We start from the raw sequence: 230686 nt of genomic DNA on the forward strand, positions 1-230686 counted from the left end.
GGCAGCGGCCTCGGCCCGCGCGGCCTGTGTCGTGCAGTCGCGCACCGCAGCCTGCGCGGTGGCATAGGCCGCGTCCGCGTCCCGCCAGCGCCGGTACAACAAAACACCCTCGGCCTGACGCAGTGCAGTTCCGATCTCGCGGTAGCGTGCGGCCTGCCGCGCCTGCCGCGCCAGCGTACCCAGCTGTGCCGCCAGTTGCGCGATCACGTCATCGACGCGGGTCAGGTTGCCTTCTGCGCCGCGCAGCTTCAGCTCTGCCTCGTGGCGGCGCTGATACAGACCCGAAATGCCTGCCGCTTCTTCCAGGATACGGCGGCGGGATTTGGGTTTGGCGTTGATCAACTCGCTGATCTGCCCCTGCCGGACCAGTGCCGGCGAATGCGCCCCGGTCGAGGCATCGGCAAACAGCATCTGCACATCGCGGGCGCGCACATCCTTTGCACCGACCTTGTAGGCAGACCCCGCATCACGGGTGATGCGCCGCGTTATGTCCAGCGAATCGCTGTCATTGAACGCCGCAGGGGCCAGCCGTTCGCCGTTGTCGATCTGCAGCACGACCTCGGCGAAATTGCGTGCAGGCCGCGTCGCCGTGCCCGCAAAGATCACGTCCTCCATCCCGCCGCCACGCATGGCAGAGGCACGGTTTTCCCCCATGACCCAGCGCAACGCTTCGAGAAGGTTGGATTTTCCGCAACCGTTCGGGCCCACGACACCGGTCAGCCCGTCCGCGATCACCAGATCGGTCGGGTCGACAAAGCTCTTGAAGCCGTTCAGGCGGAGCCTGGTGAACTGCATTGCGCACGCTATCCTTGGACTGGCGGGCAGGATGCGCCACGGCAAAGCCCCGAGTCAACGCGCGCAGCACCGCATCTGCGCTGATCCACCCAGTTATCCACAAGATATTGCGCAGTCCCGGCCAGCAACTCACGTCGGGAAAGCCTGACAGAACGCCGCAGTCCGCCCTTGACGCTGGACGCTCCCGAGGCGCACAAAGGGCGTGCAAGGTTCCCCACACAGACGCAAAGCGTCGGGGATGAAACTGGGAATGCGGAACGGGCCGATCCGATCAAGGAGGCCCCCAGCCGCAGCCGCCCCCGCGACTGTATGCGGAGAGTGCGCCGTCGATGTGCCACTGGGGTCAACCCCGGGAAGGCGACGCCGCACCTTGACCCGCAAGCCAGGAGACCGGCCCTGCACATTGAAACACCACCCGCCGGGGATGGCGGGCAAAGGAGACGACATTATGCATATCGAACCGGGCCTTGTGACAGGCGCAAAAATGGCATTGGGCGCAGTGACCGCAGCAGGCGCTGCCACCGTCAGCGCAAAACTGGTATGGGAAAGCGCCCAGGAACGCGGGCTGGTCAGCCTTGGCGCACGCGCGGCCATGGCCACCATGGCGACCGTGATCTTTTTCGAGGTCCTGCCCCACTTTGCCGCAGGTCCGTCCGAGGTCCACCTGATCCTGGGATCGACCCTGCTGCTGATGCTGGGCACGGCCCCCGCCGCGATCGGTCTGGCCCTGGGCCTGCTTGTTCAGGCGTTGTTCCTGTCCCCCAGCGATCTGCCGCAATACGCGATGAACGTGACCACCTTGCTGGTGCCCCTGCTGGGCCTGCATTTCGTCGCACGCAAGGTCATCGCATCCGACACGGCTTATGTCGATCTGACCTATACGCAGGCCCTGAAACTGTCCGCCACCTATCAGGCCGGTATCGTGGCCTGGGTTGCCTTCTGGGTAATGTGGGGTCAGGGCATGGGTGCCGAAACGATGGTGTCGCTGGCGACATTCGGTGCGGCCTACATGACCGTGTTGCTGCTGGAACCGCTGGTTGATCTGGCCGTGCTGGCAGGTGCCAAGGCACTGCGCGCCAACGGCACGCCCTTGCTGAACAGCCGCGTCTACAACGCCGCCTGAACAACGCCCCATCGAACTGACATCAACGGGCCGAGGGGTATCCCCTTGGCCCGATCCCTATTCCGCGCAGGAGCGTTCCCATGGCTACCAAAATTCCCGCCACCGTCGTCACAGGCTTTCTGGGCGCGGGCAAGACCACACTGATCCGCCACATGCTGCAAAACGCCAATGGCAAGCGTATCGCACTGATCATCAACGAATTCGGCGATCTCGGCGTGGACGGCGATATTCTCAAAGGCTGCGATCAGGACGCCTGCGCCAAGGACGACGTGGTCGAACTGTCGAACGGGTGCATCTGCTGCACCGTGGCCGACGATTTCATCCCCTCGATGGAGGCGCTGCTGGCCCGCGACCCCGCCCCCGATCACATCGTCATCGAAACCAGCGGTCTGGCCCTGCCGCAACCACTGGTGCGCGCGTTCAACTGGCCGGGCCTTGCCAGCCGCGTGACGGTGGACGGCGTGGTGACCGTCGTGGACGGCGTCGCTGTCGACGAGGGCCGCTTTGCCCATAACGTCGATGCCGTGGACGCCCAGCGCCGCGCCGACGAGGGCCTTGATCACGAAACGCCACTGTCGGAACTGTTCGAGGATCAGATCGCCTGTGCCGACATGATTGTCATCAACAAGACCGACCTGATGAAACCAGAGGCCGCCGCCGCCCTCGCGACCCGCCTCAAATCCGAATCCCGCGATGGGGTTCAGGTGGTCCGTACCGCAATGGGTGCCCTGCCGGTTGATGTTCTGCTGGGTCAGGGGATCGGTGCCGAAAACGATCTGGAATCACGTCACGAGGTACACCACCATCATCACGATCACGATGATGACCATGATCACGACGATGATGACCACGACCACCACCACCATGCCCACGAACACGGCCACGACGAATTCGATTCCTTTGTGGTCGAGCGGGCGGAAATCGATGATCCGGCGGCCTTTGCGACCCAGCTTGCCGACGTGATCCGCGCCCACGATATCCTGCGGCTCAAGGGGTTCGCGTCGGTCGCTGGCAAACCGATGCGCCTGACGGTGCAGGCGGTCGGCCCGCGCGTGGATCACTACTACGATCAACCGCTGGGGCAGACCCCGCGGGGGGCACGCCTCGTGGTGATCGGTCAGGCCGGTCTTGACCGTGCCGCGATCACGGCAGCCTTGTCTGCCTGATGCTGACCGTCGTCCCAGCCGACCCGCGCGACCCCGAGGGTCGCCGCCTGCTGACGGCCAGCCACGCGTTCCTGCTGTCGAAATATCCGCCGGAGTTCAGCTTTGCCCTGTCGGTCGACGAACTGGCCGCGCCGCACATCCGGTTTTTCATCGCCAGCCAGGACGGCGATGCCCTGGGCTGTGTCGCGCTTGCAAACAAGGGTGCCTACGGCGAGGTGAAATCGATGTTCGTGGACCCCGCCGCGCGCGGATCGGGGGCAGGTGCCGCCCTGATGCAAGCCCTGATCGCCGAGGCGCGCACCCAGGGCCTCGCCCTCTTGCGCCTCGAGAGTGGCGATGACCTCTACGCCGCGCACAGGCTATATGCGCGGCATGGGTTCACGCCATGCGGCCCCTTCGGCGACTACGTCGAGGGACCGCATTCGGTGTTCATGGAATGCCGGCTATGACAGCGTCACTTGTCCAGCTTTTCCGGACCGCGCACCGTCTTGGGACCCATCTCGTCGATGGCGATCTTGTCGGCACCCTCATTGGGACGGTCCAGCGGCAGGCCGCCGGTTTCCGCCAGCTTGGCAGCGCGACCGGCCTTCATCCGCTCCAACAGGGCGGCCTTGTCGTTGCGCGCATCGCCGGTCTGGGGGTTGCGCCCCTTGCCGTCGCGGGTCTTGGGCGCGTTGCGGCCCGGTTTGGGGACGCCGGATTTACTGTAGTCCATGGGATTACCTCATGTATCAATGGTTGGCATGCGACCTACGCTGACCTGTCGAAAGGTCAAGCATAATGCATCTGTTGGCCGCCAGCGCCGGCGCGATATCCGACGGGACGGAACCCGTCGATCTGGGCCAGACACCCGCCGATGTGGTAGTAATCTCGGCCGCCGATACCGAACTGGCCGCCCTGTCAGAGGCGCGCGCCGCAATGGACGCGCCCCCCGGCCTGCGGCTGGCCAGCCTCATGCATCTGCAACACCCGATGTCGGTCGACCTGCATCTGGACGCCTGTGCCACGAAATCGCGGCTGGTCATCGCCCGCGTGCTGGGCGGTGCTGGCTACTGGCGCTACGGCTTGACGCAATACGCAGCCCAGCTGCGGACCGCTGGCGTACCCGTCGCGTTCCTGCCCGGTGACGACCGAGAGGATCCTGATCTGCGCGGCCTCAGCACCGTCACCGACGCCGACTACGACGCATTATGGAGCTACCTTGTCGAAGGCGGCCCGCAGAACGCCGTCCGCTTTCTGGCCTGTGCGAAATCCATCGTGGACGACACCGACCGCCCTGCCCCCGCCAGCCCGCTGCTGCGGGCGGGTGTCTACTGGCCCGGCGCGGGCGTGGCCGACCTGACTGCGACGCAAGAGGACTGGACCGACGGCGCACCGGTCGTGCCCATCGTGTTCTACCGGGCGCTGGTCCAGGGCGGCGGGCTTGCCCCGATCAACCGCCTTGTACGCGCATTGTCACGCAAGGGGCTGAACCCGCTGCCCGTCTTCGTGGCGTCGCTCAAGGACCCGCTGTCCACGGCCACCTTGACGGAACTTTTCCGACAGGCCCCGCCATCGGTGATCCTGAACGCCACCGCCTTTGCCGTCGGCAGCCCGCATGACGGCGACGACAGCCCCGACAACCCACTGGCCGGTCCGCAGGCACAAGGCGCGCCCGTGTTCCAGGTCGTGTTGTCAGGCGGCACCGAACAGGCCTGGCGCGACAGTCCCCAGGGGTTGTCCGCCCGCGACATCGCCATGAACGTTGCCCTGCCAGAGGTCGATGGACGCATCCTGACGCGGGCCATCAGCTTCAAGGGCGAGGCCTTCTTTGACGCCGCCACCGAATGTCCCATCGCCACATATCAGGCACAGGGTGACCGGATCACATGGGTGGCCGATCTTGTTGCCAACTGGACCGGGCTTCAGCGCACCCCCGCAGCCCAACGCAAGGTCGCCCTGATCCTCGCCAATTACCCCAACAAGGACGGCCGCCTTGCCAATGGTGTCGGCCTCGACACCCCCGCCGCCACGGTCCACGCACTGGAACTGATGCAATCCGCCGGCTACGCGACGACCCCGCCCGCGAACGCACAGGCGCTGATGGACCAGATGATGGCGGGGCCCACCAACTGGCTGACCGACCGCGCGTACACCGGCGGCGGTGAATTCCTGCCGCTCGACATCTACCGGCAGTACTTCGACGCCCTCCCCTGGGAGGTCCGCGAACAGATCACCACGCGCTGGGGCGCACCTGACGACGACCCCTTCATCATCTTGCCGGAAATACTCCCGGCGGAGGCATCCACCCCATCCACCGGCGCAGGTTTCAAACTGTCGATCCACCGGTTCGGCAATGCGGTCGTGGGCCTGCAACCCGCGCGCGGTTACAACATCGACCCCACAGAGACCTATCATTCCCCCGACCTTGTGCCGCCACACAACTACCTGGCCTTCTATTTCTGGCTGCGCCACCATTGGGGTGCGCATGCGCTGGTCCACATGGGCAAACACGGCAACCTCGAATGGCTGCCGGGCAAGGCGCTGGCCCTCTCCGGCACCTGCTGGCCAGAAGTCACGCTGGGCCCGGTGCCACATATCTATCCCTTCATCGTCAATGACCCTGGCGAAGGCACGCAGGCCAAACGCCGCGCGGCGGCTGTCATCATCGACCACCTGACACCGCCCCTGACCCGCGCAGAAAGCTATGGCCCCATGCGCGATCTCGAGGCGCTGGTCGACGAATATTACGAGGCCGCAGGCCTCGATCCCCGCCGTCTCGAACACCTGCGCCGCGAAATTCTGTCCCTGTCAGAGGTCACGGGCCTCAGCCAGGATGCAGGTTTCAAGGGCGAGGCCGAAGGCGATCTGGCAAAACTCGACGCCTACCTGTGCGAGTTGAAAGAGGCACAGATCCGCGACGGATTGCATGTCTTTGGAGCCAGCCCCACGGGCCAGCAGGAAATCGACCTCAGCATCGCGCTGGCCCGCGTCCCCCGCGGTGATGGCAAGGGCGCGAATGCCTCGCTCCTGCGTGCGCTCGCGCTGGATTTCGGCTTGTCCATCGACCCGCTGGACTGCGACCTTGCTGCCCCCGCACCCGAAAAACCCGGCGCACTTGGCGACGCAAGGGGCTGGCGGACCAATGGCGATACGGTCGAGCGGCTCGAGGCGCTGTCACAAGACCTTTTGACAAGCGGCACTCTTCCCGAAACGCTGCGCGCCGCCTCAGGGGACGGTGGGCGGGGCGCCTTGGGCGTCAGCCCAACAGCGTCGGCCGCCGTCATCGCGGAAATCGAGGCGCGGATCCGCCCTGCTGTCGCTGCCTGTGGCCCGGACGAGGGGGCGGCCCTGCTGCGGGCCCTGGATGGCCGCGCGATCCTGCCGGGGCCATCGGGCGCGCCGACACGCGGCCGACTGGATACCCTGCCGACAGGGCGCAACTTCTATTCCGTCGACAGCCGTGCGGTGCCGACACCGACCGCCTGGGCGCTTGGCTGGAAATCCGCCAACCTGCTGATCGACACGCATTTGCAAACCCACGGGGATTGGCCGCGCAGCCTGCTGCTGACCGCATGGGGTACTGCCAACATGCGCACGGGTGGCGACGACATCGCGCAGGCGCTGGCGTTGATGGGGTGCAAGCCGACGTGGGACGCTGCCAATCGCCGCGTGACGGGGTTCGAGGTGATCCCGTCATCTGCCCTCGGTCGTCCGCGCGTCGACGTAACCCTGCGCATCTCGGGCTTTTTCCGCGACGCCTTTCCGCAGTTGATCGCGCTGGTCGACAGTGCCGCCCGCGCGATCCAGGCGCTAAACGAACCCGAGGACCTCAACCCCGCAGCCGCGCGCGCGCGCGCGGGCGAGGACGCAGCCCGTGTCTTTGGGTCAAAACCCGGGGCCTACGGTGCGGGTCTGCAGGCACTGATCGACGAACGCATCTGGTCGGACCGCAGCGATTTCGCCGAGGCCTATCTGACCTGGGGCTCCTATGCCTACGGGGCCGACGCACAGGGCACCGCCGCGCGCCCCGCATTCGAGCAACGTCTGACCCAGACCGATGCAATCGTGCAAAATCAGGACAACCGCGAACACGACGTACTGGACAGCGACGATTACTACCAGTTCGAGGGCGGTGCCGCCGCTGCCGTCGCCACGCTTCAGGGGCAGGATCGCCCGATCTATCACAACGATCATTCCCGTCCCGAACGCCCCCTGATCCGCACGCTCGAGGATGAAATCGGCCGCGTTGTGCGGTCCCGCGTCGTGAACCCCAAATGGATCGCCGGCGTCAAACGCCACGGCTACAAGGGTGCGTTCGAAATCGCGGCGACGGTTGACTATCTCTTTGCCTTTGCTGCCACGACCGGGGCGGTGCGCAATCACCACTTTGACCTCGTCGAAGAGGCCGTTCTGGCAGATGACGACACCCGCCAGTTCATCGCCGAGACCAACGCGCCCGCACTGGCCGAAATCGCGGCCCGCCTGCAAGAGGCGATCGACCGCGGCCTGTGGTCACCCAAATCGAATTCGGCCCGCGCGCGCATCGCGGGATTGCTGTAGCGCGCAACCATGCAGCGCAATGTCACCGCCGGATTGCATCAGAACGCGCGCCGGCCGCCACAGTCCGTTGCGGCAGGAGACCTACAACCCGACAGCCAGCGCCGCCGTGCCCAGATAAAGCGCAAAGAGGGTCAGGACAAAAATGCGCATTTCAAGGGATTCCCGCTTGTGTCGTTCAGGCGCTTCTCTTGGCAAGCCGCGACCGGCCGCGCCACATCTTTTTACGCTCCGGATCGTGCAGCCGTGAAAATCGTTTCTTTCCTGCCACAACTTCTGCGCTTAGACCGGTAACATGATACAACATCTGACCATTCTCTTGGGGTTTCAACTCTTGGGCGAGGCGATCAGCCGTGGCGCGGGCCTCCCCTTGCCGGGCCCTGTTCTGGGTATGGCGCTGCTCTTCGTGGCGTTGATGGCCGTGCCGCGGCTTGCTGCGATCACCACCACGGCACAGGGGTTGCTGGCACATTTGTCGTTGCTGTTCGTGCCCGCAGGCGTTGGCGTGGTGGGCCAGCTCGATCGGCTGGGTGACGACGGTCTGGGTCTGGCACTGGCCATCCTGGGGTCGACCGCGCTGGCGATCATTGCGGCGGTCTATACCTTCATCGGCGTGGCACGGGTGCTGGGCCGATGACCGATGTGGCCGATATCTGGATCTACCTGTCACAGGGGCCGCTGTTGTGGCTGACCCTGACGCTGATTGCCTACGGCATCGGTGACACGGCCTTTCGCGCCTCGGGACGCAAGCCCATCGTCAATCCGGTCCTGCTGGCCGTGGCGATCCTGTCGGTCGTGCTGACCCTGACCAACACCAGCTATGCCACCTATTTCGAAGGTGCGCAGTTCGTCCACTTCATGCTGGGACCAGCGACCGTCGCCCTGGCCGTCCCGCTTTATACCAATCTCGCGCTGATCAGGCGCAGCTTTTTGCCGATGCTGGCCGCTCTGGTCGTGGGCGCAGGCACGGCGATGGTGTCAGCCGTGGTGATCGCGCGACTGGCTGGCGTTGGTCCCGACACCCTGCTCAGCCTTGTTCCGAAATCGGTCACGGCCCCCGTCGCCATCGGCATCACCGAGGCATTGGGCGGCCAGCCTGCCCTGACCGCCGTGCTGGTCATCGTCACAGGCGTCACGGGTGCCATCATCGGCACACCCATTTTCAATGCACTGCGCATCACCGACTACCGCGCGCGCGGTTTCGCAATGGGTGTGGCCAGTCACGGCATCGGCACCGCGCGGGCATTCCAGGTCAATGAAACCGCAGGCGCATTCGCAGGCATCGGCATGGGCTTGAACGCGCTGCTGACGGCACTGATTGCCCCCTTGCTTGCGCCCTATCTGGTCGCCGCCTACTAATACCCCACAATCAAAACCGGAGCGCGCCATGACCGACGACACCGAACGCCACAACGCCAAGATGGCCAAGAAAAAGGCCGCCCGCGACAAGATCATGGCGACAAAGACCGACGAAAAGGGCCTGATCATCGTCCACACCGGCAAGGGCAAGGGCAAATCATCGGCCGCCTTCGGCATGATTTTCCGCTGCATCGCGCATGACATGCAATGCGCCGTCGTCCAGTTCATCAAGGGCGGCATGAGCACGGGCGAACGCGACCTGATCTTGTCGAAATTCTCCGGCACCTGCGCGTTTCACACCATGGGCGAGGGGTTCACATGGGAAACCCAGGACAAGAGCCGCGACACCGAAATGGCACAGGCCGCCTGGGCCAAGGCCCGCGACCTGATCCGCGACCCGGCCAACAAGATGGTCCTGCTGGACGAAATCAACATCGCGATCCGCTATGACTATGTCGATGCAGCCGAGGTGGTGGCCTTTCTGCGCGCCGAAAAACCGCCCATGACCCACGTGGTCCTGACCGGCCGCAACGCCCATGCCGACTTGATCGAAGCGGCGGACCTGGTGACGGAAATGGAACTGGTCAAACATCCCTTCCGCGCCGGCATCAAGGCGCAGATCGGTGTCGAATACTAACCCACCATGCAGCTGACCAAGGCACACGCAGCCGCATTGCAAGACATCCTGACATGGCGCCGCGACGTGCGCCATTTCCGCAGCGATCCGATCGCGCCAGACCGGATCGCGCGCCTGCGCGCGGCGATGGACCTTGCGCCATCGGTCGGCAATGCCCGCCCTTGGCGCGTGATGCAGGTGGACACGCCTGCAACCCGCGCCGCGGTGATCGCCAATTTCGAACGTGCCAACGCCGCCGCGGCCAGGGCCTATACCGACGACCGACGACGCGCCTATGACGCCCTCAAACTCGCGGGCCTGCGCGAAGCACCGGTCCACCTCGCCGTCTTCACGGCCGACAACCCGGACGAGGGACACGGCCTGGGTCGCCAGACCATGCCGGAGATGCTCAGCTTTTCCACGGTCTGCGCGATCCACAGCCTCTGGCTGGCGGCCCGTGCGGACAACATCGGCACAGGCTGGGTCTCGATCCTCGACCCCGTTGCGTTGCAGGCCACGCTGGCGGCCCCGCCACACTGGCAGCTGACAGCCTATCTCTGCCTCGGCCTGCCTGCCCGATCGGACGACACACCGCTTTTGCATCGCACCGACTGGCAGGAAAACACCGCAACCCCCTGGCAGGTGGTCTAGACTTCTTCTGGGCAAAAATATCCCGGGGGAGGCGCAGCCGGGGGCAGCGCCCCCACCCGAATTTTCGCGAAAATTCGGCTACCCGCCCAGTGATGCGCCGGGTGCCAGAACAGCAGGGTCCAGCACGCATTCGATGATCGCGACGGTCCCGGCGGCGCGCGCCGCAGCAAAGGCCTCGGCGAACTGGTCCTGCGTCCTGACCGTCGCTCCGAACCCGCCATAGGCGCGGGCCAGGGCCGCGTAGTCCGGATTGGCCAGCACGGTGCCGGACACACGCCCGGGATAATGCCGTTCCTGGTGCATTCGGATGGTGCCGTAGCGCCCGTTGTTCATCACGATCACGATCGGGGTGGCGCCGTGCTGAACGGCGGTCGACATCTCGTTGCAGGTCATCTGGAAACACCCGTCCCCCGCAAGGCAGACCACCGGCAGGTCCGGATGCCGCAACGACGCGGCAATCGCTGCGGGAAATCCATAACCCATCGACCCCGACGTCGGTGCCAACTGTGTCCCGTACTGCTTGTAGCTGAAATAGCGGTGCAGCCAGGCCGCGTAGTTGCCCGCCCCATTGGTCAGGATTGCATCGCTTGGCAGATGATCGGACAGCCAACGGATGATCTGCTCTTGCTTGACCGCGCCCGGCGTCTCGCGCGGCCTGATCCAGTCCAGGTAATCCGCACGCGCGGCGGCGGTCCACGCAGACCAGCGCGGTGCCGCGACAGGCTGTGCGACCAGTCCCGCCAGCGTCATGATCGCATGGTCCGCCGGGCAGACCGCCTGTGCGTCCGTACCAAAGACGCGTCCGATCTCGTCCGCATCGGCGTGGATGTGCAGGATCGTCCTGGCCGGTGCTGCGGGATCGACCAGCGTATAGCCCTGCGTTTCGATATCACCGAACCGCGTTCCCAGCAGCAGCAGGCAATCCGCATCCCGAACCCGTTGCGCCAGCGCAGGGTTGACCCCGACATTCAGGTCACCGGCAAAACAATCGTGCCGGTTGTCCATGTAATCCTGCCTGCGAAAACTGGTCACGACGGGCACGCCCGTGGCCGTGGCAAAGCGTTCCAGCGCCTGTTGCGCGGCCCTTGACCAATGCGGACCACCCACCACGACCAGGGGACGCGCGGATTGCATCAGCTCATCCAGCACGCGTGGCAGCGCAGCCACATCAGCCGCAGGCTGCGCAACAACCCCTTGGAAATCGGGCACATCCGACGCGGCACTCAGCATGTTTTCGGGCAGGGCGAGCACCACGGGACCGGGTCTGCCGGACTGTGCCAGCCGAAAGGCGCGCACGATGTATTCCGGCAAGCGATCCGTATCGTCCACCTGGGCCACCCATTTCGCCAGCCCGCCGAACATCTGTTTGTAATCGACCTCCTGGAACGTTTCGCGGTCCGTGTGGCGATTGTCGATCTGGCCTATGAACAGCACCATCGGCGTGCTGTCCTGCATCGCCACATGCACGCCCGCGCTGGCGTTGCAGGCCCCCGGCCCGCGGGTGACGAAACACACGCCCGGCCTGCCGGTCAGCTTGCCGTGCGCCTCAGCCATCATCGCAGCCCCGCCTTCGTGACGGCAGACGACGTTCTGGATACCGCTGTCAAACAGCCCATCCAACGCCGCGAGAAAGCTTTCGCCCGGCACCGAGAACACACGGTCCACCCCCAGTTTCACCAGCTGATCGGACAGAATCTTACCGCCGTGTCTCATTGCACATTCCTTTCGCGCATTCGCACATTGGCCTTTTGCCACCGCGCCTTACCTCAGTCTCGACAAATTCAAAGGAGGCTTCCATGGCCAAACTTCTCGGCATTTCGGGATCATTGCGCAAGGCATCACATAACCGGCTGCTCATCGCAGAAGCAGGACGGTTGTTCGGCGCGGACACGCTCACATTTGGCGACATCGACCTGCCCCTGTACAATGGCGACCTCGAAGAGGCGTCGGGCATCCCCGCAGCGGTCCAGACCCTCTCCGACCAGATCGCAGCGGCAGACGCGGTCGTCATTTCCACGCCCGAATACAACAAGGCCCCGTCAGGCGCGTTGAAAAACGCATTGGACTGGATCAGCCGCACGGACGGTGCCGTGCTCAAGAACAAGCCCGTCGCCATCATGTCTGCCACCGCTGGCCGGTCGGGTGGCGAACGTGCCCAGTTTTCCCTGCGCCTGATGCTGACGGCATTCGACGCACGCGTGCTGAACGGACCAGAGGTTCTGGTCGGTGCCAGCTACGAACAATTCGACGACAACGGGCGTCTGATCGCCGACAGCTATCAGGATTTCCTCAAGGCACAAATGGATGCGCTGCGCGCCCTGATCTGACAGGGCGGCCTGCGCGATTGCCCTGAGCGGCACCTTGCGGCACTTTGCCGACATGGACAATCGCGAAACCCTGACCCTGACCGATATGATGGACCCCGCACGCGCCACGGCGCTGGCGGCGACGATGGGTGTGGATCGCAGCTATAGCGTTGGCGATCCACTGCCGCCGTTCGGGCAGCATGTCTATTTCTGGACCCCGGAACCGCCGCACGGACTGGCCGACAATGGTCACGCCGCACAGGATGCCGGATTGCCCGATCTGGGGTTGCCGCGCCGCATGTGGGCCGCCGGACGGCTGGTGTTCCACTGCGACCTGCTGGCCGGTGTGCGTGCCGAACGACGCACCCGGATCGAGACGATCACGCAAAAGGACGGGCGGTCCGGTCGGCTGGCCTTTGTCAGGTTGCGGCATGACATTCGACAGCGCCAGACCCTCGCGCTGACCGAATGGCAGGACATCGTCTATCGCGCGACAGACGCGGACACACCCGAACCACCACGGGCACCGACCGACCAGACCGACACCCGCGTCCATCATTTCGACAGCGTGACGCTGTTTCGCTATTCCGCGCTGACCTTCAACGGACACCGCATCCACTATGACGATCCCTATGCCCGTGCGCAGGGCTACGGCGGGTTGGTCGTCCATGCGCCGCTGCTGGCACATCTGCTGATGGATTTCGCGACGGATGCGCTTGGGCCATTGCGCAGTTTCGACTACCGCGCGACAGCACCATTGCTGGTGCACGAGGCCGCAACACTCTGCCGGCGCGCCACCGATCTGTGGGTGCGCGCCCCGGACGGACGCCTGTGCCTGACGGCGGCGGCGACATGACCGACCGCCCCTTTCATCCCCGCGCATTGGGCGAAATCGCTATCCGCTGCAGCGACTACGCCGCAATGCGTGATTTCTACGGCCGCATCTTGGGGCTGACGCCCATCACCGGCGGCCTGCGCGGCGGCTACCGCGACGGAATCACCTTTTATCAATTGGGCGAAAGCCACGCAGGCCATGTGGCGGTGCTCGCCCTGTTCGCGGATAAGGGGCCTGTGACCACCGGCGCGGGGTCAGCGTTGCACCATCTGGCGCTGGCGCTGCCGTGGGACGAGCAGGTCGCCGCCCGCGATTGGCTGCTTGCAGCGGGACATCCAGCGGAATTCACCGATTTCGACTGGGCTGGCTGGCGCGGGCTGTTTACCCGTGATCCCGATGGCAACACCGTCGAACTGGTCGCCGCATCGCCCGACTGGCATATTACCGCGGATTAGAGGTTCGCCGCAGCCCGGAAATCATCGGGGATCTCGTCACATCCGCCGAGTATCAGGCCGGCCATGACCTGCGCCACCTTGGGGGCCATGCCGAACCCGATCTTGAAGCCGCCGTTGGCGACGAACTGGCCCGGCCTGAACGGATGCGCGCCCAGCATCGGCGCACGACTGCGGCTGCGCGGGCGCACACCGGCCCAGCGTGCGATCACGGCTGCGTCGCGCAACGCAGGCACCGCCGCGCGCGCCGCCGCGATTACCGTATCCAGCTGGTCGTCCGTGGTGCCGGGATCGTCAAAGTCGCGTTCGGTGGTCGACCCGACTGCCGTAGTGCCGTCATGGTGTGGCACGATATGCACACCACCGGCAAAGGCTTGCGCCTGTCCGCGCGCATCGACGTCCAGCAGCGCCGCCTGCCCCTTGACCCCGGCCCCCACCATCCGGCTGTGGGCGGCGGTCATGTCTTGCAGACCCTGCCAGCCCGTGGCCCAGACCACCGCGCCGCTGTCCGGCCCTTCGGTCAGGATCGGCACGCCCGCGCGGGTCAGCGCCTGCGCGAGGGCGCGGGTCGCGTCGCGTGGCTGGATCAGACCCGACAGCGTGTCATGCACCCACAACCCCGTGGGACTGTCGGGGATCAGGTCGCCCGGGGCCGCATCGGTCACCTGCCAGATGGCATGGCCCTGCCACAGATCCCGCGCGCCCTGCGCCCGCGACCGGGCCAGCGCCACGGCGGCATCATCGGCCAGGGGCTGAACCCGCCCGCTGCGGGCATATCCCGTCGGCAACCCCGAGGCCAAGGCCACGTCCGACCAGAAATCCTCCGCCATCAGCAGGCTTTCGAATTGAAACGCCTTTTTCGGGTTCCATTGGTCCGGCACATGCGGGGCAAGGGCGCCGACGATGCCGCCACTGGCCCCGGACGCCGGCCCATGCGGGTCGATGACCTGCACCGATGCACCGCGTTGCAGACAGGCCCAGGCGATGGAAAGGCCGAAAACACCTGCACCACGCACCGTCACATCACTTGCCATCGCGCCCTCTCCGGTTCAGACCTGACCCGACGCTTAAGGCAAACGACCATGACCGACCAGCCCGCCATCCTCAGTTGGAAAGACACGCCACACGGCCCGGTGCCGGTGTCCGACCTGTTCGATGATCCCTATTATTCGCTGAATGGTGGCGTCGATGAAACCGCCCACGTCTTTCTGCGCGGCAACGGCCTGCCGGAACGGTTTCACGACGGGTTCCACATTGCCGAATTGGGGTTCGGAACGGGGCTGAATTTTCTGTGCGCCCTGCGCGCGTTCCGCGCCTCCGGCGTGGCGGGACGCCTGATGTTCACCAGTTTTGAACTGCACCCGATGACACAGGCAGACCGCGCACGCGCGCTGGCCCCGTTCGACGGTCTGCCGGTGGGGACACTGGACGCCGCCGATCTGTCGCATGTCGCGGGTCCCGATTTCACGTTGCGGGTGATCGCGGGCGACGCGAACACCACCCTGCCCGCATGGGACGGCATGGCCGACGCATGGTTCCTTGACGGGTTTTCACCGGCCAAGAACCCCGCCCTGTGGCGACCGGAACTGCTGCAACAGGTGGCCGACCACTGCCAGACAGGCGGCACCTGCGCGACCTATTCGGCGGCAGGCCATGTGCGCGCCGCACTGGCCGCAGCCGGTTTCACCGTCACACGTCAGCCCGGCTACGGTCGCAAACGGCACATGACCACCGGGATCAAGGAATAACCCATGCAAAGTTCCAACACCCGGTTGGGTATCGGCCTGATGACGGCAACCACATTCGTCTTTGCCGTGCAGGACGGGCTGTCGCGGCATCTGGCGACGGATTACAACGTGATGATGGTCGTGATGATCCGCTACTGGTTCTTTGCCGCCTTTGTCATCACCCTTGCGCGGTTGCGCACCGGATCGGTGCGGCAGGCCGCCCGCACCAACCAGCCCAAGGTGCAGATCCTGCGCGGTTTGCTGCTGGCGGCCGAAATCATGGTCATGGTGGCAGGTTTCGTGGCGCTGGGACTGGTCGAAAGCCATGCCGTCTTTGCCTGTTATCCACTGCTGATCGCGGCCCTGTCCGGTCCCGTGCTGGGCGAAGGCGTGGGGCCGCGCCGCTGGATCGCCATTGGCGTGGGGTTTGTCGGCGTGCTCATCATTCTGGAACCCGGATTTGCCGTCTTTGCCCCGGCGGCCATCATCCCGCTGATCGCGGCTGTGATGTTTGCGCTTTATGGTCTGTTGACGCGGTACGTGGCGAAACTGGACACCGCCGCAACCAGCTTTTTCTGGACAGGCGTCGCGGGGGCGGTGGCGTCCACTGCCGCCGGCATCTGGTTCTGGGAACCCATGACCGGCCCCGACTGGGCAATCATGGCCGTGCTCTGCGTCACGGGCGTCAGCGGCCATTGGCTGCTGATCAAGACCTACGAGGTCGCAGAGGCGGGATCGGTCCAGCCATTTGCCTATCTGCAACTGGTCTTTGCGACCGCGATCGGGCTGACGTTCTTTGGCGAGGTGTTGGAATGGAACGTGGCGCTGGGGGCTGCGATTGTCGTCGCGGCTGGCGTGTTCACGCTGATCCGTAGTCGCGCAGGCGGCTGAAAACCAAGATCACTTTACCGCCACGACTCTTGCGTCATTTTTGGGCACAACCTAGAACGGACGCTCTGAACCAACAAAGCTTGCACGTGATGCCACCACCTGATGGAATATTCGATCTGCCCGTCGCCGGACAACCGGATGTGTCGGCTGCATTGCTGCAACTGGGCGTGCAGGTTGCGGGGCTTGGCCTTGGCACCGTGGATTATGTGAACGACACGATCACGCTGGACACGCGGGCTGCCGAACTGTTCGACCTGCCAGCCTTGCGTCCCGTGCCCCGCGATGAACTGCACGCCCGCATCCACCCCGAAGACCAGCCACATGTGCAGCACGAGGTCGAGGCCCTGCTGGCCCCCGGTCAGCCGGATATCGTGGATGTTGTGCACCGCGTCCCGCGACCGGACGGGGGCCATCGCTGGCTGAGCGCGCGCAAGCAGGTCACGTTCACACATGACGCGGATGGCAACACGCGGCCCGTGTCGGGTCTGGTGGCGATCATGGATATCTCCGCCCTCAAGAGCCACGAAGACCGTGTCGTGGCCCTTATGGGGGAAATGAATCACCGCCTGAAAAATGTCCTGACCATCGTGCAGAGCATCGCACGTCTGACGGCACGCACCACTGATCCGCAGGATTTCCTGGCCAGCTTCAATGCCCGGATGGCGGCACTGGGGCAGAACCAGAACTTGCTGATGCAGCAGGCCGCCGTAGGTGTGCAACTGGGCGATCTGGTGCGCGAACAGCTCAGCCCCTTTGCCAGCAAGACCGACCCGCGGATCACCGTCGAAGGCCCCGCGCTGATCCTGCGCGAAAGTGCGATGCAATCCATCGGTCTGACGCTGCATGAACTGGCCACGAATGCGACCAAATACGGTGCGCTGTCAGTGTCAGAGGGTCGATTGACCGTCAGCTGGACACTCACGGACGAAACACTCAGCCTCTATTGGCGCGAGGATGGCGGCCCGTCGGTCAAGGCACCAGAGCATCGGGGTTTCGGCACATCCGTGCTGCAAACCATGACCGAGGCGGCGCTGAATGCCACCGTCACCCAGGACTTCGATCCCAAGGGGCTGCGCTGGTCCATGACCTGCCCGGTTCAGGCGATCCGCGACACCAACCCACCCCGCTAGTCAGGGGCGCGGGATGGGGCGCAGGGTTTCCGGCGGGGCGCTGCCTTCTGGAATGACAATCAGCTCGACCACGTCCGGTGGTGCCGATGACGTGGCCACACGCGCTTCGGCATTCAGCGCGGCAGGGCGCAATTCAGGCCGCGGTGCCGCAAGCACCTCTGCGGGGACCGGTTGTTCCACCGACCCATCGGGGCGCAATCGGGGACGCACGGATGCCATGCTGCCCGTGATCATGTCCAGAAAATCGACCTCGCCCGTCGTGCCAGTCAGACGTGCGCGGTAGACGGGCAGTGATTCACTGACCCGCTGGACATAGTTTCGTGTCTCGCGGAACGGGATGTGTTCGATCCAGTCGACGACATCGACCTCACCCTGTCGCGGATCGCCGCGTTCGTCCATCCAGGTTGCAGGGCGGCTAGGCCCGGCGTTGTAGCCTGCGGCGACCTGAATGACGGAATCACCAAACCTCTCGCGCAGGCCAGCCAGATAGGCCGCACCCAGCTGCGCGTTATAGCGCCAGTCGCGCGTCAGATTGGCCTCGGAATAGCTCAGGCCCAGTTCACGGCTGACTTCACGCGCGGTGGCAGGCATCAGCTGCATCAGACCCTGTGCGCCCACCGGGCTGCCTGCACCGATGTAGAATTCGCTTTCGCGGCGGGAAATGGCCAGCGTCAGATCCGCCGGCACCGGCAGATCCATATCCGCCACGGGGTGCAGCGGAAAATACGCCGAGGGCACGATGACACCGCGCTCGGCAGCGGCCTTGCCCAGCAGGACCGTCAGATAGGTTTCATCCCGCGCGGCAAAGGCCCGGCCCAGACGCGCGATATCCGCAGCCCCCAGCGTCTGACCGAGGTTGTTGACGAATGCGATGGCCTTGCCGCGCTGACCCGCCTCGATCAAGGCGACCGCGGCCCGCACGCGGTCATCCTCTATGATCGGCGCGCTTTGCCAGTCCAACCCCTCGTCCGCGCCGATCAGCGCAGGGTCCAGCGGCAGGTCCAGCCTGTCGGCAGCCAACAGACCGTAGAAACTGGTCTGGTGCACCGCCGCCCGGGCAAAGGCCGCTTCGGCCTCGGTCGCCCGGCCCAATGCAGACAAGGCACGTCCCTGCCAATATCCAGCACGTCCTTCACTGATCGGCGTATCGACGGTGGCGGCAAAGGCGTTGAAATGTTCCAGCGCCAGTTCCGCATCGTCCAGATAGGTCAGCGCCAGATAACCCGACAGCCATTCCAGATCGGCATAGTTGTAGCCGTCGCCGGGGGTCGTGAAATGCTGTGACGCCATGCGGTACGCCCGTTCGGGGTCGCCGTTGCGCATCTCGTACCGCGCGAGGATACGCCGCCACCCGGACCAGCGAAAGGGTTCGCCCAGTGCGGCGGCACTCGTGGATTGCGCCAGCAGCAGGTCCATCGCATCACTGCGCCGCCCCCGGTCAGCGGCCCAGTTATACCGGTCATACAGCAACCCCGGCGTGTCGCGCAGATCCTCGGGCACCGCGGCCAGTGCCGCATCGACGCCGGATGCATCGCGGATCAGCCGCGACCGGGCGGTCAGCAAGGCCTGCTGGCCCTCGTCCAGCAGGGGGCGCATTTTCTCGGCCGCGTCAGTGCGCCAGGCCCACAGCAGCTGATCGGTCCTTTCGCCGTGCAGATCGGCCAGATCATCGCCGAAACTGTCCAGCAGCAATTGCTGGCTGAAATCCGACAATTCCAGATCGGTCCACGCGGTGCGCACGACGTTGCGCGCACGATCAATCTGGCCCGTGGCCACCAGCGCCTGCGCCAGTCGCACGGCCCCCAGACCCGTCTGCGGCGGCAAACCGTCGAACCACAGGATGACTTGCGCCGCACTTGCGTCCTCGGGGATCACCTGCTCTCCGGCGGCGCGCACGACGTTTTCGCCGGGCCAGTTCGGGCGCCGGGCCTCGAAATCGATGTACTCCGCGAATGTCGCATCGCCGAACCGCAGGCGTTGCCAGGTCACCAGATCGGTCATCACCGGGTCATCGACCCCTGCTGCGGCATAGGCCGCATCATAGTCGCGATCATTGGACAAACGGACTGCCTTGATATCGTCATCGGTCACGGTCTGGGCTGTCGCCATGACAGGCCAGAACAGGACACTGGCAACACGCATGAAACCGGGGATCGAAAATCGCATAAAGGCACCTGTGGCGCGGAACAGAACTGTCACTCGAATATGGTCTATCATGCTGACGGGGCAACGCACATTCTTGGCATTCGGGGGAAACCCCGCTAGGGTCCGCGCGATTTCGCCGATGGCGCGCAGCCCGGCCCCAACATCAGGACAACACCCCATGTTCAAAGGTTCATTCGTCGCCCTCGTCACGCCGTTCAGCGGCGGCAAGGTGGACCTCGCAACGCTCAAAAACCTTGTCGACTGGCATGTCGCGCAGGGCACGCACGGGTTGGTCCCGGTCGGCACCACCGGCGAAAGCCCGACACTGACCCACGACGAACACGATCTGGTCGTCCAGACCGTCGTCGATCATGCGGCAGGCCGTATCCCGGTCATCGCAGGTGCCGGCTCGAACAACACCATGGAAACCGTCCGACTGGTCAAGGCCGCCAAGGCCGCAGGGGCCGATGCCGCATTGGTCGTGACCCCCTATTACAACAAACCCACACAGGCCGGTCTGATCGCGCATTTCACCGCCGCTGCCGATTGCGGCCTGCCCATCGTGATCTACAACATTCCAGGCCGGTCCGCCGTCGACATGACCGTCGCCACCATGGCAGAGCTGGCCAGGCTGCCGATGATCGTCGGCGTCAAGGATGCCACCGGCGATTTGTCCCGCGTGCCCAAACAGCGCATGACCTGTGGCACAGATTTCGTGCAGATGTCGGGCGAGGACGCGACGGCACTGGGGTTCAACGCCCACGGCGGCACGGGCTGCATCTCGGTCACGGCGAACGTCGCACCGGCACTGTGTGCACAGATGCAGGACGCCACGCTGGCCGGCGATTTTGCGACCGCGTTGTCGATCACCGACCGCCTGATGCCCCTGCACGAAGCGATTTTTCTCGAACCGGGGCTGGTCGGCGCGAAATATGGCCTGTCGCTGCTGGGCTTGGGCAACGAAGAGGTGCGCGCGCCGCTGGTCGGCCTGACCGATGGTGTCAAGGACCGCATCCGCGCCGGCATGGTTCACGCAGGCCTTCTGAACTGACGGGACGGCGGGCGGGGCGCATTTGCGGGCATCGCCCGCAAACAGCGGCGTCAGGCGTCCCGCAGCCAATCCGTGTCGTAGTCAACCCGGCCGCAACCGCCAAAGACGGCCGCGCGCGCCAGCTCTGATTGCAGGCGCGTCAACCGCGCCTTACCCATCGCAACGCCCGGTTCGGGCCAAAAGGCGCGCACCGCCAGCACATCACCCTGCCGTGCCATGTCGATGCGCCCGATTGCCCGGTCCCCTTCCCACACCGGAAACACGTAGTAACCATAGCGCCGCTGCGGTGCTGGTACGAAAATCTCGATCCGGTAATGAAAACCGAACAGCCATTCCGCCCGCTTGCGGTCGCGCAGCGCGGGATCGAACGGTGACAGGATGCGCACCCGTCCCGGCAGGTCCGGCACCGTCGCATCCAGCAGATCAGGACGCGCCAGGCAGCGACGAATCCGGCCCTCCGCCCCTGATACGTCCACCGGCACTGCACGGCCTGCGGCCATTTCCAACTCACACCAGACCCGCGCTTCTGCCGGGGTGACATGCGCCCAGAACGCCGCGATCTCGCCGCTGGTGGCGAACCCCAGCTTGTCCAGCGCCAGTGCGCACAGCCGGTCGATGGCCTCTGCCTCGCTGATTTCTGTCTCGCGCACCGCCTGCGGAATCACCCGTTCGGTCAGGTCATAGACCTTGCGGAACCCCTCGCGCCGCACCACCGACAGCGCACCGCTGCGCCACAGATATTCAAGCGCCGTCTTGCTGGGGTGCCAGTCCCACCAACCGCCCTTGCCCCGTGTCTCACCCGGGCCCACGTCGCCAGAGGTGCAGGGTCCGTGATCGGCGATCTGGCGCATGACCTCGTCAACCTGCACGGCGAATCCGGCAGGCCGGTGACGCGCCCAGCGCCGTTCCAGCATCATGCGGTCGCGTGCGAACCGCATGCGCCACAATGGCCACAGGTCCATGGGGATCGCAGCTGCGTCATGGGTCCAGTGTTCGAACACCGCGCGTTCGCCCGCCAGCAGTCGGTTCAGGACCGGCGGACGATAGGGCCGGTGCCGTGACCACAGGATCAGATCGTGCGCCCGCGCGAATGTGTTGACGCTGTCCAGCTGCACGAACCCCAGCGCATCGATCGCGGCCATCGCACTGCCCGCGCGCGTCGCACCCAGCCCGTGCCGGTCCAGAAACACGGCCCGGGCACGGGCATTGTCCAGTCGCTCTACCTGCATCGTACCCCCTGTTTTGGCCAGTCTGGCGCATCAAGTCCGCCCGGGCCAGCCTTGCCCTGCCCCGCACTGTCGCCTATCTGCTGTGCATGGCCAAGAAACCGGACAACAAGAATTACAAGGTGATCGCCGAAAACCGGCGTGCACGCTATGATTACGAAATCCAGGAGGACCTGGAGGTTGGGATCATTCTGCACGGGTCAGAGGTGAAATCCCTGCGTATTGGCCAATCCAGCATCGCCGACAGCTATGCCTCGGTCGACGACGGAGAGCTGTGGCTGACCAACGGCTATATCGCCCCATACGAACAGGCGATGTTCGGCCACGAGGCCCGGCGCAAACGCAAACTGCTGGTCAGTCGCCGCGAGCTGGCGCGTCTGTGGAACGCGACCAAGCGTGAGGGCATGACCCTCGTCCCATTGGTGATGTATTTCAACGACCGCGGGTTGGTGAAACTGAAAATCGCCACGGCCAAGGGCAAGAAAAACCACGACAAGCGTCAGACCGACGCGAAACGTGACTGGGCAAGGCAGAAACAGCGATTACTGCGTCACGACACCTGACGTACCCCCGCGCCGCTATTGCCGATTGCAATGGCCGCGCCAGTTATGCGACAGCCGCCCGCGATATTGTCCGAACCCGGCACCACGCCGCGATCCTTTCGATGCACCTCGGTGCAATCCAACAGAAAGCCTCTGCTGTGCAAACTCCTTATTACCTGATCGACAAATCCCGCCTGTTGCCAAACATGGAAAAAATCGCATGGCTGCGTGCGGAATCCGGGGCGAAATGCCTGCTGGCCCTGAAATGCTTTGCCACATGGTCGGTGTTCGATTTCATGTCCGACTACATGGACGGTTCCACCTCGTCCTCGCTCTATGAGGTGCGTCTGGGCCGTGAGAAGTTTCCGGGCGAAACGCACGCCTATTCCGTGGCCTACGCCGACCACGAAATCGCCGAGGTGCTCGCCCATTCCGACAAGATCATCTTCAACTCCATCGGTCAGCTGACGAAATTCGCGCAGCAATCGGATGGACACATCCGCGGGCTGCGGGTCAATCCCGGTGTTTCGACCTCGGAATTCGACCTGGCGGACCCCGCGCGTCCCTTCAGCCGGTTGGGCGAACATGACCCAAATGCGATCGACGCCATCGCCGACCAGATCAGCGGCCTGATGTTTCACAACAACTGTGAAAACGACAGTTTTGACCGCTTTGACGAAATGCTGACCCTGATCGAGGATCGGTTCGGCAAGGTCATGCACAAGATGGACTGGATCAGCCTGGGCGGCGGCATCCATTTCACGGGCGCGGATTACCCGCTGGACCGCTTTGCCGCCCGGCTCAAGGGCTTTGCCGAACGCTATGGCGTGCAGGTCTACCTTGAACCCGGCGAGGCCGCGATCAGCGGCGCTGCCACGCTCGAGGTGACGGTGCTGGACACCATGCACAACGGCAAGAATCTGGCTATCGTCGACAGTTCCATCGAGGCGCATCTGCTGGATTTGCTGATCTACCGCGAACCGGCCAAAATCGCGCCCAACACGGGCGATCACGCCTGGATGGTCTGCGGCAAATCCTGTCTGGCCGGGGACATTTTCGGTGAATTCCGCTTCGATGCCCCGCTCAAGGCGGGTGACCGGCTTTCGTTTCAGGACACGGCAGGCTACACAATGGTCAAGAAAAACTGGTTCAACGGCGTCAAGATGCCCAGCATCGCGATCCGTGAACTTGATGGCAGCACCCGGTTGGTGCGCGATTTCGACTACGACGATTTCGCAGCCGCACTCTCCTAATTCATGGCAAAGGGGTTTTTTGGATAAATGAAACGTAATGTTCTGATCATCGGTGCTGGCGGCGTCGCACAGGTCGTCGCGCATAAATGTGCGCAAAACAACGACGTTCTGGGCGATCTACACCTGGCTAGCCGCACCATCGCGAAATGTGACGCCATCATTGCCAGCGTCCACGAAAAAGGCGCGATGAAACAGGACGGCGTTTTCCAGTCCCATGCCATCGACGCGATGGACAGCGATGCGGTCGCAGCCCTGATCAATGCAACAGGCGCGCAGATCGTGATCAACGTCGGCTCGCCCTTTGTGAACATGACCGTGCTCGAGGCCTGCATCCAGACCGGTGCCGCCTATATCGACACGGCCATCCACGAGGACCCGGGCAAAATCTGCGAAACCCCACCGTGGTACGCCAACTATGAATGGAAACGCCGCGACGCCTGCGCCGCCGCAGGGGTGACCGCCATTCTGGGCGCGGGTTTCGATCCGGGCATGGTCAACGCCTTTGCCCGCCATGCCGCGGATGCCTACATGGACAAGGTGACGTCCATCGATATCGTCGACATCAATGCCGGCAACCACGGGCGTTATTTTTCGACCAATTTCGATCCCGAAATCAACTTTCGCGAATTCACCGGCACGGTCTACAGCTGGCAGGACGGCGCATGGCAGACGAACAAGATGTTCGAGGTCGGGCGCGAATGGGACCTGCCCGTCGTAGGCAAGCAAAAGGCCTATCTGTCCGGCCATGACGAGGTGCATTCGCTGTCCGCGAACTATCCGGGTGCCGACGTGCGGTTCTGGATGGGCTTTGGCGATCACTACATCAACGTCTTTACGGTGCTGCAAAACCTCGGGCTATTGTCCGAACAGCCCGTCACCACCGCCGAAGGGCTGGAGGTCGTCCCGCTGAAAGTGGTCAAAGCCGTTCTGCCCGATCCGTCCAGCCTGGCACCTGACTATACCGGCAAGACCTGCATCGGCGATCTGGTCAAGGGGACCAAAGACGGTCAGGAGGTCGAGGTGTTCGTCTACAACGTGGCCGACCACAAGGACGCCTATAACGAGGTCGGCAGCCAGGGTATTTCCTACACGGCTGGCGTGCCGCCCGTGGCCTTTGCCATGCTGATCGCGGATGGCACCTACGACAAGGGCACCATGATGAACGTCGAAGAGCTGGACCCGAAACCGCTGTTCACCCTGCTGGACACCATCGGCCTGCCGACACGGGTGCGCGACGCAGACGGCGACCGCGCCTGGAACGCCAACTGACCCGGTCGGGGGCACTGCGACGCGGTGCCCCCCCCCCTTGCCGATGACGCCCCGGTCGCGCTTGCCTTGACGCCCCCCGTGGGGTAGCACTCGCCGCGACCCTCGCCCCTACAGGAGAGCGCCATGGCGACCCCGGACGATCCGCGCACCCTCGTCAGTGCTGACTGGCTCAAGGCGCATTTGCGCGACCCCGACATGCGTATTCTCGACGCCAGCTGGCACATGCCCGACGCAGGACGTGATGCCCGTGCGGAATATGCAGCCAGCCACATTCCGGGTGCGCGGTTTTTCGATATCGACGATATTTCGGACAGCCGGTCCGAACTGCCCCATATGGTGCCAGAGGTCGAAAAATTCATGTCGCGCCTGCGCGCGATGGGTGTGGGCGACGGCCATCAGGTCGTGGTCTATGACAGCACGGGGCTGTTTTCCGCGGCCCGCGTCTGGTGGATGTTCCGCCTGATGGGCAAACGCGACGTGGCCGTTCTGGACGGTGGTCTGCCCGCATGGATCGCCGCCGGAGGCGCGACCGAAGACCTGCCACCCGTAATCCGCGACCGCCATATGACGGTCAGCCGCCAGAACCAGATGATCAAGGATGTCACCCAGGTTGCGCGCGCCGCGAAACTCGGTGACCACACCACGCTGGATGCCCGCGCCCCCGCCCGTTTCAACGGCGAGGTACCGGAACCGCGCGCAGGTCTGCGCAGCGGCCACATCCCTGGGTCGCGCAACCTGCCCTATACTGCATTGCTGAACGCCGATGGCACGATGAAGGACGCCCCCGCCCTGCAACAGGCCTTTGCCGACGCAGGTGCAGATTTGACCAAACCCGTTATCACGACCTGCGGGTCGGGTGTGACCGCCGCCATCATCAACCTTGCGCTGGAACGCATCGGCAAGACCGACCACGCGCTCTATGACGGGTCATGGTCCGAATGGGGCATGTACCCCGACCTGCCCATCGCCACCGGCCCCGCCACCTCCTGAGGACCCACAGATGTTCGAGACGCTCAAGGCGCAACCCGCCGACAAGATCCTGTCACTCATGGCCGCCTACCGCGCCGACCCCCGCGACACCAAGGTCGATCTGGGCGTGGGCGTCTACAAGGACCCGACCGGCAACACGCCCGTCATGCGCGCCGTCAAAGAGGCCGAGCGCCGCATCGTCGCCGACCAGACGACCAAGGCGTACACGGGTCTGGCGGGTGATCCCGCCTTTGCCGATGCGATGATCGATCTGGTGCTGGCCGATACCGTGCAGCGCGACCGGATCGCGGCCATAGCGACCCCCGGCGGCACCGGCGCCATCCGGCAGGCGCTGGAACTGATCCGCATCGCTTCCCCCGACGCCACCGTCTGGCTGTCGAACCCCACGTGGCCGAACCACCCGTCGATCATCAAATTCCTCGGTATGAAGATGCAGGAATACCGCTATTTCGACGAGGCGACCCGCGGCGTCGATTTCGATGGTCTGATCGCCGATCTGGGGACGGTCGCACCGGGCGACGTGGTGCTGCTGCACGGCTGCTGCCACAATCCGACGGGTGCCAACCCCACGGCGGACCAGTGGGACCAGATCATCGCGGTGATCAAGGACCGCAGTGCCGTGCCGCTGGTCGATATCGCCTACCAGGGATTTGGCGACGGCTTGCAGGACGACGCCGCCGCCACGCGCAAGGTGGCCGCCGCATTCGACAACGTGCTGATCGCCGCCAGCTGCTCGAAAAACTTTGGCATCTACCGTGAACGCACGGGTATTTTGATGGGCCTCGCCCGTGACGCCCAAGAGGCCACGCTGACACAGGCGAACCTGAACTTTCTCAACCGCCAGAACTACTCATTTCCGCCCGATCATGGCGCGCGGGTGGTCAGCACGATCCTGACCGACCCCGCGTTGCGCGCCGACTGGGAGGCAGAGCTGGAGGAAACCCGCAACACCATGCTGGCCCTGCGCCAGCAATTGGCCGACGAGCTGCGCCAGCGCGCCAATGATGACCGGTTCGATTTCGTGGCACAGCATCGCGGCATGTTCAGCCGGATCGGGGCCTCGCCGGAAGAGGTCGAGACGATGCGCGACAAGAACGGCATCTACATGGTGGGCGACAGCCGCATGAACATCGCGGGGCTGAACGCGGATACCGTGCCGCTGCTGGCGCAGGCCATCGTCGACGCAGGCGTCTGAGCCACACACCATCGCTGCACGGATCATCCCGCCCGCTGGCCCTGACGGGTCGGCGGGCGGGGCGCGTTTGTGCGTCCGCACAAACAGCGGCGACCACCGACATGCTGCACGTGCAAATGCGGGTTGCGACCCTTCGCGTAACAATATACGCGTGAAGGCGATCAAAAAGAAACAAAGTGACCCGACCATGTCTTTTCGCCTGCAACCGACACCCCCTGCCCGCCCGAACCGCTGCCAGTTGTTCGGACCGGGATCGAACACCAAACTGTTCGCCAAAATGGCGGCCTCGGACGCCGACGTCATCAACCTCGACCTCGAGGACAGCGTGTCCCCAACGGACAAGGATGCAGCCCGCGCCAACGTAATCGCGGCGATCGGCGCGCACGACTGGAGCACCAAGACATTGTCGGTGCGGATCAACTCGCTCGACACACCGTTCTGGTATCGCGACGTGGTGGATCTGCTGGAACAGGCGGGTGATAGGCTGGATCAGATCATGATCCCCAAGGTCGGCTGTGCGGCCGACGTCTATGCCGTGGATGCGCTCGTCACGGCGATTGAAACCGCCAAGGGCCGGACCAAACCCATCGCGTTCGAGGTCATCATCGAATCCGCCGCTGGTCTGGTGAATGTGAATGAAATCGCGGCCTCCAGCCCCCGGATGCAGGCGATGAGCTTGGGTGCCGCTGACTACGCGGCCTCGATGGGGATGCAGACGACGGGCATCGGCGGCACGCAGAACAACTACTACATGCTGCATGGTGAGACGCGGCATTATTCCGACCCGTGGCACTGGGCACAGACCGCAATCGTCGCCGCCTGCCGCACCCATGGCATCCTGCCTGTCGATGGCCCCTTTGGCGATTTTTCCGACGACGAAGGCTACCGCGCGCAGGCCCGGCGATCCGCCACGCTGGGCATGGTCGGCAAATGGGCCATCCACCCCAAGCAGATCGCACTGGCCAACGAGGTCTTTACCCCGTCAGAGGCAGCCGTTGCCGAGGCACGCGAAATCTTGGCCGCGATGGAAACCGCCAAGGCACGCGGCGAGGGTGCCACCGTCTACAAGGGCCGTCTGGTCGACATCGCATCCATCAAACAGGCCGAAGTCATCGTCAAGCAGTCCCAAATGATCGCGGGCGCCTGACGCCTCGCGGCATTGCAATTCCCGGTCTCACGCGCCTATATCGGCACCAGTTCCAGTAAAGGTGCGTGATGACCCAATATCTCGAATTCGAAAAACCTCTCGCCGAAATCGAAGGCAAGGCCGAAGAGCTGCGCGCGATGGCCCGCGAAAACGAGGAAATGGACATCGAAAAAGAGGCCGCTGCATTGGATCGCAAGGCGGCCGACCTGCTGAAACAACTGTATTCCGGGTTGACGCCGTGGCGCAAATGTCTGGTCGCCCGTCACCCCGAACGCCCCCATTGCAAGGACTACATCGAGGCGCTGTTCGACGAATTCACACCGCTGGCCGGTGACCGGAACTTTGCCGACGATCATGCCGTCATGGGCGGTCTGGCGCGGCTGAACGGTCGCCCCGTCATGGTGATTGGCCATGAAAAGGGCAACGACACCAAATCCCGCATCGCGCGCAATTTCGGCATGGCCCGCCCCGAAGGGTATCGCAAGGCGATCCGCCTGATGCGCATGGCCGACCGTTTCGGCCTGCCCGTCATCACGCTGGTCGACACCCCCGGTGCCTACCCCGGCAAGGGGGCAGAGGAACGCGGCCAATCCGAGGCGATTGCCCGTTCGACCGAGGCCTGTCTGGACCTGAAGGTGCCGATCATTTCCGTGGTCATCGGTGAAGGCGGGTCCGGCGGGGCCGTGGCCTTTGCCACCGCCGACCGCGTGGCGATGCTGGAACATTCGATCTATTCGGTCATCAGCCCCGAAGGCTGCGCCTCGATCCTGTGGAAGGACGCAGGCAAAACCCAAGAGGCCGCCGCCGCCCTGCGCCTGACGGCACAGAACCTCAAGGAGTTGGGCGTCTGCGACCGGATCATCCCCGAACCCGCAGGCGGTGCCCACCGCGACGCCGCCGCCGCGATCAAATCCGTGGGTGCCGCGATCAGCGAATTGCTCGCATCCTTTGACGGCATGAAACCCGCCAAAATCATGGCCGGACGGCGCAAGAAATACCTCGATCTGGGGAAAAAGGGCCTCGCGGCCTAAACGTCGCGGTGCAGGGTGACATAGCTGTCACCCCCCTGCACTGCGCGCAGACAGGCCCACAAGGCTGCGTGATCGTCATCCACCTCGCAGGTGGCCTGCGTCCAACCGCTGGCCACGGCACGGCGCAGGACGGCGCCCAGAACGGCAGGCACATGGCCCGGGACTGTGCGTGTTACGTCCAGCCAGCCCAATTCCATATCAGCGCGCAAACTGCCGAACGCTACCAGCGCGCCTTGTGCGTCAGTGACGAACAAGGCATCGGTCAGGTCATCCCCACCGAATATCAGCGCCCGCCCCTCTGGTCCCGGATCGCGTGGCGGATTGCTGCGATGGGTGCGCGCGTAGTGATCCCAATGGGCCGCGAACCAGCCGGCCCAATCGGCAGGATCGCCCGGCGATACCCATTGTGCCGTCCAATCCGCAGGCAAGTCGGGCAAGGTCAGCGGCAAGGTGTTCAGGTCGATTGCGACCAGTCGCGTCCGCCGCACGCGGCGAAACCCAAGGGCGAAAAATGCGGTCAGGTCCGTGTCAGCGGGTGCCACGACGCGCAGGCGATGGATGAAATCCGGCAGGTTCAGGCCCGCAATCGCCAGTGTCAGCGCGGCGGGGTCACAGGCGGCATCCAGGCTGTCGTCGTCCAGCGTCAACGCGTTGGGATGCAGCGCCGATTTGAACCAGCGGATCGCTGCTACCACATCTTGGCCTCGGCCGCTGCGGCATAGCCTGCATCATAGGCCGCCCCATCGAACTCCGGCTCGACCTCTTGCAGCAGGTCCCCCGCCTTGGGCAGGGCCGCGCCGTGATCCTCACCCGACCACAATGCGGACCGCATGATCGCCTTGGCGCATTGGAAATAGACCTCGGTCACGGTGATGACGACGACGCTGCGGGGATGTTTGCCGCGCTGTTCGAATTGCTGCAACACATCTGCATCGACCGTCACGATGGCATGGCCGTTCACGCGCACGACATTGCTGCTGCCGGGCACCATGAACATCAGGCTGACGCGAGGGTCACGCACGATGTTGCGCAGCGTGTCGATGCGGTTGTTGCCCATCCAGTCCGGCAGCAACAGCCTGCGATCATCCGCGATACGCACGACAGGCCCGACATCACCGCGTGGCGATCCGTCCGTGCCTTCTGGCCCGACGGTCGACACCACGACGAACCGGGCCGCGTTGATCCACGTCCTGTAGGCAGGGGTCAGACGGTCGCGCACCTTGGTCAGTGACCGTGGCACGGCAGGGCCATAAATCGCGGTCAGCTCGTCGATGGATGATACCGGGGTCATACGGGGGCTCCGGGTTCGACGGGTGGGATGGACTTGCGCTGCGGCACGTCCAGTCCGGCCTCGCGCGCCAGCGCATCGGACCGATCCTCGATCGCGTTTTCCAGCACGACCATGAATTCCCGCAAGGGCAGGCCAGCCGGTATAGGGTCGAGGAAATCGAACACCGCCACACCCGGCTTGCGATAAATCCCGCGTTTCGGCCAGAACACGCCAACATTGGTCGCCACCGGCACGCAGGGCTGTTGCAACTGCCCATAGAGGGCTGCCGTGCCTTTTTTATAGGGGGCAACGGCACCAGCCGCCACACGGGTGCCCTGCGGATAGATGCACAGCTGACCCGGTTTCTGGTCGCCGGCCTTGACCCGCGCCAGCATGTCCTTGATCGCCTGACCCTTTTTGCCACGGTCAACCGGTATGCAGCCCGCACGATAGGCATACAGGCCCAGGATCGGTGCCCACAGCAGCAATCGTTTCATGATGAAACGCGGGCGCGGCATGGTCTGATAGATCGCCATCACGTCCATGAAACTCTGGTGTTTGGCCGCGACCATGCAGCCATAGGTCGGCACCGTGCCGCGGAATTCGAACCGCAGGCCAATCATCCAGCCGGCCAGCCACATCACCGTCCGGGCGTAGGCCATGCAGGCGGTGCGCCCGCCCATTGGCGACACCAGAACATAGGGCAGAAAGACGATGCCGTAGATTGCCATCAGGATGTACATCACGACGGTGAACAGCAGCGACCGCAGCCATTGGATTGCGTAACTCATGCTTGGGTCCTCAGGGTGCGCAACGCCGCAGCGCGGGTTGCCAGAAAGGCGACGACTGCCGCAAGGGGCGGGATGAAAAGTGGCAGGAACCAGCCAGCGCCGGAAAAACCGAGACCTGTCAGAAATCCACCGTCGTCACCGTCTGGCAGGGCGGCCACCGCCAGCAGTCCCAGGATCGTGCCGACCAGCGCACCCAGCCCGGCCCGCAGGGTGAAACGGCGGACAAACGCACGCGCGATATAGGCGTCGCGCGCACCCACCAGCCGCATCACGCGAATGACCTGCGCATTGGCCGACAGCGCCGATTGCGCCGCCAGCGTGATCATCGCAGCCACGGCACCGCCGATCAGCAGCAAGGCGACCCAACCCAGGGTCCGCAACCGGTTCGCCGCATCGACCAGCGGTTCGCGCCAGCGTGTGTGATCGTCCAGCACGGCGGCCGGAACCTCGGCCTGTAGCCGCGCGCGCAGGCCCGTCGCGTCATATCCGTCCGCATCTGCCGTCACCTCGATCAGCCGGGGGATGGGCAGCGTTTCCAGCGGCAGATCGGGGCCGAACCAGGGTTCCAGCAAAACGGCCTGTTCCTCGGGGGTCAATGCACGGGCCGATGCCACACCGGGGGTCGTTTCCAACACCTGCAAGGCCGCGCGCACCTGTGCCTCGCCCTCGCCTGCGGGGGCCGATATGCGCAAGGTCGCCGTGCGCGCCAGCTCTGCCGACCAGCGATCCGCCAGCCGCCCCGTCGCCACCGACAGCGCCAGCGCAAAGACTGCCAGAAACGCCATCGCTGCCGCGGTGAAAACCGTCAACCGCGCCGTGAACCCGGTGGGCGGGACAGCGCGGTCAGCCTCGCGGTCACCTTGCAACAGACCCAGGATTTGCGTGACCCGCGGATTCACAGCGTCACCCCGGTTTCCAGTTGCCCGCCCCGGATGCGCAGCACATTGGCCACCACCTGCGATTTGGCAAAACGGATCAGGTTCAGGTCATGGGTCGCGATCAGCACCGTCTTGCCCATCCGGTTCAGCTCGATCAGCAAGGTCAGCAGGCGTTGCGACATCTCCCAATCGACATTGCCTGTCGGTTCATCCGCCACGATCACATCCGGCGAGGTGATGACCGCACGGGCCAGCGCTGCACGCTGGCGTTCACCGCCCGACAACTGCGGGGGCGTCTGTGCCGCCTGCCGTGACAGGCCGACCCAGCCCAGCAGATCGCCCAGGTTGTCCTGTGCCTCCTTGCTGCGGCCGGATACCTGCAACGGCAGCGCCACGTTTTCAGACAGCGGCAGATGGTCCAGAAACTGGCAATCCTGATGCACGACCCCGATGCGACGGCGCACCAGTGCCACATCATCGCGTGTCAGCCCTGCGGCATCCTTGCCGAACAGCGTGACATGCCCGGATGTCGCCAGCAGATCGCCATAGCAGAGTTTCAGCAGCGTGGTCTTGCCCGCGCCCGACGGTCCGGTCAGGAACTGGAACGATCCCGGTGCAAGCTGCAACGACAGCCCCGCGAACAGGGAATCCCCGCCATAGCTGTAGGCCACATTCTCCAGCTCGATCACGCGGATTTCTCCTCCAGCAGCGTTGCAAGTGTTTTGCCCAAATTTGCAACAGGTTACAATGCAAAGCCACTGACCGGTGCCGGACGCCTTGGCTTTATCGGTGGGGACGTTAACTATCCCGTGAAACTTCTGTGTCGTAACTTCGGCAAGCCGACGAAGGACTTGGTATGGCGACGATCCGACTGATCTGCCCGAATTGTGGCGCGACCTACGAGGTCGACGCCGACGTGATCCCCGCGGGCGGGCGTGATGTGCAATGTTCGAACTGCGCACATACCTGGTTCGAATCGGCAGACGACCCCTCTGATGCCGCCGAAAGCATGGGCGCGGTCGAACCCCCGCGCGCGCCTGAACCGCGCGAGGCGGACCCTGACCCGATGGATGATCCATTCGACCGGGACGACGACGGCGATGCGCCGGGTGATGACGCGGACATGCAAGACGACCCCGCTGACGCTGCAACCGATGACAACAGCGTCGTGGTCGATGATGCACCGTCCGTCCCGCCCCAGGCGCAGGACGTGCCCGCCGCAGCGCCGATGCAGCGTCGCCCGCTGGAGGCGTCGATTGCGGAAATCCTGCGCGAAGAGGCCGCCCACGAAGAGGCCGCGCGCAAGGCCGAGGCCGGCGATCCCTTTGCCGGGCAGACCGATATGGCCCTGCGCGATCCCGAACCACAACCCGCCGCGGTCAAACCGCGCCGCCCCCTCCCCCCCGAGGACGAAGGCCGCGAACGTCTGGCCCGGCTCAAGGGTGAAACGCCACCCGCCGCATCCAAACCCGCAATACGTCGCGAACAATTCCCCGACATCGAGGAAATCAATTCGACCCTGCGCTCGGACGCGGAACGCGACCCGCTGGGCCCTATCCCGACCGAACAGGCCGAAAATGACCGCAAGAGCGGGCGCGCCGGTTTCCTGACCGTGATCGGTCTGATCCTGATTGCCGTGGCCATCTACACGTTGGCCGACACCATCGCGGCCACGGTGCCCGCGCTGGCCGAACCGCTGGCCGCCTATGTGGCCGCCGTCGACGCGGGCCGCCTGTGGCTGGACAATCAGGTTCAGGCCCTGGTCCGCGCGATGGGTGGCGACATCTGATCACACCGGACCACCGTCCCAAAGGCCCCGGCTCGCCGGATCAGAACCGGTCGAGAAGCCGGTTCAGATAATCGCGTTCGACCTGCGGCCTGTTCTGTTCACCTGAGCGGCGGCGCAATTCGTCCAGCAATTCCTCGGCGCGGCGGTAGGTGTCTTCGCCCTGCAACATGTTTTCGTCACTGCCGAACTGACCCGAATTGCCCAGCTGACGGCCAAGCGGATCACGGCGCGAAGGTTGCACCTGACCATTCGTCTCTCCTTGCGCCTGACCTTGACCGGGTTCTTGCTGTTCGTTCTGCGCCAGCGCCTCGCCCAGCGCCTGCATGCCGCCGCGCAGTGCATCCAGCGCCTCGGCCTGCTGGTCGATGGCCCGGCCCAGATCGCCGTCGCGCAGGGCCTGCTCGGCACCGTCCATCGCACCTTCGGCACGGTCCAATTGCTGTGCGGCACGGTCGCCCGCATCGCCGGGCAGCCCCGGCAATTGTCCGCGCTGGCGGTTCAATTCATCGCGCAGCGCCTGCTGACGTTGGGCAAGGCTCTCGCCACCCTGACCCTCCTGGCCCTGGTCGTTCTGCGCCTGACCCTGCCCTTGCTGGTTGCCGGGTTCGTTGCCCTGTCCCTGTTGCTGACCTTGCCCCTGTTGCTGGCCCTGCCCCTGTTGCTGACCTTGGCCCTGTTGCTGACCTTGGCCCTGTTGCTGGCCTTCTTGCCCTTGCTGGCCCTGCTCTTGCAAATCGCGGAATGCGTCGTCGGACAGTTCTTGCTGTTCGCGCAAGGTATCGGCCAGATCCTGCATCGACTGCTGGCCGGGCGTGCGCGGACCATCGCCCTGCCCCTCGCCTTGGGTAATGCGCATGTTTTCCAGCATCTGGTTCAGCTGTTCCATCAGCGCCTGCGCCTCGGCCATCCGGCCTTCCTGCATCAGCTCCTCGATGCGATCCATCATCGCCTGTAGCTGATCCTGGCTCATCTCCTGCGAATTCTGCGCCATATCAGGCTGGTCCGTGCCGCTTTCGCCCGGTTCCATCTGGTCGGCCAACATCTGCATGTAATCGCGGGTGGCCTCGCGCAGCTCGTTCATCAGTTCGGCGATTTCCTCGTCAGAGGCACCGTTGCGCATCGCCTCTTCCAGCCGTTCCTGCGCGCGGCGCAGACGTTCGCGGGCGTCGGCCAACGTGCCTTCTTCCAGCTGAATCGCAAGCTCCCACAGCGCCGTGGTCAGTTCCAGCTCCTGATCCTCGGTCAGGCCTGCGGTGTTGTAACTCTCCAGATTGCGCACGATCTGGCGCAAACGCAGGTAAGTCGTCTGATTGGTGAACAGATCCTCGGGCGTATAGCTGATCGCACGCAGCACCTGCGCGATGCGCCGCCCGTTGTCATGGCTCCACATCAGGTCGCGGCGCTGTTCGATCACGGCCCGCGCCACCGGCTGAAAAAACCGCCGCCCCGGCAGTGTCATCGGCACCGTTTCGCTGGTTCCATCCTGTCCTGCGGCATCCGTCACCGTCAGCGTCATGGTGACCGGCAGATTGGCCAGCGGATGTTCCGACAGGTTTTCGATCAGCACCTCTTCGAAATCGGCGCGATCACCGCCAAAGGGCATCGGCAGGTCAATGACCAGAGGCTCAATCGGATCAGGGTCCACCGTCAGCCCGTAACGGCGGTCCACCGCGTCCAGATCCAATGCGATGGTCACGAACCCGGTCTCGACACCGTAGTCGTCCGTCGCGGCAAAGGGTTGCTGCAACTCGCCCATCGCGTCGGAATCGATTTCGCCATTGAACGACACGCTGGGGGCCGTATCCTCCTGCGCGGTCACATCCCAGGCCGCACCGCGTTCACCACTGATCGCGAGCCGGCCCGATTGCGTCACGACAAAGCGTTGTTCAGGGTCAGAGGCGGGCGCGATGTCGGTCGTGCGCCCGGACACGGTTTCATCCACCGTCAATGCACCGACCTCGCCGTACAGGCGCAGGGTGATTTCGGACCCCACGGGAACACCCATCGGCCCCGGCGGAATATCGTTCAGGTACAATGTCGGACGCCCGGTATAGGCCGGGGGCGTCACCCAGCCTTCCCAGACGGGGCCGGTGGCGAGGGTCTGTGTGCCGCCTTGCGCGATTTCGGACACCGACCCGACCCGCAGGACCGACCCGAACATCAGGGCACAGACGAAAAACAGCAGCGCGATGAATCGCAGACCATAGGGGTCGCGGTCGCTGACCCGCAGGTCCGGTTGCACGGCACGGGCATTTTCAGATGCGGCGCGCATCCGCGCGACATGGGCCTGCCAGACGGCCTCTGATGCGGCATCGCCGGTGCCGATGGCCTGCGTGTCGCGCACTGCGGCAATGGGTCGCCCCGGCAGACTGGCATCCAGACGGGCCACGGCGTCGGAATAGGTCGGCCATGTGAACCGGCGCACACCCCAGACCAGCGCGCTGCCGAACCCCAGCACGGCCAGCACCGACAGCCCCCAGAATGCCTCCAGCGTCAGGCGGTCCTGCCATCCAAACATCAGGGGCGCGAGGATGACGAAACACACGCTCCACAAGGGCCAAAAGGCCCGCGTCGCCTTTTCGGCGAACAACCCCAGACGCGTCAGCAACACGGGGCGTTTCAGGTGCGGCAGGTCGTTGTGCGTGCGGCTCAGCTGCCCTCTCCTCGGACGGGGTGACGGGCTGCTGTCGCTACAGCCACGCAGGGATGGTATCGCGCGCAATCATTTCGTCAAAGGTGGGACGTGCACGAATAACCGCAAATTGATCGCGCTGGACCAGAACCTCGGGGATCATGGGGCGCGAATTGTATTCGCTACTCATGACAGCACCGTAGGCACCGGCGGACCGGAACGCGACCAGATCACCGGGACCGACCTGCGCCATCTGGCGCCCCTTGGCAAAGGTGTCGCCGCTTTCGCAGATCGGGCCGACGACGTCATAGGTGGCGCGATCGGCGGCAACCTTGGGTTCGATCACGGGGACGATGTCGTGATGCGCGTCGTACATCGCCGGGCGGATCAGGTCGTTCATCGCAGCATCGATGATCAGGAACTGCCGGTCAGCGCCCTCCTTGACGTAGATGACCTCGCTGACCAGCAGGCCCGCGTTTCCCGAAATCAGGCGACCGGGCTCGATCTCGATCTCGCAGCCCAGGTGGCCGACGCTGTCCTTGATCAACTGACCATAGTCGCTGGGCAGCGGCGGGTTGGCGTTGCCAGTGGAATAGGGGATGCCCAGACCGCCCCCCAGATCCAGTCTGCGGATGTCATGACCGTCCGCGCGCAGCACCTCGGTCAATTCCGCGACCTTGGCATAGGCCGCACGGAACGGTTCCAGATCGGTCAGCTGACTACCGATGTGGACGTCGATGCCGATCACCGCGATCCCCGGCAGCGATGCCGCAAGCGCATAGACCTCGCGCGCACGCGCAATCGGAATACCGAACTTGTTTTCGGATTTGCCGGTGGCGATCTTGGCGTGCGTCTTGGCGTCTACATCCGGATTAACCCGGATCGTGATCGGTGCGACCTTGCCCAGTGCCGTGGCGACCTTGCTCAGCGCTTCCATCTCGGGCTCGCTCTCGACGTTGAACTGGCGAATGCCGCCTTCCAGCGCGGTGCGCATCTCGGCGCGCGTCTTGCCCACGCCGGAGAACACGATGCGGTCGCCGGGAATGCCTGCCGCGCGGGCGCGGCGATATTCGCCTTCGGACACGACATCCATGCCGGCCCCGGCCTCGCCCAGCAGATGGATCACCGCCTGATTTGACAGCGATTTCATGGCAAAGCAGACAAGGTGGTCCATGCCCGCCAACGCATCATCGAACAACTGGAAATGCCGCAGCAACGTGGCGCTGGAATAGACGTAGAACGGCGTACCGACAGCCGCCGCGATATCGCGCAGCGGCACATCCTCGGCATAGAGTTCGCCGTTCTTGTAATTGAAATGATCCACCACAGACTCCCGCGCCAAAAGACGCGGTCCTCATACCACGGCGGACGCGGTGCGCAATGGGACGGCGGGCGGGGCGCCTTTGCGCCGCAGGCGCGAACAGCGCCGGACGACGTCAGCGGATCGGTTTGGCGCGCAGGAACAGATACAGCGGCAAACCGCAGCTGACACCGATGCAGAACGTAGCCGGGATCGCCAGAAGGGCCACCCAGTTGCGCCGCACAGCCACCTCGGCCAGCACCCAGATCGTCAGGGTCACGGCCGCAATCGTCAGATCCCAGGTCAGGCCTGTCGTGGCATCGTTCACATACCAGGCGTCGATCATCGCCCCCAGCGACCAGCCCTCGGCCCGGAACCAGGACACGAACCAATACATCGGATGCACGGCCCCCCAAACGGCGAGTGCGGCCCAGACCCAGCGCAGCGGTGACATGTCCTTCATGATGCAGACCCTTTTAGTGTGACAAGGTGGCGGGGATACCCGCTGCGCCCAGACGTAGACCGCCCGGCCCCAAGGTCACGCGCCCCACGCCATCCGCCAGCACCACCGGCGGCGCTGCGACCACTGGCCCGTCGCCTGCGGTCTGCGCCGCCTGCGGCGCGACGGGATCGCCCTGCACACCGCAGCCCATCAGGGCCAGCGCCGCAATCAGCCCAACTGCTTTTGCCATTGCGCAATCGCCTCTCTGACACGCACCGGTGAGGTGCCCCCAACACTTGTGCGCGACGCGACCGAATTTTCGACCCCCAGCACGTCGAACACGTCCTGACGGATGCCCTCATGCACGGAATGCATCTGCGCAAGCGTCAGGTCAGGCAGATCGCAGCCCGCGTCCTCTGCCATGGCGACCAGCGATCCGGTGACGTGATGCGCCTCGCGGAACGGCAGACCCAACTCGCGCACCAACCAGTCCGCCAGGTCCGTCGCCGTGCTGAACCCGGTCGCCGCAGCGGCCCGCAGCGCGTCACGATTGGCCGACATATCCGCCACCATGCCAGCCATCGCGGCGAGTGCCAGCATCAGGTTGTCGGCGGCGTCGAACACCTGTTCCTTGTCCTCCTGCATGTCCTTTGAATAGGTCAGCGGCAGGCCCTTCATCACCGTCATCAGCGCGACATTCGCGCCGAAAATCCGGCCGATCTTGGCGCGGATCAGCTCAGCGGCATCGGGGTTGCGCTTTTGCGGCATGATGCTGGACCCGGTGGACCACTTGTCCGACATCTTGACGAACCGGAACTGCGCCGAGGACCAGATCACCAGCTCCTCTGCCAGACGGCTGAGGTGCATGGCGCAGATGCTGGCTGCCGACAGGAATTCCAGCGCGAAATCGCGGTCCGATACCGCATCCAGACTGTTGGCCATCGGCCCGTCAAAGCCCAGCGCCGCGGCGGTCATCTCACGATCAATCGGGAACGAGGTGCCCGCCAGCGCGGCGGCCCCCAGCGGCGACAGGTTCATCCGCTTGCGCGCATCGGCAAACCGTGACCGGTCACGGCCCAGCATTTCCACATAGGCCAGCATGTGATGACCCCAAGTGACGGGCTGTGCGACTTGCAGATGGGTGAACCCCGGCATGACCCAATCGGCCCCCGCCTCTGCTTGACCCAGCAGCGCCTTTTGCACGGCGGCCAGCGCGGCATCGGCTGCGTCGCATTGGTCGCGCACCCACAGGCGGAAATCGACAGCCACCTGATCGTTGCGCGACCGGGCTGTGTGCAAACGGCCAGCCGCCTCGCCCACGATCTCTTTCAGCCGCGCCTCCACATTCATGTGGATATCCTCAAGGGCGGCGGAAAACGGAAACGTTCCGCCCTCGATTTCTGACAAGACCGTCAGCAGCCCTTTGCGAATTTCGTCGGCGTCGCTATCTGTGATAATGCCGGTCGCGGCCAGCATCGCTGCGTGCGCGCGGCTGCCCGCGATATCCTGTTGCGCCAGGCGACGGTCAAAGCCGATAGAGGCATTGATCGCCTCCATGATCGCATCGGGTCCGGCGGCAAAGCGGCCGCCCCACATGGTGTTCGCGTGATCGGTCATAACAAAAAGGAGCCGCCCCTTGGCTTTGAAAACTTCAACGCTGATCTATACGGGCGCTGCCTGCCTTGCAATCGCAGTGCTGACCGTCGGCTCCGGCGTTCTGACGCCCACCCCTGCCCCCTCCCCCGTGGACACCCTCGCACTGCAGGACCTCGCGGACGGCGACATGCGCAAACTGACGTGGTCCGGCCCCGTCCCGCTGCCCGATGTCGCCTTTTTGGCCGAAGACGGCACGCAGGCCAGCCTGTCCGATTATAAAGGCAAACCAGTCGTGGTGAATTTCTGGGCCACCTGGTGCGCGCCCTGCCGGGTGGAAATGCCGCATCTGTCCGCCCTCCAGACAGCCCTGGGGGACGAGGCCGCGGTTCTGACCGTCGCCACCGGGCGCAACGACCCGGCAGGCATCGACCGGTTTTTCACCGAAATCGGCGTGACCAATCTGCCAAAGGCGACGGACGCCAATCAATCCATGGCACGCGCCTTTGGCGTGCTGGGCCTGCCGGCGACCATCATCGTGGACGCACAGGGGCAGGAAATCGCCCGCCTGCTGGGCGAGGCTGACTGGTCCAGCGACAGCGCGCAAAATATCATCCGCGCCCTTGCTGCCGACTGAACACCGCGCGCCCGCATCATCTTGCCCCAAATACTCCCGCCGGAGGCGCCCGCACTGACCTGCCCGCGCGGCAGTTATTCGTCGCGCGGTTGCAGCGCCATGCCCGTGGTGCGCACGATTTCGTCCACATCGTCACCCCGCGCCGCCATGCGGGATTTCAACTGACCGAAACTCGCCCCGCCCTCGGCAAAGATCTGATCCTGCAACGCGCGCAATGCGCGGGCCTTTTCGACATATGCCGGGTCCATCGGGTTACCCGCGACCTGCTGGAACACCGGGGCCATCGCGATCAACAGCGCGCGGTCGTCGTCGACATAGCCGCTGGTCATCCGGTCGGCGACATCCGGCGCAGTGCCCATCGCAACCAGCGCCGACCGCCCCGTGCGCACGGCGCTGTCGAAGGTCTCGCGGATGATGTCACGGCATCCGGCGGCGTATAATTCATAGACATGATGCCGGTCGCGCGCGCGGGCGACGATATGCACATGAGGATAGTTTTCGTGGACATGCGCCACGATCCGCGTGGCACTGTCGCGGTCGTCGATGGCCACCACCAGCATCCGTGCGTCGCGAATACCTGCGGCCTCCAGCATCTCGGGGCGGCTGGCATCCCCGAAATAGGCCCGCATCCCAAAGACGCGCAGCATGTCCAGTTGCCGCGCGCTGTAGTCGATCACAACCGGATGGATGCCGCCACCCTCCAGGATGCGTTTGACCACCCCCCCGAACCGCCCGTGTCCGGCAATGATGACCTGCGGGGCCTCGTCCACGGTATCCGCCGCGCGCAGCTGCTGATCCGCGCGCGGCAGGATCACCCGTTCGTACAGGATGAACAGCGCAGGCGTCAGCAGCATCGACAGGGTGACCACCAGCAACAGCGTGTCCGCGATGTCCTGCGGCAAAATACGGCCAGCGGTGACGAATGACAGCAGGACGAACCCGAATTCGCCCGCCTGCGCCAATCCCAGCGCAAACAGCCAGCGGTCCGTACGTTCCAGACGGAACGCCAGCGCCAGCACCCAAAGCACGGCACCTTTCAGCAGCAGCAACCCCAACGTCAGTGCAATCACGACCACCGCCTGATCCGCCAGCAGGGCAAAGTTAATGCCAGCGCCCACGGTCATAAAGAACAGGCCCAGCAACAGCCCCCGGAACGGATCGATATCGGCCTCCAGCTCGTGGCGCCAATCGCTGCCCGCCAGCACCACACCCGCGATAAAGGTGCCCAGCGCAGGCGACAGCCCGACCAGCGTCATCAACAGCGCGATCCCCACGACCATCATCAAGGCCGCGGCGACGAACAATTCGCGCATGTCCGCCTTGGCGATGAACCGAAAGACCGGGCCGGTCAGCGTATAGCCCACCACGATCACCGCGATCACCGCCAGCGCGTTGACCAATGCCGTCTGCCAGCCCGGCAGCCCCGCAACGAGGCTCAGATCATGGGTCGCATCGGCCGCCTGCTCTGCCCCGATCCCCGTGGCCAGCAAGGGCAGCAGCGCCAGCATCGGGATCACCGCAATGTCCTGCATCAGCAGCACCGAAAACATTGACTGGCCGCCGTCGCTGCGCATCAGACCCTTTTCGTTCAGCGTTTGCAGCACGATGGCGGTGGATGACAACGCCAGCACCGCACCGATGGCCAGACCAACCTGCCAGGTCTGCCCCAATGCCATCGCGACCCCGGTCACGGCCAGCATGGTCAGCACCACCTGCCCGCCGCCCAACCCCAGCAGGCGCGCGCGCATGTCCCACAGCTTGGCCGGGTCAAGCTCGAGCCCAACCAGAAACAGCATCATCACGATCCCGAATTCGGCAAAATGCTGGATCGATTCCACATCGACGGCCATCAACCCCAGCAAGGGGCTGATCAGCACTCCGGCGATCAGATAGCCCAGCACGGACCCCAGACCGAACCGCGTCGCGATCGGCACCGAAGCAACCCCCGCCACGAGGAACACAAAGGCAAGCATCAGCACATCGGTCATCGGTGGCTCCTTGGGTTTGTGGTCTCAGGCATGACCACCCGCCGCCGACAACAGCAGCGGATCAATGCCAATCGCCCTGAGCGCACCCGTCCATTTGTGTTCATGCGCGCGACCGAACAGCAGTTGCGGCGTGGCCTCGCCGATCAACCAGGCGTTCTGCGTGATTTCGGATTCCAGCTGACCCGGCGACCAGCCCGCATAGCCCAGCGCCATCAGACAAGAGGTCGGACCCTGACCCTGGGCGAGTGCTTCCAGCACATCGCGGGTGCCTGTCATGCAGACGTCATCGGTCACCGGGACCGTGTTGTCACCGCTGCGGTATGCCCCGTCATGCAGGACGAATCCGCGCTGTTTTTCCACCGGGCCGCCGAAATGCACCGCCATGTCGCGCGCATCGGCGCTTGTCGGAATTGACATCTGTTCCAGCAAGGCCTTGAGGCGCAGTTGCGGAATGGGCTTGTTCACGATCAACCCCATCGCCCCCTCGTCGGAATGATCGCAAAGATAGATCACGGACCCCGAAAACCGGGGATCGCCCATGTCGGGCATCGCGATCAGCAACTTGCCGCACAGATTGTCAAAGATGTCCATCGGACGATGATGCGCCCCTGCCCGCAACTGTGCAAGACGGTCACGGTTGAGAGAGGTCTTCTTTCATGCCTTTTCCATGACACATGGTCCGGGGCATTGATGTGGCATGAAAACCTTGTCCGCCCTCGCGCTGTCCGTCTGCCTGTCCGCGTTGTCCGCACAGGCGCAACCCGTTGATGTCGCACTGTCCGTCCTGCCAGGCCATGCCACTGCACAAGGCACCCGCATGACGGCCCTGCGGGTGACGCTGCCTGCGGGCTGGAAAACCTACTGGCGGGCACCGGGCGACGCGGGCATTCCGCCGCTTTTGTCGCTCCAAGACATGCCGGATGCGCAACTGCACTGGCCGACGCCGATCGTGTTTCACCAGAATGGCATGCGGTCGGTCGGTTATTCCGAAAGCCTTGTCCTGCCGATCGAGGTGCCTGCCGGAACCGACCATCTGACCGGAACGCTGGAAATCGGCGTATGCCTTGATATCTGCGTGCCTGTCAGCCTGCGTTTCGATGCCCCACTTGGCCCTGCCGGTGCGCCGGCACCCGCGATCATCGCGGCCCTGCTGGATCAGCCGCAACCCGGTGGCCATGCCACCTGCCGCCTGACGCAGGCCGATGACGGGCTGACCCTGACCGCGACATTGCACCTGCCGCCCACCGGCACCCAAGAGGCCGTGGTGATCGAAACCGCCGATCCACAGGTCTGGGTGTCGGAACCGCAAGTGACCCGCGCCGGTGACAGTCTGACGGCTACGGCACGGCTGGTGCGCGACGGTCAGGCCTTTGCACTGGATCGCAGCAAGCTGCGGTTCACCGTGCTGGGGTCGGACCGTGCCGTTGACGTGATGGGTTGCGCGGCAGGCTAGACCCTGCGCCGCAGGCCCGTGGCAACCAGCCCGACCGCATAGACCGCCAGCAATGCGACAGCCAGCAGCACAAGGTATGCGCCCAGCGCTGCACCAAGGTTGCCCAAGGCAGGCATGAGTGCCGTCACTGCAGCCCACCCCTGACCGAACAGTAGCAACGGGGCGACCAATGCTGCAAACAGCCCCAGCGCCAGCAATGCGCCCAGGCCCACGGGCAACCACATCGCCATGCGCCGCCCGCGCAACGCCCGGCGCGCGGCCATGATCTGGCGGTGGAAATCGGCCTGCATCGCCATCAGCGACGGCACCACGATCAGCACCAGCACCATGCCGAACCCCAGACCATATACCAGCGTGACCACGGTGGGTTTCAAGAATTCGGCCTGCACCGATCCCTCGTACAGCAGCGGCGACAGACCCAGCACCGTTGTCAGCGTGGTCAGCAACACGGGCCGCAGCCGGTTTACCGCGCCGTCGATGATCGCAGGCACCAGCCCGCGGTCCTTTGCGTATTCGTCGATTGTCGTCACCAGCACGATGGAATCGTTGATGATGATGCCAACCATCCCGATCATCCCGACCACGGTGAACAGGCTCATCGGGATGCCCCAGGCGTTGTGCCCGTAGATTGTCCCGATCAGACCGAATGGAATGATCGCCATCACGACCAGCGGGCGCGTCCAGCTCCCGAAAATCCACGCAAGGCTCAGGAAAATTCCCGCCAGCACGAGGATCAACGCATTGCGCGCATCACTCAGGAAATCCGCCTCTTGCTGGGACAGGCCCGACAATTGCGTTTCGATGCCGAAGCGTTCCTCGATATCGGGCAGGATCGTATCGTTGATGATCTGGTTGATCTCGGCTGCGCGATCAGGGTTGTCGTCCGACAGGTCACCGACGACAGACAACAGCGGAATGCCGTTTTCGCGCTGAACGGTCGAAAAACCGGTGCGGCTGGTCACGCTGACCACATCCGCCAGCGGCACGTAGTCGCCGGTGTCGGTGCGCACCAGCGTCAGTTCCAGGAAATCGGCCTCCAGCTCACCTTCTGGCAGTTCCACGCGGATCGTGGCCGACCGGGTTCCATCGGGAAAGCTTGCCGCCTCGATCCCACCCAGCCGGTCGCGCAGCGTGCGCCCAAGGGCGTCGATATTCAGCCCCAGCGCCTGCCCCTGCGCGGTCAGTTCCAGCGACAGTTCTTCCTTGTCGTAGGGCAAGGTATCCTCGAGCCCGCTGATTTCGGGGAATTGCGCCAGTTCCGATTTCAGTGCCTCTGCCGCCTGTTTCAGCGTGATCGCATCGGCCCCGAACATCTGCACATCCAGACTGTCACCGCCCGGGCCGCCACCCCAGCGGCGGAAACTGACGGTTTCCGCCAGCGGATGCTGCACGACCTCATCCTGCAGGCGCGTCACGAAATCAGAAGAGCTGTAGGGCCGCAGGTCCGCGTCGATCAAGGTGATGCTGACCGCGCCCAGCTGATCGGGGTCCTTTTCATCGGCCCCCGAAATGCCCCGGCCCGCGTTGCCACCGATCTCGGACACCACATAGGTCGTGGCATAGATGCCGGTTTCCTGCTCGAACGCCCGCGCGGTCGCATCCACGGCGCGCTGCATCTCGCGCATCATCTCCATCGTGTCGGACCGGGTCGCACCGGGCAGCATCGCAAAATTTCCCGTCACCTCACCCTGTTCGGGCGAGGAAAAGAACTGCCAGCGCACGTCGCCCTGAATGAACAGCGTCACCTGCGTCGCAAGGATCAGCACGACCCCGGCAAACACGGGATAACGCGCCCGGATCACCAGCGCCATGAATGGCCGGAACAGGCGTTCGCTGAACCAGCGAAAGCCGCGGTTCACGAAACGCGATGGCGCATCATACCAGGCCTGCCCGTTGCCCGGACCGATCGAATGGCTCAGGTGATGCGGCAGGATCAGGAAACATTCCACGAGGGACGCCAGCAGCACCACGATCACGGTGAACGGAATATCCGCGATCAGGTCACCGAAACGCCCCCCGACCACAACAAGCCCGAAAAACGCGATGACCGTCGTCAGGGTGGCGGAAAACACCGGGCTGAACATGCGCCGGGCCGCGTTTTCGGCCGCAACCTTGGGCTCCTCCCCCAGCTCGCGCGCGCGGTAATCAGCGTGTTCACCCACCACGATGGCGTCGTCCACGACAATGCCCAGCGTCAGGATCAGCGCAAAGAGGCTGATCATGTTGATGGTGACCCCGGTCAGATACATCAAACCGATGGCTGCCAGCATGGCGGCAGGAATGCCCATCGCCACCCAAAAGGCGGTGCGCGCATTCAAGAACAGGAACAAGAGGACCACGACCAGCGCCAGCCCCATCAGACCGTTTTCGAACAACAGGTTCAGACGGCCTGTGATCTGTTCGGCCCGGCCGTTCACCAGATCGATCGTTGTGCCCGCGGGCAATGTCGCGGCCAGTTCCGCTGCAACCTCTTCGACGCTTTCCTGCAATCCGATGGCGTCCCCGGCGGCGGAACGGACCACACTGATCAGCACCGCCGGGTTTTCACCGACGAAATAGGCGCGGCTGCGGTCGGCACCTTCGACCCTGACGGTCGCCACGTCGCCCACCGTCAGGGTCGATCCGTCAGGGTTCGACCGCAGTGCAATGGCTGAGATTTCATCGGCGGTCCGTTTTGCGACACCCGTGCGCACGCGGGCAGACCCCGATACATCGCCCGCCGGACTGCCGGTCGCCTCTTCGTTGATGCGTGCGGCGATATCCGCAAGGCCGATGTCGTATTCGATCAGGCTGATCTGCGGCACCTCGACGATGGTCGAAGGTGCAGCGATCCCGCGCACGGTGGCCTGCGTCACGCCCTCTTCGAACAGGCGGATGACCATTTCATCGGCAAAACGTCCCAGCTGATCGACGCTGACCGGCCCGGTGATGACCACGTCGGTCACGCGGTCCGACCAGCCACCACGGCGGATCTCGGGGTCGTCGGCATCCTCCGGCAGGTTGGTCGCCGAATCGATGGCCGCCTGCACATCCTCGGCCGCGCGATCGATATCCGTGCCCGGCATGAATTCCAGTTCGATCCGGGCGCGCCCCTCGCTGGAAGAGGATTCAGAGGCCTCGACCCCTTCGACCGCCAGCAGCGCGGGGCCAAGCACCTGCACGATACCCTCGTCCACGGCCTCGGCACCCGCACCGTCCCATGTCACCGTCACATCAATGCCGCCGGCCACAACATCGGGGAAATACTGTGCGCGCATATTCGGCCAGGCCAGCAGGCCCGCCCCGATCATCACGAATAGCAGCAGGTTGGCGATGGTCCGATGCCGCACGAAATAGGACAGGATACCACCTGCCCCGGCCGTCAGCCTGTCGCCCCCCGCAGCCATCAGCTGCCCATCCGGCGTTCAAGGTTCGCGACCGTTTCGGCGTCAACCTCTGGCGCGTCCAGCTGGGCCAGGATCCGTGTTTTCACCGCGTCGGGCATCTGGCTGGTTTCAACATAATCCTTGAGGCGCGCGCGACGGTCGTCATCCAGTGCGATCGGCGGATCGGGTTCGGGCATCGTGCCATCGGGCGACAACGGTCGCACACCGATCCCCGCCCCCAGCAAGGGCGAGCGTTCGGAGACGATCCGCGCACCGTCCAGCCCTGCGGCGGCAATGATCACATCATCCCCCTGACGGCGCAGGATTTCGGTCTGTGCACTGTCCAACCGGTCTTCGCCATTGACCACCAGAACGGTGCCGTCGGCGGCCACGGCTGTCGCCGGGACCAGCGCCACATCCGTCAGTTCCGGTTCGGTCACGCTGACCGTGACGAAATCGCCGGGACGAAACGCCCGGCCCGCATCCAGTGCCGCGAACAGCAGACGGCCCGTCTGACCTTCGCCGACCGCGCCGCCCACACGGTCCACCTGTCCGCGTGCGGTGACGGGCATGCCCTGCGCATCCAGCGTCACCTGCACGGGCAATCCTGTCACGCGACCGGACCCGTCCAGCAGGCGCGCATATTGTTCGGTCGACACGCGAAACGACACGTCCAGCAAATCAGGGTCCAGCAAGGTCGCCACCTGTTCGTTTGCCGTCACACGCGCGCCCGGTGTGATCGCCACATCCGCAAGAACACCGGCAAAGGGTGCAGTCACCGTCGTGTCGACCAGCGTCCGTTCGGCCTCGGCCAGGTCGATCTCGGCCCGGTCCAGCGCGGTCCGCGAGGCGTCGATGCGCGCTTCGGCATTGGCCAGCGCCTGCCTGCGGGTCAAAACCGTGCTTTGTGCGCTTGATAAGGTAAGCTCGGCCTCTTCGACCGCTTGCTGTGTGCCGATCCCCCGTGTCGCGAGGTCGCGCGCACGGTCCAATGCTGTCTGACGCAAAGCGACCTGACGTTCGGCTGCGACCAGTTCGTCCTGCGCCAATGTCAGCCCCCGGTCCGCGTCACGCACCTCGGCCTCGGCGTCGCGCAATCCAGCGGCAACCCGGTCGCGGGCCGCCTGTGCCGTCGCAGGGTCGATCCGCAGCAAAACGTCGCCTGCAGCAACCCGGCCCCCATCGACCAGGGCGTCGGAAACCTCCAGCACGGTCCCGCCTGCGGCGGCCCGCACTTGCAAGCTGCGCCTGCTGCGCAATTCGCCAAAAGTCCGCAGTTCCGGCGCGATCGTGCCTGCGGTCACCTGCGTGACGTTCACGGCAAACACCCGTTCACGTTGGGGGAAACTGCGCGGCTCTTCGTTCATGCGGGCCACGATTGCGCCGCGCACCGTGTTTCCCGCCACCACCAGCAGGGCAAGGGTTGCCGCCAGCAGGAACAGACCCGTCAGACTCCGCCTCAGAAAACGCATGCATCATCCCTTTGCTTCAGCGTTCGAACTTAGACCAGTTTGACCCCAAGGCCAGCGACATGACGTCACAAGGCCGTGCGGATCACTTGCGCCTTTGATGTTCGTCCAACCGGGGCATGATTTCCACGAAATTGCAGGGCCGGTGACGGTAATCCAGCTGTTTGCACAGAATTTCATCCCAGGCATCGCGGCATGCACCGGGCGAGCCGGGCAAGGCGAACAGATAGGTGCCCTGCGCCACGCCCCCAGTGGCGCGCGACTGCACGGCCGACGTGCCGATCTTGGCCATGCTGACATGGGTGAACACCGTGCCAAAGGCGTCGATTTCCTTTTCATAGACGTCGCGATGCGCCTCGACCGTAACATCGCGCCCGGTCAGCCCCGTCCCACCGGTGGAAATGATGACGTCAATGCCCGCATCGGCACACCAGTCGCGCAACTGATCCGCAATCGCGGCACGATCATCCCGCAGGATGGTCCGTGCAACCAGCATGTGCCCCGCCTGGGTCAGCCGGTCCACCAGCGTATCGCCTGACCGGTCGTCCTGCTGGCCGCGCGTGTCACTGACCGTCAGCACGGCAATCCGAACGGGGATGAAATCGCGGGTGTCGTCGATGCGGCTCATGCAGGGTCCTTTAGTCTGGATTTCAGCGCAAGCAGATCGGCCCATGCCTCACGCTTGGCGATCGTGTTGCGCAACAGATAGGCGGGATGAAACATGGGCAAGGCCGGACGACCCAGCACCTCGGCCCAGGCCCCGCGCAACCGCGTGATCCCCTGCCGCCCCAGAAGCGCACCGCAGGGCGTATTGCCCATCAGCACGATCAGGTCAGGGTTCGCCAGCGCGATATGCCGTTCCAGGAACGGCACCATCATCGCGACATCATCAGCCCCGGGCGTGGCATTGCCAGGCGGCCGCCACGGCAGCACGTTGGTGATATAGACAGCGCGGCCTGGGTCCGTGGCCCCGCGATCCAGCCCGATCGCTGCCAGCATCCGGTCCAACAGCTGGCCCGCCTCACCGACAAAGGGCCGCCCCTCGCGGTCCTCAAGCCGTCCCGGCGCCTCGCCGACAATCATCACCCGTGCCCCCGCATGTCCGTCCGCAAAGACGAAATTGCGCGCCCCCCGCTTCAGTTCGCACAGCTCGAACGCCTGTTGGGCCGCGGCCAGCGCCGGCAGATCGGCCGCGGCCTGTGCCGCATCGCGCGCCAGCGCAACGGGGTCCAGATCCGCGACCCGTGCCACAGGCGGCGGTCCCTTGGGTGCCGGTGCGGGCTGGCGCTTGGGTGATTTCGCCTCCAGCGCATAGCGGTCGACAGGCACGTCGCCTACGGCATCCACAGCCCCCAGCTCGACCTGCCAATCCAGCAGCGCCAGATCCGACCAATATGTATCCACCGATTCCATCCGCGCAACCATAGGCCGCCTGCCGCCAAATGGGCAGACCCCCAGCAAGGGCAATCGCTGTTTTCGAAATATCCCGGGGGAGTCCGGCACGGACGGGGGCTGGCCCCCCTGCCCGGCCCGCACTATAACGCCGCCATCACACCCGGAGGATCCCGATGACATTCCGCGCCCGTCACCTGCTTGGCATCGAACACCTTCACCCGACCGAGATCACGACGCTGCTCGACCTTGCCGACACCTACGCCGAGGCGAACCGCGCCGGCACCGTGCCGCGCGACAGGCTGGCGGGTCTGACCCAGATCAACATGTTCTTTGAAAACTCCACCCGCACACAGGCCAGTTTCGAGATGGCCGGGAAAAAGCTGGGTGCCGATGTGATGAACATGTCGATGCAGACATCCTCCGTGAAAAAGGGCGAAACCCTGATCGACACGGCCCTGACCCTGAATGCCATGCATCCCGACCTGCTGGTGGTGCGCCACCCGTCCTCGGGGGCGGTGGACCTGCTGGCGCAAAAGGTGAATTGCGCCGTTCTGAACGCAGGCGATGGCCGCCACGAACACCCGACGCAGGCGCTGCTGGACGCGCTGACGATCCGCCGGGCCAAGGGGCGTCTGCACCGCCTGTCCATCGCGATCTGCGGCGATATCGCGCACAGCCGTGTCGCCCGGTCCAACATCATGCTGCTGGGCAAGATGGAAAACCGCATCCGCCTGATCGCCCCGCCCACACTGATGCCCACGGGCATCGCGGATTTCGGGGCCGAGGTGTTCACCGACATGCGCAAGGGTCTCGAGGGGGTCGACGTCGTGATGATGCTCCGCCTGCAAAAGGAACGGATGGACGGTGGCTTTATCCCGTCCGAACGCGAATATTTCCACCGCTACGGGCTGGATGCGGAAAAACTGGGGCATGCCAAACCCGATGCCATCGTCATGCACCCCGGCCCGATGAACCGCGGTGTGGAAATCGACGGCACGATTGCCGACGACATCAACCGCAGCGTGATCCAGACCCAGGTCGAAATGGGCGTCGCCGTGCGCATGGCCGCGATGGACCTGTTGGCGCAGAACCTGCGCGCCGCGCGGGCCGCCTGACGCACGGGGCTGGCCAGCGGGGGCGAGAGCGTCTAGCCTGCCCCCATGAAACATGTGCCAAAACAAACCACCGATGATGCGTTGATCCAGGAATTCCTGAACAAGGGCGGCAAGGTCAGCAAGGGTAAGACCAAACCGCTGCCGGCCGAACTGGGGCTGAGCAACAACACCTGGAACAACAAACCCACCCGCGAGGAACGCGCGGCCCGCGACAAAAAATAGCCCGGCGCCATGCCACAGGCGGAACCGGTGCCGCCCCCTGCGGTTACCCCCAGACACGCGCAATACGCAGGCTGACATGACACTGACAATTCCCGACGACGACCACGGCCAGATCCGCATTTTCGCGGTCACCCCGCCAGCCGACCCTGCCCTGCTCGAGGCGGACCCCGCCGCCATTGCAAAGGCACTTGGGACGGATGCGCTGAACCTCGATTTCGTGGACGTCATTGATACCCGCAACCTCGCAGGTCTGTCGCTGCTGGACTACCTGCATCAGGGCTATGACGTGCCGTCCGACCTGGCCGATGACGCAGCACTGCGCGATATCTCCGGTCCGGTCATTCTGGTGATGTCCCGCGCATCATGGGGGCAAAAGGTCACACTCAACCCGGCACCCGGGGTCCGCCATGTCACGACATTGGGTGAACCCGCACGCCTGCGCCCGCCCGTATCGCCGATTGCCAGCGCCGGTGCCACCGGTGCGATCCCGCCGGGCAAGGCCCCGCCGTCCAACGCCGCCATGTCGGGCCGTGTGGCGACGCTGGCACTGCTGGTGCTGTTCGCGCTGGTGGCGGTGATGATCTGGGTCGCCAGCTGACGATCAGGCCCGTCTGCGGACGCCAGCAATGATTGACCCTCCCCATCCCGGTCCCTAAACCTGCGGCGAACAGACAGGACCGGCCCCCATGACCCTGACCCATTTCACCAACGCAACGCTGATCGATCCTGTCGCCCTGACAGAGGAAACCGGCAGCCTGACAATTCGTGACGGGCTGATCATCGCCATCGACGGTGCCGCCCCCAAGGACGCGCAGGTCATCGACGCAGGCGGTGCCTGCCTTGCCCCCGGCATCATCGACATCGGGGTCAAGGTTTCGGAACCGGGCGAACGGCACAAGGAATCCTTTCGCTCTGCCGGGCGGGCCGCAGCGGCCGGTGGTGTCACCACAATTGTCACCCGCCCCGACACGCTGCCTGCCATCGACACGCCGGAAACGCTGGAATTCGTCGCACGCCGCGCCGCCGCCGACGCGCAGGTGCACGTCCTGCCGATGGCCGCCCTGACCAAGGGCCGCATGGGCCAGGAAATGACCGAAATCGGGTTGCTGCTGGACGGTGGTGCGGTCGCGTTTTCCGATTGCGACCGTGTCGTCACGAATACCAAGGTCTATGCCCGTGCCCTGACCTATGCGGCCAGCCTCGATGCGCTTGTCATCGGTCATGTGCAGGATCCGGTGCTGTCGGACGGGGCCTCTGTCACCTCGGGCAAATTCGCCTCGCTGCGCGGATTGTCCGGCGTGTCACCCATGGCCGAACGCATGGCGCTGGACCGCGACATCGCATTGCTGGAAATGACCGGTGCGAAATACCACGCCGACCAGATCACCACCGCGCGCGCCCTGCCCGCGCTGGAACGGGCCAAACGCAACGGTTTGGACATCACCGCAGGCGTCAGCATCCACCACCTGACCCTGAACGACCTGGACGTGGCCGACTACCGGACGTTCTTCAAACTCAAACCGCCCCTGCGGTCCGAGGATGATCGCCGCGCCGTGATCGCCGCGTTGGCCGAGGGTTTGATCGACATCATCAGCTCCATGCACACCCCACAGGACGAGGAATCCAAGCGCCTGCCGTTCGAGGATGCCGCATCCGGTGCCGTCGGTCTGGAAACCCTGCTGCCCGCCGCCCTGCGTTTGGTGCACGAGGATCAGATCAGCCTGCCGCGCCTGTTCCGCGCCATGTCGCTGAACCCTGCCCGCCGTCTGGGACTGGACGCAGGCCGGTTGCGCATCGGTGCACCCGCCGACCTGATCCTGTTCGACCCGCACATGCCTTTCCAGCTGGACCGCAGCACGCTGCTGTCGAAATCGAAAAACACGCCCTTTGACGGCGCGCGCCTACAGGGCCGCGTGCTGGGCACATGGGTCGACGGCACCCGCATATTTGGAGGCGTCGATGCCTGAATTCGTCAGCCCCTTGGGCGTTCTCATCCTCTGGGCCGTGATCGGCTATCTGCTGGGGTCGATCCCCACCGGCGTGATCGCCGCCCGTGCCATGGGTCTGGGCAATCTGCGCGATATCGGGTCAGGCAATATCGGGGCCACCAACGTGCTGCGCACCGGCAATAAAAAGGCCGCCGCCATCACCCTGATCGGTGACGCGCTCAAAGGCGTCGTCGCCGTGATTCTCGCGCGCGCGTTCGCAGGTCCCGACGCCGTGCAGCTCGCTGCGCTGATGGCCTTTGTCGGGCATTGCTACCCGGTCTGGCTGGGCTTCAGGGGCGGCAAGGGGGTCGCGACATTCCTCGGCCTGATCCTGATTCTGGCCCCCATCGCGGGCCTGATCGCCTGCGCCGTCTGGGCCGGCACGGCAAAGCTGGCCAGGATTTCGTCGCTCGCAGCACTCGTGTCCGCTGCCGTCACACCGCTGGTTTTGCTGGCGCTGGGCGCTGGACAGTTCTTTGTCCTGGCCTTTGTGCTGGCGGCGCTGATTTTCTGGCGGCACCGCGCCAACATCGCGCGCCTGCGCGATGGCTCGGAACCCCGGATCGGTTCAAAGGGCTAAAGCGCGCCCAGCCCTGCCCGAAGACCCTGCGCCGCGCGCGTGCCCCTATCGCCGCAACACCACGCGCAACAGCATCAAAGGCCAGCCAAAGAGGCTTCGCAACGGCAGCACGCGCAGCGCAATCGCCAGCGGCAACACCAGCGCGAGGCCGACCAGCGCACCGCCCGCCGCCGCGATCCCCGCCCCCGGCGGCAGACCGATGAATACCGGTCCGGCCAGAATGACCGGAAACGCCGCGCGTCTGATAAAAGAGCCAAAGATCATACCCAAACCCTGACACGAAAAACGGCGCGAAACATGTGCCCCGCGCCGCTGAATTCAGTTTTCAAACGCGCTGTGTCAGCCGCGCTATGCGCAAAGGCGCATCAGTAGGCATAGGCGCTGTAAATCGGGTCCAGCTTTTCGTTCCACGGCCCGTGGTATTGCGCCAACAGTTCGTCAGCGGGAACCATGCCTGTTTCAACACTGTCCTTGAGCGCGTTCAGGAAATGGGTCTCGTCCGGGATCAACCCGCCGCTGCCTGGGCGCGCGCGTGCCTTCAGGCCCGCCTCTGCAATCGCCACACATTCGCGCGCAAGGCTGTGCATGTCGATACCGTCGACCTTTGCCTGCAACCCGTCGACCGATGCGGCAACCCGCAGCGCCTCGCGCTGTTCGGCGGTCCAGTCCTTGCACAGGTCCCAGGCCGCATCGAGTGCTGTCTGGTCGTACATCATGCCAACCCAGAACGCAGGCAAGGCGCACAGACGCCGCCAGGGCCCACCGTCCGCGCCACGCATTTCGATGAACTGCTTGACCCGCGCCTCCGGGAACACCGTTGTCAGATGGTCGGCCCAGTCGGACAACAACGGCTTTTCCCCTGGCAGCGCAGGCAATTCGCCGCGCAGGAAATCGCGGAACGACTGGCCCAGTGCGTCGATATATTTGCCGTCGCGGTAGACAAAATACATCGGCACATCCAGCACCCACTGCACCCAGGCCTCGAACCCGAAACCGTCGTCAAAGATGAATGGCAGCGTGCCCGTGCGACTGTCGTCCAGCCCGCGCCAGACCCGGCTGCGCCATGATTTGTGACCGTTGGGCTGGCCTTCGAAGAACGGCGAATTGGCGAACAAGGCGGTCGCCACGGGCTGAAGCGCCACAGCCGTCCGCATCTTTTGCACCATGTCGGCCTCGGTGCTGAAATCGAGGTTCACCTGCACCGTGCAGGTCCGCCGCATCATCTGTTTGCCGTGGGTGCCGACCTTGTCCATGTAGGCATCCATCAGCTTGTAACGCCCCTTGGGCATCAGCGGCATCTGGTCATGCGTCCATTCCGGTGCCGCACCCAGACCGATGAACCCCGCGCCGATCTCATCCGCAATCTCTTTGACCTGTGCCAGGTGGTCGTTCACCTCGTCACAGGTCTGGTGGATGGTTTCCAATGGTGCGCCCGACAGTTCCAACTGCCCACCAGGTTCAAGCGAGATGTTCGCGCCATCCTTGGTCAACCCGATGATGTGGCCACCCTCTTCGACGCGGTCCCAGCCGAACCGCCCTTCAAGGCCCTCCAGCATCGCCTTGATTCCGCAGTCCCCGTCATAGGGCAGCGGCATATGCGTCGCGGTGTCATAGCCGAATTTCTCGTGCTCGGTCCCGATGCGCCAAGCGTCCTTGGGCTTGCAGCCCTTTTCCAGCATCTCGGCCAGTTGATCGTGGTTTTCGATGGGCCCGCCACCGGATTGAGGAATAGACATGTCGGGCGCCTTCGCTTGGAACAATTTGGTCACTAATTGGAGTGACCCACACCCTTCGTCAATGCAAGAGAGGACGGCGCGCCTGCCAAACGACAATACGCGCATCCGGTGTGCGTGCCAGCACATCCAGCATCGCCTGCGTCTTGATCCCCGGCAGGGCGGCAAAGACGTCGAACAACTGCTCTGACCCTTCCGCATTCACGGGGATTTCAAGCCGCTGCCCCCCTGCGCCCGTCAGGATCCAATGCGGGGCCGGCAGCGCCTGCGGCTCCAGTTCCAGCCGGATCAGGTCAGCCACATCCATGGCCCCTCCGGTCAGTGGCCCCATGTAGACCAGACGGCCCTCGTCCAGTGCGACAATGCCCGGCCCCTGACCGTCCTGACGAAACCGCGCGCGCTGCACACCCGCCAGGGCCAGTGCCACCCCAATCAGAACCAATGCCCAGCCCAACCAACGGACCACGCCGAAACTCTGCGCCCACCACAGGCCCAAAAGAACGAGCCCCAGTGCCGCAAACACCTCGCGCCAACGCCAGAGCGCAGCACGGGCCTGCGGCCTAATGAACTGTGCCATGGCCCGGCCCTCTACGTTGCGGCCCATCAAACAGCGACAGGGTCCAATCCCCGACAGCCGTGAACCCGATGCCCCGGTAGGCCCGCGCGGCGGCAGGACCAGAGGCAAACAGCGTCGCCCGTCGCATGCCGCCGTCGCGCAGGCGGGCAAGGTCCATTGCCACGGCGCAGCCCGCGTAGCCCTGACCGCGCAGCGCTGGCGGCACGTAGACGCCACCGACCTGCACCATGTCGCCTACCCTCGCATTCACGCCGGTCATTGCGACGGGCGCTCCATCCACACACAGCACATGGTGCGATCGCGCCGCGATATACCTTTTGAGGCTGCTTTCGGCCTGTGCCTGCGCACGGACCGGGTCCGCGTTCAGGGCTTCGATGGTGTAGGCCACGATCCACCCTGTCAGCAGCGACTGGTCCACATCCGCAACCGGCACAAGCTGACCCTGCCCCGGCGGCACAACCAGCGCCGCGAGGTCCAGTAGGAACTGCGGCTCATCCCGGTCAAGCGTCGCAGCAACACCGTCCAGACCCGCAGCCACCAGCAGCGCGCGCGCCACCCGCCGTTCGCCGATCACACCGACCAGATCACGCTCCGCTATGGCTGCCGCCATCTTTGGTGCCGCCGCCGGGTCGCCAAAGGGCAACACCATGCCTGACCGTGTCACACCGACCACGGATGCCCCGTCCCACCACAGCGACACCGCCAGATCATCCACACCGTCCAGCCCGAACCGGTCGAGGTTGGACAGCGGAAACATCGCCAGATGGGCACGCGCGGCCATGACACCAGTCACGGCGCCCAGCAGATCGGGCGTCACACGACGCAAGGTACCACCTCGCCCTTCTTCTGGTCAAAAATATCCCCGGGGGAGGTGCACCGCACCGGGGGCAGCGCCCCCATCCGAATTTTCGCGAAAATTCGGACCCCGCTCACGTCCAGTCGCCCAGCGTCGATTGCCACAGCGTCAGGGCCGCGACGGCCGCGGTGTCAGCCCGCAGGATGCGCGGGCCAAGGCTGATGGCATGGGCCTGCGCCATCCCCCGCAGCAGGTCCCGTTCACGCGCGGAAAAACCACCCTCCGGTCCGATGAAAATCGCCCAGGCCCCCGCGGTCAGCGCGGTCAGATCCAGCGCCTCACCGACAAGTTCTTCGTCACAGAACAGAATCTGCCGGTCGCCCCAGCCGTCAAGCAAGGCATCCAGCCGCGTCAGATCATCGACGGGCGGCACAAACAGACCGCCGCATTGCTCTGCGGCCTCGACCGCATGGGCCTGCAATTTGTCCCCGCGCATGCGTTCGTTCGTGAAATCGGTCTGGACCGGCACCAGCCGCGCCACCCCCAGTTCGACCGCTTTTTCGACCATGAAATCGGTGCGCGCCTTCTTGATCGGGGCGAAAACCAGCCACAGGTCCGGCGGCAGCCGCATCGCCTGCGTCTGCTCCAGGCAGGTCAGGACCCCACCGCGCTTGTTGCCCTGGGACACCTGCGCATCCCATTCCCCGTCGCGCCCGTTGATCAGGCTCAGCACGGCACCGGGTTCCAGTCGCATCACCGCGAACAGGTAATTGGCCTGCGCGCGGTCCAGCGGGACCGGTTGCCCTTTGGACAGGGGGTGATCTACATACAGTCGAACTTTGGACGCCATAGGTGGATACATATGACCCAGCCGTCGACAACGCCAGAGGCTGATGCCGTCGCCGATTCCGCTGGCAACTGGGTCGATACCCGCGCACCACAGGCGTGGCGTCCCTACCTGCGGCTGTCACGTTTCGACCGCCCCATCGGGACATGGCTGCTGTTGCTGCCCTGCTGGTGGGCCATTCTTCTTGCCAGCCTCTACACCGACAGTTTCACGCGGTTCGATGTCTGGCTGTTTGTCGCCAGCGCCATCGGTGCGGCGCTGATGCGCGGCGCGGGTTGCACCTGGAACGATATCACCGACCGCCATATCGACGGCAGTGTGACGCGCACGCGGTCGCGGCCGATCCCGTCAGGGCAGGTGTCGGTCAAGGGCGCATTGGCCTGGATGATCGCACAGGCGCTGGTGTCATTCGCCATCCTGCTCACCTTTCCGCCCGTCGCCATTCTCGTGGGGTTGGCGTCACTGGTGCCCGTCGCCATCTACCCTTTTGCCAAGCGGTTCACCTGGTGGCCGCAGGTGTTTCTGGGCCTTGCGTTCAACTGGGGCGCGCTGCTGCTGTGGACCGCGCATGCGGGCGCACTGCATTGGCCGGCCGTGGTGCTCTATGTCGCGGGGATCGCCTGGACCCTGTTCTACGACACGATCTATGCCCACCAGGACGCCGAGGACGACGCCCTGATCGGGGTGAAATCCACGGCCCGCCTGTTTGGCGACCGCACGCCCGCGTGGTTGCGCGGTTTTCTGGTCGCAACCGTGATCGGCGTGCTTTTCGCAACCCTGGGCGCTGTGGCGCAGCAATCGTTCCTCGTGCTGGTCGTGGCCATCGGCGGTCCCTGGGCACTGGGTTGGCATCTGGCCTGGCAACTGGCCCGGTTCGACGCGTCAGATGACGCGGTGCTGCTGCGCCTGTTCCGGTCGAACCGGGACGCCGGCCTGTTGCCCTTGCCGTTTTTCGCCGTCGCCTTGCTGCTTTGATTGCGCCCATGGCAGTCAGCGCCTAAACCCGTCGACACGACAACAGACAGGATTCTGGCCACATGCGGCTATCCCACATCTTTCTGCGCGCCGGTGTCTTCGTTCTTGCTGCGGGGGTCTGCGTTCTGGCAGCCCGCGCCACGGTCGCCGTGGTCGAGGACGTCTCGGTGATGTCGGTCCAGGAAAATCTGGTCGATGCGGAAATGCCCTGGGCGTCGGTCATCGGTGACGGACTTCAGGTCATCATCGAAGGCAACGCCCCGTCAGAGGCAGCACGGTTTCGTGCGATGTCCTCGGCCGGACGTGTCGTGGATGCCAGCCGCGTCATCGACAACATGACGGTGACCGATTCCGACGCGATGGCCGCCCCGGACTTTGCGGTCGAAATCCTGCGCAACGATCAGGGCGTGTCGCTGATCGGCCTGATCCCCACGGCCTCGGACCGCGAGGCCCTGACCGCACGGATCGAACGGATCGCCGATGGTGCGGATGTCACGGATTTCCTTGAAACCGCGAATTATCCGGTCCCGCCTGAATGGCGTGCCGCGATGAACTATGCCCTGCTGGCGCTGGATCTGCTGCCGCGCTCGAAAATCTCGGTCACTGCGGACCGGGTCGAGATCAAGGCCATCGCCGACAGCGCGACCGAAAAATCGCGGCTGGAATCCGCATTGGCGCGCAATGCACCGCAGACGGTTGCCCGCAGCGTGACCATCACCGCACCGCGCCCGGTCATTTCACCCTATACCGTCCGGTTCACCAAGGACGCAGAGGGTGCCCGGTTTGATGCCTGTGCCGCCGACAGCGTCGAATCCGAGGACCGGATCATCGCTGCGGCCAACGCCCAGGGCTTTGACGCCAATTCGCCTTGCGTGCAGGCACTGGGCGCGCCGACCTCGCAATGGGGTGATGCGGTTGTCACGGCCATTGCCGCCCTGACCGATCTTGACGGCGGCACCGTGACCCTGTCCGACACCGCCGTCACGCTGCAGGGGCTCGAGACCACGGACCAGGCCGCTTTCGAACGCGCCGCAGGAGAGTTGGAAAACGCCCTGCCCGACGTGTTCGAGCTGACCACCGATTTGCCGCGCCCGGCCGAGGTCACCGTCGAGGGTCCGCCGACATTCAGCGCGACACGCAGCCCCGAGGGTGTCGTGCAGCTGCGTGGCCGGATCGAAAACGATCTGGCGAACGTGACCGCTGAAAACTACGCCGCTGCCAAATTCGGTGCCGCGAATGTCACGATGGGCACCCGCATCACCGAAGGTCTGCCAGCGGATTGGTCCGTGCGCGTTCTGGCGGGTCTGGAATCGCTGGCACAGCTGACCAATGGCGCGGTGACCGTCACGCCCGAAACCGTGCGCGTGTCGGGCAACACCGGCAACGCAAACGCGGCTGCAACCATCACGACGCTGCTGATCGACAAGCTGGGCCCCACCGCAGAGGCCGATCTGGACATCACCTACGTCGAAGCACTCGACCCCGTTGCGGGCCTGCCCACGCCGGACGAATGCATCGCCCAGATCGCCGTGGTGACCGAGAATCGCAAGATCCTGTTCGACCCCGGTTCCGCATCGCTGACCGGGCCATCGCAGGACATCATGGATGACATCGCGGAAATCCTGCAAGACTGTCTGGATATCGAACTGCGGATCACCGGCTACACCGACAGCCAGGGCGGCGAAGAGATGAACCAGCAGTTGTCACAACAGCGCGCCGAGGCCGTGTTGGACGCGCTGCGGCTGCGGCGCGTGCCGATCGGATCTTTCGTCGCCGAGGGTCTTGGCGAAGCCAACCCGATTGCCGATAACGACACCGCCGATGGCCGCGAGGCGAATCGACGGATCGAATTTTCGCTGATCCAACCCGAACCCACCGTCGAAGAACCCTCGACGCTCGAACAGATGGAACAGGACGCCGACGCCACCGACGCCGACCAGTAATCGCAGGAAGCCCACTTGAACCGCATAGAATTCATCGTCGCAACCGCCATCATCCTGTTCATCGCCTTTGCGCTTGGGTGGTTTGCCAACTGGCTGGTCACCCGTGCCACCCGCGTGACCAAGGCCGAGATCGGTGAATTGGACCGCATGGCCCAGGCCCTGCACGAGGCCGAGGAAACCCGCGATCAGGCGATCACCTACCTGCAACAGCGCGAAGCTGAAATCACCAACCAGCTGTCCCAGACCGAGGCCGAACTGCGCGCCGCCATGGACGGTCTGCGCGACGCCCGCCGCGAGGCCGAAGAACTGCGCAGCCAGCTGCGCGGCTAGGCGCAGACCATCGCCACAACACCCGGCCTTGCGTCTGATGGGCCGATGCAGCGGTGCTGACTGCGGTCAGATGCCGCAGCATCGCAAAACCCCTGAAAAACAGGCACATTGACGGTCCGATTTTCTGCGTTTCGGATGAAACCCTGCAGCTTGTTTTCCCGTGTGTCCAATCGACCAGAACGTGGTCGACATTAACAGGGAGAATGACATGAACCTCAAACCACTTCTGATCGGTGCAATGATTGCCGGATTGCCTGCCGCCGTCATGGCACAGGACGCGACGGGAGCCTATTTCGGCATCGCCGCCGGTGGGTCCGACATCGACGTCAATTCAGGCGCTCTTGATGGGGACGGCCCCTCTGTGGGGATCTACGCAGGCTATAATTTTGCCGCGAACGGGGTCATCTACGGTGGTGAATTCGACTTTGATTCCAACCAGTACGAAGTCCCGGCAGCCGGTGCGACCGTCGACTACGCGACCCGCCTGAAGGCACGTGTCGGTGTGCCCGTGGGACCGGGTGTCGCCTACGGTGTCGGTGGTTTCATCCTTGCCACATCCGATCAGCTCGATGATGGCCGTGGCTACCTCTACGGTGTGGCCTACGACATGCCCTTTGGTGATTCCTACCATGTGGGTGCTGAAATCCTGCAGCATGAATTTGACGATGACGTCCTCGAGGTGGGTGTGACCACGTTCAAGGTGCGCGTCGGCTTCAACTTCTGAACATCGCCGGACCGGAACCCGACGGGTCCGGTCGGCCCCTCCTCGACAAAAAACCGCGGCCCGTCGGGGCCGCGGTCATGATCTTTGCGGGTCTCACCCGGCACGATTACCGTGCCGGGCTATTTGTGTCGTCAGCCGACCAGCGCGCCGTCATCACGCTTGACCACAACGATGGCGGACCGGGGCAGCGACCCTTCGCCATCGGGGAAATTGCCGCCCGGATGCTGGATGCCGACGAACATCGACCGCTTGTCTGCGGACCATGTCAGACCTGTGACCTCGGACCCGTTGGGGCCGGTCAGGAACCGGCGGATCTCGCCCGTGACCGGGTCACCCACCAGCATCTGGTTGTTGCCCATGCCGGCAAAGTCGCCTTCGTTGTCGTCATCACCGTCGGTCTGGATCCACATCATGCCCGTCGTGTCGAACATCATCCCGTCGGGCGAGTTGAACATGTTCCCGGCGTTGATGTTGGCCGTTCCGGCATAGGGGCCTTCGGTGTGAACCGTCGGGTTGCCCGCCATCACATACAGATCCCAGTCAAAGGTGGATGCGGCATGGTCGTCGCCATGCGGACGCCAGCGCACGATCTGACCATAGTTGTTGACCTCGCGCGGGTTGGGCGCGTTCACGGTCATCGGTTCCCCGGCTGCATTGGTGCGGATCGCACCTGCGTCGTCGGTGGCACCGCGGCGCGAATTGTTGGTCAGGCAGCAATAGCCTTCGATCGCCGTGGGGTTGACGGCGATCCACTCGGGACGGTCCATCGTGGTGGCACTGACCGCAGTGCCCGCCATACGGGTAAAGATCGCGATCTCGGCCTCGGACATGCCGGTGTCCTCTGGCGTCAGCGCCAGCCAGATGCCGGTGCCGTCGTCATTGAACTTGGCCACATGCAGCTGACCTTCGCTCAGCAGGGTCGAGGTATCGCCACCGGGGACATAGACGTCGCGGCTGACCCATTTGTACATGTATTCGCCACGCTCGTCGTCACCCATGTAGACGACGACACGACCGTCGGGTGCCAGCGCATAGGCGGCGTTCTCGTGCTTGAAACGGCCCAGTGCGGTATGTTTCACCGGTGTCGCATCCGGGTTCCAGGGGTCGATTTCCACGACATAGCCCGCGCGATGCGGCTCGTTCGGGTTCTTCGACAGATCGAAACGCGCGTCGAAACCGTGATAGTTGTAGCGACCGGGATCGACCTCGGTCGATACGCCGTAACGCTTGAACCCGTTGGCATGGACCTCGTCCAGCGACAGTTCGGCGGTGGTGCCAAAGTAGCCGTTAAAGTTTTCTTCGCAGGTCAGATAGGTGCCCCAGGGGGTGCGACCCGAACCACAGTTGTTGAACGTGCCCAGCGACTGGGTGCCAGTCGGATCGGCCGCCGTCTTGAGCAGGTCATGACCTGCGGCGGGTCCGTCGATCATCATCGGGGTGCGGTGGTGGATGCGACGGTTGTAGGGGCTGTCGACCACGACCTGCCAGCCGTCATCGCCTTCGGCCACTTCCATCACGGTCACGCCCTGGAAATTCTGCAGACGGATCACGTCATCGGCAGAGACAGGCTGACCTTCTTGTTCGGCAGGCAGGTTGATGCCGCCGTTCACATATTCGGAATTCACGACCAGCAGTTCGGTGTCACCCTTGTGGAACAGTTCCATCCCGTCGGTGTTTTCGCCGAACACGCGGTCAGACCCTTCGGTCGGAATGCCGGTCGCGGGGTCGAATGCGGGCGCGTCGCTGAACAGCGCATCACCCCAGCGCACCAGAACGTCCCATTTGTAACCGGCGGGCACATGCACCGTGCCATCGGTCTGCGGCGCCAGCTGTTCAAAGGCAAAGCGCGACGCCTGCTGCGCCATCGCAGAGGTGCCGTTCAGCAGCCCGGTGCCCATCACGGCTGCACCGGATCCGAACGCCAGCACGCCGCCCAGAAAACCGCGACGCGAGATTGCACGTTCGACAACGCGGTCAAAATCCTGAACTTCGTCGCGCGGAAATTTCAGCTCGTCTTCATCATCGAATGACAGCTCGTCGTAATTGATCTGATCCATGTCCCGTCCTGTCTTTGCAGAAAAATTATCTCCCTCGCCTGAACGCGAGGTGTGATTCTGACGCTAGGGAATGCACGTAACAGATGAATGTCATGGCCTGGGTGACTGACATGGATGCGACCGGGGCCTGTGCTGCCGCAACGTTATCGCCCCGTGATGGAACAATCGCCAACCCCTGCGCATTGGGAAAGTGAATGCCGCGGTCACCACACCGCGGCCTTGTGCATTTGTTTCCTAGAAAGGATACCCCATGAAAATTCTGATGGTTCTGACCTCGCACGATCAACTGGGCGACACCGGCAAGAAAACCGGTTTCTGGCTGGAAGAATTTGCAGCACCCTACTACGTGTTCAAGGACGCCGGTGCCGACATCACGCTCGCATCGCCCAAGGGAGGCCAGCCACCGCTGGACCCCGGTTCGGACACCGAGGATGCGCAAACGCCCGCCACGGACCGTTTCAAGGCCGACGACGACGCGCAAAAGGTTCTGGCCAACACGCATGTGCTGTCCACAATCGACGCCAGCGACTATGACGCAGTGTTCTATCCGGGCGGCCACGGGCCACTGTGGGACCTGTCCCAGGATGCCGACAGCATCAAGCTGATCGAATCCGTTGTCGCATCAGATCGCCCGCTGGGTGCCGTCTGCCACGCCCCCGCCGTGTTCCAGAACACCAAGGGTGCCGACGGCAAGCCGCTGGTCTCGGGTCGCAAGGTCACGGGCTTCACCAATACCGAAGAAGAGGCCGTGGGCCTGACCGATGTGGTGCCGTTCCTGGTCGAGGACATGCTCAAGGCGAACGGCGGCCACTATGAAAAGGCCGACGATTGGGCGTCATTTGTCGTGACCGACGGCAAACTGGTCACGGGTCAGAACCCGGCTTCGTCTGAAGAAGCCGCCAAGGAACTGCTCAAACTGGTCTGAATGAAAAAGCCGGGGCGCATTTCGCGTCCCGGCTCTCGGACATGCGGCGGACGGCCCGCAGGCCGCCCGCAATTTCAGGGATCAGAACGTATACGTCACGGACGCCTGAACCCGGTCCACGTCATAGGACTGACCGCCAAAGGTGTCGCGCGAGCCATAGAAATACTCGACCCCGACGCTGGTATTTTCCACGATGTCGTAGTTCGCATTCACGTGGATGGTTTCCAGCTTTTCGGTGCTGTCAGCCGTCGCGCCCGTATCGTTTTCACGCACACCATACATCGCCCGCAGCGTCAGCTTGTCTCCGACGGCCTGCGTGAGTGAAATGTAGGCGGCCTGCATTTCAATGGCATCACCGTCGGAGTCCAGATCCTCGCCCAGAAACACCATATAGGAGTTGATGCCTTCGCCCATGGTATAGGCGGCATCAATCGTGGTGTTCCCAAATGTCGCCGTCCCCGACAGGTTGACGCCGTAGGTATCGACCTCGCCGCCCGCGCCGTCATTGATATCGCCCGTCAGGACAGAGGCGCGCAAAAGCAGCGGGTCCGTGTCATAGGCCAAAGCCGCGATGAACACCGGGCTGTCGCTGTCACCGTTCGATTCCTCGATCGCGGCCTCTGCCACGAAATTCCCGCCAAATTCCGCCGTATAGCGCAGCTGTGTCTGCCGGGCGAAGGGGATCGCGGCGAGGCCCTGAAAATCCAGTGTCGCCGGATAAGACGAAAGCGGCATGAAGGTCGTCCAGTATTTACCGACCCGGATGCCGCCCAGCGTTGCCGTCGCATGGCGCAAACGAAAGGTTTCACCCTCGCCGTAGAAATCGCCCTCGACCTGTGTGCCCAGCTCGCCCATCGGGGTCTGGGTCGTGGTGCGGAAACCCAACCGGGTCTGCCGCGCGGTCGCATTAAAGAAATCACCTTCTTCGCTGGCTTCGCCGATGGCGTTCAGACCAAAGGTGGTGTTCCCCAGCTCGTAGCCAAAGTCATAGATGAGGTCAGCCTTGATGTAGCCATAGAGGTCAAGTTCCGTCCCGCTTCCGAAACTCAGGGGGGCGGTACGCGGTGCTGCCTCCAGTTCGGCGACACGCGCCTCGAGTGCGGCAACGCGGTCGGTGTGGGCCTCTGCGTGGGCGGCAGTCGCACCGACCGACGCAAGTGCAATGATCAGTCTGGTCTTCATGGCCGTCGTCTCCATCTCTTTTTTCGCAATTTTGGGTGTGCAGTAACACCTAGACCACGATCATGTGAGGTCGAGGAACCAAGAGCCAATGCGTTAATATATAACGAAAAGTAACAGTATTCAGACCCACATCGCAGGTCAGGACCTATGGCCCTGCCCAGCCCGGTTCAGTCGCGCGGGGCCGCCGCCCGTTGCAGGCGATCGTTGATTGCGCGACCCAGCCCGCGATCCGGCACCGGTGCCACGGCAATCGCGCTGGCCCCCATCGCATCCAGACGGTGCAGACAGTCGAACAATCGCGCAGCGGCCTCTTGCAGGTCACCGCTTGCCGACAGGGTCAGATCGCCTGTGACCGCCCCGAACCCCAACAGGGTTTCACCGGGCAAGGCCTGCACCGCGTTCAGCCGCACCCGGCCCCGCGGCGCATAATGGCTGGCCAATTGTCCGGGTGCTGACGGTGCTGCCGCGTCATCTGCCCCCACAGCCAACACACCGCCCAGCGCCGCCTCGATCGCCTCGGTCGGCACACCGCCGGCACGCAACAGACGCGGTGTTCCAGCCACGCTGACAATCGTTGATTCCAGACCCACATCGCAGGCCCCGCCATCCACGACCGCCGCGATCCGCCCGGCCAGCCCCGACAGCACATGCGCAGCCGTCGTCGGTGAAATCCGGCCCGACGGATTGGCAGAGGGTGCTGCCACCGGCCCGCCAAAGGCACGCAACACGCCCTGCGCCACGGGATGATCGGGCACCCGCACCGCCAGCGTATCCAGTCCGGCCGTCACCAGTGACGAAATACCGGCATCCGCCCGCATCCGCCCGACCAGCGTCAGTGCCCCCGGCCAGAACGCCTGCGCCAGCACCTGCCCATCCGCGCCCAGATCAATCAGGTCTGCGGCATCGGCCAGACTGGCGACATGCACGATCAACGGATTAAAGCTTGGTCGCCCCTTGGCGGCATAGATCCCCGCTACCGCATCGGCGTTGCGTGCATCCGCGCCCAACCCGTAGACCGTTTCGGTCGGAAAGGCGACGCAGGCCCCCTGGGCCAGCAGCGCAGCGGCCCGCGACAGACCTGCTGCATCCGGTCGCAAGTGTTCTGACGTGGCGTTTGCGTTGCGCGGTTGCATGCTTTGGCTACCTTCGGGCAAAGTTCGCACCGACATACCGATCACGCTGGCCAGTGCCAAGCATGACCGTTCAGCAAAGAGGCCGTAATCAGATGCCATATCGCGCACCCGCCGCCGACTATCAGTTCATCCTCGATCACGTTGCGGGCTTTGCCGAGGTCACAGCGACCGACCGCTTTGCCGAGGCGACACCCGATGTCACCAGCGCGATCCTGTCCGAGGCCGCCAAGATGTGCGACGACATCCTCGCCCCGCTGCAACGCGCGGGTGATTTGCATCCTGCGCGTCTGGAAAACGGTGTGGTGCGCACCTCTCCGGGCTATGCCGACGGCTACAAGGCGATCGCCGAGGGCGGCTGGATCGGCATGAGTGCCTCCGAGGCCTACGGCGGCATGGGCCTGCCCTTTGCCCTGTCGATCGCCGTCAACGACCTGATGTCGGGCGCGTGCCTGTCCTTGCAGCTCAAGCCGCTGATGGCGCAGGGCCAGATCGAGGCGCTGGAACATCACGCATCCGACGCGATCAAGGATCTGTACCTGCCCAAGCTCATCAGCGGCGAATGGTCCGGCACCATGAACCTGACCGAACCGCAGGCCGGGTCCGACGTTGGTGCCCTGTCGACCAAGGCCGAACCCAACGGCGACGGCACCTACGCGATCACCGGACAGAAAATCTACATCAGCTGGGGGGACAATGATTTCACCCGGAACGTCTGCCATCTTGTGCTGGCCCGTCTGCCCGACAGCGTGCCGGGCACCAAGGGGATCAGCCTGTTCCTTGTCCCGAAATACATCCCCGATGCCGACGGCAACCCCGGCAAACAGAACGACCTGCGCGTCGTGTCGCTGGAACATAAGATGGGCCTGCATGGCTCGCCCACTGCCGTGATGGAATATTCCGGTGCGACCGGCTGGATGGTCGGCCCCCAAAACGGCGGCATGGCCGCGATGTTCACCATGATGAACAACGCCCGCGTCGGCGTCAGCACCCAGGGCATCGGTGCAGCCGAAGGCGCCTATCAGCACGCGTTGGCCTATGCGCTGGACCGCAAACAGGGCCGCGTCGGTGGCACCGGCACCATCGTCGAACATGCCGACGTGCGTCGGATGCTGGCCGAGATGAAGGCCGAAACATTCGCAGCACGGTCAATTTCCGCGATGTGCGCCGTGGCGCTGGACATGACGACCGCAACGGGTGACGCCACCTACCGCGCCCGCGCGGCCCTGCTGACGCCGATTGCAAAATCGTTCGGGTCGGATACGGGCATCAAGGTCGCCTCGATGGGGATTCAGGTCCACGGCGGCATGGGCGTGATCGAGGAAACGGGTGCGGCGCAATACGCCCGCGACGTGCGTGTCACCGCCATCTACGAAGGCACCAACGGCATTCAGGCGATGGACCTCGTGGGACGCAAGATGATGGACGGCGGAGAGGCCGCACAGGCCCTGCTGGACGAAATCCAGTCCGGCGCCGATGCGGCCAAGGGTACTTTTCCCGATCTGGCAGAGGCCGTCTGGCAAGCCGCCGCCGATATGTCAGAGGCGACGGATTGGCTGGTCGCACGCAGCGACATGCAGGACCGTTTCGCTGGGGCGGTCCCCTATCAGTCTGCCTTTGCCCGCGTGTTGGGGGCCCATGCCCACCTGCGGGCCGCGATGCAGAACGACCCCGCGCGTCAGCGTCTGGCCCGGTTCTACATCACCCGCCTGCTGCCAGAGGTGACGGGCCTGTTGGCGCATGTGCGCACCGGTGCCACGGACCTGATGGCCGTCACACCCGAGGATCTGGCCGTCGCTTGATCCGCATGACGGCGGGTTGCCTTTGCGACCCGCCGCAAAGCCTGCCACAAGGTCAGGCATGAAGATTGCAACACCCTTTCCCGATCCACCCGCACCCGGCACCGCCATTACGGTGGCCCCCGGCATCCTGTGGATGCGACTGCCGCTGCCGATGGCGCTGGATCACGTCAATGTCTACGCGCTGGACGACGGAGATGGCTGGACCATCGTCGATACCGGGTTCGACACGCGCAAGACCCGCGCGATCTGGCAGGATCTTCTGACGGGACCGCTTGCAGGCAAACCCGTCACCCGTGTTCTGGTCACCCACCATCACCCCGATCATATCGGGTTGGCCGGCTGGTTCATGGACAAGGGTGCGGAACTGCTGACCACGCGCACGGCCTATCTTCAGGCGCGGATGCTGGTGCTGGACGAACAATCCGAACCTCTGCCGGAACAGATCGCATTCTGGACCCGCGCCGGCATGGATGGCGCAACGCTGGCCAGGCGCAGTGCTGAACGCCCCTTCAATTTTGCCGATTGCGTGCATGGCTTGCCGCTGGGTTTCACCCGCCTGATCGAAGGCGGCACCCTGACCGCAGCAGGCCGCACCTGGGACATCCGCATGGGTGACGGCCATGCGCCGGAACACGCAACCCTGTGGTCGCGCGACGGCGACGTCGTGCTGGGTGGGGACCAATTGTTGTTGTCCATCAGCCCGAACCTTGGCGTTTATCCAACGGAACCCGACGCGGACCCCGTGGCCGACTGGATCGCATCTTGTGAAAGGTTCCTGCCGCATGCCCATCCGGATCAACTGATCCTCGGCGGACACAAGCTGCCCTATACCGGTCTGCCGTTGCGCCTGCGGCAGATGATCGACAACCACCACAACGCATTGGCGCGGCTGGCGGCCTACCTCGACGTTCCCCGCACGGCGGCCCAATGCTTTCCCGTTTTGTTCAAACGCACCATCGACGCGGGCACCTACGGGCTTGCGCTGGTGGAATCGGTCGCCCATCTGAATCACCTGCATCAGGCCGGGCGCGCGACACGCGAACTGGCCGATGACGGCGCGTGGTATTTCACGGCAGCACCTGACGGCATTGCGACCGAATAGACCATCCGCAGGGCGTGACAGGCCCGCCCGAATGGGCTATCTGAGCGCCAACACACACGCAGGGGACAGCCAGATGTCAGACCACAAGCACGGCGAAATGGACACAACCGAACACGAAAAGACCTTTGACTGGTTCATGTGGTTCATTTCGCGCGGAACCGTCGCAATCATCGTCCTGCTGATCTTCCTCGCGCTCGTCAACGGCTGATGCTGACCCGGCGTCTTGTCCTGCTTGGCGGGGCTGCCGCGCTTGCTAGCTGTTCCGCACCGCAGACATCGTCGCCGCCCGACCTGATCGCCCAGCGCCAGTTCGCAGGCCCCGGTCCGCGTGTGCTGACGCTGTACACGATGCGCAGCATTTCCAACGACAGTGGCGCGCATACCGCCCTGCTGATCGACGCGCCCAGTCAGCGGATCATGTTCGATCCCGCAGGATCGTTTCGCCACAGTTTTGTCGCGGAACGCAACGACGTGCTCTTTGGCATGACCCCCGAGGTCGAAGCCTATTACGTGTCCTACCACGCGCGCGAGACATTCTATGTCATCGCCCAGACGATCCCTGTCAGTGACGCGGTGGCCGAACGGGCCGCAACCCTCGCGCTGACGAACGGCCCCGTGCCGCAGGCTTTCTGCGCGCGGGCCACATCCGGCATTCTGCGCGCCTTGCCCGGGTTCGAGGGGCTGCCGCGCACGTTCTCGCCCAACCGGCTGTCGGATGCGTTCGGCGCACTGCCGGGCGTTGCGACACGCGAATGGCGCGAAAACGATCCAGACAACAAGGCGCTGGCGCTGGCCGAAATCGAAATGCAGATGCGCTAGAACGCGCCCGTCAGCCACAGACCCAGATACAGCGTCGCGAACCCTGCCAACACGGCGGGGATCACGCTGCGCGTCCACAGCCCCACCACCAGCGCCACCGCAGCGGCGCACAGACGCGCGGGGTCCAGCGTGCCCCCCGTGGCCGCAGGCCACACCACCAATGGCGCCACCAGCCCCGGCAGCACCGCAACAGGCGTATAGCGCAGCAGGCGCAACACCAACGGCGGCATCGGCCGCGTCCCGATCAGCCCCAAAAAGGAGAACCGGATCAGAAACGTCCCCACGCCCAGCGCCAGAATGACCGTCCAGATCACGGCATCAGTCATGTCTGCTTCCCCTCGACAATCACACCTGCCGCCATCGCACAGGCAGCCGCGATCAGCAGCCCCGTGCCCGAAGGCAGCCCGACCAGCGCCAGCCCCACAACGACCGACACCAGTGCCGCGGCAACATGCGCAAGGGTCCGCAGCATCGGCCCCACCATGGCGATGAACGTGATCGGCAGCGCGAAATCCAGCGCCGCCGCATCCGGGATCCGCGCCCCCAAGAGCGCGCCTGCCAGGGTCGCCAGCACCCAGGTCGGCGCGATCGGCGTCGCCACACCAAAGAAAAACGCGACCCGGTCACGCAAGCGCATCGTGCCATCGGCCTCGTAGCGCGCGACAGCCGCGACGTAGCTCTGATCGAACAACAGATAGGACACGCAGGCCCGCTTCCACAGCGGGGCCTCACCCAGATAGGGCACCAGCGACGCGCTATACATCGCCATGCGCAGGTTGACCGCCAGCGCCGCCAGCAAGGTCAGCGCAACGCCCGCATTGTCCACGATCATCTGCAGCGCGGCAAATTGCGACGCACCTGCGATCACCAGCACGCTGAACCCCATGGCCTGCCCGATGCTCAACCCTGCCTCGACAGCCGACACGCCGAACAGGGCAGCAAAAGGCACCGCAACAAGCAAAAACGGCATCCCGTCACGGACACCTTGCAGATAGGCTGATTTCCCGGTGGCAAGGGCCATGGTTTCCCCCTAAGTTTCAGTCCTCACCCGGTTACGCCTGACCCACAGGAACTGCAATTGGCCAATCTCATTCCCCCCGGTATCCGCATCGCGCCTGCGCCGGACGACCCGCGCCTGACCCGCAGCGTCACAGGCACCGATCAGACGGGTGCGCCCATAGCCCTCGCCGTGGTCGAGGAACGCCCGCTCACGATCTACCTCAACGCGCGTGAGATCGTCACCGCGATGACCATCGGCGACCATCCCGAATACCTCGCGCTGGGGTTTCTGCTCAATCAAGGCATGCTGAAACGCAGCGATGAGGTCACACGCGTGGACTACGACGAAGAGGTCGAAACCGTCGTCGTCCGCACCGCGCAGCAAACCAACCACGAGGACAAACTCGCCCGCAAGACCCGGACATCCGGTTGCGCCGTCGGCACCGTCTTCGGCGACATGATGGAAGGTCTGGACGGTCTGACCCTGCCCGATACACCCGTCAGAACATCGCATCTCTACGCGCTGTCGCACCAGATCAACCGCACACCCAGCCTGTATCTTGCGGCAGGCGCGATCCACGGCACCGTCCTGTGCCGCGATGACCAGCCGCTGATCTACATGGAGGACGTGGGCCGCCACAATGCCGTCGACAAGATCGCTGGCTGGATGTTTTCCGAGACCGAAACACCGGGTGACAAGATCCTCTACACCACGGGACGCCTGACCTCGGAAATGGTGATCAAGACCGCGTTGATGGGCATCCCGACGCTGGTGTCCCGGTCGGGATTTACGGCCTGGGGTGTCGAAATTGCCCGGCAGGTCGGCCTGACCCTGATCGGTCGCATGAAAGGTCAGCGTTTCATCTGCCTGTCGGGCGAACACCGCCTGATCCGCGACGCCGACCCCGCAGCCCAGGCTGACGAGCCGCGCAAATCGGCCCGCAAGGGCGGTGCCTGACATGTATGCCATCCTCAACAGGCCTTGTCGCATGGTGGTCTTCTTCTGGTCGGAAATATCCCGGGGTCCGGGGCAGCGCCCCGGGAACACACACCCTGTTCAGGCGCAAACCGAACAGCAATCCGCTACGGGTCGGCGTGCGGGGCGCCTTTCGCGACAGCGAAACAGCGGCGCGGGCCGACCATGAGGGCACCACTGGGCATCATCCTTGCGGGTGGACAGGCCACCCGCATGGGCGGCGGGGACAAGGGGCTCTTGCGTCTCGACACCCGTCGGATCATCGACCACGTCATCGCACGACTGGACCCGCAATGCGACGGACTGGCGCTGAACGCCAACGGCGATCCCGCACGCTTTGCAGCGCTGGGCCTGACCGTGATCGCGGATAGTATCGCAGATCACCCCGGACCGCTGGCAGGCGTGCTGGCAGGCCTCGATCACGCCGCAGCCACGGGCCACAGCCATATCGTCACCGCCGCCGCAGATACGCCGTTCCTGCCCTGCGATCTGGTCCCGCAACTGCAATTGGCGGGCGGCGCGGCAGGCCTTGCCCTCGCCGCGTCACCGGGCGGGCGGCAGCCGACCTTTGGCCTCTGGCCCGTCAGTTTGCGCGCGAACCTGCGCCAGGCGCTGCTTGATGGCACCCGCAAGGTCGTCCAGTTCACCCGCACCCACGATGCCGGCACGGCGGAATTTCCCGACGATGCTGCGTTTTTCAACGTGAACACCCCCGACGACCTTGCCACAGCACAGGCCATGTTATGAAAATCTACGGCGTCACCGGTTGGAAAAATGCAGGCAAGACCGGACTGATGGAACGACTTGTATCAGAAATCACCGCGCGCGGTTTCACCGTATCCACGATCAAACACGCCCACCACAGCGTCGATGTCGACCAACCCGGCAAGGACAGCCACCGCCACCGTCAGGCGGGCGCACATCAGGTGGTGCTCGCCTCCGCCAACCGCTGGGCGCTCATGACCGAGTTGCGCGGCGCGAATGAACCGCCTCTCGCGGATCTGCTGGCGCAACTCGCCCCCATCGATCTGGTCCTGATCGAAGGCTACAAACGCGACACCCATCCCAAGGTCGAGGCCTTTCGCGCCGTGACCGAAAATCCCCTGATCGCCACCACCGACCCCACGATCCGCGCGATCGCAACCGACAGCCCGCTCGACATCGACCGCCCGCTACTGGACCTCGACGACACCGCCGCCATCGCCGATTTCATTCTGGCAGAGGTAGGACTGGCATGACCCATGATCCCCGCTTTGACACGGTCATCGCCGTGGATTGGTCCAGCGGCAACGACCGCGGCCCGCGTCCGACCGCCGACGCCATCTGGACCTGTATCGCCCGCGCAGGTCAGGCACAGGCCCCGGTCTACCACCGCAACCGCGCCTTGGCAGAGGCCTATCTGATCGACACGCTGGCGGGTGAACTGGCCGCAGGTCGCCGCACCCTCGCGGCCTTTGATCTGTGTTTCGCCTATCCCAGCGGCTTTGCGCAGGCACTCACGGGCCATGCCGATCCCCTCGTCCTGTGGGACTGGTTCGCCGCCCGCGTGCAGGACACCCCCAAATCCAACAACCGTTTTGCCCTCGCTGGCCAGATCAACGCCCAATTCCCCGGCACCGGCCCGTTCTGGTTCAATGGTCTGAAATCCGACATCCCGGATCTGCCCCGGACCAAGGCAGACTACGGCGACCACGGCCTGCCCGAATTTCGCGGTGCCGACATGGCGGCAAAGGGTGCGCAATCCCCGTTCAAACTGGGCGGTGTCGGCGCCGTAGGCGGTCAGGTCATCATGGGGCTGCCGACCCTGTCACGTCTGCGCGCACGCTTTGGTGCGGATATCGCGGTCTGGCCGTTCGAACCCGCCGACCGCGCGATCACGCTGGCCGAGACATATTTTTCGCTCCTGCCCGCAGCCCTCGCGGCAGAGACACACGACATCAAGGACGCCGCCCAGACCGCACTTTATGCGCGCAGCTTTTCGGCCCTGCCGCCCGCGCAGATGGCCCGCTGCCTCGACGTGCCCGCAAGTGACGAAGGCTGGGTGCTGGGCGTCGGGTCAGAGGACATCCTCGCCGCCGCGCAACTGACCCCGCCGCCGCTGCGCAACGACTGCTTTGCCATGCCGCAAGGCGCGCATTGGACACCGGTCGATACGGCCCTCGCCCATCTGCGCGACCGGCTCAGCCCGGTCACGGCAACACAGACGATCCCGCTGGCAAAGGCCGCCGGACGCATCCTTGCAGCACCTGTGACAGCCACCCGCAGCCATCCTCCTCATGCCAATGCCGCCGTCGACGGCTACGCCTTTGCCGGGCCGCTGCCCGCTGGTCCCCACACCTTGCCACTGCATCCCGGTCGCGCCGCCGCTGGCGTACCCTTTGACGGCACGGTGCCACCCGGTCACGCCCTGCGCATCCTGACCGGGGCAAATATCCCGGACGGCACCGATACAGTTGTGCTGCAAGAGGACGTCACCGCCAACGCCACGCATATTGCCCTGCATGGTCCGTTGAAACAGCGCGCCAACGCACGCCGCGCGGGCGAGGACATGATGGCAGGCGATGCAGTGCTGCCCGCAGGCCGTCGCCTGACTGCGGCCGATCTGGCAACCCTCGCCGCCTGCGGCACAGGCGCGGTCAGCGTCCGCACGGCCCTGCGCGTGGGCGTCCTGTCCACGGGTGATGAATTGCGCGATCCCGGCACGCCCGCGACCGACGGCCAGATCTACGACGCCAACCGCGCCATGCTGCTGGCCGATGTTGCGGGCTGGGGTCACACGCCCGTCGATCTTGGCCGCGCGCCCGACGACCGCGACAAGCTCCGCACCATCCTGACCGCGGCCGCCACCCGTTGCGACGCGATCCTGACATCGGGCGGGGCATCCGCTGGCGACGAGGATCACGTGTCTGCACTCCTTGCGACCACCGGCAGCTTTGCCCTGTGGCGCATCGCCGTGAAACCGGGCCGCCCGCTGGCGATGGGTCTCTGGGACGACACGCCCGTGTTCGGCCTGCCGGGCAACCCCGTCGCCGCCCAGGTCTGCGCGCTGATCTTTGCCCATCCCGCCCTTGCCGTGCTCGCCGGGGCCGACTGGCCCGCGCGCCAATCCTTCACCGTGCCCGCAGCCTTTGCAAAATCGAAAAAACCCGGCCGCCGCGAATATCTGCGCGCCCGCCTCACAGACGGTGCGGCAGAGGTTTTCCTCTCCGAAGGGTCAGGCCGTGTCTCGGGTCTGTCATGGGCGACCGGCCTTGTTGAACTGCCGGACGATGCCGCCGACATCACGCCGGGCACGCCCGTGACCTACCTGCCGTTCACGGGCTTCGCATGATCATCAGCGCTGGCCTTCCAACAGCTGACCGCGACGCGGCGGCGACCCTCTACTGGCAGGCCTTCGGCCAGAAACTGGCCCGCGTCATGGGGCCCGACGCCAAAGCTATGCGCTACATCACCCGCGTCATGCGCGCCGACCACGTCATCGCCGCCCATGCAAACGACGGCACACTCCTGGGCCTCGTCGGTTTCAAATCGTGCGACGGCGCATTCGTTGGCGGCACATTTCATGACCTGCGCGCCATTTATGGCTGGGCCGGTGCCCTCTGGCGCGCAGCACTGTTGTCACTGCTGGAACGCGACACCGACAACACCCGCTTTTTGATGGACGGCCTCTGCGTCGCCTCGGCCGCGCGGGGGCAAGGCATCGGCACCGCCCTGCTGGACGCCATCTGCGCAGAGGCCCGCACACGCGGCTATGCCAAGGTCCGTCTGGATGTCATCGACACGAACCCCCGCGCCCGCGCACTCTATGCGCGCTACGGTTTTCGGGCCACGCACACCCAGACCATCGGCCCGCTCAGCTACATCTTTGGTTTCACCAGCAGCACCACGATGGTCAAAACCCTCTGACGGCACCCATCGCTGTTTTCAAAATATCCCGGGGGAGGTGCGACAGCACCGGGGGCAGCGCCCCCCTGACCGCACCATCCGCCCTTTCCCTTTGCAGCGTTTCAGCGTAACAGCCCAACGTCATTCAAGGAGCAGACCATGGGCTACAGAATCGCCATCGTCGGGGCCACGGGCAACGTGGGCCACGAAATGCTGAACATCCTCGCCGAACGGGCGTTCCCCGTTGACGAGATCGTCGCACTTGCCAGTCGCCGTTCGCTCGGCACCGAAGTCAGCTTTGGTGAGAAAACCCTGAAAACCAAGGACCTCGATGCCTTTGATTTCACCGGTTGGGACATGGCCCTGTTTGCTGTAGGGTCCGAGGCGACCGCGAAATACGCCCCCATCGCCGCCAAGGCCGGTTGCGTCGTCATCGATAACTCGTCGCTCTACCGCTACGACAGCCAGATCCCGTTGATCGTCCCCGAGGTGAACCCCGAGGCGATCCACGACTACAAGAACAAGATGATCATCGCGAACCCCAACTGCTCGACCGCGCAGATGGTTGTCGCGCTCAAGCCGCTGCACGACCGCGCCCGGATCAAGCGCGTCGTCGTCAGCACCTACCAATCCGTGTCCGGCGCGGGCAAGGAAGGCATGGATGCGCTGTGGGACCAGACCAAGGCGGTCTACAACCCCACCGACAACACCGGCGTGACCAAGTTCACAAAGCAGATCGCGTTCAACGTCATCCCCCATATCGACGTGTTCATGGAAGACGGTTCCACCAAGGAAGAGTGGAAAATGGTCGTCGAAACCAAAAAGATCGTCGATCCCAAGATCAAGGTCACTGCCACCTGCGTGCGCGTGCCCGTGTTTGTGGGCCATTCGGAATCGATCAACATCGAATTCGAGGATTTCCTTGACGAAGAAGAGGCCCGCGACATCCTGCGCGAGGCACCCGGCGTCATGGTGATCGACAAGCGCGAGGACGGTGGCTACGTCACGCCGATCGAATGTGTTGGCGATTTCGCGACGTTCATCAGCCGCATCCGTCAGGACAGCACGATCGACAACGGCATCAACCTGTGGTGCGTATCCGACAACCTGCGCAAGGGCGCGGCCCTGAATGCGGTGCAGATTGCCGAACTTCTGGGTCGTGAGTGCCTGAAAAAAGGCTGATCAGCCCTGTCACCAGACAGTTACACGGGCGGGCCGACAGGTCCGCCCGTTTTCTTTTGCAATCGGGGTCACGCGATCTGACGCAGATCAACCACCGGTCCCGCCGGCTCTGAAAACCGCCAGCAATCTCTTCCTGCACGTTTGGCCTGATAGAGTGCGGCATCCGCGTCCGACATCAGCACCGCGCGGTCGAACGGGTCGTCGGCGGATGACACGGCCAACCCGATGCTGATCGTGACCCGGTTCACGCCGTCCAGCCGGCCCGGATGCGGGTCGGCCATGCCGCGGATTTCGCGGATGATTTCGGTGGCAAGCGCCTTGGACCCGCGGCATGTCGCGCCGCGCATCACCACGGCAAATTCCTCGCCGCCGATACGGGCGATCTGCACGTCAGGCCCCAATGCAACCGCCGACAGGGTTGCCGCGACCCGGCGCAGGCAACCGTCGCCGGCGGGATGCCCCATCGTGTCATTGTACAGCTTGAAATGATCGATATCGATCATCATCAACCCGACAGCATCGTGGCCTGCCACCCAGTCGGACATCATCCATTCGAAACTGCGGCGGTTGGGAATCCCTGTCAGCGCGTCGGTCAGCGACAGCATGGTCATGCGGCGTTCGGAATTTTCGGCGGTGCGCGCTCGATCCGCGGCCCTGTAGGCCCGCAGATAATCTTCGCAACGTCGCCGTTCGCTGTGATGGTTGGCATAGAGGCAGAACACCCCGGCAAAGATCATCTGCAATGTCAGTGGCCAGATCAGCGTGGCCGCGATGGACGGGTTGGTCCAGATCACGGCCAGCGTCAGACCCAACACGACCGCCGTATAGATGATCGCATGCCGAAACCGCAGGGTAATCAGGGTCGTGGCAAAAACGATCATCAGGATCATCTCGTTCGTCAGCAACAACGCCCATTGCGACCGGGACGACCACAGCACATAGACCGGCACCAGATAGGCATTGATCATGCCGACCAGCAGGATGCGTTCCCGCCAGATCCCATTCACCCGCTGAAGCACCATCATCATGGCAAAGGACAGCGGTGTCACCACGGCAAGCCGCATGACCAGCCCATGCCAGAAGACGTCAACGGCCAGAACATAGGCGGTCAGGTTGTAGGCATTGTACATGACCAGACCAAACACGACCATCCGGTTGACCAGCCGCAGTCGGACTGCTTCATGCTCTGCCTCATAGGCGGCATCGATATCCGGCGCGAACCGCAGCAGGATATCATATCCTGCATCGGTTCCGTTCCAACCGCGCAACAAGGGGGGCCACCGCATCATCCGTGCAGCCTGCCGCCAAGAGATTAACAAATGCTTTAGGTCGACGCCCCAACCGCAGGATGTCGTGGGTTTCCCCACCGCTAGATGGGGTGGAATGCCCCGCTGAGCGAGTCGTAAACCTCGAGCGAGCCATTGCCGATGTGGTTCCAGACACCATGCAAGGTCAGCTCACCGGATTCGACCGCGGCCCGCACGAATGGAAAGCTCATCAGGTTTTCGAGGCTGACCAGCACGCCTTCTTTTTCCAGCGCGCGTTTGCGTGTCGCATCATCCCCCTGCGGCAACCGGTCGTATCCGGGACGCAGAATATCCATCCAGCGCCCGACAAAGCTGGTCTTTTCCTCCAGCGCGGGGGCATGGCCCTCGCACATCTCGTAGCAGCCTTCGACACCGCCGCAGCCGGAATGGCCCATCACGACCAGATGCGACACATGCAACGACGTGACCGCGTATTCCACGGCAGCCGAGGTGCCATGATGTTCACCATCGGAAACAAAGGCCGGCACCAGATTGGCGATATTGCGGTGAATAAAGAATTCGCCCTGATCCGCCCCGAACATCGCGGTGACATGCACCCGGCTGTCGCAGCAGGAAATGATCATCGCGCGCGGGCGTTGCCCTTCGTCCGCCAGACGCTTGTACCAGCCCTTGTTCTGCGAATAGGTGGTCGCCTGCCAGCCGTGAAACCGTGTGATCAGGTATTCGGGTAGGGGTCTTGCGAAGTCCATGATCGCGCTTTCGGTAATTTAACCCCTGAAACCTATCGCGCATTTTAGGGGAATTCGAGGCATTAAAATCAGCTTGTTCAACGAATTGGGAACCCTGTTGCGCGCAGGTTGGGCCGAACCACAGCCCTGAGAAACATCTAAAATGACCCAAGTGACCGTTCTCGAATGTCTTCTGGATTGCGCCATCGACCATGGCCTTTTGCACGATCTCTATGCCCGGCAGGGGGCCGCCCGCGCAGACCGCACCATCGCCACCGCGCTCGAGGATCTGGCCAGACGCCTGGGGATCATGCGCGACGGGCGTGACCACGGGGGTTTTGACGACCTGCCCGGGCAGGCCAGACGCATGGCGACAATCGCGGCCCAGATCGGCCTGACCGAGGTCGCGACAGCCGCAGGCCACGTGGCGAACAGCGCCAGACAGCGCGACGGCATCGCGGTCGAGGCGACGATGGCCCGCCTTGAACGCAGCTTTGACCTTGCCATCGGCCAGGTCTGGATGCTGCGCGGGGGCTAGGCACTGGGCCTTGTCGCGGCTGACCATACGGTTAGGTTGGGTTTGATCCCAAATCATAGGCCCCTCATGTCCGCGACCTTTGCCAGCCCCGACAGCTCTGCCGTGCCTCTCTACATCATCGAACAGGACGCCCCTGATACGATCCCGGACAGCGCCCGCACCTGGGCTGATACCGCAGGTTTCACGGGCGCTTCCGGTGCAACACTGGCTGTGCCGGGACCCGAGGGGGCCATCGCGATGGCCCTCGTCGGTGCCGGGTCCGAGGCCAGCCGCAAACGCAGCCGTTTCGATGTCGGATCGGCCGCCCGCAGTTTGCCCGCAGGCACCTACGCGATCCAGACCGACCTGCCCCCGGCCCGGATGCAAGAGGCCGCCTTGGGCTGGCTTCTCGCGTCCTACGATTTTGACCGGTATCGCAAACCGGCCAAGCCCCCCGCCCAACTGGTCGCGCCCGCCAGCATCGACGCTGCCCAGATCGAGGCGATTGCCGCGGGCGAGTTCCTGACACGCGACCTGATCAACACCCCAGCATCCGACATGGGCCCGGACGAGCTGGAACAACAGGCGCGCGATCTCGCGCGTCAGCACGGCGCCGATATCACCGTCACCGCAGGCGACGACCTGCTGGCGGCGAATTTCCCGATGATCCACACCGTCGGCCGCGCCAGCACCCGCGCACCGCGCCTGATTGACCTGCGTTGGGGCGACACGGGCCCGACCCTGACGCTGGTTGGCAAGGGCGTGTGTTTCGACACCGGCGGGCTGAACATCAAACCCGGCGGGTCGATGGGCCTGATGAAAAAAGACATGGGCGGGGCCGCCACCACCCTTGGCCTTGCGCATATGATCATGGCGCTGGGGCTGAAAATCCGCCTGCGCCTGCTGATCCCGGCGGTGGAAAACAGCATATCGGGCAATGCCTTTCGCCCGCAGGACATCCTGACCAGCCGCAAGGGGCTGACGGTCGAAATCAACAACACCGACGCCGAGGGGCGTTTGGTGCTGGCCGACGCGCTGGCGCTTGCATCCGAGGACTCCCCCGATCTGATCGTGTCGATGGCCACTCTGACCGGGGCCGCGCGTGTGGCGGTCGGGCCGGACCTGTCGCCGTTTTTCACGGATGACGACGCGCATGCCGATGCGCTGACCGTTTCCGCGCGTGCCGTGGCAGACCCCGTCTGGCGTCTGCCGTTCCACGACCCCTACGAGACGATGATCGAACCCGGCATCGCCGATCTGGACAACGCACCTGCGGGCGGCATGGCAGGGGCGACCACCGCAGCCTTGTTCCTGCGCCGTTTCGTGGACGCGCCCTACATCCATTTCGACATCTACGGCTGGAACCCCAGCGCGAAACCTGCCCGCCCCAAGGGCGGTGTCGGCATGGGTGCGCGTGCATTGCTGGACGCCTTGCCAAAACTGTTGAACCTGTGACCGATCGCAGGCTTTGGCCCGCCAACGACCGGGTTGCCCTGCGCAGCCTTGGTCTGGCCGACCGCGTTGCGGTTGACGGCACGCCAGCGCGCATGTCGCATTCGGTGACGGACCTGTGCCGCAGTCCCGGCGGCCCAAGGGAACGGCAGTTGCTCCTTGGTGAAAGCGTCACGACGCTGGAATTTCAGGATGGTTGGGCATTCGTCCAGACGGAAAACGGCTATTGCGGATATGTCGCCGCCGACCGGCTGGACAACATCCATTGGCCAACCCACCGGGTCAGCACATTCGGAACCCACGCCTACACGTCAGAGACCATGAAATCCGAACCGACCATGGCCTTGCCGTTCGGCGCACGCCTGCGCGTGATCGACGAACGACCCAAATTCTATGAGACCCCACAGGGATTTATCCCGAAGAAGCATCTGCGCCCGCTGGATCGTCCCTTTGCCGATCCGGTCAACGTGGCACAGCTGCATTTCAACGTCCCCTACCTGTGGGGTGGCAATTCCACGCGCGGCATCGACTGTTCCGGACTGATCCACGCAGCCCTGACCGCCTGCGACATCCCCTGCCCCGGTGACGCCGACCTGCAAGAGGCGGCCCTTGGCGATGCGCTGTCCCCCGACGCCCCGTTGCAGCGCGGCGATCTGATATTCTGGCCGGGCCACGTGGGCATGATGGTCGATGGGCAGGTGATGATCCATGCCAACGCACACGCCATGGCCTGCGTCTATGAACCCATCGACAACGCGATCCTGCGCATCAAGACCCAGGGCGACGGTGACGTCTCCTCGCGGCGCCGCCTGACCGAACGGACCGGTTAACATGCTGTTAAATATGACATAATATGTTTCGCATGCGAAACATGTCGAAACCGTGATATAATGTCAGTCGACGATGCGGATCAGTTTGCGTTCCAGCACGCTCAATACCTGGCGCAGGTCGTGACCGCGCTTCAGGACCTGACCGTCCATGCCAACAACCGCATATTGACCTTGTTTCAACCGCAGCTTGGGACGTTTTTCGATCCGGTAAACGGGGTTTTCAGCCGTTCTGCGAAACACCGAAAACACCGCCACATCACGCAAGGCGCTGATCCCGTAATCGCGCCATTCGCCCGCTGCCACAAACCGGCCATAGACCGTAAGGATCGGGGCCATTTCGGTGCGATGAAACGACACGCGATCATCGCGGTAGGGTTTGAACGGGATCGGGCTTTGATCTGTCATCCACCCAAGATCATGGCAACGCAGCAATAAATCAACCCTGCCTTGATGCTGCCACGAAATCACGCGGGATTCATCACGATCTGCCCGTCTTTGCGCCCAGCTTTGGAGTCAACGATATGACATCGAAGGACTGCCCCGGTGCTGCGCCATGAGCCCCCACCCAGTGCGTGGTACCGGTGGCAGGCTTCGATACGGATCAGCCGCAGGTGATCTGCGTGATCGTCCCGTCAGCGCCCACGATGAAATTGATCCGGTCCGGCTGATAATCCTGCGCCGTGATCCCGCCGGGGCGGATGACCTGCACCGGACCCAGGATCAGCACCGTTTCCAGCACCGTGGCGTCCTTGCCGACCAGGCTGCCGTAACGCCGCCCGCCGCAGGAATTGTCGACACCCATCGGCACGGGGTTATCGACGACTGTCTGCGCCTGGGGTGCCACACCACGCGGTGATCCGCCGCAGGCGATCAGGGCCAGCAACGGCAGGGTCCAGATTATCCGCATGTCACCCTCATGATCGTGCCGACGATGTCGGTTTCAAAATTGACCCGGCTTTCGACGTAATCCATCGTCACCATCTGGTTGGGACCGATGACGCGGTGGTTCAGATCCGCGGGCAGGGTCACCGCCGCGATGTTCTGGCCCAGCAGGCCCGCGTAACCCGCGGCACCGCATCCATCGTCCGAAGGGACCGGCGCAGGTCCGGTGACACAGGCCGCGAGCAGCGGCAAAAGAAGCAAGATTTTCATGACCACCACCCTGACAAGCTCAGCCGGCCTTTGACAAGTGGGCGCGGGTTGAAATCCGGTCGCAATTCGCAGACCATTGCCGCAAATCAACAAAGGACCGATCATATGCGTACCCGTGCCGCCGTCGCCCTCAAGGCAGGTCAGCCTCTCGAAGTCATGGAGGTCAACCTCGAAGGCCCCAAGGCCGGTGAGGTTCTGGTCGAGATCAAGGCCACCGGCCTGTGCCACACCGATGAATTCACCCGGTCGGGTGACGACCCCGAAGGTGCCTTTCCCGCGATCCTGGGGCACGAGGGTGCCGGCGTCGTGGTCGAGGTCGGCCCCGGCGTCACCAGCCTGGAGGTGGGCGATCACGTGATCCCCCTCTATACGCCCGAATGCCGCGAGTGTGATTACTGCCTGAACCCGAAAACCAACCTGTGTCAGTCGATCCGCAGCACGCAGGGACAGGGGTTGATGCCCGACGGAACCAGCCGTTTCTCGATGCTGGATGGCACGCCGATCCTGCATTACATGGGCTGTTCGACCTTTGCCAATCACACGGTCCTGCCGGAAATCGCGCTGGCCAAGGTGCGCAAGGATGCTCCGTTCGACAAGATCTGCTACATCGGCTGCGGCGTGACCACGGGCATCGGTGCGGTGATCAACACGGCCAAGGTGGAAATCGGATCAACGGCCGTTGTCTTTGGCCTGGGCGGGATCGGGTTGAACGTCATTCAGGGCCTGCGTCTGGCGGGGGCCAGCCAGATCGTCGGCGTCGACCTGAACCCCGAGAAAAAGAAGATGGCCGACCATTTCGGCATGACGCATTTCGTGAACCCCAAAGAGGTCAAGGGCGATCTGGTCGGGCACCTGGTCGAGCTGACGGGCGGCGGCGCGGATTACACCTTTGACGCGACGGGCAACGTGGGCGTGATGCGCACCGCACTGGAATGCGCGCACAAGGGCTGGGGCGAGAGCATCATCATCGGCGTGGCCCCCGCAGGTGCCGAGATCAGCACACGCCCGTTCCAACTGGTCACGGGCCGCAGCTGGCGCGGGACGGCGTTCGGCGGGGCGCGGGGCCGCACGGATGTGCCCAAGATCGTGGATTGGTACATGGACGGCAAGATCGAGATCGACCCGATGATCACCCACAAGATGGGTCTGGACGACATCAACAAGGGGTTCGATCTGATGCACAGCGGCGAAAGCATCCGCGGCGTCGTCATCTACTGACGACAGCTTTGGGTTGAGAATGCGTGAAAAGCCCGGTCGGTACGACCGGGCTTTTTTGTGGGGGTGGTGGGTTTTGGGCGGAGAGCTGACATTCGCCGCACCCGCGAACTAAAATGGGCAAGCTGAAGAAAGCTGACGCTCATGGACGCGCCATAATACTTTTCAGGGTGCATACGCGACGAAGGTCGGCAGTGAGCCCTACTTGCCAAATGCCGTCCCATCGCATTTCGCAGAGGCAGGACATCAAAGCGGTCAAATCCGGCCGATGACTACAACTTGATCTGTCGCTTTGGCAAAGCCGAAGTGGCCTTTCCCGTCAGCCGGTGCATTTGACACATCCAATAGTCGGGACGTCGCCTTCTTCAGCTATAACCGCAAAGGTGCCCGGCATTAAGTCAAACTTCTCAGGCCCAAGGTAGGAATAGAACAAGGTATCGGAATAATTTGAAATTTTAGATATATTTGAAGCTTAAAAAGAAAACCCCTTCAGACCTTGATCCTGTCCGTCTCGCTTGTTTCAATCACACGGATAACCGCGTCATACGATTGCCGGATGTGATTCTCCATTTTCGAAGCAGCGCTTTCAATTTCGCCTGCAAAGAGATCCTCCACGATATCGAAATGCTGCGCCCAGACAGAAGAGATTGCCGCGGGATCCCTCAGAATTTCGGCCATTGACCGACGGATGTGATGCCAATTCATCCGCATTTAGGTCTCGATGACGGGGTTGCGGCTCCAGCCGTAGATCATCTCGTGAAACTTCATGTCGGCTTGCACCAGCCGACTTAAACTGCCGTCACGCCGCGCGTCATCAGCCGCGCGCAGGAAAGCGTCCGCCATCACCCGGTCGGCGGGCGTCAGGGTCTTGCCGGCCTGCCGCACCGCAAAGGGCTCGATCACGACCCGAAAGTCATAGATCGCGCGAAACAGGTGGCGGTCGAAGGGCGTCACGATGACGCTGCGACGGCCGGTATCCTCGACCAGGCCGTTGGCCTTGAGGATCGAGATGGCACTGTTGACGGGCTGGCGCGAGACATTGAGCCTGGAGGCGATATCGTCCTGGTTCAACCGTTCACCCGGCCGGATTTCGCCAGTGCAGATCGCATCGACAAGGATGTCGTAGGTCTCCTCGACGAGGCTGCGTCGCTGTTTCACCGTCTCCATGTCACCGTCCTGCACGCTTTGTCACGACCGCCATATCACAATTGCGCGGGCCCGATAGACAGGTTCGCGCAGTTCGTATACGAAATACGATACGTTGCGCGCGGTGGGCCTTTGGTCGATCGGCGCCACGTTCTTGGGAGGGAAAATCAGATGTGCCATGTCTTTGCCGATCAGGATCCGCACCGCTACGCCAGTCAGACACGCAGCCTGCGGCTGAACGGCCAAAGCACCAGCATTCGGCTTGAAAACGCCTTTTGGGCGGTGATCGACCAGATTGCTGAACGTGACGGCGTGACAACGCCGATGTTCATCTCGAAGTTGCACGCCGAGGTTCTTGAATTACGTGGAGAGCCAGAGAATTTCACGTCGCTGCTGCGCTGTGCCTGTCTGAAATTCATGGAATCCTCCATCACCACCCCACGTTTCGAGTTCGCTGCCGAATAGGGCCGATCATTGCGCCGCGATAAAATACGCGGGTAGTAGGTCCATACTACCCGGCCCCCGGTCGCCCCGTCCTAGCCTGTCCCCATGACCAAAGAGGGGGAGAGGCCGGTGGCCAAGACAATTCATTCCATGATCCGCGTGCTGGACGAGGCGCGTTCCGTCGCGTTCTACGAAAAGGCGTTCGGACTGACGATCGCAGACCGTCTCGATTTTCCGGACTTCACGCTGGTCTATCTGGCCAACGCCGAGAGCGACTTTGAGCTGGAACTGACGATCAACAAGGGGCGCACCGACTCCTACGACCTTGGCGACGGCTACGGCCACCTTGCCGTGTCAGTCGATGATCTCGACGCCGAACATGCCCGGTTCGAGGCGGAAGGCCTCAATCCCCGTAAACTCGTGGAATTCGCCCCAGCGGGGGAGCTGGTGGGGCGGTTCTTTTTCGTGGCCGATCCGGACGGCTATCAGATCGAAGTGCTGGCCCGCGCCGGTCGCTTCAAGTGATCACATAAGGGAGGAGACGATATGGAAACGACGACAAGCCCGAAGGGCATGACGCGGCGCCAGCTTCTGTCGCGTGCGACGGCGGCGGGGGCGACCTTTGTGGTGGGGGCTGGCTTCATCGCCGCACCAGACGCCGCATGGGCGGTGGAGATGAAGGCCCTGAGCCCGGAAACCTTTGCCACGCTGACGCAGATGGCGCGTGACATCTATCCGCACGACAAGGTGGCCGACGAATACTACGCCACCGCCGTGCGGATGTACGACACCAACGAGGGGGCCGAAGGTGTCGAGGCCGGAATCGCCGCGCTGAACGAGGCTGCCCGCGAAGCAGGTTTCGACAGCTACCTTGGCACCCTGTGGGAAGCGGACCGCGTAAAGATCCTGCGCAGCATGGAAGAAACCGACTTCTTTCAGCAGATCCGCAGTGGTCTGGTGACGGGGCTTTATAACCAGAAGGCGATCTGGCCGATCTTTGGCTACGAGGGTGAGAGCTATTCCCAGGGTGGCTACATCAATCGCGGCTTCGACGACATCAACTGGCTTTGAGGGGGGAGACGGATCATGGCAGCACCATTTGATCTGAACGACGACAGCGTCGTCGTCATCATCGGAACAGGCGCCGGCGGCGGCACGCTGGGCAACGAACTGGCCCAGAAGGGCATCAGCGTCGTCGCATTGGAGGCTGGCGGTCGCTACTTGCCGCAGGACTTCATCAACGACGAATGGGACAGCTTTGGGCAATTGGCCTGGACCGACACCCGCACGACGTCCGGCGAATGGCGTGTGTCCCGCGATTTCAAGAACCTGCCCGCCTGGATCGTAAAGGCCGTGGGCGGCACGACGACCCACTGGGCCGGTGCATCCCTGCGGTTCCAGGATCATGAATGGAAGGCACGCACGACCTACGGCGACGTCGCCGGTGCAAACCTGCTGGACTGGCCGATCGACCCGCGCGAGATGGACAGCTTCTACACCCGCGCCGAAGAGAAGATGCGCGTCACGCGTACTGGCGGCCGTCCCGGCCTGCCCGGCAACAACAACTACAAGGTGTTCGAGGCCGGAGCCAAGGCCATCGGCAAGATGGAAGTCAGCACCGGCCACATGGCCATCAACTCGGACGAGACCGGCGACCGGATGATGTGCCAGCAGACCGGCTTTTGCTTTCAGGGCTGCAAGTGGGGCGCCAAGTGGTCCACCGCCTACACCGAGGTGCCCGAGGGCGAGGCTACGGGCAACATGGAAGTGCGAGAGCGCGCCCACGTCGCGCGCATCCTGCACGACGCCAGCGGCAAGGTCACAGGCGTCGAATATTTCGATAAGGACGGCAATCTGCAGATGCAGAAGGCACGGATAGTCTGCGTCGCGGGCAACTCCTTTGAAAGCCCGCGTCTGTTGTTGAACTCTGCGTCGTCGATGTTCCCTGACGGGCTGGCGAACTCTTCCGGACAGGTCGGGCGCAACTACATGCGCCACGTCACGGGATCGGTTTACGGCATCTTCGACAAACCGGTGAAGATGTGGCGCGGCACGACCATGGCGGGCATCATGCAGGACGAGGCGGGCCACAACCCCGAACGCGGTTTCGTCGGCGGCTACGAGTTGGAAACGCTAAGCCTTGGCCTGCCGTTCATGGCCGCGTTCATGGACCCGGGCAGCTGGGGGCGTGAATTCACGACCGCGCTGGATAGCTATGAAAACATGGCCGGCATGTGGATCGTGGGCGAAGACATGCCGCAGGAAAGCAATCGCGTTACGCTGAACATGGACGTGAAAGATCAGCACGGACTGCCGGTCGCCAATGTCAACTTCAGCGACCACCCCAACGACATCGCGATGCGCGACCACGCCTTCAAGACCGGCATGGCGATGTATGAGGCGCTTGGGGCCACGCGCGTTCTGCCCACCCCGCCCTATCCGTCGACACACAACCTGGGCACCAATCGGATGTCGGCGAACGCGGCGGACGGCGTGGTGGACAAGAACGGCAAGGCGCATGACGTGCCGAATCTGTTCATCTCTGACGGATCGCAGTTCACCACGGGTGCTGCGGAAAATCCGACGCTCACCATCGTGGCGCTGGCCATCCGTCAGGCTGAACACATCGCCGCCGAGATGTCGCGCGGCAACATCTGAACGTAACGGCCGCGCCGGTTCGTCCGGCGCGACCGTCCTGCTTCGCGCGATCCAATCGCATGACAGCGCCGGCCCAAATGGTCAAAATCTTAACATGTCCAAAATGATCCAGATGTGATCGCATACGATCCACATTCCCGCGGGCCGATAATATTCCAAAGGTCTTGTCATAGGCCTCTCGGAATTGAGACTACCGCCAGGAAGGTTCCGCTCTGCCGACCTCCAACCGCCGAAAATGCTGCGCCATGGATGAATGGCCGGTTTGGTGAAGTTGCGCCGCAGCGTGGTCGCCCAGCCCCAAGGTCGGCAATGGGCCGTCCACGAAGACGGCCCATAAGTTGCTAGATTTCAATGGCCTCGGAAATTGCTAGAGCGTCCTCAAGTTCGACGCCCAGATACCTGACTGAGCTGTCCATCTTGGTATGACCAAGCAGAAGCTGAACCGCCCGCAAGTTGCCGGTCTTCTTGTAGATCTGGGTCACCTTTGTTCGCCTCATTGAATGCGTGCCATATGCGCTCGCTTCTAGACCGATCGAGGTGACCCAATCTCGGACGATCCGCGCATACTGGCGTGTCGAGATGTGCAGGCTTTCATGGAACCGACTCGGCCAAAGGTACTCCGAGCCGACCATGAGCTCATCTTCCATCCACTTTTCGACCGACGCCCGTGTGCCTTCGGATATCTCGAACCGCACAGGTTTCTGTGTCTTACTTTGTAGCACCGATGCTCGTTCCTTGATCTGACCAGACGCCATGACGTCGACGACTTTCATCTTCACCAAGTCACGCCGCGCAGCTTGCTGTCGATCGCCATACTGAACAGCGCGAGGTCTCGATGGTTCTCGGCCAGTTCAAGTCGAACACGGATTGCCCAGACGTGTTTTGGTTTCAGTGGCCGTTTCTGCCCAACGATGCGACCCTTGTTCCAGGCGGGGCGAAGTGCGCGAATGGCTGGTAGGTTTGATGTTTCCATGACTGATCCTCCGATCCGCCATGCCCTCCACATCGACAACCCGACGTTGACCATGCAATTATATCAAAAGCCTCTGCCCTGCATCCCACGACTGCTCTGAGCCCGAGTTGTGGAATGCCGCAAATCCGCAAGATGTCCGCTGTTCGTCCGAGGGGCTTTGGTCTGTCTATGCTCTCAGTGGGTGGTCATCTGAAATTCCGACCTATTTGAATAAGAGCATACGATACGCAGAATTGAAAATCTGCATTTGAAACAGGGAATAACTCATGACTTCTTTTGATCTCTCGCGCCGTGGAATGATCCTCGGCGCCGCTGGCGGGGCTGCCCTTCTTGCCGCCGGACGCCCACAGGTCCTCCAGGCCGCGGCCCATACAACGGTGCCACTTCCAACCTTCTATGACCGTATGGTCGGCAATCTGCGCGTGACGACCTTACTGGACGGGTATTTCGAGCTTGATCAGAACATGGTGACAAACCTTGGGGACGAGCAAATCGACGAAGGATTGAAGGCGGCCTATCTTGACCCTGCGGATCCGATTCCGCTGGCAATCAGTACGCACGTCATTCGCCAGGGGGACCAGGTCAGTTTGATCGATGCTGGTGCGGGCGGTTCCTTTGGACCAACAGCAGGCCGGTTGCGCACATCGCTTGAATCGCTTGGCGTTGCACCTGAAGACGTGACGCGCGTTGTGTTGACCCACATGCACCCGGATCACATCGGGGGATTGATGGGAGATAATGGCGCGGTCTTCCCGAATGCATCTTTGCATGTCAGCGAAACCGATCATGCCTTCTGGACGGATGAGACGATCGCATCGGGTGCGCCGGAATCGTCGCAAGGTTTCTTCGCACTGGCACGTGCTGTCAGCGAAGCTTACACCCAGCGGACTGAAATGTTTGGAGGCAATACCGATCTTGGTGGCGGCCTTACGACTTTGGCCATGCCGGGGCATACGCCTGGACACAGCGGGATCCGTGTGTCGGATGGCTCTGATCAGTTGATCATATGGGGAGACAGCACAGCTGTGGCGTCGCTGCAGTTTCAACACCCCGATGCCGGCATCGCCTTCGACGCAGATAGCACGCAGGCCGCCGAGACTCGCCGCCGCGTCCTGGATATGGTGGTTGCCGACAAGATTGCCGTTGCGGGCACCCATTTGCCGTTCCCCGGTATCGGCCATGTCGAAGAAAAGGATGGGGCCTACGCCTGGGTTCCAGAAGTATGGCGGCACATGTAAAGCGGTCGTTTCGCAAAGCCGAAAGCTGGTGGCGAATTTTCGGGCCGATTGCTATACTTAGGGAGCTACTTAAGCATCGGGACGAAAAAACGAACCGCACACTTTAAGCCTGCAGAATGGCGTTGTCGGACCAATCCCAATTTGTCCGACAGCGTTACTCGGGCGACATCACGCTTACAACTCGGGCGATTTGTCCCTTAGGCTCCTGGCCCGAGAAGTTGCCGTGGCAGAGATATCAGATTTTAGAGTTCACAAGAATTAGGCACTACATTGCGCCGCCCCGACCTCATCCAGCCTGAACTGCGTCGTTCCTTCGCATCTAATGAGGGTAAAGGGACGTGCCCGGGAACTTGTCATCGCATGCTCGTCTCTTCCTGAGTCGGCTGTGCATTGGCGAGGACAGCATTGACATTGGAATTGGCATTGCCGAAGCGGACAATCAAATTGGTGTCTCGAACCGCAGCTTCGTCCCGTGGTGCAGTCAACGAGCATATCAACATGCTGCGGTCATGGATCAATGTCCGCTACGCGGGCTGCAACTGCAGCATCTGAAGCGAGGGGCGAAGGTCCGGTATGGGCCGAAAGCCCCCCCAAACCAAAAACGCCCCCGGCCAGTCTGGCCGAGGGCGTCTTTTGCATCCGTTGGACGGTCCGGGAAAGTCCGTCTGTCGGAAATTACATGCCTTTGGAGGCCGCAAACCCGGTGAACCCGCCCATGCCGAGGTCGGCGAGGTTGGTCAGGGCACCCGAGGTCAGGTCCACGAGGTAGAGGCCTGCGGTCTCGGACCCTTCGGTCTGCAGCACGGCGTAGGCCATGTCGTCGCCCTCGGTCGCGGACACGATGTCAAAGCCGCCCATTGCGGTGACGTCGACGGGCTCTCCGTCCAGGGTCAGTGCGCCGACGGTTGCCAGTTCACCCGCGTTGTTAGCCAGTGTGACCAGTGCGTCGGTGCCTGCGTCGATGGCGTATTGTGCTGTCGACGCTGCCGTCGCACCGGGGATCGCGTTGGTGTAGGCGTTCGCAAAGATGGCGGGCGTCGCGCGTGCGTTTGCGTCACCGTCCAGGTAGAACGCATCGGTAAAGCGCAGGACAGAGTTTGCACGCTCGTCCGCGTCACCGAAACCTTCGGGGAAATAGACGAGGTTGGCACCGTCCTCACCCACCAGGCGCACGGCGTCGATCTGGTTGTTGAAGTCGAATGCGACTGCACCCTCGCCGATCATGGCGTCGTCGGCGAATGTGGCCCCCAGATCGGTCAGCGCGCCCGTGGTGGCGTCGATGTCATAGATCGTGCCGTCTGCGAACCCCAGCAGCTGGCCCGTGACCGGACGATAGGCGATGGCGCGCAGCGGTGTTTCCAGCGCAAAGGTCTGCACCTCTCCGGGTGCTGCGATATCGGCCATGGTGACCAGCGTCGCGCCGTCCTCGGCCAGGGCATAGCCCATGGTGCCGGCGTGGGCCGCGGCAAAGGCCGGACCTGCGAGTGTTGCGGCTGCGATGGTGGCGATGGCTGTCGTTTTCATGGTCATAGTGTTCTTCCCAAAGTGAATGCCGACGGTTGCGCCGGCGATTGAGGAAACCACGTCAGGGTGCCGGAAAAAGTTTCAGGGGGTGCGGGAATTTTCCTGTTTCACCGCGTTTTGCGGATGGCTGGCGGGTTTTGCGCGCCTGCGCTAAGTCTGGGGTGAAACACAAGGATGACCCCATGCCCGACAAACGCCCGCTGCTGGCCGTGCTGATCGATGCCGACAACACCAGCCCCAAACATGCCGCCGCGATATTCGAGGAGGTAGCGCGCTTTGGCGAGGCATCGGTGCGGCGGATCTACGGGGATTTTGCCAGCAACCAGCTGGCCGGGTGGAACCGGGTGTTGCTGGAACACGGGCTGAACCCGCAGCAGTCGCCGGCCTATACCACGGGCAAGAATTCCAGCGATATCGCGCTGGTGATCGATGCCATGGATTTGTTGCACACCGACCGGTTCCAGGGATTCGTGCTGGTCAGCTCCGACAGTGATTTCACGTCGCTGGCCGCGCGGATCCGCGAACAGGGGGTGGATGTTTACGGGATCGGTCAAAAGAAGACGCCGGATGCGTTCCGCCGCGCGTGCAAGCGGTTCATCTTTGTCGAGAACCTGGGCGATACGGCAGAGACCACCCCCACCCCCAGCGACGGCCCCAAGGGTGAAACCAAGGAGGCCCCGCAGGATGTGATCCCGCTGGTGCTGGCCGCGATGCGGTCGATCGATCCGGATGCGGATTGGTACACGCTGGGGCAGCTGGGCCAATACCTGGTCAGCGCAACACCCGAGTTCGATCCCCGCACCTATGGCAGCGCAAAACTGTCCGACCTGTTGCGCAAATCGGGCCGGTTCGAGGTCGCACAGCGACAGGGCAACCACCTGGAAGTGCGCCGGCTGGACTGAGGGCTTGTGCTGGCCCGGATTTCGACTACTTTAGAATTATTCTAAATGAGGGCCGCCATGATACCCGGTTTCAACCAGCGCCGCCGTTTTGCCGATCTGACCGAACAGGAAGTGCTGGCGCTTGCCATCTCATCCGAGGAGGACGACGGGCGGATCTATCGCAGCTACGCCGAGATGCTGCGCACCGACTATCCGGCCAGCGCGGCCGTGTTCGACGGAATGGCCGCCGAAGAGGATGGACATCGCAGGCGGCTGATTGATCTGCACCGCGCCCGGTTCGGAGAGGTGATCCCCCTGATCCGGCGCGAACACGTGTCCGGGTTCTACGCGCGCCGCCCGGTCTGGCTGACGGCCAATCTGCCGCTGGACACGATCCGTGCGCAGGCCAGCCAGATGGAACGGGATGCCGCACGGTTCTACACCCACGCAGCCCAGGCGACGACGGATGCGGCGACCCGGAAGTTGCTGGGCGATCTGGCCGCCGCGGAAAGTGGCCACATCGACACCGCCGACCAGCTGACACGCGACAATCTGGGGGCCACGGCCCTGAACGAGGAAGACGCCGCCGCCCACCGACAATTCGTGCTGACCTGGGTGCAGCCGGGACTGGCGGGGCTGATGGACGGATCGGTCAGCACGCTGGCCCCGATCTTTGCGACCGCCTTTGCGACACAGGATACGCATACGACATTCCTGGTTGGACTTGCCGCGAGTATCGGTGCCGGTATTTCAATGGGCTTTACCGAGGCTGCGTCCGACGATGGCCAGATTTCGGGGCGGGGGTCACCGCTGAAGCGTGGCATCGCGGCGGGCGTCATGACGACCGTCGGCGGACTGGGTCACGCCCTGCCCTATCTGATCCCGGATTTCTGGACGGCCACGATCATCGCGATGATCGTCGTGTTTGTCGAACTCTGGGCGATCGCCTGGATCCAGAACCGCTATATGCAAACGCCGTTCCTGCGCGCGGCGTTCCAGGTGGTGCTGGGGGGCGCGCTGGTGTTCGGTGCGGGTGCGTTGATCGGGGCGGGATAGCCGATTTTTCGCGAAAAATCGGGCGGTTCCACATTTTCGCGAAAATGCGGGGGCGCTGTGCGCCCTGTGAGTATTTTTGGCAAGATGATGCTGAACGGCTTTCAACTTGGCCCGGCGCGGGGCAAGGTTTGCGGATGGACATGACACCCGACACCCTGCGCGATGCCGCGCCCCGCAGCCTGTGCACCGATTGCGGGGTCAGCCGGATGGCCGATCCCGGTGCCTGCGGGGCAGCCTGCCAGTTCATCGCACCCGATTATCCACGTCTGGAACGGCAGGTTCACGGGCGCGATGCGGCACACGCGGGGGACGAGGCGTTCTTTGGCGTGACGCAGGCGATGTATCGTGCCGCGATGGTGCAACCACGAGATGGGGCGCAATGGACGGGGATCACCACGTCACTGGCGGCTGATCTGTTGCGGCGCGGTGCTGTGGACGCAGTTCTGGCCTGTGTCCCCGACGCAGAGGATCGCTGGGCACCGGTGCCCGCCATCCTGACCGAGCCTGACGACCTGAGGCGCGCGCGGGGCATGCGCATGGGCTATGCGCCGCTGCTGGCCGCACTGGAGCCCGCGATTGCGGCAGGTCACAGGCGGGTCGCAGTCGTAGGCATACCCTGTCAGGTCTATGCCCTGCGGGCGATCGAGGCGCAGCTGGGGCTGGAGAGGCTGTATGTCATCGGCACGCCCTGTTCGGACAACACGACAACCGCCAATTTCCATGATTTCCTGGGCAGGCTGACGGACCGGCCGGACGAGGTGACCTATCTGGAATTTCGCGCGGATTTCCATGTCGAACTGCGGTTTCGTGACCACAGCCGTCGCTTGATCCCGTTTCTGAAGCTGCCGATTTCGGATCTGCCGGATGATTTTTTCCCGCTGACCTGCCGGACCTGCGTTGATTACACGAACCGCCTGGCGGATATCACCGTCGGCTACATGGCGGGTGAAGGCGAACAATGGCTGATCGTGCGCAACGCACGCGGGGCAGAGATGCTGGCGGGTCTGGGTGATGCCGTGCAACTGGCGGCACCGGGATCGCGGGGCAAGCGGCGCAGTTCCGTTGCGGGATTCATCGCGAATACCCGGCTGGCCGCTGGCGGTTTGCCATTGCGCCGGATGCCGGACTGGCTGCGCCCCGTCATGGGCTGGCTGATGCCGCGCATCGGTCCCAAGGGGCTGGAATTCGCCCGTGCGCGGGTCGAGATGAAGGCGGCAGAATCGATCCTGCATCTGCGACGGGCCGCACCGGCCAAGATGAAGAACATGATCCCCGGTCACGTCTGGCGGATTGCCGCCCCCTACGACCTGACACCTCAAGCGGGGGAACAAAAGGATGACGGCACGCCTTGATCCCGCAACACAGGAGAATGGCATGTCTTCAAAATCCAAGGACACGATCTGGGACGACTGGCGCGATCTGGTCAATATGGCACCGCAAGAACTGGAAGACTGGCTCAAGACAGACGAGAGCAAATCCGTCGGCGACAGCGATAGCGGCGAGAGCACCGGCCACGCCTCCGGTCGTCGCATCGTCAAGATCAAACGCACCAACAAGGACGCGCTGACGGACGACCAGTGGGACCACATGGCCAAGGTCGTGGGCTACATCAAACGACACCTGGCGCAGGGTGGTCCGGACAAGGGTGTCGCACAGTCCGATTGGCGTTACAGCCTGATGAATTGGGGGCACGATCCGCTGGCGGATTAAGGCTTTGACAGTACGGCAGAAAGAACGCGTGGCAGCGCATCGGGCAGGTCCTCTGCGATAAGGCCCGGACCCACGGCCGCGGCGCATTGCAGGTGCAGCTGCGCGCCCAGTGCTGCGGCACAGGCTGGCGCGAATCCACGGGCCAGCAGACCCGTGATGATCCCGGCCAGCACATCGCCAGCGCCAGCGGTCGCCAGCCATGCGGCATGCGGGATCGGGTCGGAGCTGACGACAACACAGGTGCCGTCCGGCCGTGCAACCAGCGTGTCCGGACCTTTGAACAGGACGACACAGCCAAGGTTACGCGCAGCTGTCCGGGCCAGCGTCACCCGGCAATCGGTCCGGTCAAACGCACCGGGGATCAGTCGGCGCAGTTCCCCGGCGTGGGGTGTGAGCACGACCCGATCCGAGGCGCGCGCCGAAAATGCCCGGCGATCCTGGGCGATCATGGTGATCGCATCCGCGTCAAGGCAAAGCGGAACGCTTTGCGACAGGACCACGTTGAGTTTCTCGCGCGCCGTGGCTGTCGTCCCGAAATTTGGACCCACGCAGATTGCATCAGGCGAAAGGGCCGCCAATTGCCCGGCGAATTGCGGCGTCTGATCGTAGGTTTGCAACATGACCGCGTTCAGCTGTGCGGCATGGGCGTCAGCGGCGTCCCGGGGTGCCAGCATGGTCACCAGCCCTGCGCCGATCCGCAGCGCGGCGCGCGCTGCCAGTCGCGCAGCCCCGCCCTGTAACGCAGGCCCAGCGCCGACCACCACATGACCATGGTCGAATTTGTGGCGATCGCCAAACTTTGCCAGCCGGTCGCGGTGATCCGCCGTGATCCGGAATGTCGCAAGGTCAGGCGATCCCGCCGTCATCACTGGCCGCCGGTCATGCGCTGCAGCGTGTGATCCTTTTGGATGATCCCGTGCCAGACGACCGCCATGGCGATGTGCCCCGCGATCAGCGCGAGCAGCAGCCACCCCATTTCACCGTGCAAATTGGCCGGAACCTGCATCCAGGCGATTTCGGTTTCGCGCGCGGGGAAAATCGGGATGCCGAAATAGCTGAAACCACGTTCGCTGCCCGCCGATGCCAGCAGGCGGGTGAACGGCACCAGGAACATCAGCGCATAGATCGCGACGTGACCCGCGACAGCAGCGGTGCCGATCGCCCCGCTGTGCGGCGGGCGGTTGGGTATGTTCAGCAGCCCCCAGATGCCGCGCAGCGCGACCAGCACAAAAAGCGTCGCACCAAGGTTGGTGTGATAGCTCCAGAGTGTTTCGCGCAGTGCATTTTCGCGTTCCAGCAGCGCGCGGGCCGCAGCCGAAGCGAATTGCGCCGCAAACAACAGTGCCATGCCCCAGTGCAGAACGCGGGAAATCACGCCGTAGCGGGTCGGTGTATCCTTGATCGTCGCCATCTTGCTCTCCTTGCTCTGGATCAAGAATAGCGGGCAGGGACGCTTCGGCAATGCAGGATTTGGAGCCGTCTATCGTGTCGGCAAAATCAGACCGCGGCCTTGCGGCTCTCGTCCAGATAAATTTCGCGCAGACGGGTCGCGACAGGCCCCGGGGTGCCTGTGCCGATGGCCGCGCCGTCCAGTTCCACCACGGGCATGACGAATGTGCTGGCAGAGGTGATGAATGCCTCGTCGGCCTGCAGCGCCTCTGCAATTGTGAAACTGCGTTCCTCCACCTGCATCTGCGCCTCGCGGGCGAAACGCAGGACGGCGGCGCGCGTGATGCCATGCAGGATTTCATTGCCCAGGTGGCGCGTGATGATCGTGTTGCCCTTGACGATATAGGCGTTGTTGGACGTGCCTTCGGTCACGTGACCGTCCTCGACCATCCAGGCGTCATCGGCGCCTGCCGCCTTGGCCATCATCTTGCCCATGGACGGATACAGCAGTTGCACCGTCTTGATGTCGCGGCGCCCCCAGCGCTGGTCGGCAATGCTGATCACCTTCATCCCCGTCTTCGCCATCGGGCTGTCGGCCATGCCGGGTTTCGCCTGCGTGAACAGCACCAGCGTCGGCGGCGTATCCGCTGGCGGATAGGCAAAGTCGCGATCGCCGGGATTGCCGCGCGTGATCTGCAGATAGATCATCCCGTCGGTGATGTCGTTGCGGCGCACCAGCTCGCGGTGGACCTCCAGCAGGTCGTCCTTGGACGACGGGTGGGCCATGTCCAGCTCGTCCAGCGAGCGTTGCAGCCGCACTGCGTGGCCGTCAAAGTCGATCAGCTTGCCGTCCAGCACGCTGGTCACCTCGTAAATCCCGTCGGACATCAGGAACCCCCGATCAAAGATCGAGACCTTGGCCTCGTCCTCGGGCAGGTAATCGCCATTCAGGTAAACGGTGCGGGTCATGGGCGGGCCTTTCGCTGATATCGGCTGGTTATCCAAAGAGTAGCGCGCCTTGTCCAGAGGGGGCGGTTGTCGCAGGGCCTAACCCCACAACCCCGCATCCGGCGCATGCACGCCGTCCGCGTCGAATACCAGCGGCACCGCGCGGTCCTCGGCCAGCAACAGCGGACCGTCGAGGTCGACAAAGGCCGCACCCGGTGTCAGCAGGGTCGCCGGGGCCATGGCCAGCGATGACCCGACCATGCAGCCCACCATCACGCTGAACCCCTGCGCCAGTGCCGCATCCTTCAGCGCCAGCGCCTCGGTCAGACCGCCGGTCTTGTCCAGCTTGATGTTCACCATGTCGTATTTGCCCACAAGCCCCGCCAGCGAAGCGCGGTCGTGGCAGCTCTCATCGGCGCAAACCGGCAGGGGGCGTGCGATCTCGCCCAGCATGTCGTCGGCCCCGGCGGGCAGCGGCTGTTCGACCATCGCCACACCTAGGCGCAGCAGATGCGGTGCGAGGTCGGCATAGACCTCTGCAGTCCAGCCCTCATTTGCGTCGATGATGATACGCGCGTCCGGCGCGCCACGGCGCACAGCCTCCAGTCGCGGCATGTCGTCGGGCGTGCCAAGCTTGATCTTCAGCAGCGGGCGGTGCGCATGTCGCGCCGCCTGTGCCTGCATCGCGTCGGGCGTATCCAGCGACAGCGTATAGGCGGTCACGGCAGGGGCCGGTGCCGCCTGCCCCAGCAGATCCCAGACCCGCACGCCCGCCTGTTTCGCCGCCTGATCCCACAGCGCACAATCAACCGCGTTGCGCGCGGCCCCCGCGGGCAAGGCCTCTTGCACGTCCGCGCGGCTGATCCCCTTGGGCAATCCCGCGATCTGCGCCGTCACGCTGTCCAGCGTCTCGTCATACCGCGCGTAGGGCACGCATTCGCCAAGGCCATTGCCCGCGCGCACGGTCAGCACCTGCGCCTCGGTCCGTGACCCGCGCGAGATCGTAAAGACCTGCGCCAACCGGAATGTATCGCGCGTGACCTCAAGCATCATCTTGCCCCAAATACTCCCGCCGGAGGCATGGGATTTGCGCAGCAAATTCCATCATAGCGCCAGCAACGCGTCGACAAGGCGATCAGCACCCTGACGAAACGGATCGACAGTCGGCAGGCCCAGTTCACGTTCGACACCGGCCAGATAATCTTCGAACACATCGTCGCCCAGACCGGAGGTGTTCACCGAAACGCCCACCACCTGACAGGCAGGATTCGCCATGCGCGCAATCTGCAATGCCAGATCGCGCAGGTCCGCCAGCTGCGGCACTGCATAATCCGGCAGGCCGCGCATATGGGGCCGGGTTGGTTCGTGGCACAGCACCAGTGCGTCGGGCTGGCCACCGTGGACCAGCGCCATTGTCACGCCGGAATAGCTGATGTGGAACAGGCTGCCCTGCCCCTCGATATGGTCCCAGTGATCGGCGTCATTGTCTGGCGTCAGCCATTCGACCGCACCGGCCATGAAATCGGCGACCACGGCATCCAGCGGCACACCTTCGCCCGTGATCAGGATTCCAGTCTGACCGGTGGCGCGGAACGACGATTTCAGGCCACGCGCCTTCATCGCGGCATCCATGGCGAGGCCCGTATACATCTTGCCCACCGAACAATCCGTGCCCACGGCAAGACAGCGTTTGCCGGTCCGTTTCACCCCGTTGGCGATCGGATAGGCGACGGTTGGCACGCGCACATCATGCAAGGTGCGGCCATGCGCTGTTGCAGCAGCGACCAGATCGGCGTCGTCGCGCAGCAGGTTATGCAGGCCGGACGCCAGATCATAGCCCGCGGCAAGCGCGTCCAGCAGGACCGATTTCCACAGGGGTGAAATCTTGCCACCCCGGTTGGCCACGCCGATCACCAGCGTCTGCGCGCCTGCGGCGCGGCCCTCGGCCAGTGTCATGTCGGGCAGTTTCATATCGGCCTGGCAGCCGTCCAGGCGCAGCTGACCCAGCGCGTATTGCGGACGCCAGTCACGGATGCCCTGTGCGACCTTGGCCGCCAGCGGGTCGGGCGCGTCGCCCAGAAACAAGAGGTATGGCGTGTTGATCATGGTGATATCCTGTGGGGGTTGGCCCACTGTCTGACACAGTGCTTGCGGCTTGAAAAACAAAAAACCCGGGCGCGAACGCCCGGGTCAGGAATGCAAGGGTTAGAGGGGAGGATTAACCCTTTGCGAAATCCGGGTAGGCTTCCATGCCCAGCTCGGAGGTGTCGAGACCGTTGATCTCTGCCTCTTCGCTGACGCGGATACCGGTCACGGCCTTGAGGATGAACCAGACGATACCGGCAACCACAAAGGTGAACACACCGTAGGCGATGATACCCGTGATCTGAGCGCCCCAGTTGCCGGTGTAGAAGGCAACAGCCAGCGTGCCCCAGATACCTGCGAACAGGTGGACAGGGATGGCACCGACGACGTCGTCGATCTTCAGCTTGTCCAGCAGCGGCACGGTGAACACGACGATTGCGCCACCCACAGCACCCGTCAGCAGCGACCCGAACAGGGACGGCGCAAGGGGTTCGGCCGTGATGGACACCAGACCGGCAAGGCAGCCGTTCAGGACCATGGTCAGGTCGACCTTCTTGTAGAGGACCTGCGTCAGGATCAGCGCGGTGACGGCACCAGCCGATGCGGCCATGTTGGTGTTGGCAAAGATGCGGCCCACGTCGGTGATGTCGCCCACGGTGCCGGCAGCCAGCTGCGAACCACCGTTAAAGCCGAACCAACCCAGCCACAGGATGAACGTACCCAGTGTTGCGAGTGCAAGGTTCGAACCCGGCATCGGAACAGTGCGGCCATCCTTGTACTTGCCGATACGCGGGCCCAGGATCAGCGCGCCAGCCAATGCAGCCCAGCCACCGACAGAGTGCACGATCGTGGAACCTGCAAAGTCGGAGAAGCCCAGTTCGGACAGCCAGCCGCCACCCCACTGCCAGGAACCCGAGATCGGGTACATGAAGCCGGTCAGCACGATCACGAAGATCAGGAAGGGCCACAGTTTGATACGCTCTGCCAGTGCACCGGACACGATGGACGCGGTGGCGGCAACAAACATCAGCTGAAAGAAGAAGTCGGATGCGACGGATGCGTAATCCAGCGATGCATCGGCGGCGGCCAGACCGACCGGTTCCAGTACCGTCGGCACAAAGTTGAACGCAAAGTAGCCGTTGAATTCGCCCGGATACATCAGGTTGAAACCAACCAGCCAGTACATGATGGCCGCGATGGAAAACAGCGCGATGTTCTTGGTCAGCTGCATCGTCACGTTCTTGGACCGCACGAGGCCAGCCTCGAGCATGGCAAAACCCGCTGCCATCCAGAACACCAGAAAGCCGCCCACGAGGAACAGCAATGTGGTCATGATATAGGGGCCGATTTCGTCGAACGACGGCGCGGCGGCGGCTTCTTCGGCGACCTCCTGAGCGAAGGCGACCGCAGGCAGGAATGCCAGTGCGGCCCCGCCCCAAAGTGCTTTGTGAAGTGTGGTTTTCATTTCGGAAAATGTCCCTTTACTGAAGGCCGCTTTACAGCGCGTCGTCGTTCAACTCGCCGGTCCGGACGCGCAGCGCGCCTTCGACGTCGAGGGTGAAAATCTTGCCATCACCGATCTTGTCGGTCTTGGCGGTGGTGGCGATGGTGCTGACCACCTGTTCGGCCATGTTGTCAGGCACGACGATCTCGAGCTTGACCTTTGGCACAAAGTTCACGGCGTATTCCGCGCCGCGGTAGATTTCGGTGTGACCCGACTGCGAGCCGAAGCCCTTGATCTCGGAGACCATCATGCCGCGCACGCCGATGGTGGTCAGCGCCTCGCGGACCTCCTCCAGCTTGAACGGTTTGATCGTTGCAATGATGAGTTTCACTTAATCGCCCTCATGTAATGGGGCAGGCCACGCAGAGGCCCGCGGTTAGGATGGGACGATCAAGGACTCGCGGTTGCGTGATAGCCAAGTTTTCAAAGGGTAAATAAAACGGCGCTACAGAGCATGCGTTATAGTTTTTGCACAAATTTGCATCTTTGCCCGTTTTTTGAGCACCTCAAAAATGTGCGATGCTGGCGGGACAACCGGGTTGCGGACCGCTATGGTAGGCAAAACCAAGAAATGCTGATCGCAGGCCCATGAGCAAGAATCGCAAGACATCGCGCCCTTTGGTGGCAGAACGCCGGGCGGCAAAGCCCAAGCCCGCAAGGCGCGGTGCAACCCCGCGCCCCCGCAAGAAACGCGGTCTGGTGGGTTGGTTGCTGTTTCCATTCACCTGGACGCTGCGCCTGATCTGGCGGCTGACAATGCGGCTGGGCGTGGTCACCGCCATCGGTATCGCAATCGCCGTGCTGTACTTTGCGGCACAAATGCCCCCGATCGAGGACATGGTGGATGGCCGCACGCGCGGGTCGGTGACCCTGCTGGACCGCAATGGCGACGTGTTCGCCTGGCGCGGCGATCAATACGGCGGGATGGTCACCGCAGAAGAAGTGTCGCCCTACCTGCACGATGCCGTGGTCGCGACCGAGGACCGCCGGTTCTATCGACATTTCGGGATCAGCCCACGCGGCGTGGCCAGTGCCGTGCGCATCAACCTGCGCGAGGGACGCGGCCCGCTGTCGGGCAATGGCGGGTCCACGATCACACAGCAGACCGCAAAGCTGCTGTGTCTGGGCGTGCCGTTCGACCCCGACACATGGGACAGCGAGCGCGCCTACGAGGCGGACTGCCGCCGCACGACGATCTGGCGCAAGGTCAAGGAAGCGATCTATGCCATGGGCATGGAGGTCCGCTATTCCAAAGAGGAAATCCTGTCGATCTACATCAACCGCGCCTATCTGGGCGAAGGCGCGCGCGGGTTCGAGGCCGCGGCACAGCGCTATTTCGGCAAATCCGCACGCAGCGTCGATCCGGCAGAGGCCGCGATGCTGGCCGGACTGCTCAAGGCACCTTCTTCCTATGCGCCGACCAACAACATGGGCCGCGCCGTGGACCGCGCGGCGGTCGTCGTCGGCCTGATGGAGGATCAGGGCTATATCACATCCGCGCAGGCGGATGAGGCGCGGGCCAATCCAGCACAGCTGTCGCAGGCGGCACAGGCCCGCGCAGGCGGATATTTCGCTGATTGGGTGATGGGACAGGGTCCGGATTTCTTTACCCGCAACACGACCGAGGACGTGGTGATCCGCACCACGCTGGATCAGGACATCCAGACAGCTGCGGAAACCGCCCTGCTGTCGGTGTTCGACACCAAACTGTCAGAAGGATCAAAGGTCGAGGCCGCCGTGGTCGTCATGTCGGCGGATGGTGCCGTGCGCGCCATGGTCGGTGGACGCGACGTGCGCGCGCAAAGCGCGTTCAACCGCGCGACACAGGCCCGCCGCCAGACCGGATCGGCGTTCAAGCCGTTCATCTATGCAACGGCGCTGGACCTCGGTTTTTCACCCAATGACCTGATCGACGACGTGCCGTTGACCATCACGATCCCCGGATCGGGGCCGTGGCAGCCCGAAAACTATGACCGTCAGTTCAAGGGTCCGGTGACACTGTCACAGGCCCTGTACGAAAGCCGCAACATCCCCGCCGTCGTCCTGTCCGAAGAGGTCGGCCGCGAGCTGGTCAGCCAGGTTGCCGAAGGGTTCGGGATCGACAGCGAATTGGCCGCGGGGCCGGCGCTGGCGCTGGGTGTATCCGAAAGCACGCTGATCGAGATGTCGGGGGCCTATGCGGGCATCCTGAACGGCGGGTCGGCGGTGGAACCCTACGGATTGCTGGACCTGCGGTTGCAGGGGGACGATGCGCCGTTAATGGACAACGTGGGCACGGGCATGCAGGAACGGGTGATCCAGGAACGTGCGGCGCGACAGCTGACCTACATGATGAACCAGGTCGTCGTGCGCGGCACGGGCACGCGCGCGCAGATCGACGGCTGGGAACTGGCCGGCAAATCGGGCACGACGAACAGCCAGCGCGACGCCTGGTTCATCGGGTTCAACGCGGATTACGTCGTGGGCGTCTGGATGGGGTTCGATGACAACAGCCCCATGCGGGGCGTCACGGGCGGCGGCATTCCCGCGGATATTTTCCGCGACACCATGCGCCGTGTGGTGGCCGGGCAGCAGCCAAAGCCGCTGCCCATGGACATACCCGGTCCGGCCCGCAATGGCACCTTGTCCAATTCGGGGATCGCGGCGGATAGCCAAATCCTGAACGTGCTGGACAATATCCTGGGCGGGCTGGGCGGCAATTAATCCAGCGGTTGCAGGTGCCGTTCCAGCTGTGCGCGCAGATGTTCGTGCTGGCTGGGCAGCTTGAGCGCCTCACCCAGGTTAGCTGTGTCTTCGTCGCGGTCAAAGCCGGGTTCGTTCGTGGCGATTTCGAACAGCACGCCGCCGGGGGTGCGGAAATAGATCGCCCAGAAATAGTCCCGGTCGATCACCGGCGTGACGGCATAGCCCGTGTCGATCAGTTTCTGCCGGACCGCGACCTGTGCTGCGCGATCCTCGACCGCGAATGCGATGTGGTGGACCGATCCGGCCCCGGCCCGCGCCTCGCGCGCATTCGAGGCCTGCACGAGGTCAATGGTATCGGCGGGATTGTCGCCCGCGATGACATAGCGGGTCACACCGTCGCGGGTGTCCAGTTTTTCATAGCCCATGTAGGTCAGCAGTTCAGCCATGGCACCCGTGTCGGCCAACCGCATGGACGCGCCCCGGAAACCGCGGATCGCATGGTCGGACCCGACGCCGTTCCCGGTCCAGGGCGTCCGGGGATCATCCGCGACCTCTGACAGGGCGAATGCCTCGCCGTCGTCACTGCGAAAGGTCAGGCGATTTTCGCCAAACTGCGTGTCACGCGCAAGGTTCTCGGCACGCCCTGCCAAACGATCCGCCCAGAAATCAAGTGATCCCGCAGGCACGGCGAACACGGTTTCACCGACCTCGCCCACTCCCGGGGTGCCGCGCGCGGCGCGCTGGAACGGGAAATGGGTCATGACCGTGCCGGGGGTGCCGACCTCGTCGCCGTAATACAGATGATAGACATCCGGCGCGTCGAAATTGACCGTCTTTTTCACACGGCGCAGGCCAAGCGCGTCGGTAAAGAACGCGTTGTTGCGCGCGGCGTCTGACGCGATGGACGTGACGTGGTGCAGGCCTTTGATCTGGGTCAGCATGGTCGTGCTCCTGTGCTAGGTTGCCAGATAGGTAGCCTGAGATCGCGCATCCGCACAGGTCGATGCGCCCTCAGAAATTGTGCAGGGATGCACAGATGGATCAGTCCCGCGCCGCCGACAGACGGTCCATCGTATCAAGGTAGCTGCGTGTCCAATGGGCGACATCCTTGCGGAACACGCCGCGTGCTAGCGCCTGATGCCGGTCGATCCGTTCCGCCAGCGGCATGGCCAGTGCCTGCCGCAGCGCCCGTGCCATTTCGCCGATGTCATAGGGGTTCACGATCAGCGCAGAGGCCATCTGTTCCACGGCCCCCGCGAATTGCGACAGGATCAGCACGCCGGGGTCATCCGGGTCCTGTGCGGCGACGAATTCCTTGGCCACAAGGTTCATGCCGTCGCAGAACGGCGTGACGAACCCCACGTCTGCGGCACGGTAAACGGCGGCCAGCGTGTCACGCGGCACGCCGCTGTGGATATAGCGGATCGGCGTCCACCCCAGATCGGAATGCAGGCCGTTGACCTTGCCAGCGGTGCGTTCCAGATCCTCGCGGATTTGCTGGTAGGCGTCGACCTCCTCACGCGTGGGCGGCGCAATCTGTAGCAGCGACGCCTTGGGCGCATCCTCGGCGCGGTCACGCAGGTAGCGGCCAAAGGCGCGCAAGCGGTTGTCCAGCCCCTTGGAATAATCCAGCCGGTCGACCCCGATCACCAGCCGTTCGTCGGGGGCGAAATTCAGCAGTGCGCGACCGTCGATCCGGGCGGCCTCTGCGGCAAAGGCCGCGGCGTCAATCCCGATGGGAAAGCTGCGCACCTCGAACCGGCGATCGCGATAGGAAATTGTGCCGTCGCGCAGCAGTTCGGCCCCCGGCAGACCGCGCAGCATTTCCAGTGCCGCGGCCACGTCGCGCTGCGTTTGCAGGCCGAACAGGTCGAACCCCGCCATCCAGCGGGGAAACAGGTCATGCTGCGGCAGGGCCATCATGTCATGGGTCGCGGGGAACGGGATGTGATGAAAATAGCCGATGGTCGCGGTGACGCCTTCGGCGCGCAGGCAATCGGCCAGCGGCAGGAAATGATAGTCGTGAATCCAGATGCGGTCATCCGGGCGCAGTTCTGCCGCCATCATTCGCGCCAGACGCCGGTTCACCTGCATGTAGGTGTCGTAGTCGCCCGCGTTCAGCGCCATCAGGTCCGCCCTGCGGTGACACAGCGGCCAAAGCACCGAATTGGCATAGCCAAGGTAGTAGCCCTGTTGCTCAGCCGGGCTGAGATCAAAGGTCCGCATGGTGTAGCCGTCACCCTGCACCTGGGCAAAGCTGTCGTCGGGATCATCGGTGATCCGACCCGAGGTGCCGAACCACAGACCACCCGTCGCCCGCAGGCAATCGTGCAGCGCGACCACCAACCCCCCGGACGGCGGCCCGTCAGACGGGACACGGTTCGAGACGACGACCAGCCGCCCGGTCATGGCTGCACCGCCCAGCGCCGCAACAGCGCATGCACGTCTGACGGCGCATCCAATCGGTGCGGGGCGATGGTGTCACCCTCGCCTACCCTGATACAAATTCCGTTCATGGTCTGGGCGACCTCCATCGCGTCTTCGTCTGTTGTGTCATCACCGATCACCACGGGACGGACGTGATCGGGCTGCCCGTCCATCAAGGCCAGCACGGCACCGGCCTTGGACGCATCGGCAGGCCGGATTTCCCACGCCATTTTCGACGCATGCAGCACCAGATCGGGATGGTCTGCGATCATGTCCGACAGCGCGGCCCGGACCGCCGGCCCCTTGGTCGGGGCCGCGCGGTAGTGCACGACAGCGCCTGTTTTCTTGCGTTCCAGCAGCAGTGCCGGATCGGTCGCGACCAGATCGGCGGCGGCGGCCTGCACGGCGGCGACCGTCGCGCTGCCCGCCAGCGGATGGGGCCGGTCGATGCCGTCCACGCGGGATTCGGCCCCGTGCGCGCCATAGATTGCACCGGGAAACGTCGGCAGAAAATGCGCAATCTGCGCCACCTCGCGGCCTGACACGATTGCAAGCCGTCCCTGCATCCGGTCATGCAGACCCGCCAAGAGCGCGGGCAAATCGTCGGGGACATGGATTGCATCAGGTGTCGGCGCAAGGTCGACCAACGTGCCGTCGAAATCAAGAAACAGATAGAGCCTGCGCAGGTCGAGCGTGGCGAGTTCGGTCATGGAATCGGTCACAGTCGCTGGGGATTTGACCCCACCATGCCCCCCTTGATCCCAGATGACCAGATGCCGCACCCGATCACCAGGGCGTTAACTGCCGCAACGTCAACCATCGATCCTGCAAAAAAGCTAGACCAGTTTAATCTAGTTAATACCGTGACACTTTTGCCCTCCCTACAAGACGCTTAAGAGATTGCCCCCGCCAGTCGTCGTTTTGCGACGGCCAGCCGAAATACTGGATTCGAAAATCATGAAAACTTCTGGACAAAGCGCGTTCCTGACGCGGATGACCCATCTTGCAGAACTGTCGTTGTCCGACCGTGCGGCACTCGCGGCGCTGGAACAGAACCCGACCCAACTGGCCAAACGCCAGACCGTATTCGCACCCGGATCACCTGATGACCGCATCGCGATCATCCGGTCGGGTCTGGCGATTACACGCATCACGTCGGGCGCCCAGACGACCATCGCGCAGCTGTTCATGGCAGGCGATGTGGTCGGATTGTCGGAACTGGGTTTCAGCAGCGCGCTGTATCAGACCACGATGCAGACCGATGGCACCGTCAGCCTGATCAGTCGCAAGCGCCTCGGCGACCTTGCACGGACGAACCCGCGCATCTTTGCGATGCTGCTGTCGATGGCGAGCCTTGATTCCGTGACCCTGCTGGACCGGCTGCATGCCGTGACACGCTATTCCGCCGAAGATCGCCTGATGCATTTCCTGCTGACCGTGCAGGCCAAGACCGATCAGGTCAGCGAACAGGGATCGGACCGTTTCCCCATGCCGCTGTCACAAAAAGAGATTGGCGACGTTCTGGGCCTGACGGATATCTACGTGAACCGGCTGCTGCGAAATCTGCAAAAACGCGGCGCGCTGGAAATCGCGCGCCCCTATTTCAGGATCATCGACAAGCCGGCCTGGGTTGCGCAACTGGACTACAAGGACCGTTTCACGGCGGTCGATTTCAGCTGGGCTGGATAAAGAAAAGGGGCGCTGCGGTCATCCGCAGCGCCCCTTTTCGCGGCTCAGTGCTTGGCCGCGGATTTTGTCTTGGCCTTGACCTCTTTGGCCGAGGATCGCGCCTTGGTCTCGACCTCGTGTGCGGCATCCTTGGCCGCCTCTGTCGCGTCATCGACGGCGGATCGTGCCGCACGGGCGGCCGTGTCCGTCACATCGCGCGCCGCTGACGTCATTTCCGTCTGCGCCGTGTCCAGCGCGGCGCGGGCGCGGCTGCTTTCCTCCTGAAAGATGCGCTCGGCCTCGTCCATCAGGGCATCGCGCTGCGCGCCTAGATAGGAATTCTCGGTGCGCGTCTTGGGCAAGAGCGCCGCAACAGCTGCACCAAGTGCAAAGGCCAGTGCGCCGATCACCAGCGGTTGCCGGTCGAACAGATCGGTCGCGGCATCCGACCCATCGTGCATCGTACGGCGCGCGCTGCGTTGGGCACGGACGGCGCGTTCGCGGGCCGCGATCACGCGGGCGCGGGCCGCGTCGGACAGATGTTCGGTGCCTTCGGCCAAACGGTGCCGCAGATCGTCGATGCGGCTGTTGGTTTCAGATGCCGTGTCACCGGGGGTGCCGGGCACCATTGCGGGGGTGGGACGTGTATCGGTCATGTCAGTTCCTTTCTGTCGCGCCAGCGTTGCTGCGCGTCGTCAGTTCATCATCGGCACGCGCCCAGGACGGACGCGGATCGTATGTCGGTGTCGCTGCGTCATCCAGGGCCGCGGTATCGCGGGCCCAGCGGTCCGCGTCGCGTTCCAGTTCAGCCGCCGCCATATCCGCAGGTGACAGGTCGTAATCCGTCACACCGCGCACCGGCGCGGATTTGGTCGGCGCATAGCCGACGCGGCGTTTGGGTTCGGGTTTCAACGCGCTGTAGGCGAGCCAGGCAAGGCCAAGCCCCGTCACCGCCAGCGGCCAGGGATTCTTGCGCGTGGTGCGGGCAACGGTCGTCCCGGCGCGCGTCAACTGCGTGCGCAGTTCGGCACCGACCGCGCCTGTCACCTCGACCACCTGACCGCGCAGACTGCGTTGCAGCTCGTCGATCTGGCTGCGGACCTGCTGGCGCACCTCGTCCATCAGGCCATCGACGGTCAGCCGGTCCTGCAAGGCGTCCAGATCACGGGTCAGGCGCGCGCGCTCTGCCTCGATTTCCTTTTCGATCTCGGCCGGTGTGCGATTATCAGCGGTCATTGTAGGCCTCCTTCATCATCGCGGCGTCACGTTTGATGTTCCGCGCCGCGCGCGACGGTGCGAGGCTGGACAGTTTCAGACGCTTGACCCCGATCACGGCAAAGATGACCGCGGCCACCAGCGTGATGACACCGATGATCAGCGTCGCCAGAATTTCGGCCACGCCCGCCAGCACAAGGGCGCTGACGGCGGTGGTGACCAGAACGGTCAGTGCTATGAACAACAGCACCAACCCCACGACGATCAGCGCCAGCGCGCGGGCTGCACGTTTGAGGTTTTCATCAACCTCGGCACGCGCCAGATCGACCTCTTGGCGCAACAGGTTGCCGATGCTGTTCAATACATCCGACAGCAGCGAACCGGTGCTGCGCGGGTCCTTGGATGTCTGCATGGGTTACCCCCGACCGACGATATCGTCGGGATCAGTGTCACGCCCGTAGTCCGTGCCATAGTCGTCGTGACGTTCAGACGCCTTGGCAAAGCGGCTGATGGCGAAACCGGCCAGTGCTGCACCGGCGAGGAATGTCAGCGGATGACGCCGGGCAAAGTTGCTGGCGTCGCTGACGACCGTTCCCAGATCCTTGTTGCCGATGGTTTCCGACACATCGGCCAGCGAATTGGCAATCTGTCCAAAGGTGCGTTCCTGCGGGCTGCCGTCGCGGCTTTCGTCAGCGGCGCGGCGCAGGGCTGCGGCGACGTTGTTCACCTCTCCTGCGGCGGCACTGCGGGCGGCCTTGGCGCGGGCGGTCACTTCGGATTTGACCGTTTCGCGCGCATCTTCTGCGACGGATTTGGCGTGTTCCTTGACGTCCTCTACCACGCTCTTGGCCTGGGCCTTGGCGTCGTTCACGGCGTCGTCGATCTCTGTTTTGGCGTCTGCCATCGTGCTGTCCTTTCGGCTGCGCGAGCGCGTGACCGTCGGGCGGTCACGTCGTCCTCACGAAACATTCATTGTGGATACAATGCGCGGGGCGCGGGAATGTTCCTGCGTCCTGCGACCGAATGTCACGATGGTCACACTATGGCAGGTTCAGTCGCCGTAACCGTCGGGGTTTGCGCTTTGCCAGGCCCAGGTGCTGGCGGCCATGTCGTCCAGCGTGTGCGTGGCCTTCCACCCCAGTTCGGCCTGCGCCCGCGACGCATCCGCCTGCATTTTCGCGATATCGCCCAGACGACGCGGGGCGATGGCCGTGGGGATCGCCTGCCCGGAGGCCCGGCGAAAGGCGGTCACCATCTGCATCACGCTATAGGGCTGACCGGTGCCGATGTTGAACGCGCGCGCACCCGTGTGCCCGGCCGCATAATCGAGTGCCGCGACATGAGCGCGAGCCAAATCGACCACGTGGATATAGTCGCGTTCCCCCGTGCCGTCGGCCGTGTCGTAATCATCGCCAAAGACCTGCACCTGATCGCGTTTGCCCACCGCAACCTGTGCGATGAACGGCATCAGGTTGTTGGGATAATCCGCAGGATCCTCGCCCATCCGGGCCGACGCATGGGCCCCCACGGGGTTGAAATATCGCAGCAACACCGCGCTGGCCTGACTGTTGGCCGCAGCCCAGTCGGTCAGCACGTGTTCCGCCATCAGTTTTGTGCGACCGTAGACCGACATCGGGTTGGTGGGGTGCGCCTCGTCGTAGGGCAGGTATTCGGGTTCGCCGTAAACGGTGGCAGAGCTGGAAAAGATGATGCGCTGCACACCGTGCCGGTCCATCGCATGCAGCAGGGCCAATGTGCCCGCCACGTTCACGTCGTAGTAATCGACAGGTTTGCGCCCGCTTTCGCCCACGGCCTTGAGGCCCGCGAAATGGATCACCGCCTCGGGCGCGAAATCGGTCATCACCGCATCAAGGGCCGATGCATCCCGGATATCGCCCGTGACGCAGGACACCTTGCCGTTGGTCAGGCTGCGCACCCGGTCGAGGACAACGGGTTTCGCGTTGGTGAAATTGTCCAGCACGCAGACCTCGTGCGCCTGCCCCAGCAGTTCGATCAATGTGTGGCTGCCGATGTAGCCTGCCCCGCCGGTGACCAATACGCGCATCATGACCCCTCGTGTCGTTTGCAGCGTGGTTTAGGCGGTCGCGGGCCGCAGTTCAATCGCGCTGTTCGGGGTGTGCCACCGGGCCGCCGGCGGCGGTCCAGCCGCCGAACCCTTCGGTGATGTGGGACGCAACGAACCCCATATCCTGCAAGGTCGCGACCGTCAGCGCCGACCGCCACCCCGAGGCGCAGTAGAAAACGAACCGTTTGTCCTGCGCAAAGATATCCTTGTGATACGGGCTGGCCGGATCGACCCAGAATTCGGCCATGCCACGTGGACAGTGGAAACTGCCGGGGACATAGCCGTTCTTGCGTTCGCGCACGTCGCGAAGGTCGACGAACACCACGTCGGGGTCGTCGGTCAGGGTCAGGGCCTCGGTCGCGGGGATCTGCGTGATCCGCGCGCGGGCGGCGGCAACCATGTCTGCAACGGGCGTGATCGTCATGTCAGCCTCCTAAGGAATGATGTCGTGGCGCCGGGCATAGGCAGCACAGCCCAGCAGGATCAGCGCCACCATCAGCGTGAAGACCATCGTGGCCAACCGTTCCGGCCCCATGACGGCGAACAGGCCGTATGCGGCATTGCCCGCGATCATCACGCACAGCGCCACGACCGACAGCGCGAACCGGACCACCCCGCCCTGCGCGCGTTGCAGCACGCGGATGCAGCCGATCACGCCGAACAGAACACCCAGCGCAAAGGCCGCCTCGAGCCAGCGCGGCTGGTTCGCCATCAGGGCTGCCTGTGCGGCCGTCATGCCCTGCGACACATAATCATCGGCGGTGCGGCCCATGCCGCCCAGAAACTGGATCACGCCGAACACGTTCCACAGCAATCCCAGCATGATCGTCACGCTGAACCACAGCGGTGCCTTTTTCCGTTCCGTCATCATCACCCCTCGTTTTGCAACGTTGTGCTTTCTCGCGCGGCGCCATGCAAGGCAAAGCGTGCGGCGGGCCTTGCGTGGATTTGTGATTGCGCTAACACCGCCCTGACACCACGTTTCAACGGAGGCCTTCATGAGCACGCGAGAATGGTGGCGCGACGCCGTCATCTATCAGATCTATCCCCGGTCCTATCAGGACAGCACAGGTGACGGCGTGGGCGACCTGCCCGGCATCACCCGCCGCCTGCCGCATATCGCCTCGCTGGGGGTGGATTGCATCTGGCTGTCGCCGATCTTTACCTCGCCCATGGCCGACATGGGCTATGACGTGTCGAACTATACCGACATCGATCCGCTGTTCGGCACGCTGGACGATTTCGACGAGATGCTGAAAACCGCCCATGATCTGGGGCTCAAGGTGATCGTGGATCAGGTGCTGTCGCATACCTCTGACCAGCACCCGTGGTTCATCGAATCGCGCAAGGATCGCGACAACCCCAAGGCCGATTGGTACGTCTGGGCCGACCCGCTGGAGGACGGCAGCCCGCCCACCAACTGGCACAGTCATTTCGGCGGACCCGCCTGGGAATATGACGCGACCCGGCGGCAGTATTACCAGCACAATTTCCTGACCAGCCAACCGGACCTGAATTTCAACAATCCCGATGTGCAGGATGCGATTCTGGACACCTGCAAATTCTGGCTGGATCGCGGGCTGGACGGGTTCCGTCTGGATACGGTCAACTACTACGTCCACGACGCGCAACTGCGTTCCAACCCCCCTGCCCCGCGACCCGACGGGATGATCGTCATGTCATCCGACCTGTTCGGCATGCAGGACAACATCTACAACAAGAACCGCCCCGAGAACGTGTTGTTCATCGAACGGCTGCGGGCGCTGACCGATCAGTATGATGAAATCATGATGGTGGGCGAGGTTGGCGACCACGGCCAGCGCAGCATCGACCTGATGGCCGATTACACCAAGGGCGACGGCAGGCTGCACATGGCCTACAGCTTTGCCATGCTGTCGGATGAATTCACGCCCGCGCATTTCCGCAACTGCATCGAAAGCTTTCAGGCAGGCGCGCCGGATGGTCATCCCGAATGGTCATTCTCGAACCACGACGTCGTGCGCCATGTGTCGCGATGGTCGAAATACGCAGTGTCAGAGGATGCGCTGGCCCGCCTGTCAGCCGCCATGCTGTTCAGTTTCGAAGGCACCATCGGCATCTATCAGGGCGAGGAACTGGGCCAGCTGGAAACCGTCATGGAATACCACGAACTGACCGATGCGCAGGCGATCCGCTACTGGCCGGGGATCAAGGGGCGCGACGGCTGCCGCACGCCCATGGTCTGGGAGGCGGATGCCCCCAACGCCGGGTTCACCGATGGCACACCCTGGTTGCCGATCAAGGCACCGCAGGCGGCGCATGCGGTCGACCTCCAAGAGGCGGCAAACGACAGCGTGCTGCATTTCTACCGCGACATCATCGCGTTCCGCCGGGAACATCCCTGCATGACCCGCGGCAAGACGACGTTCCTGGACCTGCCCGATCCCGTGCTGGGCCTGCGCCGCAGCGTGGACGGTCGACACCTGACCTGTCTGTTCAACCTCCGCGCCGATGCGGTCACATTGCAGGTCGCGGGTGCGGCCAGCATCACGGGACCGCATGACGCAACACTGGCGGACGGCACGTTGACCCTGCCGGGCAGCGGGTTTGTCTACCTTGATCACGCAGACAAGGTGACGATCAGCGCATAGCGGGTCGGCGGGCGGGGCGTCTTTCGCGTCAGCGAAACAGCGGCGTCCCGCCGTCAGCCAGCGGCGGCGCGGATGGCCTGCATGTTCGCGCCGTAAACCTCCGGCTTGTCCACCGATCCGCCCCGGAACACGGCAGAGCCTGCGACCAGCACATCGGCCCCGGCGGCCCGCACCAGCGGAGCGGTCACGGGATCAACACCACCGTCAATCTCGATATGCACCGCGCGGTCACCGATCATGGCGCGCAGCTTGGCCACCTTGGCGGTCATGTCGATGAACTGCTGCCCGCCGAAACCGGGGTTCACCGTCATCACGCAGACCAGATCGGCCATATCCAGCAGATCGACCACGGCCTCGGCCGGGGTGCCGGGGTTCAGGGCCACACCCGCCTTCATGCCCGCCGCGCGGATCGCCTGAAGCGTGCGGTGGATATGCGGTCCGGCCTCGATATGCGCCGTCAGGATATCGGCCCCCGCATCGGCGTAGGCGTCGATATAGGCATCCACCGGCGAGATCATCAGATGCACGTCCATCACCGTTTTCACATGCGGGCGGAACGCCTTGACCGCAGGCGGGCCAAAGGTGAGATTCGGCACGAAATGGCCATCCATCACGTCGACATGTACCCAATCGGCGCCCTGCGCCTCGATCGCGCGGATTTCCGCGCCGAAATTGGCAAAATCCGCCGACAGGATCGAAGGGGCGATTTTCAGGCTGCGATCAAAACTCATGGGGCGCTCCGGCATTGTTTGGCCTGCTGTATCGGCAAATGCCCGCCTCGTCACCTCCCTGACGCTGCGTCGACGCCTTTTGACCATTCGGTCAAACCTTGCGCCGCAGGCCCGCCCGTGCCACGGTTTCGCAAACATGTGACGAGGCCGCCCGTGACCCAGCAAGACACCACCACAGCGCACCTGCCCCAGGTGCATCTGCCCCGCAATCCCGGGATGCCGCTGGATATGGACTGGGTGATGCGCACCCAGGCGAACACCTCGGCGATCGAGCGGCGCGCCGCCAGCTTGCCGGGCCGTCGCAGCGTGAAAAAGGACTATCAGGCCGCATGGCTGTGCAAGGCCATCAGCCTGATCGACCTCACGACGCTCGCGGGTGACGATACAGACGCCCGCGTGCGCCGCCTGTGCGCCAAGGCGCGCCAGCCGGTGTCCGCCCCGCTGCTGGATGCGCTGGGGATGACCGGCCTGACCACGGGGGCAGTCTGCGTTTATCATGACATGGTGCCTGTGGCCGTCGATGCTTTGGCCGGGTCCGGTATCCCGGTTGCCGCCGTGTCCACCGGATTTCCGGCGGGTCTGTCGCCGTTCCACCTGCGGCTGGCCGAAATCGGCGAAAGCGTCGCCGCCGGCGCGCAGGAAATCGACATCGTCATCAGCCGCCGTCATGTGCTGACTGGAAACTGGCAGGCGCTCTATGACGAAATGGCGCAGATGCGCGCTGCCTGCGGCGCGGCCCACGTCAAGGCGATCTTGGCCACGGGCGAGCTGGGCACGCTGCGCAACGTCGCCCGCGCCTCGCTGGTCTGCATGATGGCTGGGGCCGATTTCATCAAGACCTCGACCGGCAAGGAAGGCGTGAACGCCACCTTGCCTGTGACCCTGACCATGATCCGCGCGATCCGCGACTATCATGCGGCAACAGGGATCTGCGTCGGCTACAAACCCGCCGGCGGCATTTCCAAGGCCAAGGATGCGCTGGTCTATCTGTCCATGATCAAGGACGAGCTGGGCGACCGCTGGCTGCAACCCGATCTGTTCCGCTTTGGCGCATCGTCCCTGCTGGGCGACATCGAACGCCAGTTGGAACACCACGTCAGCGGCAGCTACTCTGCCGGCTGGCGTCACGCGATGGCATGACCGTCGTATTTTGAGTATTTTTGGCAAGATGATGACAGGGGTTCAGCGATGACCGTCAAGGAGATCTTTGAGACGATGGATTACGGCCCGGCCCCCGAGAGCGCCAAGGAAGCCTATGCCTGGCTGGCTGAAAAGGGTGATTTCGGTCACTTTATTGGCGGGGCCTGGACGGCACCGGGCGATCTGTTCGCCACGGTGAACCCCGCAACCGGTCAGACGCTGGCACAGGTTTCGCAAGCCACACAGGCGGATGTCGATGCAGCCGTCAAGGCCGCGCGCAAGGCGCAACCCGCATGGGCCAAGGATGGTGCGGCCCGCGCGCGGGTGCTCTATGCGCTGGCGCGGCTGTTGCAGAAACATGCGCGGCTCTTTGCGGTGCTGGAAACGCTGGACAACGGCAAGCCGATCCGCGAGGCGCGCGATATCGACGTGCCATTGGCACAACGCCATTTTTATCACCACGCGGGCTACGCCCAGCTGATGGGGACAGAGATGCCGGACCGTGCGCCTTTGGGTGTTTGCGGACAGGTGATCCCGTGGAATTTCCCGCTGCTGATGCTGGCGTGGAAAATCGCGCCGGCCCTGGCGATGGGCAATACGGTCGTCCTGAAACCCGCCGAATGGACCCCGCTGACGGCCCTGCTGTTTGCGGATATCTGCGGTCAGGCCGGCGTGCCGGCTGGCGTTGTGAACATCGTGACGGGCGACGGCGCCGTGGGCGAGATGATCGTGACCGCCCAAGTGGACAAGGTGGCATTCACCGGGTCCACCGCCGTGGGTCGCCGCATCCGCGAGGCCACCGCCGGCACCGGCAAGGCGCTGTCGCTCGAACTTGGTGGCAAGGGCCCCTATGTCGTGTGCGACGACGCCGACATCGACAGCGCGGTCGAAGGTCTGGTCGATGCCATCTGGTTCAATCAGGGTCAGGTCTGCTGTGCGGGGTCTCGCCTGCTGGTCCAGGAGGGCATCGCGGATGTGTTCCACGCCAAGCTGCGCGCCCGCATGGACAGCCTGCGCATTGGCGATCCGCTGGACAAATGCATCGACATCGGTGCCATGGTGCATCCTGACCAACTGGCCCGCGTGCGTGACATGGTCGCGGCGAACACCGATGGCGAGGTCTATCAGACGGCCGTGCCGGCGGGCTGCTATTACCCGCCGACCCTGATCAGCGGCCTCGCCCCGGCGTCACCGCTGATGCAACAGGAAATCTTTGGCCCCGTGCTGGTGTCGACCACATTCCGCACCCCGGCGGAGGCGGTGGAAATCGCGAACAACACGGCCTACGGCCTGGCCGCGTCGGTCTGGTCGGAAAATGTGAACCTTGCGCTCGACCTTGCACCGAAATTGGTGGCGGGGATCGTCTGGATCAACGGCACCAACATGATGGACGCCGCAGCCCCCTTTGGCGGGGTCCGCGAAAGCGGTTTTGGCCGCGAAGGTGGATGGGAAGGGCTCGCCGGCTATACCCGCCCCGCGATTGCGACCAAATCGCCAGCGGCTGTCGCCGCCTATACCGGTGACGGTGCGGCAGACGGTCTGGACCGCACGGCCAAGCTCTACATCGGTGGCAAACAGACGCGACCGGACGGCGGCTATTCCCGCGCGGTCTACGGCCCCAAGGGCAAGCTGCTGGGACATGCGAGCCTGTCGAACCGCAAGGACCTGCGCAATGCGGTCGAGGCGATGAATGCCGCCAGCGGCTGGTCGCGGACCACGGGCCACCTGCGTGCGCAGATCCTGTATTTCATCGGCGAAAACCTGTCGGCGCGCGCGGATGAGTTCGCCAACCGCATCAAGGACATGACCGGCAAGGACGGCAAGGCAGAAGTCGCGGCCTCCATCGACCGGTTGTTCAGCGCCGCCGCCTGGGCCGACAAATACGACGGTCAGGTCAAAGGCGTGCCGCTGCGCGGCGTGGCACTTGCGATGAAAGAACCTGTCGGCAAGATCGGCATCCTGTGCCCGGATGCGGCCCCCTTGCTGGGCCTCGTCAGCCTGATGGCGCCTGCGATTGCAATGGGCAACCGGGTCACTTTGGCTGCGTCAGAGGCCTTTCCGCTGGCGGCAACCGATTTCTATCAAGTGCTGGATACATCCGATGTGCCGGCCGGCGTGGTGAACATCCTGACCGGTGCCCATGCCGATCTGGCAGAACCCATGGCGCGGCACCTGGACCTGGACGCGGTCTGGGGCCTGTCCGGCCACGCGCAGGTGATCGAGGCAGCCAGCGCAGGTAACCTCAAACGCAGCTGGACCGGGCCATTCGATCCCGCGCATGACCACACGCGCGACATCCTGAGCCATGCGACAGAGGTCAAGACGATCTGGGTCCCCTACGGGGCCTGACGTCCAGACTTCTTCTGGTCGTAAATATCCCGGGGTCTGGGGCAGCGCCCCAGTCCTTCCCTCACTGGCGGCCCTTGGATTTCCAACTGTCCAGCCAACGCCGCAATCCGCTGCGGCGTTGGGCAAGGCCTGCGCGAGCCTCGTCGAACTGGTGTTCCGCGGCATCGATCGAGGGATCGATCATCCTTTCGCGGAATTGCCGCCACATGCCGCGCACCACGAAAAAGGCGACGAATAGAAAGCTGAAGAAGAAGATATTGAACCACGGTACGATGCCGGGGTTCGGGCCATCTACCGGCGTGATCCGCACCGCATTGGGATAGATAGACAACCAACGGTTGCGCCAACCATAGTGCGTGATGCTGTACCAGCCGTCGGCACGGGCGGCAGCCGATGCCTCGGCCTGCAGATCGGCGCTGTCGAACTTGAAATAGGGTGGCCAGATCCAGCCCGTGTCCTCGTTGCGGTAGACCATGACCTCGGTCCGGTCGGTGGGCATGAACCCCAGCAGATAGGTGCGCACCTTGGTCGTGTTGATCAGGCGCAGGTCGCGGGTAGCCTGTTCGACACCGCCATTGTCAGCCTGGGCATAGAATATCCGGTTCAGATTGCTGAAATCCGTGCGGATTACCTCGGTCGAGGTGATCTGGACGGTGTCATGCTGCGGCAGCACGTAGTGCAGAAAACCGCCCAGCGCCAGAATGGGCAACAGACGCAGTAAAAAGAATATCGCGCGCATGACGCCCCCCTAGTTGTTGTTCACCACATAGATGATCACCGACACGACAACAATCGGCACCACATAGACACCCAGCAGCAGCTTGGGCCGCAGGCCCTTGCGATAGGCGGCCATGCCTGCGGCGACATAGGCCTCACGGGTCTGACCCGGGACCGGGTTGGCGTCATAGTCGTCTTCCAGCCGTTCGCGTCGCAGGGACGCGGAATACAGCGACAGCGACCAGTACACGACCGTCAGGCCGACAAGTGCAAAAATAAGCAGTCTGACAAATGCCATTTGGTCCTCACTATCCCCATGGGCCACGGCGGGCGGGCAACGGCGGCGGTCCCGACCTGCGTGACGTGTCACCGAACAACTGGTCGCGCACCTGCGCCTTGTCCCCCAGATAGTCACGTTCGAGCATATTTGCCACGTAGTCGCGCATCGGGTCCGGCCAGCCCGCATAGGCCGCGTAGAACGCGCGTTTATGGCAGATGAACAACTGGCGGGCATCCAGCGGCGACAGTTCCGCCAGCATCATGTTCACCAGATCCGCCTGCGGGCCGGTGCGCGCGCGCATCACATAGAAATACGCCGGATCGTCGGATGTGATGCGCGGCCAGGGCCCGCCATCCGCCGCCCAGCGCAAGAGTGCGGCCAGCCCGTGCCAGGCCTGCGGCAAATCCTGTGCGTGACGCCGGGCCAGGGCATGCATGTCGCGGCTGGTCACCGCATCCAGCGCCTCGCCCGCCATGGCGGCGGTATGGGCCGTGATCTGGTCCATTTTGTGCCGCAGGATCGCAACGGTCCGCGCACTGCGGTCCTGCGCCACAGGCATCGCCAGATCATTTTCGGACAGGAACTGCGCAATCGCGGCCCGGTCGTTGAAATCCAGCTGACTGAGGATCGGCAGATCGCCCAGTGCCTGATCGGGGTCCACGGCGATCGCGGCGGGATGGGTCACGTCGCGGAACACATAAAGCCCGCCGAAATGTGCGGTCCAGAAATCAGATGCGACGTATTCGTTCTGAGTCAGGCGCAGCGGATGCCGCGACACGTCTCCGGTCTTTTGTGCCAGATCGATCATCCGCGCGATCAGCACATCGTCATACCAGCCGTCGGCACGCGTCGTGAAATCGTCGATCAGCGCCCCCAGCGCCTGTGCGTTGGCGATCGTTCCAGCGGTGGTGTCGGCGGTGATGCGGATGCGACGGATATCGAACAGCTGTGCCGCGGCATCCGCCGTATAGACGGAATTCAGCAATTCACCCGCCACAGCGTCCTGAGCGGTCAGCGTGAACAGCGTCGCTTGATTGTCGGTGATGAACTGCCGCAAAATCTGCCTGCTGATCGAAAAGGTCGCATCCAGCAGCGGCGCGCGCGCCTGATCGGTGGTCAACAGGATGAACTGACGGTTCAGCCCCCGCGGATTGAGGTAGCGTGGGTCGCCCAGTTCTTCACCGATTTCGGGGCTGAACCCCGATATGTCGATATGAAACCGGTCCAGCGCAGTCACCCGCCCCGTCAGTGCCGTCAGCGCGCGGTTGTAGCGTGCCACCAGCACCGGACTGTCAACCGCGACCAGGTTGCCGAACATCAATCCCCGCGCAATCAAGCGATGCATGCCGATACTCCTACCAAACCACATCCACCCAGGTGCGCGGCAATCCAGCCAGCGACAGCACCATGATCGGCCCCCAGATCAATGCGGTCGACAGGGCCAGCTTGCCGAAAAAGACGATATTGCCCGCGATGCCAAGGTCGAGGATGCGATCGAACGGTATCCCGCTGATCACATACAGCGCCATGAAATAGCCCCCCGTGATCACGCACAGGATCACCGACGACAGCACGCCGTTCAGGACCAGCGGCCTGATGCCCTCGGGCAAGAGCATCGACAACAGTTTCGGCACCAGCCACGCCAGCAGCGCCAGCACCATCGCGGGCAGCAGCAGGCTGTCGATCATGCGGCACCGCCTGCCGCAAAACGGCGGCGTGCTTCGGCCATGCGTTCCATCTCGCGCACGGCGGTGTCGATGGCGACGGCATCGGATTTGTCGGCATAGCGGAATTCACTGTCGGCATAACGGTTGATTTCCTGCAACACCGTTTCCGGCGTGATGGGTTTGCGCAACTCCGAGATCATCCCCATTTTCGTGTCATAGTCCTGAAACAGGAACAGATCGGGGTCCTCCATCCAGTCGTCGGGCAGCTCAAAGTCCATCGCGCGCACCTTGACCGCATCAGTGATGTTCTTGATCGCGCGACCGGTGAAACGGGCGTCAGCCTCCTGGATCGCCTTGAGGTAGGTGCCCAGCTTTGCAATCGTGTCCAGCGCACCGATCCGGTCCTGCACGCGGTCGAACACCTCTTCCAAGGCTGCCTCCTTGGGTCGCGCATGGCTGGCATAGCTGGCGGCAACGGCGCGCTGGATCGCCTGCGCGGCATAGAGGTCATGGTCCCCCAGCGGGATATCGTGTTTTTTCCCAAGCAGCAGATGCAGGATGTCGATGTAATCGTCCTGCGTCTGCGGCCCATCCACCAGAAACCGCGCACCCGCCCGCTGGCGCAGCGCGTCGTCGACGTTTTCAGGAAAATTCGAAAACATGCCAAAGGTGCAATTGCCGCGCACCACGGTGCCCGCACCGGCAAAGGCATCCATCAGCACGGCGGTGATTTCCAGCTGCCCCGCACTGGACTGTCGGTCGCCGCGCTTGCCCGCCAGTTGATCGATATCGTCGATGGTGCCGAACCCGATGACATTGGGATCGAGGATGTTGTCCACAAATGCCTTGGCATTCTGGCCCGATTTGCCCTGATAGCTGTCGATATTCTCGGTCGACAGGTTTTGATAGCGAAACGCATACCCTGCCGTTTCGCAATAGCCCGCGATCAGCCCGGCCATCATCTGGATCAGGGTAGTTTTCCCCGTACCCGGCGCACCGTCCCCCATGAAGGTAAAGATGAAACCGCCCAGTTCGGCAAAGGGATTGAGCCGCCGGTCAAAGTCATAGGCCATCAGCATCTTGGCCAGCCGCATGGCCTGCGCCTTGGCGATGTGATTGCCGATAACCTCGTCGGGTTTCTTGAAGGCCATCGTCAGCGTTGTGCTGCGCCGCGCACGGGCGGGGGTGAAACCGCGCAGGGTAAAATCATCGGCCGCCACATGCCAGGATGCCGCGCGAAACGCCTCCAGCCCGGTGGCGCTGCCCGCACGGGCGGTCACCTGATCCTGCAGCGCATCGGCAAAGGCCAGCACCGTCGCGACCAGCGTGGCGTCAGACGTCGCAAGCGCTGCGATATCCCGGTCCAGCTCCCACAAGACACCGTTCAGGGCCAGCGGCGCATTTTCGACCAGCAACTCGTCGATCTGCGACAGATCCACCGTTTCACCGCCCGCGCGATCAGCCAGCAGATGCGCCGTGGCAGACCCGAATGTGAACAGCACCGCCAGCGCCTCGGCCGCGAGTGCGGCGGTAAAATCGGCGCGGCGGTCGGCAGGCAGGGTCCCGCCCAGATTGGCGGCCTTCAGGGCTGTCAGCCCGGTGCGATCGGCCAGCTGATCCCCGACGGCAATGGCAATCGCCAGCGCGCGCCGCAGCGCCTGTAGCACCTGCGCCTGCAGGGGCGTGGTCAGCGCGTCGTCCCCGACCGCCCCGATCCGGTCCTGCAATGACACCGCCCCCGCAGGCGTTGTACGGCGCGTGACCAGACCCGGCGTCGTGGACCGGAACGCGCGCCGCGTGCCGATGCCCGCCGACCGTTCCGGCGCCGCAACAGCGGCCGCCTGCGCCAGACGCGGCGCGTGATCGAACCCGTCCAGCAACGCAAGTGCTGCACCGTATTGCGCGCGGATATCGCTTTCGCGCAACTCCATCTGATCGCTGGTCTGGCTCATGTCATACCCATCATCTTGCCAAAAATACTCCCGCCGGAGGCATCCGCACTCACCGTCTGCGCACCACGCGACCATCGTCAGAGACCACGTATTTCACCACATCCGCGAACCCCGCAGGTCGCGCGTCGGCCAGGGCCTGATAGGGCCGTGCTGGCAGGATCAGGCTGCGTTCCATCCGGCTGGCACCCCGGTCCAGCGCCCCCCCGGCAAAGGGGTCTTGGGCAAAGATCTGTCTCTCCACCGTGCCGAACCAGCCGGATTTGACGCGTTCCACCCGGTCGGCCACCAGGTCTTCTTCGGTCCAGACCAGCGCCCAGTCATCGCCTTCGGGGCTGTTGGCCGCGGCCAGCACATCGCGCAGTGGCCCCGATTGCCGGGTAAAGGCATGCGAATACATCGGCCCGATGTGGAACCGGCGCAGGCGGACGGGATGCAGGTCGTCGAAATCCTGATCGAACCCGGTCGCGATGGTCAGCAGTTTCAACCCGGTCAGGGATTGCGCCATCAGATGCGCGCGGGCCTGCGGCCAGCGGCGGTCGTCCTTGGGCAGGGCCGTGCGGCCACTGTCCTCGACATCCATCAGATAGATGACGGGCAGATTGACCTCGCTGTCATAAACGGCCCAATGGATCAGAAACCGCCGCCGCCCGCTGGCGGCGGTCGCGACATAGACGGATTGCGGATCGTTGCGCGGCAAGAACAGCCGCCCCCTGGCGAGTTCTTCCAGATAGAGCCGCCGCGCGAGGGTGAATTGCAGATCGGTCGGAATGGTCAGATCGCCGGTAATCTGGCGCACCATCGCCCCCTTGAGGTCGGCCACGGAGGGCATGTCCGCCAGGTCGGCTGCCGCGCGTGCCGCATCGGCTGCCATGTCCATCAGTTCCGCATGGACGGGAAAACCGCTCTCGATGCGGTCGATGGTCATTTGACCCGCGTGGGGCACGCGGCCCGCCATGTGATAACGGTGCGACAAGGCCGTAAAGCTGTAGTTCAACCCCGCAAGGTAGCTGACGATGGCGCTGATCTCTGTGCGATCCAGCCCGCCTTCGGCCTGCAAGGTCGCGGCGACACGGGTCAGATGCCGCGTGATGCGGTGAAACTTGGCGAAATAGCGCCGGGTGACGCGCGTGTCCTCCAGCTTGAAATGGTCCAGTGGTGCCGTGATCGCCGACATGACGCCCTAGACGTCCTGCGGCCCGTAGCGGTTGGAATCGTGTTTTTCCGCAATCCGGGCAAAGCGGCGCATGAACCTCTCATCGGCCTTTGCCTTTTGTTCCAGAATGTCGCGGGCAAAGACCATGTGATCGCCGTGCGCCTCCAGCATGTCGGCCATCCGGTTGTTCGTCGCGGCCCCGATGGCGGCCATGGCGGTCTGCGCTTCTTGATCGGTTTTCACGCCGATCTCGTTGATCCGGTGCGCCACGTCCTGTTGCTGCGCAGTTTTCAGCGATTTGGACAGCGCATCATACAGCACGACCCGCTGACGCGTGTCGGTTTCCAGTTTGTTGATCAGCACCATCTGCGTGGCGGCCTGGTTTTGCAGGCTGTCGATCCAGGTCTTGCCCTTTTCGATGTAGCGTTCCAGCGTCTGGGATTTGGCCAGCTGGACCTGCTCGGCCTGCACAAGTTCGTTGTAGCGGGTGTTCAGCTGGGCCAGCTCGCTTTCCAGCTTGGTGCGGGCCTGCGTGTCCTGTTCGACCGCAATCTTGTTTTCCAGTGTGATGATCGCGGGGTCCATGCCCGCGATTTCCGCGCGGACGGATTCCAGTTCGGCCACGGTCGCCTCGCGTTCTGTCAGCGTGCCTTGCAGGTTGTTGTCCACCTTGGTTTTCTGATCCTCCAACATGGTCAGCTGCCCCTTGAGCAGGCGGGTGATGACGTCGGATTTGGAAATCAGGTCCTGAAGCTTGTCGTCGATCGACGCCTGCCGGATGCGTTCCTCGCGCATCGAATCAGCCTTGCCGCGCGAGAAAAAGCCGATCAGTTTTTCCGTGGTGGTTTTCGTGCGCATCTCGTCGAAATCGCGGCTGAACCCGGCGGTCACATCGTCCAGCCCCATGATCAGTTCCGCGATATTGGCGTTCATCAGGTCGGTCTGGGCGTGAACGTCGTCCAGCGTTGCGTTTTCCAGATCAATCGCCGCGTCGCTGCCCAGATCGGCGCGTGCGCGTTCGATGCGCGCGGTCATTTCGGCAATCTGCGATTGCGCGGCCGCGACCTGCGCCTGACTGTCCTGGATTTGCTGATCAAAAGTCGCCATGCCCTTGTCCCCTGCCTGTGTGCGCCGAAGGGACACCAAGCCCATCAGTCGGGCATAAGTTAGGCAAAGCATGGGCGCGGACCAAGCGTGTCGCGCGGGTCACGCCGTCTTTGTCAGGCGGCGTGACCGAAGGGTCGCAATCAGAAGTTGCTGGCGAGTTCGTCCCGCAGCGGTTCGCGGTCAGAGGACACGGCCTCTGGTCCCAGCAATTCGTCCGCACTGATGATCTTTGGCGGCAGTTCGACACCCCGGTTGAAATACTCTGGATCGACACGCAGGGATTCAGCCTCGGACCGGATATTGATGGTCATCGGCGTCGTCACGTTGTTGTACAGGTGGATGATGTCCTGGTTGAACATGCGGATACACCCGGCGGAACCGGAATTGCCGATGCTTTCCAGATCGTTGGTGCCGTGCACGCGGTAGAACGTATCACGTCCGTTGCGGTAGATATACAGGGCGCGCGCGCCCAGCGGGCTGCGCAGGCCGCCGGGGATGCCGCCGCGGAAATCGCTGTACACCTCGGGTTCGGTGCGGATCATGTTTGCGGTGGGCGTCCAGCCCGGCCAGGCCTTTTTCAGCTGGATCGTGGCCAGCCCGGACAGGGTGCGACCCTGACGGCCGACGCCCACGGGATAACGCGTCGCGGTGCCGTCCATTTTCACATGATACAGGAATTTGGCGTAGGGATCGACGTCGATGGACCCGCGCGGTGCCTCGCCGGTATATACGCCTTCCATGCGGCGATTGATGCCTTGGGTATATTCGATCGGAATCGCCGGCAGGTCATAACCCGCATCGCGCAGGGGGGGATATTCCGGCAGGAACTGCGGTGCGACAGGCACCGGCATTTCGGGAACGCGTGGGGCACAGGCTGCCGCAGTCGATGCCAGCAGCATGGACCCAAAGGCACGACGAGACAGGGACGAATATGCGCTCATTTTCCAAATCACCAAATTTTAGGTTTTAATCTCTTTAACATCCCCGGCGGGATAGGCAAATCGCCAAGCCGTCGGGTTTCAATTCCTCACACGTCGTTTACCCGGTGGCTTGCCTTGGGTGCGGCTGCGCGGCACTGTCAGGCCATGCAACGCGCTTATTGCCCAAAAATCATGCAATGGTGGATCAGATGACGCTGTCCGGCCTGTTCAATCGACTGCTGCGATACCTGGCCCGGCGCGGCTTGCGGGACGCAGCCCGGCTGATCCCGTCAGAGAGCACCCGTATCGCGCAGCCGACACGCCCTGCCCCTGCACCGCAAGGTCAGATGCGTTTGCATCTGTTCGGCGCGCATTTCGACAGTCAGTCCGCGGCAGAAGCGTTTTGCCTGTCGCCGCCCGGCACGGAACTGCCCAGCGCCCTGACACAGCAACTGTCGGGTGCCTTTGTCGACGATGCACAGGTCGAGGCCGTGCACGACGATATCCCGGCCCGACTGGCAGAGTTTCTGGACCCCGAGGGCGTGGACGACGTGCTGTTGCGGCTGTCGGGGGACAATACACTGATCATCCTGACCGAACTGGCGTTCGGCGGATTGCCATACAACTTGGATGACACGGCCGACCTGACATACCTTGGCGATATCATGGTGGCGGTCTGAGGGTGCGCAACCTGCTGACCGATGTTGCCGGCCTGCGGGTCGGGCATGCGCAGGACGACATGATCATGTCGGGGGTGACAGTCGTGACCGCCGCCGCGCCCTTTGTCTGCGGCGTGCATGTCATGGGCGGTGCCCCCGGCACCCGCGAGACTGATTTGCTGGCCCCTGATAAACTGGTTGAACACGTCGATGCGCTGGTGCTGTCGGGTGGGTCGGCGCTGGGGCTGGATGCGGCATCCGGTGTTGCCAATGCATTGCGCGCCGCAGGGCGCGGGTTCGACGTGGGCGGCCAGCGGGTGCCCATCGTGCCGGCGGCGATCCTGTTCGACCTTCTGAATGGCGGGGACAAGGGGTGGGACGTCAATCCCTATGCAGCACTGGGGGTGCGGGCGTTGGAATCTGCGGGCGATGGTGCCGGACTGGGCAGCGTCGGCGCGGGAACGGGTGCGACGACGGCCACCCTGAAAGGCGGGCTGGGGCAGGCCTCTGTCCGGCTGGACGACGGCACGACCGTGGCGGCGCTGGTCGCGGTCAATGCCCTGGGCTCTGCCACGGTGGGCGAGACCCCGCATTTCTGGGCCGCACCTTGGGAAATCGGCACCGAATTCGGCGGTCACGGCCCCGCTTTGACCTATCCGCAAGGCCGCCCCGCGATGAAAGGGGCCAGTCGCAACACCACGCTTGGGATCATCGCGACCGACGCGGCCCTGACGCAGGCGCAATGCACCCGGCTGGCAACGGCCGCGCATGACGGGTTCGCCCGTGCATTGGTCCCAAGCCATACGCCGATGGACGGTGATCTGATCTTTGCGCTGTCACAGGGGGACAGGCCCGCGCCTGATGCGGCCCTGTTGGGTCATGCGGCCGCGGCCGTCATGGCACGCGCCATTGCGCGCGGCATCTATCATGCCACATCCGATCCCCGCGATAGCTTGCCGACCTACGCCCGCCGCCACGGATCCTAGCCGCCCGATGGGGCGCACCGGATCAGCGCCGTATGCAGAGTTCCGGTTTCCCCCGTGGGCCGCGCGCTCTATATGCAAAGCAACCGAAACGCGCGTCCGAAAGGAACGACCATGCTTGACCAGACCACCGACCTTGCGTCCCAGCTGAAACGCCCCGACCTGTTGTGCCAAAAGGCCTATGTGGCAGGTGAATGGGTCGATGCCGCATCCGGCAAGACCATTGACGTGGTGAACCCCGCCCGCGGCGATGTGATCGCGACCGTCCCCGACCTGAGCCGGGACGAGGTCGCCACCGCCATCGCGGCAGCCGACAGCGCACGCCACGCCTGGGCGAAACGCACCGGCAAGGACCGCGCTGGCGTGATGCGCAAATGGTATGACCTGATGATGGCCAACCAAGAGGACCTGGCGATCATCATGACCGCCGAACAGGGCAAACCCCTGACCGAATCCCGTGGCGAGGTCGCCTATGGTGCCGGTTTCGTGGAATGGTTCGGCGAAGAGGCCAAGCGCGTCTACGGCGAAACCATCCCCGCGCATCAGGAAAACGCGCGCATCACCGTGATCAAGCAACCGATCGGTGTGGCGGCTGCGATCACGCCCTGGAATTTCCCCAACGCGATGATCGCGCGCAAGGTTGCCCCGGCGCTGGCTGTGGGCTGTGGTTTCGTCGTGCGCCCCGCATCGCTGACCCCGCTGTCGGCGCTGGCGATGGGCAAACTGGCCGAAGAGGCCGGCATCCCCAAGGGTCTGTTCAGCGTCGTGACATCCGACGACAGCTCTGGCGTGGGCAAGGAATTCTGCGAAAACCACGCGGTGCGCAAACTGACCTTTACCGGATCGACCGAGGTGGGGCGTATCCTGCTGAAACAGGCCGCCGATCAGGTCATGAAATGTTCGATGGAACTGGGCGGCAACGCGCCCTTCATCGTGTTTGACGACGCCGATATCGACGAAGCCGTCAAGGGGGCCATCGCGTGCAAGTTCCGCAACAACGGTCAGACCTGCGTCTGCGCGAACCGCATCTACGTGCAAAAGGGCGTCTATGACGAATTCGCCAGCAAGCTGCGCGATGCGGTCGCCGCAATGAAGGTCGGCGATGGACTGAAGGACGGCACCGACCTTGGCCCGCTGATCGAACCCAAGGCCATCGACAAGGTCCGCGAGCACATGAAGGACGCGGTCGAAAAGGGCGGCAAAGTGATCCTGGGCGGTGAGCCGCACGCGCTTGGCGGCCAGTTTTTCCAGCCCACCATCGTCACCGGGGCCACGCAGGACATGAAGGTCGCCACCGAGGAAACATTCGGCCCCTTTGCGCCGCTGTTCGCATTCGAGGACGAGGACGAGGTCATCGCCATGGCCAACGACACGATCTTTGGTCTGGCCAGCTATTTCTACGCCAAGGACCTGAGCCGCGTGATCAAGGTCCAGGAGGCGCTGGAATACGGCATCGTCGGCGTGAATACGGGCATCATCAGCACCGAGGTAGCACCCTTTGGCGGGGTCAAGCAGTCTGGTCTGGGCCGCGAAGGCAGCCATCACGGCATCGAGGACTACCTCGAGATGAAATACATCTGCACAGCGATCTGATCCATGGGTCGAAAGCGGCGCACCGCCGCTTTCGACCCATGCGGATTGCATGCGGCGTGTGCGTCAAATAAAGCTGCCGGGATGGGTACGCTGACCCGGTGGACAGGAATTCAGACAATGCAGGCACCGCTGCACCCGGACGAAGATCAACGCCTGCGCGCGCTTGACGCCTACGGCATGATCGAAACACCGACGGAATCCGATTTCGACGATATCGTCGAGCTGGCGTCGCGCATCTGTGAAACGCCGGTGTCCCTGATGTCCCTGCTGGACAAGGACCGTCAGTGGTTCAAGGCCAGTGTCGGCACCGACAACGACAGCACACCGCGTGAAAACGCGATCTGTGGCCATACGATCCTGCAGGACGACCTGCTGGAAATCGAGGATACGCGGAACGATCCGCGCACATGGGACAACCAGCTGATCGTCGAAGAGCACGGCATGCGGTTCTACGCGGGCGTGCAATTGCGCACACCGCAAGGTCTGCCGATCGGCACGCTTTGCGTTCTGGACAACAAACCGCGCAAACTGACGGAATTCCAGCGCACCGCCCTGCGCACCCTTGCCAATCAGGTCATGTCGCAGCTGGAACTGCGCCGCACCCTGCGCAATCAGGAAATCCTGCGCGGCGAGATGGACCACAGGGTCAAGAATTCGTTGCAGACCGTGCAATCTCTCATTCGAATCTACGCCAGCAAGGTGTCCGACCCTGTCGCCACCGAAGCCTTTGCCGCCGTGGACCGGCGTCTGACCGCCGTGGTGGCCCTGCACCGGGAATTGCACCAGTCCAGCGCCGTGGCCCGTGTCCGGATGAAACCGTTCCTGTCCGGAATCCTCGCACATTTGTCCCAGACCTGCCCGGAAAACGTGCGTGTCACCTCACAGATCGCCGATTTCGAGCTGTCCTCGGCCGAGGCAACGGCGGTCGCCGTGGTGCTGTCGGAATGTGTCGCCAATGCGATCAAACACGCCTTTCCGGACAATCGCGCGGGCGAAATCAGCATTTCGTTCCAGTACGAACCGGATGGGTCTGTCCGGCTGTGCTGTGCCGACAATGGCGTGGGCAAGACCGACACGCCGTCCGAGGTTGCGGCGATGACCAGCCTGGGGCAGCGGATCATGGATGCATCGGCCCAGCAGATCGCCGCTACGCTGGACCGCGCGGGCCAGGACGACGGATACCGCGTCTCGATGACATTTACCCCGGTCGCGGCAAATCATCCGACCTGAAAACAGCCCCAGGCCCGGGGCGCGCGCGCCTTGCAGATCATTCCAGACCCACAAGCTCTGCCGCAGGCATGAAGCCAAAGAAAACACCACCAGACCGGACACCGAACCAGTCCGCGCCGTCGTGCAGGCTGACCTCGCCCATATCCACCAGACGATAGAAACTCTTGCGGTCGATCAGCGCCTCGAGGTTGCGACGGATCAGCACATAGGGCGACGGCTCGCCCGTCCGGGGGTCACGCGCCATGCGGATGGGATGATCGGGGCCAGCCACCGCGCGGTCACCGACATTCGTGGTGAAAACCAGATTGTCGCCCTGCCGGTCCACATCAATCGCGACGAATGGCGCATCCTCGACCGTGATCCCGACCTTTTCCACCGGAGTCACAAGGAAGTAGGCGTCACCCTCGCGTTTCAGAATCGTTGAAAACAGGCGCACCAGTCGGGTTCTGCCGATCGGCGTGCCCTCATAGAACCAGGTCCCGTCACGGGCGATCCGCATGTCGATATCGCCGCAGAAATCAGGATTCCATTGATCGACCGGCGGCAGACCGCCTGCTTTTTGCGCCTTGTTCGCGGCCTCTGCCAGACCTTCGGGGCTGGGGGTCACGTTCTTTTGTGGACCGGACTCGTTTGTCATTGGGGTCTTCCGCGATAAGTGCTGTTATGCTCGGATATAGCGGTAAGGGATGATTTGTCATGGCGGATACGGACGACCTGGTGGCACGGATCGAGGATTTGGGCGACAAGCTGGCGCAGGCCCGCAGTTCGATTGCGGCGCGTTTTCTGGGACAGGACAGGGTTGTGGACCTGACCTTGACCGCGCTGATCTGCGGCGGCCATGCCGTGTTGATCGGCCTGCCCGGACTGGGCAAGACGCGGTTGGTCGACACGCTGTCGACGGTCATGGGGCTGGACGGCAACCGCATTCAGTTCACCCCCGACCTGATGCCGGCCGACATTCTGGGGTCCGAGGTTCTGGAAACCGGCGAAGGCGGTGCCCGCGCGTTCCGCTTCATCGAAGGACCGATTTTCTGCCAACTGCTGATGGCCGACGAAATCAACCGTGCCAGCCCGCGCACGCAATCCGCGCTCTTGCAGGCCATGCAGGAAAAAGAGGTCACGATCGCCGGTGCCCATCGCAAGCTGGGCACGCCGTTTCACGTGCTGGCCACCCAGAACCCGATCGAACAAGAAGGCACCTATCCCCTGCCAGAGGCGCAGCTGGACCGGTTCCTTGTGCAGATCGACGTGCCCTACCCCGACCGTCAGACCGAACGCGACATCCTGATCGCCACCACCGGGGCGCAGGATGCAAAATCCACCGCCGTATTCACCGCCGCCGAACTGCTTGCGGCGCAGGACCTGCTGCGCCGGATGCCGGTGGGCGACGGGATCGTGGAAATGATCCTCGACCTGGTGCGCGCCTGCCGTCCCGGACCCGATGCCGCCGCTGCCGTGAACGATGCGGTCAGCTGGGGTCCCGGCCCGCGCGCGTCCCAGGCGCTGATGCTGTGTGTGCGCGCGCAAGCCCTGCTGTCAGGCCGGCTTGCCCCCACGCCAGAGGATGTGCGCGCGATGGCAGGACCTGTCCTGAAACATCGCATGGCGCTGTCCTTTGCGGCGCGCGCGCGCGGGGTCGATCTGGATGCGCTGATCGACGATGTCACAGCCGGTATCACCCGGACAGCCGCCGCCGCATGAATGATCCCGTCGCCCTTCGCGCCCGGGCAGAGGCCAGCGCCAGTGCGCTGCCGCCACTGTTGGCCGCGGCCGAACACCTGGCCAGCACCGTGATCCTGGGCGATCACGGCCGACGCCGCGCAGGCACGGGCGACACCTTTTGGCAATATCGCCCGGCGCAAAGCCACGACAGTGCCCGCAGCATCGACTGGCGCAGATCAGCCCGATCCGACGGGGCATTCGTGCAGGACAAGGAATGGCAGATCGCGCAATCGGTCGTGTTCTGGGTCGATCAGGGCGCGTCGATGCGGTTTTCATCTGCACCGGCAATCGCGCAGAAATCGACCGTGGCCCGCACATTGGCGCTGGCCTGCGCAATCCTGCTGACCCGCGGCGGCGAACGGGTCGGCTTGACCGGGGCAGCCCTGCCCCCCCGTCGGGGCACCGCCCAGATCGCGCAGATGGCCGCGCTGCTGTCGCAGGACGACCCCAGTGACTACGCCCTGCCAGAGGCGCGCGGCATGGTCCCGCACAGCCGCGCGGTGTTCGTGTCGGATTTCCTGTCCGACCTGGCCCCGATCGAGACCGCATTGACCCGCGCCGCCGATCGCGGCGTGCGCGGTGCGCTGGTCCAGGTCCTCGATCCCCAGGAAGAGGCCTTTCCATTCGACGGACGCACGGTCTTTGAATCCATGACCGGTGGCTTGCGTCATGAAACGCTCAAGGCAGGAGACTTGCGCGACCGGTATCTGGACCGCCTGGCCGAACGCAAGGACCGCCTGACCGCACTGGCGCGCACGACCGGTTGGCAGTTTACAACCCAGCACACGGACGCGCCCGCAACACAGGCACTCCTGTGGCTCTATGCTGCAATGGAGCAGCCCATATGACACTTCTTCTGGTCGAAAATATCCCGGGGGTCCGGGGGCAGCGCCCCCGGGGTATCAGCAATGTTTAGCATCGGCCCTCTTGCCTTTACTGCGCCCTGGCTGCTGCTGGGATTGATCGCGCTACCGATCCTGTGGGTGTTGCTGCGCGCCGTACCACCGGCCCCCGTGCGGCGCAGGTTTCCCGGTGTGGCCCTTCTGCTGGGACTGACCGACAAGGATGCACAATCCGACCGCACGCCCTGGTGGCTGCTGCTGCTGCGGCTGCTGGCTGTTGCCGCGATCATCCTGGGCTTTGCCGGTCCCGTGCTGAACCCCCAGGACGATCAGGGCGGCGACGGGCCGCTGCTGGTGGTTCTGGACGGCACATGGGCCGACGCACGCGACTGGCCCGCGCGGATCGACCGCGCGCGGATCGCATTGGACGATGCAGCCCGGTCAGGCAGGCCTGCCGCCATAATGACGCTGACCGCACCGCCCGCACAGATGCCCGATTTCCAACCGGCGCAGGCCGCAGCACAGACCCTGCCCAACCTGCAACCCGCGCCTTGGGAACCTGACGCAGAGGCCCTTGCCGCGCTTGCACAGGCGCTGGATGGCCGTTTCGACACCCTATGGCTGTCTGACAGTCTGGCACGCGACACACGCCGCGACATGCTGGCCGCATTCGAGGCCCGCGGCACGGTGCGCGTGGTGCAGACTCCGCGCACCACCGTCGCACTGCGGCCTGCCACATTTGCCGACGGCAATATCGCGCTGTCCGCCGCACGCACGCCAGTCGGCCTGCCGCTAAGCGTGCCGGTGCAGGCCATCGGGCTGGACCCCGCCGGCACCGAACGCGTCCTTGCCACCGTCAACATGGAGATTCCGCCAGGCGAAGCTGTGGGCGAAACGCTCTTGTCCCTGCCGGCAGAGCTGCGCAATCGCATCACGCGCTTTGCGGTGGCAGGCGTGCGGTCTGCCGGTGCCGTGACGCTGACCGACGACGCCCTGCGTCGCCGCGAGGTCGCGCTGATTGCCGGTGGCGGCGAGGCCGAGGGCCTCGACCTGCTGTCGCCGCTGTATTACCTGCGCGAGGCGCTGGAACCGACCGCGGACCTGATCGACGGCACGCTAGAGGATGTTTTGCTGGCCAACCCGGACGTGATCGTGCTGGCCGATGTGGCAAACCTGTCCGCGTCAGAGGCGGACGACATCGCGATATGGGTGGAAAACGGCGGATTGCTGCTGCGCTTTGCCGGACCACGGCTGGCCGCATCCGACGTGGGCCGCATGACCGAGGACCCGCTGCTGCCCGTACGGCTGCGGGCCGGTGGCCGCAGCATCGGCGGCGCCATGAGCTGGGGCGAACCTAAGGCGCTGGCCCCCTTTCCCGAAGGATCACCCTTTTACGGCCTCGCCATCCCGCAAGACGTGAGCGTCACGGCGCAGGTCGTGGCACAACCCGACCCGACACTGGCCGATCGCGTGATCGCGGGGCTGGCGGACGGCACCCCCTTGGTCACGCGCAAGGCGCTGGGCCAAGGTCAGGTCGTCTTGATGCATGTCACGGCAAATGCCGAATGGTCGTCCCTGCCGTTGTCGGGACTCTTTGTGCAGATGCTGGAACGCCTTGCGGTTTCAACGCGTCCCGCGACACCCGAAGCCGAAGCGCTGGAGGGCACCGTGTGGCTACCACAGGCACGGCTGGACGCCTTTGGCCAGTTGACGGATGCCACGACCGAGGCCGGTGTGCCCGGTGAGGCGCTGGCTGCAGGCACCGTCGGGCCTGATCTGCCACCGGGGTTATACGCCTTTGACGAGACGCAGATTGCGGTGAACGTGGCTGATGCGGATACAACGCTCGCCACGGCGCAGTGGCCCGCCCGTATCCCGGTCGAAGGGTTGGATATCGCGCAGGAATTGCCGCTGAAGGGCTGGCTGATCGCCGCCGCACTCGCGCTGTTGGCGATTGACGTGATCGCCTCGCTGGCCGTGGGCGGCCGTTTGCGCGGACCGCGCGCCGATGTGGCCGCGGCCGTGTTGCTGGCCCTGATGATCGCCACACCGCAGGATGCGCGCGCACAGGATGCCGATGAATTTGCCATCGCGGCGACGCAGGCCGTGTCATTGGCCTATGTCACCACCGGCGATCCGCGAATCGACGAGGTATCAGAGGCCGGATTGCGGGGATTGTCCGACGTGCTGTTCCGCCGCACCTCGATCGAGCCTGTCGCACCGACGGCCCTGAACATCGAAACCGACGAACTTGCATTCTTTCCGTTCCTCTATTGGCCGATGACACCCGGCCAGGCGCTGCCCTCGCGCGAGGCCTACGCCAAGTTGAACCGTTATCTGCGGTCCGGCGGGATGATCCTGTTCGACACCCGCGACGCGGATACGGCACGATTCGGATCGTCCAGCCCCGAGGGGCGGCAATTGCAGTCCATCGCCATGTCGCTGGACATTCCCGCGCTGGAACCGATCCCCGAGGACCACGTGCTGACGCGGACATTCTACCTGATCCAGGATTTCCCCGGTCGCACCGCCAGTCGTGATGTCTGGGTCGAGGCCGCCCCCCCGGACGCCGAACAGGCCGAGGGCATGCCGTTTCGCAACCTCAACGACGGTGTGACGCCCGTCGTGATCGGTGGCAACGACTGGGCACGGGCCTGGGCCGTAGACCAGTTCGGTGACCCGATGTTCCCCGTGGGTCGTGGCAGCGCGGGCGACACACAGCGCGAATATGCCTATCGGTTTGGCGTGAACCTGATCATGCATGTGCTGACCGGCAACTATAAATCCGACCAGGTCCATGTGCCCAACCTGTTGGAAAGGCTGGGACAATGAACATCTGGCGCATGTGTTGTGAGGGCAGGATGCCTCCGGCGGGGATATTTTTAACCAGAAGAAGCAGGGTGGATTAATGCAGAGCGTTGTCCTTGATCCACTGTTGCCGATGGTGGCGATTTACGGTGTCGGCGCGCTTGTACTGGCGACCGTGCTGCTGGCGGTCTGGCGGCGGTTGCCCGGCTGGTGGTTGCGCGGCTTGGCGGGGCTTGCCCTGCTGGGCGCTTTGCTGAACCCCGCACTGAGCCAAGAGGACCGGGTCCCGCTGAGCGATATCGTGATGTTGGTGGTCGACGAAAGTGCGAGCCAGCGGATCAGCGACAGACCGGACCAGTCGGCCGCGGCCATCGCGAATGTGCAGGCCGAGATTGCCGGCATGGACAACACCGAATTGCGGATCGTGACCGTCAGCGACGGTGAGGGCGACGCCGGCACGCAGGCCATGACCGCGCTGACCGAAGCAATGGCCGAGGAACCCCAGGGCCGTATTGCCGGTATCTTGATGATTACGGACGGGCGTGTGCATGACATGGACCGCACCCCGCCCTTGCCTGCGCCGCTGCATGCGCTGGTGACGGGCCAGCCCGACGACTGGGACCGGCGTCTGGTGGTGGCCAATGCCCCGGCCTTTGCCATTCTGGGCGAGCCAGTGACGCTGACCGTGCGGATCGAGGATCAGGGGGCGGCCCCCCAGGGGGTCGTGTCGGTGCCGCTGAACATCAGCATTGATGGTGGCGCGCCCTTGCCCTTTGAGGTGCCGATCGGGCGCGACATCGAATTGCCCGTCAACCTGCCGCATGGCGGGATGAATGTGCTTCAGTTCCAGACGCCGACGGTGGATGGTGAATTGACGGACCGCAACAACGCCGCCGTGGTCCAGATCAACGGTGTCCGCGACCGGTTGCGCGTCCTGCTGGTCAGTGGCGAGCCCCATGCGGGTGAACGCACTTGGCGTAACCTGCTCAAGGCGGATGCAAGTGTCGATCTGGTGCATTTCACAATCCTGCGCCCGCCGGAAAAGCAGGACGGCGTGCCCGTGGACGAGTTGTCGCTGATCGCCTTTCCCACGCGCGAATTGTTCATGGAAAAGATCGCGGATTTCGACCTGATCGTGTTCGACCGCTATCGCAGGCGGGGCATCCTGCCGTCGCTGTATCTCGAAAACATCGCCAATTACGTGCGCGAGGGCGGTGCCGTGCTGGTGTCCTCTGGTCCCGAATACGGCAGCGTCGACAGTATCTTTCGTTCGCCATTGCAGACGGTCTTGCCCGGTGCGCCTACGGCACGGGTCTTTGAGGAAGGCTATGTGCCGCAGGTCACCGACCTGGGCGACCGGCATCCGGTGACCGCCGGACTGGAGGCGATGTCGCCCGGCACCGACGGCGAAGGCCCCGGTTGGGGGCGTTGGTTCCGGCTGGTGGATACCACCGTGCCCGAGGGTGCAGAGGTCCTGATGACAGGGCTGGACGACCGCCCGCTGCTGACGCTGGACCGGATCGGTGAGGGGCGCGTGGCGCTGCTGGCCAGCGATCAGAGCTGGCTGTGGGATCGTGGCTACGAAGGCGGTGGTCCGCAGGCCGAACTGCTGCGCCGCCTCGCCCATTGGATGATGAAGGAACCCGAGCTGGAAGAAGAAGCCCTGTGGGTCGAACCCTCTGGCCAGACCATGCGCATCATCCGGCGCACGCTGGAAGATGCACCCGGCGATATCGTGGTGACCGGGCCGGATGGTTCAGAGGTCACCCTGACGCTGGAGGAGGTCAGCCCCGGACGTTTCGAGACGCTGTGGGAAGCACCTGAAACGGGGCTCTATCGTTTGACGGATGGCACGCTGGACACGGTGATAGCGCTGGGGCCGGCTGCACCGCGTGAATTCGAGCAGACCATCGCCACCGGTGACGTTATGGACGAGACCATCAGCGCCACCAATGGCGGCACCGTGCTGGTGTCGGATGGCGATATCGATATCCGCAGCGTCCGGGCCGGTCGCCCCGCCGCGGGACGCGGCTGGCTGGGCATCACCCCGCGCGAGGCCTACCGCACGGCCGATATTTCCATCGCGCCGATCCTGCCCGCCTGGGCCTTTCTGATCCTGGCGGCGCTGTTGGTCATCGGGGCCTGGCTGCTGGAAGGACGCGGCGCCAAGCGACGCAAGCCCTAATCCGGCAGGGCGATGGACATTGTATCGGTTGACCAGCCGTCAACCGAACATTTTGCGCGGATGAAAACCTCTGTCAGGTCCGGCGGCACGACGACATTGCCAAGTGACCGGGTAAAGGGCTGTTCATTGACATGCGGGTGCAGCAACGTTCGGGTGCCGAGGATTGCGCCATCCGCATCCTCGACCCGCCAACCGTCGGCATAATGATCCCAGCCCGTATCGGGATGGGAAAGGGTCACGTCGAAACGCCACGCGCTCTCGTCACGTGCGACCTGCGCTGCGGCAATAACGGGGGCTTCGGCCAGCGCGGGGGTCGCGAGGCCGAGGATCAAAAACGTGATCTTGTGCATCGGGGCGGTCCTGTGTCGGGGCGGTTGGCCGCAGGTTAGGTGATGCGGGCGCGCTTGTCAGGGCCATGCGTCGTGCCGTAGGCTTTGGTCAGGAGGAAATCATCATGCATATGCCTGCCCCCGACGCCAAGGTCATGGCGCTGAAGGCTGCGCTTGCCGCGCGCCTGCGTGCCGTTTTGCCCGCGGACGCCGTGATCGACGATCTGGCGGAAACCCGCGCCTATGAATGCGACGGGCTGTCGGCCTACAAATGCTCGCCGCTGCTTGCGGTGCTGCCAGCAACCACGGCAGAGGTATCGGACGTGCTGCGCATCTGTCACGAGATGGACGTGCCGGTCGTCCCGCGCGGGTCCGGCACATCGCTGGCCGGTGGGGCCATGCCGACGGCGGATTCGGTTGTGCTGGGCGTGGCACGGCTGAACGCGGTGCTGGAAACCGATTATGCCGACCGGATCATCCGCGTGCAGTCAGGCCGCACGAACCTGAGCGTCACCGGCGCTGTGGAGGCAGACGGATTTTTTTACGCACCCGACCCCAGCAGCCAGCTGGCCTGCGCGATTGCGGGCAATGTGGCGATGAATTCCGGCGGGGCGCATTGCCTGAAATACGGCGTGACGACCAACAACCTGCTAGGCGTGACACTGGTGCTGATGGATGGAACCGTGGTGGAACTGGGCGGCGGGCATCTGGATGCGGGCGGGCTGGATCTGCTGGGGGTGATCTGCGGATCAGAAGGCCAGCTGGGTGTCGTGACCGAGGCGACCCTGCGCATTCTGGCCAAGCCGGAGGGCGCGCGCCCCGTGCTGATCGGGTTCGACAGCAACGCCGTCGCCGGGGCCTGCGTGTCCGACATCATCAAGGCGGGCGTGCTGCCCGTCGCGATCGAATTCATGGACCGGCCCTGCATCGTCGCCTGCGAGGCCTTTGCCAAGGCAGGCTACCCCGACTGCGAGGCGCTGTTGATCGTCGAGGTCGAAGGTTCGGACGCCGAGATCGACCATCAGCTGGGCCTGATCAGTGAAATTGCCCAGCGCCATGACCCGGTCGAGGTGCGCGAGGCCCGCGATGCGGACGAGGCGGCCCGCATCTGGCTGGGACGCAAATCGGCGTTCGGTGCGATGGGGCAGATCAACGACTACATGTGTCTGGATGGGACGATTCCGGTCACAGAGCTGCCACGCGTGCTGGACCGGATCGGCGCGCTGTCGCGAGAATACGGTCTGGACGTCGCGAATGTATTCCACGCAGGTGACGGCAACATGCATCCGCTGATCCTGTATGACGCCAATACCCCCGGCCAGCTGGAACTATGCGAGGCACTAGGGGCCGCGATCCTGAAGCTCTGTGTCGAGGTGGGCGGCTGCCTGACCGGCGAGCACGGCGTCGGCATCGAGAAACGCGACCTGATGACGGTGCAGTTCGCCCCCGCCGACCTGACAGCGCAGATGGCTGTAAAGGATGTGTTTGATCCCAAATGGCTGTTGAACGCGGCCAAGGTGTTTCCCCTTGATGCGAGTGCCGCGCACCGGGCGGCCTAGGGCCACCTTGGAGGCGCTGCCTCCAAACCTCCGGGATATTTCTGACCAGAAGAAGACCTATGACCCTGCAAACCGAAGATGATGTTGCTGATTTTGTGCGGGCGGCGAAAGGGCCGCTGGCCGTGCGCGGTGGTGGAACACGCGCGCAGGGCGGGGGCAATGAGGCACTGTCTGTCGCGGGACTGTCGGGGATCACACTGTATGAACCCGGCGCACTGACGCTGGTGGCCAAAGCCGGCACAGCGATGGCCGAGATCGAAGCCGCGCTCGTGGCGGAACGGCAGCAGTTGGCGTTCGAGCCGATGGATCATCGTGCGTTGCTGGGGACGGCGGGCGTGCCAACCATCGGCGGTGTGGTGGCGACCAATGCGTCGGGGCCACGCCGGATACAGGTGGGGGCCTGCCGCGATCATCTGCTGGGGGTCCGATTTGTCGATGGGTCCGGCACCGTGGTGAAAAACGGCGGTCGCGTGATGAAGAACGTGACGGGCTATGACCTGGTCAAGCTGCTGGCGGGCAGCTACGGCACGTTGGGCGTGCTGACCGAAGTATCGCTCAAGGTGCTGCCGCTGCCCGAACGGGTCGCGACCCTGACCACGGTTGTGCCGGATGCGGCAGCGGCGGTCACGGTGATGTCGGATGCGCTGGGTTCGCCCTATGACGTGACGGGTGCCGCGGCCGCGCAGGATGGTGACGGGTTTCGCGTCCATGTGCGGGTGGAAGGGTTTGACGACAGTGTCCGCTACCGTGCGGGGCAGTTGCGCGATTTGCTGCGCCTTGATGACGGCGGTGATCCCTGGGCAGATTTGCGCGACGTGACGGGTTTGGGCGATTGTCCCGTCGTCCTGCGCGTGTCGGTGCGACCATCGCAAGCGGCTGCGCTGTTGTCGCGGATGGATGGCGTGGACAAGGTGCAACTGGACTGGAGCGGTGGTCTGATCTGGCTGGGCGGTGCACAGGCGGCGTTGTTGGCACAGGCGCAGGCGATCTGCGCCGAGATCGGCGGCCATGCCACGGGGATCAAGGGGGACTTTGGCCCCCTGCCCCGGTTCCAGCCGCAACCGGCACCGCTGGCGGCGATCAGCGCGGGTCTGCGGGCAAAATTCGATCCACGCGGAATTCTCAACCCCGGAGTGATGGGCTGATGCAGACGACCTTTACCCCTGCGCAACTGCGTGATCCGGCCACGGCGCGGTCCAACCAGATCCTGCGCGCCTGCGTGCACTGCGGGTTTTGCACCGCGACCTGCCCGACCTACCAGGTGCTGGGGGATGAGCTGGACAGCCCGCGCGGGCGCATCTACCTGATCAAGGATATGCTGGAAAACGAACGTGTCCCCGATGCCACGACCGTCAAGCACATCGACCGCTGCCTGTCCTGCCTTGCTTGCATGACGACGTGTCCCTCGGGGGTGCATTACATGCATCTGGTCGATCATGCGCGTGCCTACATCAATACCAACTACAAACGCCCCCTGTCGGACCGCGCGTTGCGCTGGGTGCTGGCGCGGGTGCTGCCCTATCCGGGGCGTTTCCGATTGGCGCTGCTGGGGGCCAGGATCGCGCGGCCCTTTGCCCGGTTCATGCCTGATCCGCGTCTGCGCGCGATGCTGCGGATGGCCCCTGACGTGATCCCGCCTGTCAGCCGCAACGACGACCCCCAGACCTTTGCCGTGGCGGAACCCCGGATGCGGGTCGCCTTGATGACAGGTTGTGCCCAGCGCGCGCTGAACACCGACATCAACGACGCGACCATCCGGCTGCTGACGCGGCTGGGGGCCGAGGTCGTGATCGCCGACGGTCAGGGCTGCTGTGGTGCGCTGACGCATCACATGGGCAAAGAGGACGAATCCCACGCCTCTGCCGCGCGCAATATCCGCGCCTGGACGGCGCTGGGTGATCTGGATGCGATTGTCGTCAATACCTCTGGCTGTGGCACAACCGTCAAGGATTACGGCCATATGTTCCGCAATGATGCGCTGGCTGCGGATGCGGCACGGGTCTCTGCCCTGGCGCGCGACGTAAGCGAGGTTCTGCTGGACCTGATGCCCGCTGACAGCCCGCATCTGGATCTGAACGTGGCCAAGGGCGCGATCGCGGGAACGGATGCAGCACGCCTGCCTGCGCAATCCACTGCCGTCGGGACCGGGCTGCGCGTGGCCTATCACGCGGCCTGTTCTCTGCAACACGGACAGCAGATCAAGGCGGCCCCCAAGACGCTGTTGAAACGTGCGGGCTTCACCGTGCTGGAACCGGCCGACAGTCACCTGTGCTGTGGATCGGCGGGAACCTATAACCTGATGCAGCCTGAAATCGCGGGACAGCTCAAGGATCGCAAGGTCGCCACCCTGCGGGCATTGCAGCCCGATATCGTCGCGGCGGGCAACATCGGCTGCATGATGCAGATCGGGACGGCGGCGGGTGCGCCCATCGTGCACACGGTCGAACTGCTGGACTGGGCGACCGGTGGGCCACGGCCGCCCGCGCTTTTGCGTGATCCGGCCACACCGGTGGTGCCAAAGCTGCGCTGATCTGGTCATAGTGTCGCCATGCGCGGGTGCCACCCTACCCCGCAACCGAAAGGACCGACCGTTGCGCCTGACCCTGCCCCTGATCCTGTCACTGCTGGCATCACCGCTGTCTGCGCAGGATACCAGCCTGATGGCGCTGGAAACCTCCGACACCGGGCGCGGCTGGGAAGCGGTCGGCCGGTTGGACGTGGATCGCGGCGGGTTCTGCACGGCTTCGTTGATCGAGGAAAAGCTGATCCTGACAGCCGCGCATTGTCTGTATGACAGCGACGGCAGCCCGATTGCAGCAGAGCGTTTCACGTTTCTGGCGGGCCTGCGCGATGGACGGGCCGAGGCCACGCGCGGCGTTCTGCGCGTCACCGCTCATCCCGACTACATCCACCGATCAGAACGACCGCAGAACGATGCGGTTGCAGTGGATATTGCGGTGCTGGAACTGGACCGCCCGATCCGGCAGGGGCGGGTGACACCGTTCACGCTGGCCACCGAACCCCAGGCGGGCGCGCAGGTCGGCGTGGTGTCCTATGCCAACGGGCGCGCCAATGTGCCCAGCCTGCAAGAAGTCTGCGAGGTTCTGGACCGCCAGGGCGGGATCGTGGTGATGAGCTGTTCGGCCGATTTCGGGGCCAGCGGATCGCCGGTGTTCTGGATGAACGGTGGCACGCCCCGCATCGTGTCCGTCATTTCCGCCAAGGGGCGTTCGGGCACGCGCGACGTGTCACTGGGCACATCGCTTGCGGACCCGCTGGCGCGTCTGCTGGACGCACATGCGCGCGGGGTCGGTGCGTTACCCGTGCCCGTCGCGCGCACTGTTGGTGTGGGCACCCGCGACGGCACGGGTGCAAAATTCGTCCGTCCCTGAGGACCGTTTCAACGGCCTGCACTCTTGAACGCCGGGCAGGTGTTTCCCAAATAAACTCCACCACGATGCCTATCAGGGTCGTGGCGCTCACCAATGGCCGGGCCCGAACGGGGCGGCCTGACAATGTTGTCGCTTGCACAAAAGGATGACCTGACATGCGAAATTTCGACCTTACCCCCCTGTATCGCGCGACCGTCGGCTTTGACCAGATCGCGGAACTGATGGACCGGGCGCTTGCCTCTGACGTGGGCAGCCAGACCTATCCCCCCTACAATATTGAAAAGACCGACGACGACGCGTGGCGCATTTCCATCGCGGTTGCCGGGTTTTCGGACCATGACCTGTCGATCGAGGTCAACGATCGCAACCTTGTTGTGACCGGCCGCAAGGCTGATGACGACAAGACCCGCAAATACCTTCACCGCGGCATCGCGACCCGCGCGTTCGAGCGTCGTTTCCATCTGGCCGACCATGTGCGCGTGACAGGTGCCAGTCATGTGGACGGCATGCTGCACATCGACCTGGTGCGCGAGGTCCCCGAGGCGCTGAAGCCGCGCCGCATCGCGATTGCAAAATCACCTGCCACCGATACCGACGTGGTGGATGCGAAATCGGTCAACTGAACACTGACCGTGGATGAGGAAAGGCGGGCCGTTCTGGCCCGCCTTTTTTGTTGTCCGTGACCTGTTACGGATCGCAGATCGCCCGTTACAGGTCATGTGCGCCGGTCAGAATGTCAGATCGGCCTGATAACCCTGATCGGGTTCGGCACCGGTCACATTCGCCTTGCCGATCTCGTATAGGAATTTCAGCGGGTTCGTGGTGCTGAACCAGCACCCCGCGAGGGTCGGCGTCAGGCACAGCAAACGCACGTCGTCGTCCTGCTTGCCACCCTCGAACCAGGCGCTTGCGACCACACTCCAGAGTTCGTCGCGGATGGCCGCGTCCTGCACCAGTTCAAGTGTGCCTTCGATATTGGCGTATAGTCCGCTCTTCGCATCAGCGACCACGAAACGGGCTGGTTTGCCCTGGCTGTCGGTGTTGTCGACCAGTTCCGTGCCATCGGCTGCGATGAACCAAATCTTGCCGTCACGCGCCTTGCGCAGCGTAGGTGACATCGGCACCAGCTTGCCGTTGTCGGTCAGGCCGAGCATTCCGGCTTGCACATCGTCGATCCGGTCCCAAAAGTCTGTTTTTGCGTCGGTCATCACTGTCTCCTGTTGCGGTGTTCAGTGACAAAACGCGGGGACGGCGGCAGATGTTCCGCCGCCGTCCCGGTGTCAGATCATGCCGTCAGGGCGTGACCGTCCATGTCCTTGACGTCTTCGTTCTGTTCTTTCCACGTTGCGCGTTCCGCGTCGGTTGCGCGTGGCGAAAACAGCCCGGTCAGTGCGTAGAAAATGCCGATCACGGGGGCCAGCCAGCAGGCAAAGGCCAGCGGGATGTACAGCAGGTTTTCAAGATTGCCGTCCATGATGCCCAGACCCAGCGCCGTGATGACAAAGGCACCACCCGCATTCCACGGGATCAGCGGCGACATCAGCGTGCCACCCTCTTCGACCGCGCGGGACAGATTCAACGTGGAATACCCGATACCGCGATACAGCGGCGCATACATGCGACCCGGCAGCGCGATGCTGATGTAGGGATCGCCCGCCACCATGTTCGTGGCAAAGCTGGTCGCGATGGCAGAGGTCTGCACCGCACCAAAGCTGCGCACGCGCGCGGTGATCGCATTGATGATCGACTCAAGGCAGCCCGTGCGTTCCAGCGCACCACCAAAGCCCAGCGCAATCAGCATCAGCGAAATCGTCCACATCATCGACTGGATGCCGCCAGAGTTCAGCAGGCTGTCGATATCGGCAATGCCGGTGTCGATCGCATAGCCGGACTGCGCATAGGTGAACACGTCATGAAGACCGTTGCCCTGCCAAAAGATGGCGACAAGGCCACCCGCCAGCACACCTGCAAACAGCGACGGCAGCGGCGGCTGTTTCTTCAGGGCCAGAGCGACAACGATCAGCGCGGGCAGCAACGGCACGATGCCGATGGCAAAACGCTCGTCCAGACCCGTGGTGATGGCGTCAATCGCAGCAAAGGATGTCTCGCCCTCGCCCATCAGCATGAAACCGGCACCGATATAAATGATCAGCGCGATCAGCATCGCAGGCACGGTTGTCGGCAGCATGTTCTGGATGTGATCGAACACCGTCGTGCCGGTCACGGCAGGCGCAAGGTTCGTGGTATCCGACAGCGGCGAAATCTTGTCACCAAAGAACGCGCCGGACACGACGGCACCAGCCGTCCAATAGACCGGCACGTCAAAACCTGCGCCGATCCCCATCAGCGCCAGACCGATGGTGCCCACCGTGCCCCAGCTGGTGCCCAGCGACAGGGACACGACCGCGCACAGGATCATGGCAGCTGCAAGAAAGATCGACGGATTGAGCAGTGTCAGACCGTAGTAGATCAGCGTCGGCACCGTGCCGGACGCGATCCAGACCCCGATGATCATACCCACCACAATCAGGACCGCCAATGACGGCATCGACACGTGAATGACGTGGAAAACGCCCTCACGGATGTCAAACCAGCCTTGTCCCCGCAGACGGCCCAACAATGCCGTAACGGCAAGGCCCAGGATCAGCGGAATGTGGGGTGTAAAATCACCGTAGTAAAAGAGTTGGAGGGCCAGCAGGCCCAGCGTGATCAGAATTGGCAGTAACGCCAAACCGAGCGACGGCAGATTCTTGTCTGTCGTGGTCATGGTATCCCCTGTTTCAATTATTCTTACGAAAACAACGGGGTCGATATAAAAGATGTTCCAAAGTTTAAAGCAGATGAACCAAAGTCAGGTCAATTCACTGGCATCGCGGGGTTCGGCAGCACAAACAGGCTAATGCGCCGCCGCCCAATTGGCACCTGTCCCGGCCTCTACCGCGAGGGTCACGTCCAGCTTGACCGCAGGGTCGGATGCATTTTCCATCACCGCGCGGGCCGTCGCAATCAGATCGTCCTGCGCGCCGTCGTCCACTTCGAACAGCAATTCGTCATGAACCTGCAACAGCATCTTGGCGGGTTGGCCCGCGATGGCGTCCGGCATGCGGATCATCGCGCGGCGGATCACGTCTGCGGCGGTGCCCTGGATCGGGGCGTTGATCGCCGCACGTTTCGCAAATCCCGCCTGCGGCCCCTTTGCGTTGATTTCGGGCGTGTTGATCCGGCGACCGAACAGCGTCTGGACGTAGCCATGTTCCTTGGCGAATGCGACCGTGTCGTCCATGTAGGCGCGGATGCCCGGGAACCGTTCAAAGTAACGGTCGATGAACCCCTGCGCCTCGGCCCGCGGGATGCGCAGGTTCCGCGCCAGACCAAAGCCGCTGATGCCGTAGATGACGCCAAAGTTGATCGCCTTGGCCTGCCGGCGCACGTCCGGGGTCATTTCGTCCAATGGCACGTTGAACATCTCCGACGCGGTCAGCGCGTGAATGTCCACACCGTCGCGGAACGCCTGTTTCAGCTCTTCGATACCGGCAACATGGGCGAGGATTCGCAGCTCGATCTGGGAATAGTCGAGGCTGACCAGCACCTTGCCGTCCTCTGCGATAAAGGCCTCGCGGATGCGGCGGCCTTCTTCGGACCGGATCGGGATGTTTTGCAGGTTGGGATCGGTGGATGCCAGACGCCCGGTGTTCGCACCTGCGATGGAATAGGACGTATGCACCCGGCCCGTATCGGGGTGGATGTGGTCCTGTAGCGCGTCGGTATAGGTCGATTTCAGTTTCGACAGTTGCCGCCAGTCCAGGATCAGGCGCGGCAGATCATGCAGCGTCGCCAGATCCTCCAGCACGTCGGCCCCGGTGGAATAGGCCCCGGTCTTGCCCTTGGCCGGGGTTTTCCCGTCGGGCAGCGACAGGCCCATCTCGTCGAACATCACCTCGCCCAATTGTTTGGGTGAACCGACATTGAACTTGCGCCCCGCAAGAGACTGGATCTCGTCCTCCAGCCCCGCCATTTTCTGGCTGAACGCGTTGGACATGCGCGACAGCGTATCGCGGTCGACCTTGACGCCTGTCATTTCCATCTGCGCCAACACCGGCACCAGCGGGCGTTCCAGCGTTTCATAGACCGTGGTGACCTTGTTCACATGCAGCTGCGGTTTCAGGTGCTGCCACAGGCGCAGGGTGATGTCCGCATCCTCTGCCGCGTATTTCACCGCCTCGTCGATGCCCACGCGGTCAAAAGTGATTGCGGATTTGCCACTACCCAGCAGTGGTTTGATCGGGATGGGGATATGCCCCAGATACCGTTCGGACAGCACGTCCATCCCGTGATTGTGCAGGCCCGCGTGCATGGCATAGGACAGCAGCATCGTGTCGTCGATCGGGGCCACGTCGATCCCCATCAGGGCAAAGACCTTGGCATCGTATTTCATGTTCTGACCGATCTTGAGGATGCTATCATCCTCGAGCATCGGTTTCAGGGCGGCCAGACAGGCATCCATGTCCATCTGACCTTCGGCCCGCGCGTCGGACCCGAACAGATCGTCCTGCGTCGCAGCCTTGTGCGCCAGTGGAATATAGCAGGCCTGACCGGGGGTCACGCACAGGCTGATGCCCACGAGGTCGGCGCGCATTTCATTCAGGCCCGTGGTTTCGGTGTCAACGGCGACATGACCGTGTTCATAAATCCGGTCGATCCAGACCTGTAGCGCGTCCATGTCGCGCACACACTCATAGGCCTCCGCGTCAAACGGCTGATCGTCGGGCTGCGCCACATCCTTTGGTGCCTCGACCTCGATCGCGGGGGCCTCTTGTCCCAATGACGCGGCGATGCGTTTCGTGACCGTGCGGAATTCCATCTGTGCGAGGAACCCCAGCAGGGTGTCGGGATCAGGATCACGGATTTCCAGATCGTCCAGCGTGAACGGCAGGTCCATGTCGCAATCAAGCTGCACAAGGCGTTTTGACAGCTCGATCTGCGCGCGGTGGTCGATCAGCGTCTGGCGACGCTTGGGTTGCTTGATCTCTTCGGCGCGGTCCAGCAGGCTTTCCAGATCGCCGTATTCATTGATCAGCAATGCGGCGGTCTTGATGCCGATGCCCGGGGCACCCGGCACGTTGTCGACCGAATCGCCCGCCAACGCCTGTACATCGACAACGCGGTTCGGACCGACACCGAATTTTTCCACCACGCCATCGCTGTCGATGCGTTTGTTCTTCATCGGGTCGAGCATTTCGACGCCGTCGCCGACCAGCTGCATCAGGTCCTTGTCCGACGACAGGATCGTGACGCGCCCGCCCGCATCACGGGCCTGATGTGCCAGGGTCGCGATGATGTCGTCAGCCTCGAAGCCTTCGATTTCCTCGCAGGCAATGTTGAACGCGCGAGTGGCATCACGGGTCAGCGGAATCTGCGGGCGCAGATCCTCTGGCATGGCGTCGCGGTTCGCCTTGTACTGGTCGTACATGTCATTGCGGAACGTATGGCTGCCCTTGTCGAAAATCACCGCCACATGGGTCGCGGCATCCGGGCCGGTGTTCCCCTCGATGTAGCGTTGCAGCATGTTCACAAAACCGGACACCGCACCGACGGGCAACCCGTCAGAGGCGCGCGTCAGCGGCGGCAGTGCATGATAGGCGCGAAAGATGAAGGCAGAGCCGTCGATCAGATGCAGGTGGCAGCCTTTGCCAAAGGCCATCAGACCTTGTCCTTGAACTCTTCGTGGATGAACCGCGCATCACAATAGCTGCACTCGACCCAGCCCTTGTCATGCGGAATGGCCAGCCAGACCCGCGGATGCCCCAGGCCCGGGCCGCTGCCATCGCATGCAATGCGCCATTGGTCGACGATCTTGGTTTCCGGTGCGGGACGTGTCATGGACTGGCCTGTGCGTTGTCGCGGGCCCTGCCCGCCTTATATCGCCCCGAACCTATCCCAGCCCAGCAAAGGGTGAAAGACCCATGTCAGACAATGCCATCGAAATTTCCGGTCTGCGGAAAACCTATGCCGCCACAGGGCGCAGTGCGGCGAAGGACGCGCTGAAAGGTATCGACCTTACCATTCCGCGCGGATCAATCTTTGGCCTGCTGGGTCCGAACGGTGCCGGCAAATCCACATTGATCAACATTCTGGCCGGGTTGGTGCTGAAAACCGAAGGCACGGTGAAAATCTGGGGATTCGATCAGGACGTGAACGCGCGCCAGTCGCGGGCGTCGATCGGGATCATGCCGCAGGAACCCAACCTTGACCCTTTTTTCACACCGCGCGGGTCGCTGGATGTGCAAGCGGGCCTATACGGGGTGCCCAGATCGCAGCGCCGCACGGATGAAATCCTGGATCTGATCGGCCTGTCCGACAAGGCCGACGCCTATGCCCGGTCGCTGTCAGGCGGGATGCGGCGGAGGCTCTTGCTGGGCAAGGCGCTGGTGCATTCGCCGCAGATCCTTGTGCTGGACGAACCCACCGCCGGCGTCGATATCGAGCTGCGCAACCTGTTGTGGCAGAATGTGCGGCAGCTGAACGAACAGGGCATGACGATCATCCTGACGACCCATTACCTCGAAGAAGCCGAGGCGATGTGCGACGAAATCGCCATCATCAACCACGGTGAGATGATCGTGCGCGACACCACCGCGAACCTGCTGGGCACGCTGGACCAGAAAACGCTGGTGATCACGCCGGACGCGGACCACCCGGACCTGCCCGCACTGCCGGATGGTGTGACGGGGGAAAAGCGTGCGAACGGCACGCTGGCATTCACCTATCAATCCAGCAAGATCCCCGCAGGGCAAATCATCGACACGGTGCGCAATGCTGGCGTCACGATCCGCGATGTGACGTCCGAACAGCCCGACCTCGAGGACGTGTTTCTGTCGCTGACGTCCAGCCGCTGACGGGACGGTGGGCGGGGCGCCTTTGCGGGCGCAGCCCGTCAAACAGCGCCGCCGACCGTCACTTGGGCAGCATGCGCCCCAGATGTTTGCCGCCAATGATGTGCAGGTGGAAATGCGGCACATCCTGCACACCATGCGCGCGGGTGTTGGCGATGGCACGGAACCCGTCATCGACGCCCGTGATCCGGCAGACCTCTGCCACGGCCTGCATGAAACCCGCCTGTTCCTCTGGCGTGGCCGCACCCGCGAAATGATCCAGCGACACATAGGCCCCCTTGGGGATCACCAGCACATGCACCGGGGCCTGTGGCTCGATATCATGGAATGCCAGGGCGTGATCATTCTCGAACACGGTCTTGTTGGGGATTTCACCGCGCAGGATGCGGGCAAAGATATTCTGGTCGTCGTAGGTGAATTCCATGTCTGTCCTCAATCAACGAATAGGTAGGGCGTTTCAGCCAGCGTCTTGGCCACTTCATCCGACACACTCAGAAAACTGGCAAGCGCCGGGGCATTCTCGATCGGTGTCGCCCGTTCCCTGATCCGGTAGAGATGACTGAAATTGGCGTCCCGGATCCGGTCGCTTTCGAATGTCACATCCTGCTTGATCGTGGGCAGGATCTGGTTGATCGCATCAAGCGGGGTCTGATCCCCCGCAAGGCCCACCCGCTTGGCATGGCCGATCAGGTAGTCCTCGGTGAATTCGCACTGAATTTCCAGCAGACGGGTTGTGGATCGGTCGGAAAAGAAATCCTGCATCAGGTCGATGTTGGATGTGTCCAGGCAGATGATCATCCGGTCGCTTTCGTAATAGTCGAACAGCATCCGCATGAGCGCCCGCCGATGACGGGTGCGTTTTCCCAGGCTGGCCTGAATGCCGCCCAGATCAGGCATCACGGTATCTTCCTCGTTGAACAGATAGGCCACGGCGGGAATGTTGGTGTGGTGCTCTATCGCGGCCAGCAGGCGTTTGGCGACATGCCATTTCTTGCAGGCGATGATCAGCAATTCGCGTTCGCGGCCCAGCGTGCTCTCTGTTTCCCAGAAACGGTCTGCGAACCGGCGGCCGATCCGTCCGCGCCCCGTCAGGAATCGAAACAGGTTGCGTCCTTCGTTCGATATCTGGAAATCGGACCTGTCCGACGCATATAGCCGCCCCAACCGGGCCTTCAGGTCGGTCGCCTCGGGACTGATCTTGCGGGCGAACAGCGCGTCCTGATTGAGCAGCAGATCAAAGTGATCGTTGTAGAATGTCACCGGCATCCCGTAGTCGGTGAACATCAGGAATGTCAGCGTGCGCGCCTCGATTTCCTTGCCCGGCACCAGATGCCGCACGAGTGTCTGAAAAAACGTCTCGTCCGGAATCCAGGTGGTCCGAAAGAACCGCATCACGTCGCGCCGCTGCCGTGCGAAATCCAGAATCATCTCGATGGTCTGACGGCGCAGGCACCACCATTGGCTGCCGATCATGATTTGCAGATCGTCAGGCACCTTTCGCGTCAGGCCCAGACGACGCTGTGTCCAGAAACTCCAGTAGAACCGCCGTTTCTGGGTGCGTTCATTGAACCAATGCCGATAGATCAGCCGTTCTTGCTTGAAACCCGTCTTGATCCAGTCGCTGTCAAAGAAATCAAAGCTTTCGATATAGTCGCGGTCGTTGCGATCCAGAAAGGCGTGGGCATAGGCCGCCGATTTGATCGCAAGGCAATCCCCTGACACCATGTAGAAATGTGTCGCACGCGGAAAGGCCTCGACCGCCGCCTCGACCGCGGAGAGGGTCGCGTCAACCAGGCTCCACTCTCCCCAGCCGCACTTCAGTCGCCGCTTGGCGAATGTCACGTTGGGATTCCCCGCAAGCGCCGCGCGGATCCGGTCGTAACTCTTGCGCGGGGCACGGGCGTCGAAATGAATAGCGATGCAATCGCCCACGGCCGTCAATTGCCGCGCCTGCTGGATGATGGCGTCCGGGTCCTTGTGACAGAGCAGGATAAAGGCAATGGTGGCCATCGGTCAGAGCATGTCCCGTTTACGACTGTTGTAAGGTGTCCTCATATCAACAACACTCGGCCATAAGACAGGGTTTCTTTGTCATGACACCTCCAATAAGACATTATTGGACCATATACAGTCACAGACTTAAACCGACGAGGTAGCGACCCATGGGGTTTCCCGGAACATGGATGACCGAAAGCGAAAGCATGGTCTACCGCGTGGTGCCCAAATGCGCCTGCTCGACCATCGGGCAGATCATGTTCTATTCGGATCACGGGACGTTTTTTGACGGCGACATCCACGACGCGCAGGCCGGTTTGCACAAATGGGCGATGGACGACAGCCAGCCGCTAATCACGGACAATGTCAAATCGCACCGGTCCTATGCCTTTACCTGCGTGCGCAACCCCTACACCCGGATCCTGTCATCGTTTTTCGACAAGATCTGCGGCATCCAGCGCAACGGCAAACGCTATCGCGGCAACCTGGTGCCGCTGCTGATCCAGAAATACGGAATCGAGGTTGGCGACCCCGAGACCGGGTTCGAATTCGACCAGATCAAATCGTTCCGCCGGTTCCTGCTGTTCGCGCGGGACACCATCCGCTGGCGGCGCCCCATGGAACCGGACATTCATTGGTCCGCCATGTCCGGCCATATCAGCACCTTTATCCACAACGGCGGAACCTACGACCAGATTTTCTGGACCGAACAGTTCAACGACGGCATGGGCGAAGTACTGTCCAGGATCGAGACACGCCACCCCGTCGATCTGGCCGCGATCCCGCGTTTCAACGAAAGCGAAGGTCACGGCCCCAAGCGGCTGCACAAGGTGTCCGACTACTTTGACGATCTGTCGATGCATCTGATGTGGGAAATCTACAAAAAGGATTTCCAGCTGTTCCGCTACGATTTCGACAATCCCGACAACAAGATGCCTGTGGGTGACATTGATTTGCGTGAGGTCCACGCCAAGTTGGGCGACTAGAGGGGGCCTTGCCCCCGTGCCGCAAGCGGCACCCCCCAGGATATTTTTGACCAGAAGAAGACAGGACCGCCCGCTATGACCCGTGTGTTGATCCTGGGGTCCGGCCCCGATGTGGCCGAAGCGGCAGACTGGACGCGCGCGCCCTTTGATCTGATCGTGGCGATCAACAACGCATGGCGTGTGCGGGATGATTGGGACATTCATATCTATCCCACCGATTTCCCCGTGGACCGGCGTCCGCGCGATATGCACGACCACCAGCGGATCGTGCAGGCTGACGATTATGTCCCGGTCCAGAACACCTACGGCGGTTTCGTTTATGCTGGCGGGACGATGGCGTTCACCGCCGGGTATTGGGCGCTGGGGGCCTTGCGTCCCAGCCTGATGGCATTCGCCGGTTGCAACATGGTCTATCCGGCCAGCGGGGCCACGCATTTCTATGGGACCGGCACCGCCGATCCGTTGCGGCCGGACGTGACCCTGCGGTCGTTGCCCGCAAAATCGGCCCGGCTGCATGTGCATGCGGCGCGGCAGGGTTGTACCTGTGTCACGGTGACGGGCGCAGACAGCGTGCTGACATTTCCCCGCGCCACACCAGACGTTTTGCCCACCACCCCGGCCCCGTTCGATGCGGGTCTGGCCGCACAGGCCGATGCGATGGAGGCGCGGCTGGACTACGTGGTGCCCAGCGGCAAATACTGGAAAGAAGAAGACCGGTTCGACCCCGCGCAGATCGACGCGCTGGACGCGCTGTGGCTAGGTGCCGTCAGCTAGAGCGTCTTGTCCTCGAACAGACACAGATCGCGAATGATGCAGGCCGCGCATTTGGGTTTGCGCGCCACACAGACGTAGCGTCCGTGCAGGATCATCCAGTGATGCGCATGCAGCTGGTAATCGGCGGGAATGTGATCCTCGATCCGGCGTTCGACGGTATCCACATCCTTGCCCGGTGCGATCCCCGTGCGGTTTCCGATGCGAAAGATATGCGTGTCGACGGCCTGGGCGGGATAGCTCCACCACATGTTCAACACGACATTCGCGGTTTTGCGCCCCACACCCGGAAGTGATTGCAGGGCAGCGCGTGAATTGGGCACCTCTCCGCCATATTCATCGACGAGGATCTGGCTCAGCTTGATGACATTCTTGGCCTTTTGCCGGAACAGACCGATGGTCTTGATGTGTTCCGTCACGCCGTCCAGCCCCAGATCCAGCATCTTTTGCGGTGTATCTGCGATGGCGAACAGATCGCGGGTCGCCTTGTTCACGCCCTTGTCGGTTGCCTGTGCCGACAGCGCCACGGCCACCACCAGCGTATAGGCATTGGTGTGGTCCAGCTCGCCCTTGGGTTCGGGGTCCACTGCGTGAAACCGGCGAAAAATCTCGCGGATCGTGTTGTAGTCGAGTTGCTTTGCCATGGCCCTTGATGCCCCGGCGGCGGGGACTGTGCAAGTTGCGCAAGTTCCGGGTCGCGCGACATGTTGCAGCGCCGTAGATTGGGATCATGGAACAGACACAGAGCTATCATTATCACGTCATGGCCCGCGCGATCACAGAGATCGACGCACGGCAGGGCGCGGCGGCATCGCTGGCCGATATCGCCCATGCGCTGGACATGAGCCCCGCCCATTTCCAACGCCTGTTTTCCGCATGGGTCGGGGTGTCGCCCAAGCGGTATCACCAATACCTGACGCTGGATCACGCGCGGCATCTGCTGCGCGACAGGTTCACCACGCTGGAAACAGCGGCAGAGGTCGGCCTGTCAGGCACCAGCCGCCTGCACGACCTGTTCGTGCGCTGGGAGGCGATGACCCCCGGCGATTTCGCCCGCGGTGGTGCCGGGCTGACGATCCGCTGGGGGTGGTTCGACAGTGCGTTCGGCCCAGTCCTGTCGATGGCGACGGACCGGGGATTGTGCGGTCTGGCCTTTGCCGCGGAAAGTGGCCGTGATGCCGCCATGGATGACCTGACCTCGCGCTGGCCCACGGCCCATTACGTCGAGGACGCAGACACCATCGCGGCATGGACAACCGCTGCGCTGACCACACGCGGGGACGCGCGTCTGCACATGATCGGCGCACCGTTTCAGATCAAGGTCTGGGAGGCGTTGCTGCGGATCCCCTCGGGGCATGTCACGACCTATTCCGAAATCGCCAGCAGCATTGGCCACTCCAAGGCTGTGCGGGCCGTCGGCACGGCGGTGGGCCGCAATCCGGTCAGCCTGCTGATTCCCTGCCACCGGGCGCTGCGCAAATCGGGGGCCCTGGGCGGCTATCACTGGGGTCTGCCGGTCAAACGCGCCCTGCTGGCCGTTGAGGGTGCACGCGCTGACGCGATATCCGCCTGAAATGCGCAATTCTGCCCCCGCTATTTGATAGCGGCGGCGGTTGCGCCATATAGCGAGGTATCTTGAATGCCCGAACGTCGGGGATTCGCATGAAGGAAACACGCTATGACTTTTTCACGTTTGAACATGACCGCCGCGTCCGCAGCCTTGTTGCTGGCCGCTGGCTGCGCTGGCACAGGCGGCCCGAACGACAACCAGAACGCCCGCAATGCCGCAATGATCGGCGCGGGTGCCGGTGTCGTTGCAGGCCTGCTGTCAGGGGATGACGCAACCGAGCGGCGTCAGAATGCCCTCGCAGGTGCTGCACTTGGCGCGGCAGCCGGCGCTGGCATCGGCACGCTGCTGGACCGCCAGGAAGAAGAACTGCGCCGCGAACTGGGCAACAACGTCGGCATCGTCAACAACGGCAACAACCTGACCGTGACCCTGCCGCAGGACATCCTGTTCGCAACCAACTCGACCGCCGTTTCCGGCGCGGCACAGGGTGACCTGACAGCGCTGGCCCGTAACCTGCAGTCCTACCCGAACTCGACCGTCAACGTGATCGGTCACACCGACAACGTCGGCGAGGCTGCATTCAACTTTGACCTGTCGCAGCGCCGCGCCCAGGCCGTCAGCAGCGTGCTGATCAACGCAGGTGTTGCACCCTCGCGCATCCGTTCGATCGGCCGTGGCGAGGACCAGCCGGTAGCCACGAACAATTCGCCCGAGGGCCGTCAGCAGAACCGCCGGGTCGAAATCGTCATCACCCCGAACTAAGCGGCGACTGCCGGAAAACCGCCAACCGTTTCGGTTGGCGGTCACCGGGCAAGACTGCGACCAAGACACAAAAAAACCCGGCGCATAGCGCCGGGTTTTTTCATTCTGCGATGTCGATTGCGTCAGTGCATCTTGGCTTTGACGGTTTCGATGCTTTCGTCGATCAGCGCATTGGTGCGCTTGGCATCCAGGTTCTTGGCGATCACGTCCTTGGACGCTGCAACCGCGACCATGATCGCTTGATCGCGCACATCGCGGATCGCGGCAGCACGGGCGGCGGCGAGCTGATCTTCGGCACCGGCCAGACGGCGTTCGATGTTGGACGCGATCTCGGCCTTTGCCGCTTCGGCAGATCGTTCGGCCTCTTGGCGTGCGTTTGCAACGATCCGGTCCGCCTGTTCCTGAACTTCTTTTTGCTTGCGCTCATATGATGCAAGCAGGGTCTGCGCCTCTTCACGCAGGGCGCGGGCCTCGTCGAGGTCGGACTGGATGCTGACAGCGCGGCTGTCGAGCATTTCGGACACCTTGCCGGGCACCTTGAAGTACAACAGGATCGCGATGAACAGCAAGAAGCCGAGCGTCACGACGAAATCTGTATTCGCCAGCGAAAAGAACACATCGCCCGCAGCGAGTGCAGGTGTTGCGGACAGGGCGAGAACGGCGATCAGGAAATGACGCATGACTTAACCTTTCATCCGCGCGGTGACGGCCTCGTTGATGGCATCCGCGTTGACGTCCACGCCCATGGTGGACACCAATGCCTGCGCCACGTCGCGCGCGACCTCACCCACGTTTTGTGTGGCGTTCGCCCGGATCTCGGCGATGGCGGCTTCGGCCTCGGCGGTCTGGGCGGAAATCTTGGCGTCGGCTTCGGCCAGTGCAGCATCCAGGTCCTTCTGGGCCTCGGCACGGGCTTCTTCCGCGATACGGTTGCTTTCGCTGCGTGCGTCGGCAAGCGCCTTTTCATAGGATTGTTCTGCGGCGGCGGCCTGATTTTTCAGGTCCTCGGCTGCGGCCAGATCGTTCGAGATGGTGCCGGAGCGTTCAGCCAGAATGGCCGAAATGCGCGGCAGGGCCACGCGCGACAGCATCAGATAGATCACGACAAGCGCGACCAACAGCCAGAAAATCTGGTTGGGGAATGTTTCAAAGTTCAGCTGGGGCATGCCAGCGTTCACTTCGGTTGCGACTGTTTCAGTTGCCATCAGGGCCCCCGGATACCTTAGGTTCTACCGGCCGGGCCGCGAATGCGCCCCGGCCAGCCGTAAGGATGATTTGCGGTCGTCTTAGACTGCGAACATCAGCAGAAGTGCGATCAGGAACGAAAAGATCCCGAGAGCTTCTGCGAATGCCAGGCCGATGAAGAGTGTCGCGGTCTGCGACGCAGCGGCGGAGGGGTTGCGCAGTGCGCCGGCCAGGTAGTTACCTGCCACGTTGCCAACACCCAGAGCAGCCAGACCTGTACCGACGCCAGCCAAGCCAGCACCCAGGAATTGGCCCATGTTTGCGATATCGCCTTCCATAATCTTTTCTCCTTACGATGGAATTGCGTTGATGGTTCGTAGACTTACCCGTGGACCTGCCCGTTAGTGGGCCGGATGCAGCGCATCCTTGAGGTAGACACAGGTCAGAATTGTAAAGACGTAGGCCTGAATGCCGCAGACGAGGATTTCCAGACCGTAGATCGCCGTGATGGCCAGAACCGACAGCGGGCTGACAGCGGCAAGTGCGGCGAATGCTGCGAACACCTTGATCACGGCGTGACCGGCGGTGATGTTACCTGCCAGACGGACAGAGTGGCTGACCGGACGCACGAAATAAGAGATGATTTCGATCACGGCGATGATGGGACGCAGGAACAGCGGCGCCTCTGACATCCAGAACAGTTTCAGGAACGACGGTCCGTTCAGCACGAAACCAAGGATGGTAACTGCGAAAAACACGCCGAAACCCAGCACCGCGGTCGCCGCGATATGGCTGGTCGTCGAGAACGACATCGGGATCAGGCCGAGGTAGTTGGCAAACAGGATGAACATGAACAGCGTCATGATGTAGGGGAAATACTTCAGCCCCTCCTTGCCGGTGATATCCTCGACCATCTTGTGGGTGAAGCCGTACATCAGCTCCGCGACAGACTGACCACGGCCAGGGATCGTGGACCGGTTGCGCGTGCCCCAGATGAACAGCGCAGCGATGCACAGCACTGCAATGGCAAGCCACAGGGTCACGTTCGTGGGCGTGTACCAATGCACGGGACCGTCACCGAACAGCGGTTTGACAATGAACTGGTCCAGCGGGTGAAAAACCAGACCGCCAGTTTCTTCGGCACCGTCGTAAGCAGTTTCAGTCGCCACGTGTTTCACCCTCGTCATCGGCGGATTGGTCCGCCTGTTGTTTCGCCTGCATTTCCTTTGCCGACCGCATCATGGTGTTCACACCGGCTGCGAAGCCAAAGAAAATGAACAGCACCAGAAAAATCGGCATGGTCCCAAAAAAAAGGTCCAGACTGTATCCGATGCCGAAACCGATCCCGAGACCGGCCACAAGTTCAATCACCATCCGCCAAGCAAGCTGCGCCTGACCATGATGGCTTTCGCTATGGGACTTCACCGGTTGCGTCACCTTGCGGGCCGCCAGTTTCTGTTCCAGCGCCTTCAGACGCTCGGACGGATCTGGCTGGTCCGGGTTCGGTGTCACGTGGATCTATCCCGTTCGTTCCCGTCAGGGTCTATGGCGCGAATGAAAAGGAGTCAAGCGAGGCAAAATCCACGCCAAGCCATTGATTTGTATCATTTTACTCAATGCGGATATACTGAAACTCGCCCAAAAGCCATGCATCGTGCGCCCGTTCGTCATTCAACCATTCGGTTGACGATAACGCGGGCATGGGCGTATCGGATTTGCATGAGCGGAAATCTGGACACCACCTTTGCAGCACTTGCCGACCCGACCCGGCGGGCGATCCTGTCCATGTTGCTGGAGGATGACATGGCCGTCACGGACGTGGCAGAGCCATTCGAGATGTCTCTTGCTGCGGTGTCAAAGCACCTGAGCGTACTGACGGCAGCGGGTCTGGTGTCACAGGAAAAGCGCGGCCGGGTCAAATGGTGCAAACTCGAACCCGATGCGCTGCATGCGGCAGCGGTCTGGATGCAGGCCTTTGGCATGTTGGGTCCGCTGGACCTGGATGCCTTTGAGGGTTTTTTGCTGGGGCAATTGGAACAGGAAAAAGCCGCCAACCCGTGATCCGGGCGGCGGCTGTTTACCGGCTAACCTGTCGTCAAATTTACAGAACGAACTGCACGATTGCGACGACGATGACCACGAGACCCACGAGATAGATGATATTACGCATTTTTTATCCTTCTTGAACTATTCGTGAGCGAACGCCGCGGTGCGACATTTTGTTCCAATCAGCCCTCGGGTTTTTGCGGGCCGTCATCACGCAGCAGCAAAAACAGTGCCAGAATGGTCAGCGCGATCCCGACCAGAATCAACGGTCGCGGCGGCACGGCCCCCAGCGCCAACTGCCAGCAGATGACCCAGCTTGGCGTCAGATAGGTGTAGGCCATGACCTTGGCGCTTGGCAGGCGGGTCGCGGCGAACTGCAACAGCGCAAAGGTGGCCGCCGATGCAGCGATGGCCACATAGGTCAGCGTGATCCAGACGATCCCCGGCAGACTGGTCCACGGCGTCGCCACAATCGCGTCCCAGGCATAGACCGTCAGCAGCAGCGCCCCGGCCAGCAAGGTGCCACAGGCAAATACCAGCGTGCCCTCACCCCGTTTCAGCAGCGCCACGCAGGGCGTGTAGAAGGCATGCGCGATACATCCGACAAAGAATATCGCCTCGCCGCGCCCCACATCCAGCGCACGCAGCGCGGCCAGATCAGCGCGAAAGATGACCCACAGCGCCCCGATCCCGCCGATGGCCAGCGCCAGTGCCATGCGCGCCGTCAGGCGTTGCCGCAACAACAGCCAGCCGAAACCAGCCGCCATGATCGGTGTCAGGGTAAAGACCGCCGAGGTGCTGACCGGCGGCGCGGTTTTCAGCCCTTCGAACATTGTGGCGAAATAGATGCCCATCAGCGCCGCCAACGCGAAATAGCGCCATGGCGCCTGAAATGCCCTGCGGTTCACCTGCCCTGTCGCCACGGCGGCCACGGCCAGCAACACAGCCGCCAGCCAGAACCGGGCGGCGGTCATCACCACGGGGTCGATTTCGTTTGCAGCACGGCTGCCCAGCGCAAAGCTGCCCGCAACCAGCGCCGAAAAGGTCAACATCGCCAGATGACCCGCCCTGTCGGCGGACCGGGGTTTGAACATCACAGTTCGGCCTTTTTAACCCATTCCTTGAGAAAGGCGACAAAGGTCTGCACCTTCTTGCTGCGGTGCAGATCGACATGGGTGACGATCCAGACATCCACGGACCATTCATCCGGGCTTTCGACGACAGGGACCAGAGTGGGATATCTCAGCAGGTCCAGTCGCGACATGAAACCGATACCCGCCCCGGCCAGAATGGCCTCGCGCAGCACACGGGCGTCCGTCGTCTGGATGCGCCGCCTTTCGTCGGGCACACGTTCAGACAGCCAGCGGTAGAAGGGCGCGCGGTTGACCCCGTCCATATGCGTGACGAATTCGTGCCGTGCCAGATCGGCTTCGGATTCGACCGGACCCATCCGGGCGATGTAGTCCTCTGATGCAACCAACACGGGCTGGAGCTGCATCAGGGGTTGGACCACGTTGTCAGGTTCCGCCGGTCGCGTGCCTGCGCGCACGGCGACATGGGCCTCGCCGTATTCCAGCCGAAAGATGCGTTCATCGGTCAGGATCTGGCTGCGGATTTCAGGGTAGGCCGTGTTGAATTCGTGAATGACCCCGGCAAGGATGATCGACAATTCGCCGATCGAGGTGATGATCAGCTCGCCGCTGACGCCATCGCCCTGCCCCTTGATGCGGCCAACCAGCTGCGTGAATTGTTCGTCCGTCGTTTGCGCCACGCGCAGCAGATCCACACCGGCATCGGTCGGCGTGTAGCCGCGTGCGTGCCGCTGGAACAGTTTTACGCCCAGCCGTCCCTCGAGAGAGTCGATATGTCGGATGACCGTCGCATGATGCACGCCCAGTTGTTCGGCGGCCCCGCTGACCGTTCCCGCCCGCGCCACCTGAAAGGCCGTGCGGATTTCGTCCCAGCTGTCCATGTCGTGCGCTCTCTCTGGTTCAGGCCGTTCTGGGCCAAGGTCGGTTATTTTACCCCATAGCGCAATCGTCAATGACCTGCATCGCTTGACCGTGGCCGGCGGAACACCCCAGTGTAGGACATGACTTCGTTCACCCACCGCCTGATGCGGCTGCACGCATGGACCGTGCAAAAGCCGATCCTCGCCCTTGTGCGGCACACGGGCGTGCTGCGCGTCCTGTTCACCGTGAACGCCGTGATCGGCAACAAGACACCAAAGGGTCTGCGCCTGACGGCCATCGAACTGAACGGCAGGCCCGGCACGATCTGCGGCACGGATGCACCGACACCGAACGGCACGACGCTGTATCTGCATGGCGGTGCCTTCGTGATCGGCAATCTGCGCGGCTACAGGCATCTGGTCGCGCGGCTGGCGCAGGCGGCGGGTACGCGGGGTGTGTTCCTTGATTACCGCTTGGCGCCGGAACACCCGTTTCCCGCCGCACTCGACGATGCAGAGGCGGCCTGGCGCGCGTTGTCTGACGATCCTGATGCCGGACCGCTGACATTGGCGGGGGACAGCGCGGGGGGCAATCTTGCGCTGGCACTCTTGCAGCGGATCATCGCCAAGGGGCTGGTGTTGCCGCACGGCGTGGCTGTGCTGTGTCCCGTCACGGACCTGCGACTGGAAAACCCGTCGCTGGCAAAAAACCGCAAAACCGATCCGCTGGTGTCGACCCGTTGGGGCGCGCGGGGCGTTGCGGCCTATTTGGCCGGTGCCGATCCCGCCCAGCCCGATGCCTCGCCGATCCTGGGGGATTTCACCGGTGCACCGCCCGTCCTGATCCACACTGACTGCGGCGAGGTGCTGCACGACGATGCCTGCCTGATGGCCGACCGGCTGCGCGCACAGGGCGTGGATGTCACATTGACCAAGGAGGCGGGTCTGTATCATGTCTGGCACCTGAACGTCGGGCGCACCGTCGAGGCAGGTCGCAGCGTGGCCCAGATCGGCGCATTCCTGTCTGACGCGGTGACAAGGGGCCGTTCATGACGACATTGATCCTGATCCTGCGGATCGCGCTGACCGTCGCGTTTCTCTATTTCGGTCTGCGCAAGATTTTCGGCGGAAAAGAAGACGTCAAAGTCTACGACGCGCTTGGTTTCGGGCAATGGCCGCGTCCCATCACCGGCAGCGTGGAAACAATCTGCGCCATCGGGCTGTGGGTGCCGGGGTTGCAGGGGATTGCGGCCCTGGGCCTGCTGGCAACGGTCATCGTCGGCACCACCGCGCTGACCCTGTTCACCAGATTGCCGCGCGCGCACATGTTCGCACTGATCGCAGGCAGCGCCGTGCTGGTCTGGTTCGATGCCGCCGATATCCTGCGTTTTCTGCCGCTGGCTTGACTCTGTGACTGTCCCCGCGTAATCCGCAACCAATTCCCCGGAAGCTGTGCCTTCCGGTCCCCGGTTTACGGGGATCGCCCTCCGTCAGCGCGTTGCGCCCACGGGGGCGCTACCGCATTGAGCGTTCGTCCCCATATGGGTGGCAACGCAACCGACGACAGGACGAGCCATGTTCGAGAACCTCTCTGACCGCCTATCAAGCGTCTTTGACCGCCTGACGAAACAGGGTGCCCTGTCCGCGGACGATGTCAAAACCGCCATGCGCGAGGTGCGCGTCGCCCTGCTCGAGGCTGACGTGTCGCTGCCCGTGGTGCGCGATTTCGTCAAGGCGGTCGAGGCCAAGGCGACCGGTCAGGCCGTGACCAAGTCGATCACGCCGGGCCAGCAGGTTATCAAGATCGTCCACGACGAATTGCAGCACGTACTGACCGGCGCAGAGGACCCCGGCGCGCTGAAAATCGACAACCCACCCGCCCCCATCCTGATGGTCGGCCTGCAGGGTTCGGGCAAGACGACGACGACGGCGAAACTGGCAAAACGGCTCAAGGAGCGTGAGGGCAAGAAGGTCCTGATGGCCTCGCTTGACACCAACCGCCCTGCGGCCATGGAACAGCTTGCGATCCTCGGCACGCAGATCGGTGTGGATACCCTGCCCATCGTCAAGGGCGAGACGCCCGTTCAGATCGCCAAACGCGCGAAAACGCAGGCCAGCCTTGGCGGGTATGACGTGTTCATGCTGGATACCGCTGGCCGGTTGCACATCGACGCCGAACTGATCGCGCAGGCCGCCGAGGTACGCGACGTGGCCAACCCGCGCGAAACGCTGCTGGTGGTTGACGGCCTGACGGGTCAGGACGCGGTGAACGTCGCGCAGGAATTCGACGACAAGATCGGCGTGACCGGCGTTGTCCTGACCCGTATGGACGGCGATGGACGCGGCGGTGCGGCGCTGTCGATGCGTGCCATCACCGGCAAGCCCATCCGCTTTGTCGGTCTGGGCGAAAAGATGGACGCCATCGAAACCTTCGAGCCGCAGCGCATCGCGGGCCGTATCCTGGGCATGGGCGACATCGTGGCCCTGGTCGAAAAGGCGCAGGAAACGCTGGAGGCCGAACAGGCCGAGCGCATGATGAAGCGGTTCCAGAAGGGCCGTTTCAATATGAACGACCTGAAGATGCAGCTGGACCAGATGCTGAAAATGGGCGGCATGGAAGGCATGATGGGCATGATGCCCGGCATGAACAAAATGAAGGGCCAGATGGACAAAGCCGGGATCGACGACAGTATCCTGAAGCGCCAGATCGCCCTCATCAATTCCATGACCAAGGCAGAACGCGCCAACCCTGACCTGCTGGCTGCCTCTCGCAAAAAGCGGATCGCCAAGGGTGCTGGCCTCGAAGTGTCGGAACTGAACAAGCTGGTCAAACAGCACCGCCAGATGGCCGACATGATGAAGAAAATGGGCAAGGGCGGGATGCTCAAACAAGCGATGAAGCAGATGATGGGCAAGGGTGGCATGCCCGACATGAACGACCCCGCCGCCATGCAAGAGGCCGCAAAGGCCATGCAGGGCCGCATGCCCGGTGGCGGCCTGCCCGGACTGGGCGGTGGTTCCGCCCTGCCCCCCAGTCTGTCCGGTTTTGGCAAAAAGAAATAAGCGATGAAGTCGGATCGTTCCCTGCACAGCCGCGTGCTGACCTCTGCCCCGGAGTTGACCACCGGGCGGTTGTTGCTGCGCGGCCCGCAGGACAGCGATCTGGACGCGTTGACAGAGATGGTGACGCAATCGGACCGCATGGCGCATGTCGGCGGCAAGGGCACCAGCACCGAAGCCTGGCGCGCATTCATTTCGGGGATCGGCCACTGGCAGATGCGGGATTTCGGGTTCTTTACGATCACCGACCGCAACAGCGGCGAAACCTTTGGCCGTTGCGGTCTGCTGCGCCATGTCGGCTGGCCTGAAACCGAAATGGCCTACCACCTGTTCGACGGCGCAGAGGGACGCGGCATCGCCTACGAGGCATGTGTTGCCGTGCGCCGCTGGGCGGGCGAAAACCTTGGCCTTGGGCCGCTGGCGTCGTTCATCGCGCCTGCCAATGCGCGCAGCCGTGCGCTGGCCAAGCGCCTGGGCGCGGTCGAGGAAGGCCTGCACGTCATCGACGGCGACGAGGCATTGGTGCACCGGCACCTGGCGCATGATGCGCCGCTGGCCCGCGCGCAATGGCTGGAGGTGTCGCAATGAACCACAGCCTGCAAACCGCCCGCCTGATCCTGCGTCAGCCCAATGCATCGGACTGGCCCGCGTTCCGCGATTTCATGGCGTCGGACCGTGGCGCGCTGTTCGGCCACACGACCGAAGGTGCCGCCTGGCGCAGCTTTGCCGCCGAACTGGGGCACTGGCAGATATTCGGTTACGGCATGTGGGCCGTCACGCAGCGCGGATCGGATGCCATCGTGGCGTTGATCGGCCCGTGGTGCCCGCCCGACTGGCCAGAACGCGAAATCGGCTGGATGGTGCTGGACCCCGCAATCGAAGGCACCGGCATCGCCCATGAGGCGGCCAAGGCATCGCTGATGCACGCCTTTACGGCCCTGGGCTGGACCACCGCCGTCAGCTACATCGCCCCCGGCAACACCCGGTCTGCCGCATTGGCCGCCCGGTTGGGCGCCGCACCCGACCATGCCGCGACCCCGCCCGCCAGCTACGCAGGCCAGGTGGTCTGGCGTCATCCCCTGCCAAAGGACCTGTCATGACGATACATCCCTGGGAACAGCCCCCTGCCGGACAGGCCGCCGTCGCGGTCGACCGCATCGTGCAGGCGCTGCCGCGCATTGCAACGGACCGCACCATCATGCGCGGCCCCTACATGGAAGATTTCGACGTCTTTGCCGATCTGGTGACGTCGGACCGGGGGCGCTATGTGTCCGGCCCATTGACGCGCGAGGGTGCATGGGACGATTTCATTCAGCTGACCGCCAGCTGGATCTTGCGCGGTGCCGGCCTGTGGACGGTCGAACATCAGGACGACAAGCGCGTGCTGGGGTTCGTGCTGCTGGGCCACGAAACCGGCGATCCCGAACCCGAACTGGGGTTCCTGTTCACCCAAGAGGCCGAGGGCAACGGTTACGCATTCGAGGCCGCAGAAAAGGCACGTAACAATGCCTGGAACGCGCTCAGCTTTGACACGCTCGTCAGCTATATCGACCCCGAAAACGACCGCGCGATCGCGCTGGCGAAACGCCTGGGTGCGGTCAAGGACGACGGCATGCACGACGGCTGCGAAATCTGGCGTCACCCCCGACCGGAGTATGACCTGTGACCGATGATCCCGTCATCCGCGCCGCAGAAGTGCTCAAGGAACACCGCGCCAGCATCGACCGGCTGGACGCGATCCTTGTCTATACCTTGGGCGAACGGTTCAAGCACACGCAGGCGGTTGGCGCGCTCAAGGCCGCGCACGATCTGCCGCCGTCAGACCCCACGCGCGAGGCGACACAGATCGCCCGCCTCACCGATCTTGCGAAACGGGCCGATCTGGACCCGGAATTCGCCAAGAAATTCCTGAATTTCATCATTCAGGAAGTCATCCACCACCACGAACAACACAAATCCTGACGGGCCTCCCCCGTCATCAATACCCAAGAAGGAAAAACATCATGGCTATGAAAATTCGTCTCGCCCGCGGCGGTTCCAAAAAGCGCCCCTATTATTCCATCGTTGCTGCCGACAGCCGCATGCCGCGCGACGGCCGTTTCAAGGAAAAGCTGGGCACCTATCAGCCGATGCTGTCCAAGGACGATGAAAACCGCGTCAAGATGGACATGGAGCGCGTGACCTACTGGCTGGGCCAGGGCGCAGAACCCACCGACCGCGTCGCCCGCATGCTGGAGGCCGCAGGCCACCTGCCCAAGAAAGACCGCCAGAACCTGAAAAAGGGTGAGCCGGGCAAAGCTGCCAAGGCACGCGCCGAAGAAAAGGCCGCCAAGCAGGCCGCCATCGACGAGGCCGCTAACGCCCCCGCCGAGGCCCCCGCAGAAGAGGCCGCAGCAGAGGAGTAAATCCTGCGCCGCGTGACCGATTGGCCCGCCTGTGCACCCGCACGGGCGGGCCTTTTTCGTATCGCGCCCCTATTCCGCCCGCTCCCTGGTCGCGCTACACTCGATCCCGAACAGAATTCAGGGGCGTTGCATGACCGAGACCGTAATCGTGGGCCGTATCGGCGGATCATTCGGCGTCAAAGGCGAGGTCCGGATCAAATCCTTCTGCGCCGATCCGCAGGCCATCGCGGATTATACACCGTTGACGACTGCGGACGGGCGCAGCTTTGCCCAGATGGTGCTGACGGGGCAGACCAATGGCGGTTTCACCGCGCGGCTGGACAGCGTCATCACCAAGGAAGACGCCGATGCGCTGCGTAACGTCGATCTTTATGCGCCGCGCGATGTGCTGCCAGCCCTGCCCGACGACGAATATTATTACACTGATCTGATCGGGTTGACCGTGGTCGATACCGGCGGCGTGACGTTGGGCACGGTCGCGCGGGTGGTCGATCACGGCGCTGGTGATCTGCTGGATGTGACGGTGGCCGGGCAATCCGACACGGTCCTGATCCCCTTCACCCGCGCGGCGGTTCCCACGGTCGATCTGACCAGCCGTCGCATCGTGGCCGATCCACCCGAGGGTCTGTTCCCCACATGAGGCAGATTTTCATCCATCCGGGGTTCCACAAGACCGGGACCAGCTCGATCCAGCATTTCCTGTGGTACAACCGCGAAACGCTGGACCCGTTCGGCGCACCGGTGATGCTGCGGCACATGAAACCGCTATTGCAGATCATCGGGCGGTTTTCGCGCACGCTGAACCCCCTGGACCTGATGGATTACGTGGCCCGCATGGACGATGCATTTGCCGTGGCGGCCCCCCGCAGCGACCAGAACATCATCATGTCCTGCGAAGGATTGCTGGGCAACCTTCCCGGCGGGCCGGGGGTCGCCTCTTACGCGCCGTCGGTCACGCTGGCCGCCTATCTGACCGGCTACCTCTCGGAACGGTTCCCCGATGTGCGGCAACGCATGATCCTGACGACGCGCGATGCCGACGGCTGGCTGTTCAGCACCTACCGGCATCATCTGCGCGGACACCGGCTGAAACTGGATTTCAAGGAATTCGCGGCCCTGCACGCAGGCACCGCCGATCTGGATAAAACCGTGGCAGAGGTGGCAGACGTGATCGCCCCCGTGCCCGTCGACACTCTGCCGATGACCGACCTGCTGGCGCATGATTTGGGGCCCGGTGGCGCGTTGTGCGAACACATGGGTGTGTCGCCCAAGATCATGGCGCAGCTGGCACCTGTGGGGACCGGCAATGCGGGACCGGATACCGCGTTGTGGCAGAAATTCCTGGACCTGAACCGCAGCCCGCTGGCCGATCGCGCAGTCGCCGCCGAAAAGGAACGCCTGGCGGCAGAGGCAAACCTGGGCGGCTGGCGGTTCGCCTGAGATGACCCGCGTCATCGTCCACCCCGGTTTTCACAAGACCGGGACATCCAGCCTGCAAACCTACCTGACCCAACACCGTGCAACGCTTTGCCCGCATTTCGCGTTCTACGGTAAGGACGACTTCTTGCAGGCCGGTGCAGCGGCGCGCCTCTATGCGCAACGCCCGTTTCGGTGGCGTCTCTGGGCCTTTCGGCGCCGCCTTGACCGGTTTCTGGCCACGATCCCGGACGCCCCCGTGATCGTGCTGAGCCGCGAGACATTCAGCGGGGCGATGCCGGGCCACCGCCGCATCTCCGGCAAACTCATCACAAGGTACCATGACGTGGCCGTGCCATTGGGCCATCAAATCAATGCGGCACTGCGCGGCCGGTTCGGGCCGGACGTGCAGATTACCTATTTCTATACCCTGCGTGACCGCGAGGACTGGATCAGGTCGGTCTATGGTCACCTGCTGCGATCCATTCACCTGACCTGCGATTTCGGCGCGTTCCGCGCGCAATTTCCCGATCTGATCGACCCCGCGGCCGAGGCCATGCGCATCACGCAGGATCTGGGCATTACCGATGTGCATTGCGCCGATCTGCACGATATCGGCCACCGCCGCGCCGGACCCGCAAGCGCGTTGCTGGACCTCGCAGGCGTTCCGGCAGAGGTTCAGGAGGCCCTGCCGCCCGCTGCCCGCGCGAATACCGGAGAGGACCTTGAATTGCAGAAAACCTTTCTGGCACTGAACCGCGCGGGCCTGAGCAAGGCCGCGTTGAAACGCCGCAAGGAGGATCTGCGCAGACAGGCAAACTAACGCGCATGGAACAAAATGTCGCAGCCCCGGGTTGGATTATTAGTCAAACCAGAAAGGATCTATCATGATCGGTTGGATTATCACTCTACTCGTTATTGCCGCCATCGCGGCGCTGCTCGGCTTTGGCCGGATCAGCGGCCTTGCCCTCACCGGTGCAAAAGTACTGATCGGCATCGTGCTGATCCTGTTCCTGCTCGTGATTTTTGGCATCGTCGCGATCGCCTAGTGCAAGGCGGCCCGCGCCGCGCTATGACGCGGGCCATGACTGACACGCCCCGTTCCGCCGGTCGCAAGACCATCCGCCCCACGCTGCAACCGCGCGACCTGATGACCGACCAGCCAGAGCTGGCGGGCGTCTGGACCGCGCAGGTGTTGACCCTGCTGCCAGAGGCATTCCCCGGTATTCTGGGCGAAAGCCTGCTTGGTCGCGCGCTCAAGGACGATCTGTGGCAGCTGAATGTCACCGACCTGCGCCACTACGGTGAGGGTAAACACCGCAACGTCGATGACACCCCGGCGGGTGGCGGTGCCGGCATGGTATTGCGCGCCGATATCCTGGACCGGGCGCTGCACGATGTGCGTGCCGGGTCGCGCGGGCGCAATCCGCTGATCTATCTGACGCCACGCGGTCGTCCCATGACGCAGGCGCTGATGCACAAGCTGGCCGCCGGTGACGGCGTGACCCTGTTATGCGGGCGTTTCGAGGGGGTGGACGAGCGCGTGATCGAGGCGCACGACATGATCGAGGTCAGCCTTGGCGACTTTGTCATGACCGGCGGAGAGATCGCCGCAATGGCCTTGATTGACGCAACGGTCCGTCTTATACCCCGCGTGCTTGGGAATCAGGCATCCGTGGAAGAAGAATCCTTTTCTCATGGATTGCTTGAACATCCCCAGTACACGAAACCCGCCGTCTGGAACGGTCGCGCGATACCCGAAGTTCTTCTGTCGGGGCACCACGCGAAGATCACCGACTGGCGACGGGCACAGGCCGAAAGGCTGACAAAGGAACGCAGACCTGACCTCTGGCGGGCTTATTGTGCGGTGCACGGTAGGGACCCGGACGAAGACACAGAGCTCTGAGGCACGCATAAACGTCGCGGGAAAACCCGTGCTATCATAGGAGCGCATGATATGGATATCATCGCACAGATCGAAGCGGAGCAGGTTGCTGCGCTGGGGAAGACCATCCCCGATTTCAAGGCGGGTGACACCATCCGCGTCGGTTACAAAGTGACCGAAGGCACCCGGACACGGGTTCAGAATTACGAAGGCGTCTGCATCGCCCGCAAGAACGGCCGCGGCATCGCCGGTTCGTTCACGGTCCGCAAGATTTCCTTTGGCGAGGGTGTGGAACGCGTGTTCCCGCTGCATTCGACAAACATCGACGAGATCACCGTGGTGCGCCGCGGTAAGGTCCGCCGGTCCAAGCTGTACTATCTGCGCGCCCGTCGCGGTAAGTCCGCGCGTATCGCCGAGATGTCGAACTACAAGCCCCAAAAAGACGCATAAGGACGGACACGATGAAAAAAGACATCCATCCCGATTACCACACCATCGACGTCAAGATGACCGATGGCACCGTGGTCCAGATGAAATCCACCTGGGGCAAGGAAGGCGACCAGATGTCGCTGGATATCGACCCCTCCGTGCACCCCGCATGGAACGGCGGCAGCACCCGCCTGATGGACTCGGGCGGTCGCGTGTCCAAGTTCAAGAGCAAATACGCCGGCCTCGGCTTCTAAGCCTGACGCCTGTGACAGACGACAAACGCCGCCCCCCGGGGCGGCGTTTTGCGTTGGGGACACAAGATTGAATCGATACCTGAAAACAACACTGCAAACGCAGGTTGCATTTCAGGATTTCATTCACCCCGAACACGCGCAAAGATCCGATGGGGTACGCTAAAACCGGCGTTTCGCAAAAACTTTGCACGGCGCAAGGACGATTTCATGGAATTTCTTATCGGGATCGCCCTTGTCGGCTTGCTGATCTTACTCGTGACTTTCGCCCGCGGCACAGATGATCCGCCAGTGCGCCCTGAGGCCGAACCAGTCCGGCCACCGAAATGGAATATTCCACCAAAACCAACGCAACCAGGAGCCAGATCCAGGCCGCAGCCCAAGCCGTCATCCACGCCGTATCGAAATACCGAAAGCAGCCACACACTCACTGGTCCGGCCTACATCATCGACGGCGACTCGTTGCGCATCCAGAAAACGGAAATACGCCTGTTCGGCGTGGATGCCCCGGAATTCCATCACCCCTTTGGCAAAAAGGCGAAATGGGCGCTGGTTCAGCTGTGTAAGGGTCAGACCATCCGCGCGGACGTCGTCTGCACCGACGATCACGGCCGCACTGTCGCACGCTGTTATCTGCCCGACGGGCGCGATCTGTCCGCCGAAATGGTCAAGGCCGGTCTGGCAATCGACTGGCCCAAATTTTCCGGCGGGCGCTATCGCGACCTCGAGGTGGACAACGCCCGCAAGAAAATGTGGCTGGCGGATGCACGCCAAAAGGGGTGGATGCACGTCTGGGAAAAATTCGACGCCGATCAAAAGGCGAAAGCGTCACGAGACTGAATCTGCCGCGGTCTGCGCGTCCACGCGCACCAGCAGACCGTCCGGGGTGACATCGACGCGCACCGGGTCCATGATATGCCCGACAAAGGTTTCACCATCCGGTCGGTCGGCAAACCCCATCAGCATCAATCCCTGATCCGTGTCCAACAGGCTGGCCGCATAGCGATTGGGGGGCAACGCCCCGTCCAGAAAGCCCGGTGCCAGACGCCACGGCCCCCGTGGGCCGTCACCGATCAGGTAGTGACTGCCCGTCACGGGCCGGGTCATGGCCGCGCGTTCTGCGCTGAAATGCTCTGCCGCGGTCGAAAACAGGCAGAACCAGCGGCCATCCACGTCAAAGACCTTTGGCACCTCCAGCTGACCGAATTCACCGATGAAAACCGGCGGCTGCAACGTCCATGCCACCCCGTCGGGCGACGTCGCCAGCCCGATACACCCGCCAGCATTGGGTTCGGCAATCCCTGCGGCGCGGGCGGTAAAGAACATCAGCCATCCCGGCCCCTGTGGGTCGCGGATCACCCAAGGGTCGCGCATCGCCCGGTCTGACCAGACACCGACCTGATGCGTGGCCTCGTAATGGCGGGCATTGGGACCATCCATGTCCAGCGCCAGACCGTCACCCACGCGCGACCAATGGTGCAGATCATCCGATACCGCATGCCCGATCCGCTGATACAAGCCGTGCTCTGCCCGGTTCGTGCCCGTATAGTAAAGGTGCCAGCGCGCATCATCGCCCCGGACCACACATCCCGTCCATGTCGTGTAATTGTCCCACGCCTGCCCCTCTGCCGGACCGAAGGTCCGCCCCAGATGGGTCCAGTTCACCAGATCGACACTGGTTGCATGACCGATGCTGACGTTCCAGTGCCGCAGGTCGGGATCACCCAGATCGCGCGGCGCCTGCAGGAAATAACCGTGCCAGACATCGCCGTCGCGCAGATACCAGCTGTCCCAGATAAATTGATCATCCAGCGCAAGAACCATCGCAAGCCTTCTCCAGTTCGTTTCGGGCCGCCACCTGACACCCCGAGATTGGCCCCGACCATAACGCGAAACGCCGCCCCGAAGGACGGCGTTTCAAACCTGATCGGGAATTCTTTCAGCCGCGTCCACCGCCGCCGCCGGCACGCCTGCGACGCTGACCGCCACCGGGTTTGGCATTGGTGTGGCCCGGCTTGTTCTGGTTTGCGGGTTTGCCGCGACCGCCACCGCCGCCATTGCCTCCGCGCCCACGGCCACCGCCGCCGCCGTTGGGCCGCTTTTTCTGACCCGGCTGGATTTCCCAGCGCGTGCCTGTCGCCGTCGGGATCGTCGATTTCATCGCTTTTTCGATGTCCTGCAATTCGATCATCTCATCGGGTGCAACCAATGCGACCGCGCTGCCGTCAGCACCCGCACGCGCCGTCCGGCCAATGCGGTGGACATAGTTTTCTGCCACGTTCGGCAAGTCGTAGTTATAGACAAAAGCCACATCGGGAATGTCCAGACCACGGGCGGCCACGTCAGTGGCGACCAGAACCCGGACCTTGCCCTGCTTGAAAGCCTCCAGCGCGCGATCACGCTGGCCCTGGGATTTGTTGCCGTGGATGGAAGCGGCGGCAAAACCCTTGTTCTCGAGCTGCTTGTAGATCTTTTCGCAGCCATGCTTGGTCCGGCCAAAAACGATGGCCAGTTCGTCGCGATGCGCGTCCAGCAGTTCGACCAGCAGGTCGAACTTGGCTGCTTGCGCCACGAAATGCACCGATTGTTCGATCTTTTTCACGGCCTGACCCGGCGGGTTGACCTGCACGCGCACGGCATCCTTGAGGTAGGTATCGGCCAGCTCGCTCATCAACTTGGGCATTGTGGCGCTGAACATCATGGTCTGGCGATCGGCCGCCAGCAGCGGCGCGATCCGGCGCAGCGCGTGGATGAACCCCATGTCCAGCATCTGGTCGGCCTCGTCCAGCACCAGATAGATGGTTTCATCCAGACGCACGGCACGGCGGTCCAGCAGGTCGATCAGGCGACCGGGCGTGGCAACCAGCAGGTCGACACCGTTTTGCAGACGTTTCTGCTGCGCCACGATCCCCGCGCCGCCCACGACCAGCGCCACCTTGAGGTGACTACCCATGGTATAGTTGGTCAGATTGTCGGCGATCTGTTTTGCCAGTTCGCGCGTCGGGGCCAGGATCAGGCCACGGACGGTTTTCGGGGCCGGTTTCGTGCCGGCCTTCATCAGCGCGTCGATCATCGGCAGGCCAAAGGCCGCCGTCTTGCCGGTGCCGGTCTGGGCCAGCCCCATGACATCGCGACCCTGCATCGCGTAGGGGATCGCCTGTTTCTGAATGGGGGTGGGTTCGGTGATGCCTTGCTCTGCAAGTTTTTCCACCAGGCGGGGCGCAAGGCCCAACATGTCGAAATCCATATATAACTCTTTCCGGGACCAGACGGCCCCTTGCGGCACACGGCAATCGTGTGCGGCGCAGATGGGTCGCTGCAAATAGTCGTCCACGCCGAATTGCCCGGACGCCGCTTGCGGCGCTGGACCCCCTGCGTGACCGTGGGAACCTGAAAATTTGACGGTGATTTGCGGGGCGTTCTGGCCCGGCCCTGCTCACGCGGCAGGATCATACGTCTGTGGGGCAGATGCGCCTTTGCGCAGCACATGTCAACCACCCAGACAAAAGCAGTGGCAGAAGGCCGCTTGCGCTTTTCACGCCGCACCACACAAGATAAGGTGTGCCAAACGAACAAGAGGGCTTTCGCGTGGCGCATATCATCGTGGTCGGCAACGAAAAAGGCGGTGCTGGCAAATCGACCGTCGCCATGCACGTGGCAACGGCGCTGGCGCGGATGGGGCACCGGGTCGGGACGCTGGACCTGGACATGCGGCAGAAATCGCTGGGCCGCTACATGCTGAACCGGCAGACATTCCTGCGCGACGAAGGCCTTGATCTGCCCTCGCCCACCTATGCGGAATTGCCCGAAATCGACCAGGCCAGCCTGGGACCGAACGAAAACATCTATGACCACCGCCTGTCCAAGGCCGTCGCCGGACTGGAACCCACATCGGATTTCATCCTGATCGACTGCCCCGGCAGTCACACCCGGCTGAGCCAGGTTGCCCATTCGCTGGCCGATACGCTGCTGACGCCGCTGAACGACAGTTTCGTCGATTTCGACCTGCTGGCGCATGTCGATACCGCTGGCGAACAGATCACCGGGCCATCGGTCTATTCGGAAATGGTATGGAACGCGCGGCAGTTGCGCGCGCAGGCCGGCCTGTCGCCCATCGACTGGATCGTGGCGCGCAACCGTGTCGGTGCCCAGCAGATGGTCAACAAGGACAAGATGGAACGCGTGATCGAAAAACTGGCCAAGCGGATCGGTTTCCGCATTGCGCCCGGTTTCAACGAGCGCGTCATTTTCCGCGAATTGTTCCCCCGTGGTCTGACCCTGCTGGATCTGCGCGACATCGGGGTCAAGAACCTGAACATCTCGAACGTGGCCGCCCGTCAGGAATTGCGCGAGCTGATCAAGGCGCTGAACCTGCCCGGTGTCACGGCGGATTTCTAGGCGTTCAGAAACGCGGCCACGTCAGACAGCAGGATGCGCGCCTCTGGCAAGGTATCCGGCCAGATATGCCACATGTGAAACAGGTCCGGCACGGTGCGCAATGTCACCTCGGCCCCGGCAAGTGCAGCCGCATGCGCAAGCAGCAGGCTGTCGTCCAGCAGGACTTCTGACAGGCTGACGGACATCAGCGTGGGCGGCATTTTCGACAGGTCCCCAAGGAGTGGGGACACCTCTGGGTCGTGCGGATCACGGTCGCCAAAGGCCATATGGGCCAGTGCCGCATCCTGTGCATCATCATTCATCAGATCGCTGTCACTGTTACGCGTCCGCGTGGTGCTGGCACCGCTGCGATCGGTGTTGGGCGACAGCAGCGCCATGCGCGGAATGTCAGCACCCGACTGGGCCGACACCAGCGCCAGATGACCGCCCGCACTGTCACCCACCACCCGTGCCCCCGGCAGCGCATCCAGCACCTGCCGGGCGGCCTCGCGGATCGCGGGCCAGCCGAACTGCGGGGCCAGCGGGTAATCCGGCACGAACACGCGCGCACCGGTCAGACCCGCCAGATAGCTGGCGCAGCCCGCATGGGTGTCGGACCCGCCAAAGACATATCCCCCGCCGTGAAACCAGACGATCGGGTCCGGTCCCTGCCCGAACCAGCGGCCACGACACCCCCCGACCGTCTCGGTCGGGGGCAGATCCTGCGGATCGGGCCAGCGGCACAGCCGCACAAAGGCCGCGCGCATTTCGTCAGGCGAACCCGTGACCGGTGTGCGACCGATGTGCCTGACAACGGCGCTGAGCGACATCAGACGTTGATGGAGCCGACAGCCCCACCGTCCACACGGTAGTTCGACCCCGTCACGAAGGACGCCAGTTCAGAACAGAGGAACGCGATGACCGGGGCCACTTCCTGAGGTTTGCCGCGACGTTCGAGAACCAGGTAGGGGCGTTCCTCGCGCAGGAAACTGTGTACGGCCTCGTCAAAGCTGACGCCCTTTTCCTCGGACCGTTTTTCCATCATGCCATCGGTCATGGGTGTCTCGATGAACGCAGGGGCCACGCAATTGACCATCAGACCCTTGCCGGAATGCTGCATGGCGACGGATTTGGCAAAGCTGAGCAGTGCCGATTTCGACGCATTATAGACCGTTTCGTCCGGATAGGGCTGGGCCACGTTTTCGGAGGTGATGAAAACCACACGCCCCCAGCCACGGTCGATCATCGGCGGGCACAGGTGCCGCGCCAGACGCACGCCGGACAGAAAATCAATGTTCAGCGCGTCGGACCATTCTTCCTCGCTCATGGTCAGCGGATCGCCCTTGCCGCCGGTCACACCGGCCGCGTGAACGACGATATCGAACCCTGTGCCTGCCTTTTCGACGAACGCGGCGACGCCTTCAACGCTGGACAGATCACCCGCGATGCCGGTGACCTCCAGCTCTTCGGCCGTTCGGGCCACCTGATCGGCATCCAGATCGGACAGCGTGATGACGGCCCCCGCATCCTTGAGAAGTTTGATCGTCTCGACACCGATGCCGCCGGTGCCACCGGTGACGAGTGCTTTTTTGCCTTTGATACCCAGATCCATAGGATGCTCCTGTGTGTATGTGTCGTCATCCAACAGGGGCCGGGGGCATTGTGTTCCTTGCAAACATGTCGCGCACCGACTGCGGAACCATCAGTCGTGCCCAAAGGTTGGTTTGCGCAATGAATGAAAGCTGCACATGACAGACACCTTTGGGCATCGCCCGCCCGCCCCCGCGATCTATCAGATCTATCCACGGTCATTTCAGGACACGACAGGCAGCGGGGTGGGCGATCTGGCGGGCATCACGCAGCGGCTGGACTACGTGGCGGGCCTGGGTGTGGACGCGATCTGGCTGTCGCCGATCTATGTGTCACCCATGGTGGACGGCGGCTATGACATCATCGACCACAGTGCGATTGACCCGCGGTTCGGCACGCTGGACGATTTCGATGCGCTGGTGGCCAAGGCGCATGATCTGGGCCTTGCGGTCTATATGGATCAGGTTCTGAACCATACCTCGGATCAATGTCCGTGGTTTCAGGATGCCATCGCCGGTGACGCGGCCAAGGCGGACTGGTATCTGTGGCGCGACCCCAAGCCCGATGGCAGCCCACCCAATAATTGGCTGTCGCAGTTCGGCCTGCCCGGCTGGCATTGGAACCACAAGCGGCGTCAGTACTACTATGCACAGTTCACTGCATCCCAACCCAGCCTGAACCTGCGCAATCCCGACGTGCAGGCGACGATCGCCCGGCAGATGCAAGGGTGGCGCGACCGGGGGGTCGATGGTTTCCGATTCGATGTGGTGACATCCTTCCTGTGGGACGAGAGCCTCAAGGACAATCCGCCTGCCACACCTGAGGTGCAGGACAAGGTGTCAGGCGAGAATTTCAACCCCTACACCTATCAGGATCATACCTATGACATGCTGCCCGGCGATGGAGCTGCCTATGCGCAAAACCTGCGCAAATGGACCGGCGACGACGCCTATCTGTTTGGCGAAAACACATCCGGCAACCAGTCCGTCGCCTTGGCCATGGCGTTTTCCGAACCCGGCCGCCTGAACGCGACCTATATCACCGACATGCCCGAGGGGCGCGGCAGTCCTGCGACCTTTGCCGATCTGATCGCGCGGGGGGCCGATTTTCAGCGCCTGCCCGGCTGGCTGTCCAGCCATGACCAACCCCGCCACGGGGCCGGAGATGCGTCCGATGCCGTGCTTGCCCTGCAAATGGCATTCCTGCCCGGACCGTGGATCATCTATCAGGGCGAGGAACTGGGACTGCCGCAACCTGACCTGTCACAGCACGAGGTCACGGACCCGCTGGACCTGCGCTATTGGCCGGATGGACCGGGCCGTGAAGGCGCGCGTGTTCCGGTGCCCTGGAACGCCGACGATGAATGGTTCGGATTTACCGACGACTGCCCCTGGCTGCCGATGCGCTGGGACCGTGATGCGTTGCGCCGCGCCTGGGCCGATGGGGGCATGGTCGATTTCTATCGCCGCATCATCGCCCTGCGTCGGGACCTGAACTGGGCAGAGGCCGAAATCACCGACGTCACGCTGGAGGGTGACGTTTTTGACATGACGATCACCACCGGGGACGCTGTCCGCTATCGCGGGATATTCACCCATGGTGCTGCCGGCCCCGCGGACAGGCCGCGGAGCGATGCCTTGATCAGCGCAGAGGGCGTGGCACCCGATGCGGCAGGCTGGTCTGGCGGCGTCTGGCGGCTGTCGTAGCCACCAGCGCCCCCAAGCCAAAAGCTGCGGCAACGATACCGCCAGCGATGACCTTGCGCGCACGGTCGGCGTCCACCGTCAGCGCCGTGGGGGCAACATCGCCGTCGAAATCACCGGTCGCAGACCCCGGCCGCGCCACAGGCTCATGCAGGTTGTCGGCATCCGCGGTGGCCCACGCAGGTTGATCGGATTTCTGCATCTCGATCCCGTTGCGGGACAAGCGACGGTCGATATAGCCCGGCAGGAGCATGTCACCGAAAACCAGTTTCAGCACCGATGTGCCGACCAGAACCTCGCGCAGGTTGCCGTCGATCGCCTTGAGCACGGCACGGGCCGCGACATCGGGATGATAGACCGGCGGTGCAGGCTGGGGTTTCATGTCCAGATCGTTGCGCGCCCATTCAAACTGGGGTGTATCCATCGCAGGAAGCTGGACCAGCGACAGGTGCAGATCAGGCCGATCCTGCATCAATTCGGACCGGACCGCGCCGGCAAAACCGTTGATCGCATGTTTCGCCGCCACATAGGCCGCCTGACCCGGCACGGGGCGGTAGGCCAGCCCAGAGCCGACGTGGACGATATTGCCATGCTGCATATGGGTCAGCGCCAGCCGTGTGCCATTCACCTGACCCAGAAACGTGGTGCGGATGATCTTGTCGAAATCGGCCACGGGAAGGTCTGCGAATTTGCAAAATGCCGTGCTCATCGCGCAATTGACCCAGACGACGGGCGCACGATCCGCGACCAGCGTCGCGACCGCATCCGTCAGGGCCGTTGCATCACCCACGTCAGCACTGGCGGTCTTGATCCGACCCTGCGGGTGCGCGCGGCGCAGCCCGTCCAGCCTGTCGCCACCCCTGGCGATGACACCGACCGTCATCCCCCGCGCCACAAGCGCATCAACGACAGCCCGCCCGACCCCGGCGGTTCCGCCCAAAACGATTGCGTCTGTCATCACACTCTCCTGATCCGTGCGCGGGATGCGCGTTCAGGGATAGAAGTCCCGCCATCCGCCACAGGTTCCGCGACCATTGTCCCCTTCGCACCTGCCGCAAGCCGTCCGCGCATAAAAAAAGCGCGACCCCGAAGGGCCGCGCCTCTCTGCCGCAATGCGTATTGGGGTTACATCGCGGGCAGAACGGTGACGTCGCGGATTTCGCCGTCAACACCTTCGATCATGCCGACGCTCGTCGCGGCACCCGTCGCCAGATCAACGGTATACAGCGTGTTGCCGTTCACCAGGAACGCGGTGTTTTCCAGCTCTGCCGTGGTCTGGACGTCAAAGGCATAGGCCTGCGCAGGCGCATCAAGGCCAAGCTTGCCGATGGCCGACAATGTTCCGTCGTTGGGCGAGGTCTGCTGGATCAGCCCCGCAATCGTCGCGTCGATGTCATACATCGCGGTGGATTCCGGCTGACCGTAGCTGTTGATATAGGCAGCGGCCACAATATCAGGGGTTTCGCCCATGTGCATGTCGCCTTCGACCCAATCCAGGCTGCCGTCGACCGTGACCTCACCGGTGTCGACATTGACACGGTGGTTGGTGGTATCGGTCATGAAACGCAGACGATCGGCGGCCGGGTTGAAATCGACGATGACCTGCGAATCCGCAACAGGCAGCGGCGTGTCCATCGTGGACATCTCGGTGGCCTCGCCGGTGGCGGTGTCGATGCTGACGATGGTCATGTCTGGGGTCACGCCGACGACGGTGTTGTTGGACGGACGCAGGTCGATGCCCAGCAGGCTGTCGACGCCGGTCACATCCATCGTGCCGGACACAGCCAGCGTTTCGGTGTCGAACATCACCAGCGTCTTGTCACCGACCAGACCCAGGGCCGGGGCGGCCACCGCGGCAGTTGCAGACAAAGCAATGGCAGAGGTGGAAAGTGCGAGAATACGGAACATGGAAATCTCCTGTTGATCGTTTCACAGACAGCGTGTTTGCCGTCCTTGCCCTGAAGACACGGCAGATCGCCAAACGGATGCAAAGAAGCATAAGAAATTTCAAATTTCTCACAGGACACTGATTATAAATGGTTTTATTCAGAAAATTTTTTGATCCACGTGGTTTGGCCCCCTTGCCTGCATCCAAAGCAAAGTTTCGCGTGTCACCCTCTCAATAGGAGAGACGATGTTGCAACTGGCCCCGAACCCACCGACATTCGGCATGAACATGACATACAGGCAGCACCCACCTGCGGGCAGGGCGCGCGATAGGATGACAGACGTGACCGACAGGACAGCGCAACTGCGCGATGCTCTCAGACAATGCGCGGCCAAAAATGATGCGGGCCTTGCACAGATCCTGAATATAGAGGGGCCGCAACTGCTGGGTGTCGCCACCCGCATTCTGGGCCGCCGCGATCTGGCAGAGGATGCGCTACAGGATGCGATGGTGCAGATCTGGCGCAAGGCGCACCAGTTTTCCGACACCAGTGGTTCGGCGCGCGGCTGGATCTACGCGATCGTCCGCAACAGGTGTCTGAACATCCTACGCGACGGCAAACGGCTGAGCCTGATGACACCAGAGGACCTTGCGACCATGCAAGAGGCCCGGCAAGGCATCGACCCCACGCAGGATTGGGAAATCCTTGCCAGCGGGTCAAAGTTGCAGAACTGTTTGCGGGGACTCGAGGACAAGAACAGAGAGGCCATTCTGCTGGCCTACGTCGGCGGTTACAGCCACGGCGAAATCGCAGCAAAACAGGATGTCCCGCTAGGCACGACGAAATCGTGGATCCGCCGTGGTCTGACATCCCTCAAGGAGTGCCTTGCATGACCACTTTGTCCGATGACCTGACCCTTTTGGCTGATGATTATGTTCTGGGCCTGCTCAGCGAAACCGAGGCAACGCTGATCGAGGAAATCATCCAGCGCGATCCGGAACTGGCCGCCCGCGTAGGACGGCTGCGTGACCAATTGCTGCCACTGGACTTGTCCGCCGTGCCGCAACCGGTCTCGCCGGACCTTATGGACGCAGTGCGCGCACAGCTGGCGGCGGCCACCCCTGCCCCCGCCCCCCTGTCGTCGCCGCAGCCCGCCAACGATCCGCATCCGCCCCGCAGGTTCTGGCCTGCCGTTGCGGCGGCCAGCTTCGTGGGGCTGGGCCTGGGGTTCGGCGCAGGCTGGCAGACACCGGGACCGGACCCGGTGGTGGTTGCCGTGTTGCTGGACGATGCAGGCAATCCGCAAGCGGTGATCGAGGATTACGGCAACGACACGGCTCAGGTCCGCTTTGTGGCCGATATCACCGTGCCCGATGGTCAAAGCCTTCAGGCCTGGACGCTGCCTTCACCGGAAATCGGCGCGACATCACTGGGCGTTCTGGACGGCGCGCGCCCGGCGTTTCTGGATTTCGACGATCTGCCCAACCCCAATGGTCAGCAATTGTACGAAGTCACGCTGGAACCGCTGGGCGGATCACCGACCGGTCGCCCCACCGGGCCGATCATCGGCAAGGGCTTTGCCGCACTGCAAGGCTGACATCAGGCCAGACGAAAAAAGGGGGCGCATCCCAACCGGATGCGCCACCCTTTTTTGTCGTGGCACAGCAGCGCTTACATGCGGTCGGCGATCACCTTGATCAGCTTTTGATGGTCCGCGTCGAAATTGCGGATACCTTCTGCCAGTTTTTCGGTGGCCATCGCGTCAGCGTTCATCTGCCAGCGGAACGTCGCCTCGTCCATCGCGACGGGGGCCACACCGCTGGCGTTCTCGGGCGACAGTACGCGCGGCAGATCGGCAGGGTCATTGGCCATCTCGTCCAGCAGGGCGGGCGCGATCGTCAGGTTGTCACAACCGGCCAGTGCCTTGATCTGGTCGGTGTTGCGGAATGATGCGCCCATCACCACCGTGTCGATGCCGTTGGATTTGTAATAGTCATAGATGCCGCGCACGGATTTCACGCCCGGATCTTCGTCCGGGGCATAGCTGTCGCGGCCTTCGGCCTTTTTGTACCAATCGGTGATGCGCCCCACGAAGGGCGAAATCAAAAAGGCCTTGGCATCCGCACAGGCCACGGCCTGCGCCATGGAAAACAGCAGCGTCAGGTTGCAGTCGATTCCTTCGGCTTGCAGGATCTCGGCGGCCCGGATGCCTTCCCAGGTCGAGGCCAGCTTGATCAGCACCTTGTCCTTTGACACACCGCGGCGGTCGTATTCTGCGATGATATCGCGCGCACGAGCGACGGATTTATCCGTGTCGAACGACAGGCAGGCGTCCACTTCGGTCGATACGCGGCCCGGAACCAATGCGGACAGTTCCGCACCCATCGCCACGGTCAGCACCTCGACCGCCTGTTCGGCTGTCAGCCCTGCCTTGCGGGCCGCGTCAAGTTCACGCGAAACCAGATCCTCTGATGCAGGATCGGTCAGCGCCTTGAGCACCAATGACGGGTTGGTCGTGCAGTCGACGGGTTCGTATTTCTTGACCGCCGCGACCTCGCCGGTATCGGCAACGACGGTCGTCATCTCGCGGAGCTGGTCCAACACGTTCGTCATGATTTGCATCCTTTATCCAATGGATCTTTGTTGTGCGCAGTATTCCCCGAACCGCAGCGGCATGCCACCCGATAGTCGGGCGGGTGAACCGTCAGCCCTGAATATTGTGCACCATCGGTGGTGTGTCGCAGACCGCCCGCGCGATGTCGACCACATGCGCATGATGCGTCAGATAGATCGCCTGCCCCGACCGGCCAATCTGTTCCATCATCCGGCAGGCGGCGCTGGTGCGCGTTTCGTCGAATGTTTCAAAGATATCGTCGCAAAAGAACGGCAACCGTGTGCCCTGCGCGACCATCTGCGCATGCGCCGCCGCCCGCAGCGCAAGATAGAGCTGGAACCGTGTGCCCTTGGACATGTCGGCTACACCCTTGGCCACACCGCCGGAATCGACCGCCATCAGGGTTTCCGCAGAACCGTCCGATTGCGTGACAAGACCGCTGTAGGCCCCGCCGGTCAGCGTGGCAAAACAGTGTTCCGTCGCCGTCATCATCGCGCCGCGGTGGCTGTCGCGATAGCGACGGATCGCCTGATCGGCTAGCCTGTGTCCCAGCGTCAGTTCCAGATGGTCGATGATCGCGGATTCCAGTTCCAGTTCAAGCGTAGCGCGTTGTTCCGACAGTTGCGCGATATCGGCATCCCCCGTCACCTGTGCCAGGGCCGCTGCCGCAGCGACACGCGCCTCGACCGCGGCGGTCAGTGCGCGTTCGGCCTCCGCGAGGGCCGATTGCGCCCGGTCTGTGCGGGTGTCCAGCCCGGCGAGAGTCACGTCCGCCAGAACGGCGCGGGCCTGTTCAAGGTTGCGCACGCCCAGTTCGCCCAGCAGCGCGGTCTGACTCTTGGCCAGTTGCGCACGGTCGTCGATGACGCGGACTGCATCACGGGTCGCCTGCCGCAGGCCGTCCAGCGTGGTCACGGCCAGCCTGTCGGGGAAAATGGCCGCCATCGCCAGCAGTCGCGCCGCAAGCTCTGCCTGCGCCTCTTGCTGCCGGGCCAGTTGCGTGCGGGCCTGCGCCTCCTGCGTCGTCAAGGACGCCCGTCGTTCAGCCACCCTGCGCTGTGCTTGCGAGGCCTCGCGCAGGCGCGCGCAGGTCTCTGCTGCGGTCGCACCCTCGGGCACATCATGGTCCCGTGCCAGTGCGGACACGGCCTGCGCGAATTGCGCCTGATCGGCCAGCATCGTCGCAACCCTGCTTTCTGCGGTACGGCGGCGGTCGTCCTCGTGGCGCAGGGTGCGCAATGGCGCGAGCGATGGTTCCAGCCGGTCGGGATCAACCCTGTCGCCCAGCAGGTCCGCCACACGGGCGCGCCACGCGCGCTGCGCTGCATCCCGGTGCGCAACGGCTGCATCGGCCTGTTGCCGCCGTTGATCCAGATCGGTTTGTAACGAATCCAGCCGGGCCTGGGCCAACTCCGCAGCACTGCGCGTTGCCTGTTCGGCCTTGATCAATGGTTGGGCTGCCTCCAGCGCAGCCGCCAGATCCATCACACTGCGATCCAGAACGGGCCGCAGTGCATCCAAGAGCGCATCCGCCCGGTCCAAGGTCCCTTGATGCTGCTGTGCCGTGCGACGCGCGGCCTCCCGTGCCGCGACAGCTTCACCGTGGCGTGTCACCCAGTCACGCCAATCCACAGGCGCCAGCCCCGCTGGCAGCCCGACCGATTGCGCCGCGGCGTCAATCTGATCCTGAACGCCCGCGATCTGGTCAGACAGCCGCTTTGCCTCGGCCTTTGCGGCCTGCGCACGGGCGCGATCCTCTGCCGCTGATTGCTGGATTTGCCGCAACTGCCCCAGTTCGACGGCACGCGCTGCCCGCGCGCCCAGTGCCGTGTCCACCTGTATCATGGCCGCGGCAAAGGCATCCGCCGTTGCATCGTCGAACGCGGCCCGGTGCGCCGCCCAGCGCTGATCACGCGTGGCGATCAGATCCCGAAGTGCCACGTCACTGACCAATGTGGCATCAACCAGCAGGACAGCCGCCCGTGCGTCACCGGCGGCTGCATCTGCCTGATGTTGTGCGGCCAACCGTTCTGCCTGCGTCAGTTCCTGCGTCAATCCTGCGGCCCGGTCCACCAGATCCTGCGCATGTCCTGCCGTCGTCGGACAGGCGGGCAGATCATCCATCTGCACGCCCAGCGCATCGCAGGCAATCTGCGCCGTTTCTTGCGCGCGGGACGCGGCGGCGATCGCGGTGGCATGCGCCGGGGCCAGTCGGACAGCGTCGTGCCGGTCAAGGATCGCCGCAATGCCGGTGCCGCCAGGGGATGTGCCACGGATCGCGTCACAGGCCGCCTGCGCATCGTCCCGCGCCTGCGTCAGCGCACCCAGTTCGCGCAACTGATCCTCGGCCACACGCATCGCCTCGCGCTGGGTCAGCCGCAGGGCATCCAGCGCATCAATCGCATCTGGGTCCAGCACCAGCGCAATCGGATCAAGACCATCACCCAGCGGCGCAATGGCTATCGCCATCGCCCGCGCCGCCTCATCAGCCGTGGCCCGCCTGCGGTCCACATCCATGCGTGCTGTCGCGTCCCGTGCCTGCAGATCGGCAAGCGCGTCCAGCGCATCCGGCAGGCTGACGTCTGCGAGGTCATCCGGCAAGGCATCGCGCTGTGCGGCAAGGTCTGACAGCACATCGGTCAGGCGCTGCATATCCGCGCCGATCCGCTGATCCTGGGCCACCATATCGACGATGCTGTCCGGGTCGTAGTCCAGCGCGACCGGGTAATCCGCGAAATCCGCCACCGCCGCTGTCAGGGCCTCCACCTGCGCCAGCAGCGGCAAGGCCCGCCGCCAGGTTGCCAGCAGGGCGAGTTCGTCGTGATGCGCATCGCGGGTCTCGCGCATCGCAGCCTCGAATGCCTGCGCATCCGACAGCGCCTTTTTCAGACCGCGCCAGGCCGTGGCGCTGGTGTCGCGGTCGCGAATGGCGCGGTCGATGTCAGTCAGCGCCCGTTTGAGGTCGCCGACACGCGTCTTGCGTCTGGTCTTGTGATAGAGGTCGTCCGCACTGGCCTGAACCCGGTCCAGCACGGTGGTCAGGTCGGCCACGCCGGCCGCAGCAGAAAACAGCAGCCGCCCGATATCGCCCTTGGCCTGCGCAATTTCCTCGCCGCCCTTTTCGATGGTCTCGTCGTCCAGACACAGCAGGCTGCGGTAATCCGCCAGCGACAACCCGGCCAGATGCTGCGCCATGGCGCTTTCCGGCAGAGGCTGGCCTGCGGCATCCAGCAGGTTGGCGGTCTTGGTCGGCAACCGGGTCAGCCGGGTCAGCTGACCGTCCACATCGAGCAGCGCACCGACGCGCAGATTCTTGCGCTGATGCTTGAACCCATACCCATCGCGCGGCGGAAAACCGTAGAACAGGCGCAGCACCGCTTCCATTGTGGTGGTCTTGCCGGCCTCGTTGGGGCCATAGATGATGTGGAAATCCGGACGACCCGCTGACTCTCCGAAATCATAGGTCTGGTCGGTGAAATGCCCGAACCGTTCCAGTGTCAGACTGCGCAGGCGCATCAGTCGACCGCCCCTTTCATCATGGCCGTGACGCGGCGTGCGCCACGCGCGGACAATCGGGTCGTCAAGTCGGGGACCGCCGCCGCATCGGGCATCAGGCGCGCGCGCAGCGACGCAGGCAGATCCCCCAGCGTATCAGCGACCAAGGCCTGTGCAGCAGCGGCAAAAGCCGGGTCAGCCGTCAGATCGGCCATGGCCTGCGCGAGCTCTGCTGTTGCGCCAGTCTGATCCGCCTCGGACGACGGTGCGCGCACATCCAGCACCAGCCGATCCAGCCAAAGCACGCCGGTATCACGCAGCATCTGGGACAACTGTTCCGTCCAGAAATCCGCATCCCGCAGGATCTGCCAGTAACGGGCCGGCATGCCGGTCAGTGTCAGGCGCATGACACCCGTGTCACTTCGCAACCCCCGCGCAATATCCTGGACATGGTGCCGGAGCATCCTGCGCAGACCGTCATCATCGCCTGCGTCGGTGGTGTCGACCGTGCTACGGATAAATTCCACCACCGAGGTGGCGACCGTCTCGACCGTGATACGCCCTTGATCAATGGTCAGCAGGCTGGCGGTCTTGGGCCCTGCCTCGCCGATGTCGCGACCCTGTGGCATGCCGGGCATGACGACCCAGGGCTCAGTGGCATGCACCTGCCGTCCGTGCACATGGCCCAAGGCCCAGTAATCGAACCCTGCCCCGGTCAGGTCCGACAGCGCGCAAGGGGCATAAGGATCATGCCCCGCGGCCCCTGCCAGCGACGTGTGCAGCATCGCGATGTTCACGCCCCCCCCGACAGGTGCGGAAAAGCGCGGCAGCAGGCTTTCGGGTGCCGTGCGCCCGGCAAAGCTGACGCCGTGGATCCACAGATCGTCAGCCAGTGCGACCTTGCCGCCACGGGCATCGAACACATGGACGTTGCCGGGCAGGTCGATTTGACCCGTGACCGGATTGTCCGCGTCGTGGTTGCCCTTGATATAGAAAACACGGATGCCTGAATCTGCCAGACGATCCAGCTGGCCGATCAGAAACGCCCCGGTGCGTGCGCTGCGTGCCTGTCCGTCGAACAGGTCGCCCGCGATCAAGACGGCGCTGACTCGCTGGTCCAGCGCCACGTCCACGATCCGGGCAAAGGCCGCCCGCGTCGCCGCAATCACGCGGTCGCGCAGGTCCGCATCGCGCAGCGCCAATGATTTCAACGGGCTGTCGAGATGGACATCGGCGGTATGCAGGATCTTGATCAAGGGTGACCTCCGGGCCGCAGCATGTCAGGCGGTCTGGTGGAACTCAAGATTCAGCGCGCGCGGCACGCACCCAGGACACAAGGGCGCGGCGGGCCTCGGGGTCCATCTGGATGGCATTGGGCGGCGGCATCGCATGGCTGATCCCGGCTTGCAGGTAAATCTGGCCTGCGTGACGGGCCACGTCTGCGGGGGTTTCCAGATAGACGCCCTTGGGTGCCCATTGCATGTTGCCCCAGACCGGTTCGCGGGCATGGCACATCGAACAATTCCCGATCACCGCGTTATAGGCCGCATCGAACCCGGCGGCCGCGGCATATTGCTGTTCATGCGCGGTCAGGGGCCGGGCCGCCGCGTCCTCATAGGTGTCGGTGGGTCGGACCGACGACAGCCATGCGATCACCAGCATCAGCACAACCGTGACGCCCCACGTCCAGTGCGGGCCACTGCCCGTTGCATGCATGGTGTTGAAATAATGCCGGATGGTCACGCCGGTCAGGAAAATCAGGCTGGCGATGATCCAGGCATAGGGCGTGGCAAAGGCCAGCGGATAGTGGTTTGACAGCATCAGGAACACGACCGGCAGCGTCAGATAATTGTTGTGAGTCGACCGCAGCTTGGCGATCTTGCCGTATTTGGCGTCGGGCGTGCGCCCGGCCTTGAGGTCCGCCACGACGATCCGCTGGTTCGGCATGATCTGGAAAAACACGTTGGCCGTCATGATCGTGGCGGTGAACGCGCCCAGATGCAGCAGCGCCGCGCGGCCCGTGAATATCTGGTTGTAACCCCAGGACATCACCACGAGGATCACGAACAACAGCAACATCAGCAGCGTGGGCCGCTCACCCAGGCTGGATTTGCACATCGCGTCATAGGCCAGCCAGCCAATGGTCAAGGACCCGCCCGAAATGATGATCCCCTGCCACAGCGTCAGCTCTGCCTTGGTCGGGTCCAGCAGATACAGTTCGCCGCCGACCCAGTAGACGATCATCAGCAATGCCGCCCCGGACACCCAGGTGATGTAGCTTTGCCATTTGTGCCAGATCAGATGCGCCGGCATGTTGTCGGGAGCGACAAGATATTTCTGGATATGATAGAACCCGCCGCCGTGAACCTGCCATTCCTCGCCGTGGACGCCGTGCGGCATGTCGGGCGCCTTTTTCAGCCCCAGATCCAGCGCGATGAAAAAGAATGACGCCCCGATCCACGCCATGGCCGTGATGACATGCAGCCAGCGGACCGAAAAGGCGATCCAGTCCCAGAGAACGGCAAAGTCATACATGGCGGGCTCCTCTCATGATCACCGGATCACACTAGGGATTGCCGGGCCGTTGCGCCATGAGGAACAGATCGGACGAATGCACGAAAAATAATCACCATCACAGACGAATCACGACCCGCGATAGGTGGAATACCCGAACGGCGACAGCAGCAGCGGCACGTGGTAATGGGTCTGCTCGGCCATGCCAAAGCGGATCGGGATTTCGTCCAGAAAACGCGGGGTGCCCGATGGGACACCCAGCGCGTCCAGATAGGCACCGGCGTGGAACACCAGTTCGTAATTGCCGCAGGCGAAATCAGCCGCAGGCAGGATCTGGCTGTCGGTGCGCCCGTCGGCATTGGTGGTCAGTGTCGTGATATGCTGCCGCCCTTCGCCCGTCAGACGATAGAGGTCGATGCGCAGCCCTGCTGCTGGCTGTCCGCGGGCTGTATCCAGCACATGCGTCGTCAAAAATCCGGTCATCGCGTCCTCGCTTTTTGGTTAGGGTTCATTCTGTGGGACGTGGCGCACCCTCAATTGCGGGCCTGCATCAGCCGTGCCACGTCGATCATCCGCGCAGAAAATCCCCATTCGTTGTCATACCAGCCAAACAGGCGCAGCTGCGCGGGTGCCACCGCGGTCGTCTGCGGCAGCGCCAGTATCAGCGATTCCGGCCGCGCGCGCATGTCGGTCGAGACGCAAGGATCATCGGTCAGCCCGATGACCGGATCATCCGCGAACAGCTCGTGCAGCGCCGACAGTGCATCGTCGGGCATGTTGCGCAGCTGAAAAACGGCGTCGATGGCTGACACCGAATGCACCGGAACGCGCACGGCAGATACACTCAGACGATCGGCAAAGTCCGGCAGGACCTCTGTCACCTGATGGGCCGCACTCGTGGTGGTCGGCACCATGGACACGGCCGCCGCACGGCTGCGTTCCGGGCTGGGGCCCGGCAGATCGATCGTGGGTTGGCTGCCCGTATAGCAATGGATCGTCGTCACATGCGCGGCAGCGATGCCAAAGGCAGCATCCATGGCCCGCAGCAATGGTGCGATCGCATTGGTCGTGCAGGAGGCGTTGGATACGATCCGCGCGCGACCCAGAGTCCGGGCATTGGCACCCAGCACGACGGTCTGATCCGCCACGGGGGACGGGCCTGATATCAGCACCGCGCGCGCCCCGGCGTGCAACCCGGCCTCGGCCACGGGGCGGGTGGTGGCGCGGCCCGTGCATTCCAGCACGACATCCACGCCCGTCAGGTCGACCTGCGCCAGATCGCTGTGCCGGGTCAGCGCAAATGCCCGGTCACCCACATGCAACATGCCCGTGTCGGCGCGCACGCGCTTGGGAAACGGGCCAAAGGCGCTGTCGTATTGAAACAAATAAGCGCAGCTGTCGGCAGGTGCGATGTCGTTGATCCCGACCACCACGATATCCGCGTGGGCGGGATCGGTCAGCAGCTGGCGCAGCACCGTCCGCCCGATCCGGCCAAAGCCGTTGATAAAGACCTGCATGGGCCGGGTCATGGTCTTGCCCTTTGTTCGGGTGGTTGCGTCAGGCGGCAGGCTGGACCAGCCCGCCGCCGGTCGCAAGATGCCTTAGCGTATGGCAGTCAGGGGACGCAGGGGCATGTGCCGGTTCACGTCCTTGTACAAAAGGTAACGGAACGGCCCCGGACCACCCGCATAGCAGGCCTGCGGGCAAAAGGCGCGCAGCCACATGTAATCGCCCGCTTCGACCTCGACCCAGTCGGTGTTCAGACGATAGGCCGCCTTGCCCTGCAGGACATAGAGCCCGTGTTCCATCACATGCGTTTCCAGAAACGGGATCACGCCACCGGGCTGGAACGTCACGATGGTGACATGCATGTCATGGCGCAGGTCGGACGGATCGACAAACCGGGTGGTCGCCCACCTGCCGTCCGTATCCGGCATGACGGTGGGGGCCACATCGTCGTCATGACTGATGATCACATCGGGCGCATCCAGCCCCGGCACGGCGTCATAGGCCTTGCGAATCCAGTGAAACCGCACGGCCGCGTCGCCTGCGTTGCGCAGCGCCCAATCGCTGCCGGGCGGCAGATAGGCATAGCCGCCGGGGGTCAGGACATGCGTGGCACCACCCACCGTCAGCGTCGCATGGCCATCCACCACGAACAAGACGCCTTGGGCCTGCGGGTCCAGTTCGGGGCGGTCAGAGCCGCCACCGGGGCCGACCTCCATGATGTAATGCGAAAAGGTTTCGGCAAAACCGGTCATGGGCCGCGCAATCACCCAAAGCCGCGTCGCGTCCCAGAATGGCAGATAGCTGGTCGTGATGTCGCGCATCGTGCCGCGCGGAATGACGGCATAGGCGTCGGTGAACACGGCACGGTCCGTCAGCAATTGATCCTGCCCCGGATGCCCGCCGGTGGGCGCGTAATAACTGGCTGGCATAGGGTCCCCTCGCGTTGATGTTTGCCGCAGTATCGGATGCGTCGTGTCCCGTTACCATGGGAAAACGGACGATATCACCTCGCCGGAATATCCAAAGCCTGCCGCCCGACACCGCAGGTGTTGCCACGCAGGTGCTTTGGACACAGCAGCATCGGCAACGGGCCTCGATCGTTTCTTGCCGAACGACAGGTTTGAGCCCAAAGTGACACTTGCTGCGCTGTGCACGAATGTCCATTTGATGTTCCTAGAAACGTAGCAGTCAGGTCCGCTTCCGAACCTCGAGGTCAGTGACACCACTTCAAACGGAATATCGAATTGCTTCGAGCAATTTTCTGGCCACTAGGTGGGTTGAGGCACTGCAGATCACGATCTCGTCGGCCTGTTCCAAATCGGTTAAAGTTGCAGAAATCCTCTCCAGCAAAGCCGCTTGGTCCAACTTGAACTTCGGATAGAGTTCCCCTTCCGACACATTGCAATAGCTGTCAAAGAATTTCACAAGATCAGAATTGAGAACTGGACCCGCATCTGGATAACGGCTTGGGAACTGGTCGATTTTTCCAGATAAGGTGAGATGAACCCAAAAGAAACGCCGGAAATCATCGTCTACGCCAACCAATACATCATCATTCGCTGCGCATTTGGCGATTACGATGAGTTTCTCGTGCCATTCGAAGAGGAAGTGAGCCGGGCCGACCTCTTTCTTTAGCTCAGATGTAAAGTGCTTCGATTGTTCTTCATCGAGGTAAAACCAAGGCGTTCCTTCTGGTATTGGTACAAGACCAACAAACATAGCAGTTGTCTCCAAACTGAAATTTGGGAGCCCTATTGCACGACGGCCTGTAGTTGCCAAGCGCACGCAAGCAGACATGCTCGGAGCTACAATCAACGGCAGCATTGTCCCGCATACCGGACGTCCCCGGCCTCACCGCGCATGCATTCTGACTGACCAGTCTTTGGCCGCTGGCCCGGCGTGCCGGCCAAGGCTGGCCACCCTCGTTGCATAAGGGCGGCCCGATGGCCGCCCCTTTGAAACTTTACTGCGCCTTGTATGCCAGACGGCGGGCATGCAGCACGGGTTCGGTGTAGCCCGATGGCTGCGTGCGACCCTCGAACACCAAGTCACACGCGGCCTGAAACGCGATGCCGTCGAATGACGGAGCCATCGGCGTATACAGCGGATCGCCCGCGTTCTGGCCGTCCACGACCTGCGCCATGCGTTTCATCGTCTCCATCACCTGATCGCGGCTGACCACATCATGGCGCAGCCAGTTGGCGATATGCTGGGCAGAGATGCGGCAGGTGGCGCGGTCCTCCATCAGGGCGACGTCGTTGATGTCGGGCACCTTGGAACAACCGATGCCCTGATCGATCCAGCGCACCACGTAACCCAGGATACCCTGCGCGTTGTTTTCAACCTCGCGCTGGATCTGGTCGTCGGTCCAGCGACGATAGCTGGCGGTGGGAATGTCCAGCAGCGCCTCGACATAGGCGCGTCTGCCGCCCTTGCGCAGGCGGTCCTGCACGGCGGCCACGTTCACCTTGTGGTAATGCAGCGCGTGCAGCGTCGCGGCCGTCGGGCTGGGCACCCAAGCGCAATTCGCACCGGCCAGCGGGTGTTCGACCTTGGCATCCAGCATCGCGGCCATGTTGTCGGGCGCGGCCCACATGCCCTTGCCGATCTGTGCCTTGCCGGACAGGCCGCATTCCAGACCGATATCGACGTTCTGGTTTTCGTAGGCGGTAATCCAGCCCTTGCGCTTGATGAAATCCTTGCGGCTGAACGGTCCCGCCTCCATCGAGGTGTGAATCTCGTCGCCGGTCCGGTCGAGGAACCCGGTGTTGATGAAACAGACCCGGTGCCGGGCGGCGCGGATACATTCCTTGAGGTTCACAGAGGTGCGGCGTTCCTCGTCCATGATCCCCAGCTTGACCGTGTGTTCCGGCAGGCCCAGCACCCGTTCGACATGGGCAAAGATATCGTTGGTGAATGCGACCTCTGCGGGGCCGTGCATTTTCGGTTTCACGACATAGACCGACCCGGTGGTCGAATTGCGGATGCCTGCGTCCTTTTTCAGGTCATGCATCGCGATCAGGGTGGTGATCATCGCGTCCATCAGCCCCTCGAACACCTCTGCGCCTTGGGCGTCCAGGATCGCGGGGTTGGTCATCAGATGGCCCACGTTGCGCACCAACAGCAACGCGCGCCCCTTGAGCATCAGGTCGCCGCCGTCTGCTGCGGTGAACACCTGATCGGCGTGCAAGGCGCGGGTGATCGTCCGCCCGCCCTTGTCGAATGTTTCGGACAGATCGCCCTGCATCAGGCCCAGCCAGTTGCCATAGGCCAGCACCTTGTCCTCGGCATCCACACAGGCAACCGAATCCTCGCAATCGACAATCGCGGACAGGGCCGATTCCAGCGCAACGTCAGCCAGCCCAGAGGCCGCTGACTTGCCGATGGGATGGCTGCGGTCGAAAACCAGTTTCACGTGCAGGCCGTTGTTGCGCAAAATGATCGCATTGGGGCTGTCGGGGTCGCCCTGATAGCCTGCGAATTTCTCGGGCTGCATCAGCGGCGTCCCGTCGACCAGCAATGCGCCATCCGCGATCCGGTAGCTGGCGGCCCCCGCGTGGCTGCCACCCTCGACCGGGAATACATCATCGAGGAACACGGCGGAACGCGACACCACCCGCGCACCACGGCCTGCGTTGTAGCCGCCGCCGACAGGGGCCGCGCCCATCGCATCGGTGCCGTAGAACGCATCATAGAGGCTGCCCCAGCGCGCGTTCGCCGCGTTCAGCACGAAACGCGCATTAGTGACGGGCACCACCAGCTGCGGTCCCGCCACGGTCGCGATTTCGGGGTCGGTATTGGTCGTCTCGATTTCGAAATCGTCCCCTTCGGGCACGAGATAGCCAATCTCTTGTAAAAACGCCTTGTAGGCAACGGGGTCGTGCGGCTGACCTGCACGGGCGTGATGCCAATCGTCAATCTGGGTTTGCAGCGCGTCCCGCGTGGCAAGCAGTTCGCGGTTGCGCGGACCGAAATCATTGATCAGGGCCGCAAAACCGTCCCAGAACGCGGATGAATCGACGCCTGTGCCCGGCAGGGCGCGGTCTTCGACAAAGGCGGCAAAGACCTCTGATACCTGTAGGCCCGCGCGTTCCACCCGGCCTTCTGAACGATCTGTCATCTGCTGTCCCCCCGTTGATATGCATGGCGCAGCTACGCGCGCGTCTGGCGCAACTTAGGCCAAACCGCGCGGGGGCAAACCCCAAAACGACAGTGCCCTGTGCTACTCGGCGGGCAGACCTTGCGGCACGCGCCGCTGGGCGCGGCGTTCGCCCAGCATCAGCATCGCGGGCGTCACGACCAGCGTCAGGACGGTCGCGACCACGAGACCGCCCACGATGGCCGACGACAATTCGGTCCACCACTGTGTCGACGGCGCGCCCAGCACGATTTCGCGGGTGAAAAAGTTGATGTTCATGCCGATCACCATGGGCATCAGGCCCAGTGCGGTGGTGATCGAGGTCAGGAACACCGGCCGTAGACGCTGTGCGCCAGTGCGCAATGCGGCCTCCAGCGGGGACTGGCCTGCCTTTTTCAGGTCATTGTAGGTATCGATCAGAACAATGTTGTTGTTCACCACGATCCCCGCCAGCGCGATGACACCGATACCGCCCATCACGATCCCGAAGGGCCGCCCGGTGATCAGCAATCCCAGCAACACACCTGCGATGGAAAAGATGATGGCGCTCATCACCACAAAGGCCTGATAGAAGTTGTTGAACTGGATGAGCAGGATCACGAACATCAGCAAAATGGCCGTGGCGAATGCGCTCATCAGAAAGATCATGCTCTCGGCCTGATCCTCGGCCTCGCCGCCGAAACTGAATTCGACACCTTCGGGCAGATCGGCGCTGTTCAGGCGGGCGGTCAACGCGGTGACCTGATCGTTGACCAGCACGCCGGGGGCCACGTTGGCCTCGATGGTCATCACACGTTTTTCGTCGATCCGGCGGATGACCCCGGTGCGGTCCGTGGGGGCAAAGGTCACAAAGTTCGAAATCGGCACAAGACCGGATGTGGTCGGCACACGCAGGCCTGCCAGTTCCGCAAGTGACCGTTCCTCGCGCGGGAAACGCACGCGGATGTCCAGCGACCCGTCCACGTCGTCGGGGCGGTAATCCGCAACGGTGATACCTTGGGTCAACAGTTGCACCGCCTGCCCCAGCAGGCTGACATCGGCCCCGAAACGTGCGGCCTCGGCCCGGTCCACGAGGATCGAAACCTCGACCCCCGGCACGGCGCGCGTGTCGGTGACATCGGTGAAACCGCCCATTTCGTCCATGATGTCGCGGATCTGCTGAACGGCTGCCGGTTGCAGGTCGGGGTTGCGCGACGTGATCTCGATATTCACGGGCTTGCCTGCGGCGGGGCCTTCGCTCTGGGTCTGGACCTGCACGTCGATGCCCGCGATATCGGCCACGCTGTCGCGGATATCCTCGCCGATCTGGGCCGCGGGACGGCGGGTGTCCCAAGGGGTCAGATCCAGCTGGATGACACCAATCGTTTCTTCGTCACCCTGCCCCGCGCTCATCATCGAACGGGCGTAGATGCTGGCAATTTCGTCGTAGTCCACCAGACGGTCCTCGACCGCGCGCACCAGGGCGTCGCGTTCAAAGATCGAGAAATTGTCGCGCGCACGGATCTGGACCTGCATGAAATCAGGTTCCACCGACGGAAAGAACGTCACCCCGCGCCCGAACTGACCGTACAGCCCGAAACCGCCCAGCAGCAGGGCCACCGCCAGCAACAGCGTCGCACCGGGCCGCAGGATCGCCCATTCCAGCACGCGCACATACAGACCCGTCAGACCGCCGATATCGCGCGGATCACCCAGTTCGGCTGCGTGCAATGCCGCCTTGGCCTTGGCGGTCTGCGGCTGGCGTTTGCCGATCAGGCCGCCCACCACGGGAATGAATACCAGCGCCATGAACAAGGACGCCGAGAGTGTCAGGATCACGGTGATCGGCATGAATTTCATGAATTCGCCGACCATCCCCGACCAGAACAGCAAGGGAAAGAAAACGCAGAGCGTCGTCGCCGTGGACGCAAGGATCGGCCAGGCCATCCGTTTCGCGGCAAAGGCGTAGGCCTCCTTGGCGGCGGCACCCTCTTGCAGTTTGCGGTCGGCCAGTTCGGTCGTGACGATCGCACCGTCCACCAGCATGCCCACCACCAGGATCAGCGAGAACAGCACCACGATGTTCATGGTGAACCCGAACACCCACAGCGCGATCACACCCACCAGAAATGCGCCGGGGATCGACAGACCAACCAGCACCGATGACCGGAACCCCAGCGCCAGCACGATGACGATCATCACCAGGATCACGGCCGCGATGACGTTTGCTTCGAGGTCGCTGAGCAGATCCTTGACCTGTTTGGACTGATCCTGAAGGTAGGTGACATTGACGCTGTCAGGCCAGTCGACGCGCATCTCCTCGACCGTGGCTTTCACCTGATCGACGGTCTCGATGATGTTGGCCCCCGAACGCTTGGTGATTTCCAGCGCCAGCGCGGGCTGCCCGTTGATGCGGGCGAATGAATCGGGGTCCTCGAACGTGCGGCGGATGGTGGCCACGTCGCCAAAGGTCACGACCGCATCGCCGCGCACCTTGACCGGCATCGCCATCACATCCTCGAGGTCCTCGATCAGGCCCGGCACCTTGAGGACGATACGCCCCGACCCGGTTTCGATCGCGCCTGCCGCGACCAGCCGGTTGTTGCGCTGGATCTGCCCGATCAGTTCATCAAAGGACAGATTGTAGGTTTGGAACACCGTGGGGTCGATCAGAACCTCCAGGAATTCGAAACGCTGGCCACCGATCTCGGCCTCCAGCACGCCGGACAGACCTTCCAATTCTGTTTGCAGGTCTTCTGCGATGCTGTTCAGCGTGCGTTCCGGCACCGGACCTGACAGCACGGCCGTGATGATCGGGAACAGGGCCGTGTTGATTTCGGTGATGATGATGTCGTTTGCGTCCTCGGGCAATTCGCCCTGCGCGCGGTCGGCGGCCTCTCGGACCTTGTCCAGCGCCTCCTGGTTGTCGCCACCGGCGATGAATTCCAGCTGGATGCTGGCAAAGCCTTCGGTCGCGTCCGATTTCATGCTGTCGAGTCCGGTGATCGAGGCGAATTCCGTTTCCATCGGTTCCAGCAGCAGGCGTTCGGCGTCACCCGGACTGATGCCGTCCAGCCCCGTGGACACGTAGAACAGCGGCAGCGGAATTTCCGGGTTGGCCTCCTTTGGGATCGCCGTATAGGCGAAGGCCCCGATCCCCATGATCATCAACAGCGCCAGAACGATCACCCGTGACCGCGAAAATGCTGCGTCAATGATGGCGTTCATTGTGTGATGTCCTGTTCACTGGGGATCACTGTTTCACCTGCGTTGACGAAGCCCTGACCGACCGTGATGACGGCGGCATCATCCGGCAGACCGGTGACCCAGATGCCGTCGATCTGCGCACTGACCACCTCGATGGGATAGAATGCGACCGTATCATCATCGGCCACGGTTTTCACCCCCAAGGTGCCGTCGGTATCCAGCGACACGACCGAGGCCGACAGGAAATGCGCCGTGACCTCGCCCGTTGGAATGCTGACTTCGGCGGAAATACCCGCGGGAATGGCCCCGTCGTCATTCGCGATTTCGATTTCGGCCAGAAAGGTGCGGGTTTCAGCCGCCGCCGAGGTTCCGACAAAGCTCAATGTGCCTTCGCGGTCTTCACCGGTGATGAAACGCACGGTGGCAGGCTGTCCGACGGTCAGGCGCGTCAGGGATTGTTGCGGCACCTGAATGGCGACGGTTAGCGGCGTGATGTCGACCAGACGGCCAACGGCTGTTCCGGCCGTGACGAATTCTCCGGCATCCAGATCCAGCGTTTCGATCCGCCCGGCAAAGGGGGCGGTGATCGCCAGCGCATTCGCGGTCTGTTCGGCGGCGGTCACCTGCGCCTGTGCGGCTGCAAGTGCGGCACGCGCATCCGTGACCCGGTCGGTCGTCGCCACGCCGCGATCCAGCAACTGCTGTGCGTTGTCGAATTCGCGCTGCGCAGAGGCCAGCTGTTCGGCGGCGCGCCTGGTATCGGCATCACTGTTGGACGGGTCGAAACGGGCGATCACGTCACCGGCGGCGACATCCTGCCCCTTGCGGACCAGCACCTCGGCGATGTCACCAGAGGTTTCGGCCACCAGCATCGTGTCACGGTCGGGCAATGCCTGACCTTCGGCCTGAAAGAACTGGGTCACCGTTTCCGCCACCGATGGCGTGACGGCAACAGCCACGGGTTCAGGGGCCGTGCGCCTGACCACCGGATCTGCATCCTCGGACGGGACCACGAACCCGCTGCCCATCCAGCCCACGATCAGCACGACGAACAGTCCCGCGATCCACGTGGATTTCGAAGCCCCTTTATCGTCGGAAAAACGCAGACTGCGGCGGGTCTGTGCCGTGCTGTCTGTCTGTGGTGCTGCGGATTGGGCCTGTGGCTTGGTCATCAAATGGTCTCCGCTGCGCCAAACGCGCAGATTTGGGCCTATTTGGGGTGCAAGGCGGGGGTGAAGCAAGCCCAGAGCCCCAAATTACCCTGCTACGCAGCGCACATAGCGATCTCAGTCGCGCACAGATCAGGATTTGCGCAACTTTGCGGCCAATTGAATTGCCCCGCGGCCACGCCTAGGGTGCTCGGGCGCATCGCAGGGGGGAATACGATGAAACGGTCCAGAATCAACGACATCATGGCCGCAGCGGATGACATGATCCGGCACTATGGTTTTGTTCTGCCCCCCTTTGCCTATTGGACGCCGGACACATTCAAGGCGCGGACGCAGGACGCCGCGCATGTGATCAACGCGCGTTGCGGCTGGGACATCACCGACTACGGGCGTGGCCGGTTTGACGACATGGGGCTGTTCCTGTTCACCCTGCGCAACGGTCTTCTGTCCGACCTGCAAGGCGGCGGCGGCATGTGCTACGCTGAAAAACTGCTGATTTCCCGACAGGATCAGCTGTCACCGATGCACACCCACATCATCAAGGCAGAGGACATCATCAACCGTGGCGGGGCCACGCTGGTGGTGAAACTCTACGGGTCCGACGATCAGGGCGGCTTTGCCGAGGATCGCGGCGGTGTTGTCATGTGCGACGGGATCGCGCGGCCCTATGCGCCCGGTGAAAAACTGCGTCTTGCGCCGGGCGAAAGCGTGACATTGCGCCCCGGCGACTGGCACGCGTTCTGGGGCGAAGGCGGCGACGTCCTGATCGGCGAGGTCAGCACCGTCAACGACGATGAAACCGACAACGTGTTTCAGGCACCGCTGGGCCGGTTCGCCCAGATCGAAGAAGACACCGACCCCACGCATCTGCTGGTCAGCGACTACCCGGCCTGGCTGTCCTGACCCAGGCACCGCGCGCATGGCCGGACCCTCAGTGCGACATCGCCCGCGACGACAGACCAAGCCCCCGACCGCGTTAGACCGATTCACGAAGTTGACGTGAATTTCGCCACGGCACGCGGATCACATCGGCGTTATGCTTCGGGAACTGCGTGAAAATGCGGCATGCGACGGCCGCCTTGCGCGGAAAACAGGCACCCCCGACCACCTGACCATCAAGCCGTGAAAAAATCTGGCGCAGATGCTGCAGCTGCGAACAGGTTACACAGTGCCATCTCGGCACCATCGCCGCGCGGCGGGCTAACCCTGGCAGATCAAGCCCCACCACGCGACGACCACAACATCACTGCTGCGCGTCCTGCATAATCGGCACCGCGTTTTCACGAAAGCATTTTTCGTCCGGGACAAGCAGCGGAACATGGGGACTGAACATGAAAAAAACACTTAGAACAACTGCAGTATCCGTTGCTGCCCTGCTGTCGACCGCATCGGTTGCATGGGCACAGGATTGCGCTGATCCGATCAAGGTCGGCGTGCTGCATTCGCTGTCGGGTTCGATGGCGATTTCGGAAACGACACTCAAGGACGTGATGCTGATGCTGGTCGAAGGCCAGAACGCCAAGGGCGGTCTGCTGGGCTGCGAACTGGAGGCCGTCGTGGTCGATCCGGCATCCGACTGGCCGCTGTTCGCCGAGAAGGCCCGCGAACTGCTGACCGTGAACGAGGTCGACGTGATCTTTGGCAACTGGACGTCGGTGTCGCGCAAATCCGTGCTGCCGGTCATCGAAGAGTTGAACGGCCTGCTGTTCTACCCTGTCCAGTACGAGGGCGAGGAATCGTCGAAAAACGTCTTTTACACCGGCGCCGCGCCAAACCAGCAGGCGATCCCTGCCGTGGATTATTTCCTCGAAGAGTTGGGCGTGGAAAAGTTCGCGCTGCTGGGCACGGACTATGTCTATCCGCGCACGACCAACAACATCCTTCAGGCCTATCTGATGGACAAGGGGATCGCCGAAGAGGACATCTTTGTGAACTACACCCCCTTTGGCCAGTCCGACTGGGCGACCATCGTGGGTGACGTTGTGGCCCTGGGCGAGGACGGCAAACAGGTCGGCGTGATTTCCACGATCAACGGTGACGCCAACATCGGTTTCTACAAGGAACTGGCCGCCGCCGATGTCAGCGCCGATGACATCCCCGTCGTCGCCTTTTCCGTGGGCGAAGAAGAACTGTCCGGCCTCGACACCTCGAACCTTGTCGGTCACCTGGCGGCCTGGAACTACTTCATGTCCGCCGAAACCCCGGAAAACGCCGAATTCATCGCCGCCTGGCATGACTTTATCGGCGACGAAGCCCGCGTGACCAACGACCCGATGGAGGCGCATTACATCGGGTTCAACATGTGGGTGCAGGCTGTCGAACAGGCCGGCACCACAGATGTCGATGCCGTGTCAGAGGCGATGATCGGCCAGACCTTTCCCAACCTGACCGGCACGATGGCCGAAATGCTGCCGAACCACCACCTGACGAAACCCGTGCTGATCGGCGAAATCCGTGCAGACGGCCAGTTCGACATCATCAGCCAGACCGAACCGGTTCCCGGTGACGCCTGGACCGATTTCCTGCCCGAAAGCGCAGTTCTGATCTCTGATTGGAAAGAATTGGGGTGCGGCATGTACAACACGGAAACCGAAACCTGCGTTCAGTTGACCTCGAACTACTGAAGCCTCTGCCGGGGCGCGCATCGACCTGCGCCCCGGCACCACCCCCTTCATGCCCCAGGAAAAACCAGCCATGCTTCGCACATTGGCGTGCCTCTTGATCATCTGTGCCTTTCCAATGGGTGCCGTCGGCCAGTCGCTGCAACCCATCCTGCAGACCCATGCCGCAGAGGTCGCCGACCCATCTCGCGGCAGTGTCTCGGTTGTGCTGGATGATCTTGTGGCCTCCGGTCTGCCGCAGGTGCCGACCTTTCTGGAACGCTGGTCGGACAAGGGCGTCTGGCAGAACACGGCCGACGGGCAGTTCTACTACGGCCGCACCGACGGCGATGACCTGGCCCTGACGGATATCGACACAGGCACACAGACCACGGTGGACCGCGCCGGATACACCGAATTGCGGCCCAACGGCGGAGTGCGCCGCGTCATCGGCACGGCCCTGGTGCAGTTTCAGCTCAGTGATCCCGACCTTGGCCGCCGGCAAAGCGCCATCGATTCCATCGCCCGTCGCCCCGACGCCGACCAACTTGCCCCGCTGCTGGCCTCGATCGACGGCGAACCCGACACGGCGCTCCGCGCGCGCAAGATCCAGCTTGCCAACTTTCTCTCGGCCAGTTTTGCAATCGACCCCGCCGACCGCATTGCCGCGATCGACAGCCTGTCGCGGGACACCTCGATCGAGGCACGCGCCGTGCTGAACCAGATCCTGACCACCCGCGACGTGGTGGGCACCGATACGCCGGATGGCAATATCGCCCGGATCCTGACGGTCGGCACCGACATCACGGCGGACCAGGCCTACGACCGGCTGGTCGCCGCAGACCTGGCCCCCGCGGCGATCCCCTCTGCCGCCGTGCGCGATGCGCTGGCCGCCAATATCACGGATGGCCGCGTGGGCGGCATCCCCACCGCACAACTGAACACCGAGGCCACCCGCGCGCAGGCCTATGCGGCGCTGGCCGACCGCGGCCTCGTCCCACCCCGCCTGACCGAAGAGGGGCGCGCCGCCGCCATCGCGGCCCATGTCTTTGCCGAGGTCCATACCGAGAATGACCCCGCCATCACCGATGCGGCGCGCGCCGCGCTTTCCTCGGTGGAAACCCGCGTGGCCGCCGCCGGTTTCGCGGATCTGACGCTGGACGCCATGTCGCTGGCGTCGATCTACTTTCTCGCCGCCATCGGCTTGGCCATCACCTTCGGTGTCATGGGCGTCATCAACATGGCCCACGGCGAGTTCATCATGATGGGGGCCTACACCGGCTACGTCGTGCAGCAATTCGTGCCCGACTATACCGTCTCGCTCATCCTGGCCCTGCCACTGGCATTCGCCGTGACCTTTGCCGCAGGGGTCGCGATGGAACGGCTTGTCATCCGGCACCTGTATCACCGCCCGCTGGAAACACTGCTCGCGACATTCGGCATCTCCATCGCATTGCAACAGCTGGCCAAGAACATCTTTGGCACCCAGGCGCGTCCGCTGACCTCTCCGGGCTGGCTGGACGGTGCCTGGGTGATGTCCGACGTGATCCAGATCAGCTATATCCGTATCGCGATCTTCGTGCTGGCACTGCTGTTTCTGGCCCTCATCGTGTTCATCCTCAAACGCACCCGCCTCGGCCTCGAGGTCCGCGCCGTCACCCAGAACCCCGGCATGGCGGCTTCCATGGGGATCGACCCCGACCGCATCAACATGCTGACCTTCGGCCTTGGCTCCGGCATTGCAGGTATCGCGGGGGTGGCCATCGGCCTTTATGCGCAGGTCACATCCGAAATGGGCGCAAACTACATCGTGCAATCCTTCATGACCGTGGTCGTGGGCGGCGTAGGCAATGTCTGGGGCACGCTGGCAGGCGCTTCACTGATCGGCAGCCTGCAAAAGGGGATCGAGTTCCTGAACCCCTCGAACACGCTGGCAGCACAAACCTACATGGTCCTGTTCATCATCCTGTTCATCCAGTTCAGACCCAAGGGTATCGTCGCCCAAAAGGGTCGGGCGGCGGCAGACTGATGCGCGCGCGTCCCCCGACCACCACCCCCCTTCTTCTGGTTGAAAATATCCCGGGGGGTGCGGGGGGCTGGCCCCCCGCCATCGCGACGCGCAATGCGCGGCGCAAACCGATCAAGGATGCCACCGCATGACCCAGGGCTTCATCATCCACAACCGTTCCGTCATGTGGTTCATCGGGCTTCTTGGACTGTTCACGCTCCTCGTGACCCTCGGATCAGAGGCGATGGGCACGGGCGTCATCTCGACCTCTCTGGTCAAGACATTGGGCAAGACGCTCTGCCTGTGCCTGATCGCCATCGCGATGGACGTGGTCTGGGGCTATTGCGGCATCCTCAGCCTGGGACATTTCGCGTTCTTCGGCATCGGCGGCTATGCTATAGGCATGTGGCTGATGTATGCCCGCACCGAAACCATCGTGACAGAAAGTCTGGCACGTCAGGTGATTCCACCGACCCCGGCAGAGGTCACGGATGCCATCGGGGCGCAGATTTTCGGTGTGGTCGGCAGCTCTGATTTTCCGCTGATCTGGTCCTTTGCCGACAGCCTGATCCTGCAATTGCTGATGGTCGTGCTGGTGCCGGGACTGCTGGCACTGGTGTTCGGCTGGCTTGCGTTCCGCAGCCGGGTCACGGGCGTCTATCTGTCGATCCTGACGCAGGCCATGACACTGGCGCTGTCGCTTTATCTGTTCCAGAACGATTCCGGTCTGCGCGGCAACAACGGCCTGTCGGGCCTGCAGAACATACCGGGGTTCGAGTCAACGCCGCAGGCCACCATCAGCCTTGTGTTTTTCTGGGGCTCGGCGCTGGCATTGGGCCTGGGCTATCTGCTGTTTGCCTTTGTCGTCGGGGGCAAGATGGGCAGCATCGTGCAGGGGATCCGCGACAACGAGGCCCGTGTGCGGTTCCTGGGCTACCGGGTCGAGGGGTACAAACTATTTGTCTTTACCCTGACTGCCGTCGTGTCCGGCATCGCGGGCGCGCTGTATTATCCGCAGGCAGGCATCATCAACCCGGCGGAAATCGCTCCTATCGCATCGATCTATCTGGCGGTCTGGGTCGCGATCGGCGGGCGCGGGCGGCTTTATGGCGCGGTCATCGGGGCCGCGCTGGTGTCGCTGCTGTCCAGCTGGTTCACGGGCGGCGGTGCGCCTGACGTAAACCTGGGGTTCTACACGGTGCAATGGACCGACTGGTGGCTGGTCCTGCTAGGCGTATCGTTCGTCTGTGTCACGCTCTTTGCACCCAAGGGGATCGGCGGGCTGTTCGACTATCTGATAAGGAAACCGCGATGATCAGCCTGCTCGAAGTCTCTGGTGTCAGCAAAACATTCGACGGGTTCCGCGCGATCAACAACCTGTCGATCCAGATCAACGAACCCGAACTGCGTGCCATCATCGGCCCCAATGGTGCGGGCAAGACGACGTTCATGGATATCGTCACCGGCAAGACGCGGCCCGACACCGGTCAGGTCCTTTGGGGTGAGCGTAACGAAAGCCTGACCGGCCTGTCAGAGGCCGAAATCGCCAATCGCGGTATCGGGCGCAAGTTCCAGAAACCGACGGTCTTTGAAAACCAGACCGTGCGCCAGAACCTCGCCATGGCGCTGAAAAATCCACGCGGCCCGCTGGCCGTCTTGTTTTTCAAGGAGCCCCGAACCGATGCCGACCGGATCAGTGACATCGCTGGCGAAATTGGGCTGGCCGACCAATTGGCCCGGCCCGCCGGCGAATTGAGCCACGGGCAAAAACAATGGTTGGAGATCGGGATGCTGCTGGCGCAGGACCCGCGCCTGTTGCTGGTCGATGAACCTGCCGCCGGCATGACCGCCGAGGAACGCGAAAAAACCACAGACATTCTGAAACGCGCGGCACGAACCCGTGCGGTCGTGGTCGTCGAACACGACATGGAATTCGTGCGCCGCCTGAATTGCAAGGTCACGGTGCTGCACGAGGGGCATGTGCTGGCCGAAGGGTCGCTGGATCACGTGACAGCCGATCCCACCGTGATTGATGTCTATCTGGGGCGCTCCGATGCTTGATGTTGCCGACCTGTCGCTGAAATACGGGCAAAGCCAGATCCTGTATGATATCTCGCTGACGGCCCCCGCAGGTCAGGTCACGACCGTGATGGGCACCAATGGCGTGGGCAAGACCAGCCTGCTGCGCGCCCTGTCCGGGCGGCATCCCTACAGTGCGGGCACGATCCGGCTGGACGGCGATTCGCTGGTGCATCCCAGTGCGGCACAGGCCGCACGCGCAGGTATCGCCTATGTCCCGCAAGGGCGCGAAGTGTTCTCGATGCTGAGTGTGGCGGAAAATCTGGAAACCGGGTTTGCCTGTCTGCCGCGCGGCGATCACCACGTGCCTGACTGGATCTATGACCTGTTTCCGGTCCTGCGCGACATGCGGCACCGTCGCGGTGGTGATTTGTCGGGGGGACAGCAACAGCAATTGGCCATTGCGCGGGCGTTGATCACCAAACCCCGTGTCCTGCTGCTGGACGAACCGACCGAAGGCATCCAGCCCAACGTCATCCAGCAGATCGGCCGGGCCATCGTGCAGTTGCGCGATCGTGGCGACCTGGCAATCATCCTTGTGGAACAAAACGTCGATTTCGCGTGGTCGGTCGCGGACAACTTTGTGATGATCAAACGCGGGGCTGTGTTCCGCAAGCTGTCAAAGTCGGACAGCACACGCGCGGATATCGTCGACTCTCTGTCGCTGTCATAAGGCCCTCTGAACACCACGCATGAAAAGGGCGGCACCTGACACCAGATGCCGCCCCACTGTGGTTTTGGCGATCAGAACCGGATCGTCAGACCGACACCGGCCCGCAGGGCATTGACGTCGTCACCCAGGCTGCCGCCAAGGTTCACAAAACCTTCGACGGCGTCCTCGATCTCGTAGGTCATGTTCATGTCAAGCGACAGCAGATCGTCGGCACCGGATTTCACCGCCGTGTCGAACGCGCCCTCGACGCCCGTGATCGTGCCGATCGCATTTGTGTCCTCGCCGGAAATCATGGTGTCGTAGACCATCGTGACGCTGGGGCGCAGGGTCGTGCCCAGCGCATCATAGACGGCCCCGTAGCGCAGACCGATACCGGCATAGACCGCGTCAGAGTCCAGCTCCGCGACGTTGAGGTTCTGCAAACCCGCACCGGTTTCGCTATAGCCGTCGACAGTCGCCTGATAGCCGCGCAGACGCACCAGCGGTGCAAGACGCGCGCCGCTGGTCAGACCCATTTGCGGTGCCACATCATAAGAGGCCTCGACCAGCCCGGACACCGTTTTCACATCCGTTGTGGCCGTCGCGACTGCGGCACCAACGCGGCGCGACAGATCGAACTCAGACGCCGAATAGCCCAGCGCACCCGTCAGGCGCAGCGCACCCTGCGCATAGTTCCCCGACAAACCAAAGTGCAGATCATCGGAGTCGGCCGCACCCTCTGCGGTGTCCACATTCGTCTGGCTATACCCCAGCCCCAGGTTCACCTGATAGGACGCGGCATCACCGAGGCTGTTGTAGAAACTGACACCCGCCGCGATACCGGTCGACTGCACGTCATAGCCGGACTGACCGGCCGCATCCTCGACATCGGATTTCTCTGCAAAGGTCGAAAAGAACGTGCTCATGTCGATATCGGTCAGACCTGACATACCCGCGGGTTCGGATTTCGTGCTGATGAATTCCGACGTGGCAACGTTCCGGGTTGATACCGTGCCTTCAACAGCGCCGGAACCACCCGTCGGCAGATTTGCCATGGCATCCGAGAATTTCAGACCGGAAAATCCGGCCGATGCGCCAGAAGCCGGGCCATTGGTCTTGTCGGACGCGCCGGGGGCCGCAGGCGCGGGGCCGGCACCGCCGCCCGGCGCTGCCTCTGCGACCGTTGCCGTCAGAACGACACTGCTGCCGTCGTAGACATCCTTGAAATCGACATCGACCAGATTGTCGGTCACGGTGCCAAAGGTGCCGTCGACGCCCTCGTCCGCGACAAGGACCGTCCACGCCAGATCGTCGCCGTTGTAGTCGCCAGCCGCTGCCGTCACAGCCAGGCTCGCCGCGTTGCTGATGCGCGCGGCATCGCCCACATCGATCAGGTCGCTGGAGCCATCCGCACGCAGGTTCACCGCAAAGGTGCTGCCAGCCTCGAACGTCACATTACTGCTGGACGTAAGCGTACCGATCCCGGTGCCTGATCCGGGCGAGACGACCGTGCCACTGCGGGCGATCAGACTGCCAAAGCCGCCAGCGCCTGTCAGGCGTCCACCGATCAGGTCGATGGCCATTCTGTTAGCCAGCGTCTTGTCCAACTGCACGGTGCCTTCGCGAATGTTCAGGTTATCGACGAATATGTTGGTGCCGTTCAGTGTCGCCGTGCCGCTGCCAACCTTGTCGAAAACATCAAACCCAAAGAACTGCTCCGACGTCCCTTCTTCGGGGCTGATCATCACCATGTCGGTCATGGCAAGCGGTTCCGCTACGACGGTCTGCTGGGTCAGAGCATCTTCGAAAATTGCACCAATCGCCCGTGGCGCGACCAGCGCACCCTCGTAGTCGCCACCGATCTTGCCGATGTCAAAGCTCAGATCGCCGTCACCACCCAGGGCCAGGACATCGTCCGTGCGCGGACCCGAAACATAGACATTGCCCGTGATGTCATACCCGGACTGAAGTTCGACCCGGTTTGCCGGTAGCGTCAGGTCCGTCCGGTCGTCGATGATGGCGATGGCCGCGCCTGTCTCGATGTCACCGCCGACGACCCGCCCTGCCACGGTGATGTCGGATGCATTCTGAAGAGACACGATGGCAGCAATGCCCTCGCTCGCGTCGACGGACCCGCTTTGTGTGACGCGGATGGTGTTGGTGCCGTAGGCGGTCGGCAATGCCGCACTTCTTTGTGGTGAATTGGAGTTGGCGAAACCAGAAATATTCTTGCCGACCAGAATGCCATATGGACCGGATGACGTGAGGGCATCGCGGGCATACCGGGCAACGATATCCCCTGAAATGCTGATGTCATGTGAATCGCCATTGCTGCGAATGCCGGTCGCAGCCGTGATGTTGCTGCCTTCGACGACAGTGATCTTGACGGTTTCGGCACCGTAATTGCCCTGGCTCAATTTCTCGTCGGCCCTGTTCAGGATACCGTATTTCATGGTCGCCTCGGGTACCGCGATTTCGACGGCCTGGGGCGCGGTCGCTCTTGTCAGGACAGGCCCCTGGCTCTCGGCCCGGTGCGCGATCCCACCGGTTCCGACGGTGATATCGATAGAACCACCGGACGCAAATGTCTGGATACCGTACTTGTCTGCGGCAATCTGACCTGAGCCGGTCTCGATGGCGATGCGGCCACTCCCGCTTGTTCCGATGCGGTACCCACGATTGTCGACAACAATGCCATTTGAACCGCCGATGACATTACCGCTGCCCGTCGTGATGCTGATGTCGCCCGTGCGCGTGATTGCAATCGGTTCAACCGCAGCCCTATTCGACGTCTCGGATTGAGGAATATTGACCTGGAACTGACGTGTCGCCACAATCCCGGCACCAGACGAGGTTTGGATATCGCCGTCACCTGTCACAATCCGGATATCGCCAGTAGACGCCTGGGCCCTGATCGGGTTGCCACCTGATCGTTCACCCTGGATCGCACCTTCCATATTGATATCGATCACCGGATCCGAACCCGGCGCTTGGGTGACTGCCGTCGCCAGAACCACGCCGTTCAGTAACGTCCCCGGCTTGACATCGATCTTGACCGTCGATCCTTGCAAATCGATGATAGTTCCGGGGCCCATAAAATTGGCACTCGGTTCGACGATGACGTTTACATCTGCCTCTGATTTTTCAAGGACCAACGGCTCACCAATATTACCCGCGCATGTGTAGGTGCCCGTTGCGATATCGAAATCACAGCCCGCTACCTGCGCCTCGGCCTGTCGCCCGTAGGACACCAGCCCCATTGCCAGAACCGACACGGACAGCAGCAGCTGTCCTCGGGTTATTGCTGTTTGCGCCTTAAATTCTGACATATAAAATCCTTTTGAAAACATGTTTGAGAGCCACCGCCAGCTGAATTTTTCGATCTGCAGCGCGGCCGTCTCGCGATCAACACAACGTGACGCTAGCCGCCGGCTCGGACGAAATGTGATCTATCTGTCGGTTTACAGAGGGAATTTTTTTCGACGTTGCCCAACTGACACGTTCAGCACATCCTATGGCTGTGCCGGCGACGTGGTCCGTTAATCGGGTTACGAACGGCCAGACACGCGCTAGGCTGCAAGCGACAAGGATGGAACCCATTTATGGCAGACTTTCGCGCCCTGGCACGCCAGCAACCAGCGGTGCGCCATTATATCAAGCATCGCAAATGGGTCGATCGGGCGGGCGTCATCGCCTATGCGCCGATGCTGCGGACGCCGGTTTTCACGACCGATGCCGCAGGGTTCCGCCGTGGGATACTGAATGGTGAACCCTATGATCTGAACGCCGCTTTTTCCGGCAATCCCTATGCCCTGGTGATGGGATCCAGTCACGTTTTCGGGTTCGGGCTGGACGGTGATGCCCTGACCATTCCGTCACAGGTAGCGGCGCACAGGGGCTTGCCCTGCCTGAACATTTCCTTCCCCGAGGCGCAGCTGCACACGCTGTATGCCGTGGCACTGCGGATCTGCGCGCAGGCCCCCCGCCCGCCTGCGTTCATCGCCCTGATGCCGGGTGGCGCACTGACACGGTTCGAATTTGTCCGCAGTTGCGATCCCTTGTTCGGGGTGCCTGATTTCCAGACCACCAATGCAGACTGCCCCCCACCCGGCAGCGCACAAGAGACCGCAGCCTATCATGCGCTCAGGGCCTATTTGGCGTTCTGGATCGGCGAATTCGAAATGCTGGCAGCCAGACACGGTGTCGCATTTGTCCTGCACCCCGAATTCACCGCTTTTGAGAAACCGGCGCTGTCGGACGACGAACGTGCCTGCGGCCTGACTGTCGCCCAATCGGATGCAGACCATCTGCGGTTTCAGACCCACCGCCTGCGTTGCGCAGACTACAGGGCATTCGTGATCGGATTGTTGCGGCCTGCCACCCGTGTGGCGCTGTGCGAGGCGGCAGAACTGACCTATGTCGATGAATATCACTATACCGCCGACGGGGCCGCCGTCATTGCGGCCGCCATCGCCCGGGCCTAGGACTGCGCCTTGTCCAAGGTGATCAGGTGAACGATGTCGGGTGCCGTGAACCCCAGCGACATCGCGCATGACGTCCCCCCGATCACGGCGGTGTCATAAAGTTCGGTCACCGTCCCGTCGATCCGGAACCAGTGGTCGACCTTGCCACTGCGCAGATCCACCACCTGTATGCCGCACCATGCGTCGCTGTCGGTCTCTTGCAATCGACGATCCAGCGCCAGCCCCTCGAACCGTTCGTAGCGGGGTTTTGACAGGCCGATCACCGCATGATGACCATGAAAGGACAGGCCGCGTGCAAATCCGGGCAGGAACTTGATCGGCCGGAATGCCTGATCGGCTGGTGCATCGGTATCGACCCAGCCCAATTCACCCGTGCCGGAGTTCAGCACATACAGACGCCCCTCATGCAGACGCGGCGAATGGGGCATGGACAGGCCCGAACAGACCACGGCCCCGGTGTCCACGTCGATCACGACACCGCCATCCTGTCGCCTGTCGCGCCAGCCGTCGATCGTATCCGACCGCGAACAGGCCGTGACATAGCGCACGCGCCCCGCCTCTGACGTGCCTGCCTCGCCCATCGCGAGGCCGTTCAGGTGACAGCGGTCCTCTTGCACCAGATCGGACACGAACTGTGGCCGCCAGTAGGGGCTGAAGGAATGACGATCCGACACCGTGGCCAGACAATTGTAGGACGTATTGGCAAAGACGATGCGCCCGTCGTCCAGCATGCCCACGTCATGCACGTCCAGCTGGCCCGTCGTATGCAGCACACGCGGCACGAACAGACCGTCGAACAGGGTATCGGCGACCTCGCCCGGGTGCAGGACATTTTCAAACCGGGTGATCTGAAACAAGGTCGCAAGCAGGATGGTGCCGGATCGCGGCGTCGCCAGCCCCATTGCCTTTTGATAGACGCGCTCGTTCACCATCAGGCCACCCGTTTCCGGGTTCTGCCCGAGCAGGTAAAACCGTCCCGACTGATAGGATGTCATCGCAACACAGATGTGCTGGCCTGCACACCAATCCGCAAATCCCGGCGACACCGAATATTGCGTTTCCGGCTGGGTTCCGGGGTCGGTGGCTTGGGCCTGATCCATCGTGCTGCATCCTGTTGCGTCGTGTGAACAGCCTGCGGCATGCGTCCGGGTTCAACAACCCGATTTACGTCAACAGCGCGGCATTGCGTCAGGGCCAATCCGCATAGCTGCGCAGCCGGACCGCCGACTGTGTGCCGGCCTGCTGCATCAACGCCTTGCGAAACGCACCGGGCGGCAGGCCGACTTCACCTTTGAAAAAGGTGCTGAACTGTGGCGTGCTGCGAAACCCGAGGTGATCCGCGATCTGATCCAGCGTCAGGTGCGAGCGTTGCAGCAGGGCCTGCGCCTCGAAAGTCAGACGGTCACGGATCAGCCGCTGCGGCGACTTGCCCAGCTTGCGCTTGCAGATATCGTGCAATCGGTCCGGCGAAATCCCCAGTTCCGTGGCAAAGCGCGCGACCGGCCACCGTTCGCGCAGATGCGCCTCGACCAGATGGCGGAACCGTTCCAGCGTCAGGTTCGTGGTTCTGTAGGGATGGTCCTCGATCATCTCATTCACGCCGGCACGCCACAGCGACACCAGCAGGATACGGACCTGCGCCTCGATGACCGTCTCCATGCCTGTCTGGGCGGCGTCCAGCTCGCGAAAGATCGCGTCGAAACAGGTGGACAAGGTTTGCAGGATGTCGGGCTTTGCCCCCAGATCCAGCGTAAAGGCCCGCGCAGACATCAGGCGCAGGGCCGCGGCCTCTGGTTTGTGACCGATGGCATTGCTCAGCATCGCATCGCCCAGCGTCATGATGACGCCGCTGCTGCCGGCCCGCGCCTTGACCCGCGTCTCGGGCTGTTTGGGTGTCCAGTTGATCGCGGGCCCGGTGATGACCTCTTCTTGGTCTGGCGTCATGCGGACCGCCGACCCCGACAACACCATGATGCATTGCACGGGACGGCCCGGAAAATCCACCAGACCACCCAGGAATCGGTCGGCCAGGCCGCCGCGAAAAACATCGGCATGAACCGTGGCGTGACGCGCCGACAGTGGGGTGCCACCCCTGAATCCGGAAATCATGACCAGATCATGACATGAAAAGACCGGATATCAATATTTTTATGCGCTCGCGTTACATTAAGCTGTCCGAGCCGCCTTGGGAGGGGTGTGCGCGCAAACCGATGGAGGTCCGTTTGTGCGTCAGGGCAGATTGGGAGGGATACGTGCGGCATCAGGCGTCACAATTCAGTCTGATCACAGGGTCGGATGCCGTCGCTGTCGCGGTGGACGGGGCCGTGAACGCCGCTGCTGCGGCCTTTCCGCTGTGGTCACGCAGATCGCCCGCCGACCGTGCAAAGGTCCTGCTGGACATGCGCGCCGCACTCGATGCCAACCGCGACACATTCTACGCGCTTGCAGCCGAGGAGGTGGGTGCCGCACACCCCTGGACCGCCTTCAACATTGACCTTGCCATTGCACAATTGACCCATGTGGCAGGACTGGCCCCTGCATTGGCCGACCAGCGGATTGACGATCCGGTCACGGGCAAACAGTCGATCATCCGCAGGCAGGCCGCTGGCGTCGTGCTGGGCATGGTGCCGTGGAATGCGCCGATCACGCTGGGCGTGCGCGCGGTCGCCGGTGCGCTGATGTGCGGCAACACCGTCGTGATGAAAGGGTCGGAACGCTGTCCGAAAACGCATCGGCACCTTGTCGATGTCCTCAACAGCGTCGATCTGCCCGAAGGTGCGCTGACCTGTGTTGTCGGCGAGGCGGAACAGGCCCACGACACAATGGCGCAACTGATCGCGCATCCCTGCATCCGCCGGATCAATTTCACAGGATCCACCCGCGTTGGCCGTGATGTGGCCCTCGCCGCCGCACGCGACATGAAGCCCGTCCTGCTGGAACTGTCCGGCAAGGCGCCGCTGATCGTGCTCGAGGACGCGGATCTGGATGCCGCTGTCGAAGCAGCCTGTTTCGGGGCCTATTTCAACCAGGGCCAGATCTGCATGTCGACGGACTGGATCATCGTCGTCAAAGCCGTCGCAGACGAATTCGTCGCGAAACTGCAGGCCCGCGCCGCAGACATCCGCGCAGCCGACCCGGTCAAGGAAACCGCCACACTGGGCCGCATGATTTCCGCCGATGCCGCCCAGCGCATCCACGGCCTGATCGAGGACGCCGTGTCCAAGGGCGCGCGCCTGCTGGTGGGCGGTCAGATCGACGGTTGCGTGATGCAACCTGCGCTGCTGGACGGGATCGCGGCCAACATGCGCATTTTCCACGAAGAAACATTCGGCCCGCTTGCCAGCATCATGCGGGTCCAAGACGCCGAGGAGGCCATCTCGATCGCCAATGATTCCGATTTCGGGCTGAATGCCGCCGTCTATTCCCGGGATCAGGACCGCGCAAGCCGCATGGCCGACCGGCTGGAATACGGGGTGGTCCAGATCAACGGGCCAACCGTGCACGATGATCCGGCCATGCCGTTCGGGGGCATGAAACACAGCGGATACGGTCGGTTCGGTGGCCTGGAGGCCATCAACGAGTTTACCGAATTGCGCTGGATCGCGACGCATAGCGCGGGTCAGACGCCGACACTTTGAAACGACGACGGGCATCCGCCCACACGATCAATTGCAAATGGAGGATACGCAATGAACCGCAGACCATTTCTGAAACTCGTCAGTGCGCTGACCATCGCAAGTGCGCTGGCCGCATCTGCCGCCACAGCCGAAACCATCCGCATCGGTGCCGTGGCCCCCAAAACCGGACCGCTGGCCGGTGGTGCAACCGTCACACAGTGGCCGTCGATCTATCTGTGGGTGGAACAGGTGAACGCCGCGGGCGGCCTGACCGTCGACGGCGAACAGATGATGATCGAACTGATCGAATACGACGATCAGACCAACCCCGGCGAGACGATCAAGGCCGTGCAACGTCTGGCCACGCAGGACGACGCGCATTTCATCATCGCACCCTATGGCACGGGTCTGAACCTTGCTGCCGCACCGCTGTTCGACCGCTACGGCTATCCGCAGATCGCGGTGTCTGCGATTACCGACCAGCAACCGGAATTGTCGGCGCAGTTCCCCAACATGTTCTTTACCCTTGGCACCACCACCGCGCTGGCCGCCGATGTGGTCAAGGTGCTGACCGACATGCGTGACGCAGGCCAGATGGGCGACCGCGTCGCCATGGTCAACGTGGCCGACGCCTTTGGGATCGAACTGGCCACTGCCGCCAAGCCGCTGTTTGAAGAGGCCGGGTTTGAGCTGGTGTACGAGACATCCTATCCGCTGGGCACGCAGGACCTGTCCCCTGTCATCAAAGGCGCCGCAGCCGCTGCACCCGATGCCTTCGTCGCCTGGTCCTACCCGCCCGACACATTCGGCCTGACGGAACAGGCGATGATCGAAAACCTCGACGTCAAGGCATTCTATACCGCCGTTGCAACGCCGTTTCCCGGCTATGGCGCGCGTTTCGGGGCCGCGGCAGAGGGCGTTCTGGGGGCCGGTGGCGTGAACCCCGACAGCCCTGCATTCATGGAATACGCCGCAGCCCACGAGGCCGTCACCGGCGAAAAGCCGGACTATTGGGCCTCTGCCACGACCTATGCCTCGTTGGAAATCCTGGGTCAGGCCATCGAGGCCGTGGGCCTGGATCGCGCGGCCGTCACCGCACATCTGCGCGAGAGCACCTATGAGACCATCCTTGGTCCCATCAGCTTTGACGAGAACAACTCCAACCCCGACTTCTGGACCGTCGGCCAGTGGCAGGGCGGCGTGTTCAAGGGCGTTGCATCGCGGGGCCGCGACGGCACCGTCCCCGTCATCCTGAAGGACGGCTGGGAATAATCCCGCACACCAAAAGGGGCGGCGTCCGCGCCGTCCCGCACCGATCATCTGGGGAACACCACTTTGGACATTTTGATCACAGGTATTCTGCTGGGCGGCACCTATGCGCTGATCGCGATGGGCCTGAACCTGCAATACGGCGTTGCCCGGATCATGAATCTGGCCAACGGTGAAATCCTGGTTGCCGGGGGCTATTTCGCGTTCATCGCCTACACGGCGACGCAACTCAGCCCGATCCTGACGATCTTTCTGGTGGCCCCGTTGGCATTTGCGCTGAATTGGCTGATCTACCGCCTGATGCTGCAACCGCTGGTCAACCGCGCAAAGAATCGCGGTCAGCTGGAAACCGACAGCATCCTTGCGACCTTTGGCCTGTCGTTCATCGGCTTGGGTCTGATGCTCAGCTTTTTTGGCGGTGACTATTTTTCCTACAGCTTCATGGCTGTCCCGGTCGAACTGCTGGGCAATACCTACGGGGCCAATCGCGTGCTGTCCTTTGTGATGGCGGTGCTGATCTGCGGCGCGCTGTATCTGTGGCTGAACCGGTCGCGTGCGGGTCTGTCGATCCGCGCGATTGCGACGGCCCCTGCCTCTGCACGGCTGGTCGGCATTGATGTCAAACACCTGTCGGCGCTGGCCTTTGCGCTGGGCGGCGCTGTGACGGCGGTGGGTGGGGCGCTGATTTCAACCTACCTCACGCTTGATGCATCGACCGGGGTCGTGTTCACCCTCAAGGCGCTGATCATCGTGATCATGGGCGGCGTGGGCGACGTGCGCGGCACCATCGTCGCGGCCCTGCTGCTGGGGATACTGGAAACGCTTGTCGCCAGCCTGCTGGACCCTGGCCTGACACTGGCCGCCGCCTACGTGATGTTCCTTGGCATCCTGTTGTTCCGCCCGCAGGGCCTGTTCGGAAAGAAACCGACATGAGCCTGACCGCCACCGATATCCGCAATCTGTGTCTTGCAACCCTCGTTTTTGCCGTCTGTGCGCTGCTGCCGCTGGGCGATCAAGGCTACTGGCTGGGGCTGGGCGTCACCATCGCGATGTTCACGGCCCTCGCAACATCCTGGGCGCTGTTTTCAGGCCCGACCCATTACATCAGCCTCGCGACAGCCGCGTTTTTCGGGGTCGGCACCTATGTCACGGGCCTTGGCATCGACACGCTGCCGTTCTGGTCGCTTGTTGGCCTTGCAGGCGTCATCGGCGCGGTGCTTGCCGCCCTCGTGGGCCTTGCGACGCTGCGGCTGTCGGGCGTCTATTTCGTGATCTTCACCCTCGGGCTGGCCGAACTGGTGCGGCAGGTCATCACATGGGTGCAGAACAATTCAGGGCAAAAGGGCCTGTACGTGCTGACCGACCTCGACGAGGCGGGGATCTACTGGTGGCTGCTGGGCCTGTCGGCGGCGGTGTTTCTCGCGGGCTGGCTGATCGGGCGGTCGCGGCTGGGGTTCGCGCTGCGGATCATCGGCGATGATGAAACCGTCGCCGCCCATTCCGGAATCAACACCGCGCGCGCCAAGGTGCTGCTGTTCATGGTGCCCGGTGCCGTGGCCGCCATGACCGGTGCGATCCTGGCGCCGCGTTATGTCTATATCGAACCGTCGCTGGCATTCGCGCCGATCCTGTCGTTTCAGGTGGTCATCATGGCGCTGCTGGGGGGTGCATCCCGCCTGTGGGGGCCGGTGCTGGGCGTCATTCCGTTCACATTCCTGCTCGAGGCCGTGTCGTCCAATTTCCCCAACCAGACCACGTTGGTCATCGGCGTGGCATTCCTGGTGATCGTCTATCTGCTGCCCGGCGGTTTCGTCGGCCTGATGGGGCGGATCAATCGCCACCTGAACACGCGGGAGGGCACATAGCATGAGCACCCCCGTCCTGTCCCTGCGCGGCGTGACCAAACGCTTTGGCGGGCTGGTTGCCGTGAATGCGATGGATTTCGACGTGGCAGAGCGTGAGGTCTTGGGCCTGCTTGGCCCCAACGGGTCCGGCAAATCCACGACCCTGAACCTGATTTCGGGCGCGCTGCCGCTGACCTCTGGCCATGTATCGCTGTGGGGAAATCGCATCTCCGGCCTGCCCGCCCAGACCATCACCCGCAAGGGCGTCAGTCGCACGTTCCAGCTGGTGCGCCTGTTGCCATCCATGAACGTGCGCGAAAACGTGGTCGCGGGGGCTGTATTCGGCCATCGCAGACGGTGGGGACAGGACGCCTGGGACCACGCCGACGCGCTGCTGGACAAGGTGGGCCTTGGCGGCAAGGGCGACATGGCACTGGGGCAGCTGACCTATATCGACACCAAGCGGGTGGAACTGGCGCGCACGCTGGCCAGCGACCCCAAGGTGCTGTTGCTGGATGAATGGCTGGCGGGCCTGAACCCGACCGAACTGCAAATCGGGATCACGCTGATCAAATCGCTGCGCGACGAGGGCCGCACGATCATCCTGGTGGAACACGTCATGGATGCGATCCGGTCGCTGTGCGACCGCTGCGTGGTCATGGCATCGGGCACCAAGATCGCCGAAGGGACACCGACGCAGGTCTTGTCCGACAAGGAAGTCATTCGCGCCTATCTGGGGGACGACGATGCTTGAGATGACAAACGTCACCGTGCGCTACGGCCAGCACCGGGCGCTGGAAAACGCGCATGTCACCGTGGGCAAGGGGGAAATCGTCGTCATCCTCGGGGCCAATGGCGCGGGTAAATCCACCCTGCTCAAGGCCGCAAGCGGGATCTGCGAAGGTGCCGTGACCGGCGACATTCGCCTGGATGGCACGGCGCTGAACGGGCTGAGCGCGAACCGGATCGTCGATGCGGGACTTGCACTTGTGCCAGAGGGGCGCGGCGTGTTCCCCGACCTGACGGTGCGCGAAAACCTGACGCTGGGGGCCTATGCGCCACGCGCACGCGACGACGAGAAAATGACGCTGGACCGTGTGTACAGCCTGTTTCCGAAACTGGCAGAACGGGGCAGGCAGATCGTCGGCACCATGTCGGGTGGCGAACAGCAGATGGTCGCGATTGGCCGCGCCATGATGTCGAACCCGACGATCCTGACGCTGGACGAACCATCGCTGGGCCTGTCGCCGCTGCTGTCCAAGGAGTTGTTCCAGAACCTCGCCCGCGTCCGCGAACTGGGCATCGGCGTGCTGATGGTTGAACAAAACGCCAAACAATCGCTGGCCATCGCGGATCGCGGGTATCTGATCGAAAACGCCCATGTGGTGCATCAGGACAGCGCCGCCAACCTGATGAATGACCCGGCCGTTCAGGCGGCCTATCTGGGCGTCGGCAGCGGCGACGAAAGTGGTGCGCCACCCCCCCCGTCCGAGATGCCTCAGACGGTGGCCGAAACCTTTGCCCTGCGGCCACGCAGCCAGAAAACCATCTCGGCGGACAGCATCCTTGGCCGTTCCGTCGATGATCTGGTCGCGGCGGCGGGACGTCAAAGCGTGGCTGCCACGATACAAAAGCGGCCTGACCAAAGGCAGGCGCAAACGGCAACGGTGCCGACGGATCGACTGGCCGCAACGTTGGCCGACATCGAACGCAGCGCGAGGGCCGCCCGCAATCGTCCCAAACCGCAGCCACGGCCTGACCGCCATGCGCCGTCACCGTCCCCCGCCCCACCGACCGCGGCCAAACCACGCCCCGTGATCGAGGTTTACCGCGCCCCGCGCGTCGAAGTGTACCGCCGCCAGCCCGACGGCAGCGGATTTGAAAGGAAATAGGATGCTCGATTCACAGACCCATAACAAAGGCATGTTCATCGGCGGCAACTGGGTGTCCTCGAACACCACGTTCGATGACATAAACCCGTCCACGGGCGATGTCTGGGCGCAGGTCCCCGACGGCGGCCGCGCCGAGGCACGCGATGCGATCAATGCAGCGCAGGCAGCCTTTCCAGCCTGGGCAGGGCTTCATTTTCAGGACCGCGCCCGCATCCTGCTGCGCGCCGCCGACGTCTGGGAGGCGCGCAAGGCCGATTTCGTTGCCGCCGCACAGGCCGAAGGCGGCGGCTGGTTCGGCAAGGGCATGTTCGAGGCGGGCTATGTCCCAGAGGTGTTCCGCGCCGCAGCCGCCATGTGTTACAACGCGGTGGGTGAAATGCTGCCGTCGCAACACGGCAAGGTGTCGATGGTCGAACGGGTCCCGATGGGCGTGATCAGCGTCATCAGCCCGTGGAACATGCCCGGCATCCTGACGGCGCGCGGGTTTGCCTTTCCGCTCGCAGCGGGCAACACCATCGTGCTGAAACCGTCAGAGGACACGCCCTATGCGGGCGGTCTGTTCTTTGCTGAAATCATGCAAGAGGCGGGCATCCCCAAGGGCGTGTTCAACGTCGTGACCTGTTCGCGCGAACGCGTGGGGGAAATGGGCGACGAACTGGTGGAAAACCCGTTGGTCAAGGGCATCTCGTTCACCGGGTCCACACCCGTGGGTCGTCAGATCGCGGCCAAGGCGGGCGCGCACCTGAAAAAGGCCTGTGTCGAACTGGGTGGCAAGGACAGCCTGATCGTGCTGGAGGACGCCGACATGGACCGTGCGACCTCTGCCGCGAGTTTCGGCAGCTTCATGCATCAGGGCCAGATCTGCATGTCCGTCGAAAAGGTGCTGGTCCACGAAAGCATCTACGCCGATTTCCTGCGCCAGTTCGTCGCCCGCGCGGCCAAGCTGAAAACCGGGGACACGGCGGACAAGTCCAACGTGATCGGCCCCCTGATCAACGACCGTCAGGTCGAACGGGTGAAATTCCAGATCGAGGACGCGCTGGCCAAGGGGGCCAAGGCGGTTCTGGGCGGTCGCGTCTGGGACAGGTTCGTGGAACCCACGATTCTGACCAACGTGACCCCCGACATGGCGGTCTGGCAGGAAGAAACCTTTGGCCCCGTGGCGGTCGTCGTCCCGTTCAGCACGGACGCAGAGGCCATCGCCCTGAACAACGACACCGAATACGGGCTGAGTTCGGGCATCATCACGGCCGACGAAAACCGCGCGCTGCATATGTCACGCAAGCTGGAAACCGGGATGTGCCATGTGAACTGTTCGTCGGTGAATGACGAACCGCACGTGCCGTTTGGCGGCAGCAAGGCATCAGGTGTGGGCAAACACGGGGGGAAATGGTCGATGGAAACCTTTACCGAAACGCGCTGGATCACGCTTGATCGCGGCGGCCGTCCGTTCCCGCCGGTGTTCTGATGGGCTGGGAACGCGCACCCCTGCTGCGGGGCAAAACGATTGTCGTCACTGGATCGGCTTCCGGTATCGGGCTGGAAACCGCACGGGTCTGCACCGCGATGGGGGCCCGCGTGCTGGGGATCGACGTGACCAAACGGTTCGACCATGTCGAGGAATTCTACCGGGCCGATCTGTCTGACGGGGCCACCATCGACGCGCTGATCGACGCCCTGCCGGACGGCATCGACGGGCTGGCAAATATCGCGGGGCTGCCGCCCACCGCCCCGGCAGACAAGGTGCTGGCGGTCAACCTTTTTGGCCTGAAACACCTGACACAGGGTCTGATCGCGAAAATGAACGACGGGGCCAGTATCGTGAACCTCGCCTCGCTCGCGGGCTTCGGATGGGCTGACGCGATCCCCGCGATCCGCGTCAGCGAGGGCGTGCATGTCGACGATGCGGCGCGCTTTGCCCAGACGCATCAGATCACCAACGCAGGCGGGCGCAGCTACTTTTTCTCCAAGGAGGCGCTGATCGCCTGGACGTTGCAGAACCGCTGGACCTGGCGCGAGCGCGGCATCCGCATGAACACGGTCAGCCCCGGCCCGGTCGATACCCCGATCCTGGGTGATTTTCTGGAAACGCTGGGGGCCCGCGCCGAGGAAGACGCCCGCGTCATGGACCGCCCCGGCACGCCGGCCGACCTCGCGCCCATCATCGCATTTCTGCTGTCGGACATGACCACCTGGATCCGCGGCACCAACATCCCCGCCGACGGCGGCATGTCATCAAACATCCTGTGCGACATGCACGGGCTGTCATCATAAGGGAGGCCACATCATGTCTGCATTGGCTTGGATCATCATCATCCTCATCGTGGCGGCGATCATCATTGCGCTGGCCGCGTCATTCTACCAGCGCGCCACGAACGAGGTCGCATTGGTGCGCACTGGTCTGGGTGGCCGCCGCGTCGTGATCGACGGCGGCACATTGGCGATCCCCTATTTCCACGAAATCAACCGCGTCAACATGCAGACCCTGCGCATGGACGTGGCAAGATCCGGTGAATCGTCGTTGATCACCAAGGACCGCCTGCGTGTCGATGTCGGTGCCGAATTCTATGCCAGCGTGACGCCCAACGACGATGCGGTCACCCGGGCGGCCCAAACACTTGGCAAACGGGTGTTCCAGCCAGACCAGCTCAAGGGTCTGATCGACGGCATGATGATCGACGCGTTGCGGTCGGTGGCCGCACAGATGACCATGGATGAGTTGCACGAAAACCGCGCCAGCTTCGTCAGACAGGTGCGCGAGGCACTGACCGACACGCTGGCGAACTATGGTTTGCAGCTGGACTCCGTGTCTCTGACCGCGCTCGACCAGACCCCGTTCGCCGCACTGGATGAAAACAACGCCTTCAACGCCGTGGGCATGCGCAAACTGGCCGAGGTCATCGCCAAGTCCAAGAAGGAACGCGCCGAGATCGAAGGTGACAGCCAGGTCAGCGTCGCCCGCGCCGCCATGGAATCCGAACGGCGCAAACTGGAAATCAACCTTGACCAGCGCCGCGCCGAAATCGCGCAGGCGCAGGAAATCGAAACCCTGATCGCGGCGCAATTGTCCGAAATCGCGGCGCGCAAGGCCGACAGCGAACGCAGCGCAGCACAGGCCCGCATCCAGATGGAACAGGATATTGCCGCCGCCGATATCGCCAAGGAACAGGCCCTGCGCCAGGCGGAAATCGCCCAGGCGCTGGCACTCGACATGGCCGAGCAGGACAGCCACATTTCGCGTGCCGCCAAATCCCAGGAAGAAAGCCGCGCCCAGACCGAGGCGGACACCGCGCGGATCGCAGCCGTGCAGGCGGCAGAGGCGCTCTTGACCGCCCGGCAGATGGCCGAGGCCGAACGCCGCAAGGCGCTGGCCCTGATTGCGGCGCAGGAACAGGCCGAGGCGACCGCCGCCCGCGCCCGGATCATGGCCGCAAGTGACAAGGCCACCGCCGCCGACAAGACCGCCGCCAAACGCGAAGAAGCCGAGGCGATCAAGGCTGTCAGACTGGCCGAGACAGAGGCGCATCTGGCCCAGATCAATGCTGAGAATGCCCGTTCAGAGGCGCAGGTCGCCATGGAACTGGAACTGGCACGATTGGGGGCCCTGCCAAAGATCCTGTCCGAAATGGTCAAACCCGCCGAAAAGATCACCGGCATCTCGATCAACCAGATGACGGGTCTTGATCGCAACTCTGGCAGTGCAGCGACGTCGCCGATCAATCAGACGGTCGATGCGATCATGGACATGGCCGTGTCCCTGCCCGCGCTGCAAAAACTGGGGGAATCCATCGGCGTCAACGTTGATACGACCCTGACAAGGCCGCAGTCGTCCACGGGCAAACGGTCGCCAGAGACTGGCACGACCTGACGCACGCGGGGACCGGGCGCGCGACAGTTACGCCTGGGGCACCATGTCGGTGAAACAGAGCCGGACAGTCTTGCGCCTCGCGGGCGATTGCAGACAGCCCGTGGCCTGAAAGGTTTTGACTGCGACAGCATAAGCAAAGCCCCGCGCCTGATGCTGGCCTGCGGTGTCATGTCCCTTGCCGCGATCCGAGCATGGAACCTGCGCGCCGCGGTGGGGGCTCGCGCAAAGAACTGGCCTTGGCGAAAACCTGACGCCACAGGACGGCTATCGCGATAGACCCGCCCTGCACTGGCGGCACATGATACGCCCTCCGCCAGACCCGGTCGCCTTGGGCCGGTCGTTCGGCGAACCGCCACCGATGCATGCGATTGAAACAGCTCTCCGGGTCACATCACTGCTCCGATTTGCCAGGGCACGAATTCGTTGTCACCAAGGCCCAGCGCCTCTGACCTGGTCGTTTGCCCCGATGCGGTGGCGCGGATCAGGTCAAAGATTTCGCGCCCCTTGCGGGCAAGCGTGGTGCCGCCGGACAGGATGTCGCCGGTGTTCAGGTCCATGTCGTCAGGCATCTGGGCAAACAGACGGTCCGACGTGGCCAGCTTGATCGTGGGGGCCGGTTTCGATCCAAAGGCCGATCCGCGACCCGTCGTGAACACCACGATCTGCGCACCACCCGCGATCTGCCCCGTGGCCGACACCGGGTCGTAGCCTGGTGTATCCATGAACACGAAACCGGGCTGCACCACCTGTTCGGCATAATCATAGACCGCCATCAGCGGGGTCGCCCCGGCCTTGGCCGCGGCACCCAGTGACTTTTCAAGGATCGTGGTGATGCCGCCCTGCTTGTTGCCGGGACTTGGGTTGTTGTCCATCGAACCGCCGTTCAGGGCGGCGTAACCTTCCCACCACTTGATCTGTGCGATCAGTTTGTCGGCCACGGCCTGGCTGATCGCACGGCGCAACAGCAATTGTTCGGCCCCGTAGATTTCCGGCGTCTCTGACAGGATCGCGGTGCCGCCTTGGGCCACGATCAGATCGCTGGCGATACCAAGCGCCGGGTTCGCGGTGATGCTGGAAAACCCGTCGGACCCGCCGCACTGCAATGCGACACGCAGCGCGCTCATGGGTTGGGGGGTGCGGGTGATGTCATTTACCGCAGGCAGGATCTGCGCCACATGCGCCTTGATCGCGTCCACCGTGGCGCGGGTGCCGCCAGTGTCCTGAATGGTCAGCGCGTGGAACCGGTCGGTGCCCGCATCACCGAAATGCGATTGCATCCGCGCGATCTGCATGACCTCGCATCCAAGACCGACAAAGACCGTGGCACCCACGTTCGGGTGGGTGGCATGGCCCCACAGAACCCTGTCCAGAATGTCATAGCCGCGCCCGCTGCCCGCCATGCCGCAACCGGTGCCATGGGCCAGTGCCACGATACCATCGACATTGCAGTAGTCATCAAGAAGGCCACTGGCCTCGATCTCGGCGGCGGCCCGCCGGATCACCGTGGCCGAGCAGTTCACCGTCGCCACAAGGGCCACGTAATTGCGCGTGCCGACCCGACCATCGGCGCGGGCATATCCGTCAAAGGTCAGCGCCTCGATCTGCGGGATCGCCGCTTGTGCTGACGCCAGATCGGCCCCGATGGCGTAATCCTGTTCGGGATTGGCAAAGGCGCAATTGTGGGTATGGACATGCGCACCCGCCGCAATCGCCGCGGTGGCCCGACCGATGAAGTGTCCGAACTTGACGACCGGCGCGCCCACAGGCATCGCGACACGCGCAACCTTGTGCCCCGACGGGACCGGTGCCACAAGCGGCGCACCAAGGCCCAGTGGATCCGTGCCTGCACCAGCACGTTCCGTCAGGACGGCGACCGTATCACCGGGGTGCAGGACCAGCGGATCAATCATGGGTCAACGCCTTGATCACGCCGCGCAGCTCTGCCAGCCCGCGCAGTCGACCGATCAGCGGATAGCCGGGGATCAGGTCGCGGGTCAGGTCCGACAGCATGTGGTGGCCATGATCGGGTCGGAACGGGATCGCATGGTCGGCGCGGCCTGCATCGCGGCGGCGCGCCTGTTCGGCCAAGAGCACGCGGATCAGCGCAACCATATCCGTGTCGCCCTCCAGATGATCCGATTCCGCGAACGATCCATCCGGGTCCTTTCGGACGTTGCGCAGGTGCGCGAAATGAATGCGGTCCGCCACTCGGGCCGCAATCGCGGGCACGTCATTTGCGGGATTTGCCCCGAGAGAGCCGGAACACAGCGTGATCCCGTTCGCAGGGCTGTCGTGCGCCTTCAGCACCCAATCAAGATCCGCACCGTCAGACACGATGCGCGGCAGACCCAGAATGTCACGGGGCGGGTCATCGGGATGCACGCACAGCCGCACTCCCAGATCTTCGGCGGTCGGCACCACCTCGTCCAGGAACCGCTTGTAGTGACCGCGTAAGGCGTCGCGGTCGATGCCATCGTATCCCGCGAGGGCCGTTTTCAGACCCGCTGTATCGTAACGGTCGAACGCCCCCGGCAATCCCGCCATGATCGCAGACAGCAAACCAGCGCGGTCGTCCTCTGTCGCTGCCTGAAACCAGGCCGCAGCCTTGGCCAGCACTTCGGGGCTGTAGTCATCTTCTGCCGCGCGGCGTCCCAGCATGTGAATTTCAAACGCGGCCATGCGCACGGCGTCGAACCGCAGGCAGGTGGCACCGCCGGGGACAGGGGCCGCCAGATCGGTACGCGTCCAATCCAGCAACGGCATGAAGTTGTAACAGATCGTGGTCACGCCTTCGGCCGCGAGATTGGCCATGGACTGACGGTAGTTGGCAAAGAGGTTGGTCAGATCGCCCTCGCCCGTCTTGATCCGCTCGTGGACCGGCAGGCTCTCGACCACGACCCAATCGAACCCCGCGTCCACGATCTGACGCTTGCGCGCGGCAATCGCGTCTTGCGGCCAGACCTCGCCGTAGGGGATGCCGTGCAGCGCGGTGACGATGCCCCGCGCGCCGGTCTGTGCCACTTCACCCAGCGAAATGCTGTCGAATTCTCCGTACCAGCGCCAACTTTCGATCATCGGACGACCCTCTTGATTCCCGCACGGACACCGTCCTGCCAGATGACCGTTGCGGCCTGCGTCACAGGCCCCTGCAAACGATCAACCAGATCGCGGGGAAAGATGTCCTGGACCGACAACAAGGCCGCGACGATACCGGCAGGGTCCGCCTGGGACTGTACCAGGGCATGCAGACGGTCGGCCATGGGATCGCGCAGGTCGATGGGCTGTCCTGCCTCGTCCGTGCCGCTTACATAGCGCATCCAGGCGGCGATGGCCGTGCAAAGTCCCTCGACGGGTCGGCCCGCATCCAGGTTGTCGCGCACCGTGCCCAGGATGCGTTGTGGCAGTTTCTGGCTGCCGTCCATCGCGATCTGCCAGGTCCGGTGACGGATCGCGGGGTTGGCATAGCGGTCCATCAGGGCATCGGCATATTCGGTCAGGCTGACCCCCTGCGGCGCAGTCACGGCGGGCGAAATTTCGGACCACAGGGTCCGCACATAGGCGGCGAAATCCGGGTCCGCGACGGTGTCCGCGATGGTCTCGTGCCCTGCCAGATAGCCGGTATAGGCCAGCGCGGAATGGGTGCCGTTCAGCATCCGCAGCTTCATGTCCTCGTGCGCGGTGACGTCCGCCACAAGTTCGACACCCGCCGCCTTCAGGTCGGGGCGGGCGCCACCGACGAAATCATCCTCGACGGCCCATTGCGAAAACGGCTCGTGCAGCACTGGTGCTGCGTCGGGGATGCCGGTCAGGGCAGTCACACGCGCGATGTCGGCCTGAGTGGTTGCGGGGGTGATCCGGTCCACCATCGTTGACGGAAACCTGCCCTCGGCTGCAATCCAGTCCGCAAGCGGCGGATCAATCTGCCGGGCGAGTTGCAACACCATTTCGCGCACAAGCCTGCCGTTGTTTGGCAGGTTGTCACAGGTCAGCACCGTAAAGGGAGGCGTGCCCGCAGCCCTGCGCCGCGCCAGCGCCCGCACCAGAAACCCCGGTGCAGACACGGGCAGGTCCTGCGACAGATCGTGCCGGATATCGGGATGATCAAGGTTCAACGCACCGGTCGCGGGATTGTGGCAATAGCCCTTTTCCGTGACCGTCAGCGTGACGATCCGGACGCCGGGATCGGTCATCACAGCCAGCACCGCTTCGGGATCTTCCGGCGCGACAAGCACGTCGTTGAGCAGCGTGATATCGCGCGTCTGCTCGCCTTCGGGGGCCAGTGTGACCGAGGTGTAGTGCCAGTCACGCAGGCGCAGCGCGTCGCGGGTGTCGGGGCTGCGCAGGGACACGCCCACGATGCCCCAGTCCCCACCCGATGCCGCCATCGCGTCGGCCACATACACGCATCCGAATGCGCGAAAGAAAGCGCCAAGTCCCAGATGGACGATGCCGGTTGCCGGACGCGCCACCGCGTCATTCATTTGACCGTCAGCGGGCAAGCCAGCCTCCATCCACGTTGAGGATCGCGCCATGCACATATCCAGCCGCAGGCGAGCACAGATAAACCGCAGCCCCGGCGATGTCCGATGCCGCGCCCCAGCGGCCCGCCGGTATCCGTTCAAGGATCGCCCTGTTGCGGTCAGGATCGGCGCGCAGCGCCTCGGTGTTGTTGGTTTCGATATAGCCGGGGGCCACGGCATTCACATTGATGCCCTTGGCCGCCCATTCGTTGGCCAAAAGCTTGGTCAGGCCGGCGACACCGTGTTTGGACGCGGTATAGCTTGGCACGCGGATGCCACCTTGAAACGACAACAACGACGCGATGTTGACCACGCGGCCCGTGCCCCCCCGCGCGAGGATCGCCCGCGCAAAGGCCTGTGTCGTAAAGAACAGCGCCTTGAGGTTCACATCCATCACCGCGTCCCAGTCCGCTTCGGTGAAATCGACCGCGTCGTTGCGCCGGATGATACCGGCGTTGTTGATCAGAATGTCGATGGGCTGGTCGTCGAACAGCCCCTGCCCCGCCATCGGACCCGCGAAATCCACCAGCACGGACGTTGCGGCACCGCCCGCATCCGTAATCATCGCGACTGTCTCGTCGCAGTCACGACGGCCCGCGCAGATCACCTCTGCGCCGGCCTGCGCCAGACCGACCGCGATGGCTTGTCCGATGCCGGTGTTGGCCCCGGTGACCAGCGCACGGCGGCCTGTCAGATCGAACGGCGTGCTCACCGCAAATCCCCCATGGCGACCATGTCCATATCGGTAAAGTCGACGTTGTCGCCCGCCATCGCCCAGCAGAACGTATAGGACGACGTGCCCGCGCCCGCGTGGATCGACCAGGGCGGAGAGATCACGGCCTCTTCGTTGGCCATGACGATGTGGCGGGTCTGGTCCGGCTCGCCCATCAGGTGAAACACACGCTGGTCGGCGGATAGCTGAAAATACAGATAGGCCTCCATCCGGCGGTCGTGCAGATGCGCGGGCATCGTGTTCCAGACCGATCC

226 protein-coding genes, 1 pseudogene and 1 riboswitch (1 of these 228 cut by a window edge) are annotated in these 230686 nt (G+C 63.4%); of the genes and pseudogenes, 119 read left to right on the forward strand and 108 right to left on the reverse strand.

Going from position 1 to position 230686, the window contains the following annotated elements; genetic code table 11:
* On the reverse strand, positions 1-795 hold a 795-nt coding region (locus tag AN189_RS10190), incomplete at its 3' end, for an AAA family ATPase (RefSeq protein ID WP_157057450.1).
* Positions 796-985: 190 nt separating this feature from the next.
* Positions 986-1209, forward strand: a riboswitch (cobalamin riboswitch).
* A gap of 34 nt (positions 1210-1243) precedes the next feature.
* Between AN189_RS10190 and AN189_RS10195 the strand changes: the two genes are divergently transcribed.
* The 3 genes from AN189_RS10195 (at position 1244) to AN189_RS10205 (ending at position 3533) form a co-directional block, all read left to right on the forward strand.
* Positions 1244-1918 carry an energy-coupling factor ABC transporter permease gene (locus AN189_RS10195; protein ID WP_056035706.1) on the forward strand — a complete coding sequence of 225 codons (675 nt, stop codon included), beginning with the start codon at positions 1244-1246 and terminating at the stop codon, positions 1916-1918.
* A gap of 80 nt (positions 1919-1998) precedes the next feature.
* A complete protein-coding gene (gene cobW, locus AN189_RS10200; RefSeq protein ID WP_056035086.1) occupies positions 1999-3084 on the forward strand; it encodes a cobalamin biosynthesis protein CobW in 1086 nt (361 codons plus the stop codon).
* Positions 3084-3533 carry a GNAT family N-acetyltransferase gene (locus AN189_RS10205; RefSeq protein WP_056035089.1) on the forward strand — a complete coding sequence of 150 codons (450 nt, stop codon included), beginning with the start codon at positions 3084-3086 and terminating at the stop codon, positions 3531-3533. The genes cobW and AN189_RS10205 overlap by 1 nt, the downstream gene beginning before the upstream one ends.
* Before the next feature lie 5 nt (positions 3534-3538).
* Here the strand turns inward: AN189_RS10205 and AN189_RS10210 are convergent, their stop codons facing one another.
* Positions 3539-3799 carry a hypothetical protein gene (locus AN189_RS10210; protein ID WP_056035092.1) on the reverse strand — a complete coding sequence of 87 codons (261 nt, stop codon included), beginning with the start codon at positions 3797-3799 and terminating at the stop codon, positions 3539-3541.
* Positions 3800-3864: 65 nt separating this feature from the next.
* Here AN189_RS10210 and cobN point away from each other — a divergent pair, with 65 nt between their 5' ends.
* The 6 genes from cobN to bluB are packed head-to-tail and all read left to right on the forward strand — an operon-like array spanning position 3865 to position 10249.
* Positions 3865-7626 (forward strand): cobaltochelatase subunit CobN, encoded by a 3762-nt coding sequence (cobN, locus tag AN189_RS10215; protein WP_056035095.1) that lies wholly within the window; start codon positions 3865-3867, stop codon positions 7624-7626.
* A 9-nt stretch (positions 7627-7635) separates the two neighbouring features.
* Positions 7636-7917, forward strand: coding sequence for a hypothetical protein (locus AN189_RS10220; RefSeq protein WP_056035098.1), 282 nt, complete (start codon positions 7636-7638; stop codon positions 7915-7917).
* Position 7918: 1 nt separating this feature from the next.
* A complete protein-coding gene (locus AN189_RS10225) occupies positions 7919-8260 on the forward strand; it encodes a CidA/LrgA family protein (protein WP_056035102.1) in 342 nt (113 codons plus the stop codon).
* The gene (locus tag AN189_RS10230) at positions 8257-8982 is read left to right on the forward strand and encodes an LrgB family protein (RefSeq protein ID WP_056035106.1); all 726 of its coding nucleotides are present in this window, start codon (positions 8257-8259) and stop codon (positions 8980-8982) included. Before AN189_RS10225 ends, AN189_RS10230 begins: the two co-directional genes overlap by 4 nt.
* A 28-nt stretch (positions 8983-9010) precedes the next feature.
* Positions 9011-9619, forward strand: coding sequence for a cob(I)yrinic acid a,c-diamide adenosyltransferase (gene cobO, locus AN189_RS10235; RefSeq protein ID WP_056035108.1), 609 nt, complete (start codon positions 9011-9013; stop codon positions 9617-9619).
* Between the two features lie 6 nt (positions 9620-9625).
* Complete coding sequence (gene bluB / locus AN189_RS10240) at positions 9626-10249, forward strand: 5,6-dimethylbenzimidazole synthase (protein ID WP_056035111.1); 624 nt, start codon at positions 9626-9628, stop codon at positions 10247-10249.
* Positions 10250-10327: 78 nt separating this feature from the next.
* On the opposite strand, the gene AN189_RS10245 is transcribed toward bluB, so the two are convergent.
* Positions 10328-11962 carry a thiamine pyrophosphate-binding protein gene (locus tag AN189_RS10245; RefSeq protein WP_056035114.1) on the reverse strand — a complete coding sequence of 545 codons (1635 nt, stop codon included), beginning with the start codon at positions 11960-11962 and terminating at the stop codon, positions 10328-10330.
* An 83-nt stretch (positions 11963-12045) separates the two neighbouring features.
* On the opposite strand from AN189_RS10245, the gene AN189_RS10250 reads away from it, so the two are divergent.
* The 3 genes from AN189_RS10250 to AN189_RS10260 are packed head-to-tail and all read left to right on the forward strand — an operon-like array spanning position 12046 to position 13845.
* Complete coding sequence (locus AN189_RS10250) at positions 12046-12576, forward strand: NADPH-dependent FMN reductase (RefSeq protein ID WP_056035117.1); 531 nt, start codon at positions 12046-12048, stop codon at positions 12574-12576.
* A gap of 52 nt (positions 12577-12628) precedes the next feature.
* Complete coding sequence (locus AN189_RS10255) at positions 12629-13411, forward strand: hypothetical protein (RefSeq protein WP_056035120.1); 783 nt, start codon at positions 12629-12631, stop codon at positions 13409-13411.
* Complete coding sequence (locus AN189_RS10260; RefSeq protein ID WP_056035124.1) at positions 13408-13845, forward strand: VOC family protein; 438 nt, start codon at positions 13408-13410, stop codon at positions 13843-13845. The genes AN189_RS10255 and AN189_RS10260 overlap by 4 nt, the downstream gene beginning before the upstream one ends.
* Here AN189_RS10260 and AN189_RS10265 read toward each other — a convergent pair.
* Positions 13842-14876: an FAD-binding oxidoreductase gene (locus AN189_RS10265; RefSeq protein WP_056035126.1), complete on the reverse strand. Its 1035-nt coding sequence runs from the start codon at positions 14874-14876 to the stop codon at positions 13842-13844. The genes AN189_RS10260 and AN189_RS10265 overlap by 4 nt on opposite strands.
* A 48-nt stretch (positions 14877-14924) precedes the next feature.
* Here AN189_RS10265 and mnmD point away from each other — a divergent pair, with 48 nt between their 5' ends.
* From mnmD to AN189_RS10280, 3 genes are all read left to right on the forward strand, one after another.
* Positions 14925-15590 (forward strand): tRNA (5-methylaminomethyl-2-thiouridine)(34)-methyltransferase MnmD, encoded by a 666-nt coding sequence (mnmD, locus tag AN189_RS10270; protein WP_056035128.1) that lies wholly within the window; start codon positions 14925-14927, stop codon positions 15588-15590.
* Between the two features lie 3 nt (positions 15591-15593).
* Complete coding sequence (locus AN189_RS10275) at positions 15594-16460, forward strand: DMT family transporter (protein ID WP_056035131.1); 867 nt, start codon at positions 15594-15596, stop codon at positions 16458-16460.
* A gap of 89 nt (positions 16461-16549) precedes the next feature.
* The gene (locus tag AN189_RS10280; RefSeq protein WP_056035134.1) at positions 16550-17590 is read left to right on the forward strand and encodes a sensor histidine kinase; all 1041 of its coding nucleotides are present in this window, start codon (positions 16550-16552) and stop codon (positions 17588-17590) included.
* Here the strand turns inward: AN189_RS10280 and AN189_RS10285 are convergent, their stop codons facing one another.
* The gene (locus tag AN189_RS10285) at positions 17591-19807 is read right to left on the reverse strand and encodes a lytic transglycosylase domain-containing protein (protein ID WP_172794896.1); all 2217 of its coding nucleotides are present in this window, start codon (positions 19805-19807) and stop codon (positions 17591-17593) included.
* 106 nt (positions 19808-19913) lie between these two features.
* Here AN189_RS10285 and dapA point away from each other — a divergent pair, with 106 nt between their 5' ends.
* A complete protein-coding gene (gene dapA, locus AN189_RS10290; protein ID WP_056035136.1) occupies positions 19914-20786 on the forward strand; it encodes a 4-hydroxy-tetrahydrodipicolinate synthase in 873 nt (290 codons plus the stop codon).
* 50 nt (positions 20787-20836) lie between these two features.
* Here the strand turns inward: dapA and AN189_RS10295 are convergent, their stop codons facing one another.
* The gene (locus tag AN189_RS10295) at positions 20837-22015 is read right to left on the reverse strand and encodes a winged helix-turn-helix domain-containing protein (protein ID WP_056035140.1); all 1179 of its coding nucleotides are present in this window, start codon (positions 22013-22015) and stop codon (positions 20837-20839) included.
* An 86-nt stretch (positions 22016-22101) separates the two neighbouring features.
* Between AN189_RS10295 and smpB the strand changes: the two genes are divergently transcribed.
* From smpB to AN189_RS10330, 7 genes are all read left to right on the forward strand, one after another.
* Positions 22102-22575: an SsrA-binding protein SmpB gene (gene smpB, locus AN189_RS10300; RefSeq protein WP_056035144.1), complete on the forward strand. Its 474-nt coding sequence runs from the start codon at positions 22102-22104 to the stop codon at positions 22573-22575.
* 137 nt (positions 22576-22712) lie between these two features.
* Positions 22713-23807, forward strand: coding sequence for a carboxynorspermidine decarboxylase (locus tag AN189_RS10305; RefSeq protein WP_056035711.1), 1095 nt, complete (start codon positions 22713-22715; stop codon positions 23805-23807).
* A 27-nt stretch (positions 23808-23834) separates the two neighbouring features.
* The gene (locus AN189_RS10310) at positions 23835-25076 is read left to right on the forward strand and encodes a saccharopine dehydrogenase family protein (RefSeq protein WP_056035149.1); all 1242 of its coding nucleotides are present in this window, start codon (positions 23835-23837) and stop codon (positions 25074-25076) included.
* Positions 25077-25199: 123 nt separating this feature from the next.
* Positions 25200-26066, forward strand: coding sequence for a 3-mercaptopyruvate sulfurtransferase (sseA, locus tag AN189_RS10315; protein ID WP_056035151.1), 867 nt, complete (start codon positions 25200-25202; stop codon positions 26064-26066).
* Positions 26067-26076: 10 nt separating this feature from the next.
* A complete protein-coding gene (locus tag AN189_RS10320; protein WP_056035154.1) occupies positions 26077-27261 on the forward strand; it encodes an amino acid aminotransferase in 1185 nt (394 codons plus the stop codon).
* A 187-nt stretch (positions 27262-27448) separates the two neighbouring features.
* Positions 27449-28408: an L-malyl-CoA/beta-methylmalyl-CoA lyase gene (locus AN189_RS10325; RefSeq protein WP_056035712.1), complete on the forward strand. Its 960-nt coding sequence runs from the start codon at positions 27449-27451 to the stop codon at positions 28406-28408.
* A gap of 68 nt (positions 28409-28476) precedes the next feature.
* Positions 28477-29439, forward strand: coding sequence for an acetyl-CoA carboxylase carboxyltransferase subunit alpha (locus AN189_RS10330; RefSeq protein ID WP_056035157.1), 963 nt, complete (start codon positions 28477-28479; stop codon positions 29437-29439).
* On the opposite strand, the gene AN189_RS10335 is transcribed toward AN189_RS10330, so the two are convergent.
* From AN189_RS10335 to AN189_RS10355, 5 genes are read right to left on the reverse strand one after another with little or no spacing between them, the layout of a single operon-like run.
* Positions 29436-30134, reverse strand: coding sequence for a hypothetical protein (locus AN189_RS10335; protein WP_056035161.1), 699 nt, complete (start codon positions 30132-30134; stop codon positions 29436-29438). The two genes, AN189_RS10330 and AN189_RS10335, sit on opposite strands and share 4 nt — an antisense overlap.
* A complete protein-coding gene (locus tag AN189_RS10340; protein ID WP_056035164.1) occupies positions 30128-30730 on the reverse strand; it encodes an MSMEG_1061 family FMN-dependent PPOX-type flavoprotein in 603 nt (200 codons plus the stop codon). Before AN189_RS10340 ends, AN189_RS10335 begins: the two co-directional genes overlap by 7 nt.
* Entirely contained in the window at positions 30727-31500 is a 774-nt protein-coding gene (locus AN189_RS10345) for a 1-acyl-sn-glycerol-3-phosphate acyltransferase (RefSeq protein ID WP_056035167.1), read from the reverse strand. Before AN189_RS10345 ends, AN189_RS10340 begins: the two co-directional genes overlap by 4 nt.
* Positions 31497-32399: an ABC transporter permease gene (locus AN189_RS10350; protein ID WP_056035170.1), complete on the reverse strand. Its 903-nt coding sequence runs from the start codon at positions 32397-32399 to the stop codon at positions 31497-31499. The genes AN189_RS10345 and AN189_RS10350 overlap by 4 nt, the downstream gene beginning before the upstream one ends.
* Positions 32396-33067 carry a cell division ATP-binding protein FtsE gene (locus AN189_RS10355; protein WP_056035173.1) on the reverse strand — a complete coding sequence of 224 codons (672 nt, stop codon included), beginning with the start codon at positions 33065-33067 and terminating at the stop codon, positions 32396-32398. The genes AN189_RS10350 and AN189_RS10355 overlap by 4 nt, the downstream gene beginning before the upstream one ends.
* A gap of 167 nt (positions 33068-33234) precedes the next feature.
* On the opposite strand from AN189_RS10355, the gene AN189_RS19490 reads away from it, so the two are divergent.
* Complete coding sequence (locus AN189_RS19490) at positions 33235-34167, forward strand: zinc-ribbon domain-containing protein (protein ID WP_056035176.1); 933 nt, start codon at positions 33235-33237, stop codon at positions 34165-34167.
* 40 nt (positions 34168-34207) lie between these two features.
* Here the strand turns inward: AN189_RS19490 and AN189_RS10365 are convergent, their stop codons facing one another.
* The 5 genes from AN189_RS10365 to argH form a co-directional block, all read right to left on the reverse strand.
* Positions 34208-36778 (reverse strand): TIGR02302 family protein, encoded by a 2571-nt coding sequence (locus tag AN189_RS10365; protein ID WP_253279599.1) that lies wholly within the window; start codon positions 36776-36778, stop codon positions 34208-34210.
* Positions 36779-36857: 79 nt separating this feature from the next.
* On the reverse strand, positions 36858-38123 hold the full coding sequence (gene lysA, locus AN189_RS10370; RefSeq protein WP_056035720.1) for a diaminopimelate decarboxylase: 1266 nt from the start codon (positions 38121-38123) through the stop codon (positions 36858-36860).
* Positions 38124-38235: 112 nt separating this feature from the next.
* Positions 38236-38553, reverse strand: coding sequence for a DUF2834 domain-containing protein (locus tag AN189_RS10375; protein ID WP_056035724.1), 318 nt, complete (start codon positions 38551-38553; stop codon positions 38236-38238).
* A 22-nt stretch (positions 38554-38575) separates the two neighbouring features.
* A complete protein-coding gene (locus AN189_RS10380) occupies positions 38576-38791 on the reverse strand; it encodes a hypothetical protein (protein WP_056035178.1) in 216 nt (71 codons plus the stop codon).
* Entirely contained in the window at positions 38770-40158 is a 1389-nt protein-coding gene (gene argH / locus AN189_RS10385) for an argininosuccinate lyase (protein WP_056035190.1), read from the reverse strand. Before argH ends, AN189_RS10380 begins: the two co-directional genes overlap by 22 nt.
* Before the next feature lie 19 nt (positions 40159-40177).
* Here argH and AN189_RS10390 point away from each other — a divergent pair, with 19 nt between their 5' ends.
* Complete coding sequence (locus tag AN189_RS10390; protein ID WP_253279600.1) at positions 40178-40771, forward strand: TlpA disulfide reductase family protein; 594 nt, start codon at positions 40178-40180, stop codon at positions 40769-40771.
* A gap of 74 nt (positions 40772-40845) precedes the next feature.
* Here the strand turns inward: AN189_RS10390 and AN189_RS10395 are convergent, their stop codons facing one another.
* Positions 40846-42759, reverse strand: coding sequence for a cation:proton antiporter (locus AN189_RS10395; RefSeq protein ID WP_083484354.1), 1914 nt, complete (start codon positions 42757-42759; stop codon positions 40846-40848).
* 24 nt (positions 42760-42783) lie between these two features.
* Positions 42784-43350, reverse strand: coding sequence for a YqgE/AlgH family protein (locus AN189_RS10400; RefSeq protein WP_056035196.1), 567 nt, complete (start codon positions 43348-43350; stop codon positions 42784-42786).
* Positions 43351-43456: 106 nt separating this feature from the next.
* Between AN189_RS10400 and AN189_RS10405 the strand changes: the two genes are divergently transcribed.
* Positions 43457-44212 (forward strand): protein-disulfide reductase DsbD domain-containing protein, encoded by a 756-nt coding sequence (locus tag AN189_RS10405; protein WP_056035199.1) that lies wholly within the window; start codon positions 43457-43459, stop codon positions 44210-44212.
* On the opposite strand, the gene AN189_RS10410 is transcribed toward AN189_RS10405, so the two are convergent.
* The 4 genes from AN189_RS10410 to AN189_RS10425 form a co-directional block, all read right to left on the reverse strand.
* Positions 44209-47598, reverse strand: a complete 3390-nt coding sequence (locus AN189_RS10410) for an efflux RND transporter permease subunit (protein WP_056035202.1) — start codon at positions 47596-47598, stop codon at positions 44209-44211. The two genes, AN189_RS10405 and AN189_RS10410, sit on opposite strands and share 4 nt — an antisense overlap.
* On the reverse strand, positions 47598-49049 hold the full coding sequence (locus AN189_RS10415) for an efflux RND transporter periplasmic adaptor subunit (RefSeq protein WP_056035205.1): 1452 nt from the start codon (positions 49047-49049) through the stop codon (positions 47598-47600). The genes AN189_RS10410 and AN189_RS10415 overlap by 1 nt, the downstream gene beginning before the upstream one ends.
* Positions 49050-49131: 82 nt before the next feature.
* Positions 49132-49674: a molybdenum cofactor biosynthesis protein B gene (gene moaB, locus AN189_RS10420; RefSeq protein ID WP_056035207.1), complete on the reverse strand. Its 543-nt coding sequence runs from the start codon at positions 49672-49674 to the stop codon at positions 49132-49134.
* Positions 49671-50459, reverse strand: coding sequence for a uracil-DNA glycosylase (locus AN189_RS10425; protein WP_056035727.1), 789 nt, complete (start codon positions 50457-50459; stop codon positions 49671-49673). The genes moaB and AN189_RS10425 overlap by 4 nt, the downstream gene beginning before the upstream one ends.
* Positions 50460-50614: 155 nt before the next feature.
* Here AN189_RS10425 and AN189_RS10430 point away from each other — a divergent pair, with 155 nt between their 5' ends.
* The 5 genes from AN189_RS10430 to plsY all read left to right on the forward strand — a co-directional run bounded on the left by AN189_RS10430 (position 50615) and on the right by plsY (position 54346).
* Positions 50615-51556, forward strand: coding sequence for an aspartate carbamoyltransferase catalytic subunit (locus AN189_RS10430; protein ID WP_056035210.1), 942 nt, complete (start codon positions 50615-50617; stop codon positions 51554-51556).
* Between the two features lie 45 nt (positions 51557-51601).
* The gene (locus AN189_RS19370) at positions 51602-51778 is read left to right on the forward strand and encodes a hypothetical protein (protein WP_056035213.1); all 177 of its coding nucleotides are present in this window, start codon (positions 51602-51604) and stop codon (positions 51776-51778) included.
* Positions 51779-51854: 76 nt separating this feature from the next.
* Positions 51855-52376 carry a hypothetical protein gene (locus AN189_RS10440; RefSeq protein ID WP_056035215.1) on the forward strand — a complete coding sequence of 174 codons (522 nt, stop codon included), beginning with the start codon at positions 51855-51857 and terminating at the stop codon, positions 52374-52376.
* A gap of 88 nt (positions 52377-52464) precedes the next feature.
* Positions 52465-53745: a dihydroorotase gene (gene pyrC / locus AN189_RS10445; protein WP_056035218.1), complete on the forward strand. Its 1281-nt coding sequence runs from the start codon at positions 52465-52467 to the stop codon at positions 53743-53745.
* Positions 53738-54346, forward strand: coding sequence for a glycerol-3-phosphate 1-O-acyltransferase PlsY (plsY, locus tag AN189_RS10450; RefSeq protein WP_056035221.1), 609 nt, complete (start codon positions 53738-53740; stop codon positions 54344-54346). Before pyrC ends, plsY begins: the two co-directional genes overlap by 8 nt.
* Positions 54347-54391: 45 nt before the next feature.
* Here plsY and AN189_RS10455 read toward each other — a convergent pair whose 3' ends face one another.
* The 5 genes from AN189_RS10455 to AN189_RS10475 form a co-directional block, all read right to left on the reverse strand.
* The gene (locus tag AN189_RS10455) at positions 54392-54610 is read right to left on the reverse strand and encodes a hypothetical protein (RefSeq protein WP_056035223.1); all 219 of its coding nucleotides are present in this window, start codon (positions 54608-54610) and stop codon (positions 54392-54394) included.
* 101 nt (positions 54611-54711) lie between these two features.
* The gene (locus AN189_RS10460; RefSeq protein ID WP_056035729.1) at positions 54712-56082 is read right to left on the reverse strand and encodes a glutamate--cysteine ligase; all 1371 of its coding nucleotides are present in this window, start codon (positions 56080-56082) and stop codon (positions 54712-54714) included.
* Positions 56083-56140: 58 nt separating this feature from the next.
* Entirely contained in the window at positions 56141-56656 is a 516-nt protein-coding gene (locus tag AN189_RS10465) for a hypothetical protein (RefSeq protein WP_056035226.1), read from the reverse strand.
* The gene (locus AN189_RS10470) at positions 56640-57473 is read right to left on the reverse strand and encodes a GNAT family N-acetyltransferase (protein ID WP_367379436.1); all 834 of its coding nucleotides are present in this window, start codon (positions 57471-57473) and stop codon (positions 56640-56642) included. The genes AN189_RS10465 and AN189_RS10470 overlap by 17 nt, the downstream gene beginning before the upstream one ends.
* Before the next feature lie 112 nt (positions 57474-57585).
* Positions 57586-58302, reverse strand: coding sequence for a 16S rRNA (uracil(1498)-N(3))-methyltransferase (locus AN189_RS10475; protein ID WP_056035231.1), 717 nt, complete (start codon positions 58300-58302; stop codon positions 57586-57588).
* Positions 58303-58314: 12 nt separating this feature from the next.
* Here AN189_RS10475 and ubiA point away from each other — a divergent pair, with 12 nt between their 5' ends.
* From ubiA to AN189_RS10495, 4 genes are all read left to right on the forward strand, one after another.
* The gene (gene ubiA / locus AN189_RS10480) at positions 58315-59274 is read left to right on the forward strand and encodes a 4-hydroxybenzoate octaprenyltransferase (protein ID WP_056035234.1); all 960 of its coding nucleotides are present in this window, start codon (positions 58315-58317) and stop codon (positions 59272-59274) included.
* 62 nt (positions 59275-59336) lie between these two features.
* On the forward strand, positions 59337-61217 hold the full coding sequence (locus AN189_RS10485; RefSeq protein WP_056035236.1) for an OmpA family protein: 1881 nt from the start codon (positions 59337-59339) through the stop codon (positions 61215-61217).
* Between the two features lie 15 nt (positions 61218-61232).
* Positions 61233-61547: a hypothetical protein gene (locus tag AN189_RS10490; protein ID WP_056035239.1), complete on the forward strand. Its 315-nt coding sequence runs from the start codon at positions 61233-61235 to the stop codon at positions 61545-61547.
* 208 nt (positions 61548-61755) lie between these two features.
* Positions 61756-62271 carry an outer membrane beta-barrel protein gene (locus tag AN189_RS10495; RefSeq protein WP_056035241.1) on the forward strand — a complete coding sequence of 172 codons (516 nt, stop codon included), beginning with the start codon at positions 61756-61758 and terminating at the stop codon, positions 62269-62271.
* A gap of 131 nt (positions 62272-62402) precedes the next feature.
* On the opposite strand, the gene AN189_RS10500 is transcribed toward AN189_RS10495, so the two are convergent.
* On the reverse strand, positions 62403-64328 hold the full coding sequence (locus tag AN189_RS10500; RefSeq protein ID WP_056035244.1) for a PhoX family phosphatase: 1926 nt from the start codon (positions 64326-64328) through the stop codon (positions 62403-62405).
* Between the two features lie 250 nt (positions 64329-64578).
* On the opposite strand from AN189_RS10500, the gene AN189_RS10505 reads away from it, so the two are divergent.
* On the forward strand, positions 64579-65253 hold the full coding sequence (locus AN189_RS10505; RefSeq protein ID WP_056035247.1) for a type 1 glutamine amidotransferase domain-containing protein: 675 nt from the start codon (positions 64579-64581) through the stop codon (positions 65251-65253).
* Between the two features lie 81 nt (positions 65254-65334).
* Here AN189_RS10505 and AN189_RS10510 read toward each other — a convergent pair whose 3' ends face one another.
* On the reverse strand, positions 65335-66435 hold the full coding sequence (locus AN189_RS10510) for a DcaP family trimeric outer membrane transporter (protein ID WP_172794897.1): 1101 nt from the start codon (positions 66433-66435) through the stop codon (positions 65335-65337).
* Between the two features lie 167 nt (positions 66436-66602).
* Positions 66603-67568 carry an L-threonylcarbamoyladenylate synthase gene (locus AN189_RS10515; protein ID WP_056035255.1) on the reverse strand — a complete coding sequence of 322 codons (966 nt, stop codon included), beginning with the start codon at positions 67566-67568 and terminating at the stop codon, positions 66603-66605.
* A 92-nt stretch (positions 67569-67660) separates the two neighbouring features.
* Here AN189_RS10515 and AN189_RS10520 point away from each other — a divergent pair, with 92 nt between their 5' ends.
* From AN189_RS10520 to AN189_RS10535, 4 genes are all read left to right on the forward strand, one after another.
* Positions 67661-69367 carry an acyl-CoA dehydrogenase gene (locus AN189_RS10520; protein WP_056035258.1) on the forward strand — a complete coding sequence of 569 codons (1707 nt, stop codon included), beginning with the start codon at positions 67661-67663 and terminating at the stop codon, positions 69365-69367.
* A gap of 58 nt (positions 69368-69425) precedes the next feature.
* Positions 69426-70469, forward strand: coding sequence for an MBL fold metallo-hydrolase (locus tag AN189_RS10525; RefSeq protein ID WP_056035260.1), 1044 nt, complete (start codon positions 69426-69428; stop codon positions 70467-70469).
* 73 nt (positions 70470-70542) lie between these two features.
* Positions 70543-70677 (forward strand): aa3-type cytochrome c oxidase subunit IV, encoded by a 135-nt coding sequence (locus AN189_RS10530; protein WP_056035732.1) that lies wholly within the window; start codon positions 70543-70545, stop codon positions 70675-70677.
* Positions 70677-71288 (forward strand): hypothetical protein, encoded by a 612-nt coding sequence (locus AN189_RS10535; RefSeq protein ID WP_253279601.1) that lies wholly within the window; start codon positions 70677-70679, stop codon positions 71286-71288. The genes AN189_RS10530 and AN189_RS10535 overlap by 1 nt, the downstream gene beginning before the upstream one ends.
* On the opposite strand, the gene AN189_RS10540 is transcribed toward AN189_RS10535, so the two are convergent.
* Positions 71285-71614 carry an AzlD domain-containing protein gene (locus AN189_RS10540; RefSeq protein ID WP_056035262.1) on the reverse strand — a complete coding sequence of 110 codons (330 nt, stop codon included), beginning with the start codon at positions 71612-71614 and terminating at the stop codon, positions 71285-71287. The two genes, AN189_RS10535 and AN189_RS10540, sit on opposite strands and share 4 nt — an antisense overlap.
* Complete coding sequence (locus AN189_RS10545) at positions 71611-72309, reverse strand: AzlC family ABC transporter permease (RefSeq protein WP_056035264.1); 699 nt, start codon at positions 72307-72309, stop codon at positions 71611-71613. The genes AN189_RS10540 and AN189_RS10545 overlap by 4 nt, the downstream gene beginning before the upstream one ends.
* 57 nt (positions 72310-72366) lie before the next feature.
* Between AN189_RS10545 and AN189_RS10550 the strand changes: the two genes are divergently transcribed.
* The 6 genes from AN189_RS10550 to AN189_RS10575 all read left to right on the forward strand — a co-directional run bounded on the left by AN189_RS10550 (position 72367) and on the right by AN189_RS10575 (position 78330).
* Positions 72367-73245 (forward strand): formate dehydrogenase accessory sulfurtransferase FdhD, encoded by an 879-nt coding sequence (locus AN189_RS10550; RefSeq protein WP_056035267.1) that lies wholly within the window; start codon positions 72367-72369, stop codon positions 73243-73245.
* Between the two features lie 183 nt (positions 73246-73428).
* The gene (gene mobA, locus AN189_RS10555; RefSeq protein WP_056035270.1) at positions 73429-74010 is read left to right on the forward strand and encodes a molybdenum cofactor guanylyltransferase MobA; all 582 of its coding nucleotides are present in this window, start codon (positions 73429-73431) and stop codon (positions 74008-74010) included.
* Positions 74007-74501, forward strand: a complete 495-nt coding sequence (gene mobB / locus AN189_RS10560) for a molybdopterin-guanine dinucleotide biosynthesis protein B (protein WP_056035273.1) — start codon at positions 74007-74009, stop codon at positions 74499-74501. Before mobA ends, mobB begins: the two co-directional genes overlap by 4 nt.
* Positions 74498-76594: a gephyrin-like molybdotransferase Glp gene (gene glp / locus AN189_RS10565; protein WP_056035276.1), complete on the forward strand. Its 2097-nt coding sequence runs from the start codon at positions 74498-74500 to the stop codon at positions 76592-76594. The genes mobB and glp overlap by 4 nt, the downstream gene beginning before the upstream one ends.
* A complete protein-coding gene (locus tag AN189_RS10570) occupies positions 76591-77169 on the forward strand; it encodes a GNAT family N-acetyltransferase (protein ID WP_056035279.1) in 579 nt (192 codons plus the stop codon). Before glp ends, AN189_RS10570 begins: the two co-directional genes overlap by 4 nt.
* 138 nt (positions 77170-77307) lie before the next feature.
* Positions 77308-78330, forward strand: coding sequence for an aspartate-semialdehyde dehydrogenase (locus AN189_RS10575; RefSeq protein WP_056035283.1), 1023 nt, complete (start codon positions 77308-77310; stop codon positions 78328-78330).
* Between the two features lie 68 nt (positions 78331-78398).
* Here the strand turns inward: AN189_RS10575 and AN189_RS10580 are convergent, their stop codons facing one another.
* Together AN189_RS10580 and AN189_RS10585 are read right to left on the reverse strand one after the other, a co-directional pair.
* Complete coding sequence (locus AN189_RS10580; RefSeq protein ID WP_056035286.1) at positions 78399-79619, reverse strand: diguanylate cyclase; 1221 nt, start codon at positions 79617-79619, stop codon at positions 78399-78401.
* A gap of 80 nt (positions 79620-79699) precedes the next feature.
* Positions 79700-80347, reverse strand: coding sequence for a carbonic anhydrase (locus AN189_RS10585; RefSeq protein ID WP_056035288.1), 648 nt, complete (start codon positions 80345-80347; stop codon positions 79700-79702).
* A 142-nt stretch (positions 80348-80489) separates the two neighbouring features.
* On the opposite strand from AN189_RS10585, the gene AN189_RS10590 reads away from it, so the two are divergent.
* From AN189_RS10590 to AN189_RS10600, 3 genes are all read left to right on the forward strand, one after another.
* Positions 80490-80864, forward strand: a complete 375-nt coding sequence (locus tag AN189_RS10590; RefSeq protein WP_056035289.1) for a hypothetical protein — start codon at positions 80490-80492, stop codon at positions 80862-80864.
* Positions 80865-80930: 66 nt separating this feature from the next.
* Positions 80931-82298: a M17 family metallopeptidase gene (locus AN189_RS10595; protein WP_056035293.1), complete on the forward strand. Its 1368-nt coding sequence runs from the start codon at positions 80931-80933 to the stop codon at positions 82296-82298.
* On the forward strand, positions 82295-83125 hold the full coding sequence (locus AN189_RS10600) for an NlpC/P60 family protein (protein ID WP_056035296.1): 831 nt from the start codon (positions 82295-82297) through the stop codon (positions 83123-83125). The genes AN189_RS10595 and AN189_RS10600 overlap by 4 nt, the downstream gene beginning before the upstream one ends.
* A 63-nt stretch (positions 83126-83188) precedes the next feature.
* Here the strand turns inward: AN189_RS10600 and AN189_RS10605 are convergent, their stop codons facing one another.
* The 3 genes from AN189_RS10605 to AN189_RS10615 all read right to left on the reverse strand — a co-directional run bounded on the left by AN189_RS10605 (position 83189) and on the right by AN189_RS10615 (position 84277).
* Positions 83189-83530, reverse strand: coding sequence for a DUF2794 domain-containing protein (locus tag AN189_RS10605; protein WP_056035299.1), 342 nt, complete (start codon positions 83528-83530; stop codon positions 83189-83191).
* Between the two features lie 196 nt (positions 83531-83726).
* On the reverse strand, positions 83727-84032 hold the full coding sequence (locus AN189_RS10610) for an I78 family peptidase inhibitor (protein WP_056035303.1): 306 nt from the start codon (positions 84030-84032) through the stop codon (positions 83727-83729).
* Positions 84023-84277 (reverse strand): I78 family peptidase inhibitor, encoded by a 255-nt coding sequence (locus tag AN189_RS10615; RefSeq protein WP_056035306.1) that lies wholly within the window; start codon positions 84275-84277, stop codon positions 84023-84025. The genes AN189_RS10610 and AN189_RS10615 overlap by 10 nt, the downstream gene beginning before the upstream one ends.
* Before the next feature lie 105 nt (positions 84278-84382).
* On the opposite strand from AN189_RS10615, the gene AN189_RS10620 reads away from it, so the two are divergent.
* Positions 84383-85495: an S-(hydroxymethyl)glutathione dehydrogenase/class III alcohol dehydrogenase gene (locus AN189_RS10620; protein ID WP_056035737.1), complete on the forward strand. Its 1113-nt coding sequence runs from the start codon at positions 84383-84385 to the stop codon at positions 85493-85495.
* A 486-nt stretch (positions 85496-85981) separates the two neighbouring features.
* Here the strand turns inward: AN189_RS10620 and AN189_RS10625 are convergent, their stop codons facing one another.
* Together AN189_RS10625 and AN189_RS10630 are read right to left on the reverse strand one after the other, a co-directional pair.
* Entirely contained in the window at positions 85982-86170 is a 189-nt protein-coding gene (locus AN189_RS10625; RefSeq protein WP_157057453.1) for a hypothetical protein, read from the reverse strand.
* 33 nt (positions 86171-86203) lie between these two features.
* Positions 86204-86659, reverse strand: coding sequence for a GntR family transcriptional regulator (locus AN189_RS10630; RefSeq protein WP_157057454.1), 456 nt, complete (start codon positions 86657-86659; stop codon positions 86204-86206).
* A 150-nt stretch (positions 86660-86809) separates the two neighbouring features.
* On the opposite strand from AN189_RS10630, the gene AN189_RS10635 reads away from it, so the two are divergent.
* The 4 genes from AN189_RS10635 to AN189_RS10650 all read left to right on the forward strand — a co-directional run bounded on the left by AN189_RS10635 (position 86810) and on the right by AN189_RS10650 (position 89740).
* Entirely contained in the window at positions 86810-87103 is a 294-nt protein-coding gene (locus AN189_RS10635; RefSeq protein ID WP_056035318.1) for a ribbon-helix-helix domain-containing protein, read from the forward strand.
* Between the two features lie 108 nt (positions 87104-87211).
* The gene (locus tag AN189_RS10640) at positions 87212-87607 is read left to right on the forward strand and encodes a VOC family protein (RefSeq protein WP_056035321.1); all 396 of its coding nucleotides are present in this window, start codon (positions 87212-87214) and stop codon (positions 87605-87607) included.
* Positions 87608-87628: 21 nt separating this feature from the next.
* The gene (locus AN189_RS10645; RefSeq protein WP_056035323.1) at positions 87629-88153 is read left to right on the forward strand and encodes a twin-arginine translocation pathway signal; all 525 of its coding nucleotides are present in this window, start codon (positions 87629-87631) and stop codon (positions 88151-88153) included.
* A gap of 15 nt (positions 88154-88168) precedes the next feature.
* Positions 88169-89740 (forward strand): GMC family oxidoreductase, encoded by a 1572-nt coding sequence (locus AN189_RS10650; protein WP_056035327.1) that lies wholly within the window; start codon positions 88169-88171, stop codon positions 89738-89740.
* A gap of 341 nt (positions 89741-90081) precedes the next feature.
* Here the strand turns inward: AN189_RS10650 and AN189_RS10655 are convergent.
* Positions 90082-90713: pseudogene (locus AN189_RS10655) on the reverse strand (tyrosine-type recombinase/integrase).
* A 266-nt stretch (positions 90714-90979) separates the two neighbouring features.
* Between AN189_RS10655 and AN189_RS10660 the strand changes: the two are divergent.
* Entirely contained in the window at positions 90980-91951 is a 972-nt protein-coding gene (locus AN189_RS10660; RefSeq protein ID WP_056035330.1) for an MBL fold metallo-hydrolase, read from the forward strand.
* 675 nt (positions 91952-92626) lie between these two features.
* On the opposite strand, the gene AN189_RS10665 is transcribed toward AN189_RS10660, so the two are convergent.
* Positions 92627-93475 carry a DUF4394 domain-containing protein gene (locus AN189_RS10665; protein ID WP_056035740.1) on the reverse strand — a complete coding sequence of 283 codons (849 nt, stop codon included), beginning with the start codon at positions 93473-93475 and terminating at the stop codon, positions 92627-92629.
* Positions 93476-93657: 182 nt separating this feature from the next.
* Here AN189_RS10665 and AN189_RS10670 point away from each other — a divergent pair, with 182 nt between their 5' ends.
* The 4 genes from AN189_RS10670 to AN189_RS10685 all read left to right on the forward strand — a co-directional run bounded on the left by AN189_RS10670 (position 93658) and on the right by AN189_RS10685 (position 97122).
* Entirely contained in the window at positions 93658-94377 is a 720-nt protein-coding gene (locus AN189_RS10670) for an NYN domain-containing protein (RefSeq protein WP_056035744.1), read from the forward strand.
* A gap of 57 nt (positions 94378-94434) precedes the next feature.
* Entirely contained in the window at positions 94435-95412 is a 978-nt protein-coding gene (gene mbfA / locus AN189_RS10675; RefSeq protein WP_056035331.1) for an iron exporter MbfA, read from the forward strand.
* A 134-nt stretch (positions 95413-95546) separates the two neighbouring features.
* Positions 95547-96764, forward strand: a complete 1218-nt coding sequence (locus tag AN189_RS10680; RefSeq protein ID WP_056035334.1) for a Coenzyme F420 hydrogenase/dehydrogenase, beta subunit C-terminal domain — start codon at positions 95547-95549, stop codon at positions 96762-96764.
* A 22-nt stretch (positions 96765-96786) separates the two neighbouring features.
* Positions 96787-97122, forward strand: a complete 336-nt coding sequence (locus tag AN189_RS10685) for a DUF3140 domain-containing protein (protein WP_056035747.1) — start codon at positions 96787-96789, stop codon at positions 97120-97122.
* Here the strand turns inward: AN189_RS10685 and AN189_RS10690 are convergent.
* The 7 genes from AN189_RS10690 to AN189_RS10720 form a co-directional block, all read right to left on the reverse strand.
* Positions 97119-97988, reverse strand: a complete 870-nt coding sequence (locus AN189_RS10690) for an NAD(P)H-hydrate dehydratase (protein ID WP_056035337.1) — start codon at positions 97986-97988, stop codon at positions 97119-97121. The genes AN189_RS10685 and AN189_RS10690 overlap by 4 nt on opposite strands.
* Positions 97988-98533, reverse strand: a complete 546-nt coding sequence (locus AN189_RS10695; RefSeq protein WP_083484355.1) for a cytochrome b — start codon at positions 98531-98533, stop codon at positions 97988-97990. Before AN189_RS10695 ends, AN189_RS10690 begins: the two co-directional genes overlap by 1 nt.
* Before the next feature lie 86 nt (positions 98534-98619).
* Entirely contained in the window at positions 98620-99480 is an 861-nt protein-coding gene (locus AN189_RS10700) for a D-amino-acid transaminase (protein ID WP_056035340.1), read from the reverse strand.
* A 78-nt stretch (positions 99481-99558) separates the two neighbouring features.
* Entirely contained in the window at positions 99559-100512 is a 954-nt protein-coding gene (gene dgcA, locus AN189_RS10705; RefSeq protein ID WP_056035343.1) for an N-acetyl-D-Glu racemase DgcA, read from the reverse strand.
* 51 nt (positions 100513-100563) lie between these two features.
* Entirely contained in the window at positions 100564-101565 is a 1002-nt protein-coding gene (gene dgcN / locus AN189_RS10710; protein WP_056035753.1) for an N-acetyltransferase DgcN, read from the reverse strand.
* A gap of 112 nt (positions 101566-101677) precedes the next feature.
* On the reverse strand, positions 101678-103009 hold the full coding sequence (locus AN189_RS10715; protein WP_056035346.1) for an ammonium transporter: 1332 nt from the start codon (positions 103007-103009) through the stop codon (positions 101678-101680).
* Positions 103010-103040: 31 nt separating this feature from the next.
* Positions 103041-103379 (reverse strand): P-II family nitrogen regulator, encoded by a 339-nt coding sequence (locus AN189_RS10720; protein WP_056035349.1) that lies wholly within the window; start codon positions 103377-103379, stop codon positions 103041-103043.
* A 257-nt stretch (positions 103380-103636) separates the two neighbouring features.
* Here AN189_RS10720 and AN189_RS10725 point away from each other — a divergent pair, with 257 nt between their 5' ends.
* Positions 103637-105751 carry a transglycosylase domain-containing protein gene (locus AN189_RS10725; protein WP_056035352.1) on the forward strand — a complete coding sequence of 705 codons (2115 nt, stop codon included), beginning with the start codon at positions 103637-103639 and terminating at the stop codon, positions 105749-105751.
* On the opposite strand, the gene AN189_RS10730 is transcribed toward AN189_RS10725, so the two are convergent.
* The 3 genes from AN189_RS10730 to otsB all read right to left on the reverse strand — a co-directional run bounded on the left by AN189_RS10730 (position 105748) and on the right by otsB (position 108870).
* Complete coding sequence (locus AN189_RS10730; protein ID WP_056035355.1) at positions 105748-106674, reverse strand: VOC family protein; 927 nt, start codon at positions 106672-106674, stop codon at positions 105748-105750. The two genes, AN189_RS10725 and AN189_RS10730, sit on opposite strands and share 4 nt — an antisense overlap.
* Before the next feature lie 100 nt (positions 106675-106774).
* On the reverse strand, positions 106775-108142 hold the full coding sequence (locus AN189_RS10735) for a trehalose-6-phosphate synthase (protein WP_056035358.1): 1368 nt from the start codon (positions 108140-108142) through the stop codon (positions 106775-106777).
* Positions 108139-108870 (reverse strand): trehalose-phosphatase, encoded by a 732-nt coding sequence (otsB, locus tag AN189_RS10740; protein ID WP_157057455.1) that lies wholly within the window; start codon positions 108868-108870, stop codon positions 108139-108141. The genes AN189_RS10735 and otsB overlap by 4 nt, the downstream gene beginning before the upstream one ends.
* 247 nt (positions 108871-109117) lie before the next feature.
* Between otsB and AN189_RS10745 the strand changes: the two genes are divergently transcribed.
* Entirely contained in the window at positions 109118-109849 is a 732-nt protein-coding gene (locus AN189_RS10745) for a Crp/Fnr family transcriptional regulator (protein WP_056035364.1), read from the forward strand.
* A 44-nt stretch (positions 109850-109893) separates the two neighbouring features.
* On the opposite strand, the gene AN189_RS10750 is transcribed toward AN189_RS10745, so the two are convergent.
* The 7 genes from AN189_RS10750 to AN189_RS10780 all read right to left on the reverse strand — a co-directional run bounded on the left by AN189_RS10750 (position 109894) and on the right by AN189_RS10780 (position 114000).
* A complete protein-coding gene (locus tag AN189_RS10750) occupies positions 109894-110484 on the reverse strand; it encodes a hypothetical protein (RefSeq protein WP_157057456.1) in 591 nt (196 codons plus the stop codon).
* Position 110485: 1 nt separating this feature from the next.
* Entirely contained in the window at positions 110486-111064 is a 579-nt protein-coding gene (locus AN189_RS10755; protein WP_056035371.1) for a DUF3618 domain-containing protein, read from the reverse strand.
* Entirely contained in the window at positions 111054-111455 is a 402-nt protein-coding gene (locus AN189_RS10760) for a phage holin family protein (protein ID WP_157057457.1), read from the reverse strand. The genes AN189_RS10755 and AN189_RS10760 overlap by 11 nt, the downstream gene beginning before the upstream one ends.
* Positions 111456-111458: 3 nt before the next feature.
* On the reverse strand, positions 111459-111947 hold the full coding sequence (locus tag AN189_RS10765; RefSeq protein ID WP_056035374.1) for a hypothetical protein: 489 nt from the start codon (positions 111945-111947) through the stop codon (positions 111459-111461).
* Between the two features lie 147 nt (positions 111948-112094).
* Positions 112095-113108: a UDP-glucose 4-epimerase GalE gene (gene galE / locus AN189_RS10770; protein ID WP_056035377.1), complete on the reverse strand. Its 1014-nt coding sequence runs from the start codon at positions 113106-113108 to the stop codon at positions 112095-112097.
* A 52-nt stretch (positions 113109-113160) separates the two neighbouring features.
* Positions 113161-113553, reverse strand: coding sequence for a rhodanese-like domain-containing protein (locus tag AN189_RS10775; RefSeq protein ID WP_056035380.1), 393 nt, complete (start codon positions 113551-113553; stop codon positions 113161-113163).
* 9 nt (positions 113554-113562) lie between these two features.
* Positions 113563-114000 (reverse strand): hypothetical protein, encoded by a 438-nt coding sequence (locus tag AN189_RS10780; protein ID WP_056035383.1) that lies wholly within the window; start codon positions 113998-114000, stop codon positions 113563-113565.
* A 127-nt stretch (positions 114001-114127) separates the two neighbouring features.
* Here AN189_RS10780 and AN189_RS10785 point away from each other — a divergent pair, with 127 nt between their 5' ends.
* Complete coding sequence (locus AN189_RS10785; RefSeq protein WP_056035388.1) at positions 114128-115759, forward strand: alpha-amylase family glycosyl hydrolase; 1632 nt, start codon at positions 114128-114130, stop codon at positions 115757-115759.
* Positions 115760-115812: 53 nt separating this feature from the next.
* On the opposite strand, the gene rpe is transcribed toward AN189_RS10785, so the two are convergent.
* Entirely contained in the window at positions 115813-116490 is a 678-nt protein-coding gene (rpe, locus tag AN189_RS10790) for a ribulose-phosphate 3-epimerase (RefSeq protein WP_056035762.1), read from the reverse strand.
* A gap of 216 nt (positions 116491-116706) precedes the next feature.
* Here rpe and deoC point away from each other — a divergent pair, with 216 nt between their 5' ends.
* Together deoC and AN189_RS10800 are read left to right on the forward strand one after the other, a co-directional pair.
* On the forward strand, positions 116707-117630 hold the full coding sequence (gene deoC, locus AN189_RS10795) for a deoxyribose-phosphate aldolase (RefSeq protein WP_083484371.1): 924 nt from the start codon (positions 116707-116709) through the stop codon (positions 117628-117630).
* A gap of 48 nt (positions 117631-117678) precedes the next feature.
* Entirely contained in the window at positions 117679-119979 is a 2301-nt protein-coding gene (locus AN189_RS10800; RefSeq protein ID WP_056035394.1) for an aldehyde dehydrogenase family protein, read from the forward strand.
* Between the two features lie 61 nt (positions 119980-120040).
* Here the strand turns inward: AN189_RS10800 and AN189_RS10805 are convergent, their stop codons facing one another.
* From AN189_RS10805 to AN189_RS10840, 8 genes are all read right to left on the reverse strand, one after another.
* Positions 120041-120718: a DUF1523 family protein gene (locus tag AN189_RS10805; protein WP_056035397.1), complete on the reverse strand. Its 678-nt coding sequence runs from the start codon at positions 120716-120718 to the stop codon at positions 120041-120043.
* Positions 120719-120727: 9 nt separating this feature from the next.
* Positions 120728-120994 carry a hypothetical protein gene (locus AN189_RS10810; RefSeq protein ID WP_056035400.1) on the reverse strand — a complete coding sequence of 89 codons (267 nt, stop codon included), beginning with the start codon at positions 120992-120994 and terminating at the stop codon, positions 120728-120730.
* Between the two features lie 10 nt (positions 120995-121004).
* Positions 121005-122321, reverse strand: a complete 1317-nt coding sequence (locus AN189_RS10815) for a DUF6638 family protein (RefSeq protein ID WP_056035402.1) — start codon at positions 122319-122321, stop codon at positions 121005-121007.
* A gap of 10 nt (positions 122322-122331) precedes the next feature.
* Complete coding sequence (locus AN189_RS10820) at positions 122332-122664, reverse strand: hypothetical protein (RefSeq protein WP_056035405.1); 333 nt, start codon at positions 122662-122664, stop codon at positions 122332-122334.
* A complete protein-coding gene (locus AN189_RS10825) occupies positions 122661-124595 on the reverse strand; it encodes an ATP-binding protein (protein ID WP_056035409.1) in 1935 nt (644 codons plus the stop codon). The genes AN189_RS10820 and AN189_RS10825 overlap by 4 nt, the downstream gene beginning before the upstream one ends.
* Positions 124596-124644: 49 nt before the next feature.
* A complete protein-coding gene (locus AN189_RS10830; protein WP_083484356.1) occupies positions 124645-125769 on the reverse strand; it encodes a hypothetical protein in 1125 nt (374 codons plus the stop codon).
* 6 nt (positions 125770-125775) lie between these two features.
* On the reverse strand, positions 125776-126855 hold the full coding sequence (locus tag AN189_RS10835; RefSeq protein ID WP_056035769.1) for a hypothetical protein: 1080 nt from the start codon (positions 126853-126855) through the stop codon (positions 125776-125778).
* Between the two features lie 140 nt (positions 126856-126995).
* The gene (locus tag AN189_RS10840; protein ID WP_056035411.1) at positions 126996-127796 is read right to left on the reverse strand and encodes a L,D-transpeptidase; all 801 of its coding nucleotides are present in this window, start codon (positions 127794-127796) and stop codon (positions 126996-126998) included.
* A 176-nt stretch (positions 127797-127972) separates the two neighbouring features.
* Here AN189_RS10840 and AN189_RS10845 point away from each other — a divergent pair, with 176 nt between their 5' ends.
* From AN189_RS10845 to AN189_RS10860, 4 genes are all read left to right on the forward strand, one after another.
* Complete coding sequence (locus AN189_RS10845; RefSeq protein ID WP_056035414.1) at positions 127973-128455, forward strand: hypothetical protein; 483 nt, start codon at positions 127973-127975, stop codon at positions 128453-128455.
* A gap of 2 nt (positions 128456-128457) precedes the next feature.
* A complete protein-coding gene (locus AN189_RS10850) occupies positions 128458-129420 on the forward strand; it encodes a P1 family peptidase (RefSeq protein WP_301281452.1) in 963 nt (320 codons plus the stop codon).
* A 111-nt stretch (positions 129421-129531) separates the two neighbouring features.
* Positions 129532-131010, forward strand: a complete 1479-nt coding sequence (locus tag AN189_RS10855; RefSeq protein ID WP_056035772.1) for an NAD-dependent succinate-semialdehyde dehydrogenase — start codon at positions 129532-129534, stop codon at positions 131008-131010.
* A gap of 117 nt (positions 131011-131127) precedes the next feature.
* Complete coding sequence (locus AN189_RS10860; protein WP_172794898.1) at positions 131128-132240, forward strand: sensor histidine kinase; 1113 nt, start codon at positions 131128-131130, stop codon at positions 132238-132240.
* 37 nt (positions 132241-132277) lie between these two features.
* Here the strand turns inward: AN189_RS10860 and AN189_RS10865 are convergent, their stop codons facing one another.
* Positions 132278-132877 (reverse strand): DUF1285 domain-containing protein, encoded by a 600-nt coding sequence (locus AN189_RS10865; protein ID WP_056035423.1) that lies wholly within the window; start codon positions 132875-132877, stop codon positions 132278-132280.
* A gap of 59 nt (positions 132878-132936) precedes the next feature.
* On the opposite strand from AN189_RS10865, the gene AN189_RS10870 reads away from it, so the two are divergent.
* The 4 genes from AN189_RS10870 to AN189_RS10885 all read left to right on the forward strand — a co-directional run bounded on the left by AN189_RS10870 (position 132937) and on the right by AN189_RS10885 (position 139797).
* Positions 132937-133941 carry a MoxR family ATPase gene (locus tag AN189_RS10870; RefSeq protein ID WP_056035426.1) on the forward strand — a complete coding sequence of 335 codons (1005 nt, stop codon included), beginning with the start codon at positions 132937-132939 and terminating at the stop codon, positions 133939-133941.
* Positions 133938-134810, forward strand: coding sequence for a DUF58 domain-containing protein (locus tag AN189_RS10875; RefSeq protein ID WP_056035427.1), 873 nt, complete (start codon positions 133938-133940; stop codon positions 134808-134810). Before AN189_RS10870 ends, AN189_RS10875 begins: the two co-directional genes overlap by 4 nt.
* Positions 134811-134870: 60 nt before the next feature.
* Positions 134871-137636 (forward strand): DUF4159 domain-containing protein, encoded by a 2766-nt coding sequence (locus AN189_RS10880; RefSeq protein WP_056035433.1) that lies wholly within the window; start codon positions 134871-134873, stop codon positions 137634-137636.
* Between the two features lie 76 nt (positions 137637-137712).
* Positions 137713-139797: a hypothetical protein gene (locus tag AN189_RS10885; RefSeq protein WP_056035436.1), complete on the forward strand. Its 2085-nt coding sequence runs from the start codon at positions 137713-137715 to the stop codon at positions 139795-139797.
* Here the strand turns inward: AN189_RS10885 and AN189_RS10890 are convergent.
* Positions 139794-140147, reverse strand: a complete 354-nt coding sequence (locus AN189_RS10890) for a hypothetical protein (RefSeq protein ID WP_056035439.1) — start codon at positions 140145-140147, stop codon at positions 139794-139796. The two genes, AN189_RS10885 and AN189_RS10890, sit on opposite strands and share 4 nt — an antisense overlap.
* A 104-nt stretch (positions 140148-140251) precedes the next feature.
* On the opposite strand from AN189_RS10890, the gene AN189_RS10895 reads away from it, so the two are divergent.
* The 5 genes from AN189_RS10895 to AN189_RS10915 all read left to right on the forward strand — a co-directional run bounded on the left by AN189_RS10895 (position 140252) and on the right by AN189_RS10915 (position 145700).
* Positions 140252-141685, forward strand: coding sequence for an FAD-linked oxidase C-terminal domain-containing protein (locus AN189_RS10895; RefSeq protein WP_056035775.1), 1434 nt, complete (start codon positions 140252-140254; stop codon positions 141683-141685).
* Positions 141686-141744: 59 nt separating this feature from the next.
* Positions 141745-142830 (forward strand): FAD-binding protein, encoded by a 1086-nt coding sequence (locus AN189_RS10900; RefSeq protein WP_056035442.1) that lies wholly within the window; start codon positions 141745-141747, stop codon positions 142828-142830.
* Complete coding sequence (gene glcF, locus AN189_RS10905; protein ID WP_056035445.1) at positions 142830-144215, forward strand: glycolate oxidase subunit GlcF; 1386 nt, start codon at positions 142830-142832, stop codon at positions 144213-144215. Before AN189_RS10900 ends, glcF begins: the two co-directional genes overlap by 1 nt.
* Positions 144216-144276: 61 nt before the next feature.
* Positions 144277-145077, forward strand: coding sequence for a serine protease (locus tag AN189_RS10910; protein ID WP_056035448.1), 801 nt, complete (start codon positions 144277-144279; stop codon positions 145075-145077).
* A 155-nt stretch (positions 145078-145232) separates the two neighbouring features.
* Positions 145233-145700 (forward strand): Hsp20 family protein, encoded by a 468-nt coding sequence (locus AN189_RS10915; protein WP_056035451.1) that lies wholly within the window; start codon positions 145233-145235, stop codon positions 145698-145700.
* Between the two features lie 105 nt (positions 145701-145805).
* On the opposite strand, the gene AN189_RS10920 is transcribed toward AN189_RS10915, so the two are convergent.
* The 4 genes from AN189_RS10920 to AN189_RS10935 all read right to left on the reverse strand — a co-directional run bounded on the left by AN189_RS10920 (position 145806) and on the right by AN189_RS10935 (position 150957).
* Positions 145806-146285, reverse strand: coding sequence for a pyridoxamine 5'-phosphate oxidase family protein (locus AN189_RS10920; RefSeq protein WP_056035454.1), 480 nt, complete (start codon positions 146283-146285; stop codon positions 145806-145808).
* A gap of 77 nt (positions 146286-146362) precedes the next feature.
* Positions 146363-147844, reverse strand: coding sequence for a Na+/H+ antiporter NhaC (gene nhaC, locus AN189_RS10925; protein WP_056035457.1), 1482 nt, complete (start codon positions 147842-147844; stop codon positions 146363-146365).
* Between the two features lie 129 nt (positions 147845-147973).
* Complete coding sequence (gene polA / locus AN189_RS10930; protein WP_056035460.1) at positions 147974-150778, reverse strand: DNA polymerase I; 2805 nt, start codon at positions 150776-150778, stop codon at positions 147974-147976.
* Positions 150778-150957 carry a zinc-finger domain-containing protein gene (locus tag AN189_RS10935; protein WP_056035464.1) on the reverse strand — a complete coding sequence of 60 codons (180 nt, stop codon included), beginning with the start codon at positions 150955-150957 and terminating at the stop codon, positions 150778-150780. The genes polA and AN189_RS10935 overlap by 1 nt, the downstream gene beginning before the upstream one ends.
* Positions 150958-151040: 83 nt before the next feature.
* Here AN189_RS10935 and AN189_RS10940 point away from each other — a divergent pair, with 83 nt between their 5' ends.
* Entirely contained in the window at positions 151041-151973 is a 933-nt protein-coding gene (locus tag AN189_RS10940; protein ID WP_056035466.1) for an ABC transporter ATP-binding protein, read from the forward strand.
* A gap of 58 nt (positions 151974-152031) precedes the next feature.
* Here AN189_RS10940 and AN189_RS10945 read toward each other — a convergent pair whose 3' ends face one another.
* Together AN189_RS10945 and AN189_RS10950 are read right to left on the reverse strand one after the other, a co-directional pair.
* Entirely contained in the window at positions 152032-152394 is a 363-nt protein-coding gene (locus AN189_RS10945) for an HIT domain-containing protein (RefSeq protein ID WP_056035469.1), read from the reverse strand.
* An 8-nt stretch (positions 152395-152402) separates the two neighbouring features.
* A complete protein-coding gene (locus AN189_RS10950; RefSeq protein ID WP_056035472.1) occupies positions 152403-153980 on the reverse strand; it encodes a DUF5928 domain-containing protein in 1578 nt (525 codons plus the stop codon).
* A gap of 152 nt (positions 153981-154132) precedes the next feature.
* Here AN189_RS10950 and AN189_RS10955 point away from each other — a divergent pair, with 152 nt between their 5' ends.
* Positions 154133-154951 (forward strand): sulfotransferase family protein, encoded by an 819-nt coding sequence (locus AN189_RS10955; RefSeq protein ID WP_056035475.1) that lies wholly within the window; start codon positions 154133-154135, stop codon positions 154949-154951.
* Between the two features lie 75 nt (positions 154952-155026).
* Entirely contained in the window at positions 155027-155725 is a 699-nt protein-coding gene (locus AN189_RS10960; protein WP_056035478.1) for a hypothetical protein, read from the forward strand.
* Here AN189_RS10960 and nth read toward each other — a convergent pair.
* Positions 155722-156366, reverse strand: a complete 645-nt coding sequence (nth, locus tag AN189_RS10965; protein ID WP_056035481.1) for an endonuclease III — start codon at positions 156364-156366, stop codon at positions 155722-155724. The genes AN189_RS10960 and nth overlap by 4 nt on opposite strands.
* Before the next feature lie 86 nt (positions 156367-156452).
* On the opposite strand from nth, the gene AN189_RS10970 reads away from it, so the two are divergent.
* The gene (locus tag AN189_RS10970; protein ID WP_056035484.1) at positions 156453-157295 is read left to right on the forward strand and encodes a bifunctional helix-turn-helix domain-containing protein/methylated-DNA--[protein]-cysteine S-methyltransferase; all 843 of its coding nucleotides are present in this window, start codon (positions 156453-156455) and stop codon (positions 157293-157295) included.
* Between the two features lie 105 nt (positions 157296-157400).
* Entirely contained in the window at positions 157401-158054 is a 654-nt protein-coding gene (locus tag AN189_RS10975; RefSeq protein WP_056035487.1) for an OmpA family protein, read from the forward strand.
* A 122-nt stretch (positions 158055-158176) separates the two neighbouring features.
* On the opposite strand, the gene AN189_RS10980 is transcribed toward AN189_RS10975, so the two are convergent.
* From AN189_RS10980 to AN189_RS11000, 5 genes are all read right to left on the reverse strand, one after another.
* Positions 158177-158734, reverse strand: coding sequence for a F0F1 ATP synthase subunit B (locus AN189_RS10980; RefSeq protein WP_056035490.1), 558 nt, complete (start codon positions 158732-158734; stop codon positions 158177-158179).
* A gap of 3 nt (positions 158735-158737) precedes the next feature.
* Entirely contained in the window at positions 158738-159259 is a 522-nt protein-coding gene (locus AN189_RS10985) for a F0F1 ATP synthase subunit B' (RefSeq protein WP_056035493.1), read from the reverse strand.
* 81 nt (positions 159260-159340) lie between these two features.
* Positions 159341-159577: a F0F1 ATP synthase subunit C gene (locus tag AN189_RS10990; RefSeq protein WP_056035496.1), complete on the reverse strand. Its 237-nt coding sequence runs from the start codon at positions 159575-159577 to the stop codon at positions 159341-159343.
* A gap of 63 nt (positions 159578-159640) precedes the next feature.
* The gene (locus AN189_RS10995) at positions 159641-160426 is read right to left on the reverse strand and encodes a F0F1 ATP synthase subunit A (protein ID WP_056035499.1); all 786 of its coding nucleotides are present in this window, start codon (positions 160424-160426) and stop codon (positions 159641-159643) included.
* Complete coding sequence (locus AN189_RS11000; RefSeq protein ID WP_056035502.1) at positions 160398-160751, reverse strand: AtpZ/AtpI family protein; 354 nt, start codon at positions 160749-160751, stop codon at positions 160398-160400. The genes AN189_RS10995 and AN189_RS11000 overlap by 29 nt, the downstream gene beginning before the upstream one ends.
* 207 nt (positions 160752-160958) lie before the next feature.
* Between AN189_RS11000 and AN189_RS11005 the strand changes: the two genes are divergently transcribed.
* Positions 160959-161300, forward strand: coding sequence for a helix-turn-helix transcriptional regulator (locus AN189_RS11005; RefSeq protein WP_056035506.1), 342 nt, complete (start codon positions 160959-160961; stop codon positions 161298-161300).
* A 167-nt stretch (positions 161301-161467) separates the two neighbouring features.
* Here AN189_RS11005 and AN189_RS11010 read toward each other — a convergent pair whose 3' ends face one another.
* Entirely contained in the window at positions 161468-162379 is a 912-nt protein-coding gene (locus AN189_RS11010; protein WP_056035508.1) for a DMT family transporter, read from the reverse strand.
* Complete coding sequence (locus AN189_RS11015) at positions 162379-163257, reverse strand: LysR family transcriptional regulator (RefSeq protein ID WP_056035511.1); 879 nt, start codon at positions 163255-163257, stop codon at positions 162379-162381. Before AN189_RS11015 ends, AN189_RS11010 begins: the two co-directional genes overlap by 1 nt.
* A gap of 120 nt (positions 163258-163377) precedes the next feature.
* Between AN189_RS11015 and AN189_RS11020 the strand changes: the two genes are divergently transcribed.
* The 16 genes from AN189_RS11020 to AN189_RS18790 all read left to right on the forward strand — a co-directional run bounded on the left by AN189_RS11020 (position 163378) and on the right by AN189_RS18790 (position 173522).
* Positions 163378-164289, forward strand: a complete 912-nt coding sequence (locus AN189_RS11020) for an alpha/beta hydrolase (protein WP_083484358.1) — start codon at positions 163378-163380, stop codon at positions 164287-164289.
* Entirely contained in the window at positions 164286-164642 is a 357-nt protein-coding gene (locus AN189_RS11025) for a DoxX family protein (protein ID WP_056035519.1), read from the forward strand. Before AN189_RS11020 ends, AN189_RS11025 begins: the two co-directional genes overlap by 4 nt.
* 169 nt (positions 164643-164811) lie before the next feature.
* Complete coding sequence (gene ffh, locus AN189_RS11030) at positions 164812-166299, forward strand: signal recognition particle protein (RefSeq protein WP_056035522.1); 1488 nt, start codon at positions 164812-164814, stop codon at positions 166297-166299.
* 3 nt (positions 166300-166302) lie between these two features.
* Positions 166303-166884, forward strand: a complete 582-nt coding sequence (locus AN189_RS11035) for a GNAT family N-acetyltransferase (RefSeq protein ID WP_056035525.1) — start codon at positions 166303-166305, stop codon at positions 166882-166884.
* Positions 166881-167396 carry a GNAT family N-acetyltransferase gene (locus AN189_RS11040; protein ID WP_056035528.1) on the forward strand — a complete coding sequence of 172 codons (516 nt, stop codon included), beginning with the start codon at positions 166881-166883 and terminating at the stop codon, positions 167394-167396. The genes AN189_RS11035 and AN189_RS11040 overlap by 4 nt, the downstream gene beginning before the upstream one ends.
* A complete protein-coding gene (locus AN189_RS11045; protein ID WP_056035531.1) occupies positions 167393-167962 on the forward strand; it encodes a GNAT family N-acetyltransferase in 570 nt (189 codons plus the stop codon). Before AN189_RS11040 ends, AN189_RS11045 begins: the two co-directional genes overlap by 4 nt.
* The gene (locus AN189_RS11050; protein ID WP_056035533.1) at positions 167959-168258 is read left to right on the forward strand and encodes a chorismate mutase; all 300 of its coding nucleotides are present in this window, start codon (positions 167959-167961) and stop codon (positions 168256-168258) included. The genes AN189_RS11045 and AN189_RS11050 overlap by 4 nt, the downstream gene beginning before the upstream one ends.
* Positions 168259-168299: 41 nt before the next feature.
* Positions 168300-168701, forward strand: coding sequence for a 30S ribosomal protein S16 (gene rpsP, locus AN189_RS11055; RefSeq protein ID WP_172794899.1), 402 nt, complete (start codon positions 168300-168302; stop codon positions 168699-168701).
* Between the two features lie 130 nt (positions 168702-168831).
* Complete coding sequence (rimM, locus tag AN189_RS11060) at positions 168832-169341, forward strand: ribosome maturation factor RimM (RefSeq protein ID WP_056035539.1); 510 nt, start codon at positions 168832-168834, stop codon at positions 169339-169341.
* Positions 169338-170141, forward strand: coding sequence for a hypothetical protein (locus tag AN189_RS11065; protein WP_056035541.1), 804 nt, complete (start codon positions 169338-169340; stop codon positions 170139-170141). The genes rimM and AN189_RS11065 overlap by 4 nt, the downstream gene beginning before the upstream one ends.
* 1 nt (position 170142) lies before the next feature.
* Positions 170143-170940 (forward strand): hypothetical protein, encoded by a 798-nt coding sequence (locus tag AN189_RS11070; RefSeq protein WP_056035544.1) that lies wholly within the window; start codon positions 170143-170145, stop codon positions 170938-170940.
* A 64-nt stretch (positions 170941-171004) separates the two neighbouring features.
* Positions 171005-171166, forward strand: a complete 162-nt coding sequence (locus AN189_RS18785) for a DUF1328 family protein (RefSeq protein ID WP_083484359.1) — start codon at positions 171005-171007, stop codon at positions 171164-171166.
* 35 nt (positions 171167-171201) lie between these two features.
* On the forward strand, positions 171202-172023 hold the full coding sequence (gene trmD / locus AN189_RS11075) for a tRNA (guanosine(37)-N1)-methyltransferase TrmD (protein ID WP_157057459.1): 822 nt from the start codon (positions 171202-171204) through the stop codon (positions 172021-172023).
* A gap of 51 nt (positions 172024-172074) precedes the next feature.
* The gene (gene rplS / locus AN189_RS11080; protein WP_056035548.1) at positions 172075-172452 is read left to right on the forward strand and encodes a 50S ribosomal protein L19; all 378 of its coding nucleotides are present in this window, start codon (positions 172075-172077) and stop codon (positions 172450-172452) included.
* 11 nt (positions 172453-172463) lie between these two features.
* On the forward strand, positions 172464-172685 hold the full coding sequence (rpmE, locus tag AN189_RS11085) for a 50S ribosomal protein L31 (protein WP_056035554.1): 222 nt from the start codon (positions 172464-172466) through the stop codon (positions 172683-172685).
* Between the two features lie 207 nt (positions 172686-172892).
* Entirely contained in the window at positions 172893-173522 is a 630-nt protein-coding gene (locus AN189_RS18790; RefSeq protein ID WP_083484360.1) for a thermonuclease family protein, read from the forward strand.
* On the opposite strand, the gene AN189_RS11095 is transcribed toward AN189_RS18790, so the two are convergent.
* Both AN189_RS11095 and AN189_RS11100 read right to left on the reverse strand, forming a co-directional pair.
* Positions 173511-174506, reverse strand: a complete 996-nt coding sequence (locus AN189_RS11095) for a levansucrase (RefSeq protein ID WP_056035558.1) — start codon at positions 174504-174506, stop codon at positions 173511-173513. The genes AN189_RS18790 and AN189_RS11095 overlap by 12 nt on opposite strands.
* A 115-nt stretch (positions 174507-174621) precedes the next feature.
* Positions 174622-175929 (reverse strand): DEAD/DEAH box helicase, encoded by a 1308-nt coding sequence (locus AN189_RS11100; RefSeq protein WP_056035561.1) that lies wholly within the window; start codon positions 175927-175929, stop codon positions 174622-174624.
* A 341-nt stretch (positions 175930-176270) separates the two neighbouring features.
* Between AN189_RS11100 and AN189_RS11105 the strand changes: the two genes are divergently transcribed.
* A complete protein-coding gene (locus AN189_RS11105) occupies positions 176271-177080 on the forward strand; it encodes a division plane positioning ATPase MipZ (protein ID WP_056035780.1) in 810 nt (269 codons plus the stop codon).
* On the opposite strand, the gene AN189_RS11110 is transcribed toward AN189_RS11105, so the two are convergent.
* Entirely contained in the window at positions 177077-177889 is an 813-nt protein-coding gene (locus tag AN189_RS11110) for an alpha/beta hydrolase (RefSeq protein ID WP_056035562.1), read from the reverse strand. The genes AN189_RS11105 and AN189_RS11110 overlap by 4 nt on opposite strands.
* A complete protein-coding gene (locus tag AN189_RS11115; protein ID WP_056035563.1) occupies positions 177889-178671 on the reverse strand; it encodes an SDR family NAD(P)-dependent oxidoreductase in 783 nt (260 codons plus the stop codon). The genes AN189_RS11110 and AN189_RS11115 overlap by 1 nt, the downstream gene beginning before the upstream one ends.
* A gap of 136 nt (positions 178672-178807) precedes the next feature.
* On the opposite strand from AN189_RS11115, the gene AN189_RS11120 reads away from it, so the two are divergent.
* Complete coding sequence (locus tag AN189_RS11120) at positions 178808-180355, forward strand: alpha-amylase family glycosyl hydrolase (RefSeq protein ID WP_056035564.1); 1548 nt, start codon at positions 178808-178810, stop codon at positions 180353-180355.
* Here AN189_RS11120 and AN189_RS11125 read toward each other — a convergent pair.
* On the reverse strand, positions 180291-181310 hold the full coding sequence (locus tag AN189_RS11125) for an SDR family oxidoreductase (RefSeq protein WP_083484361.1): 1020 nt from the start codon (positions 181308-181310) through the stop codon (positions 180291-180293). The two genes, AN189_RS11120 and AN189_RS11125, sit on opposite strands and share 65 nt — an antisense overlap.
* A gap of 167 nt (positions 181311-181477) precedes the next feature.
* Positions 181478-182260 carry a DUF4394 domain-containing protein gene (locus tag AN189_RS11130; RefSeq protein WP_157057460.1) on the reverse strand — a complete coding sequence of 261 codons (783 nt, stop codon included), beginning with the start codon at positions 182258-182260 and terminating at the stop codon, positions 181478-181480.
* A 322-nt stretch (positions 182261-182582) separates the two neighbouring features.
* Between AN189_RS11130 and AN189_RS11135 the strand changes: the two genes are divergently transcribed.
* Together AN189_RS11135 and AN189_RS11140 are read left to right on the forward strand one after the other, a co-directional pair.
* Positions 182583-183134: a sigma-70 family RNA polymerase sigma factor gene (locus AN189_RS11135; RefSeq protein ID WP_253279602.1), complete on the forward strand. Its 552-nt coding sequence runs from the start codon at positions 182583-182585 to the stop codon at positions 183132-183134.
* A complete protein-coding gene (locus tag AN189_RS11140) occupies positions 183131-183838 on the forward strand; it encodes an anti-sigma factor (protein ID WP_056035569.1) in 708 nt (235 codons plus the stop codon). Before AN189_RS11135 ends, AN189_RS11140 begins: the two co-directional genes overlap by 4 nt.
* Before the next feature lie 74 nt (positions 183839-183912).
* Here the strand turns inward: AN189_RS11140 and tal are convergent, their stop codons facing one another.
* From tal to AN189_RS11195, 11 genes are all read right to left on the reverse strand, one after another.
* Entirely contained in the window at positions 183913-184854 is a 942-nt protein-coding gene (gene tal / locus AN189_RS11145; protein WP_056035786.1) for a transaldolase, read from the reverse strand.
* 91 nt (positions 184855-184945) lie between these two features.
* Entirely contained in the window at positions 184946-188371 is a 3426-nt protein-coding gene (locus AN189_RS11150; RefSeq protein ID WP_056035571.1) for a YhaN family protein, read from the reverse strand.
* On the reverse strand, positions 188371-189606 hold the full coding sequence (locus AN189_RS11155; protein WP_083484362.1) for a DNA repair exonuclease: 1236 nt from the start codon (positions 189604-189606) through the stop codon (positions 188371-188373). The genes AN189_RS11150 and AN189_RS11155 overlap by 1 nt, the downstream gene beginning before the upstream one ends.
* 43 nt (positions 189607-189649) lie before the next feature.
* Positions 189650-190885 (reverse strand): urate hydroxylase PuuD, encoded by a 1236-nt coding sequence (locus AN189_RS11160; protein ID WP_056035574.1) that lies wholly within the window; start codon positions 190883-190885, stop codon positions 189650-189652.
* 108 nt (positions 190886-190993) lie between these two features.
* Positions 190994-191347, reverse strand: coding sequence for a hydroxyisourate hydrolase (gene uraH / locus AN189_RS11165; RefSeq protein ID WP_056035577.1), 354 nt, complete (start codon positions 191345-191347; stop codon positions 190994-190996).
* Between the two features lie 50 nt (positions 191348-191397).
* Positions 191398-192393 carry a type I glyceraldehyde-3-phosphate dehydrogenase gene (locus AN189_RS11170; protein ID WP_253279603.1) on the reverse strand — a complete coding sequence of 332 codons (996 nt, stop codon included), beginning with the start codon at positions 192391-192393 and terminating at the stop codon, positions 191398-191400.
* A 72-nt stretch (positions 192394-192465) separates the two neighbouring features.
* On the reverse strand, positions 192466-193302 hold the full coding sequence (locus AN189_RS11175) for a bifunctional allantoicase/(S)-ureidoglycine aminohydrolase (RefSeq protein WP_056035580.1): 837 nt from the start codon (positions 193300-193302) through the stop codon (positions 192466-192468).
* 298 nt (positions 193303-193600) lie between these two features.
* The gene (locus AN189_RS19155) at positions 193601-194197 is read right to left on the reverse strand and encodes a hypothetical protein (RefSeq protein ID WP_157057461.1); all 597 of its coding nucleotides are present in this window, start codon (positions 194195-194197) and stop codon (positions 193601-193603) included.
* A gap of 139 nt (positions 194198-194336) precedes the next feature.
* Positions 194337-196493, reverse strand: coding sequence for a malate synthase G (locus AN189_RS11185; protein WP_056035585.1), 2157 nt, complete (start codon positions 196491-196493; stop codon positions 194337-194339).
* Positions 196494-196595: 102 nt separating this feature from the next.
* Entirely contained in the window at positions 196596-199718 is a 3123-nt protein-coding gene (locus AN189_RS11190; RefSeq protein WP_056035587.1) for an efflux RND transporter permease subunit, read from the reverse strand.
* Positions 199715-200869, reverse strand: a complete 1155-nt coding sequence (locus AN189_RS11195; protein WP_083484363.1) for an efflux RND transporter periplasmic adaptor subunit — start codon at positions 200867-200869, stop codon at positions 199715-199717. The genes AN189_RS11190 and AN189_RS11195 overlap by 4 nt, the downstream gene beginning before the upstream one ends.
* 213 nt (positions 200870-201082) lie before the next feature.
* Between AN189_RS11195 and AN189_RS11200 the strand changes: the two genes are divergently transcribed.
* The 6 genes from AN189_RS11200 (at position 201083) to urtE (ending at position 208226) form a co-directional block, all read left to right on the forward strand.
* Positions 201083-201769, forward strand: coding sequence for a D-lyxose/D-mannose family sugar isomerase (locus AN189_RS11200; RefSeq protein ID WP_056035589.1), 687 nt, complete (start codon positions 201083-201085; stop codon positions 201767-201769).
* A gap of 428 nt (positions 201770-202197) precedes the next feature.
* Entirely contained in the window at positions 202198-203490 is a 1293-nt protein-coding gene (urtA, locus tag AN189_RS11205) for an urea ABC transporter substrate-binding protein (protein WP_056035592.1), read from the forward strand.
* Positions 203491-203560: 70 nt separating this feature from the next.
* Positions 203561-205495, forward strand: coding sequence for an urea ABC transporter permease subunit UrtB (gene urtB, locus AN189_RS11210; protein ID WP_056035797.1), 1935 nt, complete (start codon positions 203561-203563; stop codon positions 205493-205495).
* 127 nt (positions 205496-205622) lie between these two features.
* Complete coding sequence (gene urtC, locus AN189_RS11215; RefSeq protein WP_056035595.1) at positions 205623-206789, forward strand: urea ABC transporter permease subunit UrtC; 1167 nt, start codon at positions 205623-205625, stop codon at positions 206787-206789.
* Entirely contained in the window at positions 206786-207535 is a 750-nt protein-coding gene (gene urtD / locus AN189_RS11220) for an urea ABC transporter ATP-binding protein UrtD (RefSeq protein ID WP_056035597.1), read from the forward strand. The genes urtC and urtD overlap by 4 nt, the downstream gene beginning before the upstream one ends.
* Entirely contained in the window at positions 207528-208226 is a 699-nt protein-coding gene (urtE, locus tag AN189_RS11225) for an urea ABC transporter ATP-binding subunit UrtE (RefSeq protein ID WP_056035600.1), read from the forward strand. Before urtD ends, urtE begins: the two co-directional genes overlap by 8 nt.
* 71 nt (positions 208227-208297) lie before the next feature.
* Here the strand turns inward: urtE and AN189_RS11230 are convergent, their stop codons facing one another.
* Entirely contained in the window at positions 208298-211534 is a 3237-nt protein-coding gene (locus AN189_RS11230) for an autotransporter outer membrane beta-barrel domain-containing protein (protein WP_056035603.1), read from the reverse strand.
* Positions 211535-211807: 273 nt separating this feature from the next.
* Between AN189_RS11230 and AN189_RS11235 the strand changes: the two genes are divergently transcribed.
* On the forward strand, positions 211808-212689 hold the full coding sequence (locus AN189_RS11235; RefSeq protein WP_056035606.1) for a hypothetical protein: 882 nt from the start codon (positions 211808-211810) through the stop codon (positions 212687-212689).
* On the opposite strand, the gene AN189_RS11240 is transcribed toward AN189_RS11235, so the two are convergent.
* On the reverse strand, positions 212686-213789 hold the full coding sequence (locus AN189_RS11240; RefSeq protein ID WP_157057462.1) for a TIGR03032 family protein: 1104 nt from the start codon (positions 213787-213789) through the stop codon (positions 212686-212688). The two genes, AN189_RS11235 and AN189_RS11240, sit on opposite strands and share 4 nt — an antisense overlap.
* 88 nt (positions 213790-213877) lie before the next feature.
* Positions 213878-214798, reverse strand: coding sequence for an AraC family transcriptional regulator (locus AN189_RS11245; protein ID WP_056035609.1), 921 nt, complete (start codon positions 214796-214798; stop codon positions 213878-213880).
* Positions 214799-214839: 41 nt separating this feature from the next.
* Between AN189_RS11245 and AN189_RS11250 the strand changes: the two genes are divergently transcribed.
* From AN189_RS11250 to AN189_RS11290, 9 genes are all read left to right on the forward strand, one after another.
* Positions 214840-216327: an aldehyde dehydrogenase family protein gene (locus AN189_RS11250; RefSeq protein WP_253279604.1), complete on the forward strand. Its 1488-nt coding sequence runs from the start codon at positions 214840-214842 to the stop codon at positions 216325-216327.
* Between the two features lie 51 nt (positions 216328-216378).
* On the forward strand, positions 216379-217578 hold the full coding sequence (locus AN189_RS11255) for an amino acid ABC transporter substrate-binding protein (RefSeq protein WP_056035615.1): 1200 nt from the start codon (positions 216379-216381) through the stop codon (positions 217576-217578).
* A gap of 63 nt (positions 217579-217641) precedes the next feature.
* Entirely contained in the window at positions 217642-218508 is an 867-nt protein-coding gene (locus AN189_RS11260; protein ID WP_083484365.1) for a branched-chain amino acid ABC transporter permease, read from the forward strand.
* Positions 218505-219440: a branched-chain amino acid ABC transporter permease gene (locus AN189_RS11265; protein WP_056035618.1), complete on the forward strand. Its 936-nt coding sequence runs from the start codon at positions 218505-218507 to the stop codon at positions 219438-219440. Before AN189_RS11260 ends, AN189_RS11265 begins: the two co-directional genes overlap by 4 nt.
* A gap of 1 nt (position 219441) precedes the next feature.
* Positions 219442-220173 carry an ABC transporter ATP-binding protein gene (locus AN189_RS11270; RefSeq protein WP_056035621.1) on the forward strand — a complete coding sequence of 244 codons (732 nt, stop codon included), beginning with the start codon at positions 219442-219444 and terminating at the stop codon, positions 220171-220173.
* A complete protein-coding gene (locus tag AN189_RS11275) occupies positions 220166-221311 on the forward strand; it encodes an ABC transporter ATP-binding protein (RefSeq protein WP_056035623.1) in 1146 nt (381 codons plus the stop codon). The genes AN189_RS11270 and AN189_RS11275 overlap by 8 nt, the downstream gene beginning before the upstream one ends.
* 1 nt (position 221312) lies before the next feature.
* Positions 221313-222779 (forward strand): aldehyde dehydrogenase family protein, encoded by a 1467-nt coding sequence (locus tag AN189_RS11280; RefSeq protein WP_056035625.1) that lies wholly within the window; start codon positions 221313-221315, stop codon positions 222777-222779.
* Entirely contained in the window at positions 222779-223585 is an 807-nt protein-coding gene (locus tag AN189_RS11285) for a coniferyl-alcohol dehydrogenase (protein WP_083484366.1), read from the forward strand. Before AN189_RS11280 ends, AN189_RS11285 begins: the two co-directional genes overlap by 1 nt.
* Before the next feature lie 13 nt (positions 223586-223598).
* Positions 223599-225179 carry a flotillin family protein gene (locus AN189_RS11290; RefSeq protein WP_056035629.1) on the forward strand — a complete coding sequence of 527 codons (1581 nt, stop codon included), beginning with the start codon at positions 223599-223601 and terminating at the stop codon, positions 225177-225179.
* 386 nt (positions 225180-225565) lie between these two features.
* On the opposite strand, the gene AN189_RS11295 is transcribed toward AN189_RS11290, so the two are convergent.
* The 5 genes in view from AN189_RS11295 to kduI are tightly spaced (each overlapping or abutting the next) and all read right to left on the reverse strand, a layout consistent with a single transcriptional unit that may run on beyond the window.
* The gene (locus AN189_RS11295; RefSeq protein WP_056035633.1) at positions 225566-227089 is read right to left on the reverse strand and encodes a UxaA family hydrolase; all 1524 of its coding nucleotides are present in this window, start codon (positions 227087-227089) and stop codon (positions 225566-225568) included.
* The gene (gene uxuA / locus AN189_RS11300; RefSeq protein ID WP_056035636.1) at positions 227082-228254 is read right to left on the reverse strand and encodes a mannonate dehydratase; all 1173 of its coding nucleotides are present in this window, start codon (positions 228252-228254) and stop codon (positions 227082-227084) included. The genes AN189_RS11295 and uxuA overlap by 8 nt, the downstream gene beginning before the upstream one ends.
* Complete coding sequence (locus tag AN189_RS11305) at positions 228251-229690, reverse strand: mannitol dehydrogenase family protein (RefSeq protein WP_056035639.1); 1440 nt, start codon at positions 229688-229690, stop codon at positions 228251-228253. The genes uxuA and AN189_RS11305 overlap by 4 nt, the downstream gene beginning before the upstream one ends.
* Positions 229668-230411 (reverse strand): 2-dehydro-3-deoxy-D-gluconate 5-dehydrogenase KduD, encoded by a 744-nt coding sequence (kduD, locus tag AN189_RS11310; RefSeq protein WP_056035642.1) that lies wholly within the window; start codon positions 230409-230411, stop codon positions 229668-229670. The genes AN189_RS11305 and kduD overlap by 23 nt, the downstream gene beginning before the upstream one ends.
* A protein-coding gene (gene kduI, locus AN189_RS11315) for a 5-dehydro-4-deoxy-D-glucuronate isomerase (RefSeq protein WP_056035807.1) crosses the window boundary here: on the reverse strand, positions 230408-230686 show its final stretch. The gene runs 546 nt beyond the window's last position; the window shows 279 of its 825 coding nt (coding positions 547-825); its start codon lies beyond the right edge, outside the window; it ends in the stop codon at positions 230408-230410. The genes kduD and kduI overlap by 4 nt, the downstream gene beginning before the upstream one ends.

This window comes from Loktanella sp. 3ANDIMAR09 (assembly GCF_001420005.1).
GTDB lineage: Bacteria > Pseudomonadota > Alphaproteobacteria > Rhodobacterales > Rhodobacteraceae > Loktanella.

Bases quoted from the DNA above. Each gene is read 5' to 3' on its own strand.
- moaB (WP_056035207.1), bottom strand. From the start codon at position 49,674: ATGAGCCGCATCGACGACACCCGCGATTTCATCCCCGTTCGGATTGCC.
- AN189_RS10785 (WP_056035388.1), top strand. From the start codon at position 114,128: ATGAGCACGCGAGAATGGTGGCGCGACGCCGTCATCTATCAGATCTAT.
- trmD (WP_157057459.1), top strand. From the start codon at position 171,202: ATGACTGACACGCCCCGTTCCGCCGGTCGCAAGACCATCCGCCCCACG.
- AN189_RS10505 (WP_056035247.1), top strand. From the start codon at position 64,579: ATGAAAATTCTGATGGTTCTGACCTCGCACGATCAACTGGGCGACACC.
- AN189_RS10620 (WP_056035737.1), top strand. From the start codon at position 84,383: ATGCGTACCCGTGCCGCCGTCGCCCTCAAGGCAGGTCAGCCTCTCGAA.
- AN189_RS10245 (WP_056035114.1), bottom strand. From the start codon at position 11,962: ATGAGACACGGCGGTAAGATTCTGTCCGATCAGCTGGTGAAACTGGGG.
- AN189_RS10885 (WP_056035436.1), top strand. From the start codon at position 137,713: ATGCAGAGCGTTGTCCTTGATCCACTGTTGCCGATGGTGGCGATTTAC.
- AN189_RS10540 (WP_056035262.1), bottom strand. From the start codon at position 71,614: ATGACTGATGCCGTGATCTGGACGGTCATTCTGGCGCTGGGCGTGGGG.
- AN189_RS10940 (WP_056035466.1), top strand. From the start codon at position 151,041: ATGTCAGACAATGCCATCGAAATTTCCGGTCTGCGGAAAACCTATGCC.
- AN189_RS10230 (WP_056035106.1), top strand. From the start codon at position 8,257: ATGACCGATGTGGCCGATATCTGGATCTACCTGTCACAGGGGCCGCTG.
- AN189_RS11120 (WP_056035564.1), top strand. From the start codon at position 178,808: ATGACAGACACCTTTGGGCATCGCCCGCCCGCCCCCGCGATCTATCAG.
- AN189_RS10895 (WP_056035775.1), top strand. From the start codon at position 140,252: ATGCATATGCCTGCCCCCGACGCCAAGGTCATGGCGCTGAAGGCTGCG.
- AN189_RS10800 (WP_056035394.1), top strand. From the start codon at position 117,679: ATGACCGTCAAGGAGATCTTTGAGACGATGGATTACGGCCCGGCCCCC.
- AN189_RS10680 (WP_056035334.1), top strand. From the start codon at position 95,547: ATGGACATGACACCCGACACCCTGCGCGATGCCGCGCCCCGCAGCCTG.
- AN189_RS10735 (WP_056035358.1), bottom strand. From the start codon at position 108,142: ATGACCGGGCGGCTGGTCGTCGTCTCGAACCGTGTCCCGTCTGACGGG.
- AN189_RS10410 (WP_056035202.1), bottom strand. From the start codon at position 47,598: ATGGCTGCGGGGGGCGACAGGCTGACGGCCGGGGCAGGTGGTATCCTG.
- AN189_RS10520 (WP_056035258.1), top strand. From the start codon at position 67,661: ATGCCATATCGCGCACCCGCCGCCGACTATCAGTTCATCCTCGATCAC.
- AN189_RS10810 (WP_056035400.1), bottom strand. From the start codon at position 120,994: ATGGCATTTGTCAGACTGCTTATTTTTGCACTTGTCGGCCTGACGGTC.
- AN189_RS10845 (WP_056035414.1), top strand. From the start codon at position 127,973: ATGGTGGATCAGATGACGCTGTCCGGCCTGTTCAATCGACTGCTGCGA.
- AN189_RS11270 (WP_056035621.1), top strand. From the start codon at position 219,442: ATGAGCACCCCCGTCCTGTCCCTGCGCGGCGTGACCAAACGCTTTGGC.
- AN189_RS10400 (WP_056035196.1), bottom strand. From the start codon at position 43,350: ATGGACATCTTTGACAATCTGTGCGGCAAGTTGCTGATCGCGATGCCC.
- AN189_RS11070 (WP_056035544.1), top strand. From the start codon at position 170,143: ATGACCCGCGTCATCGTCCACCCCGGTTTTCACAAGACCGGGACATCC.
- AN189_RS10465 (WP_056035226.1), bottom strand. From the start codon at position 56,656: ATGGCACAGTTCATTAGGCCGCAGGCCCGTGCTGCGCTCTGGCGTTGG.
- sseA (WP_056035151.1), top strand. From the start codon at position 25,200: ATGGCGACCCCGGACGATCCGCGCACCCTCGTCAGTGCTGACTGGCTC.
- AN189_RS10625 (WP_157057453.1), bottom strand. From the start codon at position 86,170: ATGGCCGAAATTCTGAGGGATCCCGCGGCAATCTCTTCTGTCTGGGCG.
- smpB (WP_056035144.1), top strand. From the start codon at position 22,102: ATGGCCAAGAAACCGGACAACAAGAATTACAAGGTGATCGCCGAAAAC.
- urtD (WP_056035597.1), top strand. From the start codon at position 206,786: ATGATCAGCCTGCTCGAAGTCTCTGGTGTCAGCAAAACATTCGACGGG.
- AN189_RS10690 (WP_056035337.1), bottom strand. From the start codon at position 97,988: ATGACGGCGGGATCGCCTGACCTTGCGACATTCCGGATCACGGCGGAT.
- AN189_RS10750 (WP_157057456.1), bottom strand. From the start codon at position 110,484: ATGACCGATACACGTCCCACCCCCGCAATGGTGCCCGGCACCCCCGGT.
- urtC (WP_056035595.1), top strand. From the start codon at position 205,623: ATGACCCAGGGCTTCATCATCCACAACCGTTCCGTCATGTGGTTCATC.
- AN189_RS10980 (WP_056035490.1), bottom strand. From the start codon at position 158,734: ATGCGTCATTTCCTGATCGCCGTTCTCGCCCTGTCCGCAACACCTGCA.
- AN189_RS10920 (WP_056035454.1), bottom strand. From the start codon at position 146,285: ATGACCGACGCAAAAACAGACTTTTGGGACCGGATCGACGATGTGCAA.
- AN189_RS11295 (WP_056035633.1), bottom strand. From the start codon at position 227,089: ATGATTGATCCGCTGGTCCTGCACCCCGGTGATACGGTCGCCGTCCTG.
- AN189_RS11035 (WP_056035525.1), top strand. From the start codon at position 166,303: ATGAAGTCGGATCGTTCCCTGCACAGCCGCGTGCTGACCTCTGCCCCG.
- AN189_RS10650 (WP_056035327.1), top strand. From the start codon at position 88,169: ATGGCAGCACCATTTGATCTGAACGACGACAGCGTCGTCGTCATCATC.
- uraH (WP_056035577.1), bottom strand. From the start codon at position 191,347: ATGACCGGATTTTTGACGACGCATGTGCTGGATACAGCCCGCGGACAG.
- ubiA (WP_056035234.1), top strand. From the start codon at position 58,315: ATGACCCAGCCGTCGACAACGCCAGAGGCTGATGCCGTCGCCGATTCC.
- AN189_RS11290 (WP_056035629.1), top strand. From the start codon at position 223,599: ATGTCTGCATTGGCTTGGATCATCATCATCCTCATCGTGGCGGCGATC.
- AN189_RS19370 (WP_056035213.1), top strand. From the start codon at position 51,602: ATGAAACATGTGCCAAAACAAACCACCGATGATGCGTTGATCCAGGAA.
- cobN (WP_056035095.1), top strand. From the start codon at position 3,865: ATGCATCTGTTGGCCGCCAGCGCCGGCGCGATATCCGACGGGACGGAA.
- AN189_RS18790 (WP_083484360.1), top strand. From the start codon at position 172,893: ATGGAATTTCTTATCGGGATCGCCCTTGTCGGCTTGCTGATCTTACTC.
- dapA (WP_056035136.1), top strand. From the start codon at position 19,914: ATGTTCAAAGGTTCATTCGTCGCCCTCGTCACGCCGTTCAGCGGCGGC.
- AN189_RS11200 (WP_056035589.1), top strand. From the start codon at position 201,083: ATGAAACGGTCCAGAATCAACGACATCATGGCCGCAGCGGATGACATG.
- AN189_RS10310 (WP_056035149.1), top strand. From the start codon at position 23,835: ATGAAACGTAATGTTCTGATCATCGGTGCTGGCGGCGTCGCACAGGTC.
- AN189_RS10415 (WP_056035205.1), bottom strand. From the start codon at position 49,049: ATGCGTTTTCTGAGGCGGAGTCTGACGGGTCTGTTCCTGCTGGCGGCA.
- AN189_RS10475 (WP_056035231.1), bottom strand. From the start codon at position 58,302: ATGGCGTCCAAAGTTCGACTGTATGTAGATCACCCCCTGTCCAAAGGG.
- AN189_RS10330 (WP_056035157.1), top strand. From the start codon at position 28,477: ATGACCCAATATCTCGAATTCGAAAAACCTCTCGCCGAAATCGAAGGC.
- AN189_RS10595 (WP_056035293.1), top strand. From the start codon at position 80,931: ATGTCCGCGACCTTTGCCAGCCCCGACAGCTCTGCCGTGCCTCTCTAC.
- AN189_RS10825 (WP_056035409.1), bottom strand. From the start codon at position 124,595: ATGAGCCAGACCAGCGATCAGATGGAGTTGCGCGAAAGCGATATCCGC.
- AN189_RS10635 (WP_056035318.1), top strand. From the start codon at position 86,810: ATGTGCCATGTCTTTGCCGATCAGGATCCGCACCGCTACGCCAGTCAG.
- AN189_RS10255 (WP_056035120.1), top strand. From the start codon at position 12,629: ATGGACAATCGCGAAACCCTGACCCTGACCGATATGATGGACCCCGCA.
- AN189_RS11115 (WP_056035563.1), bottom strand. From the start codon at position 178,671: ATGGATCTGGGTATCAAAGGCAAAAAAGCACTCGTCACCGGTGGCACC.
- AN189_RS10205 (WP_056035089.1), top strand. From the start codon at position 3,084: ATGCTGACCGTCGTCCCAGCCGACCCGCGCGACCCCGAGGGTCGCCGC.
- AN189_RS10510 (WP_172794897.1), bottom strand. From the start codon at position 66,435: ATGAAGACCAGACTGATCATTGCACTTGCGTCGGTCGGTGCGACTGCC.
- AN189_RS10660 (WP_056035330.1), top strand. From the start codon at position 90,980: ATGACTTCTTTTGATCTCTCGCGCCGTGGAATGATCCTCGGCGCCGCT.
- pyrC (WP_056035218.1), top strand. From the start codon at position 52,465: ATGACCCTGACCCATTTCACCAACGCAACGCTGATCGATCCTGTCGCC.
- AN189_RS10225 (WP_056035102.1), top strand. From the start codon at position 7,919: ATGATACAACATCTGACCATTCTCTTGGGGTTTCAACTCTTGGGCGAG.
- dgcN (WP_056035753.1), bottom strand. From the start codon at position 101,565: ATGATCAACACGCCATACCTCTTGTTTCTGGGCGACGCGCCCGACCCG.
- AN189_RS10870 (WP_056035426.1), top strand. From the start codon at position 132,937: ATGGCGGATACGGACGACCTGGTGGCACGGATCGAGGATTTGGGCGAC.
- urtB (WP_056035797.1), top strand. From the start codon at position 203,561: ATGCTTCGCACATTGGCGTGCCTCTTGATCATCTGTGCCTTTCCAATG.
- AN189_RS11025 (WP_056035519.1), top strand. From the start codon at position 164,286: ATGACGACATTGATCCTGATCCTGCGGATCGCGCTGACCGTCGCGTTT.
- AN189_RS10280 (WP_056035134.1), top strand. From the start codon at position 16,550: ATGCCACCACCTGATGGAATATTCGATCTGCCCGTCGCCGGACAACCG.
- rplS (WP_056035548.1), top strand. From the start codon at position 172,075: ATGGATATCATCGCACAGATCGAAGCGGAGCAGGTTGCTGCGCTGGGG.
- AN189_RS10775 (WP_056035380.1), bottom strand. From the start codon at position 113,553: ATGACGATCACGCCCGTTGCAGACATGGTTGCCGCCGCCCGCGCGCGG.
- AN189_RS10985 (WP_056035493.1), bottom strand. From the start codon at position 159,259: ATGGCAACTGAAACAGTCGCAACCGAAGTGAACGCTGGCATGCCCCAG.
- AN189_RS11160 (WP_056035574.1), bottom strand. From the start codon at position 190,885: ATGTATGACTTTGCCGTTCTCTGGGACTGGATCGCCTTTTCGGTCCGC.
- AN189_RS10955 (WP_056035475.1), top strand. From the start codon at position 154,133: ATGGGGTTTCCCGGAACATGGATGACCGAAAGCGAAAGCATGGTCTAC.
- AN189_RS11185 (WP_056035585.1), bottom strand. From the start codon at position 196,493: ATGACAGATCGTTCAGAAGGCCGGGTGGAACGCGCGGGCCTACAGGTA.
- AN189_RS11020 (WP_083484358.1), top strand. From the start codon at position 163,378: ATGACTTCGTTCACCCACCGCCTGATGCGGCTGCACGCATGGACCGTG.
- AN189_RS10460 (WP_056035729.1), bottom strand. From the start codon at position 56,082: ATGTCTATTCCTCAATCCGGTGGCGGGCCCATCGAAAACCACGATCAA.
- AN189_RS10645 (WP_056035323.1), top strand. From the start codon at position 87,629: ATGGAAACGACGACAAGCCCGAAGGGCATGACGCGGCGCCAGCTTCTG.
- rpe (WP_056035762.1), bottom strand. From the start codon at position 116,490: ATGAGTTTTGATCGCAGCCTGAAAATCGCCCCTTCGATCCTGTCGGCG.
- AN189_RS10815 (WP_056035402.1), bottom strand. From the start codon at position 122,321: ATGCATCGCTTGATTGCGCGGGGATTGATGTTCGGCAACCTGGTCGCG.
- otsB (WP_157057455.1), bottom strand. From the start codon at position 108,870: ATGACCGAACTCGCCACGCTCGACCTGCGCAGGCTCTATCTGTTTCTT.
- AN189_RS10835 (WP_056035769.1), bottom strand. From the start codon at position 126,855: ATGGCGACTTTTGATCAGCAAATCCAGGACAGTCAGGCGCAGGTCGCG.
- AN189_RS10265 (WP_056035126.1), bottom strand. From the start codon at position 14,876: ATGGCAAGTGATGTGACGGTGCGTGGTGCAGGTGTTTTCGGCCTTTCC.
- AN189_RS10915 (WP_056035451.1), top strand. From the start codon at position 145,233: ATGCGAAATTTCGACCTTACCCCCCTGTATCGCGCGACCGTCGGCTTT.
- AN189_RS10610 (WP_056035303.1), bottom strand. From the start codon at position 84,032: ATGCGGATAATCTGGACCCTGCCGTTGCTGGCCCTGATCGCCTGCGGC.
- AN189_RS10340 (WP_056035164.1), bottom strand. From the start codon at position 30,730: ATGACCCCGGTATCATCCATCGACGAGCTGACCGCGATTTATGGCCCT.
- AN189_RS10700 (WP_056035340.1), bottom strand. From the start codon at position 99,480: ATGACCCGCACCGTTTACCTGAATGGCGATTACCTGCCCGAGGACGAG.
- AN189_RS10195 (WP_056035706.1), top strand. From the start codon at position 1,244: ATGCATATCGAACCGGGCCTTGTGACAGGCGCAAAAATGGCATTGGGC.
- AN189_RS10830 (WP_083484356.1), bottom strand. From the start codon at position 125,769: ATGTCGGCGATCACGGCACCACTGGACCATTTCAAGCTGGAGGACACG.
- AN189_RS11015 (WP_056035511.1), bottom strand. From the start codon at position 163,257: ATGGACAGCTGGGACGAAATCCGCACGGCCTTTCAGGTGGCGCGGGCG.
- deoC (WP_083484371.1), top strand. From the start codon at position 116,707: ATGCCGCTGGATATGGACTGGGTGATGCGCACCCAGGCGAACACCTCG.
- AN189_RS10580 (WP_056035286.1), bottom strand. From the start codon at position 79,619: ATGATGCGGTGGCCCCCCTTGTTGCGCGGTTGGAACGGAACCGATGCA.
- AN189_RS10630 (WP_157057454.1), bottom strand. From the start codon at position 86,659: ATGGAGACGGTGAAACAGCGACGCAGCCTCGTCGAGGAGACCTACGAC.
- AN189_RS10380 (WP_056035178.1), bottom strand. From the start codon at position 38,791: ATGGCAAAAGCAGTTGGGCTGATTGCGGCGCTGGCCCTGATGGGCTGC.
- AN189_RS10455 (WP_056035223.1), bottom strand. From the start codon at position 54,610: ATGATCTTTGGCTCTTTTATCAGACGCGCGGCGTTTCCGGTCATTCTG.
- AN189_RS10605 (WP_056035299.1), bottom strand. From the start codon at position 83,530: ATGACAGATCAAAGCCCGATCCCGTTCAAACCCTACCGCGATGATCGC.
- AN189_RS10615 (WP_056035306.1), bottom strand. From the start codon at position 84,277: ATGAAAATCTTGCTTCTTTTGCCGCTGCTCGCGGCCTGTGTCACCGGA.
- AN189_RS10865 (WP_056035423.1), bottom strand. From the start codon at position 132,877: ATGACAAACGAGTCCGGTCCACAAAAGAACGTGACCCCCAGCCCCGAA.
- ffh (WP_056035522.1), top strand. From the start codon at position 164,812: ATGTTCGAGAACCTCTCTGACCGCCTATCAAGCGTCTTTGACCGCCTG.
- AN189_RS11125 (WP_083484361.1), bottom strand. From the start codon at position 181,310: ATGACAGACGCAATCGTTTTGGGCGGAACCGCCGGGGTCGGGCGGGCT.
- AN189_RS11095 (WP_056035558.1), bottom strand. From the start codon at position 174,506: ATGGTTCTTGCGCTGGATGATCAATTTATCTGGGACAGCTGGTATCTG.
- AN189_RS10430 (WP_056035210.1), top strand. From the start codon at position 50,615: ATGACATTCCGCGCCCGTCACCTGCTTGGCATCGAACACCTTCACCCG.
- bluB (WP_056035111.1), top strand. From the start codon at position 9,626: ATGCAGCTGACCAAGGCACACGCAGCCGCATTGCAAGACATCCTGACA.
- mbfA (WP_056035331.1), top strand. From the start codon at position 94,435: ATGATACCCGGTTTCAACCAGCGCCGCCGTTTTGCCGATCTGACCGAA.
- mnmD (WP_056035128.1), top strand. From the start codon at position 14,925: ATGACCGACCAGCCCGCCATCCTCAGTTGGAAAGACACGCCACACGGC.
- AN189_RS11170 (WP_253279603.1), bottom strand. From the start codon at position 192,393: ATGACCCGGCCCATGCAGGTCTTTATCAACGGCTTTGGCCGGATCGGG.
- AN189_RS10375 (WP_056035724.1), bottom strand. From the start codon at position 38,553: ATGTCACCGCTGCGCTGGGTCTGGGCCGCACTCGCCGTTTGGGGGGCC.
- argH (WP_056035190.1), bottom strand. From the start codon at position 40,158: ATGACCGATCACGCGAACACCATGTGGGGCGGCCGCTTTGCCGCCGGA.
- AN189_RS18785 (WP_083484359.1), top strand. From the start codon at position 171,005: ATGATCGGTTGGATTATCACTCTACTCGTTATTGCCGCCATCGCGGCG.
- urtE (WP_056035600.1), top strand. From the start codon at position 207,528: ATGCTTGATGTTGCCGACCTGTCGCTGAAATACGGGCAAAGCCAGATC.
- AN189_RS10860 (WP_172794898.1), top strand. From the start codon at position 131,128: ATGCAGGCACCGCTGCACCCGGACGAAGATCAACGCCTGCGCGCGCTT.
- AN189_RS11255 (WP_056035615.1), top strand. From the start codon at position 216,379: ATGAACCGCAGACCATTTCTGAAACTCGTCAGTGCGCTGACCATCGCA.
- AN189_RS11190 (WP_056035587.1), bottom strand. From the start codon at position 199,718: ATGAACGCCATCATTGACGCAGCATTTTCGCGGTCACGGGTGATCGTT.
- AN189_RS10260 (WP_056035124.1), top strand. From the start codon at position 13,408: ATGACCGACCGCCCCTTTCATCCCCGCGCATTGGGCGAAATCGCTATC.
- AN189_RS10275 (WP_056035131.1), top strand. From the start codon at position 15,594: ATGCAAAGTTCCAACACCCGGTTGGGTATCGGCCTGATGACGGCAACC.
- glp (WP_056035276.1), top strand. From the start codon at position 74,498: ATGACCCATGATCCCCGCTTTGACACGGTCATCGCCGTGGATTGGTCC.
- AN189_RS11230 (WP_056035603.1), bottom strand. From the start codon at position 211,534: ATGTCAGAATTTAAGGCGCAAACAGCAATAACCCGAGGACAGCTGCTG.
- AN189_RS11305 (WP_056035639.1), bottom strand. From the start codon at position 229,690: ATGGAGGCTGGCTTGCCCGCTGACGGTCAAATGAATGACGCGGTGGCG.
- AN189_RS10250 (WP_056035117.1), top strand. From the start codon at position 12,046: ATGGCCAAACTTCTCGGCATTTCGGGATCATTGCGCAAGGCATCACAT.
- nth (WP_056035481.1), bottom strand. From the start codon at position 156,366: ATGGCAAAGCAACTCGACTACAACACGATCCGCGAGATTTTTCGCCGG.
- AN189_RS10405 (WP_056035199.1), top strand. From the start codon at position 43,457: ATGAAAACCTTGTCCGCCCTCGCGCTGTCCGTCTGCCTGTCCGCGTTG.
- AN189_RS10875 (WP_056035427.1), top strand. From the start codon at position 133,938: ATGAATGATCCCGTCGCCCTTCGCGCCCGGGCAGAGGCCAGCGCCAGT.
- AN189_RS10495 (WP_056035241.1), top strand. From the start codon at position 61,756: ATGAACCTCAAACCACTTCTGATCGGTGCAATGATTGCCGGATTGCCT.
- AN189_RS10440 (WP_056035215.1), top strand. From the start codon at position 51,855: ATGACACTGACAATTCCCGACGACGACCACGGCCAGATCCGCATTTTC.
- AN189_RS10990 (WP_056035496.1), bottom strand. From the start codon at position 159,577: ATGGAAGGCGATATCGCAAACATGGGCCAATTCCTGGGTGCTGGCTTG.
- rimM (WP_056035539.1), top strand. From the start codon at position 168,832: ATGACCGAGACCGTAATCGTGGGCCGTATCGGCGGATCATTCGGCGTC.
- AN189_RS11045 (WP_056035531.1), top strand. From the start codon at position 167,393: ATGACGATACATCCCTGGGAACAGCCCCCTGCCGGACAGGCCGCCGTC.
- galE (WP_056035377.1), bottom strand. From the start codon at position 113,108: ATGCGCGTATTGGTCACCGGCGGGGCAGGCTACATCGGCAGCCACACA.
- rpsP (WP_172794899.1), top strand. From the start codon at position 168,300: ATGGCTATGAAAATTCGTCTCGCCCGCGGCGGTTCCAAAAAGCGCCCC.
- AN189_RS10760 (WP_157057457.1), bottom strand. From the start codon at position 111,455: ATGCAGACATCCAAGGACCCGCGCAGCACCGGTTCGCTGCTGTCGGAT.
- AN189_RS10530 (WP_056035732.1), top strand. From the start codon at position 70,543: ATGTCAGACCACAAGCACGGCGAAATGGACACAACCGAACACGAAAAG.
- AN189_RS11280 (WP_056035625.1), top strand. From the start codon at position 221,313: ATGCTCGATTCACAGACCCATAACAAAGGCATGTTCATCGGCGGCAAC.
- AN189_RS10345 (WP_056035167.1), bottom strand. From the start codon at position 31,500: ATGAGTTACGCAATCCAATGGCTGCGGTCGCTGCTGTTCACCGTCGTG.
- AN189_RS11040 (WP_056035528.1), top strand. From the start codon at position 166,881: ATGAACCACAGCCTGCAAACCGCCCGCCTGATCCTGCGTCAGCCCAAT.
- AN189_RS10725 (WP_056035352.1), top strand. From the start codon at position 103,637: ATGAGCAAGAATCGCAAGACATCGCGCCCTTTGGTGGCAGAACGCCGG.
- AN189_RS10730 (WP_056035355.1), bottom strand. From the start codon at position 106,674: ATGCTGACCCAGATCAAAGGCCTGCACCACGTCACGTCCATCGCGTCA.
- AN189_RS10665 (WP_056035740.1), bottom strand. From the start codon at position 93,475: ATGAAAACGACAGCCATCGCCACCATCGCAGCCGCAACACTCGCAGGT.
- AN189_RS10975 (WP_056035487.1), top strand. From the start codon at position 157,401: ATGACTTTTTCACGTTTGAACATGACCGCCGCGTCCGCAGCCTTGTTG.
- AN189_RS10585 (WP_056035288.1), bottom strand. From the start codon at position 80,347: ATGGACTTCGCAAGACCCCTACCCGAATACCTGATCACACGGTTTCAC.
- AN189_RS11150 (WP_056035571.1), bottom strand. From the start codon at position 188,371: ATGCGCCTGCGCAGTCTGACACTGGAACGGTTCGGGCATTTCACCGAC.
- AN189_RS10570 (WP_056035279.1), top strand. From the start codon at position 76,591: ATGATCATCAGCGCTGGCCTTCCAACAGCTGACCGCGACGCGGCGGCG.
- rpmE (WP_056035554.1), top strand. From the start codon at position 172,464: ATGAAAAAAGACATCCATCCCGATTACCACACCATCGACGTCAAGATG.
- AN189_RS11250 (WP_253279604.1), top strand. From the start codon at position 214,840: ATGCGCTCGCGTTACATTAAGCTGTCCGAGCCGCCTTGGGAGGGGTGT.
- AN189_RS10855 (WP_056035772.1), top strand. From the start codon at position 129,532: ATGCTTGACCAGACCACCGACCTTGCGTCCCAGCTGAAACGCCCCGAC.
- AN189_RS10970 (WP_056035484.1), top strand. From the start codon at position 156,453: ATGGAACAGACACAGAGCTATCATTATCACGTCATGGCCCGCGCGATC.
- AN189_RS10950 (WP_056035472.1), bottom strand. From the start codon at position 153,980: ATGGCCACCATTGCCTTTATCCTGCTCTGTCACAAGGACCCGGACGCC.
- AN189_RS10500 (WP_056035244.1), bottom strand. From the start codon at position 64,328: ATGGATCAGATCAATTACGACGAGCTGTCATTCGATGATGAAGACGAG.
- AN189_RS10295 (WP_056035140.1), bottom strand. From the start codon at position 22,015: ATGCAGGTAGAGCGACTGGACAATGCCCGTGCCCGGGCCGTGTTTCTG.
- AN189_RS11100 (WP_056035561.1), bottom strand. From the start codon at position 175,929: ATGGATTTCGACATGTTGGGCCTTGCGCCCCGCCTGGTGGAAAAACTT.
- AN189_RS10945 (WP_056035469.1), bottom strand. From the start codon at position 152,394: ATGGAATTCACCTACGACGACCAGAATATCTTTGCCCGCATCCTGCGC.
- AN189_RS10670 (WP_056035744.1), top strand. From the start codon at position 93,658: ATGCCCGACAAACGCCCGCTGCTGGCCGTGCTGATCGATGCCGACAAC.
- urtA (WP_056035592.1), top strand. From the start codon at position 202,198: ATGAAAAAAACACTTAGAACAACTGCAGTATCCGTTGCTGCCCTGCTG.
- AN189_RS11195 (WP_083484363.1), bottom strand. From the start codon at position 200,869: ATGACCAAGCCACAGGCCCAATCCGCAGCACCACAGACAGACAGCACG.
- AN189_RS10805 (WP_056035397.1), bottom strand. From the start codon at position 120,718: ATGCGCGCGATATTCTTTTTACTGCGTCTGTTGCCCATTCTGGCGCTG.
- AN189_RS19490 (WP_056035176.1), top strand. From the start codon at position 33,235: ATGGCGACGATCCGACTGATCTGCCCGAATTGTGGCGCGACCTACGAG.
- AN189_RS10325 (WP_056035712.1), top strand. From the start codon at position 27,449: ATGTCTTTTCGCCTGCAACCGACACCCCCTGCCCGCCCGAACCGCTGC.
- AN189_RS10525 (WP_056035260.1), top strand. From the start codon at position 69,426: ATGAAGATTGCAACACCCTTTCCCGATCCACCCGCACCCGGCACCGCC.
- AN189_RS11245 (WP_056035609.1), bottom strand. From the start codon at position 214,798: ATGATTTCCGGATTCAGGGGTGGCACCCCACTGTCGGCGCGTCACGCC.
- AN189_RS11285 (WP_083484366.1), top strand. From the start codon at position 222,779: ATGGGCTGGGAACGCGCACCCCTGCTGCGGGGCAAAACGATTGTCGTC.
- AN189_RS10685 (WP_056035747.1), top strand. From the start codon at position 96,787: ATGTCTTCAAAATCCAAGGACACGATCTGGGACGACTGGCGCGATCTG.
- AN189_RS10575 (WP_056035283.1), top strand. From the start codon at position 77,308: ATGGGCTACAGAATCGCCATCGTCGGGGCCACGGGCAACGTGGGCCAC.
- polA (WP_056035460.1), bottom strand. From the start codon at position 150,778: ATGGCCTTTGGCAAAGGCTGCCACCTGCATCTGATCGACGGCTCTGCC.
- AN189_RS11010 (WP_056035508.1), bottom strand. From the start codon at position 162,379: ATGTTCAAACCCCGGTCCGCCGACAGGGCGGGTCATCTGGCGATGTTG.
- AN189_RS11275 (WP_056035623.1), top strand. From the start codon at position 220,166: ATGCTTGAGATGACAAACGTCACCGTGCGCTACGGCCAGCACCGGGCG.
- AN189_RS11110 (WP_056035562.1), bottom strand. From the start codon at position 177,889: ATGTCGCTCAGCGCCGTTGTCAGGCACATCGGTCGCACACCGGTCACG.
- AN189_RS11175 (WP_056035580.1), bottom strand. From the start codon at position 193,302: ATGCCAGCCAGTTATTACGCGCCCACCGGCGGGCATCCGGGGCAGGAT.
- AN189_RS11240 (WP_157057462.1), bottom strand. From the start codon at position 213,789: ATGGATCAGGCCCAAGCCACCGACCCCGGAACCCAGCCGGAAACGCAA.
- AN189_RS10995 (WP_056035499.1), bottom strand. From the start codon at position 160,426: ATGACGAGGGTGAAACACGTGGCGACTGAAACTGCTTACGACGGTGCC.
- AN189_RS10755 (WP_056035371.1), bottom strand. From the start codon at position 111,064: ATGACCGCTGATAATCGCACACCGGCCGAGATCGAAAAGGAAATCGAG.
- AN189_RS10425 (WP_056035727.1), bottom strand. From the start codon at position 50,459: ATGGAATCGGTGGATACATATTGGTCGGATCTGGCGCTGCTGGATTGG.
- AN189_RS10220 (WP_056035098.1), top strand. From the start codon at position 7,636: ATGCAGCGCAATGTCACCGCCGGATTGCATCAGAACGCGCGCCGGCCG.
- AN189_RS19155 (WP_157057461.1), bottom strand. From the start codon at position 194,197: ATGCTGCCGTTGATTGTAGCTCCGAGCATGTCTGCTTGCGTGCGCTTG.
- nhaC (WP_056035457.1), bottom strand. From the start codon at position 147,844: ATGACCACGACAGACAAGAATCTGCCGTCGCTCGGTTTGGCGTTACTG.
- AN189_RS10320 (WP_056035154.1), top strand. From the start codon at position 26,077: ATGTTCGAGACGCTCAAGGCGCAACCCGCCGACAAGATCCTGTCACTC.
- plsY (WP_056035221.1), top strand. From the start codon at position 53,738: ATGCCTGAATTCGTCAGCCCCTTGGGCGTTCTCATCCTCTGGGCCGTG.
- AN189_RS10485 (WP_056035236.1), top strand. From the start codon at position 59,337: ATGCGGCTATCCCACATCTTTCTGCGCGCCGGTGTCTTCGTTCTTGCT.
- uxuA (WP_056035636.1), bottom strand. From the start codon at position 228,254: ATGATCGAAAGTTGGCGCTGGTACGGAGAATTCGACAGCATTTCGCTG.
- cobO (WP_056035108.1), top strand. From the start codon at position 9,011: ATGACCGACGACACCGAACGCCACAACGCCAAGATGGCCAAGAAAAAG.
- AN189_RS10590 (WP_056035289.1), top strand. From the start codon at position 80,490: ATGACCCAAGTGACCGTTCTCGAATGTCTTCTGGATTGCGCCATCGAC.
- AN189_RS10395 (WP_083484354.1), bottom strand. From the start codon at position 42,759: ATGACCGATGTGCTGATGCTTGCCTTTGTGTTCCTCGTGGCGGGGGTT.
- AN189_RS10745 (WP_056035364.1), top strand. From the start codon at position 109,118: ATGAAAACTTCTGGACAAAGCGCGTTCCTGACGCGGATGACCCATCTT.
- AN189_RS10960 (WP_056035478.1), top strand. From the start codon at position 155,027: ATGACCCGTGTGTTGATCCTGGGGTCCGGCCCCGATGTGGCCGAAGCG.
- AN189_RS10880 (WP_056035433.1), top strand. From the start codon at position 134,871: ATGTTTAGCATCGGCCCTCTTGCCTTTACTGCGCCCTGGCTGCTGCTG.
- AN189_RS11235 (WP_056035606.1), top strand. From the start codon at position 211,808: ATGGCAGACTTTCGCGCCCTGGCACGCCAGCAACCAGCGGTGCGCCAT.
- AN189_RS10765 (WP_056035374.1), bottom strand. From the start codon at position 111,947: ATGGCAGACGCCAAAACAGAGATCGACGACGCCGTGAACGACGCCAAG.
- cobW (WP_056035086.1), top strand. From the start codon at position 1,999: ATGGCTACCAAAATTCCCGCCACCGTCGTCACAGGCTTTCTGGGCGCG.
- AN189_RS10715 (WP_056035346.1), bottom strand. From the start codon at position 103,009: ATGAAAACCACACTTCACAAAGCACTTTGGGGCGGGGCCGCACTGGCA.
- AN189_RS11140 (WP_056035569.1), top strand. From the start codon at position 183,131: ATGACCACTTTGTCCGATGACCTGACCCTTTTGGCTGATGATTATGTT.
- AN189_RS10210 (WP_056035092.1), bottom strand. From the start codon at position 3,799: ATGGACTACAGTAAATCCGGCGTCCCCAAACCGGGCCGCAACGCGCCC.
- AN189_RS10535 (WP_253279601.1), top strand. From the start codon at position 70,677: ATGCTGACCCGGCGTCTTGTCCTGCTTGGCGGGGCTGCCGCGCTTGCT.
- AN189_RS11065 (WP_056035541.1), top strand. From the start codon at position 169,338: ATGAGGCAGATTTTCATCCATCCGGGGTTCCACAAGACCGGGACCAGC.
- AN189_RS10900 (WP_056035442.1), top strand. From the start codon at position 141,745: ATGACCCTGCAAACCGAAGATGATGTTGCTGATTTTGTGCGGGCGGCG.
- AN189_RS10780 (WP_056035383.1), bottom strand. From the start codon at position 114,000: ATGATGACGGAACGGAAAAAGGCACCGCTGTGGTTCAGCGTGACGATC.
- AN189_RS10285 (WP_172794896.1), bottom strand. From the start codon at position 19,807: ATGATAGACCATATTCGAGTGACAGTTCTGTTCCGCGCCACAGGTGCC.
- tal (WP_056035786.1), bottom strand. From the start codon at position 184,854: ATGACGAACGTGTTGGACCAGCTCCGCGAGATGACGACCGTCGTTGCC.
- AN189_RS10695 (WP_083484355.1), bottom strand. From the start codon at position 98,533: ATGGCGACGATCAAGGATACACCGACCCGCTACGGCGTGATTTCCCGC.
- AN189_RS10840 (WP_056035411.1), bottom strand. From the start codon at position 127,796: ATGAGCGCATATTCGTCCCTGTCTCGTCGTGCCTTTGGGTCCATGCTG.
- AN189_RS10935 (WP_056035464.1), bottom strand. From the start codon at position 150,957: ATGACACGTCCCGCACCGGAAACCAAGATCGTCGACCAATGGCGCATT.
- AN189_RS11130 (WP_157057460.1), bottom strand. From the start codon at position 182,260: ATGTTCCGTATTCTCGCACTTTCCACCTCTGCCATTGCTTTGTCTGCA.
- AN189_RS10890 (WP_056035439.1), bottom strand. From the start codon at position 140,147: ATGCACAAGATCACGTTTTTGATCCTCGGCCTCGCGACCCCCGCGCTG.
- AN189_RS10820 (WP_056035405.1), bottom strand. From the start codon at position 122,664: ATGATCGACAGCCTGCTGCTGCCCGCGATGGTGCTGGCGCTGCTGGCG.
- AN189_RS10515 (WP_056035255.1), bottom strand. From the start codon at position 67,568: ATGCAACCGCGCAACGCAAACGCCACGTCAGAACACTTGCGACCGGAT.
- mobA (WP_056035270.1), top strand. From the start codon at position 73,429: ATGAGGGCACCACTGGGCATCATCCTTGCGGGTGGACAGGCCACCCGC.
- glcF (WP_056035445.1), top strand. From the start codon at position 142,830: ATGCAGACGACCTTTACCCCTGCGCAACTGCGTGATCCGGCCACGGCG.
- dgcA (WP_056035343.1), bottom strand. From the start codon at position 100,512: ATGATGCTTGAGGTCACGCGCGATACATTCCGGTTGGCGCAGGTCTTT.
- AN189_RS11265 (WP_056035618.1), top strand. From the start codon at position 218,505: ATGAGCCTGACCGCCACCGATATCCGCAATCTGTGTCTTGCAACCCTC.
- mobB (WP_056035273.1), top strand. From the start codon at position 74,007: ATGAAAATCTACGGCGTCACCGGTTGGAAAAATGCAGGCAAGACCGGA.
- AN189_RS10545 (WP_056035264.1), bottom strand. From the start codon at position 72,309: ATGGCCCTTGCCACCGGGAAATCAGCCTATCTGCAAGGTGTCCGTGAC.
- AN189_RS11005 (WP_056035506.1), top strand. From the start codon at position 160,959: ATGAGCGGAAATCTGGACACCACCTTTGCAGCACTTGCCGACCCGACC.